The 230,686-nt window shown below is 52.7% G+C and carries 212 protein-coding genes, 2 tRNA genes and 1 pseudogene (2 of these 215 cut by a window edge); 117 read left to right on the forward strand and 98 right to left on the reverse strand.

Annotated elements, in window-relative coordinates; translation table 11 throughout:
- The 4 genes in view from EYC87_RS02220 to EYC87_RS02235 are tightly spaced (at most 29 nt apart) and all read left to right on the forward strand, a layout consistent with a single transcriptional unit that may run on beyond the window.
- Positions 1–142, forward strand: the 3' portion of a protein-coding gene (locus EYC87_RS02220) for a hypothetical protein (RefSeq protein ID WP_279251422.1). The gene continues 299 nt to the left of window position 1, outside the view; the window shows 142 of its 441 coding nt (coding positions 300–441); its start codon lies beyond the left edge, outside the window; it ends in the stop codon at positions 140–142.
- A 19-nt stretch (positions 143–161) separates the two neighbouring features.
- Complete coding sequence (locus EYC87_RS02225) at positions 162–1,085, forward strand: SDR family oxidoreductase (protein WP_279251423.1); 924 nt, start codon at positions 162–164, stop codon at positions 1,083–1,085.
- A 29-nt stretch (positions 1,086–1,114) separates the two neighbouring features.
- Positions 1,115–1,870, forward strand: a complete 756-nt coding sequence (locus tag EYC87_RS02230; protein ID WP_279251424.1) for an SDR family NAD(P)-dependent oxidoreductase — start codon at positions 1,115–1,117, stop codon at positions 1,868–1,870.
- 18 nt (positions 1,871–1,888) lie between these two features.
- The gene (locus tag EYC87_RS02235; protein ID WP_279251425.1) at positions 1,889–2,389 is read left to right on the forward strand and encodes a pyridoxamine 5'-phosphate oxidase family protein; all 501 of its coding nucleotides are present in this window, start codon (positions 1,889–1,891) and stop codon (positions 2,387–2,389) included.
- A 149-nt stretch (positions 2,390–2,538) separates the two neighbouring features.
- On the opposite strand, the gene EYC87_RS02240 is transcribed toward EYC87_RS02235, so the two are convergent.
- A complete protein-coding gene (locus EYC87_RS02240) occupies positions 2,539–3,039 on the reverse strand; it encodes a pyridoxamine 5'-phosphate oxidase family protein (RefSeq protein ID WP_279251426.1) in 501 nt (166 codons plus the stop codon).
- Between the two features lie 142 nt (positions 3,040–3,181).
- On the opposite strand from EYC87_RS02240, the gene EYC87_RS02245 reads away from it, so the two are divergent.
- The 6 genes from EYC87_RS02245 to EYC87_RS02270 all read left to right on the forward strand — a co-directional run bounded on the left by EYC87_RS02245 (position 3,182) and on the right by EYC87_RS02270 (position 7,891).
- Positions 3,182–3,955: an SDR family oxidoreductase gene (locus tag EYC87_RS02245; RefSeq protein ID WP_279251427.1), complete on the forward strand. Its 774-nt coding sequence runs from the start codon at positions 3,182–3,184 to the stop codon at positions 3,953–3,955.
- 15 nt (positions 3,956–3,970) lie between these two features.
- Positions 3,971–4,468, forward strand: a complete 498-nt coding sequence (locus tag EYC87_RS02250; protein WP_279251428.1) for a nuclear transport factor 2 family protein — start codon at positions 3,971–3,973, stop codon at positions 4,466–4,468.
- 49 nt (positions 4,469–4,517) lie between these two features.
- Positions 4,518–4,754, forward strand: coding sequence for a DUF5062 family protein (locus EYC87_RS02255; RefSeq protein WP_007227248.1), 237 nt, complete (start codon positions 4,518–4,520; stop codon positions 4,752–4,754).
- Between the two features lie 199 nt (positions 4,755–4,953).
- On the forward strand, positions 4,954–5,286 hold the full coding sequence (locus EYC87_RS02260) for a YegP family protein (protein ID WP_279251429.1): 333 nt from the start codon (positions 4,954–4,956) through the stop codon (positions 5,284–5,286).
- 151 nt (positions 5,287–5,437) lie between these two features.
- Positions 5,438–6,073, forward strand: a complete 636-nt coding sequence (locus tag EYC87_RS02265; protein WP_279251430.1) for a thermonuclease family protein — start codon at positions 5,438–5,440, stop codon at positions 6,071–6,073.
- Between the two features lie 804 nt (positions 6,074–6,877).
- Entirely contained in the window at positions 6,878–7,891 is a 1,014-nt protein-coding gene (locus tag EYC87_RS02270) for a DUF1254 domain-containing protein (RefSeq protein ID WP_279251431.1), read from the forward strand.
- A 442-nt stretch (positions 7,892–8,333) separates the two neighbouring features.
- Here EYC87_RS02270 and EYC87_RS02275 read toward each other — a convergent pair whose 3' ends face one another.
- Complete coding sequence (locus tag EYC87_RS02275; protein ID WP_279251432.1) at positions 8,334–9,710, reverse strand: NAD(P)/FAD-dependent oxidoreductase; 1,377 nt, start codon at positions 9,708–9,710, stop codon at positions 8,334–8,336.
- Between the two features lie 371 nt (positions 9,711–10,081).
- Here EYC87_RS02275 and EYC87_RS02280 point away from each other — a divergent pair, with 371 nt between their 5' ends.
- Positions 10,082–10,336, forward strand: a complete 255-nt coding sequence (locus EYC87_RS02280) for a hypothetical protein (protein ID WP_279251433.1) — start codon at positions 10,082–10,084, stop codon at positions 10,334–10,336.
- A 309-nt stretch (positions 10,337–10,645) separates the two neighbouring features.
- On the opposite strand, the gene EYC87_RS02285 is transcribed toward EYC87_RS02280, so the two are convergent.
- Together EYC87_RS02285 and EYC87_RS02290 are read right to left on the reverse strand one after the other, a co-directional pair.
- Positions 10,646–12,481: a DUF3604 domain-containing protein gene (locus EYC87_RS02285; RefSeq protein WP_279251434.1), complete on the reverse strand. Its 1,836-nt coding sequence runs from the start codon at positions 12,479–12,481 to the stop codon at positions 10,646–10,648.
- A 224-nt stretch (positions 12,482–12,705) separates the two neighbouring features.
- Positions 12,706–12,873 carry a hypothetical protein gene (locus tag EYC87_RS02290; RefSeq protein ID WP_279251435.1) on the reverse strand — a complete coding sequence of 56 codons (168 nt, stop codon included), beginning with the start codon at positions 12,871–12,873 and terminating at the stop codon, positions 12,706–12,708.
- A gap of 108 nt (positions 12,874–12,981) precedes the next feature.
- On the opposite strand from EYC87_RS02290, the gene maoP reads away from it, so the two are divergent.
- Positions 12,982–13,437, forward strand: coding sequence for a DUF413 domain-containing protein (gene maoP, locus EYC87_RS02295; protein ID WP_279251891.1), 456 nt, complete (start codon positions 12,982–12,984; stop codon positions 13,435–13,437).
- Positions 13,438–13,670: 233 nt separating this feature from the next.
- Here the strand turns inward: maoP and EYC87_RS02300 are convergent, their stop codons facing one another.
- Complete coding sequence (locus tag EYC87_RS02300) at positions 13,671–15,008, reverse strand: hypothetical protein (RefSeq protein ID WP_279251436.1); 1,338 nt, start codon at positions 15,006–15,008, stop codon at positions 13,671–13,673.
- A 1,015-nt stretch (positions 15,009–16,023) separates the two neighbouring features.
- On the opposite strand from EYC87_RS02300, the gene EYC87_RS02305 reads away from it, so the two are divergent.
- Positions 16,024–16,656, forward strand: coding sequence for a hypothetical protein (locus EYC87_RS02305; RefSeq protein WP_279251437.1), 633 nt, complete (start codon positions 16,024–16,026; stop codon positions 16,654–16,656).
- 179 nt (positions 16,657–16,835) lie between these two features.
- Here the strand turns inward: EYC87_RS02305 and budA are convergent, their stop codons facing one another.
- A complete protein-coding gene (gene budA / locus EYC87_RS02310) occupies positions 16,836–17,549 on the reverse strand; it encodes an acetolactate decarboxylase (RefSeq protein ID WP_279251438.1) in 714 nt (237 codons plus the stop codon).
- 431 nt (positions 17,550–17,980) lie between these two features.
- On the reverse strand, positions 17,981–19,525 hold the full coding sequence (locus EYC87_RS02315) for a hypothetical protein (RefSeq protein WP_279251439.1): 1,545 nt from the start codon (positions 19,523–19,525) through the stop codon (positions 17,981–17,983).
- Between the two features lie 114 nt (positions 19,526–19,639).
- Between EYC87_RS02315 and EYC87_RS02320 the strand changes: the two genes are divergently transcribed.
- From EYC87_RS02320 to EYC87_RS02345, 6 genes are all read left to right on the forward strand, one after another.
- Positions 19,640–20,653: an LLM class F420-dependent oxidoreductase gene (locus EYC87_RS02320; protein WP_279251440.1), complete on the forward strand. Its 1,014-nt coding sequence runs from the start codon at positions 19,640–19,642 to the stop codon at positions 20,651–20,653.
- Positions 20,654–20,661: 8 nt separating this feature from the next.
- Positions 20,662–22,269, forward strand: coding sequence for an AMP-binding protein (locus tag EYC87_RS02325; protein ID WP_279251441.1), 1,608 nt, complete (start codon positions 20,662–20,664; stop codon positions 22,267–22,269).
- Between the two features lie 231 nt (positions 22,270–22,500).
- A complete protein-coding gene (locus tag EYC87_RS02330; protein WP_279251442.1) occupies positions 22,501–22,752 on the forward strand; it encodes an SRPBCC family protein in 252 nt (83 codons plus the stop codon).
- Between the two features lie 38 nt (positions 22,753–22,790).
- On the forward strand, positions 22,791–24,005 hold the full coding sequence (locus EYC87_RS02335; RefSeq protein ID WP_279251443.1) for an acyl-CoA dehydrogenase family protein: 1,215 nt from the start codon (positions 22,791–22,793) through the stop codon (positions 24,003–24,005).
- 10 nt (positions 24,006–24,015) lie between these two features.
- Positions 24,016–25,146: an acyl-CoA dehydrogenase family protein gene (locus tag EYC87_RS02340; protein WP_279251444.1), complete on the forward strand. Its 1,131-nt coding sequence runs from the start codon at positions 24,016–24,018 to the stop codon at positions 25,144–25,146.
- A gap of 199 nt (positions 25,147–25,345) precedes the next feature.
- Positions 25,346–26,770: an aldehyde dehydrogenase family protein gene (locus EYC87_RS02345; RefSeq protein WP_279251445.1), complete on the forward strand. Its 1,425-nt coding sequence runs from the start codon at positions 25,346–25,348 to the stop codon at positions 26,768–26,770.
- 34 nt (positions 26,771–26,804) lie between these two features.
- Here EYC87_RS02345 and EYC87_RS02350 read toward each other — a convergent pair whose 3' ends face one another.
- The 6 genes from EYC87_RS02350 to EYC87_RS02375 all read right to left on the reverse strand — a co-directional run bounded on the left by EYC87_RS02350 (position 26,805) and on the right by EYC87_RS02375 (position 30,849).
- Positions 26,805–27,128: a WS/DGAT domain-containing protein gene (locus EYC87_RS02350; RefSeq protein ID WP_279251446.1), complete on the reverse strand. Its 324-nt coding sequence runs from the start codon at positions 27,126–27,128 to the stop codon at positions 26,805–26,807.
- A 72-nt stretch (positions 27,129–27,200) separates the two neighbouring features.
- Complete coding sequence (locus EYC87_RS02355; protein ID WP_279251447.1) at positions 27,201–27,491, reverse strand: WS/DGAT domain-containing protein; 291 nt, start codon at positions 27,489–27,491, stop codon at positions 27,201–27,203.
- A 12-nt stretch (positions 27,492–27,503) separates the two neighbouring features.
- A complete protein-coding gene (locus EYC87_RS02360; protein ID WP_279251448.1) occupies positions 27,504–28,379 on the reverse strand; it encodes a DUF3014 domain-containing protein in 876 nt (291 codons plus the stop codon).
- 84 nt (positions 28,380–28,463) lie between these two features.
- Positions 28,464–29,237: an amidohydrolase gene (locus EYC87_RS02365; protein WP_279251449.1), complete on the reverse strand. Its 774-nt coding sequence runs from the start codon at positions 29,235–29,237 to the stop codon at positions 28,464–28,466.
- The gene (locus EYC87_RS02370; RefSeq protein WP_279251450.1) at positions 29,225–30,364 is read right to left on the reverse strand and encodes a methionine aminotransferase; all 1,140 of its coding nucleotides are present in this window, start codon (positions 30,362–30,364) and stop codon (positions 29,225–29,227) included. The genes EYC87_RS02365 and EYC87_RS02370 overlap by 13 nt, the downstream gene beginning before the upstream one ends.
- A 5-nt stretch (positions 30,365–30,369) precedes the next feature.
- Entirely contained in the window at positions 30,370–30,849 is a 480-nt protein-coding gene (locus EYC87_RS02375) for an Lrp/AsnC family transcriptional regulator (protein WP_279251451.1), read from the reverse strand.
- A gap of 128 nt (positions 30,850–30,977) precedes the next feature.
- Between EYC87_RS02375 and EYC87_RS02380 the strand changes: the two genes are divergently transcribed.
- Together EYC87_RS02380 and EYC87_RS02385 are read left to right on the forward strand one after the other, a co-directional pair.
- Positions 30,978–34,478 (forward strand): indolepyruvate ferredoxin oxidoreductase family protein, encoded by a 3,501-nt coding sequence (locus tag EYC87_RS02380; RefSeq protein ID WP_279251452.1) that lies wholly within the window; start codon positions 30,978–30,980, stop codon positions 34,476–34,478.
- A 27-nt stretch (positions 34,479–34,505) separates the two neighbouring features.
- Positions 34,506–35,561: a Glu/Leu/Phe/Val family dehydrogenase gene (locus EYC87_RS02385; RefSeq protein ID WP_279251453.1), complete on the forward strand. Its 1,056-nt coding sequence runs from the start codon at positions 34,506–34,508 to the stop codon at positions 35,559–35,561.
- Here the strand turns inward: EYC87_RS02385 and EYC87_RS02390 are convergent.
- Together EYC87_RS02390 and EYC87_RS02395 are read right to left on the reverse strand one after the other, a co-directional pair.
- Positions 35,558–36,349: a queuosine precursor transporter gene (locus tag EYC87_RS02390; RefSeq protein WP_279251454.1), complete on the reverse strand. Its 792-nt coding sequence runs from the start codon at positions 36,347–36,349 to the stop codon at positions 35,558–35,560. The genes EYC87_RS02385 and EYC87_RS02390 overlap by 4 nt on opposite strands.
- Positions 36,350–37,051, reverse strand: coding sequence for an SDR family oxidoreductase (locus tag EYC87_RS02395; protein ID WP_279251455.1), 702 nt, complete (start codon positions 37,049–37,051; stop codon positions 36,350–36,352).
- Between the two features lie 124 nt (positions 37,052–37,175).
- Between EYC87_RS02395 and EYC87_RS02400 the strand changes: the two genes are divergently transcribed.
- Positions 37,176–37,658 (forward strand): 6-pyruvoyl trahydropterin synthase family protein, encoded by a 483-nt coding sequence (locus EYC87_RS02400; protein ID WP_279251456.1) that lies wholly within the window; start codon positions 37,176–37,178, stop codon positions 37,656–37,658.
- A 22-nt stretch (positions 37,659–37,680) separates the two neighbouring features.
- Here the strand turns inward: EYC87_RS02400 and prlC are convergent, their stop codons facing one another.
- Together prlC and EYC87_RS02410 are read right to left on the reverse strand one after the other, a co-directional pair.
- Positions 37,681–39,714 (reverse strand): oligopeptidase A, encoded by a 2,034-nt coding sequence (gene prlC / locus EYC87_RS02405; RefSeq protein WP_279251457.1) that lies wholly within the window; start codon positions 39,712–39,714, stop codon positions 37,681–37,683.
- Positions 39,715–39,777: 63 nt separating this feature from the next.
- Complete coding sequence (locus tag EYC87_RS02410) at positions 39,778–41,100, reverse strand: DEAD/DEAH box helicase (protein ID WP_279251458.1); 1,323 nt, start codon at positions 41,098–41,100, stop codon at positions 39,778–39,780.
- A gap of 49 nt (positions 41,101–41,149) precedes the next feature.
- Between EYC87_RS02410 and EYC87_RS02415 the strand changes: the two genes are divergently transcribed.
- From EYC87_RS02415 to EYC87_RS02430, 4 genes are all read left to right on the forward strand, one after another.
- Positions 41,150–43,312: a cation:dicarboxylate symporter family transporter gene (locus tag EYC87_RS02415; protein ID WP_279251459.1), complete on the forward strand. Its 2,163-nt coding sequence runs from the start codon at positions 41,150–41,152 to the stop codon at positions 43,310–43,312.
- Between the two features lie 78 nt (positions 43,313–43,390).
- Positions 43,391–45,280: a metallophosphoesterase gene (locus EYC87_RS02420; protein ID WP_279251460.1), complete on the forward strand. Its 1,890-nt coding sequence runs from the start codon at positions 43,391–43,393 to the stop codon at positions 45,278–45,280.
- Positions 45,281–45,333: 53 nt separating this feature from the next.
- Positions 45,334–46,311, forward strand: coding sequence for a quinone oxidoreductase family protein (locus tag EYC87_RS02425; RefSeq protein WP_279251461.1), 978 nt, complete (start codon positions 45,334–45,336; stop codon positions 46,309–46,311).
- On the forward strand, positions 46,308–46,895 hold the full coding sequence (locus EYC87_RS02430) for a GNAT family N-acetyltransferase (RefSeq protein ID WP_279251462.1): 588 nt from the start codon (positions 46,308–46,310) through the stop codon (positions 46,893–46,895). Before EYC87_RS02425 ends, EYC87_RS02430 begins: the two co-directional genes overlap by 4 nt.
- 4 nt (positions 46,896–46,899) lie before the next feature.
- Here EYC87_RS02430 and cysK read toward each other — a convergent pair whose 3' ends face one another.
- The 3 genes from cysK to EYC87_RS02445 all read right to left on the reverse strand — a co-directional run bounded on the left by cysK (position 46,900) and on the right by EYC87_RS02445 (position 49,933).
- Complete coding sequence (cysK, locus tag EYC87_RS02435) at positions 46,900–47,880, reverse strand: cysteine synthase A (RefSeq protein WP_279251463.1); 981 nt, start codon at positions 47,878–47,880, stop codon at positions 46,900–46,902.
- Positions 47,881–48,197: 317 nt separating this feature from the next.
- Positions 48,198–48,707 carry a TlpA family protein disulfide reductase gene (locus EYC87_RS02440; RefSeq protein ID WP_279251464.1) on the reverse strand — a complete coding sequence of 170 codons (510 nt, stop codon included), beginning with the start codon at positions 48,705–48,707 and terminating at the stop codon, positions 48,198–48,200.
- Positions 48,704–49,933: a YihY family inner membrane protein gene (locus tag EYC87_RS02445; protein ID WP_007227111.1), complete on the reverse strand. Its 1,230-nt coding sequence runs from the start codon at positions 49,931–49,933 to the stop codon at positions 48,704–48,706. Before EYC87_RS02445 ends, EYC87_RS02440 begins: the two co-directional genes overlap by 4 nt.
- A gap of 89 nt (positions 49,934–50,022) precedes the next feature.
- Between EYC87_RS02445 and arsC the strand changes: the two genes are divergently transcribed.
- Genes arsC through sppA form a run of 4 tightly spaced genes read left to right on the forward strand, consistent with a single transcriptional unit; the run spans position 50,023 to position 53,194 of the window.
- Positions 50,023–50,373, forward strand: a complete 351-nt coding sequence (gene arsC, locus EYC87_RS02450) for an arsenate reductase (glutaredoxin) (protein WP_279251465.1) — start codon at positions 50,023–50,025, stop codon at positions 50,371–50,373.
- A complete protein-coding gene (gene wrbA, locus EYC87_RS02455) occupies positions 50,373–50,972 on the forward strand; it encodes an NAD(P)H:quinone oxidoreductase (protein ID WP_279251466.1) in 600 nt (199 codons plus the stop codon). Before arsC ends, wrbA begins: the two co-directional genes overlap by 1 nt.
- On the forward strand, positions 50,969–51,340 hold the full coding sequence (locus EYC87_RS02460) for a DUF2069 domain-containing protein (RefSeq protein ID WP_279251467.1): 372 nt from the start codon (positions 50,969–50,971) through the stop codon (positions 51,338–51,340). Before wrbA ends, EYC87_RS02460 begins: the two co-directional genes overlap by 4 nt.
- A gap of 6 nt (positions 51,341–51,346) precedes the next feature.
- Positions 51,347–53,194: a signal peptide peptidase SppA gene (sppA, locus tag EYC87_RS02465; protein ID WP_279251468.1), complete on the forward strand. Its 1,848-nt coding sequence runs from the start codon at positions 51,347–51,349 to the stop codon at positions 53,192–53,194.
- 45 nt (positions 53,195–53,239) lie between these two features.
- On the opposite strand, the gene EYC87_RS02470 is transcribed toward sppA, so the two are convergent.
- From EYC87_RS02470 to EYC87_RS02480, 3 genes are all read right to left on the reverse strand, one after another.
- Positions 53,240–56,392 (reverse strand): efflux RND transporter permease subunit, encoded by a 3,153-nt coding sequence (locus tag EYC87_RS02470; RefSeq protein ID WP_279251469.1) that lies wholly within the window; start codon positions 56,390–56,392, stop codon positions 53,240–53,242.
- Positions 56,389–57,651: an efflux RND transporter periplasmic adaptor subunit gene (locus EYC87_RS02475; RefSeq protein WP_279251470.1), complete on the reverse strand. Its 1,263-nt coding sequence runs from the start codon at positions 57,649–57,651 to the stop codon at positions 56,389–56,391. The genes EYC87_RS02470 and EYC87_RS02475 overlap by 4 nt, the downstream gene beginning before the upstream one ends.
- A 144-nt stretch (positions 57,652–57,795) precedes the next feature.
- Positions 57,796–58,602 (reverse strand): mechanosensitive ion channel family protein, encoded by an 807-nt coding sequence (locus tag EYC87_RS02480; RefSeq protein WP_279251471.1) that lies wholly within the window; start codon positions 58,600–58,602, stop codon positions 57,796–57,798.
- A 168-nt stretch (positions 58,603–58,770) separates the two neighbouring features.
- On the opposite strand from EYC87_RS02480, the gene EYC87_RS02485 reads away from it, so the two are divergent.
- Genes EYC87_RS02485 through EYC87_RS02495 form a run of 3 tightly spaced genes read left to right on the forward strand, consistent with a single transcriptional unit; the run spans position 58,771 to position 61,161 of the window.
- Positions 58,771–59,226, forward strand: coding sequence for a MaoC family dehydratase (locus EYC87_RS02485; RefSeq protein WP_279251472.1), 456 nt, complete (start codon positions 58,771–58,773; stop codon positions 59,224–59,226).
- Positions 59,177–60,760 (forward strand): FAD-dependent oxidoreductase, encoded by a 1,584-nt coding sequence (locus tag EYC87_RS02490; RefSeq protein ID WP_279251473.1) that lies wholly within the window; start codon positions 59,177–59,179, stop codon positions 60,758–60,760. Before EYC87_RS02485 ends, EYC87_RS02490 begins: the two co-directional genes overlap by 50 nt.
- Complete coding sequence (locus EYC87_RS02495) at positions 60,757–61,161, forward strand: c-type cytochrome (protein WP_279251474.1); 405 nt, start codon at positions 60,757–60,759, stop codon at positions 61,159–61,161. The genes EYC87_RS02490 and EYC87_RS02495 overlap by 4 nt, the downstream gene beginning before the upstream one ends.
- Positions 61,162–61,210: 49 nt before the next feature.
- Here the strand turns inward: EYC87_RS02495 and EYC87_RS02500 are convergent, their stop codons facing one another.
- Positions 61,211–62,398 (reverse strand): lipid-transfer protein, encoded by a 1,188-nt coding sequence (locus EYC87_RS02500; RefSeq protein WP_279251475.1) that lies wholly within the window; start codon positions 62,396–62,398, stop codon positions 61,211–61,213.
- A gap of 30 nt (positions 62,399–62,428) precedes the next feature.
- On the reverse strand, positions 62,429–62,863 hold the full coding sequence (locus EYC87_RS02505) for a Zn-ribbon domain-containing OB-fold protein (RefSeq protein WP_007227492.1): 435 nt from the start codon (positions 62,861–62,863) through the stop codon (positions 62,429–62,431).
- Between the two features lie 138 nt (positions 62,864–63,001).
- Here EYC87_RS02505 and EYC87_RS02510 point away from each other — a divergent pair, with 138 nt between their 5' ends.
- Positions 63,002–63,673, forward strand: coding sequence for an SOS response-associated peptidase (locus EYC87_RS02510; RefSeq protein ID WP_279251476.1), 672 nt, complete (start codon positions 63,002–63,004; stop codon positions 63,671–63,673).
- Between the two features lie 20 nt (positions 63,674–63,693).
- Here EYC87_RS02510 and EYC87_RS02515 read toward each other — a convergent pair whose 3' ends face one another.
- From EYC87_RS02515 to EYC87_RS02540, 6 genes are all read right to left on the reverse strand, one after another.
- Positions 63,694–66,147: a TonB-dependent receptor gene (locus tag EYC87_RS02515; protein ID WP_279251477.1), complete on the reverse strand. Its 2,454-nt coding sequence runs from the start codon at positions 66,145–66,147 to the stop codon at positions 63,694–63,696.
- 315 nt (positions 66,148–66,462) lie between these two features.
- Positions 66,463–67,068, reverse strand: coding sequence for a PqiC family protein (locus EYC87_RS02520; protein ID WP_279251478.1), 606 nt, complete (start codon positions 67,066–67,068; stop codon positions 66,463–66,465).
- Positions 67,065–68,033: an MlaD family protein gene (locus EYC87_RS02525; protein WP_279251479.1), complete on the reverse strand. Its 969-nt coding sequence runs from the start codon at positions 68,031–68,033 to the stop codon at positions 67,065–67,067. Before EYC87_RS02525 ends, EYC87_RS02520 begins: the two co-directional genes overlap by 4 nt.
- Positions 68,030–68,800: an ABC transporter ATP-binding protein gene (locus tag EYC87_RS02530; RefSeq protein WP_279251480.1), complete on the reverse strand. Its 771-nt coding sequence runs from the start codon at positions 68,798–68,800 to the stop codon at positions 68,030–68,032. The genes EYC87_RS02525 and EYC87_RS02530 overlap by 4 nt, the downstream gene beginning before the upstream one ends.
- Positions 68,800–69,930, reverse strand: a complete 1,131-nt coding sequence (locus EYC87_RS02535; RefSeq protein WP_279251481.1) for an ABC transporter permease — start codon at positions 69,928–69,930, stop codon at positions 68,800–68,802. Before EYC87_RS02535 ends, EYC87_RS02530 begins: the two co-directional genes overlap by 1 nt.
- Before the next feature lie 62 nt (positions 69,931–69,992).
- Positions 69,993–70,499, reverse strand: coding sequence for a DUF3806 domain-containing protein (locus EYC87_RS02540; protein WP_279251482.1), 507 nt, complete (start codon positions 70,497–70,499; stop codon positions 69,993–69,995).
- 157 nt (positions 70,500–70,656) lie between these two features.
- Between EYC87_RS02540 and dapA the strand changes: the two genes are divergently transcribed.
- From dapA to EYC87_RS02555, 3 genes are read left to right on the forward strand one after another with little or no spacing between them, the layout of a single operon-like run.
- Complete coding sequence (dapA, locus tag EYC87_RS02545) at positions 70,657–71,529, forward strand: 4-hydroxy-tetrahydrodipicolinate synthase (RefSeq protein WP_007227456.1); 873 nt, start codon at positions 70,657–70,659, stop codon at positions 71,527–71,529.
- Complete coding sequence (gene bamC, locus EYC87_RS02550; protein WP_279251483.1) at positions 71,529–72,584, forward strand: outer membrane protein assembly factor BamC; 1,056 nt, start codon at positions 71,529–71,531, stop codon at positions 72,582–72,584. The genes dapA and bamC overlap by 1 nt, the downstream gene beginning before the upstream one ends.
- Before the next feature lie 5 nt (positions 72,585–72,589).
- The gene (locus tag EYC87_RS02555) at positions 72,590–73,348 is read left to right on the forward strand and encodes an MBL fold metallo-hydrolase (RefSeq protein WP_279251484.1); all 759 of its coding nucleotides are present in this window, start codon (positions 72,590–72,592) and stop codon (positions 73,346–73,348) included.
- On the opposite strand, the gene EYC87_RS02560 is transcribed toward EYC87_RS02555, so the two are convergent.
- Together EYC87_RS02560 and EYC87_RS02565 are read right to left on the reverse strand one after the other, a co-directional pair.
- Positions 73,345–74,205, reverse strand: coding sequence for a lysophospholipid acyltransferase family protein (locus EYC87_RS02560; RefSeq protein ID WP_279251485.1), 861 nt, complete (start codon positions 74,203–74,205; stop codon positions 73,345–73,347). The two genes, EYC87_RS02555 and EYC87_RS02560, sit on opposite strands and share 4 nt — an antisense overlap.
- Positions 74,205–74,699: a hypothetical protein gene (locus tag EYC87_RS02565; protein ID WP_279251486.1), complete on the reverse strand. Its 495-nt coding sequence runs from the start codon at positions 74,697–74,699 to the stop codon at positions 74,205–74,207. Before EYC87_RS02565 ends, EYC87_RS02560 begins: the two co-directional genes overlap by 1 nt.
- Positions 74,700–74,811: 112 nt before the next feature.
- Between EYC87_RS02565 and EYC87_RS02570 the strand changes: the two genes are divergently transcribed.
- The 3 genes from EYC87_RS02570 to EYC87_RS02580 all read left to right on the forward strand — a co-directional run bounded on the left by EYC87_RS02570 (position 74,812) and on the right by EYC87_RS02580 (position 77,780).
- Positions 74,812–76,140 (forward strand): hypothetical protein, encoded by a 1,329-nt coding sequence (locus EYC87_RS02570; protein WP_279251487.1) that lies wholly within the window; start codon positions 74,812–74,814, stop codon positions 76,138–76,140.
- A 14-nt stretch (positions 76,141–76,154) separates the two neighbouring features.
- Positions 76,155–76,961 carry a class I SAM-dependent methyltransferase gene (locus EYC87_RS02575; RefSeq protein WP_279251488.1) on the forward strand — a complete coding sequence of 269 codons (807 nt, stop codon included), beginning with the start codon at positions 76,155–76,157 and terminating at the stop codon, positions 76,959–76,961.
- Positions 76,962–77,024: 63 nt separating this feature from the next.
- Positions 77,025–77,780: an SDR family NAD(P)-dependent oxidoreductase gene (locus tag EYC87_RS02580; RefSeq protein WP_040539746.1), complete on the forward strand. Its 756-nt coding sequence runs from the start codon at positions 77,025–77,027 to the stop codon at positions 77,778–77,780.
- Here the strand turns inward: EYC87_RS02580 and dapE are convergent.
- From dapE to gatC, 7 genes are all read right to left on the reverse strand, one after another.
- Positions 77,772–78,899 carry a succinyl-diaminopimelate desuccinylase gene (gene dapE / locus EYC87_RS02585; protein ID WP_279251892.1) on the reverse strand — a complete coding sequence of 376 codons (1,128 nt, stop codon included), beginning with the start codon at positions 78,897–78,899 and terminating at the stop codon, positions 77,772–77,774. The two genes, EYC87_RS02580 and dapE, sit on opposite strands and share 9 nt — an antisense overlap.
- Before the next feature lie 13 nt (positions 78,900–78,912).
- Positions 78,913–79,932 (reverse strand): 2,3,4,5-tetrahydropyridine-2,6-dicarboxylate N-succinyltransferase, encoded by a 1,020-nt coding sequence (gene dapD, locus EYC87_RS02590; RefSeq protein ID WP_279251489.1) that lies wholly within the window; start codon positions 79,930–79,932, stop codon positions 78,913–78,915.
- 25 nt (positions 79,933–79,957) lie between these two features.
- Positions 79,958–80,314 (reverse strand): ArsC family reductase, encoded by a 357-nt coding sequence (locus EYC87_RS02595; protein ID WP_279251490.1) that lies wholly within the window; start codon positions 80,312–80,314, stop codon positions 79,958–79,960.
- A gap of 271 nt (positions 80,315–80,585) precedes the next feature.
- The gene (locus EYC87_RS02600) at positions 80,586–80,876 is read right to left on the reverse strand and encodes a PA4642 family protein (RefSeq protein WP_007227184.1); all 291 of its coding nucleotides are present in this window, start codon (positions 80,874–80,876) and stop codon (positions 80,586–80,588) included.
- Between the two features lie 56 nt (positions 80,877–80,932).
- Positions 80,933–82,375: an Asp-tRNA(Asn)/Glu-tRNA(Gln) amidotransferase subunit GatB gene (gene gatB, locus EYC87_RS02605; RefSeq protein WP_279251491.1), complete on the reverse strand. Its 1,443-nt coding sequence runs from the start codon at positions 82,373–82,375 to the stop codon at positions 80,933–80,935.
- The gene (gene gatA, locus EYC87_RS02610) at positions 82,375–83,835 is read right to left on the reverse strand and encodes an Asp-tRNA(Asn)/Glu-tRNA(Gln) amidotransferase subunit GatA (protein ID WP_279251492.1); all 1,461 of its coding nucleotides are present in this window, start codon (positions 83,833–83,835) and stop codon (positions 82,375–82,377) included. Before gatA ends, gatB begins: the two co-directional genes overlap by 1 nt.
- 28 nt (positions 83,836–83,863) lie before the next feature.
- Positions 83,864–84,151: an Asp-tRNA(Asn)/Glu-tRNA(Gln) amidotransferase subunit GatC gene (gene gatC, locus EYC87_RS02615; RefSeq protein ID WP_007227198.1), complete on the reverse strand. Its 288-nt coding sequence runs from the start codon at positions 84,149–84,151 to the stop codon at positions 83,864–83,866.
- Between the two features lie 233 nt (positions 84,152–84,384).
- Here gatC and EYC87_RS02620 point away from each other — a divergent pair, with 233 nt between their 5' ends.
- From EYC87_RS02620 to EYC87_RS02645, 6 genes are read left to right on the forward strand one after another with little or no spacing between them, the layout of a single operon-like run.
- On the forward strand, positions 84,385–85,422 hold the full coding sequence (locus EYC87_RS02620; protein WP_279251493.1) for a rod shape-determining protein: 1,038 nt from the start codon (positions 84,385–84,387) through the stop codon (positions 85,420–85,422).
- A 45-nt stretch (positions 85,423–85,467) separates the two neighbouring features.
- A complete protein-coding gene (gene mreC / locus EYC87_RS02625; protein ID WP_279251893.1) occupies positions 85,468–86,304 on the forward strand; it encodes a rod shape-determining protein MreC in 837 nt (278 codons plus the stop codon).
- A 3-nt stretch (positions 86,305–86,307) separates the two neighbouring features.
- On the forward strand, positions 86,308–86,796 hold the full coding sequence (gene mreD, locus EYC87_RS02630; RefSeq protein WP_007227423.1) for a rod shape-determining protein MreD: 489 nt from the start codon (positions 86,308–86,310) through the stop codon (positions 86,794–86,796).
- A gap of 1 nt (position 86,797) precedes the next feature.
- Positions 86,798–87,391 (forward strand): Maf family protein, encoded by a 594-nt coding sequence (locus tag EYC87_RS02635; RefSeq protein WP_279251494.1) that lies wholly within the window; start codon positions 86,798–86,800, stop codon positions 87,389–87,391.
- The gene (gene rng, locus EYC87_RS02640; protein WP_279251495.1) at positions 87,384–88,853 is read left to right on the forward strand and encodes a ribonuclease G; all 1,470 of its coding nucleotides are present in this window, start codon (positions 87,384–87,386) and stop codon (positions 88,851–88,853) included. The genes EYC87_RS02635 and rng overlap by 8 nt, the downstream gene beginning before the upstream one ends.
- A 40-nt stretch (positions 88,854–88,893) precedes the next feature.
- Entirely contained in the window at positions 88,894–92,970 is a 4,077-nt protein-coding gene (locus tag EYC87_RS02645) for a YhdP family phospholipid transporter (protein WP_279251496.1), read from the forward strand.
- On the opposite strand, the gene yjgA is transcribed toward EYC87_RS02645, so the two are convergent.
- The 13 genes from yjgA to EYC87_RS02710 all read right to left on the reverse strand — a co-directional run bounded on the left by yjgA (position 92,943) and on the right by EYC87_RS02710 (position 102,914).
- Positions 92,943–93,485 (reverse strand): ribosome biogenesis factor YjgA, encoded by a 543-nt coding sequence (yjgA, locus tag EYC87_RS02650; protein ID WP_007227410.1) that lies wholly within the window; start codon positions 93,483–93,485, stop codon positions 92,943–92,945. The two genes, EYC87_RS02645 and yjgA, sit on opposite strands and share 28 nt — an antisense overlap.
- Positions 93,478–94,830, reverse strand: a complete 1,353-nt coding sequence (mgtE, locus tag EYC87_RS02655; protein ID WP_279251497.1) for a magnesium transporter — start codon at positions 94,828–94,830, stop codon at positions 93,478–93,480. Before mgtE ends, yjgA begins: the two co-directional genes overlap by 8 nt.
- 99 nt (positions 94,831–94,929) lie before the next feature.
- On the reverse strand, positions 94,930–95,199 hold the full coding sequence (locus EYC87_RS02660) for an HPr family phosphocarrier protein (RefSeq protein ID WP_279251498.1): 270 nt from the start codon (positions 95,197–95,199) through the stop codon (positions 94,930–94,932).
- Complete coding sequence (gene rapZ, locus EYC87_RS02665) at positions 95,199–96,053, reverse strand: RNase adapter RapZ (RefSeq protein WP_279251499.1); 855 nt, start codon at positions 96,051–96,053, stop codon at positions 95,199–95,201. Before rapZ ends, EYC87_RS02660 begins: the two co-directional genes overlap by 1 nt.
- Positions 96,054–96,521, reverse strand: coding sequence for a PTS IIA-like nitrogen regulatory protein PtsN (gene ptsN / locus EYC87_RS02670; RefSeq protein ID WP_040539751.1), 468 nt, complete (start codon positions 96,519–96,521; stop codon positions 96,054–96,056).
- Between the two features lie 18 nt (positions 96,522–96,539).
- A complete protein-coding gene (hpf, locus tag EYC87_RS02675; protein WP_279251500.1) occupies positions 96,540–96,827 on the reverse strand; it encodes a ribosome hibernation-promoting factor, HPF/YfiA family in 288 nt (95 codons plus the stop codon).
- A 140-nt stretch (positions 96,828–96,967) separates the two neighbouring features.
- On the reverse strand, positions 96,968–98,467 hold the full coding sequence (locus EYC87_RS02680; RefSeq protein WP_279251501.1) for an RNA polymerase factor sigma-54: 1,500 nt from the start codon (positions 98,465–98,467) through the stop codon (positions 96,968–96,970).
- A 153-nt stretch (positions 98,468–98,620) separates the two neighbouring features.
- The gene (gene lptB / locus EYC87_RS02685) at positions 98,621–99,346 is read right to left on the reverse strand and encodes an LPS export ABC transporter ATP-binding protein (RefSeq protein ID WP_007227611.1); all 726 of its coding nucleotides are present in this window, start codon (positions 99,344–99,346) and stop codon (positions 98,621–98,623) included.
- A gap of 1 nt (position 99,347) precedes the next feature.
- Positions 99,348–99,875 carry a lipopolysaccharide transport periplasmic protein LptA gene (gene lptA, locus EYC87_RS02690; protein ID WP_007227408.1) on the reverse strand — a complete coding sequence of 176 codons (528 nt, stop codon included), beginning with the start codon at positions 99,873–99,875 and terminating at the stop codon, positions 99,348–99,350.
- Positions 99,859–100,416 carry an LPS export ABC transporter periplasmic protein LptC gene (gene lptC, locus EYC87_RS02695; protein ID WP_279251502.1) on the reverse strand — a complete coding sequence of 186 codons (558 nt, stop codon included), beginning with the start codon at positions 100,414–100,416 and terminating at the stop codon, positions 99,859–99,861. Before lptC ends, lptA begins: the two co-directional genes overlap by 17 nt.
- Positions 100,416–100,943, reverse strand: coding sequence for a KdsC family phosphatase (locus tag EYC87_RS02700; RefSeq protein ID WP_341474967.1), 528 nt, complete (start codon positions 100,941–100,943; stop codon positions 100,416–100,418). The genes lptC and EYC87_RS02700 overlap by 1 nt, the downstream gene beginning before the upstream one ends.
- Entirely contained in the window at positions 100,943–101,923 is a 981-nt protein-coding gene (locus tag EYC87_RS02705) for a KpsF/GutQ family sugar-phosphate isomerase (protein WP_279251503.1), read from the reverse strand. Before EYC87_RS02705 ends, EYC87_RS02700 begins: the two co-directional genes overlap by 1 nt.
- 16 nt (positions 101,924–101,939) lie before the next feature.
- The gene (locus EYC87_RS02710; protein ID WP_007227472.1) at positions 101,940–102,914 is read right to left on the reverse strand and encodes a calcium/sodium antiporter; all 975 of its coding nucleotides are present in this window, start codon (positions 102,912–102,914) and stop codon (positions 101,940–101,942) included.
- 175 nt (positions 102,915–103,089) lie between these two features.
- On the opposite strand from EYC87_RS02710, the gene EYC87_RS02715 reads away from it, so the two are divergent.
- From EYC87_RS02715 to hisD, 4 genes are all read left to right on the forward strand, one after another.
- On the forward strand, positions 103,090–103,746 hold the full coding sequence (locus EYC87_RS02715) for an MlaC/ttg2D family ABC transporter substrate-binding protein (protein WP_279251504.1): 657 nt from the start codon (positions 103,090–103,092) through the stop codon (positions 103,744–103,746).
- Between the two features lie 114 nt (positions 103,747–103,860).
- On the forward strand, positions 103,861–104,100 hold the full coding sequence (locus tag EYC87_RS02720) for a BolA family protein (protein WP_007227270.1): 240 nt from the start codon (positions 103,861–103,863) through the stop codon (positions 104,098–104,100).
- Positions 104,101–104,233: 133 nt separating this feature from the next.
- On the forward strand, positions 104,234–104,869 hold the full coding sequence (hisG, locus tag EYC87_RS02725; RefSeq protein ID WP_279251505.1) for an ATP phosphoribosyltransferase: 636 nt from the start codon (positions 104,234–104,236) through the stop codon (positions 104,867–104,869).
- A gap of 1 nt (position 104,870) precedes the next feature.
- Positions 104,871–106,169 carry a histidinol dehydrogenase gene (gene hisD / locus EYC87_RS02730; RefSeq protein WP_279251506.1) on the forward strand — a complete coding sequence of 433 codons (1,299 nt, stop codon included), beginning with the start codon at positions 104,871–104,873 and terminating at the stop codon, positions 106,167–106,169.
- Here the strand turns inward: hisD and EYC87_RS02735 are convergent.
- Entirely contained in the window at positions 106,166–107,263 is a 1,098-nt protein-coding gene (locus EYC87_RS02735; protein WP_279251507.1) for a S1C family serine protease, read from the reverse strand. The genes hisD and EYC87_RS02735 overlap by 4 nt on opposite strands.
- A gap of 111 nt (positions 107,264–107,374) precedes the next feature.
- On the opposite strand from EYC87_RS02735, the gene EYC87_RS02740 reads away from it, so the two are divergent.
- Positions 107,375–108,130: a Nif3-like dinuclear metal center hexameric protein gene (locus tag EYC87_RS02740; RefSeq protein ID WP_279251508.1), complete on the forward strand. Its 756-nt coding sequence runs from the start codon at positions 107,375–107,377 to the stop codon at positions 108,128–108,130.
- A 15-nt stretch (positions 108,131–108,145) separates the two neighbouring features.
- On the opposite strand, the gene EYC87_RS02745 is transcribed toward EYC87_RS02740, so the two are convergent.
- Positions 108,146–108,616 carry a Z-ring associated ZapG family protein gene (locus tag EYC87_RS02745; RefSeq protein WP_279251509.1) on the reverse strand — a complete coding sequence of 157 codons (471 nt, stop codon included), beginning with the start codon at positions 108,614–108,616 and terminating at the stop codon, positions 108,146–108,148.
- A gap of 152 nt (positions 108,617–108,768) precedes the next feature.
- Between EYC87_RS02745 and zapE the strand changes: the two genes are divergently transcribed.
- The 11 genes from zapE (at position 108,769) to EYC87_RS02800 (ending at position 120,959) form a co-directional block, all read left to right on the forward strand.
- Positions 108,769–109,869, forward strand: a complete 1,101-nt coding sequence (gene zapE, locus EYC87_RS02750) for a cell division protein ZapE (RefSeq protein ID WP_279251510.1) — start codon at positions 108,769–108,771, stop codon at positions 109,867–109,869.
- 179 nt (positions 109,870–110,048) lie between these two features.
- Complete coding sequence (rplM, locus tag EYC87_RS02755) at positions 110,049–110,477, forward strand: 50S ribosomal protein L13 (protein WP_279251511.1); 429 nt, start codon at positions 110,049–110,051, stop codon at positions 110,475–110,477.
- A 12-nt stretch (positions 110,478–110,489) separates the two neighbouring features.
- Positions 110,490–110,882, forward strand: coding sequence for a 30S ribosomal protein S9 (gene rpsI, locus EYC87_RS02760; protein ID WP_279251512.1), 393 nt, complete (start codon positions 110,490–110,492; stop codon positions 110,880–110,882).
- Between the two features lie 248 nt (positions 110,883–111,130).
- The gene (gene petA, locus EYC87_RS02765; RefSeq protein ID WP_279251513.1) at positions 111,131–111,727 is read left to right on the forward strand and encodes a ubiquinol-cytochrome c reductase iron-sulfur subunit; all 597 of its coding nucleotides are present in this window, start codon (positions 111,131–111,133) and stop codon (positions 111,725–111,727) included.
- On the forward strand, positions 111,727–113,766 hold the full coding sequence (locus tag EYC87_RS02770; RefSeq protein WP_279251514.1) for a ubiquinol-cytochrome c reductase: 2,040 nt from the start codon (positions 111,727–111,729) through the stop codon (positions 113,764–113,766). Before petA ends, EYC87_RS02770 begins: the two co-directional genes overlap by 1 nt.
- 79 nt (positions 113,767–113,845) lie before the next feature.
- Positions 113,846–114,478, forward strand: coding sequence for a glutathione S-transferase N-terminal domain-containing protein (locus tag EYC87_RS02775; protein WP_279251515.1), 633 nt, complete (start codon positions 113,846–113,848; stop codon positions 114,476–114,478).
- 33 nt (positions 114,479–114,511) lie between these two features.
- Positions 114,512–114,901 (forward strand): ClpXP protease specificity-enhancing factor, encoded by a 390-nt coding sequence (locus EYC87_RS02780; RefSeq protein WP_279251516.1) that lies wholly within the window; start codon positions 114,512–114,514, stop codon positions 114,899–114,901.
- 119 nt (positions 114,902–115,020) lie between these two features.
- The gene (dnaE, locus tag EYC87_RS02785) at positions 115,021–118,503 is read left to right on the forward strand and encodes a DNA polymerase III subunit alpha (RefSeq protein ID WP_279251517.1); all 3,483 of its coding nucleotides are present in this window, start codon (positions 115,021–115,023) and stop codon (positions 118,501–118,503) included.
- Between the two features lie 2 nt (positions 118,504–118,505).
- On the forward strand, positions 118,506–118,994 hold the full coding sequence (locus EYC87_RS02790) for an NUDIX hydrolase (RefSeq protein WP_279251518.1): 489 nt from the start codon (positions 118,506–118,508) through the stop codon (positions 118,992–118,994).
- 44 nt (positions 118,995–119,038) lie between these two features.
- Positions 119,039–119,347, forward strand: coding sequence for a DUF1244 domain-containing protein (locus EYC87_RS02795; RefSeq protein WP_279251895.1), 309 nt, complete (start codon positions 119,039–119,041; stop codon positions 119,345–119,347).
- 82 nt (positions 119,348–119,429) lie between these two features.
- Positions 119,430–120,959: an arylsulfatase gene (locus EYC87_RS02800; protein ID WP_279251519.1), complete on the forward strand. Its 1,530-nt coding sequence runs from the start codon at positions 119,430–119,432 to the stop codon at positions 120,957–120,959.
- Between the two features lie 15 nt (positions 120,960–120,974).
- Here EYC87_RS02800 and EYC87_RS02805 read toward each other — a convergent pair whose 3' ends face one another.
- The 7 genes from EYC87_RS02805 to EYC87_RS02835 form a co-directional block, all read right to left on the reverse strand.
- Positions 120,975–124,097 (reverse strand): efflux RND transporter permease subunit, encoded by a 3,123-nt coding sequence (locus EYC87_RS02805; RefSeq protein WP_279251520.1) that lies wholly within the window; start codon positions 124,095–124,097, stop codon positions 120,975–120,977.
- Positions 124,098–124,100: 3 nt separating this feature from the next.
- Positions 124,101–125,264, reverse strand: a complete 1,164-nt coding sequence (locus EYC87_RS02810) for an efflux RND transporter periplasmic adaptor subunit (RefSeq protein WP_279251521.1) — start codon at positions 125,262–125,264, stop codon at positions 124,101–124,103.
- Positions 125,265–125,542: 278 nt separating this feature from the next.
- A complete protein-coding gene (locus EYC87_RS02815) occupies positions 125,543–126,166 on the reverse strand; it encodes a DUF2894 domain-containing protein (protein ID WP_007227187.1) in 624 nt (207 codons plus the stop codon).
- Positions 126,159–126,800 carry an OmpA family protein gene (locus tag EYC87_RS02820; RefSeq protein ID WP_279251522.1) on the reverse strand — a complete coding sequence of 214 codons (642 nt, stop codon included), beginning with the start codon at positions 126,798–126,800 and terminating at the stop codon, positions 126,159–126,161. Before EYC87_RS02820 ends, EYC87_RS02815 begins: the two co-directional genes overlap by 8 nt.
- Complete coding sequence (locus EYC87_RS02825) at positions 126,800–128,800, reverse strand: hypothetical protein (protein WP_279251523.1); 2,001 nt, start codon at positions 128,798–128,800, stop codon at positions 126,800–126,802. The genes EYC87_RS02820 and EYC87_RS02825 overlap by 1 nt, the downstream gene beginning before the upstream one ends.
- Positions 128,790–129,533, reverse strand: a complete 744-nt coding sequence (locus tag EYC87_RS02830; RefSeq protein WP_279251524.1) for a DUF3348 family protein — start codon at positions 129,531–129,533, stop codon at positions 128,790–128,792. The genes EYC87_RS02825 and EYC87_RS02830 overlap by 11 nt, the downstream gene beginning before the upstream one ends.
- 166 nt (positions 129,534–129,699) lie before the next feature.
- Positions 129,700–132,210 (reverse strand): TonB-dependent receptor plug domain-containing protein, encoded by a 2,511-nt coding sequence (locus EYC87_RS02835; RefSeq protein WP_279251525.1) that lies wholly within the window; start codon positions 132,208–132,210, stop codon positions 129,700–129,702.
- 279 nt (positions 132,211–132,489) lie between these two features.
- On the opposite strand from EYC87_RS02835, the gene EYC87_RS02840 reads away from it, so the two are divergent.
- Entirely contained in the window at positions 132,490–133,047 is a 558-nt protein-coding gene (locus EYC87_RS02840; RefSeq protein WP_279251526.1) for a peroxiredoxin family protein, read from the forward strand.
- 57 nt (positions 133,048–133,104) lie between these two features.
- On the opposite strand, the gene EYC87_RS02845 is transcribed toward EYC87_RS02840, so the two are convergent.
- From EYC87_RS02845 to greB, 6 genes are all read right to left on the reverse strand, one after another.
- Positions 133,105–134,040 (reverse strand): zinc-dependent alcohol dehydrogenase, encoded by a 936-nt coding sequence (locus EYC87_RS02845; protein ID WP_279251527.1) that lies wholly within the window; start codon positions 134,038–134,040, stop codon positions 133,105–133,107.
- 4 nt (positions 134,041–134,044) lie between these two features.
- Positions 134,045–134,887, reverse strand: coding sequence for a sugar phosphate isomerase/epimerase family protein (locus EYC87_RS02850; RefSeq protein WP_279251528.1), 843 nt, complete (start codon positions 134,885–134,887; stop codon positions 134,045–134,047).
- Positions 134,888–134,981: 94 nt separating this feature from the next.
- Positions 134,982–135,968: a TIGR03621 family F420-dependent LLM class oxidoreductase gene (locus tag EYC87_RS02855; RefSeq protein WP_279251529.1), complete on the reverse strand. Its 987-nt coding sequence runs from the start codon at positions 135,966–135,968 to the stop codon at positions 134,982–134,984.
- A 115-nt stretch (positions 135,969–136,083) separates the two neighbouring features.
- On the reverse strand, positions 136,084–138,981 hold the full coding sequence (gene gcvP, locus EYC87_RS02860; RefSeq protein ID WP_279251530.1) for an aminomethyl-transferring glycine dehydrogenase: 2,898 nt from the start codon (positions 138,979–138,981) through the stop codon (positions 136,084–136,086).
- Between the two features lie 300 nt (positions 138,982–139,281).
- Positions 139,282–140,592, reverse strand: a complete 1,311-nt coding sequence (locus EYC87_RS02865; RefSeq protein WP_279251531.1) for a spinster family MFS transporter — start codon at positions 140,590–140,592, stop codon at positions 139,282–139,284.
- Complete coding sequence (greB, locus tag EYC87_RS02870; protein WP_279251532.1) at positions 140,579–141,076, reverse strand: transcription elongation factor GreB; 498 nt, start codon at positions 141,074–141,076, stop codon at positions 140,579–140,581. The genes EYC87_RS02865 and greB overlap by 14 nt, the downstream gene beginning before the upstream one ends.
- A gap of 177 nt (positions 141,077–141,253) precedes the next feature.
- Here greB and EYC87_RS02875 point away from each other — a divergent pair, with 177 nt between their 5' ends.
- The 7 genes from EYC87_RS02875 (at position 141,254) to EYC87_RS02905 (ending at position 147,298) form a co-directional block, all read left to right on the forward strand.
- A complete protein-coding gene (locus EYC87_RS02875) occupies positions 141,254–142,096 on the forward strand; it encodes a M23 family metallopeptidase (protein WP_279251533.1) in 843 nt (280 codons plus the stop codon).
- Between the two features lie 75 nt (positions 142,097–142,171).
- The gene (locus EYC87_RS02880; RefSeq protein WP_007227308.1) at positions 142,172–142,357 is read left to right on the forward strand and encodes a Trm112 family protein; all 186 of its coding nucleotides are present in this window, start codon (positions 142,172–142,174) and stop codon (positions 142,355–142,357) included.
- A 4-nt stretch (positions 142,358–142,361) separates the two neighbouring features.
- Positions 142,362–142,709 (forward strand): histidine triad nucleotide-binding protein, encoded by a 348-nt coding sequence (locus tag EYC87_RS02885; RefSeq protein WP_007227458.1) that lies wholly within the window; start codon positions 142,362–142,364, stop codon positions 142,707–142,709.
- A gap of 33 nt (positions 142,710–142,742) precedes the next feature.
- Positions 142,743–145,343 (forward strand): alanine--tRNA ligase, encoded by a 2,601-nt coding sequence (gene alaS / locus EYC87_RS02890; RefSeq protein ID WP_279251534.1) that lies wholly within the window; start codon positions 142,743–142,745, stop codon positions 145,341–145,343.
- Between the two features lie 143 nt (positions 145,344–145,486).
- A complete protein-coding gene (locus EYC87_RS02895; RefSeq protein ID WP_279251535.1) occupies positions 145,487–146,737 on the forward strand; it encodes an aspartate kinase in 1,251 nt (416 codons plus the stop codon).
- Between the two features lie 169 nt (positions 146,738–146,906).
- Positions 146,907–147,098 carry a carbon storage regulator CsrA gene (gene csrA, locus EYC87_RS02900; protein ID WP_279251896.1) on the forward strand — a complete coding sequence of 64 codons (192 nt, stop codon included), beginning with the start codon at positions 146,907–146,909 and terminating at the stop codon, positions 147,096–147,098.
- Positions 147,099–147,207: 109 nt separating this feature from the next.
- Positions 147,208–147,298, forward strand: a tRNA-Ser gene (locus EYC87_RS02905).
- A 166-nt stretch (positions 147,299–147,464) separates the two neighbouring features.
- Here the strand turns inward: EYC87_RS02905 and EYC87_RS02910 are convergent.
- From EYC87_RS02910 to EYC87_RS02920, 4 genes are all read right to left on the reverse strand, one after another.
- Positions 147,465–147,605 carry a hypothetical protein gene (locus EYC87_RS02910; protein ID WP_279251536.1) on the reverse strand — a complete coding sequence of 47 codons (141 nt, stop codon included), beginning with the start codon at positions 147,603–147,605 and terminating at the stop codon, positions 147,465–147,467.
- Entirely contained in the window at positions 147,602–148,081 is a 480-nt protein-coding gene (locus EYC87_RS19435; protein ID WP_423243959.1) for an integrase core domain-containing protein, read from the reverse strand. The genes EYC87_RS02910 and EYC87_RS19435 overlap by 4 nt, the downstream gene beginning before the upstream one ends.
- Positions 148,082–148,915: 834 nt before the next feature.
- Entirely contained in the window at positions 148,916–151,024 is a 2,109-nt protein-coding gene (locus tag EYC87_RS02915; protein ID WP_279251537.1) for a hypothetical protein, read from the reverse strand.
- Positions 151,025–151,119: 95 nt separating this feature from the next.
- Positions 151,120–152,331, reverse strand: coding sequence for an iron-containing alcohol dehydrogenase (locus EYC87_RS02920; RefSeq protein WP_279251538.1), 1,212 nt, complete (start codon positions 152,329–152,331; stop codon positions 151,120–151,122).
- A gap of 254 nt (positions 152,332–152,585) precedes the next feature.
- On the opposite strand from EYC87_RS02920, the gene EYC87_RS02925 reads away from it, so the two are divergent.
- Both EYC87_RS02925 and EYC87_RS02930 read left to right on the forward strand, forming a co-directional pair.
- Positions 152,586–155,228, forward strand: coding sequence for a S8 family peptidase (locus EYC87_RS02925; RefSeq protein WP_279251539.1), 2,643 nt, complete (start codon positions 152,586–152,588; stop codon positions 155,226–155,228).
- A 272-nt stretch (positions 155,229–155,500) separates the two neighbouring features.
- Positions 155,501–157,006 (forward strand): sensor histidine kinase, encoded by a 1,506-nt coding sequence (locus EYC87_RS02930; protein WP_279251540.1) that lies wholly within the window; start codon positions 155,501–155,503, stop codon positions 157,004–157,006.
- A gap of 230 nt (positions 157,007–157,236) precedes the next feature.
- On the opposite strand, the gene EYC87_RS02935 is transcribed toward EYC87_RS02930, so the two are convergent.
- Complete coding sequence (locus EYC87_RS02935) at positions 157,237–159,261, reverse strand: oxidoreductase (RefSeq protein WP_279251897.1); 2,025 nt, start codon at positions 159,259–159,261, stop codon at positions 157,237–157,239.
- Between the two features lie 197 nt (positions 159,262–159,458).
- Between EYC87_RS02935 and EYC87_RS02940 the strand changes: the two genes are divergently transcribed.
- Entirely contained in the window at positions 159,459–160,616 is a 1,158-nt protein-coding gene (locus EYC87_RS02940) for an acyl-CoA dehydrogenase family protein (protein ID WP_279251541.1), read from the forward strand.
- 530 nt (positions 160,617–161,146) lie between these two features.
- Here the strand turns inward: EYC87_RS02940 and EYC87_RS02945 are convergent.
- From EYC87_RS02945 to EYC87_RS02965, 5 genes are all read right to left on the reverse strand, one after another.
- Entirely contained in the window at positions 161,147–161,392 is a 246-nt protein-coding gene (locus EYC87_RS02945) for a hypothetical protein (RefSeq protein ID WP_279251542.1), read from the reverse strand.
- A 6-nt stretch (positions 161,393–161,398) separates the two neighbouring features.
- Positions 161,399–161,944, reverse strand: a complete 546-nt coding sequence (locus EYC87_RS02950; RefSeq protein ID WP_279251543.1) for a disulfide bond formation protein B — start codon at positions 161,942–161,944, stop codon at positions 161,399–161,401.
- Positions 161,945–161,956: 12 nt separating this feature from the next.
- Complete coding sequence (locus EYC87_RS02955) at positions 161,957–162,112, reverse strand: DUF5993 family protein (RefSeq protein ID WP_279251544.1); 156 nt, start codon at positions 162,110–162,112, stop codon at positions 161,957–161,959.
- Positions 162,113–162,308: 196 nt separating this feature from the next.
- Positions 162,309–162,848 (reverse strand): gamma-glutamylcyclotransferase, encoded by a 540-nt coding sequence (locus EYC87_RS02960; RefSeq protein ID WP_279251545.1) that lies wholly within the window; start codon positions 162,846–162,848, stop codon positions 162,309–162,311.
- Between the two features lie 72 nt (positions 162,849–162,920).
- Complete coding sequence (locus EYC87_RS02965) at positions 162,921–163,844, reverse strand: sterol desaturase family protein (protein ID WP_279251546.1); 924 nt, start codon at positions 163,842–163,844, stop codon at positions 162,921–162,923.
- A gap of 447 nt (positions 163,845–164,291) precedes the next feature.
- Between EYC87_RS02965 and EYC87_RS02970 the strand changes: the two genes are divergently transcribed.
- The 4 genes from EYC87_RS02970 (at position 164,292) to EYC87_RS02985 (ending at position 170,078) form a co-directional block, all read left to right on the forward strand.
- Positions 164,292–165,719, forward strand: a complete 1,428-nt coding sequence (locus EYC87_RS02970; RefSeq protein ID WP_279251547.1) for a sigma-54-dependent transcriptional regulator — start codon at positions 164,292–164,294, stop codon at positions 165,717–165,719.
- A gap of 36 nt (positions 165,720–165,755) precedes the next feature.
- Positions 165,756–166,307, forward strand: a complete 552-nt coding sequence (locus tag EYC87_RS02975) for a heme NO-binding domain-containing protein (RefSeq protein WP_279251548.1) — start codon at positions 165,756–165,758, stop codon at positions 166,305–166,307.
- Positions 166,304–168,334, forward strand: a complete 2,031-nt coding sequence (locus tag EYC87_RS02980; protein ID WP_279251549.1) for a response regulator — start codon at positions 166,304–166,306, stop codon at positions 168,332–168,334. Before EYC87_RS02975 ends, EYC87_RS02980 begins: the two co-directional genes overlap by 4 nt.
- A gap of 133 nt (positions 168,335–168,467) precedes the next feature.
- Positions 168,468–170,078: an ABC-F family ATPase gene (locus EYC87_RS02985; protein ID WP_279251550.1), complete on the forward strand. Its 1,611-nt coding sequence runs from the start codon at positions 168,468–168,470 to the stop codon at positions 170,076–170,078.
- A gap of 140 nt (positions 170,079–170,218) precedes the next feature.
- Here EYC87_RS02985 and EYC87_RS02990 read toward each other — a convergent pair whose 3' ends face one another.
- Positions 170,219–171,061 carry a DUF1295 domain-containing protein gene (locus tag EYC87_RS02990; RefSeq protein WP_279251551.1) on the reverse strand — a complete coding sequence of 281 codons (843 nt, stop codon included), beginning with the start codon at positions 171,059–171,061 and terminating at the stop codon, positions 170,219–170,221.
- A gap of 194 nt (positions 171,062–171,255) precedes the next feature.
- Here EYC87_RS02990 and EYC87_RS02995 point away from each other — a divergent pair, with 194 nt between their 5' ends.
- The 5 genes from EYC87_RS02995 (at position 171,256) to EYC87_RS03015 (ending at position 174,799) form a co-directional block, all read left to right on the forward strand.
- Positions 171,256–171,738 (forward strand): hypothetical protein, encoded by a 483-nt coding sequence (locus EYC87_RS02995; RefSeq protein ID WP_279251552.1) that lies wholly within the window; start codon positions 171,256–171,258, stop codon positions 171,736–171,738.
- Positions 171,739–172,114: 376 nt separating this feature from the next.
- Positions 172,115–173,284: a saccharopine dehydrogenase family protein gene (locus tag EYC87_RS03000; RefSeq protein WP_279251553.1), complete on the forward strand. Its 1,170-nt coding sequence runs from the start codon at positions 172,115–172,117 to the stop codon at positions 173,282–173,284.
- A 111-nt stretch (positions 173,285–173,395) separates the two neighbouring features.
- Complete coding sequence (locus EYC87_RS03005; RefSeq protein ID WP_279251554.1) at positions 173,396–173,833, forward strand: nitroreductase/quinone reductase family protein; 438 nt, start codon at positions 173,396–173,398, stop codon at positions 173,831–173,833.
- On the forward strand, positions 173,826–174,287 hold the full coding sequence (locus EYC87_RS03010; RefSeq protein ID WP_279251555.1) for a carboxymuconolactone decarboxylase family protein: 462 nt from the start codon (positions 173,826–173,828) through the stop codon (positions 174,285–174,287). Before EYC87_RS03005 ends, EYC87_RS03010 begins: the two co-directional genes overlap by 8 nt.
- The gene (locus EYC87_RS03015) at positions 174,251–174,799 is read left to right on the forward strand and encodes a carboxymuconolactone decarboxylase family protein (RefSeq protein ID WP_279251556.1); all 549 of its coding nucleotides are present in this window, start codon (positions 174,251–174,253) and stop codon (positions 174,797–174,799) included. Before EYC87_RS03010 ends, EYC87_RS03015 begins: the two co-directional genes overlap by 37 nt.
- A 13-nt stretch (positions 174,800–174,812) precedes the next feature.
- Here the strand turns inward: EYC87_RS03015 and EYC87_RS03020 are convergent, their stop codons facing one another.
- Complete coding sequence (locus EYC87_RS03020) at positions 174,813–175,199, reverse strand: hypothetical protein (RefSeq protein ID WP_279251557.1); 387 nt, start codon at positions 175,197–175,199, stop codon at positions 174,813–174,815.
- A 135-nt stretch (positions 175,200–175,334) separates the two neighbouring features.
- Here EYC87_RS03020 and EYC87_RS03025 point away from each other — a divergent pair, with 135 nt between their 5' ends.
- Positions 175,335–176,321: a hypothetical protein gene (locus EYC87_RS03025; protein WP_279251558.1), complete on the forward strand. Its 987-nt coding sequence runs from the start codon at positions 175,335–175,337 to the stop codon at positions 176,319–176,321.
- A 128-nt stretch (positions 176,322–176,449) separates the two neighbouring features.
- The gene (locus tag EYC87_RS03030; protein ID WP_279251559.1) at positions 176,450–177,637 is read left to right on the forward strand and encodes an amino acid aminotransferase; all 1,188 of its coding nucleotides are present in this window, start codon (positions 176,450–176,452) and stop codon (positions 177,635–177,637) included.
- An 82-nt stretch (positions 177,638–177,719) separates the two neighbouring features.
- Here the strand turns inward: EYC87_RS03030 and rraA are convergent, their stop codons facing one another.
- The gene (gene rraA, locus EYC87_RS03035; protein ID WP_279251560.1) at positions 177,720–178,199 is read right to left on the reverse strand and encodes a ribonuclease E activity regulator RraA; all 480 of its coding nucleotides are present in this window, start codon (positions 178,197–178,199) and stop codon (positions 177,720–177,722) included.
- 161 nt (positions 178,200–178,360) lie between these two features.
- On the opposite strand from rraA, the gene glmS reads away from it, so the two are divergent.
- The 7 genes from glmS (at position 178,361) to EYC87_RS03070 (ending at position 184,917) form a co-directional block, all read left to right on the forward strand.
- Positions 178,361–178,774, forward strand: coding sequence for a methylaspartate mutase subunit S (gene glmS / locus EYC87_RS03040; RefSeq protein ID WP_279251561.1), 414 nt, complete (start codon positions 178,361–178,363; stop codon positions 178,772–178,774).
- A complete protein-coding gene (locus EYC87_RS03045) occupies positions 178,771–180,138 on the forward strand; it encodes a methylaspartate mutase (RefSeq protein WP_279251562.1) in 1,368 nt (455 codons plus the stop codon). Before glmS ends, EYC87_RS03045 begins: the two co-directional genes overlap by 4 nt.
- Positions 180,132–181,319: a glutamate mutase L gene (locus EYC87_RS03050; RefSeq protein ID WP_279251563.1), complete on the forward strand. Its 1,188-nt coding sequence runs from the start codon at positions 180,132–180,134 to the stop codon at positions 181,317–181,319. The genes EYC87_RS03045 and EYC87_RS03050 overlap by 7 nt, the downstream gene beginning before the upstream one ends.
- Before the next feature lie 5 nt (positions 181,320–181,324).
- The gene (locus EYC87_RS03055; protein ID WP_279251564.1) at positions 181,325–182,893 is read left to right on the forward strand and encodes an AMP-binding protein; all 1,569 of its coding nucleotides are present in this window, start codon (positions 181,325–181,327) and stop codon (positions 182,891–182,893) included.
- A complete protein-coding gene (gene msrA / locus EYC87_RS03060) occupies positions 182,893–183,609 on the forward strand; it encodes a peptide-methionine (S)-S-oxide reductase MsrA (RefSeq protein WP_279251565.1) in 717 nt (238 codons plus the stop codon). The genes EYC87_RS03055 and msrA overlap by 1 nt, the downstream gene beginning before the upstream one ends.
- Before the next feature lie 128 nt (positions 183,610–183,737).
- Positions 183,738–184,061, forward strand: coding sequence for a hypothetical protein (locus EYC87_RS03065; protein WP_007227617.1), 324 nt, complete (start codon positions 183,738–183,740; stop codon positions 184,059–184,061).
- 103 nt (positions 184,062–184,164) lie between these two features.
- Positions 184,165–184,917 carry an SDR family NAD(P)-dependent oxidoreductase gene (locus EYC87_RS03070; RefSeq protein WP_279251566.1) on the forward strand — a complete coding sequence of 251 codons (753 nt, stop codon included), beginning with the start codon at positions 184,165–184,167 and terminating at the stop codon, positions 184,915–184,917.
- Between the two features lie 16 nt (positions 184,918–184,933).
- Here the strand turns inward: EYC87_RS03070 and EYC87_RS03075 are convergent, their stop codons facing one another.
- Positions 184,934–186,148: a serine hydrolase domain-containing protein gene (locus EYC87_RS03075; protein WP_279251567.1), complete on the reverse strand. Its 1,215-nt coding sequence runs from the start codon at positions 186,146–186,148 to the stop codon at positions 184,934–184,936.
- A gap of 134 nt (positions 186,149–186,282) precedes the next feature.
- Between EYC87_RS03075 and EYC87_RS03080 the strand changes: the two genes are divergently transcribed.
- Together EYC87_RS03080 and EYC87_RS03085 are read left to right on the forward strand one after the other, a co-directional pair.
- Complete coding sequence (locus EYC87_RS03080) at positions 186,283–186,717, forward strand: nitroreductase family deazaflavin-dependent oxidoreductase (protein WP_007227204.1); 435 nt, start codon at positions 186,283–186,285, stop codon at positions 186,715–186,717.
- 240 nt (positions 186,718–186,957) lie between these two features.
- Entirely contained in the window at positions 186,958–187,671 is a 714-nt protein-coding gene (locus EYC87_RS03085; protein ID WP_279251568.1) for a YebC/PmpR family DNA-binding transcriptional regulator, read from the forward strand.
- 53 nt (positions 187,672–187,724) lie between these two features.
- On the opposite strand, the gene EYC87_RS03090 is transcribed toward EYC87_RS03085, so the two are convergent.
- Positions 187,725–190,973 carry an amidohydrolase family protein gene (locus tag EYC87_RS03090; RefSeq protein WP_279251569.1) on the reverse strand — a complete coding sequence of 1,083 codons (3,249 nt, stop codon included), beginning with the start codon at positions 190,971–190,973 and terminating at the stop codon, positions 187,725–187,727.
- A gap of 25 nt (positions 190,974–190,998) precedes the next feature.
- Positions 190,999–192,537, reverse strand: a complete 1,539-nt coding sequence (locus EYC87_RS03095) for an AbgT family transporter (protein ID WP_279251570.1) — start codon at positions 192,535–192,537, stop codon at positions 190,999–191,001.
- 200 nt (positions 192,538–192,737) lie between these two features.
- Between EYC87_RS03095 and EYC87_RS03100 the strand changes: the two genes are divergently transcribed.
- On the forward strand, positions 192,738–193,616 hold the full coding sequence (locus EYC87_RS03100) for a TIGR03619 family F420-dependent LLM class oxidoreductase (RefSeq protein ID WP_279251571.1): 879 nt from the start codon (positions 192,738–192,740) through the stop codon (positions 193,614–193,616).
- 3 nt (positions 193,617–193,619) lie between these two features.
- Here EYC87_RS03100 and EYC87_RS03105 read toward each other — a convergent pair whose 3' ends face one another.
- Positions 193,620–194,150, reverse strand: a complete 531-nt coding sequence (locus EYC87_RS03105; RefSeq protein WP_279251572.1) for a DUF3833 domain-containing protein — start codon at positions 194,148–194,150, stop codon at positions 193,620–193,622.
- A 102-nt stretch (positions 194,151–194,252) separates the two neighbouring features.
- Between EYC87_RS03105 and EYC87_RS03110 the strand changes: the two genes are divergently transcribed.
- Both EYC87_RS03110 and EYC87_RS03115 read left to right on the forward strand, forming a co-directional pair.
- Positions 194,253–194,897, forward strand: coding sequence for a cupin domain-containing protein (locus tag EYC87_RS03110; RefSeq protein WP_279251573.1), 645 nt, complete (start codon positions 194,253–194,255; stop codon positions 194,895–194,897).
- Positions 194,898–195,217: 320 nt separating this feature from the next.
- Positions 195,218–196,405, forward strand: a complete 1,188-nt coding sequence (locus EYC87_RS03115; protein ID WP_279251574.1) for an acyl-CoA dehydrogenase family protein — start codon at positions 195,218–195,220, stop codon at positions 196,403–196,405.
- Positions 196,406–196,417: 12 nt separating this feature from the next.
- Here EYC87_RS03115 and EYC87_RS03120 read toward each other — a convergent pair whose 3' ends face one another.
- Entirely contained in the window at positions 196,418–196,861 is a 444-nt protein-coding gene (locus EYC87_RS03120; RefSeq protein ID WP_279251575.1) for a nuclear transport factor 2 family protein, read from the reverse strand.
- Positions 196,862–196,911: 50 nt separating this feature from the next.
- On the opposite strand from EYC87_RS03120, the gene EYC87_RS03125 reads away from it, so the two are divergent.
- Together EYC87_RS03125 and EYC87_RS03130 are read left to right on the forward strand one after the other, a co-directional pair.
- Positions 196,912–198,288 (forward strand): DUF2868 domain-containing protein, encoded by a 1,377-nt coding sequence (locus tag EYC87_RS03125; protein ID WP_279251576.1) that lies wholly within the window; start codon positions 196,912–196,914, stop codon positions 198,286–198,288.
- Between the two features lie 3 nt (positions 198,289–198,291).
- A complete protein-coding gene (locus EYC87_RS03130; RefSeq protein ID WP_279251577.1) occupies positions 198,292–199,716 on the forward strand; it encodes a DUF3482 domain-containing protein in 1,425 nt (474 codons plus the stop codon).
- A 25-nt stretch (positions 199,717–199,741) separates the two neighbouring features.
- On the opposite strand, the gene EYC87_RS03135 is transcribed toward EYC87_RS03130, so the two are convergent.
- The 4 genes from EYC87_RS03135 to EYC87_RS03150 form a co-directional block, all read right to left on the reverse strand.
- Positions 199,742–200,740 (reverse strand): YheT family hydrolase, encoded by a 999-nt coding sequence (locus tag EYC87_RS03135; RefSeq protein WP_279251578.1) that lies wholly within the window; start codon positions 200,738–200,740, stop codon positions 199,742–199,744.
- 17 nt (positions 200,741–200,757) lie between these two features.
- Positions 200,758–201,942: a glycine C-acetyltransferase gene (gene kbl, locus EYC87_RS03140; protein ID WP_279251579.1), complete on the reverse strand. Its 1,185-nt coding sequence runs from the start codon at positions 201,940–201,942 to the stop codon at positions 200,758–200,760.
- Positions 201,943–201,952: 10 nt separating this feature from the next.
- Complete coding sequence (gene tdh, locus EYC87_RS03145) at positions 201,953–202,981, reverse strand: L-threonine 3-dehydrogenase (RefSeq protein ID WP_279251580.1); 1,029 nt, start codon at positions 202,979–202,981, stop codon at positions 201,953–201,955.
- Between the two features lie 96 nt (positions 202,982–203,077).
- Positions 203,078–203,389 carry a DUF4124 domain-containing protein gene (locus EYC87_RS03150; RefSeq protein ID WP_279251581.1) on the reverse strand — a complete coding sequence of 104 codons (312 nt, stop codon included), beginning with the start codon at positions 203,387–203,389 and terminating at the stop codon, positions 203,078–203,080.
- Positions 203,390–203,518: 129 nt separating this feature from the next.
- Between EYC87_RS03150 and EYC87_RS03155 the strand changes: the two genes are divergently transcribed.
- The 5 genes from EYC87_RS03155 to EYC87_RS03175 all read left to right on the forward strand — a co-directional run bounded on the left by EYC87_RS03155 (position 203,519) and on the right by EYC87_RS03175 (position 206,285).
- Complete coding sequence (locus tag EYC87_RS03155) at positions 203,519–203,932, forward strand: PGPGW domain-containing protein (RefSeq protein WP_279251582.1); 414 nt, start codon at positions 203,519–203,521, stop codon at positions 203,930–203,932.
- A gap of 78 nt (positions 203,933–204,010) precedes the next feature.
- Positions 204,011–204,385, forward strand: a complete 375-nt coding sequence (locus EYC87_RS03160) for a hypothetical protein (protein WP_279251583.1) — start codon at positions 204,011–204,013, stop codon at positions 204,383–204,385.
- 50 nt (positions 204,386–204,435) lie between these two features.
- The gene (locus EYC87_RS03165; protein ID WP_279251584.1) at positions 204,436–204,855 is read left to right on the forward strand and encodes a hypothetical protein; all 420 of its coding nucleotides are present in this window, start codon (positions 204,436–204,438) and stop codon (positions 204,853–204,855) included.
- Between the two features lies 1 nt (position 204,856).
- Positions 204,857–206,140: an acetyl-CoA hydrolase/transferase family protein gene (locus EYC87_RS03170; protein WP_279251585.1), complete on the forward strand. Its 1,284-nt coding sequence runs from the start codon at positions 204,857–204,859 to the stop codon at positions 206,138–206,140.
- A 68-nt stretch (positions 206,141–206,208) separates the two neighbouring features.
- A tRNA-Arg gene (locus tag EYC87_RS03175) sits at positions 206,209–206,285 on the forward strand.
- A 171-nt stretch (positions 206,286–206,456) separates the two neighbouring features.
- Here the strand turns inward: EYC87_RS03175 and EYC87_RS19440 are convergent.
- Together EYC87_RS19440 and EYC87_RS03180 are read right to left on the reverse strand one after the other, a co-directional pair.
- Positions 206,457–206,561: pseudogene (locus tag EYC87_RS19440) on the reverse strand (recombinase family protein); the annotation flags it as partial.
- A 370-nt stretch (positions 206,562–206,931) separates the two neighbouring features.
- Positions 206,932–207,465: a hypothetical protein gene (locus tag EYC87_RS03180; protein WP_279251586.1), complete on the reverse strand. Its 534-nt coding sequence runs from the start codon at positions 207,463–207,465 to the stop codon at positions 206,932–206,934.
- Positions 207,466–207,528: 63 nt separating this feature from the next.
- Here EYC87_RS03180 and EYC87_RS03185 point away from each other — a divergent pair, with 63 nt between their 5' ends.
- The 6 genes from EYC87_RS03185 (at position 207,529) to EYC87_RS03210 (ending at position 217,076) form a co-directional block, all read left to right on the forward strand.
- On the forward strand, positions 207,529–207,732 hold the full coding sequence (locus EYC87_RS03185; RefSeq protein ID WP_279251587.1) for a hypothetical protein: 204 nt from the start codon (positions 207,529–207,531) through the stop codon (positions 207,730–207,732).
- 187 nt (positions 207,733–207,919) lie between these two features.
- Positions 207,920–208,750 carry a Rossmann-fold NAD(P)-binding domain-containing protein gene (locus EYC87_RS03190; protein ID WP_007227454.1) on the forward strand — a complete coding sequence of 277 codons (831 nt, stop codon included), beginning with the start codon at positions 207,920–207,922 and terminating at the stop codon, positions 208,748–208,750.
- Between the two features lie 468 nt (positions 208,751–209,218).
- Entirely contained in the window at positions 209,219–211,426 is a 2,208-nt protein-coding gene (locus tag EYC87_RS03195; RefSeq protein WP_279251588.1) for a molybdopterin-containing oxidoreductase family protein, read from the forward strand.
- Positions 211,427–211,717: 291 nt separating this feature from the next.
- A complete protein-coding gene (locus EYC87_RS03200) occupies positions 211,718–213,619 on the forward strand; it encodes a glycoside hydrolase family 2 protein (protein ID WP_279251589.1) in 1,902 nt (633 codons plus the stop codon).
- 126 nt (positions 213,620–213,745) lie between these two features.
- On the forward strand, positions 213,746–216,616 hold the full coding sequence (locus tag EYC87_RS03205; RefSeq protein WP_279251590.1) for a sulfatase-like hydrolase/transferase: 2,871 nt from the start codon (positions 213,746–213,748) through the stop codon (positions 216,614–216,616).
- On the forward strand, positions 216,609–217,076 hold the full coding sequence (locus EYC87_RS03210; RefSeq protein WP_279251591.1) for a GFA family protein: 468 nt from the start codon (positions 216,609–216,611) through the stop codon (positions 217,074–217,076). The genes EYC87_RS03205 and EYC87_RS03210 overlap by 8 nt, the downstream gene beginning before the upstream one ends.
- On the opposite strand, the gene EYC87_RS03215 is transcribed toward EYC87_RS03210, so the two are convergent.
- From EYC87_RS03215 to EYC87_RS03225, 3 genes are all read right to left on the reverse strand, one after another.
- Positions 217,028–218,317, reverse strand: coding sequence for a BaiN/RdsA family NAD(P)/FAD-dependent oxidoreductase (locus EYC87_RS03215; RefSeq protein WP_279251592.1), 1,290 nt, complete (start codon positions 218,315–218,317; stop codon positions 217,028–217,030). The genes EYC87_RS03210 and EYC87_RS03215 overlap by 49 nt on opposite strands.
- An 8-nt stretch (positions 218,318–218,325) precedes the next feature.
- On the reverse strand, positions 218,326–219,267 hold the full coding sequence (gene rluF / locus EYC87_RS03220; RefSeq protein ID WP_279251593.1) for a 23S rRNA pseudouridine(2604) synthase RluF: 942 nt from the start codon (positions 219,265–219,267) through the stop codon (positions 218,326–218,328).
- A gap of 256 nt (positions 219,268–219,523) precedes the next feature.
- Positions 219,524–220,387 (reverse strand): SDR family NAD(P)-dependent oxidoreductase, encoded by an 864-nt coding sequence (locus EYC87_RS03225; RefSeq protein WP_279251594.1) that lies wholly within the window; start codon positions 220,385–220,387, stop codon positions 219,524–219,526.
- Positions 220,388–220,470: 83 nt separating this feature from the next.
- On the opposite strand from EYC87_RS03225, the gene EYC87_RS03230 reads away from it, so the two are divergent.
- Positions 220,471–221,271 carry an enoyl-CoA hydratase/isomerase family protein gene (locus EYC87_RS03230; protein ID WP_279251595.1) on the forward strand — a complete coding sequence of 267 codons (801 nt, stop codon included), beginning with the start codon at positions 220,471–220,473 and terminating at the stop codon, positions 221,269–221,271.
- 38 nt (positions 221,272–221,309) lie between these two features.
- Positions 221,310–222,545, forward strand: a complete 1,236-nt coding sequence (locus tag EYC87_RS03235) for a cytochrome P450 (RefSeq protein WP_279251596.1) — start codon at positions 221,310–221,312, stop codon at positions 222,543–222,545.
- Positions 222,546–222,604: 59 nt separating this feature from the next.
- Here EYC87_RS03235 and EYC87_RS03240 read toward each other — a convergent pair whose 3' ends face one another.
- Positions 222,605–223,387, reverse strand: coding sequence for an SDR family NAD(P)-dependent oxidoreductase (locus tag EYC87_RS03240; RefSeq protein ID WP_279251597.1), 783 nt, complete (start codon positions 223,385–223,387; stop codon positions 222,605–222,607).
- Positions 223,388–223,690: 303 nt separating this feature from the next.
- Here EYC87_RS03240 and EYC87_RS03245 point away from each other — a divergent pair, with 303 nt between their 5' ends.
- The 6 genes from EYC87_RS03245 (at position 223,691) to EYC87_RS03270 (ending at position 229,547) form a co-directional block, all read left to right on the forward strand.
- Complete coding sequence (locus EYC87_RS03245; RefSeq protein WP_279251598.1) at positions 223,691–224,986, forward strand: DASH family cryptochrome; 1,296 nt, start codon at positions 223,691–223,693, stop codon at positions 224,984–224,986.
- Entirely contained in the window at positions 224,983–226,536 is a 1,554-nt protein-coding gene (locus EYC87_RS03250) for a cryptochrome/photolyase family protein (RefSeq protein ID WP_279251599.1), read from the forward strand. The genes EYC87_RS03245 and EYC87_RS03250 overlap by 4 nt, the downstream gene beginning before the upstream one ends.
- Before the next feature lie 2 nt (positions 226,537–226,538).
- On the forward strand, positions 226,539–227,279 hold the full coding sequence (locus EYC87_RS03255) for an SDR family NAD(P)-dependent oxidoreductase (protein ID WP_279251600.1): 741 nt from the start codon (positions 226,539–226,541) through the stop codon (positions 227,277–227,279).
- A gap of 58 nt (positions 227,280–227,337) precedes the next feature.
- Positions 227,338–227,583 carry a hypothetical protein gene (locus EYC87_RS03260; RefSeq protein ID WP_007227239.1) on the forward strand — a complete coding sequence of 82 codons (246 nt, stop codon included), beginning with the start codon at positions 227,338–227,340 and terminating at the stop codon, positions 227,581–227,583.
- Between the two features lie 54 nt (positions 227,584–227,637).
- A complete protein-coding gene (locus EYC87_RS03265; protein WP_279251601.1) occupies positions 227,638–228,711 on the forward strand; it encodes a hypothetical protein in 1,074 nt (357 codons plus the stop codon).
- A 77-nt stretch (positions 228,712–228,788) separates the two neighbouring features.
- Complete coding sequence (locus EYC87_RS03270; protein WP_279251602.1) at positions 228,789–229,547, forward strand: substrate-binding periplasmic protein; 759 nt, start codon at positions 228,789–228,791, stop codon at positions 229,545–229,547.
- Positions 229,548–229,560: 13 nt separating this feature from the next.
- On the opposite strand, the gene nei is transcribed toward EYC87_RS03270, so the two are convergent.
- The gene (gene nei, locus EYC87_RS03275) at positions 229,561–230,382 is read right to left on the reverse strand and encodes an endonuclease VIII (protein ID WP_279251603.1); all 822 of its coding nucleotides are present in this window, start codon (positions 230,380–230,382) and stop codon (positions 229,561–229,563) included.
- 52 nt (positions 230,383–230,434) lie between these two features.
- Positions 230,435–230,686, reverse strand: the 3' portion of a protein-coding gene (locus EYC87_RS03280; RefSeq protein WP_279251604.1) for an NAD-dependent epimerase/dehydratase family protein. It continues 741 nt past the right edge of the window; 252 of the gene's 993 nt are visible here — the last part of the coding sequence; the start codon falls outside the window, past its right edge — the gene reads right to left on this strand; it ends in the stop codon at positions 230,435–230,437.

Consider the following 230,686-nt stretch of genomic DNA (forward strand, 5'->3'; position numbering starts at 1 on the left):
GTGCAGCTGGCTGAAGCAACATTTTCTAGACGGAGACTTGCACCACAGGGAAGATATCCTCGAGGGATTTGAACGCATACTGGAAGCTCTGTTACGCCTGTTTCATGGCGATAATATTGGCAAACAACTGGTTCGCGTTTAGCACGGATTCGGAGACGAACATGGCAAAGAGATTAGGTAAAAGGTCGACGGCGGAGCAGGTCAGCCAAGGTGCAGACCTTGGCGGCAAGAATGCTTTGGTGACAGGCGCTAATACTGGGCTGGGCAAAGAGACAACGCGTGTGCTGGCTCTATGCGGCGCCAACGTGACAATGGCCTGCAGAGATCAGGTAAAAGCTGAGAAAGCCCGGGAAGATATTCTGCTTGGCGCAAGCGGGGCGATTGATGAATCTCAGTTATCGCTGCTTGAGCTGGACCTGAATTCTCTGGATAAGACCCAGCAAGCGGCTGAAGAATATTGCCAGCGGGGTGAAGAGCTGCATCTGCTCATTAATAATGCTGGGATCATGATTCCCATGGAACGCCGCACTGTCGATGGTTTTGAGGCCCATCTGGGGATTAACCATCTTGCACATTTCCTCTTCACCAATTTGTTACTGGAACCACTGACTGCGGCGGAGGGAGCGCGGGTGATCGCCCTGTCTTCTTTGGCCATGTCTTTTGCATCGTTAAAGCATGGTTTGAAAGATATAAACTGGGAAAATCGCAAGTTTAGTGGCTGGCCCGCCTACGGTAACTCCAAGTTGATGAATCATCTGTTCGCTCGTGAACTGAGTAAGCGTTACGAGGCCAATGGAATTGTCGCGCACGCGGTTCATCCAGGTGTTGTCAGCACGGAATTGGCTCGTGATCAGAATGGTCTCTTTTCGATGATTGGCGTGTTGGCAACCCCGTTTATGAAAAACGTCGAACAGGGGGCAGCTACCCAGGTTCTGGCAGCAATCTCGCCTGAGTATGGTGACAGTGGGGGTCTTTATTTCAAGGATTGTCGCGTTGCCAAGCCTCAGCACAAATTGGCCAATGACGGGGCGCTCGCTGAAGAGCTTTGGCAGCGCAGTGTCGAATTGGTGGGGCTCGAAGAATAATTTAAACGTGAAACGGTAAGGATAAGATTATGGGAACACTCACAGGAAAGACGGCAGTCATTGTCGGCGCGTCAGGTGAAGCAAATTTTGGTGCAGCAATAGCAAGGCGACTGGCCGAGGAAGGCGCCAATGTCGTTGTGTCTGCCAGGCGCAAGGAGCCTTTAGAGTCACTGGCAGCTGAGTTAGGCGGCCTTGCGTTGCCTTGTGATGTTACCGATGAATCACAGATTGAAAGCCTGTTTTCCAATACGGTAGAAAAGTACGGCAATGTGGATATCGCGATTTATTCGGCAGGCGTCCACGCTGCAGATATGATCGCCGATCTCACCGCAGAAAGCATTCGCCCCAGCCTTGAAGTCAGCTTTATCGGCGCCTTACTGTTTTTCAAGCATGCTGCAGCTTCGATGAAAAATGGTGGCTCTGTTGTCACGATATCGTCTTTGACCGCCCGTATCCCTGGTCCGGGACTTTCTGTCTATGCCGGTGCGAGAGCGGGAATTGACTATGCGATGAAGGTAGCTGCTCAGGAATACGGTGCCCAGAAAGTGCGTTTTAACTCGATCGCGGCAGGTTTGATTGAAACGGATATGACCAGCATGTTTTTTGCCATGGATCCGGTTATCGATAGTCATATCGAAGCGACACCTGTGGGCCGAATGGGCAACCTGGTAGATATGGCAGAGGCGGCACTGTTTCTCGCAGACGGTGGGCGATCTGGTTACATTAATGGTCAGGTTCTCGATTTGGCCGGTGGACAACAAATGGGGCACTTGCCGCGTTTCTAAAAAACGAGAGAGAACGAAATGCAAGGATACGAAGACGTTACGTTATACGAACTGACACCCGAGCGTGAAAAAGAACTGGTAGACAAACAGATTGAGTGTAACTTCATCTGGACCAATAAAGCGGGCCACGGCCTGGGTGTGATTATGAATTACATCGCCAAAGATGGCTCCATCTGGCTGACCGCTACCAGTCAGCGTGCGCGTATCAAGGCCTTAAAACGTGATCCCAGAGCTTCGGTGGTAATTTCCAGTATGGGTACTGATATGGGCCCGGGAAAAACGATCACTTACAAGGGCCATGTCAAACTGCACGAGGATGAGGCCACCAAGGGTTGGTTTTACCCGGCAATGGCAGAGATTATTTCACCCTACCCAGCGCCTACCGTAGAGGCCGCGATACAGCATTTGGATACACCGTTGCGGGTGGTGATTGAACTGATACCGGAGAAGGCCATTAAATTTGACGGTGATGCAATATCGCAGTCCTCCTATGACGGCACTGTGCCTGCTGGAGACTAATCGGTCCTCGAAGGTTAAAGCACATTCTCAGCTTTTATTGCAGGGCACACTATTACTTTCCCCCGTAATAGTGTGCGGCGTTCTTTCTGATTTTTTTTAAGCTAGAAGTTAATGATGGGCATGGCATCGCCTGAAGAGGCGGTCTTTTTTTATGCTTCAAGAGCCTCGCTTGTCGTATCTCGCATGACACCGCCGTCAAATGTGATCGTCTTTTCAGGGACAACTTCAATAATGATCCGCGCGTCGGTATCCAGAAATGCGACAAAAGCTTCAGGGGTAGGCGCCGGACTATTGGCATGTCGGGCGAAGTCTGGATAAAACCAGTCTTTAGTCGCTTTATCCTTGTGCAGAATGGCGTGTCCTTTGAACGTGATTGACTGACTCACATCCGCATCAACGCCGGCACTGGATATCACCACGCTGCAACGGGGGTCGCGGGCCAGGGCCTTCATTCTTGCTCTTTGCTCGGTGGCTGTGCACCAGATGCTGCCTTTGCGCCAGATGTAACTCATGGTCACGCCCATGCCATGACCGGCCTTATTGGTCCAGATGAAGGTCAGTTCGTTTTGTGTCAACAGTAGCTTTTCCATCTTTTCTGTCGTCAGGCCATACATAGTGACATCGTCGTAATTTTCTACCTTATCGTTCATTATGTTGCGCTCCGGTGTGAGTTGCGTGTTTGGGTTAATCTCAATATTATAAACAGTACAGCCTGACTTTTTTCGATGTTATCACCGTTTAATGTGATTGCAAGCGGCGACAGGCACAACCAGCAGGAACTTGGAAAAAGCAATGAAACGAGTTGAAGGAAAAGTAGCTATTGTTACCGGCGGTGCCTCTGGTCTGGGTCTGGCTGCGTGCCACCGATTAGCTGAAGAGGGTGCCCAGGTGGTGATGGCGGACATTGCCGAAGAGCAGGGCGCGGCAGCGGCGGCTGCTATTGATGGGGCAGAGTTTGCGCGCCTGAATGTGAGCGATGAGCAAAATTGGCAGGCATTGATAGATAGCGTGGTCGCTGAATTTGGACGTCTCGATGTTCTGGTTAACTGCGCCGGGATTGTCCAGCTTGCCAGCATTGAGCACACCACTGAAGAGATTTGGCGCAAGGTAAACGCTGTTGGAACCGATGGAACGTTTTATGGATGTAAGCACGCTGTGCGGGTGATGAAGCCGGCTGGTAGTGGCTCAATTATCAATATGTGCTCGACGGCTAGTATTCAGGGCGGTCCGAATATTTTCGCTTACGCTGCCTCCAAGAGTGCTATTCGCGGTATGACCAAATCAGTTGCCTGTCTTAGCACTCAAGAGAAGTATGGTATTCGCTGTAATTCGGTGCACCCAGGCAATATGGAAACGCCCATGCTGCGCAATATGTATAACATTGTTGCTGAGAATGATCCTGCCTCCGCTGCCATAATGGATAGCTTGTGGGTAGGCGAGCCCGTGGACGTTGCCAATATGATCTTATTCCTGGCATCAGACGAGTCAAAGTCCGTAAACGGCGCCGAAATGGTGGTAGACAATACAACGACGATTACCGAAGGTGCCGTGCCCAAGCCCGACTAGCTGGAGATTTCAAGCATGACAACGATTGATGCGCAAACTCGCCATGAAATTATCGAGGCCTACCACAACTACGGTGAGGGAATAGACACTAAGAACTGGCCACTGGTGCGCAGCTGCTTCGCTGATGAGGTGCACATTGATTACGGCAATACCGGCGCCGCTACGGGCGGTGCCGGCGCAATGCGTAAAGCAGAGGACTGGTTATCAGCCCTGCAGAGCGTGATTAATGGTTTTGATGTGACCCAGCATGCTATTACCAATCACCGCTTCAGGAATACTCCTGAGGGGATTGAGTGTCGCGCGTATTTGGCCGCAGAACATATAATTTTTAACGACTCTGAAACCAATTTTGCCACGCCTGATGAAACGGCTTTTGTGATTGGTGAATACACTAACGTGTATTGTCCAAGTGATACCGGCTGGAAAATTTGCAAGTCAAAGCTGGTGACCAGGTATTCCAAGGGAAATATTGGATTGTTTGCGATTGCCGGTGAACGTGCGGCGAAGTTGTAGTGAGTGTGCTCTAATTGTGGCTACTAATCGGGGTTGAGGCGAGCAGGTTATGAAGAAGCTGAAAAACGAAAAGGAGATGGTCAAAAAAGCGATTGCGGCCGGCGTTAAATATGGAGAGGAGCGCGGTGTGGTTGAATTTGAGCCTACCGACTCTGCGGCCGATAAAATTGAATATATCTATCGATTGCTGGTGCACGATAAGGTCATTCAGCCTATCCCTCCGGACCAGCTATCTCAACTGGCCATGAAGCACAGACTCGCGATGTGGGCGTCAAAATTAAAATAGCGATCGAGGCGATCGAACACAAGAGAATGGTAACGGAACGTCCGCTTTGAGATAACAGCAGGTTTTAGGGAGCTAAAAACCTGGTATTCAGCTCAGCTGGGCAGTGACTTGTACATAATTTGCCCAGCTGTGCGCTGGCAAGTTACCAATTCCTTACTAAAATTAGGCTCGAGTAACGTCACTCGACTAATGGAGATAGATGATGGCCGGAAAATACGATCTTAAAAAAAGCCCTAGCGGTAAACATATGTTTAATCTCAAGGCAGCTAATGGCCAGATTATCTTGACGAGCGAGCTGTATGAGTCGAAGAAAGCAGCAGAAAATGGTATTTCTTCAGTGAAGAACAATGCTGGTAATGACGCCAGATTTGAACGCAAAGTGTCGAAGAAAGGGCAACCTTATTTTTCACTCAATGCCGCCAATGGTCAATCTATTGGCAAGAGCGAGATGTACTCAGGCAACGCTGGAATGGAAAACGGGATCGCTTCAGTCAAAAAGAACGCGGACGCACGGATAGAAGATAATACCTAGCCGATGGGGGCAAACCGCTGCATAGACCCCGCATTCAGCGGGGTTTTTTCTGCGCTTAAATAAACACTTCCCATCATGTCAGCTTCTAGATCAAACTGAAGCGAAAGAACTGCCTAAAGAAGGTCAAACAATCAAAAAATCTAAGAGTAAAGTGCAAACACCTCGTGTGCTCTCCCCCCGAAATATCGTGATACTTGCAGTCGTTTTCAGTATTTACCAGTATGCCACCACAGGCAAAGTAAGCTGGGTCGAAACAGCATATAAGTCGATCGAAAACAGAGTCACTGGTTATGCCACCAGACCCGAGGCTGGATGGAGGAAAGCAGCTGATAAGATTGAGGACCTGGGCGCTGCAAGAGAGGCCACTCCTACTGATTTCGAGATTACGGGCAAGGTGGTTAGGGTAGCGGACGGCGATACACTTCATGTCTTTGGCGATGGAGTGAAGACAAAAATTCGTTTGTATGGAATTGATGCCCCAGAGAGGGATCAGGCTTATTACAGTCAAGCAAAGGATGCGTTAGCGGGAATGACAGCAGGGCAGACAGTAGGTGTCGCTGTTGTGGAGCAAGACCAGTACGGGCGCACTGTTGGCACGATCTATCTCGATGGAAAGAACATCAACCGAGCGATGGTGCAGAGAGGCTATGCGTGGTGGTATCGAAGGTACGCGAAGTATAATCGCCCTCTTCAGGAGGCAGAAAAATATGCTCAGGCTCAAAAACTGGGCCTGTGGTCTGACCCCGATCCTATTCCTCCCTGGCAGTGGAGAAGGGGGCGGAACTGATGCTTTTAGCAACCGTGATCATTGTGTAGAGATTCAGTAAATCGTTATCGTAGTTCATCCAAGTATGCTGGAAGACATTCCCAAAATTCTTTTCTTGGTAAAACACACAAGTGAGCTCTAAATTATCCCAAGCTTATTCAGGGAGGGACAGGCGTTTATGCGCTTAACTCGGTCGGCAGATGTATCTGTCATCGCAAATGGCTCAATAGCATTATCAACGTCGCTGTAGGCCTGTTGATTGGGTTTCTTTTTAGGTGGGATTCTACGCACCTTGGCTTGCACAATTCATCACTCGAAATGCTGCGGTGATCTCCGGAGTGTTTGTCTTTGGCCAAAAGTGAACATCTTTTCGATTCTAGGGCGAAATCATGTATGAGGTGAAAGCGGACATTACTTACGCCAGGGTGGACTCACGTTTCCCGACGTTCGCTTTCACCTATTAGCAGCCTTCGGTCTATCCTTGTTGAAATAATGGCAACAGGACGCGCTCCGACGATGACTTTGACGGACTCACCGCAGCGAACCGGTTACCCCCGACATCCCATTGATACTGCTTATACTCCCCACCGCTTTGTCTGCTCAAAGTTACCTTTTGCTAATGATTTAGCCGCCACTCTTAGGATAGAATTGGCCAGACCTTTTGCTAAGGGCAGCGTCAACGCCTGGCGGCTGCGGGCTTGTTCTACCAAGATATTTTCAACAACGGTGGCAGGTGTTTGCATAATGACAAGTTTTAAAACCAAAACTAATGAGCTGTCGACGACATAGCAGCGCAAAAGAAATCAAATCTAAAGGTAATCATCAATGAAAACTGTACGGAATTATACTCTTCTGATCTCTGCAATCCCTCTAGTTGCCTCGATTAACATTGCAGCCAGCGAAACGACCATTCCGGTAACGGAAGAAAACTTCTCTCACGCTGAAACGGCGCGAAACTACCGTAACTGGGCCAAGCAGGGTGCGAACAAGATGTTTGTCATAATGCCCGGCCTGCCTCCTCGCGGTAAAGCAGCCGCAACTGTGCAAATGAACGACGACACCCTTTATGGTTCGGCCATTGTAGAAGCCGTCGATGGCAAGGTGACGTTTTCAATACCTGACACTGATAACTACCTCGCCGTACAAGTGGTAACCGAACGCGGACACGGGCAGCAATATGTTGTAGAAGATGGTGACTATAACCTGCCGGTTGAATCGCAATACGCGTTCCTGATTTATCGCTCTGGGACTGAGAATGGGATCGACGTCGCTAAAGCAAATTTAGATAAAGTGGATGTAACTGACCTTAATTTCGCCACGACGTATCAGGTGCAGCCTTACGATTACGACGAAGTCGAAGAGTGGGTAAAGAAATACACACAAGAAGTGAACAGCATGGATAACTTCACCTACACGTTTCCTCGCACGTCTAAAGAAGTCACCGATCTACACCAGTGGAATTTAGAAAATGCCGCAGGCTGGGGAGGAGCAAGCCCTGAAGCGTTTGTTGGGAATAAATACGCCAACAGCTCTAAAATGAAGGCCGGCACCTGCTATACCTCGACATTTAATGACCCAGAGAATAAGTTTTTCACCTCCATCACTGCTTACGATAGTGATAAATACTTGATGGAAGGTGTCCGCAGCATCAATTCGCATGCGTGGGACAAGAACAGCGATGGCACAATCACCGTATCGTTTAATTGCGGCGAAAGCGCGAAAAATAATATTGATACACAAGGCAATGACTTCACCTTCACTTCACGTCATTACGGCGTAAACCCCAAGGTGATTAATAGTTCAGAAGACCCCATTATTTCTGCACTTAAAGCTCAGTAGTTGCTATAGATGTCGACACGGTATGCATCAGTTCACAACTCCGGAGAGTGCATTATAGCTCGGAGTTGCACCGCAGCGGTGCAGTAGTATTCCAAACACTGGCAGTGTTGAGGTCAGCGGTTCGATCCCGCTTAGCCTCACTCATAAAATCAAAGGGTTACGTTAAACCGTAGCCCTTTTTTTATGTCTGACTGGTTTGTGGGCAACCTCTGGTCAACCGTGGCATAAGGCCACGAAAAAAAACTGAAGTGGGTCTGGCCGCGCAGGAGTGCGGTCTTGTCCATAACGTCCGCTTTCGCCTAATGGTGGACATGGGTCTCTGCTTATTGAAGGGAATCAAAGGGATAATAACTCTGTTCCCTTTATCAGTTTGACGATGCCCCGCAACTTGCCCATAGCCTAGTAGCGTGAATCGCAGTGTTGGTTTCAGTCATGCTCATACCTATTGGGAATCAGCCACCGTGGCGATTATTGTATCCGCTGCCCGCTCACCTGCGGCCATGGCTCCTTCTACATAACCCAGGCCGACTCCCACCGCGCAAGTGTCTCCAGCGAACAGGACTCTCCCATGGTGCGTCGGTTCCGCAAATCGAATAAAGTCACCGGGCTGCGTGTCGACGCTCGTGTAAGGGTAGCAGCCCCCTGAGAAGGGACTGGTGGTCCAGTTGGATGCGGCTGTCGCGACGGGAGGCTCAAACGTATCGGGGAACATCATCTGTAGCTCAGATAGCGCCTCTTCTACGGCCGCTTCAGGGTTCTCCGCCACCCACGCAGCCTTAGGCGGGCCGAATACGCTAGCAAGACAGGGAGATGTGGGTGAACCCGGCCCAGCACCAGATGACATCGATACATCGAAGAAACTGCCGTGGGAAGCGATAGGATCGGGAATACTGAAGAAATGGTCTTGCTTCTTTGGGTTTCTACGCCAGAAGCTGTTTTTGAACGTCATGACGACCTTTTCGACACTTCCGAAGCCGATGCGCTCGATTACGTCCTGCTTACTGGTGGGGAGCGGTGGATCAAATGTGATGGTTCCAGCCTTCAATACACCAAGCGGGACGGTAACGATGACATGGGAGCCTTCGAAGATCTTTCCGTCGGCCGTCGCAACTTGCACGGGCGCTTGGGCGGAAGTGTCCTGTTGAATCGAGATTCGTGAGACAGTCTGACTCAGCATCACCTCGTCAGCAGACAGAGAATCACGCAACAACTCCACCAATAGGCGGAATCCACCAGAAATCAAGACCTGACTCTTTTCGTCATGGTTGGTGAACTCCCAGAGGTCATCGCTTAACTGATTCTGGTGTGTGTCGCAGGTGGAGCCACCGTTCAGACTCTCGGAGAATATCTTGAACAGGTAGAGATGCTCACGTTTGGGTCGCTTGCCAAGTACGACGTCGATTCGCTCACCCAGGTTATTAAACGTAGAGGTATTCGGCCGAAGTTTACCGAACCGGCTAAAGCTCCAACCAAGCTTGATAAACGCCCACAGTGTCGTTGTCCACCCTAGCCAACGCGCCGAACGTTGGTCATAGATCCGCACCGTTGAGGCGCCAATATCGTGTTGATGAACTTCGGCCCCGATGTCCCTCAATAAGTGGTAGGCGGGGTTAGTCAGATGGTCCTCAATCCAGAAGGGTCCCAGTTCGACCCAGGAGGCCTGGTTCCCCGCAATATCGAGCGTGTGCGCGCGGCCGCCCAGGCGATCCCTTCCTTCCAGAAGTATGATCGGCACGTCCGCTTCCTTCAGTCGCTTTGCCGCCGATAGGCCAGAGATCCCACCTCCGATGATGATTACCGGTTTTTGTTTTTGCGTCATCTAGACAGTGCTCAGGCTTAAACCACACTTATACCGAAGTAAAAGTCGTTTTGATAGATCACTGATATTTTGTGGGCCAGGCGACACTACCGAACAATCTGTCTCCAAAAGTAGGCCTGGTTTAGTCAAGTGTCAGGGAGTGACGGTTATTTGTTGCATCGACCGATTGAGGTCGCAGCATAAAGCAGACATTCTAACGGTTCAATTTTTCTTCAGCTGAAGTCCGCTTTGAGGTGAAAGCGGACATTCCCCCTTTCTTGATATCGGTTTTGGGACCTCAATCGGAAGCTTCCGCGTACTTTCAGTTTCATGGTTTAATGTGATCAAGATCTTACCGTCGATAGCAAAAACTGCTTTAAGGAGAAACCAAAATGAAGAGAATATTCGCAATTATCACGAGCGCATTACTTATAGCGACCCCGATATTGAGTTACGCCGACCCTGATGACCGCCAAGACCGCCGAGAAGAGCGTGGTAGATCGGATGAGCGCCAGGACAAAAGAGATTGTCGCCAGGAGGAAGGTAGGGTTGGCAAGGATAAACGTGATTGCAAGCAGGAAGAAGTTCGGGATGGTGTCAGAGGCAAACAAGGCGAGAGGCTAGGCAAGGATGACGATGACGATTAATAAATAGATTAGCTCTTGGTTGGTTCAGACAGTTGACACCGAATGAGACGGATCTCTAGCTAGGGCAAACATTTTGACAGGCCCCATTGGTGCCATATGGTCTGACGACGCACAGGTAACGGAGCTTGCGTTGTAGCAAATTTTTCATTTGGGCGAGTTGCTGATCAATCAGGTCATCGACCGATCGTTGCAATGTCAGCAGGGATACCTGCACTTGCTAGGCCGTTTATAGGTCCTATGCTTCAATTAATCCCTCCTTTACCGCTATAAACGACAGACCCCGCCCTGTGGGGGCTATTCCAGAGAAGGTCAGCGGGGCGAGTACCAGATTGGGCTGCTGTAGGCCCGTTCCTGAGAGCTATAACGCACGTCGTCTGGCATTTCATCGTAAAGATCGTAATTCTTGCGGTCGTAAGCCAGCCATCTTGGCGTGGGGATCTCCATGACCCTCACATAGTAAAAGGCGCTCTGATCTGGATCGAAAGTAGAGTCCTGCCAATATCCTCGAAGAGAAGCCGCGCCGATGGAGTTGCTGTAAGTGGCCTCTTTTTCGTCGACGGTGGAGTCTACTGATGGCAGATTGCCCTCCGCGTCCAACTTCCGGGTGTCTGGGTTGCTCCAAACCACGTCATACACCGCCTCCTGAGAGACGCCATTGGTGTCGAGCCAGCCTTTCACAATCTGGATTCGATCAAGATTGGCACCGTTGGGATCCCGCATTGCCTCAACCAGGAAACCGGGGCTGTTGCCCTCGGGTGCGACAGCCAAATCGCCTCCCATGGGCACCCCCGACGCATAGCCCTTGGCAGCAAGGTCAAGCCCCTCTAGGTCGTCAGGGCCAAAATCGTAGCCACCGAATACCCGCACCTGCAGTCGGGTGCCTGTCGTGCCGAATACCTCTCTGCGCGCCATTGCATCCCATATAGCCTCGCGGGTGTTGTCGGCGGCCCACACGCCTGCCAGGCCGGATGCGGCGAGCTGCAGGGCGGTCAGATCAAGCGCCGGGTCTAGGGAGGATCGAATCAGCACATCTTTCCAGCGATTGGGGCTGGGCTCCAGAAAGGGCGCTTTGCCCCACCAGTTATCCTCGCGGGTGGCGGGTAATCCCGCGTGGCTGTCGGTGCTGCCCACCATGCCAAATTTGAACGGGTTGGCGCCGAGTGTCTTGTCAAATTCAAGACCCATTTTGAGTGCCGAGCGAGCGTACTCGTACTGAATCATGTCAGTCGTTCTTTGGGCTGTACCGCCCAGGTTGGTAGTGTCGACAATTTCGAAATCCGCGAATTTATCGTCGGGGGACAGAAACGGGTGCGCCTCACCCGTACCCTTGGACTGGGTAACCTCTACAATAGGCTCCCAGCGCGAGCGATTCTCTGCGTACGCTTTATCGATCGGCTGTCCTGTAGTTTGATACTGGGGCGCAAACATCATGCCACTGGACAGGTTGCCGTTATGGGGGATTGCCAACACCTGACCGCCCGTATCTTTTTCATAGGCCGCCATATAGTCCCAGAGGTCCTCCACGTTCTCCGAGTCGAAGAGAGAGAACGGCAACACGGGTTCGACGCTCGCTTTATTGCCCCGAAACACCACCACCCGGTGCAGATTGTTACCGCCGGGTTGCGAGGTCCACTCATAACCAATAAAGGCGGTGAATTCGCCAGGGTCGTTGTAATGGTCGGCGAGCTCCATGATTTTGGTCCATGCGTTGCGCAACATGGATTCGCTCTTGATTTTCGCTTCTGCGCCTTTGGCCATTTTCTGGACCAGCGCATTAAAGGCATCGATACCTTTACCGGCCATAACGAGATCATACAGTTGCTTACCGAACGGATCTGACAGTAAGCCTGGGTCCGCACTCGCAATGGCATCTGCCAGCCCAAGATTTTCAGCGTGGTCCGCAATCACAACGAAGTCGAGAGGCTTTGAGATCGTCGCTTCCTGCCCGGTGCTACTCGTTACTGTCTCACCCAGCACAAAACGGTAGGCGTCATTGGGGCCGACTTTGGTGCCGGCCATGCCGGCGTCGGGAGAAAAGGAGGTGTGGAGGTGTGTGTCACCAAAATACGCGTGCCGCTGCTGGTTGTCAGCGACAGCGAGGCTGACAGGTAGGGCGAGGCAGACCACAAGAATTAATGCTTTCATCACTAAGCTCCTAGATACCGCACAGGCAAAATTCAGACCTGAGAAGTATAACGCATTTTGTGAAGTAGAGAAAATAGCCGGCTGTAACTACGCGTTTTATAAATACATCCAAGTCTGAGTCCACCTCTCTTGAGTTGGGCGCCTAACGAGAGCTGGCCAGTAGTTAGACCTCCTCCACTGGGCCACTTCTTGAGCCAAAAAACATGCCGATTTAATAGAAAAATTCACCTTCCCAGCTCTACCTTGCGACCAGGAAAACAAAGTTCCTCAAACAAAAAGAGTTTAAATCCTGCCGCCCCAATATTTGCCTGATTAGCTAAGAGCCTCCTGTCGCTTTTGAGGTGAAAGCGGATAGTGGCGCGCATGGTCATGCTTTCGGCGGGTTCTGACATGGTGTGATCTTGGTCGCAACGTTATCTTTTCCCTTCACCCCAATTGGCAAAGGAGTATCACATGGTAGATAACAACCACCGCCAACTGGCAAAAAAAAAGGATATCTGATCGATCGCGGATATCGTAGAGCTTTCGGTATTGCGGGACTAACTTCACAAGAATTTCAGGCTGTCGACTCGCGTGGATATTGGCTGGAGGCGCTCGCTTTGGGAAAACTATTGCCCGAAACTGAGGCTCAGGCAAACTTCGTCGAGGTCTGTAAGAGGCGCCGTGAGCCTGAGTCTGTTTACGAGAATGCTTGGATAAAGTACTCGCTGGTGAACTTAGCGAAGGTTATAAGCAAAAAGATTAGTGAGTGTGGGGCCAGTGTTCCCAATGTGGTCACGCAAGAGCTCCCTGATCTCTTTTTTGACACACTAGTCAAAAACCTTCATGAAATGGAAAAAGAGTGCCCTAATACTAATATTCAAAAGGCGATCATCACGATACGTGCTAGGCAGAATAAAGGCAAAAACCAAAATCGCTTCAGGATTACGAATTATGGCGGTTATAGAATTAACTGACACGCAAGTAACATGAACTATGGCTTCTAAAACTGGTTTAGCTTCCGCACTTCTTCCAACTAGTTTTCACTGTTGGCAAAAAGCAGCCCCCGTTTTTCCGATTTTCACCCCTCGCTAATGCCTCCTGTTAGGTGAAAGCGGGGGTTTCAGCTTTCATGCCCGTTCAAGGTCTATAGTGTCCTCTTTCGCCTAATTTCCCCACGGCCAGGACGCCGACTATAGGTCAGCGAATACTAGTAGACGTTGGAATTCGCTTCCAAACAAGCCAACCACCCCCCTTGCTCAAAAGTTTTTTTATCACAGTGTGCCGCCTGGGGCACATAGATCGCCAGGCCAGGAGTTACAGGCTCACCCCTCAAACCGGCCGCTATCGCTTGCACGAAAGGGTTATCTCGGTACACATAGCGAAAACTTACCTGACCATCTAGATATGGTCCCCAATCAAGCCACGTTGCCGAAGATTCGTTTATATTCTCAGGTCGGTCTTCTATCGTGGATATCACTAGTGTATAGAAGTCCTCACTATCCCGAATCAGTTCGTTGTCCAATAAGCACTGAATGGCACTTCCATTCCAGAAATTGTAGTTGCAAACATTGTAGAGCCTGACCTGGCTGTCCATCGCAGGGCTCGCACCAGCCCGCGTGTCTGGCGCACTCAAAAACTTGCCCCTTATCACCAATAACTCACCGAAACGTGAGCTGTAATGGGTGGACAGGTACTGTACGTCCGCATTAGCTAAAGTGTCTGACTGAGCTTCAAAATTTGACGAAGTGCTCCATTTGGGCTGCTTTTTCGCCCTATGATCGATTACGGGAAGCGCAGGAAAACGCCGTCTCGACTGAACGACGTCTGGACCAGATTTAAATAGATCACACTCAGGGAATTCGAGCGTAGAATTTCCGGCCGCGTCATATATTTTTAGCGAAGGCAATGGAACTGAACCGGAGCCAGGGCGGTTTCCGGAGTCAACGTGATACATGCGCAGCAAATTCATTACAAATTGATTAGCGCCGCCCAGCTTTCGTTCGCCGACATAGCTAGTATTGGGTTGGGGTCGCTCGGGAGGTGAAGTAAACACGAGAGTAGCCGTGTAGTATTGACCAGACGCCGGCGCAGATTGATCAACATAGGGATTCCTGAAACCAGGATCAGCTGCCAATTCTGCGTCACGAAGCGTATTCAGGTTATTTAGATCCATGTCATTGGGGTGAAAACCAAAATATCGAGCCTCGGGATATTGACCGCGAAACTCGACTCGGGCTCCTGGCTCAACAACGAATGCGCCCCTGAGTGAGTTCAAGCCAATTCGGGCAGCCCATTTTGAAACTATGAAGGTATTCGAGAAGTAATTGGACCCGGCAATATCTGGCAAGTTGGGAAAGAAGTTGAAGTTTAGTGGAGTACCAACTCTCGGCCAGCCAGGGCAGACAGGCGCAGTGTCTTGCTCCTTATCTTCTAACCATGGCAAGCCACCGAGATCCAGGTCACAGTTATTTGCAATATAGTCGGAGAGGCGTCCCTCGCTACCGACAAGCTGTGGATCGCTGAGTTGCTTGAACGTTTCGATCATAGGACGATCCCCGCTGACTGCAGCAGCCCAGTCATCTATCGTTTTATGTACATGTCCCAATTCCCCACGAATACTTGGTGGTGAGGCTCCGAGCAAATTCTCAACAACTAGGGCGTGCCCTTCAAGTTCGCGGAGACCGCTCGTATCAACACCGCCTGCGTTGATCTGATTCAGGGTTTGGCAGAAATAAGCCACTTCTGCTGGGCTATCCGCGTGTTCGCACCCATACAAGAGTAGCAAGGAGAGGATGAGATATAGTGGCCGGCGTCTGGTTTTCGTAAACATGTCGTGTCGCGTTGAGAGCACTCAAGACGCATTATAGACTTGTTGTTCCGGACCCGAAAACTGAGTTGCCTCTCAGTGGCGCGAATTTCCGCTTTGAGATGAAAGCGCGCATTCAACTTTCGAAAACTAAATCATGTCCCAAGTGACCGTTTTCACCTCACAGCGGGCAGTCTGGTTGCCCACACTTGGGCTGTTCAGGAGTTGATTCGTGCTGCCGTGAACAGTCAAACGACTTTCCCAAGACTAAACATAGACCGCAGAGAATTTTATTATTGAAAGGCGTTTAGCAAGTTTGTGGCGATTCATAAAGCGCTGGGCTTAAAAACCTTAAGGGGTGCACCGCGCTTAAATGATTAAGTAGTCTCCCGAGCAGCCGGGCCCCGCTTTTATCGCCGTGAGCCATGTTACCGACTATATTTCATAATCAAGCCCCAATGACATACTATTCAGGGCAGTGGAAAGTTGTGCCGCTACCTATTGTTGTCGCATTGATGCTGGCAAGTAAAGTTGCCATCTAGCATCACTTCGAACGTAAGCGATCTAAAGATTAGCGGCTATCAGTATGAAGAACCTAGGTCAGTAGAAGGTTTTTCCAATGCAGATCCAGTAACTGAAAATAGTAGGGAACCTTATGGTTTTTGCTTCAATAACCTCGGCCTTTTTTCTAGCATGTGTACATCTATTCGCGCATCGACTTTGTGACTTCCGGTTAAGACCGCGCAGTCGCTGGTTGTCACTGGCAGGCGGGATTTCAGTTTCATATGTCTTTGTTCACCTGCTCCCGGAACTCAACGAAAAACAAGAAATCGTAGCGGAGCACCTTGGGAGTCATGTCACCTTCAAGGCGCTGGAAGATCATATTTACCTAGCCGCACTTTGCGGGCTTCTCTTTTTTTATGTTATAGAAAAGGCTGCCAGAGCCCGATCCAAAGTGGCGACCAGTGAGAGCAACAGCGGGAGCGCTATTTTCTGGCTACATGTCGGCGCATTCGCTATGTATAACGTAATTGTGGGTTATCTCTTGGTGCATCGCCTAGACCATACCGCTTCAGGCTTGGTACTTTATCTGTTCAGTATGGCGTTACACTTCGTGGTCAACGACTATGGTTTAATGGAGCACCATGAGAGGCTATATGAAAACAAGGGCAGGCTGATCCTTGCTGCGGCACCCTTGGCAGGCTGGACACTCGGTATGACTGTAGACGTTCATGAGTCGGCGCTAGCCTTATTATTTTCATTCCTTGCCGGCGGTGTGATCCTCAACGTTTTGAAAGAGGAAATCCCCGATGAACGAGAAAGCAGCGTTTTGACGTTCTCATTCGGCGCGCTTGCGTACTCGGTTATTTTGGTTTTGGCTACGTGACGCCAGGCAGGGAGGTATACGAGCTCACCTTGGTTGGAAAGTGTAGTGTTGCCGTGGTCAAGACAAGGGCCGCTGCCCGACTGCTCGTTTTAGCTATGGCAAAAAATGGGGATGCTCGCCGAATAGAGTGCTCAGGTTAGTTTGCTCAATGCGTGTTTGCCATTACCAGCACGTGTCAGTCAGTGCTCAGCTTTATCCAGATCTTCGCGAACATCGTTATTTAAAGAGGCCGTTAGATATTCCACGCTGTGAGGAAGGTCAAGCATGAGTTGGTCTATGTATTGAACGCTTATCTCAACATCACCACTGACGCAACTGAGCAAGTGCCCGCCGTTTTCCCTATCGTTTGATATGAAGTGAAGGTGGTACCCTGGAACTGTTACCGAACCCATAAAGTCCGGGGTGTAAAATCCAACAAGCGTCCCCTCAATATCTTCAAATAGAAATTCTTTCTGATCTCCAGCAACGTCTACTAGCGGCCTGTAAGCTTCTTGCTTCGGTACTGATCTTGCTTTGATTGATTTGAAAGTTCCCGCAACCCGTATGGCATAAATTAGATTTTTCGATAAAACCATCTCGTCGATTTTTATTTTTAGACGATCAAAGGTCAGCTCATCATTACATATCAGCGAAACCTCTGGTTTGAAATGCGTGACACAGGCGTAAGGAGTCTTCATATTTACATCTGCAATATGAGTTGTGCCGTTTGCGTGCAGATGATAAAAAACGCCACCTAAGAGCACCATTTCACCATCTAGGTCGTTGAATGTACCTAGACCGAAATTTCCGTGCTCGAGAACTTGTTTAAGTGTTTTATCCTCTCTCAAAATACCTGTTACAAGCGCATTTACTGGAGCGGACACGTAGAGCGAATTCAACTTTTTCGTAACCATTCGTTTCTCCTCGACCACAAACATATTGATAGGCCAGACTTGCCCCGGCTAACTCCATTACTAGAGTGACATTTGACGCTCCGGTAGCGCGCGATACAAGGTTACTTGCCATCAACCCAGAAATAAAACTTTCGGAGTAAGCCTATCAAGTACCGGGAGGCAATCAGTTTTCATTGGTTTTTATTCAATAATGTTTTTAAGACCTACTTTGCAGCGCCTTTTTTTGCTAAAAGCGCTTTCGCTGCTAGCCGCTCGGTATTTGGCGCCAGAGTCGAAGTTGAATACATAGCAATTGATAATAAACAGGGTTAGCAAGAACATTAAAATTGGCAGCATGCATCACAAATTTTTCCAGAGTCTTCCGATAGCCTCTGAGCATCTTCTGGTTGCCGATCTGGGGCGCTTGCCTGGCCTTCGCTTCCTGGATGAGGTCAAACCCTGAACTTGAATTTATATTTGTCTTCTTCTGCCCATACCTCGATGTCTTTGCCAATCGGGCTGTGATCTTTAGCCTGCGTCACGGTTACTTGATCAACGCTACTGGCAAAAAATCGTGCCCCTTTAGTATCGTGAGCTAAAACAACCACCATATCATCGCGCTTTCGCTCAAAAATGATCGTGTAGGTTAAAATGGTGCCTGCAACCGGAGCGCTGCACTCAGGTACTGTCTCAATAGTTGATGTGTCAATGGCTGCGACGTCGAGTTCGCTATAGTCCAGGACGCTTATCGCTCTTTCTTGCACATTAGCACTAAGTACGACTGCAGCATGTTTGGACAGCTGCCCCCCATTGGCTGTCACCAGGCCTTGCTTTGTAGTGTTACGCAACTTTGTGACCATTTCGGCCAGAGCATGCATGCTGTAATTGTTGCCCGGTCCTCCGAAGAAAGGCAGTCCACCGGTAACAGTGAGTGGTCTTGGATCATCAGCAGTGATGCCCAGTGCATCTCTGACGGCCTCGACAGCACAGGGAAAGCAGCTGTAGATATCAAGAAGGTCCATGTCTTGTTGGGAGCAATTTGCTCGCTGCAGTGCTGTGCTCATAACGGCTTGCATTGCTTGTGAGGTGCCAGGGTCGCTGCGCTCAAACAAGCAGTTATCGTTGCCTTCTGCATAGCCGAGTTGCAATACCCATTTATCGGGGTCAATGCCCAGTTCCCTGGCTTTGCCGGCACTGATGAGAACGATTGCCGCGGCTTGATTGACAGCATCCTGTGCCACCATCAACTTGTTGTAGGGCACGCATAGTGCGTAGTTGCCGTTGGCATCACTAATCAGGTCTTCTGCTTTATGGTCCTGGTAAAAATAAGCGAATGGGTTATCACCAGCGACTTCAGATAATGGGGTCAATAGCCGTGCCATTTGTTGGCGATGGCTTTGCTCGTCATTGCCTTGCTGATGCGCGCGCAAGTTCTCTATTAACGCGTAGTAATGCGCAGGAAGATACATGTCGCTGGCAAGCTCGGCCGGCGCGGCAAAGCGTTCGGTGTATTCGCGGCTGTCCAATGGGTGGTCGTAGTTTTCCGCCCAGTCAAGTTCTTTCCCGCTTCGTTGTGCATGGCGCTGACTGGCAATCGCCTCTGCGCCAGCGACCAAGGCGCAATCTATATCCCCGCGCGCAATAGCTCCAGAAAGTTCAGCGAGCAATTGCAGCGGTGAGTTGCCACCAACATTACTGTAAATGCGTTTTTTGGGATTAGCGCCCAGTCGTTGGGCAATCGATTGTGGTGGGTTGTTACTTCTGCCAAAAGGGCAGGCCCACAAAGGCGCAGAATCTGAAAACAGCCGAATCACAGCGATAGCATCAATGTCAGTGGCTAGCAAAGTGCCACCTGCATCAGCTATGGCCGCGCTGCAGGCCCTGGCCGCTAGCTCCATTGGTGGATGCAGTGACGGAGCGTCTTGCTTGTTAAGGTGCTCGGTGTACTGCCCCGCACCGACGAGAATGGGGGTATTATCCGGGAGCTGTTGATGCATGAATTGGTCCTAAAGGGTATTTGGTTACCGCAGTGAATTGCATTGCTGGCTTTGAGTGCATAGGATGGCATAATTGAAAAAAGCAGTACATCCTGTATTTTTAAGGGAAAGCAAATGCCTGATTTTAAACTGGGCCTGGCCCAGGGATACTGGGGAGCAGCGCCTCATCCCAACTTTGTTGAAATTGCCCAAGAAGCTGAGCGTTTGGGCTTCGATTCGGTATGGTCTGCAGAGGCCTGGGGTAACGATGCCTTTACTCCACTAGCCTGGATTGGTGCCCAGACTGAAAAAATCAAGTTAGGTACAGCGGTGGTGCAGTTGTCTGGGCGAACACCTACCTCCTGTGCCATGCATGCCCTCACTCTGGATATGCTTTCCAACGGCCGCTTCATGCTGGGACTGGGCGTTTCCGGCCCGCAGGTGGTGGAGGGCTGGTATGGGCGTCCATTCCCCAAGCCTCTTGCCAGAACTCGTGAATACATCGATATCATCCGCCAGGTATTTGCCCGAGAAGGGCCGGTCACAAACGATGGCCCTCACTACCCGCTGCCTTACAAGGGCGAGGATGGCGCTGGCCTGGGTAAGTCTCTGAAACCTATTGTACATCCGCTACGCAACCGTATTCCGATTTACATGGGGGCTGAAGGCCCAAAAAATATCGCTCTTGCAGCCGAGATTGCCGACGGTTGGTTGCCGCTTTTTTATAACCCCTATGATGAGAGCGTCTACTCACAGTCCCTGGAAAATGCTCCCCCAGATTTTGATATTGCACAGATGGTGAACGTGACGATCACCGATGATATTGAAGCAGGGCTGTTGGCCTTTAAATATTTTCTTAGCTTTTATATTGGGGGCATGGGTGCCAAAACCACCAACTTTCACAAAAACCTGTTTATTCGCATGGGCTACGAGGCTGAGGCTGACAAAATTCAGCAGTTGTTCATGGAAGACAAACGCGATGAAGCAGCCCGTGTGATACCCGATGACTTGGCCGATGCGATGGCGCTGGTTGGCCCGGTAGATCGTATTCGGGATCGACTTCAGGCCTGGCGTGATTCCAGAGTTACAACAATGTTGGTGACGGCCAGTGACGTTGAGAGTCTGCGCGCGATTTCCGAAATATGGTAGACGGGAACATGGCTAACTGGAATTTCGCCGAGGCAGTCCATCAATTGGGGGAGGGAGACTGCGCCGATCGTCCTGCCCTGATTCACAATGGAAAGTCAGTCACTTACCGCGAACTGCGTAGACGTGCCGTTGGAATAGGCAGTTACCTGCAAGCGCAGGGTCTCTCGCCGGGTGCCCATGTGGGCCATTACATGCGCAATTCAAATGCTTACATGGAATCGTTTGTTGGTGCAGGTCTGGCCGGCCTCAGTCACGTGAACGTCAACTACCGTTACCAGGACGATGAGCTATTGGACCTGTGCAATGGGCTCGACCTGCAAGTGTTGATTTACGACGAGGATTTTACCGAGCGTGTTGAGCGAGTGCGATCCAGGTTGAAAAAAACCGTTTGTTTTATCTGCGTAGGAGGCAGTGGAAAAGACGCCAGAATAAGTGCTCTGTACGATTATAGTTGCTCTGACTTTCAGCCTGCCACGAGCAGCGACGATCTTATTGTAATCGCAACGGGTGGCACTACCGGATTACCCAAGGGCGTGCAGTGGCGACACGAGGACATCTGGCGTAAGCAGAACGTATCGACCGGGGTCGGCATGATATCCCTGGGCCTTGCGGAGCATCCTGTTCAGCTTGAAGAGCATGTTGCCAACGTGGCACGTCTGCCACAGTCAGCGCCATTTTTGTGCCTTAGTCCACTGATGCATGGCGCCGGTTTGATGATGGCTATTATGCTGGTTGCGCAAGGTGTGCCGGTGGCGACGATTGCCGGGGAACGCTTCGATGCGGCGGCAGCCGTGCAGGCGATTAAAGACCTGGGTGTTGGCAGTGTGGTCTTGGTCGGTGACGCTTTTACTATGCCGCTGCTTGAGGTTTTGGATGTCAGGCCTGAAGAAGGCTTAATTGATTCGCTTAAGATGCTAGTGTCTTCTGGGGCCTCTCTCAGTAACGCCTGCAGGCAAGGGCTTTATCGACATCAGCCGGACTTAATTATTTTTGACTCCTTGGGTTCCACCGAGACCTCAGGCTATGCGGTGTGCACTCCGGAGGCGGGTGTATTCGCGCCTCAGCGGACCACCCGGGTGTTTGATGACGAACTGCAGGAAGTCGAGCCGGGTAGCGGTGTGGTGGGAATTGCCTACTCAGGTGGCAACATGCCCCGGGGCTATTACAATGCTCCGCAGGAGACGGCCAATACTTTTGTCACTATTAACGGCGAGCGCTACGTGCGCACGGGCGACCGTTGCACGGTTCGCGCCGATGGCATGCTGGAGTTGCTGGGTCGAGACAGCACCGTGGTTAATACTGGTGGTGAAAAAGTATATACCGTCGAAGTTGAACGGGTGTTGTTAGAGCACCCCGACATAGACGATGTCGTAGTGGTGGGGCTTCCTCACTCTCGATTTGGCAAGCAAGTGACGGCCGTGGTGCAGCGAACTGACAGAGATGACGCTTCTCTGGATATACGATCCATTCAAGCCTTTGCGGCTCATAAGCTGGCAGACTATAAAATCCCCAGACTGATTTTCGCGGCGCAATCACTGAATCGGGCGCCCAATGGTAAGCCCGACTATCCGTTTGTTATGGATTACGCCCAGCGCTGTCTCGACAGCATGGGTTAGGTGGTAATGAAAATGAAGAGATTTTTTTCTGCTCTTATCATCCCTTCAGCTAAAAACTGGACGCGCCCTAAAAAGCACGCCTTATGTTTGGGTATTCATTAACATGGACAAGTTTGCAGCCGAGTTACCTGCTTATTCCGGGCGGGCTTGTACTTTACTACCACCCGGCATCTCCGTCTCCATGGCGATGATCACACCATTGCCCCCATGGCAGTGAGGGTGTTATGTCAATTGGCCAGTGACGCTGAACGACCCAAAGATACACCGCTGCATCGCTTGGGAGAGGGTGAGCTGTTCTCCGAGGCACCCGAGTTGGGTGTGTCTTTGGGAAGTATTTTTGACCAGGACTTGTTCAATATGCCAAAAATCCAGAAAGGCATGCATAATGTAGAGTCAGCAAAGGTGGTGTTGGCCAATTATCATGAAGTCCGTATTCGCCACTTCCACCAGACCCTGAATAAGTACATAAACGGCGAGTTATAAATCGCCAGAGCGCTTAGCCCTAAAAAAAAGGTGAAATTATGAGTGACCACGCCCCGAGTGCCTCGGAGCTTGCAGATTTTCGCGCGGAAGTTTCCGGATGGTTGGAAGAGCACAATCCTGCTGATCCAGGGTTTCTTCTACCCCAGACATTTATGGAAGTTGGCAGTGACCAACAGCTGGAATTTTTGCGAGAGTGGCAGCATAAATTGTGGAGCGCCGGTTATCTTGGGGTGCATTGGCCAGAACAATACGGTGGCCGTGGAATGCATCCGGCCTTCCAGAATGAGATCAATCGTGAATTGCGACGCCACAGAACCCCCATTACGTTTAACGTTATTGGATTGGGTTGGGCGGGTCCGCTGATTCTGGATATAGGGACCGAAGAGGATAAGGCCAAATACATCAAGGGCATACTCAGTGCAGAGGATATATGGTGCCAGGGCTTTTCTGAACCAGATCATGGATCTGACCTGGGCAACGCCCAGACTCGCGCTGTCCGTGACGGTGAAGATTACATCATCAACGGCAGCAAAATATGGACGACCATGGGTAACTATGCCAAGTACATGATTTTGCTAGCGCGCACAGACCCCACTACGAAGCGCAAGTACGATGGTCTTTCCTTCTTCCTTTCTCCGATGCATGGAACCGGAATCGATACCCGGCCGATTCAAAAAATTACAGGCGAGTACGGATTTACGGAGACGTTTTTTACCGATGCACGCATTCCCGCCAGCTGTCTTATCGGTGGTGAAGGAAACGGTTGGCGAGTGGCGATGCAAACCCTGCAATACGAGCGTGGTGCAGCAGCAGGCGCCGCAGGCGGACAAGTACAGGTGCGAGTGAGTATTGCAGACCTGATTGATGAGGTGCGTTCAGTGAAGCGAGACGGAGCACCCTTGTTGGAAGATCCGGTTGTTCGCGACAGACTGGTGCAGCTGATCATGGACGAAAAGGCCCTGGGTTTGGCGGACAAACGTTCAACACTTGGTGATCTCAATTCCGATTATCCAATGTCGCTGCTCTTGTCTTATAAATTGCGTGTCAGCGAATACCAGCGGCGCATGCGCCAGTATGGGCTGGAAATACAAGGGGGGCTAGGTGGCCTCTATGTGGGTGATGAGGATACGATTGCTGGCGGTTTCTGGCAGCGGGCATATTTCAATAACTTTGCCACGACTATCGGCGGCGGAACTTCGCAAATACAGTGCAATATTATTGGTGAGCAGGTCTTGGGCCTGCCCAAGAGCTGAGGGGCGGCTTATGAAGAAGAGTAATATGGCCATAGGCCTCAGCGAAGAGCAGGGCATGCTGTTGGATACGGCTCGTGAGTTCTGCCGAGATCGGTCTGCGATTCCCGCAGTGAGGGCTTTGCTGCAGTCTGAGAGTGGTTTCGACGCTCAAGTCTGGCAGGAAATTGCCGAACTGGGTTGGTTAGGGGTGGCTGTCGGTGAGGCACATGGAGGCTCAGGCCTGGGTATGGGTAGTGCAATACCGATTGTGGAGTGCATGGGTAAAAGACTTCTCAGCACACCTTACATTACTACAGTGCTGGTAGCCGAGGCGCTACAGCGAGCTCAATCTCATGCTTTGTGCGAGCGTCATTTGCCCGCAATTGTGGGTGGGCAAATCGCCACTCTGGCCCTATTGGAGTCAGGGGATTGGGGAGAGGACACAATTGAGCTGACGGCTACCGATGCCGGAGGGGACTTGCAGCTCGCCGGCAGCAAGACCCAGGTCGCGTATGCTGTGCAAGCCGAACTGTTTCTGGTGTCTGCCACCTATCAAAATGAGGCAAGGCTGTTGCTGGTGCCTGCATCCGCGCTGGGTGAAGGAGCGGTACGTCGGCAAACTAACATCGATGAAACCCGCCGCAGCTCGCGAGTGGACTTTACCGGCGCAACTGTCAGCTCTGATAGCCTGTTATCGGGAGATGCGACTGCGATTATTCGGGACCTACGCCTGCTGGGTGCACTGCTTTATGCAGCGGAGGCTGCGGGTAGTACCGCGGCCTGTATGGATCTAACAGTCGATTACCTGAAAACGCGCAAACAATTTGGACACTTAATTGGCTCCTACCAGTCTCTCAAGCATCCTATGGTGGAGGTGCTATGCGACATGGATAACGCCCGTTCGTTTGTGTATCACGCGGCCACACTGGTGTCCGAAGCCAGTTTGGATGAAGATGCAGAATCTGCGTGTCGCATGGCCAAGGCCCAGGCCAGTGAAGCACTCAAGTTTGCTGCTGATCGAGCTGTCCAGTTTCACGGCGGTATGGGTTTTACCTATGAATGCGATGCACAGCTTTACATTCGCCGCGCCCAGTGGTCTCAGCAGGTCTTTGGCGATGCCTACCACCATCGCAAACGCCTTGCATCGTTGTTGCTCGACTGACTCTTGGAAGCATCTTGCCGGATTCGGTAAGGTGCTTTTTAATCAGGTGCTTGCCTCCGTCATTCTATGGGTTGGCTGGAACTTGCGAGCGATGCTATATTCCCAACCCCAATTGAAAACTTATGACTTCGGCGGAGCCGTCAGGGGCATGAGATTTCCCAAACCAACCGATACAGGCAGCTGCTGCTGGAGATGAACGATGAGAGTCTACGATAAGTTTTATATTAATGGTGAGTGGGTCGATCCGGTGACGCCAAAGTCCCTGGATGTTATTAATCCAGCTAACGAGCAGGTGTGTGCCACTATTTCCATAGGCTCTGCAGCAGATGTCGATAAGGCTGCCATGGCCGCCAGAAATGCATTTGCCACCTTTGGTCGCAGCGCCCGTGAAGAGCGTATTGCCATTCTTGCAGCGCTGGTAGAGACCTATCAGAAGCGCTTAACTGATATTGCCGACGCCATTTCTGATGAGATGGGTGCGCCATCTAAACTCGCCATCGAAGCACAGGCCGCTTCTGGTCTTGGGCATCTCGCCACTGCGCTGGAAATTCTGCAGAGCTACGAGTTTGAAGAGATGGCTGGTAACAGCCGAATTATCAAGGAGCCGATTGGCGTTTGCGGCATGATCACTCCCTGGAACTGGCCCATGAACCAGATTACATGCAAAGTGGGGCCAGCACTGGCAGTGGGCTGTACCGTTGTGCTTAAGCCCTCTGAGGTTGCACCTCTGTCGGGTTATTTGTTCGCCGAAATCGTTGACGAGGCGGGTGTTCCTGCTGGCGTGTTTAATATGGTTAATGGTGATGGACCTGGTGTAGGAACAGCAATCTCCGGCCACCCCGAAATTGATATGGTTTCTTTCACCGGTTCAACGCGAGCAGGATCCCTGGTTGCGCAAAATGCCGCGCCCAGTATCAAGCGAGTCACTCAGGAGTTGGGCGGGAAGTCTCCCAATATTCTGTTGGACGATGTCAATCTTGAGGAGGCCGTCACTCGGGGCGTCATGCATATGTACAACAACACCGGGCAATCCTGTAACGCGCCCTCACGTATGTTGATACCTCGGGCGCAGATAGCAGCGGCAGAGGCAATCGCTGCCAAAGTGACCGAGTCTGTGGTCGTCGGCGATCCCAAAGCCGAAGCTACTACTATGGGCCCGGTGGTTAGCGAGGTGCAGTTCAACAAGATTCAGGGATTGATTCAAGCCGGCATAGACGAGGGCGCAACCTTGGTTTGCGGCGGTGCAGGTCGTCCGGACGGCCTGGAACACGGCTACTTCATTAAGCCAACGGTGTTCAGTAATGTCAGTAACGACATGACCGTCGCTAAAGAGGAAATTTTTGGCCCAGTGCTGGTGATGATGCCTTATGACAGTATTGAAGAGGCGATTAGCGTTGCCAACGATACGCCCTATGGCCTCGCCGGATATGTGCAGGGTAACAACATGGACGCGGTGATGGATGTTGCATCACAGATCCGGGCGGGCAATATCAATATCAATGGCGGCTCTGGTGATTTACATACGCCTTTCGGCGGTTATAAGCAGTCCGGAAATGGCAGGGAATGGGGTGCACATGGCTTCACCGATTACCTGGAAGTAAAAGCTCTGTCTGGCGCAGCCTGAACCGGGGTTTAACAGCAGGCCGGCTGGAAAGGCGCTATTTTTTGCGCTTTTTTCTGCCGGCCTTCTTTTTTACTGCCAAGGCCAGTTCTTCATAGGATTCTCGCAGGCACTGTCGATAAAAAGCGGGGTCGGGCATCATCTCTCTACACGATATAAAATTAATGGTGATCAGCCCATTAGCGCTGAATACCGCGTGGAACAACCCCATCATGTGTAATAGGGGTCCCAGCCCGGTTATCCATTGAACCCTGGCTCCAGCCAGGTAAAGCGGGACCTGCGGACCGGGCACGTTGGAAATAATCACGTGTGATGGCAGAGGTATTTCGCGAGAAGCCACGGCCAGGGTGGCATTGCGCATTCACCAGCCCAGTACGCGCGGAATCATTATTTCAGTAGCATCCATTACCACGCTAGTGCCCAGTACCTCTGCTTACGCCTTGGATTGCAGTGCACTGCGGTGGATGGCTTCGAGCCGCTCCAGTGGGTCAGCGATATCTGTTCCCAGGCTCACTGTCATTTGAGTCAACGGGTTGCCACCGGTGCTGCTGTTTCCGGAATGGCGCATAGAGATGGGAGCACCACAAGATAAGCTGCTATCAGGAAGTTCGTCTTTGTCCTGTAAGTAGCGCCGCAGGCCTCCTCCAACAATGGCGACTGCCACGTCTTTAACCGTTGCATCGGTAACCGACTTACGCATATCTTTATCAGATAGCTTCTGCATACCTGGGTTGGTTTATTTCCCTAACAATGCTGCTCGCAAGGCACTCGCCTGTGCCTGAATAACAGCCTGGTTTTCAGGTCCCATTCGTATTAATTGCTTGGCGATTGGGCTGAGGTTTTCCAGCGATTCGTCTTCATAGGTGTAGGTAGTAATGTCCATCACCAGCGTGGCGGGCTTTTCCAGTACCGGAGCGGCGATCACTTGATCCAGGGCGCGAATCAGACTGTTGTCCATATCATCTGCTTCGAATCCCAGGTTGGCATAGGCTTGTTCCAATAGTGGACGAAACTGGTGAAAGGCTGCGGCCAGCCTTTGCGGATTAAGAGCGCCAACGGCAGCCGCGTAAGCGTCATAGCGCTGGTAGCTGGCAGGGTCAGCAACGGTTTTTCCCGCCACTTCTACCACACTGTACTTACCTTCCAGTGGAGGCAAGGGGAATACTTTATTTAAAATGGAGCCCTTAGCTGCGGCGTCAATAAACGCTGTGCCTCGTTCAAGCAGGTCGTCCTGGCGAAGTGCTTGTTCAAAAACGCTATCGGCGAGTGATTCATTGAGCACCTCTCTGACCATGGGGTCACTGTCTGCCAGCGTGAGCTCCGGTTCTGGTATCACAATGGCATTAGGGTCAATGCGTTCTGCGATGACAGTAACAGGGCTCAAGGCGGGAATGTCGGGTGCCGGGGGTGTCTCTGGCTCCAGGGGCGGAGGTGATTCAGCAGGTACCGGGACGACAAGTTCTGCCGGTGCGGTTTCACTCTGGGAAGTGTCGCCACTGAAGTACCAGGCAACGCCTATAATCAATGCCAGAACCCCCAGCGCCAAGGGTAGTTTGGGGATTCCGCCGTGGCCTGCTTCTTCGACATATCGATCTTCTGAGTCAACCTGCATGTGGGTTCCTTTCTCGGTTATCCATTAGCTTATGCCGGTTTGGACTAATCTATACCCCGGCAGTTCAGTGGCGTATGAAATTTTTTAAGGCTCTAGTATAAACTCATCGGCATCCATGTGGACTGGAAATCGCTCCCTGTAGTCCAGCAATGCCTGAGCCGAGAGCTCTACTGTGTGTGCTCCGCTGCTTTTGAGCATATCCGTCAATAATTCACCATCGGCGCCCACTGCGAGGCTGTCACCAGTGTATTTCAATCCATTGGCGTCGTTACCGATACGGTTCACACCGATCACACAGGCGCTATTTTCGATGGCGCGGGCGATCAGTAATTGCCGCCAGTGCATGCGCCTTGGTGCAGGCCAGTTAGCAACATAAAGCGCCAGATCGTAGTCCTGCCGATTGCGCCCAAAGACGGGGAAGCGCAGGTCATAGCAGACCTGGAGCAGGATACGCCATCCGCGCCAGTTTACGATGACCTTCTCGCGCCCTGCCAGGTAACGCTTGTGCTCACCTGCCATGCGAAACAGGTGGCATTTGTCGTAGTGCTGGACCCCACTGGGGGTGGCGAATAGCATGCGATTGTAAACGCCGTCTCCGGCCCGCACTGCAATGCTTCCGGTGATAGCGCAATCCAGTTCGCGCGCCAGGTTGAGCATCCACACTTCAGTATCTCCGCCTTCCGGTTCGGCGTTAGCCAGCGCGTTCATCGAAAACCCGGTGGTAAACATTTCTGGTAGTACCACCAGGTCGCCAGTGTCTGGCAGTTCGTGCAGTAATGATTCTATCTGGCCCCGATTGTCAGCAGGATTTTCCCAGGCCAGTTCTCGCTGAATGAGGGTTACGGCTAAATTTTGCATAAAACCTCCGCTGCCTTTGCCAGCATTGTATCGCTCTTGGCGAAACAAAAGCGCAGGTAATGCTGCTGGGGTGGCGAATCGTAGAAAACAGATATTGGAATAGACGCTATGCCTAATTTCCGGGTCCAGTCTTCACAAAGTTGGTGATCGGGGAGGTCGCTCAATTCGCTGTAGTCAAGCAACTGAAAATAAGTGCCGCCGCTGGCTGACACTCGAAAGCGAGACGAAGACAAGGCGTGGCAGAACAAATCCCGCTTCTGCTGATAAAAGTTAGCAAGCGTTGCTGGGTATTGTGGATCCGTCGCCAGAAAATCTGCTACTGCCTGTTGTACAGGGGTCACTGCGACAAATGCTACAAACTGGTGAACCTTGCGTAACTCCGCTGTCAGTGCGGGAGGTGCAACGCAGTAGCCGGTTTTCCAGCCGGTGACGCTGAAAGTTTTTCCAAATGAGAAGTGTGCAAAACTTCGTTCCCGCAGCTGTGGATACTGCAGTACGCTGTGGTGTTGCCGTCCATCGTAAACAAGATGCTCATAGACTTCATCACTGCAGACCAGCAGGTCGTGCTGCTGGACCAATTGCTGTAGGGATATCAGGTCATCATGGGAAAAGGTAGCACCGGTGGGATTGTGCGGGGAGTTAACAACAATCATCCGGGTACGCGGGGTAATGGCGCCTGCCACCGCGTTCCAATCCACGCGAAAACTGTGAGCTTCCAGCGCAACGTGAACGGCGGCCGCACCGGCTAACTTAATGGCCGGTTCATAGCTGTCATAGCAGGGATCCAACACGATGACCTCATCGCCGTGGCCCACGCTGGCCATGATTGCGCAGAAGATGCCCTCGGTTGCGCCAGGCACCACGGTGATTTCAGTGTCAGGGTTACAGTCGACTCCCCTGTGAATTTTTAATTGCTCCGCCAATTGGTCTCGCAGCGCAGGAAGTCCTGCCATTGGCGCGTATTGGTTATGGCCGTCCATGACAGCTTTGGCCAGTGCCTCGCGCAATGCTTGCGGTGCTTCAAAGTCGGGATACCCCTGAGAGAGATTCATTGCATCACATTCTTTGGCCAGGGCAGACATGCGGGTAAAGATGGTGGTGCCAACGTCGGGCAATTTACTGCGCATGCGTGTCACGTTAACTGGCTGTCCAGAGGCAACTCAGTGGTGTTTTTGATCTCGGTAACTGCCATGTGAGAGTGCAGTTCTCTGATAGAGGGGCTTGCGGTCAGGGTGTTGCGCACAAACTCCTCATAATGACGGATGTCCCGGGTGACTATTTTCAGCATGTAATCCCATATCCCCGTCATCGTGTAGCACTCAATAACTTCCGGGTGCTCAATGATGTCTCGCTCAAACTCAATCAGGTTTTGTCGGCCCGTGGACGTCAGATTGATCGTGGCAAACACAACTACGTCCATGCCCAGTGCGTTGCGATTCAGTAGGGCAACGCGACCCTGAATGAGTCCATCTTGCTCCAGCCGATTGATTCGGCGCCAGCAAGGTGATTGGGAAACATTGATTCGTTCAGCAATGGCTGCGGTGCTGAGGGTGGCGTCCTGCTGTAACAATTTGAGGATGTCGACGTCTTGCCGGGTGAGAGATTCGGGCAATTTATTCTCCATGAGCTAATTTAGCGAATTACTTATGCATATTTAGACGAATATGCGGGTCAAATCAAATAACAATACCCAAAAATATCGATCAGAATACGCTAATAACATAAGCAAAAGGCACAATCATGGGCTCTGATCTCACATCCCCGATTCGCAAAGTATCTCTGGACGACAAATACGCCCTTGATGCGACTCGAGCCTATATGACGGGCATCGAAGCGTTGGTCCGGTTGCCGATGTTGCAACATCAGCGAGACCAGCAACGCGGATTGAATACCGCAGCGTTTATCTCTGGTTATCGAGGCTCCCCGCTGGGGACTGTAGATCAGTCCATGTGGAAGGCCAAGCCCTGGCTGGAAAAGCATAATGTGCATTTTGAACCCGGCATAAATGAAGAACTGGCCGCCACCGCGGTCTGGGGCAGTCAGCAAACCAATTTATTCGAAGGTGCCAAGTACGATGGCGTATTCGGCATGTGGTATGGCAAGGGCCCCGGCGTTGACCGGTCAATGGACGTTATCAAACACGCTAATGCGTTCGGCACTTCCCGCTATGGTGGCGTCCTCGCGGTAGCCGGTGACGACCATGCCTGCAAATCCTCCACGCTGCCGCACCAGTCCGAACATATGTTTATGGGGGCTTCGGTACCGGTACTGGCACCCTCCAATGTGCAGGAAGTGCTGGACCTGGGCGTTTACGGTTGGGAATTGTCGCGCTACAGCGGGTGCTGGGTGGCCTTAAAAGCTATCACCGAAAATATGGACTCTGCGATTTCGGCCGATATAGATCCCAACCGAATCAATATCGTGATTCCAGAAGACTTCGAATTACCCCCTGGCGGGGTGCATGGGCGTTGGCCGGACAAGCCGCTGGATCAGGAGTGGCGCCTTAACAAATACAAAATTTACGCAGCCCGGGAGTTCGCCCGGGTTAACGGCATTAATCGCATCGTGCTGGATTCGCCCAATGCGCGCCTGGGTATTGTTACCTCTGGCAAGGCTTACCTGGATGTTATGCAGGCGCTCGAAGACATGGGTATCGATGAGGCGGTCGCTGCCGAAGTGGGCTTGAGAGTTTATAAAGTGGGCATGCCGTGGCCACTGGAACCGAGAACTACCGCAGAGTTTGCCCAGGGTCTGGAAGAGATTTTGGTGGTGGAAGAAAAAAGATCAGTCATTGAGGACCAACTCACTGGGCAGCTTTATAACTATGCATCAGATTCTCGTCCACGGGTGATTGGGGAGTTCGATGAAGACGGTCGTGATCTGCTCACTAACCTGGGTGAGTTGACTCCGGCGATGATCGCGCTGGCAATAGCGAGCCGAATTCGTCGCTTCTATCAATCTGCAACAATGGACCAGCGTGTCCGCTGGATTGAAGATAAAGAAGCGTCTCTGGCAATGCCGCGCGATACCATTGAACGGGTACCCCACTTTTGCAGCGGCTGTCCTCATAACACCTCTACCAAAGTGCCGGAGGGCAGCCACGCTTTAGGCGGCATCGGCTGTCACTACATGGCCACCTGGATGCCAGACCGTGAAACCCACACCTTTACTCAAATGGGAGGCGAGGGCGTAACCTGGGTTGGGCAGGCGCATTTCACCGAAACCAAACACGTATTCCAAAACCTGGGAGACGGCACCTACTCGCACTCGGGCATTCTCGCGGTGCGGGCTGCGGTGGCATCCAAGGTCAATATTACTTATAAAATTCTCTATAACGACGCGGTGGCAATGACTGGCGGCCAGCCCGTGGATGGTAGCCTGAAAATGAGCGACCTGATCATGCAGCTGCGCGGGGAAGGTGTGCGGCGTATCGCCCTGGTGAGCGACGAACCCCAGCAGTGGCGCAGTGACTTTTCCGGAACGCCGGGTTACAGCTTGCATCACCGGGATGAGATGGACGCGCTGCAAAAGGAGCTGCGGGAATTCACTGGCACTTCGGTCATTATTTACCAGCAGACCTGCGCTGCTGAAAAGCGTCGCCGGCGCAAGAAAGGCATTCTGATCGATCCCTCCAAACGTCTGTTCATCAATGATGCTGTGTGTGAAGGTTGCGGTGATTGCAGTCTGAAATCCAACTGTCTGTCGGTTTTACCCAAGGAAACTGCGTTGGGTCGCAAGCGTGAAATTGACCAGAGTGCGTGCAACAAGGATTACAGCTGCGCGCGCGGCTTTTGCCCCAGCTTTGTCAGTGTGGTTGGTGGTTCGTTGAAGAAGTCCGGCGGCAGTGTGGGTGCGGTAGACGGCTTGTTTGATCCATTGCCGCAGCCGCAGCTGCCGTCGTTAGAACGGCCCTGGAATACTGTGGTTACCGGCGTCGGTGGAACCGGTGTTTTGACCATTACGGCCCTGGTGGCAATGGCAGCCCATATCGAGGGCAAAGGTTGCGCGACGATGAACCAAACCGGACTGGCGCAAAAGTTCGGTGCGGTGGTAAGCCACGTCAGGGTGAGTGAAAAACAAGAGGACATTATGGCGGTGCGCATTCCTGCGGGAGAGGCGGACCTGATGATTGGCTGTGACCTGGTGGTAGCGTCTACCTATGAGGCGATGGGCAAGGTCGCGCAGGGCCGCACTTATGCTGTGATCAATGATGCTGAGGTCCCTACCAGCTCTTTCATCCTCAACCCGGATGCCAAGTTTCCAACCCAGGCAATGAAAGACAAGGTGACCGCAGAAGTAGGCGAAGACAGCTGTCATTTTATCAACTCAACCCGGGTGGCTACGCAGTTACTGGGCGACTCGATTGCCAGCAATCTCTTTATGCTTGGTTTCGCTTGGCAGCGCGCAATGGTGCCGGTTTCTGCACAGGCGCTGGAACGGGCGATTGAACTTAATGGCGTGGCAGTAGATTTCAACAAGCAGGCCTTCCTCTGGGGACGTCGCTGTGCTCATCAACCAGAAAAGGTGATGGGCTTACTGAGCAAGCCGAAAAAAGCGGTGAGTCCCCAAACCCTGGACGAGTTGCTCACCGATCGTCAGCAGCGCTTGCGCAGCTACCAAAATGCGGCCTACACGAAGACTTACATTGATGTAATGAGCAAGCTGCGCGCGGCTGACCCCCACTCAGAACAAGCTGACTCTGTGTCCTACGCCGCGGCGCAGCAACTATTTCGCCTGATGGCTTACAAGGACGAGTATGAAGTTGCCCGGCTCTACTCTGATGGCGAATTTCAGCGCAAACTTGCCGCTCAGTTTGAGGGCGACTACACCCTGCGATTTAATTTGGCCCCTCCATTGCTTTCCAAGCGAGATCCGCAGACAGGCGAATTGGTGAAACAGGAATACGGACCCTGGATGCAGTCTGCGTTCAGGTGGCTGGCAAAGTTCAAGTTCTTGCGTGGTACCGCTATGGATGTTTTTGGTTATACCCAGGAACGCAAGCAGGAACGTCAGGACATTGTGGATTATCGAACACTGCTGGAAAGCATCATTTTGGAATTGCGAGATGATAACTATCCGGTTGCTGTTGAACTGGCGGCCAGTGTTTCCAAGCTACGTGGTTATGGCCATGTTAAAGATCGCAATCGAGAGCAACTGACAGCAGACCAAGCAGTGTTGTTGCGCCGCTTGCGAGGTGAGAACGAGCAAGAGTCAACGCTACGCTTTGTGGATGCGGCCTGAATTATAAAAAACCTGGAGGATAAGTGGATGTCAATTTTTGATGCGCCGGCCTACGATGGCCATGAGTTAGTTACTTTCGGCAAGGATGCGGCTACTGGCTTGCGAGCCATTATCGCTGTGCATAGCACTACGCTCGGGCCTGCCGTGGGGGGTTGCCGGATGTATCCTTATGCGAGTGAAGAGCAGGCACTGGATGACGTGCTACGACTCTCTCGAGGCATGACTTATAAGTCGGCGTTGGCAGGCCTGCCCTTTGGCGGCGGAAAATCTGTCATCATTGGCGATCCTCGCCAGGATAAGAGCATTGAACTGATGCAGGCGATGGGGGATTTCATTGATTCCCAGGGTGGTCGTTACGTAGCGGCAGAGGACTCTGGCACAGGTGTTGAAGATATTCGAATGATGGCCGAACGCACACCTTACGTGAGCGGCATGGACGACAATGAGTTTGGCGGTGACCCTTCGCCCAGCACAGCCCGGGGCGTTTTTCTTGCGATTCGAACCGCAGTCAAGCACCGATTGGGTGAAGACAACTTACAGGGACTTCGAGTGTCGATACAGGGTTTGGGCCACGTGGGTTATTACCTTGCGGGCTTGCTGGTAGAGGCGGGTGCCCATGTACTGGGCGCTGATGTAAACGCCGACAACCTGCGCAGGGCTGTGAGTGACCATAGTATTGAAGCCGTGGCCACAGAAGACATTCTTGGTGCAGAAGTTGACGTGTTCGCTCCCTGTGCCATGGGCGCTATTCTAAATGAAAAAAGCATTCCAGGGTTGCGTGCGGGAATCGTTGCCGGTGCGGCGAACAATCAGCTGGCATCGGCAGTTGATGGGGCGAGCTTGCAGGACAGGGGAATACTTTACTGTCCGGACTTCCTGATTAATGCCGGTGGTATCATTGATGTACACCACCAGAGAGTCGGCTCAGCAGAAGCCAGCAAGCGAGAGCACATTTTGCGTATTGAGCAGACCCTGTCGCAAGTGCTGGTCGATGCCGACAACAGTCGCCGTCAAACCAATACTATTGCTGAGGAACTGGCTCGCAATATCATCGGGCAAGCAGCTCAGTCCCTGGCGGCCTAGCTGTCGCTAGACGGCTCGCCGGCCCCGATAGGGGCGGCGGTCTCTCCCGGTGCCAGCTGCAGATAACTGCGCAGATAATGCACCGCCAGATAAAAGGGTCCGGTATCCAGTAGGGCGATCGTCGCTTTAAACACGTAATTGCTCCCCACCAGGATTAACAGCATGTTTAACGTCATTTCACCTCTGTAGAAAGCTGCCCCGAAAGTCACAGTGATCACCATGATTGAATCCACCATTTGACTCATCAGTGTGCTGAAGTTGTTGCGAACCCATAGGTATTTGCCTTTGGTAACTCGCTTCCAGAAGTGAAATAACTGAACATCGCAGTACTGGGCAGCGATGTAGGCGAGCATGGACGCGAACACAGCTCCTGAAGTGGTGGCATAGATTAACTGATAGAGCCCTACGGATTGCTCCACTATGTCGCCGTTGGGTAAGGCCACCGGTGCTGCTAGTTGCAGGATTTGCCAAGGAGGCATGCTCTCAGTAGGCACTGACGGCAAGCTGTTGCCCAGCAGTAAAACGCCAAGGATCAAAAAATTGAGCCCCAGACCTACGCTGACCAGAAAGTTTGCCCTGGCTTTGCCGTAAAGCTCGCAGATCAGGTCGGTGCAGAGAAAAGTCAGAGGATAGGGCAGCACACCCACAGCAAGCGCCATTGGGCCCAACTGTATAAACCGGGTAATACCAATCACGTTAAGCAGAGTCATCGCGCACAAAAATGTGCCTGCGAGTACCAGAAATACTCGCTCTCTCCTTTCCAATATCAGGCCTGGGCGAAGGCTCATCTAGTTTTCCTTTTGTCCCAGATTCGCGTGTAACACAGCGCCATTTATTACTGGATGGTGATGCGCCCATTGAATGAGCTCGGCGATTTCACGCGGTTGAATAAGGCGCCCAAAACTGTTCATGCTGCCAATAGAGGCTTCGACTTCCGGGTCCGTGCCAATGTGGGTGCGCAGCATTTCAGTATCGGTGAAGCCGGGGCACACCAATGCCGTGTGAACGCCTTTGCCCATCATGTCCTGACAGGTGGCGCGCATCATCCCCAACTGCGCATGTTTGCTGATAACGTAACTGAATGAACCGGGAACGGCTTTCTCGGAGAGTGTGGAGCCCACGTAAACAATGCTGGATCCGGTTTTCATGAGCGGCAGCATGGCCTGATTAATAGTATTAATAGCAACAACGTTGGTTTCCAGAACCTCTCGCAGACTGTCGCTTTGGCATTCATCGCAGGCGTCCTTGCGCATTTGGCTGGCGTTATGTACCAATGCGATGTGTTCCACATCAGCAAGTGCATCAGTCAGGACCATCATACATTCGCGGATAGAATCAGCGCAGGATAGGTCGCAAGGCAGGTTGTTGACCGCATCCAGAGGGCAGGGTCTGCGGGACAAATTGAACACCAGATAAGACTCTGCCAGGAATAGCTCCGCCGTTTCTTGACCAATGCCCACACTGGCCCCAGTGATAATAGCCGCTTTCATAAGTTTCCACCGATTGAGAAGGCCCAAGGGTTAATGATTTACGTCAACGCGTCAAGGGACTGTTGCAGTTGCGCTTATCAGTGGTAGAGCCGACAATGTTGCAAATTGTACGCAAGGCACAGCAATGGCGGATTACATCTCTCTTTACATCGACAAAGAGTCCCACAAGTTCTCAGCGGCTCACTACACGATTTTTTCGGCAACAGAGCGCGAACGCTTGCATGGTCACAACTATTCCGTCTCGGCGCGTTTTGTAGCAGCAATGGGGGATAATGGCTTTTCCGCTGATTACAACGTTTACAAGACTCGTCTGGCCGTATTATGCGAAGAGTTGGATGAATACATGCTGTTGGCGGCAGATTCTCCTTATCAGCGTATTGAAGACGAGGGAAACTTCTTGCGAGTGCATTTCAATGACGAGGAAATGTTGTTTCTGAAAAGCGATACGCTGGTCTTGCCGTTGCGCAATGCCACGGTCGAAGAATTTTCTCGCTATCTTTTGGATAAGTTAATCGCCATGTCAGCTCCAGGCGAGCTCATTGAAGCCGAGCTGTTTGTCGCCTCCGGGCCCGGCCAAAAGGCCGGAGCGCGCTGGTGTAGCGATTAAGTGACTTGATGCCAGGCTGCTCTTAACTTGCGATCCCGCAGTGACGCAGCAGTGGTTCAATGTCTGGCTCGCGCCCTCGGAATGCCACAAAAGCCTCCATGGGTTCCTTGGAACCGCCTACTTCCAGCACTTCTCTTTGAAACGCTGCTCCGGTTTCAGCATTAAAAATGCCCTCGTCCTCAAAGCGGGAGTAGGCATCTGCAGAGAGCACTTCAGCCCATTTATAGCTGTAATAGCCTGCGGCATAACCTCCGGCAAAAATGTGACCAAAACCATGCTGAAAACGATTGTAGCTGGGGGCGGGGATAACGCTCACCTTGGCGCGAACATCATCTAACAGCGCCTGAACGTCGCTTGCATCACCTCCCTGCCAATTGCGATGCAAGAGAAAATCGAACAGCGCAAATTCTAGTTGGCGAGCCATCTGCATTGCCGATTGGAAATTTTTCGCTGCCAGCATTTTCTCCAACAGTTCCTGGGGCAAAGGCTCGCCGGTTTCGTGGTGTCCTGAAATAAAGGCCAACGCGTCAGGTTCCCAGCACCAGTTTTCCAGGAATTGACTGGGGAGTTCTACAGCATCCCAGGCGACGCCGTTGATACCGGAGATGGCAGCCACTGTTTGCTGCGTCAGCATGTGATGCAGGCCATGTCCAAACTCATGAAACAGGGTGGTCATTTCGTTGTGAGTGAGCAGGGAGGGAGCGTCGCCAATAGGCGGTGTAAAGTTACAGACCAGATAGGCCACCGGCAGTTGCAGATCGCCATCGTCGATGCGCCGCACCCGACAGTCATCCATCCAGGCCCCGCCTCGTTTTTTAGGACGCGCGTAGAGGTCCAGGTAAAAGCGGGCAATAAGGTTACCATTGCGCAGTATGTTATATAGCCGGGCATCTGGGTGATAACTATCGAAGTCTGTTACTTCCTCGAACGTGACACCGTAGAGTCGATTTACCACTTCAAACAGGCCAGGCAGAACCCGGTCTACCGGCAGATAGGGACGAATGTCTTCCTGCGAAACCTGATAGCGTTTCTCTTGCAGTTTCTCACTGTAGAAACCCGCATCCCAGGCATTGACTGTTTCCGCGCCAAACTCCTGTTTGGCAAATACCTGCAGCGCTTGCCATTCCTCTACGGATTGCTCCCTTGATTTTGCTGCCAACTGCTCTAGAAATTCGACGACCTGTGTGGGTGTATCCGCCATTTTGGTGGCCAGCGACAGCTCTGTGTAATCAGAAAAGCCAAGCAATTGCGCCAGTTCCTGGCGTAAATCCAGAGTTTCCGCCATCAGTGCGGAGTTGTCCCATTCGCCCGCGTTGGGGCCCTTGTCAGAGGCTCGCGTGCAGCTAGCCTGATAAACCTCTTCTCGCAGTTTGGCGTTTTCGCAGTAAGTGAGTACCGGGATTAGAGAGGGGAACTCCAGGTTAATCAGATAGCCTTCTGCTCCCGCTTGTTCGGCCGCCTGCTTTGCACTCGCCAGTGCCGTGTCAGGCAGTCCCGCAAGATCTTCCCTGCTAACCTGCTTGGACCAGGCATTGGTAGCATCGAGGACATTTTCGCTGAATTTACTGCCCAGTTCCGACAAGCGCTTCTTGAGTTCTCCATAGCGCTGTTTATCCTTCTCTGGAAGCGCCACACCTGCCAGACGAAAATCTCGCAATGCGTTGTCCAAGGCTTTGCGCTGTGCCGGATCCAGTTGCGCAGCCTCATCCCCTTCAGCGATTTGGGTGTAGGCCTGAAACAAACGTTGGTGCTGGCCCATCCAGGTTCCATATTCAGACAGCATTGGCAGGCAGGCGTTGTAGGCCTCTCTCAAGGCGTCGCTGTTGCAGACACTGTTAAGGTGAGACACCGGCGAAAAAGCGCGAGACAGTTCGTCGTCCATTGCTTCAATAGGTCGCAATAAGTTATTTGCGCCGTACTTTTTTGTTTCGTCCAGCAGCGCCTCGATTGCCTTTTTATTACGTTCAATAATCTGTTTGATGGCCGGTTCGATATCCCCTGTCTCAATGGTTGAAAAAGCAGGAAGCTCGCGGTGTTGCAGTAGTGGGTTGGTCATTGTTTCGGCTCAGTATTTTGTCGACGCAGCTCCTACCCCGCAAAGGGGTAGGGAACATGCAGGTTACTTTTGGGGTTTCTTCTTCATCAGCGGCGCGAAGCCATCGCTGGAAACAGTCTTTCCAGAGCCGGGTTTACCTTTGCTCTTCTGGTTTCGGGCTCGGGTCTTACTTTTATCGGCGGTTGATTTGCTACGTTTCTTTTTGCTCCCAGCAGATTTGCCAGAGCCCTTGGTTTTCTTGGGGCCACTGTAACGCGCTTTCAAGCCGGGCAGAGACCGTTTTTCGAATTCTAGGTTGAGGTAGCGCTGAATGCTGACCATCAGGTTCCACTCCAGGCCGCTCACTAGTGATATTGCCAGTCCTGTTGCGCCAGCGCGCCCCGTGCGTCCGGTGCGATGCAGGTAGTCGTCGCCTTTTTGCGGCAGGTCGTAATTAACTACCAGATCGATGTCTTTGACGTCCAGCCCGCGCGCTGCCACGTCAGAAGCGCTGACCATATCCACCTTGCTGTCACGAAACTGGGTCATGACATGCTTGCGCTCCTCAGTGCTCATTTCGCCGTGAAGGCAGCCGCAGCGCAGGCCGTGGTGACTCAATAATCCAGCCAATCTTTGTGCGGTGGTGCGCTTGTTGGCAAACACCAGTGCGCGGGTAAACCCACCCTTATCCATGAGCGCGCACAATAGCTTGTCTTTGTGTTCCTGCGAGTCAGCCAGAATGCGCTGGTGGTGGATGCTACTGTGTGGTTGTCTGAACTCACTGACCTCAATGGTCTGCGGATCGCGCAACAGATCTTTTGCTACACCCCCGAGGCCTTTATGTTTCAGGGTCGCGGAAAGCATAATCACCTGGCGCTTTGCGCCGCAGAAAGAGGCTAATTTCATCACATCATCGCGAAACCCCATGTCAAGCATGCGATCTGCCTCGTCCAGTATCAGTGTTTGCAGAGAACCCAGGTCGGCACTGCCTTTTTCACAGTGCTCCAACAGGCGACCGGGAGTGGCAATAATGAGTTCCGGGTTTTTTCGCAGCAGCGCCCTTTGGTACTTGAAGTCGGCACCGCCAGTAATGGCCTGAGCGCCCAGTTGGGTCTTCTGCATCAGATCACGACAGTTCTTTTGCACCTGGCGAGCTAGTTCTCTGGTGGGAACCAATACTACCGCCAGTGCACCGGCCTTACGGTTGATGGGCGCACTGAGAATGCGCTGTAAGGTAGGCAGTAAATAAGCTACTGTTTTGCCACTACCCGTCTCGGCGGATACGCGTAAGTCAGCGCCTTCCAGAGCAGCGGGAATGACTTGTTCCTGTACCTCGGTCGCTTTTTCGTACTCCAGGGCGTCCAGGCCTAGCCGCAAACCACGATCCAGCTCAAGTTGCTGTAGCACGTTGTTGTCTCTCTATATTAGTCATCTGTTATCATCGTAGGCTAATTAGATGGGGAACAACAGTCTGCCCATGAGTCTGTCAGGGAGAATATTGGTCGGCCTTCTGGTCGGTATCGCTACGGGCTTGTTTTTCGGCGAGATTGTCGCAGACCTGAAGCTGCTCGGCGATGTTTTTGTTAAATTACTGCAGATCACCGTCCTGCCTTACATTATTGTTTCACTGATCGCGGGTTTTGGCCGTCTGCAAATGGAGCAGGCCAAGCATCTGGCCTTGCGTGGCTCCATTGTACTGGTGGCGATATGGGCTTTGGCGCTTGGCCTGATTTTCGTTGCCGCTATGGCTTTCCCGGGTATCGAGACTGCTTCTTTTTTCTCGGCGCCTAGTCGAGTAGAGGTAGAAAGGCCTGACCTGTTTGAGCTCTACCTCCCTGCCAATATTTTCTATTCTCTTTCCAATAACCTGGTCCCTGCGGTTGTTTTTTTCAGCATTTTAGTCGGTGTTGCTATGATTCAACTGGAGGACAAGAGCGGCATACTGCCAGTTTTTGACGGTCTTACAGAGGCCATGTCACGTATTAATACGGCAATGGTGCAGCTCACTCCTTATGGCATTTTTGCAATCGCGGCGGCAGCGGCTGGAACAATGACCATAGAAGAGTTGAGCAGAGTGCAGGTCTATCTCGTGACTTACGTATGCCTTGCGCTGTTGGTGACTTTTTGGATTTTCCCTGCCCTGGTAGCCACCTTGAGTGGCATCTCCTATCGCGAGATTCTGGATACATTTCGCGACACCTTGGTCACTGCCTTTGCCACCGGCAACCAATTTGTTGTGTTGCCGCAAATTGCCGCAAATGCCAAGACATTATTGGCCCGTCATCATGGCGACGACGAGGACCATGCTGCGGCAGTTGATATCATTGTCCCCGTCTCTTTCAATTTCCCTTCGTTGGGCAAACTTCTGGTGTTGCTATTCGTGCTTTTTGCAGCCTGGTTTACTGATACCGATCTGAGTTTTTCAGATCAATTGTCTCTCGCATTCGGTGGCCTTTTTAGTCTGTTTGGCAGTCTCAATGTCGCCGTTCCCTACATGCTTGATTCCCTGACAATACCGGCAGATATGTTTCAGCTGTTCCTTGTAACGGGCATTGTTGTGGGCCGCTTTGGCGCCATGCTGGCTGCTTTACATATTATTGTGTTAGCGGTTATTGGACCGCTCGCCGTGGCCGGTAAATTGCACCTGCGCTGGAGTGCCCTGGGGCGCTATTTGCTGGTGTCGACCGTTCTGCTGTTCCTGATGGTACTTGCGCTGCAGCTATATTTTCGCGCTTTTGTGCCACCACCACCACCCCGGGACGCGGTGCTTTCTAATATTGAGTTGATGCAAGAGCGGGTGCCGGCACGCATTGTGGTGGACGTTCCAGAAGCCAGTGTTACCCAACTGGCGGGAACCCGTCTCGACCATGTATTGCGCACAGGTGTATTGCAGGTGGGTTATCGGCCCAATAATTTGCCCTGCAGCTACATTACACCCAAGGGTGATTTAGTCGGTTTTGATGTTGAGATGGCCCATATTCTTGCTGAAGATCTTGAGGTGGAGCTCGAGTTCATTCCTTTTGAATTCGACGGTCTCAAACGTATGCTGTCATCAGGGCAGATCGACATAGCGATGTCCTGCATTGCCAGCTTGCCTGATCGTTACTCTATCGCCAGTTTTTCTCGGCCTTATCTGGACCTGGCGCTTGCTTTTATTACCAAGGATCATCAGCGAGAATTGTTCCTTAATCCAGACATTCTGCGCGCTTGGGACGACCTGACAATCGCACTGGTGAGTAGCAAATATTATCAAAGCCGACTGCAGCAGTTAGTTCCGGATGCGAACCTGGTTTACCTTGAGGCCGCTGAGGACTTTTTCAACGGTAATGGCCAGGGAGCCGATGCCTTGCTGCTGACGGAAGAGGAGGGCGCGGCCTATGCCTATCGTTATCCGCAATATGGTGTCGTCACTACTGCTCGGCGGATCGGTCTTCCCGCCGCCTATCCAGTGCCCAAAGGCGACATCGAAATGATGGAGTTCGTCAGCAACTGGATCGCCCTCAAGCAAAGTGAGGGCACTGTTGATTACCTCTACGAATACTGGATGCATGGTGGGGCGACCAGGGCCAAGGCGCCGCGCTGGTCGGTGATTCGCGATGTAATGGGCTGGATAGACTGATACCCCATTGGCAAGCGTGCCAAAATGGCCTATTACACCTAAACTCTGAGCATCAGCTTTTCTTTGGAGATTTCGCAAATGCGTACTGTAATAACTGTCCTGCTGTTTTCTTTCTTTACGGTTGTTCTGCCTGTGAGCGCCTACGAGGTGAAAACCACGTCGAAGGTTATTGCTTTCGCCGATGTTCACGGGGCATACGACGACTGGGTGTCACTGCTGCAGGAAGTAGGCGTGGTTGACGAACAGCTCAACTGGAGCGGTGGTAAAACGCATTTGGTTTCTGTGGGTGACCTTATCGATCGCGGCCCCGGGTCGCGTCAGGTGGTAGAGCTGTTAATGAAACTGGATGCCCAGGCGGACAAGGCCGGTGGTGCAGTACACATGACCCTGGGAAACCATGAAGTCATGGTGATGACAGGTGATCTGCGTTACGTCTCCGCTGCCGAATTTGCTGCCTTTGCAGACGATGAAAGTGCGGCAGACAGGGAAGACTTATATGTGCAGTATCGCCGCTATAACAGCGGGGGAGATGAGCTTACGGTTAGATCCACGTTTGATGAGCAGTATCCTCCCGGATTTGCTGCGCTGCGCAAAGCATATTCTATGGAGGGTGAGCTAGGCCGTTGGCTGCTTCAGCAGCCTTTCGTTATCAAGGTTAACGACAAGGTCTACATGCATGGCGGCATCGCTGATTCGGCTACCGATAAGTCTATCGAGGAGCTGAACAAAACATTGCAGGGAGAGCTTAAGGCGTTTCTCTCCAGCATGGATACGCTCTACAAGGCAGGAGTGATGCCCCGACACGTGAGTTACCACGATCGCCTCGGATTCCTGAATGCGCGGGTAGAGGAATTTGTTGCAGCGAACAGTAAAAAGAGAACAGCCCCCTGGTTTGATGAGGTGCTGCAGGTTTTTGAGGCACAGGAAGCCTTTGTCTTTAGCTCTGACAGCCCTAATTGGTATCGGGGTACAGCGACCTGCCACCCACTATCGGAGTCTTTCAATACCGAACGTTTTCTTAAGCGGGTAGGTGCGAAGCAACTGGTAATGGGACACACGCCAACGCGGGGAGATGTGCAGTCGCGTATGGATGGCTTGGCCATTCGTCTCGATACTGGCATGTTGAAAGCCGTTTACAAGGGACAGGCGTCCGCTCTTGTCTCTAACGATGGAAATGACTACGTGCATTATCTGGGTAAGGGTCAGCGAGCCTTGCCGAAACCTGAGTCGACCAGTCTTTCACAAAAGTTGTCCGGGATGAGCGACCCTGAACTGGAAGACTTCATGCGCACGGCAGCGGTCATTAACATCGAGGATATTGGCACGGGTATAACCAAACCCAAGCGAGTCACTCAAGAGCGAGACGGTATTAGTAATGACGCGATATTCAAGTATGAGGATACTCACCCCGGTATGGAAAGTCGTGATCAGTATGTTGACTTCAGAAACAACGACAGCGATCGCTATCAATATGATGTTGCCGCTTACAAACTCGATCGAATGCTGGACTGGCAAATGGTACCGACGGCGGTAATCTCAGAGGTAGATGGCACCGAAGGCGCACTGTCTGATTGGGTAGAAAAATCAATTAACGAACGCGATCGACTGGAAATGAATTTACCCTTTGAAGGCAGCTGTAAACAATGGGAGCAGTACCGGTTACGCTTTGTTTTTGACATTCTGATTTACAACGAAGACCGTAACCTGACCAATGTTCTATGGACTAAAGACGACTTTAAGATGAAGTTCATTGATCACAGTCTTGCGTTCAGAACTACCGAAAAGCGCCCCAAGCAATACAAGAAAGTAGATTTAGAAATTTCGGATCTGTTGCGGGAACGCCTGCTTAGGCTTAATGAAGCAGACCTGAAAGCCGAGTTACTACCGTTGTTGCACCCCAGGCAGATTGAAGCGATCCTGGCTCGTCGAGATCTGATTCTGAAGGAAGGCAAAGGAACGGGGAGGTAGCCGTTCCACCCGGGTCTGTGAGTCTTATCGAATATGAATTTGGAGCAGTGAGAGTGAACGTGGTTAAAGCTATTAGAATCGATGCAGTTGGCGGGCCAGATGTCATGCGTTTGCAGGAAGTTCCCTTGGACCCCCCCGAGCCGGGTATGGTCACCGTGCGCAACAAGGCGATTGGTCTTAATTATATCGATTGTTATCATCGCAGCGGGCTTTACCCGCTGCCCTTGCCAGCGGGTCTGGGACTGGAAGGAGCCGGCGATGTAGAAGCTGTTGGAGCCGGTGCTGATCTGCAGGTCGGAGATCGTGTCGCCTATTGTTCCGCCGGCTTTGGCGCATATTCTGAAGCGTTAAATTTGCCGGCGTCTCGTCTGGTGAAAGTTCCCGACGGCATTGATTATGAACAGGCGGCTGCCTGTTTGTTGAAAGGCCAGACGGCAGAGTATCTTATCCAACGCACCTATGCGCTGCAGTCCGGGGAGACTTGCTTGTTTCATGCTGCAGCAGGTGGCGTCGGCCTGTTGTTTGGCCAGTGGGCGGCGAGCATAGGGGCGACTGCAATAGGCACCGTGAGCTCTGCAGAAAAAGCCGAGTTGGCGCTCGCTCGCGGTTACGCCCATGTGATTAACTATAGCGAAGAGGATGTATTGGAGCGACTGCTGGAAATTACCGGCGGTGAGAAGTTGCCGGTGGTTTACGACGGCGTCGGCAAGGATACTTTTGATCTGTCCTTGAGTTGCCTTAGGCCTCGTGGCCTCATGGTGAGCTTCGGCAATGCTTCGGGTTCACCAGATCCTCTTGACTTGCAACGGTTGGCTGCACATGGCTCTCTGTATGTGACAAGACCGACAATGCTCAGTTACACCGCCACGGAAGAAGAGCTGCGCCAGTCTAGTGAGGATGTCTTTGCGAAAATTCTGGCAGGGGATATAAGTGTGGAAATAAATCAACGTTACCCACTGGCCCAGGTGCAGCAAGCCCACAAAGACTTGCAGAGCCGCCTAACAACGGGCTCGACGGTGTTATTGCCTTGATAGAACTGAATGTTCGGCCACTGACACTGGAGGGTGAATCAGTTTGTCTGGAGCCTCTGTCTCAGGACCATGCCCAGGGCTTGTATAGCCGTGGTTGTCATGAACCGGATTGGCTATACATGCCCCGTGCTTGTTTTGTTGATGCGGCGGATGTTCGCCATTGGATCGACGAAGCCTTACTTGCACCCAATCAGCTGCCGTTTGCCATTGTAGAAAAGGCCAAGGGCCGAGTCGCTGGCAGTACTCGCTATTTGAGTATTCGTGAGGAGCACCGTTCTCTGGAAATCGGTTGGACCTGGCTAGGTCAGGATTTTCAGCGCAGTGTAGTGAATACTGAGACTAAATTACTGTTGCTGTCGCATGCTTTTGAAAGGCTGGGCTGCATCCGCGTGGAGTTCAAAACGGACAGCCGTAACTTGCGGGCGCAACTGGCATTGGAACGGATTGGCGCTATCAGGGAGGGCGTTCTTCGCAAACACATGGTTGTGCAGGAGGGCTATCACCGTGACTCCGTATATTTCAGTGTCACTGTTGAAGAGTGGCCCGAGGTAAAAAAGCGGTTACAAGGTCTTTGCAACCGCTGATGTTTCAACTGATGGTGGTCTGTACCGTTTCGTTATCTGAGAAGCTGCCGTCGAACAGCGGTGATGTCAGGTAGCGCTCTCCAGAGTCAGGGAGAATAGCCACAATGACTTTGCCTTTGTTCTCCTCTCGCCTTGAAAGCCGGTCTGCAACGGCCATTGCTGCGCCGCAGGAGACACCCGCCAGTATCCCTTCTTCCTGCATCAGCCGGTGGGCATAGGCCATAGCTTCTTCACTACTGACTCTCTCCACCGCATCGACCATCTCCAGGTCGAGATTTTTAGGCACAAAGCCAGCGCCTATGCCTTGGATCTTATGAGGAGCGTGGGTGGGTTCTTCTCCGGCAAGCGCCGCGGTTATCATCGTGCTGGTGTCTGGTTCGACGGCCACGGTGGTGATCGCTTTGCCTCGCGTGTTTTTAAGATATCGAGAAATGCCAGTAAGCGTGCCACCGGTGCCAACCCCGCTGACCAGGATGTCGATTGCCCCATCGGTGTCGTCCCATATTTCTGGCCCAGTTGTCTGTTCATGAATCGCGGGATTGGCGGGGTTTTCAAACTGATGGGGTCCCCAGTATTTGTCCGGATCTGAAGCGATAATGTCCTCCGCTGCCTGAATGGCAGCAGCAATGCCCTTGGTGCCGTCGGTTAGTCGAATTTCAGCACCGAGGGCCTTCATTAGCATCCGGCGTTCCAGGCTAAACGTATTGGGCATAGTCAGCACACAGCTATAGCCTCTGGCGGCGGCAACAAAGGCCAGGGCGATACCTGTATTGCCACTGGTGGGTTCGACAATCGTCATGCCCGGTTTCAAACTGCCGTCTTTTTCTGCCGCCAACACCATATTGGTCCCGATTCGGCACTTGACTGACATGGCAGGGTTGCGGTTTTCAAGCTTGCCGTAAACCTTGCCGTTGCAGATGCGATTAATCTTTACTAGTGGCGTGCCACCGATGGTTTCGGCGTTGTCATGGTAAATGTTACTCATACTGTGTCCGTCCTTGTTGGGAATATATGTTCCCATAATCATTGGAAAAGCCTAGTAAAAGACTAGCGTTCTGTCTATTTTCAGGATGCGCCGCTTTTTTATGAAAAAACCTGGAACTTTTACTGATAACCCCAGTCCTATATTACAGTAACAGCGAGGTCGCCTGATGGCACGAGACTCCTGTGCTGTTGCTGCTGGACTTGTCCAGGTTTCATTTTCCTCATATTGAGATGTTAGTGTGTTCCGGCCCCCTTTGGGGCCGGTTTTTTTGTGCGTTCCACCCCGTCATGCAAGCCTGAACGATGCTGAAAAAAGGCTCACGGCTGGTGGCTCTGTAGTTCTCGATCTAGTGGATCACCGGAGTTAGACTCGGTAGCTGGCATACCTATTTGGCCGGTAGCCAGGGCGAGAGATTCAAGAGTCTGTGGTCCAACCAGTGTCGCCACCAAGTTGCCATCCGGGTTCAGGATCAAAGTAGTGGGCAACACCGACGGCAGTGAGATTCCTAACGCCGAAGAAGGGTCTTCCAGCAGGGTCGGAAACTCGATCTCCAGGGCGATAATCTGTGTCTGCAGTTCATCGTCCTCGTTCCCGTCGTAGTTGACCCCCAGAACCGCGACTTGTTTGTACTTTTGATCCAACGCATTCAGTTCGGGAATTTCCTTGATACAGGGCTTGCACCACTTTGCCCAATAGTTGATCACAACCCAGCGTCCTGCATATTCGCTTTTATTCAGGGCGGTAACGGTATTGCCCTGCTGTGGTGTATCAGGAGCACTGCAGCTGGCCATCAAAACCATTAGCAGCGCCGCTAGCGCTTTGTTCATTTCTCGTACATCTCCGCCAGGCTGGTGTTGAGCAGGTCGCGCTGATCGACACGCTGCTGCCGCAGTAGTCCATAAGCATTCCCCTGCCAGTCTAGGTGCGCGTCGATATCTTCTGACGCCATTGGTTGCTCATCGTTTACCCATTCCTTGAGTTGCCAGAACGTGATGCTATGCAAGTCCCGGCTCAGCAAATAATGACCGCGATCACTCTGGGTGATGATCTTTTTTTCCATCATGATATCGCGCAGGTAACGCCAGGTTTCGCTGTCAAGGCCACGGGTAATTTGATACTGGTTGTTGAGCAATTGAATTTCCTGAACCATTTCTCCGGCTTTCTGCTTGTCCCAGAATATGTACAGCACATCCAATGCCTTCAGTACATTAGGCCTGCTTGCCTGTTCCTCGTTCTGGTAGCCGGACAGGCTGTGAACCAGGATGCCGCCCATTAGCACGATGTTCCAGGACAAATATATCCAGAGCAGAAATAATGGGACAGCGGCGAAGGCGCCGTAGATAAAGGTATAGCTGGAACCGACCACCAGATCGGTAAACAGGGCGCGGGCTGCGTGAAATGCCAGCGCAGCCACCAGACCGCCGACGACAGTATGCTTGAATGGCACGCGGCAGTTAGGTACCGCGGCGTACAATAAGGTAAATGCGGCGGTAGAAAGCATTAACGGGGTCAGCTTTAGCAGCAATGCTTTCACGCCGAAGATATCAAACTGGTCAAGGACCTGAGAAAAAGACGATAAATAAGTGCTAAGCCCAAGTGCCAATCCCAGGGCCACGGGTGCCAGGCTCAAAACTGCCCAATACAGCAGGAAGCTGGAAACCGAGCTGCGGTTCTCTCTGGCCCGCCAGATCATGTTGAATGCTTTTTCAATGTTGCGCAGCATGAGCACCGCAGTGATGACGAGGAATATTATTCCGGGCCCCGTCAGGTTTTTTGCCTGGCGAGAGAAGTCGCTGATGTAGGACTCTACCTCGCTACTTGTGTCTGGCATCAAATGCTCAAACAAAAAGCTCTGGACCTGCTCTTCCAGACCCTGGAAAGTGGGTATTGCAGATGCCATCGTATACAACACGGTCAGCAATGGCACCATGGCAAACAGGCTCATGTAGGTGAGGGCCGCGGCGTTTTCTGAGCAGCGATCAGCCTTGAAACGCGAGAATAGATAGCGAATTCGGTGCCAGATTCCAAAGAAAAGTATGTTTGTATCCCTCATGTCCGCATTATGGCATGAATGCCGACACCGCGGCACGACCCCTTTGTTATACTGTGGCGCTAAGTCAACGGATACTTCGAGAATCATTCATGAGCGATTTTACCATTTACCATAACCCTCGCTGTTCCAAGTCGCGCGCCACGCTGGGCCTGCTGCAAGAGAATGGCATTGAGCCTGAGCTTGTGTTGTACCTGGAGTCTTCACCGGATGCGGTTGAGCTGCGGTCGCTGCTGGATAAGCTTGGCTTTAGTGCAGCACAACTGGTTCGTAGAGGGGAGGAGGCCTACAAGGCCGAGGGCCTGGGAGCAGACTCATCAGAGGATGAACTTATTGCGGCGATGTGTCGCCAGCCAAAACTGATTGAGCGACCCATTGTCGTGCATGAAAATCGAGCCGTTCTGGGAAGGCCTCCTGAAAATATTCTGGGTCTGATTGACTGATGTCCTCTCCTTATATTCTGGTGCTTTATTACTCTCGCGGGGGTGCTACCGCTGAGATGGCACAGCAGGTCGCGCGAGGCGTACAGCAGGTTTCCGGTGTAGAGGCACGATTGCGCACAGTGCCGCCGGTTTCTGCCAATTGTGAGAAAACCGAAGATGAAATTCCCGATGACGGTCCGCTTTATTGCGAGCCAGACGATCTGCGCGATTGTGCCGGCCTGGTGATGGGCAGCCCGACCCGGTTTGGCAATATGGCGGCGCCGCTAAAATATTTCGTAGATCAGTCGTCCAGCTTGTGGCTCAGTGGTGCCATGATCGACAAACCAGCTGCGGTGTTTACATCAACCTCCAGCTTGCACGGCGGACAGGAGAGCACCTTGTTGAGCATGATGTTGCCCCTGCTGCATCATGGCATGCTGGTGGTGGGGCTGCCCTATAGCGAGGCGGGACTGATGAGCACCGAGTCGGGTGGCACACCCTATGGTGCATCGCACTGGGCTGGCGCTGATAACAGCCGGCGCGTTGACGCCAACGAAGCGCTATTGTGCCAGGCCCTGGGTAAGCGGGTGGCGAGATTAGCTCAGGGGCAGTTGCGATGAGTACCCTGGCGAGCAAGACCCGAGTGGTGTGCTGGGCGAGTTTTATTGTGCTGCTATGGCAGCAAACCATGGAGATGTGGACGGGCCAGGCTCCCTGGATTATTTGGCTGGCGTTGTTGTTGCCACTGGTGATTTTTCTGCCTGGCATGTTTCGAGAAAATCTTCGCAGTTATATCTGGCTTTGCTTTGTGTCTCTGCTTTATTTCATGCGCCTGGTTGAAAGTCTGTTCGAGAATCCACGGGATGCCCTGTCGATAGTCGGTATGGTAGCGGTATGTACCCTTTTTTGCAGCGCCATGATGTATGTGCGCTGGAGAGCTAAAGAGTTGCGTCAGGCGGCTGAGGTCGGCTCTGGTCACGGAGAATGAAATAGCATGAGTAAACCTTCACTACTGGGCCGCGTGTTTGGCGCCATCTGGAATACTATCACCTGGGTTAGGTTGGCCTTGGCTAACCTTGTGTTCCTGTTAATGCTGGGGGTGATCTATTTTGTTTACTTTGCAGGGTCCACAGAGCCTCTACCCGAACAAGCGGCTCTGTTGATTAACCCCATGGGGACAATTGTTGATCAGAAAAGCCCGGTTGATCCGCTGCAAACGCTGGTTGCGGCACCCTCTCCCGCCGATCATGAGGTGCTGGTGCGGGACGTGATCGAGGCTATTAGGCTGGCTAAAGATGACGATCGAATTAATTCCCTGGTCATGGAGCTGGGTTCCCTCATGTACGTGGGTATCAGTCGCACCCAGGAAATTGTGGTCGCGCTAGAAGAGTTTAAAACCTCTGGCAAGCCAGTAGTCGCGGTCGGTGACTATTTTAGTCAGGACCAATATCTGCTGGCCAGTTATGCCGATGAGTTGATTGCCCATCCTATAGGCGGGGCTGCACTGGAAGGCTTCAGTATGTACCACAACTTCTATGCGGAAGCCCTTGATAAGCTTTCGGTCAGTATGCACGTGTTCCGTGCGGGTGAGTATAAGGCCGCTGCGGAACCTTATTTGCGCAGCGATATGTCCACTGTACAAAAATCAAACGCTCTGGAATGGCTGGAGGATCTTTGGGCCAGCTATACAAGTACAGTAGAGGCTAACCGCGAACTCCCCAGTGGCGCCGTCGATGCCTATGTTAACGGTTACGCTTCGCGTCTGGTTGCGGGCGATGGCGATTCAGCAAAAGACGCTCTGGACGCTGGGTTGATCGACCAGTTATTGACGCGCTCTCAGGCGAATGAATACCTCTCGGATATGGTGGGCGCGCGAAATGAGGACGGTGGTTACGAGGCTGTGGCGTTCGAAAAATACCTTTGGAATCAGCGTACGCTGAAAATACCGGGAACCGGAGAGCCGAAAGTAGCTGTGATTGTCGCCCAGGGAAATATGCTGCCTGGTGATCAGTCTCCGGGGACAATTGGCGCCGACAGTCTGGCAACGATGATCAGCAAGACCGCGGCAGACGAAAGTGTCAAGGCGATTGTGCTTCGGGTCACTACTCCAGGCGGCAGCATGTTCGCGTCCGAGATTATCCGCCAGCAGATTCTGGAGGTCAGGGCTACTGGCACTCCGGTGGTGGTGTCCATGGGTTCAATCGCAGCTTCTGGAGGTTATTATATTGCGGCGGCGGCAGACGAAATTTTTGCCACTAAGACTACGATCACTGGCTCAATTGGCGTGATCGCAGTGTTTCCAACCTTTGAAAATTTACTGCAGCGAGGTGGTATTTACACTGACGGTGTAGGAACGACATCGTTAGCGGGATCTTTGCGATTGGATCGGCCTTTGAATCCGGAGCTGACAAAGGCGTTGCAAGCGGGAGTGGCGAACGCCTATCAGCTTTTTCTGGAGGTAGTAGCTGATGGCCGAAGCATGGAATTGGATGAAGTCGCTGCTGCCGCGGAAGGACGAGTGTGGAGTGCCAGTGATGCGCTCTCCCTGGGATTGGTTGACCAACTGGGAGATCTCGATGATGCGATTAATGCGGCGGCGGGTCTGGCGGACCTGGACGCGTTCCAGATCGACTACGTGGAGCAATCGTTAAGTCCTAGCGAATTGTTTTTTCAGCAACTTGCTGAGCGCATGGGAAGTGTGGGCTTGTTGCCTCGGTCGCACCGCGTCAGTAGCCTGCTGAATTTGTCTAAACCGTACCTGGAAGCTACTGGTGTGCTGGGCAGTTTGCAGGACCCAAAGCATATTTATATGCGCTGTATGGCTTGTTCATTGAACTATTGAACGTCCTGCAATAAACCAGTCTCAGTGGCCTTATTTTTGCCGCTTCTAGTTTTGGTGTGCGCTTTTAGCGAGTTCGGATTCTGGTATGTCGTTGCGAGAAAAAAACCTGCTCAAGTCATCTAGAATCATATAAAGACTAGGCACCAGCAACAGGGTGATGACCGTTGCAAAAACGATACCGAAGGCCAAAGAGAGAGCCATGGGGATCATGAATTGCGCTCCGGCGCTGCGTTCCAGCAACATCGGGCCAAGTCCCAGGAAGGTGGTGACTGAAGTCAGCATGATGGCCCTGAATCGGTAACAACCGGCGTCCAGAATGGCGGAGGTCTTGTCTTGGCCTGCAGCCGTCGACTTGTTGACGAAGTCCACCAGAATCAAACTGTCATTGACGACTACACCGCTTAACGCAACGATGCCCATAACCGACATCATGCTCATGTCATAGCCCATGGTCCAATGGCCAATGATTGCGCCGATGATACCAAAGGGAATTACACCCATGATGATCAGCGGCTGCAGGTAAGAGTGGGTTGGAACGGCCAACAGCGCATAAATGCCAAACAGGGCGAGAGCGAAGCCTATGCCCATACTGACCGCCATTTTTTTCTCTTCATCAGCCATACCGGAAATACCCCAGCTCAATCCGGGGTACTTCGCGATTAATTCAGGTAGCAGCTTTTTCTCGATGTCACTCATTACCTTGGCTGGCTCGACAATGGCGATATCTGCTTCGGCAGTCACTTCAGCAGCGCGCTGAAAATCAATACGGGTCGATTTTAGTAAGCCTTGCCTGGTTTCCAACTTGGCCACTGTCTCAAAGGGCATTTCATCGCCGGCGGGCGTTCGAATGTACATATTATTGAGGCTGGAAACATTTTCCCGATCGGCTTTGGGGTAACGCACCATGACCCTGATTTCGTCTATGCCACGCTGGATTCTCTGAGCCTCTGCTCCGTAAAAGGCGTGGCGCACCTGACTCCCAAGATCGTAGCGAGACAGTCCCATCGCTTCGCCCTGTGGCAGGATGTTGATGTGAAATTCTGCGCGCGTGTCACTGGCGCCATTGCGAATGTCACTGAGGCCGTCATAGTGGCGCAGTTTTTCTTCAAGTTCCTCGGCGGCTTTACGCAGGGTGTCAAAATTAGAGTGCTTCAAATCAAACGCGATGTTGGGGCCGAAATTCGGGCCGTCTGCCGACTTGAACCCCAGGACATCGGCACCGTGAATGCGGCCGACCTCTTTGCGCCAGCGGCTGAGCACCTCTTCATTGGATATAGTGCGCGTGTCCTGCTTACTCAGCTCAACATCGATTCGGCCATTGGTGCGTTCGAATCCAAAAGCGGAAACGTAGGCCACCAGACCCTGGCCAGTATTGTTTTCGCGACGGTATTGCTGATCTACCCTGTCTAGCGATTCGATAATGTGAGTGACAGCCTCCACGGTGCGCTCCTCAGGAGAGCCGTTGGCCATGCGCAATTCGACCGAGAAAAATTCGCCTGTAGTGTGTGGAGACAACACTGTGCGCACTACACCGCCGGCGAGTAAACCGGCCGCCATGATCAGCAGCGACAAAAAGATCGCTAGGGTGACATAGCGGTTTCTTACGCAGCGAGATACCAGTCGGCGGTAAGGTCCTTCAACGAAACTGCGCAGTCGCCGGTTTATTCTCTCTTGTATGCGGTCTACCCTGAGCAAGATTCGATTATTAGTTGGTTTGCTGTGGGCAAGGTGGGCGGGGAGTATCCATTTGGATTCTACTAGTGAAAATACCAGGCAGAGAATAACAACCCAGCCTGCTGCTGCAGCCATAGGTGCGAACACGCCTTGCACAAATAGCGTGGGGGTAAAAGCTACAATGGTAGTTAGAACGCCAAATGTCGCCGGCGTGGACACTCGATAGATGCCCTCGATAACGTTATCAATACTGTGTCCCTTGCGCTCTGTTTCAGAGTAGGCACTTTCACCCATGATAATCGCATCATCGACTACGATTCCCAGCACCAGAATAAATCCGAAGATGCTGATCAGATTGAGGCTGGAATCAATATGCGGTGTATTGATCAGTGCCAGAGCGCCGAGAAAGGAAATAGGAATCCCCAACATTACCCAGAAAGCGAGCTTGATCTCTAAGAACAGGGCCAAGGTGATAAACACCAGTAGTGCGCCTATCGCCAGATTTTTGAGCATCATGCGCAGGCGTTCTTTCAAGTAGTAAGTGGCATCAGACCAGATGTCCAAGGTGACGCCTTCTGGCAGGGTGAGCTGCTTTTCGGTGATGTAGGCTTTGGCGGCATCAGCAGTTTCTATTATGTCTTGCTTGCCCATGGCAAACACGTTGACCCCCAGTGAATACTGGCCGTTGAACCGGGCAAAGCCCTTCGCGTCCTCAAAGCCATCCTCGACGGTCGCTATATCGCCTAACAACAGGCGAGTGCCATCAGGCCAGGTTTTTAACACAATGTTCTCAAAGTCCTGCTGCACGTAGGCTTGGCCGAGGGTGCGCAACATGATATCGCCGTTGCGGGTCTGCACCGATCCTGAAGGCAGATCCAGCGACGAGGCCGCGATTGTATTGGCAACATCTGCGAGGGTCAGGTGATATTCGCGAAGCAATTGTTCCGAAATTTCGACTGCGATTTCATAGTTTCTTGCCCCTACAACATCGGCTGCGGAAATGCTGACATTGGTGAGTAGCTCACGACGCATTTCGTCGGCAAGCGCCTTCATGCTTCTCTCATTAATCGGGCCGGATATTTGGATAGTGAGCGCGGGGAAAAGCAATTCAGGTAGCTGTATTATTGGTTCTTCTGCATCGGCAGGAAACGTAGAGATACCATCAATGCGGTTCTGGATGTCACTGAACAGTTTGTTCACTGGCACACCGTCCTGCGGCTCGATCATCAGTCTTCCCATAGACTCGAGCGAATCCGACTCTACACGCTTGATGCCATCGAGGTCATTAATGGCCTCTTCAACTTTCATGATGACGCCTTGCTCGACTTCTTCTGGCGCTGCGCCGGGATAGGGCACGGTGACAAAGATCATGTCAAACTCGAATGCCGGAAACATGGCGCGCTGAATACTGAACGCACTGCCCAGTCCAACACAGATGATTACGAGCATCAGCAGGTTGGCGGCTACCGGATTACGCGCAAACCAGGCGATCACGCCTTTGCGTTGCGTTGGTGTTTCGATCATTGGGCCACCGCTGCAGTTGCGGCTTGTTCTGCCTGCTGATCGGCTTCAGCGGGCAGCGTGAGGCTGGGTTCTTCGCGCAATTCATCGCTGGGGGTGCTGTTGTTGATTGATATCGATTGCCCGTTCAACGAATTGTCGACGGCGGTAAGGGATACTTGCTCTCCCTCCGCCAACCCGGCGCTGACGAAAATTTCGTCACCGTCGGTACGCAGCACGCTGACCTGTCGGTTGCGTAAAATGTTGCTGTCATCGACAATCCACAGGCTGTTACCTGCGCGCAGGATGTGGCGAGGTAGAACGACAATGCTACTGAATTCCCGTCCTTCGATATCGGCGTTGACGAAAGTGCCCAGGCGCAAAGGTTCAGCACCGGGGCTACTTAAAGCGTAGGGGTCTTCTATGCGAGCCACGGTATAAAGCACACGGGAGCGATCGTCGAAAACGCCCTCGGTACGATGCAACATTGCCTTCCAGTGTTTAATTTGTCCGGCGACGTCAGTGTAAAGGTCGATCACATGTTCTTCGGTATAACCTTCTACGCCCGGCAACTCTAGGTAGTCTAATTTGCTCTGGGGGATGGGAAGGCGGACCTCAGCCTGATCCACAGAAAATACGTCAATGAGTCTGGAGCCGGCCCCGACGAACTGACCCAATTCGCTGTGTTTGGCCCTGATGAGGGAGTTGTAGGGAGCCCTGATGATGGTGCGTTCGAGCCGATCCCTTGCGGTATTGAGATCTGCCTTGGCGGCCAGCAGTTGAGCTTCGGCCAGTTCAAGTTGGGGTTTTCTCAGATAGAGATTTTTGGCTTCCTGGCTGCGTTGGCTGCCACTGGGCAGTTTCTCCCATTCCCGTTGAGCAACAGCAGATCGACCTTTTTCCTGAACCAGATTACTCTCAGCAGATTCGACAGATGCCTGAGCACGCAGCAGCGAAGTCTGGTAGTCGCGCGGATCTATGCGCAGTAGAACGTCCCCTTCGGCAACGAAGCTGCCGACGACTAAATTTTCTGCGGTTTCAATAATCCTTCCAGAAACCTCGGCCATAATGGCGGTTTCGCGGAGGGCGCCCACGGTGCCCTGTGCTTGCACGGTGACCCTTACGGTTTCTTTGACTGCGGTTGTCACGTCGATAGAAACCGGCTTATATTCCGGCTCAGCGATCTGTGCTGAGGGCTTGCTCAGGTACAGCATGGCCGCGACTGCGGTTGCAGCGCAAAGCAGCGCCAGGGAAATTACAGCTTGTCTTTTAATGGAGGCCACGAACATGTCCGAAATTTGCGGAAGTCCGTTATACCACAAGGCCGCTCCGCGAACTGTGAAAAACTTGTAATATCGTCAGGTTACGCAGTTCTCAGAGGGCCAGGTCATAGCCGTGCTGGAGGAGCAGTCTCTCGGTCAGCTTGATTACTCACCCTTGTCGAGGTGCACATCCATCTGGGGATAGGGAATGCTGATGCCGGCCTCATCGAACTTGAGTTTGACCGTCTCTGTGGTGTCCCAAAGAACGCCCCAGTAGTCCTCTGCTTTAACCCATGGACGAACCAGGAAGTTCACGCTGGAGTCAGCAAGTTCGCCCAGAGCAACGACCGGCGCAGGCTCTGCGAGGACGCGCTCATCAGCGGCCACAATTTGCTCCAACAGTTCCTTGGCCTTCTTGATATCGTCGTCGTAACCGATACCAAACACCATGTCGACGCGGCGTGTTGGTCTGGCAGAGTAATTGGTGATGTTATTGCCGATGACGGAACCATTGGGAACGATCACTTCCTTGTTGTCTGGTGTCGTCAGCGTAGTTGTGAAGATGCTGATGTTGTCTACTGAGCCCGATGTACCCGCCACTTCTACGAAATCTCCCTTGGTGAATGGTCGGAACACGATGAGCATCACTCCGGCGGCGAAGTTGGCGAGGGAACTCTGCAGTGACAGACCAATCGCCAAACCGGCGGCACCCAGCAGGGCGACCAGTGAAGTCGTGTCAATGCCTAGTTGGCTCAGAGCCGCAATGACGACGAACAGCAGCAGTACCCAGCGCAATATTGATGATAGAAACTTGACTAAAATTTCATCCATGTCGCGTGCGCTCATGAATTTTTCAACCATTTTTACTACCGTCGCAACAACGATGCGACCAATATAAAAGATGGCAATCGCAAGCGCGATTTTAATGCCCCAGGGCAAGACAACCGTGTCGATGATATTACTAATGTCCATAATTTTTCCTGATTTCAGTGTTGGTATGTGTTGCCATCTAACTATAGGACAGATTGGGCTCATTTCAACACTGGTTTTTATTTATGCTGGATGTAACAGTTAAACCATTGCGGGTGTCTGCAGGCGGACCCGGTGCTATAGTCTGCGATATCATTCGGAGCAAGCAACATGAACACAGTTTTTGAACAACCAGCAGACCTTTTGGGGGCTGCAGGCCAGCATCTTGGCTACAGCGACTGGGTGGAAATTGACCAGCAACGTATCAATCTCTTTGCCAACGCAACCGGCGACCATCAGTGGATTCATGTCGATCCTGTAAAAGCGGCTGAGGGACCCTTTGGCAAAACAATTGCTCACGGTTACCTGACGCTGTCCCTGGCGAATTTGTTCCTGCCGCAGATTATGGAGGTACGGAATACCTCCATGGGGGTTAACTATGGCTGCGAGAAAGTGCGCTTCCCATCGGCAGTGCCGGTGGGCTCCAATGTTCGCGGTGGCGGGGAAGTGATTAGCGCAGAGGAAGTGAAGGGCGGGGTTCAAGTGGTGGTGCGCATGACTATTGAAGTGGAGGGTAGTGATAGGCCTGCCTGTGTTATCGACACAATCAGTCGATTTTTCCCCTGAGACTTCGGTTTTTATGGGGCATCCATCACACAAAGGCTTGAATCGTCGGCAACTGGTCGCCGCGGTGGGTGCAGGCAGTGCCCTAGTGGCCACGGGGGCTTTGGCTTTTTCGCGAACCAACGTGCCTCGCTGGGATCTGCAAGTGGATGTTCTGGTTGCCGGGTCTGGAGTCGCTGGCGCCTGTGCCGCAATAGAGTCCAAAACGGCTGGTGCCAGTGTATTGATGGTTGAGGCCCTGTCAGTGCCCGGTGGAAGCTCTGCGCTTTCGGGTGGCGTTGTCTATGCCGGCGGTGGTACATCGCTTCAGCGCGCCCTGAAAGTACAAGACTCTCCAGAAGCAATGTTCCAGTTTCTCACCCGCGCGGGCTCACCGAATCCGCCTCAAAAAAAAATGCAGCTTTACTGTGAACAAAGCCCGGCCCATTTTGACTGGCTAGTGGCTCAAGGCGTGCCTTATACAGACAAGCTCACCACCGCCAAGGGTCTTCCCATGGGGGACGAATCACTCTATTACTCGGGTACCGAGTTAGCGTGGCCCGCGCGTGAATTGGCAGTGCCGGCCCCCAGGGGCCATGTGCCTGGCGTTATGGGCATGAACGGAGGCCGAACGCTTATGAAGGCGCTCCTCGGGCAATTAAAAAGGCTAGGAGTAGAGCTGCGGACTCAGGTCGTGTCCCAGCAACTTATTGTTGAAAACGACGGGCGAGTCAGCGGCATCGTTGTCGACGAGGGAGGCGAACGCAAGTATCTGGGTGCCCGCCGCGGTGTGGTTTTGGCCTGCGGGGGATTTATCCACAATCAGGCGATGTTGGAACAACATGCTCCGCACCTTGCCAGATGCTCTGCACCGTGGGGTGGTGCGGGAGATCTTGGGCAAGGGATAAATATGGGTATTGGGGCTGGTGCTGCTGCGCTGCGGATGAACGAAGGTTTTGCGGTTGCGCCGATTTATCCTCCAGAGAATGCGATTTTCGGCATCCTGGTTAATGCGGCGGGGCAGCGGTTTATAGGTGAAGACGCCTACCATGCTGTTATCGGCCATGCGATTGCTTATGAGCAGCAGGGTCGGGCCTGGCTCGTTACCGATCAGAGGAGCAGCTATAGCGAACCTCAGGATAATTTCCCATTAGCAGCCCAGGGCAGCACTATTGGCAGTATTGCGGAACAACTGGCTCTCCCAAGTGGGGCCTTGCAAAACACGGTGGCCTATTACAATCGCTTTGCGGGAAAAGGCCAGGATCCCATGTACCGCAAGTCAAAGACCTTCTTGCGGCCTATTCAGGGTCCTCCCTATAAGGCCTGGGAAGTCTCCGTTGATGGTGCTTTTTTTCCAGCCCATACTCTGGGTGGTTTAGCCACCACGCCAGACGGTGAAGTGATCAGCAGCTTCGATGAGTTAATTCCAGGCTTATACGCTGCCGGTCGCAATACCGCCGGTATTCCTATGGCGCCCTATATCGCCAGCGGTCTTTCGGTGGGTGATGCCAGTTTTTTTGGTCGCCGAGCCGGAAAGGCGGCGGCTCAAAACAGATGATGCCCTGGCCGATTGTGTTGATGCTGGCGATGACCCTGTTTCAGCCTGTGTCTGCAGATGAATTGCAAAGTCGCCTCGGGTTGGCAGATAAAGACCGCGGTCGTCTGGTATTCGGCTCCTGTCGCACCTGCCATTATCCCGATGCATTCATGGGGCACAATAACGGCCCTAATCTCAGTGGCATATTCGGCAAGGTGGCTGGCAAACAGCCCGGTTTTGAATATTATTCGCAGTATTTCAGGGAGGCTGGGTTTGTGTGGACGCCACAGCTGCTATTTAGCTGGCTGGAGAATCCGATGCTCATGTTTCCGGATTCGACAATGATGAGCCGCGGCGTTCCCGACCCTCAAGACAGGGCGGACCTGATTGCCTATCTGATGCAGGCCACTGTTCGAGACTGAACAATGATGGATTGCATGACGTCCACTGGATCATCGCTTGCATGGCAGCTTATCGCTTGATGATGACCGAGCTGCCGTGGCCGAACAGACCCTGATTAGCGGTGATACCGACTTTTGCGTCTTTAACCTGCCGGTCTCCCGCCTCGCCTCGAAGCTGCCATGTCAGTTCACAAACCTGTGCCAATGCCTGCGCGGGCACGGCTTCGCCGAAGCAGGCCAGGCCGCCGGAAACATTAACAGGAATTTTTCCACCGATGGCTGTATCGCCAGCTCGCAACAGCGCTGCTGCCTCGCCCCTGGGTGCTAGTCGAAGGTCTTCTATCCAGTCCAGCTCCAAGGCTGTCGATAAGTCATAGACTTCGGCCAAATCGACGTCCTCCGGGCCTATACCCGCTTCCTCGTAGGCCTTGAGCGGGAGGGTGGACCGGAAAGCGTGGGCTTCAACACCGGCGGCCGCAGCTGAATCGGTAGCCATGTCGGGCATCTCGACCACAGAACTGGCAAAGGTGGGCGTTGTGGTTGAGATTGCTGCCACTCTGGGCGCGTCACCCTTGCCGATTTTTTCCGCGTACTCCAGGCTGGAAACGATCAGGGCAGCGCCGCCATCAGAGGTGGCGCATATATCCATTAAGCGCAATGGGTCGGCGACCATCGCTGACGCCGCCACTTCCTCGGCGCTGAAACTCTTACGATAGCGGGCCCGGGGGTTTTTGCTGCCAATGGCCGAGTTCTTCACTTTTACGGCGGCGAAATCTTCCAGAGTGTCGCCATAAACGTCCATACGGCGGCGCGCATAAAGCCCGAAGTAGGTTGGGTTGGTGACTCCCAGGTAAAAGCGCACCCAATCAGGGTCTTCCGGGCGATAGCCTCCTGCGGGGGCCAGAAATCCCTTGGGAGTGGTATCTGCACCTACTACCAGGGCGACATCACATTCTCCCGCGAGTATTTTATTACGCGCAGCGGCGAGAGCCTGGGAGCCGGAGGCACAGGCCGCATAAGAGGTGTTCACCTCAGCCCCCTGCCAGCCAAGTGCCTGGGCGAATGTTGCCCCTGCGACATAGCCGGGATAGCCACAGCGCACGGTAGCGCCACCTGAGACAAATTTCACGTCTTGCCAGGGAACGCCTGCGTCAGCGAGTGCTTCACGTGCCGCGGCGACGCCGTACTGGACAAAATTGTGGCCCCACTTGCCCCAGGGATGCATGCCGGCGCCGAGAATTGCGATTTCATTGGACATTGTCTGTGCTGCTCCGAGTGCTGCCAGCCCTTATTGGGCAGCAGGTTTCCATTTCCAGGTCATTTTGATGTCGTCATCGGTTTCGTGCAGTGGTTCCAGTACCAGTTCGACTGGCATACCGACTTTAAGGTCCTCACAGCCGATGCCCTGAATTGCCTGCCCTAAAATCACCATCTGCTCCTTCTCCAATTGGACGGCGGCAATGGTATAAGGCTCAAAGGGCTCCGCTGCCACGAAAGGAGCTGGGGGCTTATAGCTGGCGTTGGTATAGCTCCAGATATTGCCGGTACGACTGAGCTCTACTTCGTCAAAGTCGGTGCTGTCGCAGACTGGGTTGCGGCAGTAATCATTGTTTTTGGGGAAGAAGTAGCTGCCGCAGGCCTTGCACCGGGTGCCTATCAGGTGCGGTTTTACTTCCATGGTGTGCCAGCCATCTATGGCGGGCGCCATCGGTTTATCGCTCATTAGTCTCTCCCTCAAAATGCGCAAAACAGAGTAAACCGCCGGCGTTAGGCAGGCAAGCGACCAGCCCACACAGGGGGAGGGGGTTTACCAATACAGACCTGCCTTGCCCGGTGATGCTGTTTTGGGCACAGTGCCACTATGTGTGGACGATTTAACGTTATCGACAGTCCGGGTCTGCAACAGTTGTTGCAGGACCTGGGTATAGATCTGCAACTGCCTGCTCGGCCCAACATTGCGCCGACTGAAGCCGTAGGGCTAGTGCGGACAAGTGCTCAAGGCACTCAGCTGGATTCTGCTCGCTGGTGGTTGACTCCGTCCTGGGCGCCAGCGGTGGATCAGAAGTACAGCATGTTCAATGCTCGCAGTGAGACGCTGGCCAACAGTCGTGCTTTTCGTATCCCGTTTAAACGCCAGCGCGGTATTGTGCCCATGAGTAGCTTTATCGAGTGGCGCAACGAAGAAGGCAGCAAGCAACCCTGGATGATTACCAACGAGCAACAGGCACTGGCGGTCGCGGCGCTCTGGGATGTCTGGGACAGAGAAGGTTCGCCGCTGCTCAGCTGTACCCTGGTAACAACCGCTGCAGCGCCTGAGTTTGAGCCCTGGCACAAGCGCATGCCAGTGGTGCTCGATGGCGATGAAGCCGAGCGCTGGCTGGACAATTCGATAGCCATTGAGTCGGAAGATGCGATGTTTCGCAGCGAACTTAAAACTCGCTGGCGCTTACAAGCGGTATCGCGTTCTATGAGCAACGCCAGAAACAAAAACCCCTCCATGATGGAGGGGTTGGGGGAGGTGGTAGAACTTTGACCTGATGGTGTTTCCAGCGCCTAGAATGAGTAGCGCAGGTCTAGGCCCCAGGTCAGAGTGTCGTCTGGGCGGGTATGGTAGGCGCCCAGAGTATCAGCAGCGAGGCCGCCGGGATTCCCAGCGTATTCCTTATCCAGCAGATTGTTGCCCCACAACGCCACTTCGATTGTGTCTGCTTCGTTGGACCACGCCAGGCGAGCATTGAGTAGCTTCTTGTCCTGGAAATACCAGGGGCCGGTGGCATAAATAACGCTATCCACATTCGGACCGGAAACCTCTGCGTACTGGTAGTTCATGTGCAGCAGCATATAGCCGAAGGCGATTTCCGGAGTCCAGTCCAATTTGAGGGTGTACTCGGTATTAGTTTCTCCGATGCTCTTGTTACCACCAGACAACTCCCCTGCCGAGTTGTAATACAGGTCTGAGATATTCTCCGTTTCCCTGTAAGTGGTCAGGCCTGCAACGCGCAGTGTGTCAGTGATGCTCCAGGTGACGATCAACTCTATGCCATCAGCCTTTTCGTCGCTGGATACGACTCCGGGAGCTGCAGTGGGGTCGTCAGGGCCATTTTTGACGGACTTTTGGTCTTGTTTGCCATCCAGTTTATGGTGGAAAATAGCAGCTTCTGTGCGTAGCGTTTCGTTGAAGAAGTCGCCCTTGAGGCCAATTTCATAGCTGGTCATTTCTTCAGGAGCGAAGGATCCTGCGATTACCGCACCGAAGCTTTGGCCATTAAAACCGCCTGATTTGTAGCCAGTAGCAACAGACGCATAAGTCATGGCGTAGTCGGTGAACTGCCAGTCTAAAACCAGCCGTCCTGTGGTTTTGCTCCAATCGTCTGTGTCGGAAAACTTATCAAACCATTGATCTTCAGGGGCGCCTGTCTCAGCGGGATTGTAATTCACTCTTTCTGGCGCGAAGGGCCAGTCGAGGTCTGGCTCATAGGTCTGCCAGGTATATTCTTTCTCATCGTAGCTGTATCGCAAGCCCGCGGCGATGCGGATCGTGTCGGTAATCTGGTAGGTACCGTCCACAAACACACCCCAGTTCACGAAGTCGCCGGTGTTATCCATAGTTTCGGTAAAGTACGTTCCAGTAAAGGAGGGTGGCAGCACCGCAATACCTTCGCCGGCAGACAAAATCTGATAGAACTCTTCGGGAGCCCCCGCAAGCAGATCCCAGATGAAATCATCGGGACCGCCAAAGCCGCCAAGAATTGTCAAAAATTGCATGTATGAATCGGCCAGCAGACCAATATCGGTGCGTTGGAAAACATCCTCTTCGCTGTAGTTGGCGCCAGTAATCAGATTGAGTTTGTCGGTAACGTAGTTGAAACGCACCTCAGAGTAGAAGATGTTTGATTCTTCAATGTTATTGGTATCGAGGTAGCGCCTTGGATCCGATGTGCCGTCTTCTTCCTGCAGGTTGGTCGTTTCCCAGTCGCGATAGCTAACGATACCAAACATATCCCATTCGTCGTTAATGGCATGATTTATTTGCAAAGAAACACCATACATATCTCGGGTTTCTTCTTCATTAGTGCGGGCTGAATTGTAGCCATTGCCATCCCCGGCCACGTCGTGCTGATCTTTGCTTCGGAAGGGATTATTACTGCTCTCATAGGCGTACTTACTGACGCCAATAGCAGGTCGAGGCATTTCATCCCTGTCTTCGTAATCAGCTGCAAGCTGTATTTCTGTGTTGTCACTGAGGTTCCAGAGGAAAACTCCGCGGGCTGCCCAATAACCCTCATCCCGGAAGTCGCCACCATTAGTCGCTGATTCGGTATTGCCGCTACGTTGGTTGGAAAAAAGATTGCCGCGAAAAGCAAGTGACTCATTAACAGGCGCGTTGATCATACCTTCCAAACGCAACTGATCGTTGGTGCCTATGCGAGTTTTGGCAAAGCCCTCAAACTCCTGGCTTGGCTTGTTGGGCACAATATTGATAACACCCGCAGTAGAGTTGCGACCGAATAAGGTACCCTGTGGGCCCTTGAGCACTTCGGTGCGAGCGATGTCCGTGAACGGAATTGATGTGACAGCGCGAGGCATGTAGGAGCCGTCATAAAAGGTAGCAACAGAAGGATCCTGGCCCGAGCTGATATTAGGGCTGCTAACGCCGCGAACGGTAATTCCTAACTGAGTGGAACCGCCTACAGTATCGCCGATATCCACGCCGGGTATAAAGGCATCGATGTCCTGAATAGTAACCGCACCTGTATTAATCATGTCCTGAGCGGTAAAGGCAGTGACGGATCCAGGTACAGACATTAAGTCTTCTTCGCGTTTCTGCGCGGTGACGATAATTTCTTCCAATTGCAGGTTGTAGCCGCCTTTTTTGGCTTCTTCCTGGGTAAAGCCCGGTGTGGCCAAGGCACTGGCACCGATAATCAGCAGCGCTAACTGGACCGCGCGATTCAGTGGACGTCGCGCTTTTGGAATTACCCGGTAGAGAAGAGATTTGTTATTCATTGTTTTGAGTCTCGTGTTGCGAGTGTGTTAAGTGGTGTCGCGCAAAATGTGACGACCTTGCAGGCCTCTGCGGGCTGCTTTCGCGCTAAACCAGAACCGATTAAGTTATTGTAATGAACGCTGCTTATTGGCAGCCGTCGGCACCGTCAGTTTACCGCAGTTCATCGCTAATTGCGGAATTTAAAGTTATTTATAACAAATTTATTAAAGTTACCTAAGGGGTATTCAGGCTCAGCCTTAAACCAGACTGAAAGGTGCCAGTTGCGAGCGCAGGCGGCACTGGTGCTGGCATGAGCCTCTATTCGTTGAGGATTTCTAAAGAGCGGCGGATTGTTCTAGTGTGCGAACTTCCGTGGCGATGTCTGTGCTCAGCTCAAGTAGCAGCGTACTGTATGCAGCCGCGATATCCGCGCCAGAGGAAGCCCCGGCGCCGGGCAGTGGTTCCTCGTACCGTGTCAGGCGTCGGGCTACAGGCTGATCATCATTGACCTGAAACACTAGCCATTCTGCGACTAAGGTGGCTCTGGACGTTTCCGCGTCCAGCTTTAATATATTCAGCTTGATACCAATCCCCGGAGCCCTGTCGGGATGCCAGGGGAACCGCCGTATGTCCTGGGTGTCGAGCATGCTTGCCAGGTTCAGGATCACTACCCGGGTGACTCCATCCTCCAACGGCTCAGCCCAGCGCTCACTGTCGGCAATGGTAATGCTGTTGCCACCATCGGAGCGCACTATGCCGTTTCGATTCAGGTATTCAGGGATGTTGACAGGCCCCACGCCCAGTGAGAGTCCGTTAGAAGTTGTCGGCAAAGCTTGCGAGGCTGTCAATCGGTAATGGCTACTCGGTGGGGTGGTGCCGCAGGCCGAAAGCAATACGGCGGCTAACAGCGCGACACTCAGTTTCAAAGTTAAGGCGCTCATTCTTGCTCTCCAGTTCTGCCACGAATCAAGGATTCCGGTTGTTCTTCCAACGCGCGGCCCAACTGTTGCAGCGCGCGACCAGCTTGCGACAACTCGCGAAGCGCACGATTGAGTTCATAGACCGTGGCGGAGTCATGATCTACCAGTTTTTCTACTCCATCCATCCCATCTTCGAAGGCTTGAATGGCCGCTTTCAGCACCTCCAGGTTGCTTGTGATCAACTCCGCGAGTTTGGGTAACTCTGTATTAGCAGTGTCTACTGTGGTTGCAGCGCCGTCCAGTACGGCATTCAATCTTGGGCCGGTGCTGGATAACTGGACTTGCAGTTGTTTGCTGAGGCCAGTGACCGAAGAGAGTGTGTCTTGTAGCTGCGCGGGTAACTCCTGAAAGGACTCACTGGTGACAAAGGCGTTGATCCCGGCGGCAGTAGCCTCCAGATCGCTGGCGATCTTGGCAAAGTCGATGGATTCCAGTTTTCGCGTCAAACGCTCCAGTTCTGTTGGAATCGTGGGTATTTGCAAGTGAGGAGAGTCAATTTCTGCGAGTATTAGTTTGCTGTTAGGGTGAAAGTCCAGCTGGATATAGAGTAGCCCGGTGAGAATACTCTGGGTATTCAGTTGCGCGCGCAAACCGCGGGAAATAAGTTCTTCAGTCAGGCTTTCTGCGTTAGTGCCTGTGCGCCGGATGTTCTCTCCGCGAATCTCGGCTTCTACCAGCATGATCAGCTCTACCGTATCAGCGTCAAGGATCAATTCGATAGCGGTGACCTGGCCGATCTGCACCCCGCGCAGGGCTACCGGGGCTCCGATCGTGAGTCCTTTGACCGAACCTTCAAACACCATGACTACGGTGCTGCGTTCTTTACCAAAGCCCGTCCCCAGCGCAAAGATAATGGTGCTGATGGCAATGAGGAGTGCGCCGACAACGAAGGCGCCAATGGCCACTGTATGGGGTTTTTCGCTCATGCTTGTTCCTCTTCAGGCGAGCCGGACTCGCGCGCCAGGAATTGTCTCACAACTGGCTGCTCACTGTGATCACGCAGTTCTCTAGGGTCGCCATAGGCAATCATGGTTTTAGTATTGACATCCAGATAAACAGAGTTACTGGCGATGCCGAAAATACTGGGCAGTTCATGAGTCACCATAACGACGGTGGCGCCGATAGATTCCTGCAGTTGAACGATTAACTCGTCCAGCAAGCGAGAACTGATCGGGTCCAGCCCGGCTGATGGCTCATCAAAAAATAGTATTTCCGGGTCCAGGGCAATAGCTCTGGCAAGGGCTGCACGTTTGCGCATGCCTCCGCTTATTTCGGATGGATAATAGTTTTGATACCCACCCAAACCCACCAGTGCGAGTTTATAGGCGATGATGTCTTCGCGGTCGCTGGCAGAGTATTGGGTATAGAGCTGCAGCGGCAGGTTGACGTTGCCTGCCAGCGTCATGGCACTGAACAGGCCGCCAGATTGATAGGTGATGCCCCAACGCTGTCGCATGTCGTCCTGCTGCTTCATGCTGGCCTGGAAGAAGCTCTGGTCGTTGTAAAAAATGTCGCCCTTGGCCGGATCAAGCAGTCCCAGCATGTGCTTTAGCAGCGTGCTTTTACCGCAGCCGCTGCCGCCCATAATGACGAAGATGTCTCCCTTATTGATGTCGAAGTTGAGGTCGCGTTGAATAACGCTAGGCCCATACGCCATGGTCAGATCGCGAACGCTGATGTGCGGCTCGCTCATCAGATACCTACCTGTTGGAAGATAATGTTGATCGCCGCATCTGCGACAATCAGGTAAACGATGGCGGTGACAACAGCCTGGGTGGCAGCCTGGCCCACGGCGGCAGAACTGCGGCCGCTATTGATGCCAGAGCGGCAGCCCGCGACGGCGATCAGCACGCCAAATACCACGCTCTTGATCAGCCCGACGCTGAGGTGAGAGAGTTGGAGAGCGGTTTCTCCCTCGGAGATATACATCAATGGAGTAACTCCAAGACCTCCGGAGACAATGCCCCCACCAATAATTCCCAACAGGTTGGCATAGAGCGTCAGTAAGGGCATGGCTACGACCAGCGCTAACATGCGTGGTACCACCAGAAACTCCATGGGTGAAATGCCCATAGTCCTGATGGCATCGATTTCCTCGTTGGCCTGCATGGTTCCCAGCTGCGCTGCATAGGCAGCTCCAGTGCGACCGGCCATGACAATGGCGGCCATCAAAACCCCCATTTCTCGTAACATGCCAATCACCACCAGGTCTGCAACGTAGACCTCGGCGCCGAATTGTTGCAGTTGCACGGCCCCGAGATAGGCCAGGATCATGCCGACCAGAACACTGGTCAGGCTGATAATAGCGAACGCATCAGGGCCCGCCTGGTAGCAAAACGTGCGAAAGTCGCTGAACCGGGTATTGGCTTTCCCCAGAGAAAGTCGCCATAGGGCAATGCCAAGCTCGCCGATAAAAGCCAGGGATTCGACTGTGCTTTCCCAGAGCTCCAGCACAAGGCTTCCCGGGCTGAAAGATTCGTACCACTGTTTGTTCGGCGCAGAAGGGGGGACATGAGTGGGCACGGCTGTTGCTACATCGAGGAGTCGCTCAATGCCGTCAGGAAGTGCTCGTGTGCGAAACACGATGTTGTCTTCTCGACATTGGTTAAACGATTGCAGCAGAAACGCCATAAGGACAGAGTCCCAGAGTCCTAGCTGGGAGCCGTCTACGACCAGCTCAGAGGCGGTAATGCCCAGCAGGTCATCCTTTAATACGTGGAAATCACGATGGGACTGGCCCTGGACCCAGTCTCCGGTAAGCCGCAGGACAGCAACCTCCCTGTCTTCAGTCAGTAATTCGAATCCTGGAGGCTGTTCACTCATGCAGTTGCAGTGCTCACGTCTGTTACGCGCTAGTCTAATAACTTAGCAAAGTGATTACCACGTTACTGAAAGGGGAGGGCAGGTATAGCTGCGCGCAGGGTATCGCGTGCTCTGCGATAAATATCCACCACGGGCGTGCGATCATCCACTTCGCGTCGGCGGGAGATCATGGTCACCGGGAAAAGGTAGCTGTCCGTCGACTTGTAACGCAACGCTCGAGTGCGCCCGTATCGGTCTTCATAAACGACCCAGTCCAGAGACAGCTCGCTGGCTAGCAGGTCGCCCATGACGATTCCCATAGCCTGCAGTTCGCTAGTTTGGTTGCCGCTAACGATATTTTCGTCCAACAAACGCTGTAACAGCGCCAGATCCTTGTCTTTGCTGCCGTTGAGTTGGCCACCGAAGTTCCGAGCGGTAAGAGCATTGAGTGAGTCACGCTGCTGTTGCATATACTGAAGATCAATATGGGTCAGTTTGCTTATTGTTAAATCGTCTTGCGCCATAGAGGCGCTGCACAGTGGCCATACAATGAGCAGCAGGAGCAGTAATAGCGGACGTGGATGTACCATAAGACGTTCTCTTTGAGGGTCAGTGTAGAGCATAGCAGCAGCGTGCATTTTAGCCCATGCCGGTTGTCATCCCCGCCCCTTCATGGATAATGTCCCTCTTTCCTGCGGGCGGCGCAATTTTTGGCTGCTGCTCGTCAGTTTTTTTCGGAGAACTCAGATGATTACCGGCAGTATTGTCGCCCTTGTTACGCCTATGCACCCAGATGGCAGTATCGACTGGAAGGCTCTGGAGGGCTTGTTAGACCTGCACATGGAGGCAGGGACAGGAGCGATAGGGGCGGTGGGGACCACAGGCGAAAGCGCGACACTGAGCGTTCCTGAACATTGTCAGATGATCAAACACTGCGTGGATTATGTCTCAGGCCGTATTCCTGTGCTGGCAGGCACGGGTGCCAATGCCACCTGGGAGGCTATTGAATTGACGCGGGCTGCGGCGGATGCCGGTGCTGATGCTTGTTTGTTGGTCACTCCGTATTACAATCGCCCGACGCAGAACGGGCTGTATGAACATTTCAAGGCAGTGGCGGAGGCGGTTCAGGTTCCCCAGGTCTTGTATAATGTGCCCGGCCGCACTGCAGTGGATATGAGTAACGAAACGGTGGAACGACTGGCAGGCCTGGATAATATTGTAGGAATCAAGGATGCGACCGGGGATACCGCGAGAGGACTTGAGCTGATTGACCGTTGCGGCGACCAGATCGCCATTTACTCCGGCGATGATCCTACGGCGATGGAGCTAATCCTGGCAGGCGGTAAGGGCAATGTTTCGGTAACTGCGAACGTGGCCCCTCGGCAGATGGCTGAGCTTTGCGCTCTGGCTGCCGCCGGTGACAGGGATGGGGCTAGCGCAATTAACGATCAGCTTGCAGCTCTGAACCGTGCATTGTTTTTGGAGGCGAACCCGATTCCAGTAAAATGGGCATTGGAACAGCAGGGCCTTATGGGTGGCGGTATTCGCCTTCCGTTAACTGCTCTGGACGAAAAATATCACGCCGAGGTATTGGCGGCCCTGGAGGCAGCAGCAATTTAATGAGCATCTCCCCTATCACACGTGGATTCATTGCCGGCGTCTTGCTGGCTTCTCTTACTGGCTGTGGTTACCTGTTCGGTGACCAGGGTGTTTTTCGCGATAACTCGCAAGACTATAAAAAAGCATCCGAGATGGCTGTCATCTCGGTGCCCGAGGGCAAGGAGACAGACACCTTGCAGGAAATATACCCCGTGCCGCCGACCAGCAGCACAGTGGTGCAAGCGGGGGCGTTTGAAGTTCCGCGTCCAGCGCCGCTGGTTGCCGGTGGTGAAGACGAAACCGTTCGCATTCAAAAACTGGGTGACGACACATGGGCGCTGGTCGCCGAAGCGCCGGGACAGGTGTGGCCGCAGGTTCGCAGCTTTTTCGCCAGCGCTGGCATCGCGGTAGCTCGGGTAGATGCCAGGGAAGGTTTGATGGAGACCAATTGGTTGGAGTTGGAGTCTGCGGCGATGGCCAGCCGGTTCCAGGTGCGGATCGATCAGGGTGTCCAGCGTGGCAGCAGTGAATTACATGTGTTGCAGCAGAACCAGGCCGGAGATGTAAACAATTGGCCCGATGCTTCCGATAATGCGGAGCAGGAATCTGAAATGCTCACTGCGCTGGCCCAGTACATTGCCAATAGCGCCGGCACTGCACCTGTGTCTATGGTGGCTAATCAGGCGATTAGTGCTTCGGGTAAAATTTCTTTACAGGAAAATGCCCAGGGTGAGTCCTTTATTCAGCTCGGCTTGCCCTTTGATCGGGCGTGGGCATCGGTGGGGCGTGCGCTGGGAAGGTCTACCTTTGAGGTGACTGATCGCGATCGCAGCAGTGGCGTTTATTATGCTCGCTTCCTGGGCCCTGATGCGGAAGAAGAAGATAGTTGGTTTGGCTGGTTATGGGACAGTGATGACGAGTACCCTCACGTGGGTGAGATTTTTATTGTCAACGTCGACGCCCAGGATAATGGTGGTGTCGAGATTTATCTGCGAGCCCAGCCAGAGGCAAGCGAGGTGCTTGAACGGCGTGATCAGCAAGCTATGTTGGGCCTTATCCAGGGCAATATAAACTAACTTTCATGGATTTTGCCTCCCTGGGCTCAGGCAGCAAGGGCAATGCGACCCTTGTCCGCCATGGCGAAACCCTGCTGATGATCGACTGTGGCTTTTCTCTGCGGGAAACCACCCGGCGTATGGCTCGCCTGGGTCTGTCTCCGGAGCAATTAGACGCGGTTCTGGTCACCCATGAGCACAGTGATCACTGTGCGGGGGTGTCGAAACTTTCCGCCAAACACCAGATTCCGGTGTATTTAACTCACGGAACCAAAGCAAGTGGTCGCTGCGATGGCAGCTATGAGTTACTGTGCTTTGATTGTGATGAGAATTTCTCTATCGCTGAGATCGATGTGCGCACTATTGCCGTACCCCACGACGCCGCAGAACCCTGCCAATTTCGGCTTTCAGCCGGTGGACGTTGTCTGGGTGTTCTGACTGACCTTGGTTGTATTACTCCCCACGTGGTGAGCAGCTACCAGGGTTGTCACAGCCTGTTGCTGGAATTCAATCACGATCTGGATATGCTGATGGCGGGTGCATATCCGCCCCAGCTGAAAAGTCGGGTCAGCGGTGACTGGGGGCACCTTAATAATGGACAGGCGGCTGATTTTTTACGGCAGCTTGAATGCACTGCTGAGCTAAAGAATCTTGTGGTTGCTCACATCAGCGAGAAAAACAACTCTCGTGATCGTGCCGAGCAAGCGCTCGCCGCAGTGCTTGTATCAACGGAGCAGGTCACTTGGGCACAACAGCAAGAAGGTTTTGACTGGCTTGGCGTTTAGTCTGTGCTCTCTTCTTTTGCTCGGTCCCGTTTCCAGCGGCGATTGGTCCACAACCAGCTTTCGGGTTCTTCGCGAATAGCCTCTTCGGCCATTTCCACGTAGCGATCTGTTACTGCGTGGGTCTCCTTGTCGTAAGGTGGCTTCGCTAATTCCTTAAATTCGATTTCGTAGTGACCTTTGCTGCGTCTGTGGCACTGGACAAACAGTACTGGGAATTTTGTCATTGTGGCTATCGTTTCTGCGCCCAGATAAAAATTGGCCTCCTGATTCATAAACCTGGTCCAGTAGCCGCGCTCTCTGCGGATGGGAGATTGGTCTGCGACCATCACGAAAATTCGAAACTCCCGACGCTTGCGAATGATATCTTTTACTGATTCGTCCATGGATATTGGGCGTGACCCGAACTGGCAGCGGATGTCGTAGATCAGTTTGTCCGCGGCTTTGTTGTGCAAGGTTTTGTAGACGGGTGTGATGGGGATATTGAGTTGCGTTGCTGCAGCGTGAAGCATCCACTCCCAGTTGCCCTGATGGATGGTGAGCACGATCACTGATTCACTAAAGTTCTGACTGTATTGTTGCAGTAGTTCGGGGTTCAATATGCGTGCGCGCTGAAGGAAATCCTCAGGCTGCATGCGGCGTGCCTTGATGATCTCCAGGGCCACTTGAGTGAACTGGCGATAAAAAGCACGCGCCAGCGATTTTCGTTGAGCTTCAGACTTTTCTGGAAACGCCTTGCTCAGGTTCCCTGCCACCACGTCGCGGCGGTAGCGCACGACATGGAAAATCACAAAATAGCCCAGCCAAGCCAGCCCATAAAGCAGAGGAAAAGGCAGGTGGCTGAGCAGACGGTAAAACATCAGCGCTGGCAGTGCTCGGGTAAGGTGATTTCCTCCAGTTTCAACAGGGCTTGTGCCGAGGGGCACTGCAGGGAAGGGTTGCCCGATAGGTCCAATATGGCAAGCGATAGCAACTCGTAGAGTGGTACCGGATCTATTATCAGATTGTTTTCCAGGTATAAAGATTCCAGCGAAGACATGGGCACCAGAGGTGCCAGGTTGCGAATCTGGTTGGAGGACAGCCTTAACTGAATCAGCCCGTTAAATAGTTCCAGCCCATCGAGGTTAGTTATTTGGGCATGGCTGCAGTTCAGGGAAAGCAATTCACTGGCGACAGTCGCTTTCTGGTCAATGATAGCCTGCTCCAGGCAGGCCCGCAGTGCAGCGTCCGCCACCTCGAAGTCCGTGAGTAGCGGACGAGGGGAGTAAACCGTCGTTTCGTTGATCTTGAAATCGAGGTCACTGCAACCGGCGATAGCCATGAGCAGGAAAATAGCTGTGAGCCAGCGTGTCATGTTGTTTGTCTCCCTATGTTTGATTGTTGCCAGGTTGATTAACATCCGGCATAGCCCCGACGCCGCTGGCTACCTATAATAGCACTGCAATCGACAAAAACTGGAAAGCTTGATGACAGAGTTGGAAAATACCGGGGATAGCACGGGTAGTCGTGAGACCTCGGCTGGCAGTGCTATTTCACTGGTTCAGCGCGGTAACCTCAAGGCGCTGGAGAAGACACTGCGAAAGCAATGGCGCCTCGGCCAGAACATCGTGCTTTGCTGGAGCGCCGATGAAAGAGGCTTGCTGGTCATTTTCGTCCCCCACTACTTTTTGGGCAATTACTGTGCAGACGATGCGGAGCACAAGGGTAACGAGGGTTTCATCAGGGATATGATCTCCGGCACCAGACGTAAAACTCGCGAGGAGATGTTCGCTGTTTCCAAGAGGTTGGTAGTTGCGCCAACGTTTATCAAGCTAAGCACGGCGCTTAGCGAAGAGCCTCGCGTGTTGGCAGAGGTTGAACAACTCATTCGCAGGTATGGTCTCAGCTACGTTGAGAGCCGCGCGGTGCTGCTTTTCGATATTGTGGAGTTCTCACTGTATACGCCATTTGAACAGGCCAGTCAGTTAAACAGTCTGTCTTATTCACTCAACTCGGCCTACAACAAGTTGTTGGCGCGAGGCATCGAAATTAATTTTGCGCGCACCACGACAGGTGACGGCTACTACATTTGGAATCGTAGTCTGGGGTCGGACGCCAATATAGAACTTTTCTATTTTATGATTCTCGTGGTTGCAGACAATGCGATGGCTTGCGCGGCCTCGCGTGGCAATACTGTGCCAGTGATTCGCACGGCTTACCATATAGGGGGCCACTATGAGCTGTATCAGGCTGAAGGGGTGAACCCCACGGTGTTCAGCTACATCGTTGGAGATGTAACGATCGAATTGGCACGAATGGTAGACCAGGCTGCAGCGAAACAAATTTTAATTGGCGAATTTTCTACGCAATTGGGAGAAGAGGCCGCGGGCGCTGGTGAGGTTTCAACCCCCGGTTTTATTGCAGCATGTAATCGTGGTCTTTCTGCAGTGGAGGGGTCGCATCTTTCCAACAAGGTTATGTCTGCGATCAACTGCAGGTTGAGTGAACACCAGGCTGAAGGTGACGAGCAGGTTTCACCTCGCAGGTTCCGTATTGTTGACAAGCATGGCTTGGAACACTACGCCTACAATTTACAGTTAGCTGTGGACCTGCAAAGTGATGTGCTTCACCTGGGCTTGGACGATGCAAAACTGGTCCCTGGGTTAAGTGCTGATAAAAATGTCGCCGGGAAGAAAAACCTTGAACGTGAACAAGACGAGCAAGGTGAGGAGCGTCCCGCTGCCAGCGCAGAGGAACTGTTTGATGATTTGGCCGGTCTGCTGCAAAAGCGACAGCCCAATATTATCGAGGATTGAAGGCTGCTTTTCCCGTGAATAATGCTTCGACTTCGCCGCCTCGTCTGGCAGTTTGCCCCGGTGATGATCTTTCTCGGGAAGCAGCAACAGCGCTGGCGACCCAGCTCCAGTTACCGCAACTGCCCATGGCAACAGAGCCTCGCCGCTGTGACGGATTTGATGCTTTGTTGCTGATTTTTGTCAGTGGTATCGAGCTGCAAATTACCGGCAGGAATGCGCCCGGTCCAGTGGGTGTGGATTTTGGCGCGGCTGCTATGCGTCATAGAAGAGTAGCGGGGCACAATGAACTGTTGGGCAAGGCGGTTGGAGCGGGTAAGAAGGCCGCACTGTCTGTTTTGGACGCTACCGCTGGGCTAGGTAGAGACAGCTTTGTACTTGCAGACCTGGGTGCTGAGGTCACCTGCTGTGAGCGCAACCCTGTGGCGGCCGCAATGCTGGAAAGCGGGCTAGCGCTGGCACAAAACTCTACCGATCATTGGCTCGCCACCACTTCATCTCGAATGCAACTGGTGACGGACGATGCGACCCGGCTGACAGCGGATTTCCTGCGTGATATCGATGTTATCTATCTCGACCCGATGTTCCCTCAGCGTGAAAAGAGCGCCGCTGTGAAAAAAGAAATGGCGCTATTTCAGCTGTTGCTGAAGGATGAAGAGAGCAGTAATGAACGCTTGTTAGACTGGGCTCTGGGTTGCTCAGTGGCGAGGGTGGTGGTGAAACGTCCCTCCAAGGCGCCGCCTCTGGGGGCAAAAATCCCCTCACATTGCATCAAGGGAAAAGCAGTACGTTATGACGTGCATGTGCTCTCTGGCCTATCCTGACAGTTACAGCCCTGCTTACGACAGTTACTATCCTGCAATTAAATAAAATACTGGAGCCTTGCCATGGCTGAACACAAAATCACTGCGCTGGTCACTGGCGCTTCTTCCGGGCTGGGTGCAGAATTTTGCCGCCAGTTGGCTGAACGCTGCTCGGTGATTATCGCTGTAGCGCGCAGACATGACCGTCTCGAGGCGCTGCGTGAAGAGCTTTCCGATCGGGCTGAAGTTCATGTCGTTGAGGCGGACCTGCTTACCGTGGAAGGTGTGGCTCACACCATGGAAATGTTACGGCAGAAGGGCCCGGTAGATATTCTTGTCAATAACGCCGGCTTCAGTCCCTATGGCGACTTCATCGATTCACCTATTGGTCAGCAACGGGAAATGTTGAATCTACACTGTGACGTAGCGATTACCTTGACTCGAGCAGCGTTGCCGTTCATGCGCGAGCGCGGTGCAGGAAGCATTATCAATGTCTCTTCGCTTGGATCTTTTTTGCCAGGACCAAAGCTGGCAGTTTATGGAGGCAGTAAAGCTTTTCTCAATTATTTTACGCTGTCCCTGGCGCGTGAGTTGGAGGGTGCAGGGATTAAAGTGCAGGCGCTGTGTCCTGGTTTGGTGCGTACTGAAATTCACGAACCGATGAAGAGCGAAGGGTTTTCTCCGTCTGCATTCCCCAATGAAATGTGGATGGAAGCGTCAGAGGTTGTCTGCGCAAGCCTCGATGCACTCGCACAAGACAAGCTAATAGTGGTGCCCGGTGAGGATAATCTTGCCCTGGCCAAAATGGGGGCTAAAGGATTGCTTGATGCTTTAGGCTAGCAATCGTTCCATGATGCCACGGTATACGGCAGTCAGGCGAGGCAGGTCTGGAGCGTGTACTTCCTCATTAAGCTTGTGAATGCTTGCGTTGACTGGGCCCAATTCCACCACCTGGGCACCACTGGGAGCGATAAAGCGCCCGTCGGAGGTTCCTCCAGCTGTTGATAACTGGGTGTCAGTTCCTGTGACTGAAAGAATGCTGTCTACGGCGGCCGCTACCAATTCACCGGTGGGGGTTAGGAAAGGATGGCCGCTCAGGCTCCACTGGATTTCATACTCAAGGCTATGGGCATCAAGGATGGCCTCGGTGCGCTGGCGAAGGTCAACGTCCGTCAACTCCGTGGAGAAACGAAAGTTGAACACGATTTCCAGCTCCCCAGGTATGACATTGGTTGCACCGGTGCCGCCGTGAATATTGGAAATCTGCATGGAAGTTGGGGGAAAGAAACTATTGCCTTCGTCCCAAACCTCATGGGTCAGTGCGGACAGCGCTGGCGCCGCCCGATGGATTGGGTTGTCGGCCAGGTGAGGGTAGGCGATGTGTCCTTGCATGCCTTTAACGATAAGTCTAGCGTTCAGCGAACCACGCCTGCCGTTTTTGATGACGTCACCCAGTGTGCTGGTGCTGGAGGGTTCGCCTACCAGGCACCAGTCAATTTTCTCACCTTGCTGCTGCAGCCACTCCATCACCCGAACGGTGCCATCTGTGGCGGGGCCCTCTTCATCTGAAGTGATCAGGAACCCAATGCGTCCCGTATGGTCGGGATTGCTGGCCAAGAACTCCTCGCAGGCTACTACCATGGCTGCCAGGCTTCCCTTCATGTCCGCAGCGCCTCTGCCATAAAGTGTTTCGCCAACAAGGCTAGGCTCAAACGGTGGTGTGCTCCATTGTGCTTCGGGACCCGGAGGTACAACGTCGGTATGGCCGGCGAAAACAAATAACGGACCACTGTCGCCGTGAACAGCCCAAAAGTTCTGCACCTTGCCGAAGGGCAGGGTAGTGCACTCAAAGCCAATGGCTTCCAGCCGGGAAATCATGAGTGCCTGGCAGCCTTGGTCCTCGGGAGTGACAGAGCGTCGGCTGATCAGATCGCAGCAAAGTGCTAGTGTTTTATCCACCATAATGGTGCACCTAGTTATGGGCGTGTAAGGCTTCGTTGAGCTCTACCGCCGATCGATTGGTGAGGCACTCTACTGCGCCTGTGGTTGAGTTGCGGCGAAACAATAAATCTGATTTTCCTGCCAGGTCTCGGGCTTTAACAGATTCTACCGGCATACCGTCCGCATCCAGCATGCTGACTTTAGTGCCAGCGGTGATGAACAAACCCGCTTCAACAGTGCAGCGGTCTCCGAGGGGAATACCAATACCACCGTTCGCGCCTATCAAGCATTCTTTACCCACTGAAATGACGATATCGCCTCCGCCCGACAGCGTGCCAATGGTGGAGCAGCCGCCGCCCAGGTCGGAGCCCTGGCCCACTAGGACACCGGCAGAAATGCGACCCTCAATCATGCCGGGACCTTCGGTGCCCGCATTAAAATTGACGAAACCTTCATGCATGATAGTGGTGCCTTCACCAAGGTATGCACCCAGCCGGACCCTGGCGGTGTGAGCGATACGCACCCCGTGAGGAACCACGTAGTTGGTCATCTTGGGAAACTTGTCCACACAGCTGACTTCCAGAGTCTCGCCCCTGAGGCGGGCAGAGAGTTGTCGTTCGGTCAGCTCGTTAATGTCTACCGCACCCTCATTGGTCCAGGCAACATTGGGTAAAACGCCGAATAGTCCATCGAGCTTTGTCCCGTGAGGTTTGACCAGACGATGAGAAAGCAGGTGTAATTTGAGATAGCCTTCAGGTACGTTCTCGGGTGCTTGGTCGTGTTGCAATAACACCGCGACCACAGGGCGACCGCTGCCCAGCAAGCGTCCTGCCAGCGAGGCCTGTGCCGATTCACCTGAGCTGTTCAGGGCGGACTGCAGAGCGCGAAGCTCAGGCTCCCCCAGCGCAGTGTTGCTGTCCAGCTCGGCGGTCACAGCCTGAAGCTCGGCTGATGGCGCCAGCAGGGGTGCGGGGAAAAACACCTCCAGCCATTCACCCTTGCTGTTTTGGGTGCCTACACCGAGTCCAAAGGCAAAAGCGGAGTCTGTCATCGTGGCTACCTGTATTCTTGTGACCCTAAAGGGTGTGGTGATTGAAAATGTCCTGATATTTTTCTGCAGAAAAACCGCAGTGAAGCTCGTGGCCGATGTCCAGCAGAGGGCGTTTGAACAGTGTGGGATACTTTAGAATGGCTTCCAGGGCAGAGGTGTTATTCATCGTGTCCCGCGCTGCCTGATCCAGTTCTTTCCATGTGGTACTGCGTTTGTTGACCACAATCTCCCAGCCCAGCTTTTCCAGCCACAGCTCCACAGTTTTCGGGTCCAATCCATCCTCGCGAACATCGTGGAAGTTATATTCCACGCTTTGGTTGTCAAGCCACTTGCGTGCTTTTTTTACCGTATCGCAATTCTTGATGCCGTAGAGCGTGATCACCTGGTTTCCTGCATTAGCGAGTTTTTGAGGGCCGCTAGCATAGCAAATTGGCTTCGTTAGATATAGCGAGGTGGGGTGCTATATTGCTCCGGCTGATGGATGGCCTGCATCGGACTTGCGCCCGAATTTTTGTTGTGGGCCGTGCGCTGCGCAAGCTGATTCTTTGTCGCTATAACACCCTAACGCACCGTTTCTTAGCTTACTTTTTGTCATGTTTGGCGGCGTGGTTGATGGTGCAGAGGGCGTTTCTTTCGGCTATTTGAAAATCACCTCAGGCCGCTCCGGCGGCCTCAAGTACGGCGGCGTAATCCGCGCCGTGACGATGTTCCGAAACTATATCCAGTACCGAACGGCCATCCAAGCCTCTCGCGTTCACGTTCCTGTCTTGTTGGCGGTAAAAGCTCAAAAAAAGTTCGAAGTCAGAGGCGCGCATGCTCTGGTATGCTTTTAATAGCATGTGAAAATCTGCGTCTCCACCATCGTGCGGGCGAACTTCCAGGAAGCTTTTTACGTGATCTTCAGTCCAGACTTCGTCCAGTACTTTCTGTTTGTCTTTTTTCATTAGCTTATCCTTGTGAGTGCTCGTTTCATTCTTGCAGGTAGGCGAAAGCCCCGACACTAGGCTAATTTTTTGGCCAGTAGTTGATTAATCATTTGCGGGTTTGCCTGGCCTTTGGATGCTTTCATTATCTGGCCTACGAAGAAGCCAAGCAGTTTTTTACGTTTGGCGTCGTCGGCGGCCTGATATTGTTCGACCTGAGCTGTATTGGCGGCAATGACCTCATCGACCATGGTTTCCAGTGCTCCCGTGTCGGACACTTGCTGCAAGCCTTTTGCCGCAATGATTTCGTCGGCAGTCCCCTCGCCCTGCCACATGGCCTCAAAGACCTGTTTGGCAATTTTTCCAGAGATGCTGTTATCCAGAATTCGGGCAATGAGGCCCCCCAGCTGATCAGCGGTTACCGGACTGTCGCCGATTGCCTGCTCACTTTTATTAAGCTGACCAAGCAGCTCTACCTGAACCCAGTTGGCGGCGATTTTGGCATCCTCGCAGGCTGCCACTACAGTTTCGTAATAGTCCGCTAGTGCGCGGCTGCCGGCCAGTACGCTAGCATCATAGGCAGACAGTAAGTACTGCTTAATAAAGCGGTTGCGCTTGGCAGTGGGTAGCTCGGGCAGAGTTTTACCAATCGCTGCCACATAGGCCTCATCAATCACGATCGGTAGCAGGTCCGGTTCCGGAAAATAGCGGTAGTCGTTAGCCACTTCCTTGCTGCGCATCGGCCGGGTCTCATCGCGATCTGCGTCATACAAGCGCGTTTCCTGCACGATTTTACCGCCGTCTTCGAGGATGTCTGCCTGGCGCTCTACCTCGTGGCGAATGGCGCGCTCGACGAAGCGGAAAGAGTTCACGTTTTTGATTTCAGCGCGAGTGCCGTACGCTACCTGGCCTACTGGGCGCAGGGAAATATTGATATCACAACGCATCGAACCTTCAGCCATGTTGCCGTCAGAAATTCCCAGATAAGTCACCAGGCTATGCATAGCTTTCAAATAGGCAACCGCCTCTTCTGAGGAGCGTATATCTGGTTCACTGACAATTTCCAACAGCGGTGTTCCCGCTCGGTTAAGGTCTATGCCGCTCATACCGTGAAAATCTTCGTGCAGAGATTTGCCTGCATCTTCTTCCAGGTGGGCCCGGGTAATACCAATCTGTCGGCTGCTGCCATCTTCCAGTTGAATTTCAAACTGACCCTCGCCGACGATGGGGTCCGCAAATTGGCTGATTTGATAACCCTTGGGTAAATCCGGGTAGAAGTAGTTTTTGCGATCGAATACGGAACGCATGCCAATATTGGCACCTATGCCTAAACCGAACATGACTGCCATCCGCACGGCTTGCTCGTTGAGTACCGGGAGCATACCGGGCATTGCAAGGTCTACTGCGCTTGCCTGGGTGTTTGCCTCGGCGCCAAAGGTGATTGATGAGCCGGAAAAAATCTTCGATTTGGTGGCGAGTTGCAGGTGTACCTCAAGGCCTATGACTGTTTCCCACTGCATCAGACGACTCCCCCTGCTTGCGGCAACCGGGTATGCCAGTCGGTAGCCTGCTGAAATCGGTGGGCGACATTGAGCAGTTGTGCCTCGCCAAAGTGGGGGCCAATCAATTGCAGCCCGACGGGTTTTGAGTCGACGAACCCTGCGGGGACTGACATGCCTGGCAGGCCTGCCAGGTTCACCGCGAGGGTGTACACATCCTCAAGGTACATAGCGATAGGGTCGTCACTTTTAGCACCCAAACCAAATGCGGGTCCGGGAGTCGTAGGGCCGGCAATGATATCCACCCGCTCGAATGCGTCCATGAAGTCGTTTTTTATCAGTCGTCGGGCCTGTTGTGCCTTTTTATAGTAGGCATCGTAGTAGCCCGCAGACAAGGCGTAGGTGCCGACCAGGATGCGACGTTTGACCTCGTCGCCAAAACCTTCTTCGCGGGTTCGGGTATACAGGTCATGCAGATTCTCGGGGTCAGCGCAGCGGTGACCGTAACGAACCCCATCGAAACGGGAAAGGTTAGTAGACGCTTCAGCCGGCGCAATAATGTAGTAGGCGGGAATGGTGAGGTCGCTATTGGGCAGGCTGATATCCACCAGGCTCGCTCCTTGGGCCTCCAGTTCCTTGAGTGCAGCTCTGACCTGCTCGCCAGTAGCGCTGTCCAGACCCTCGCCGAAGTATTCCCTGGGTAGGCCTATTTTAAGCCCTTGTAAATTCTTGTTTAGGGAAAGCGTATAGTCTTCCACTGCGTTTACTGCAGAGGTCGAGTCCAGTGGGTCGTGGCCCGCCATGGTGTTGAGCAGCAGCGCACAATCCTGGGCAGTGCGCGCGAGTGGGCCGCCCTGATCCAGACTGGAAGCGTAAGCGATCATGCCCAGGCGGGAGACACGGCCATAGGTTGGTTTAAGCCCGGTGATGCCGCAAAAAGCCGCTGGTTGACGTATTGAGCCTCCGGTGTCAGTGCCAGTAGCGGCTGGAGCGAGCATTGCTGCAACGGCAGCAGCGGAGCCACCAGATGAACCGCCTGGCACCAGAGAGGTATCCCAGGGGTTTTTGACCGGGCCGTAGTGGCTGTTTTCATTAGAGGAGCCCATGGCGAACTCATCCAGGTTAGTTTTGCCGAGGATTATCGCCCCCGCTTCATTGAAACGGCTAATCACAGTGGCATCGTAGGGAGGGACAAAGTTACCCAGCATTTTAGACCCACAGCTGGTGAGCATTCCCCGGGTACAGAAAATGTCTTTGTGCGCGACAGGGATGCCGGTCAAGGGAGTGGCTTCACCGCTGGCCAGGCGCTGGTCGGCCGTGCGTGCCGCGTTGAGGGCGTTCTCCTCGTTGACGGTGATAAATGCGTTGTAATTTTGGTCGAGCTCCGAGATTCGCTGCAAATAGGCGCGAGTCAGCTCGACACTGGTAAATGACTTGTCCCGCAGACCTTGAGCCAGCTGGGCGACAGTTTGTTCATGCATGTTGATGTCCTGATGTGGCAGTCGTCACTTATTCGATCACTTTGGGTACGAGGTAGAGGCCGTTTTCTACAGCCGGGGCAATTGCCTGGAAGGCATCTCGTCGATTGGTTTCAGTGACCTCATCGGCGCGCAAACGCTGAATGGCATCGAGCGGGTTAGCCATAGGTTCAATGCCGGCCGTGTCCGCAGCCTGCAGCTGATCTACCATCCCGAGAATTTCAGTAATGCGCTGGGTGACTTCGCCAATTTGATCGTCGGCGATGCGGATACGTGCCAGTTCCGCAATTTTTTCAATTTCGTCTTGCTCAATAGCCATATTGTTACAACCGAGAGGAGCCGGTGGGAGCCGGCAGGGGCGCTAAACTTATCACATTTGCGCCTTGCCCAAAATCCCCGCGGTTGATACAGTTGCAAGAATAAAGTTACAGTAAAAAAAATGGTTAAAAGTAGCGGCATTTCAGGGGCATTTCACTCGATATGTCGGCAGTAAGAAGCAGGCAGAACTGAACGACCCAGTTCCTCGTTGCAGTCATAAGGTAGTAAGAATTAATGCTGAAGAAATTGCGTGGAGTGTTCTCCAACGATCTCTCTATTGATCTGGGAACCGCCAACACGCTGATCTATGTGCGCGACAAAGGCATTGTGCTGGACGAGCCCTCCGTTGTTGCCATTCGTGTTCACAATGGCCAAAAAACGATAGAGGCCGTGGGCACAGAGGCCAAGCGGATGCTGGGCAGGACGCCAGGCAACATCACGGCCATTCGCCCGTTAAAAGACGGCGTTATTGCCGATTTTCAGGTCACCGAAAAGATGCTGCAGCATTTTATCGCGAAGGTGCATGAGAGTCGTTTCATTCGACCCAGCCCCCGAGTTTTGGTTTGTGTGCCGTGCATGTCTACTCAGGTGGAGCGTCGGGCTATTCGCGAATCAGCACTTTCCGCCGGCGCCCGTGAAGTTCGCTTGATAGAAGAACCCATGGCAGCTGCTATAGGTGCAGGCCTCGACGTAGAAGAAGCGAGCGGTTGCATGGTCGTAGACGTGGGTGGCGGCACTACTGAAATCGCCATTATTTCACTTAACGGTATTGTCTATCGCGATTCGGTGCGTATCGGAGGCGATCGTTTCGATGAAGCGATTGTGTCTCACGTTCGGCGCCGCTATGGCAGCCTGATCGGCGACGCCACTGCTGAAAAAATAAAAATGGAAGTAGGCTGTGCCTTCGGTGGCTCAGATCTTCGTGAAATTGATGTCCGCGGGCGCAACCTGGCAGAAGGGGTTCCCCGCAGTTTTACCCTGGACAGCGACGAAATACTCGAATCCTTGCAGGATCCCCTATCATCCATTGTCCAGTCGGTAAAATCCGCGCTGGAACAATCGCCTCCTGAACTGGCAGCCGATATTGCCGAGAGCGGTATTGTCTTGACGGGTGGCGGGGCCTTGTTGCGCGATCTGGATAGACTGATTTCTGAGGAAACAGGCCTGCCCGTGATCGTTGCTGAGGAGCCGCTGACCTGTGTAGCACGCGGTGGCGGTAGAGCCATGGAACTGATGGACAGGCGCACCATAGACCTGTTGTCCACAGAATAAGTACACTGTCCCCGGAGTTCCGGCAGGAATCGCTGAGGAGACGACATCAAACCACTATTCGTTAAAGAGTCCAATTTGGGGCTGCGCCTGTTCTTGGTCGCCCTGGTGGTGGTAGTCCTGCTCGTCGCAGACTTGCGGTTCAACTCCCTGCAGACAGCCCGCTCATTGATGGAATTCGCTGCGGCGCCGGTTTACTGGGTGGCAGATATACCCTCGCGAGTGGGGGATTGGAAAAACGAACACCTGGTAAGTCGTAGTGATTTACTCGAGCAGAACGAGCAACTTGGCCGGGAAAACCTGGTGCTTCAGGGGCGCTCTCACCAGATGGCGTCTCTGTTGGCCGAAAACGTGCGCCTGCGGGCACTGCTCAATTCGTCGGCGATGGTGCGCGATGACGTATTGGTTGCAGAACTGATTGGCGTATCCCCGGATCCAGTGCGTCACCAACTGGTATTGAACAAAGGCGAGCGGGACGGTGTTTTCGTTGGGCAACCGCTCATTGATGCCGATGGTCTGCTGGGCCAGGTGGTCGAGGTTAGTTCTCTGAACTCCAGGGCTCTGCTTATTACCGATGCGACTCACTCTATCCCGGTGCAAGTCAATCGCAATGGTGTGCGAGCGATTGCCGAGGGCATTGGTAGCCTGACCTCTCTTGAAATTCATCATGTTTCTGCGACTACCGATATTAAGGAGGGAGACCTGCTGGTGACGTCCGGACTCGGAGGACGTTTTCCATCTGGTTATCCCGTTGCAGTAGTTAGCGAAATCGAACGTGACCCGGGGCTGGCTTTCGCGCGGATCATGGCCAGACCCAGCGCAGCCCTGGAACGCAGCCGTCATGTGCTCCTGGTGTTCACTGCCAAGCCTGCTGCAGGAAACTGATCAATGGTCGATCAGGGTCCGAATGCTTACTGGTTGGTACTAGCGAGTTTTTTCTGCGCGCTGATTCTTGCGGTATTACCGTTTCCACATTGGCTAGCCTGGGGACGTCCTGAATGGGTTTTGTTGGTACTTGTTTACTGGGTGATTGCACTGCCCCAGCGCGTAGGGTTGATAACGGCGCTGTTGCTGGGGCTGATGTTGGACGTTGTCGAAGGCGCAGTGATCGGACAGAATGCGTTTGCGCTGGTGGTGGTAACGCTGCTGGCGCTGCTACTCTACCAGCGTCTTAGGGTGTTCAGTCTCGCCCAACAAGCAGCCATAGTTTTCGTGCTCGCGGGACTAAACCAGATGATCTGCCAGTGGGTGCAAAATCTCGAAGGGGCGGGTTCAACCACCTTGATGTTTTTATTACCGGCTTTTTCCAGTGCACTGCTATGGCCTTTCGTACTGCATTTACTGCGCGGTTTACGTCGTCTTTACGGGGTAAGTTGATATGGAGTTGATACTGGCTTCGGCCTCTCCGCGTCGTCGAGAATTACTGCACCAAATTGGTGTGGCTCATCTCTGTGAGCCGGCAAATATAGATGAGAGCCGCCTGGCAGGTGAGAAGCCGGAGGATTATGTTTTGCGAATGGCGAGAGAGAAGGCTGCGGCAGTTGCGTCTCGCCACAGTGGCGGTAGCTTGGCTGTGTTGGCTGCCGATACCTCTGTTGTTATCGACGAGGATGTGCTCGGCAAACCTGGCGACCACTTCGAAGCCCTGGGCATGCTTGCCAGACTCAGTGGGCGAAGCCACCGTGTGCTCACCGGTATTTGCTTGAACACACAGCGCGGCGAAGTCCTCAGCGAAATGGTGGAGACCAAGGTGCACTTCTTGCAGTTGACTCGCGAGCAGTGCGAGTCTTACCTGGCGACACCAGAGCCCTGGGATAAGGCGGGTGGTTATGGCATTCAGGGCTTGGCGGGTGCCTTTGTCAGCTCTATTGAGGGCAGTTACAGTAATGTCGTAGGCCTGCCCCTGGCGCAAACTTGGCAATTGCTGTCAGGCCAGGGAATCAAAGGCGCTTTGGAGAACACTGGTGAGTGAGGAGATCCTGGTCAATGTGACGCCAATGGAGACTCGAGTGGCTGTGGTGGACAATGGAGCGACTCAGGATATCCACATCGAGCGCACCGCCAGCAGGGGCATGGTCGGCAATATCTACGCTGGCAAGGTGGTCAGGGTGCTGCCCGGAATGCAGGCCGCATTTGTCGACATCGGTGCCGAGCGCACCAGCTTTATCCATGTGTCTGATATTTTTGTGTCCGGCGGAGATGGCCGCGCACAGGGCTCGGATGCTATTGGCGATTATGTTCACGAAGGTAAGAAAGTGATCGTTCAGGTCACCAAGGATCCGCTAGGTAGCAAGGGTGCGCGTGTTACCACCGAGCTATCGGTATCTTCGCGCTATCTTGTTTTCATGCCACAGAGCAATCACGTTGGGGTGTCTCAGCAAATCGATGACGCGGCGGAGCGGGATCGCTTGCAGCAGTTACTTGCAGACGGAATAGCCGCTGAGGAAATGGACGCAGGGGGTGGTTACATTTTGCGCACCGCAGCTGAGGGCGTGGGTTTGGATGAAGTCCGGGCTGATCTTCGTTTTCTAAAACGATTGTGGTCCGCAGTCTCCCGGCGGGGCAAGAAGGCGCGCAAGGCTGAATTACTTTATAGCGATCTGGCCCTGCACATGCGCACGGTGAGGGATCTGGCGCGCCCGGGGGTGGAGCGCATCCTGATTGATAGTCGTGAGAGCTATAATGCCCTGACCGAGTTTTGCAACGAATACATGCCCGAAGTGTCAGATTTGCTGGAGCACTATTCCGGTGAGCGTCCGCTGTTTGATCTGCATGGTATTGAGGAGGAATTGCAGGGAGCGCTCGGTCGCAAGGTAGGGTTGAAGTCAGGTGGCTACCTGATTATCGACCAAACCGAAGCAATGACGACTATTGACGTGAATACGGGCTCGTTTGTCGGTCGCCGTAACCTGGAAGAGACTATCTTCAAGACCAATCTGGAGGCAGCGACCATGTTGGCCAGACAACTGCGATTACGTAATCTGGGTGGCATTATTATTGTCGATTTCATCGACATGCAGGACGAAGAGCATCGGCGCCAGGTGCATCGCACCCTGGATAAAGCCATGGCCAGAGACCCGGCGCGCAATAAGATCACCGGCGTGTCAGAGTTGGGCCTGGTGGAGATGACCCGCAAGCGCACCAGAGAAAGCCTGGAGCAGTTGCTGTGTGAAGATTGTTCTGTGTGTTTTGGTCGCGGGGTGTTGAAAACGGCCGAGACCATTTGCTACGAAATTTTTCGAGAAATTATGCGCGATGCCAGAGCCTATGAAAATGATACGCTTATGGTTTTGGCGGCTCAGGGCGTCATTGACAGGCTGTTGGATGAGGAGTCGGCCAATGTGGCAGACCTGGAAGAATTTATCGGCAAGGCCATTAGCCTGCGTGTTGAGCCTGACAATAATCCGGAACACTTTGACATAGTTCTGCTCTAAGGAGACAGAGACTCCGGCATAGAAGGTGGGAATTCCCCTTTTGCAACAATCCATATTTCACAAACTGAGCAATATCCTTTGGGGCCTGGCGGTCATCGCTGTGGTCTTGCTGGCTATTTACGTGAGCTTGGGACGTGTGCTCAGTACCAACTTGCAGAGCTGGCAGAGTGAAGTGCTCGCTGAACTCAATAGTCGGGTCCCATTTTTGATTCGAGCGCAGCGTCTGGCGGGTGAGTGGCACTCATTTACCCCGGAAATCGTATTTCACGGCCTGGAGTTGGATTTGCCCGAGAGCGATGCTGTGCCGCTGCAATTATCGGGTGGTCGCATCGGCATAGATGTACTGAAGACCCTTTCCAGCCGCAGCCTGCAGTTTACTTCGCTGCAACTGGACGGGCTGGAATTGCGGGGTGAACTGACCGCCGAAGGAAAATTTATCATTCCTGGGCTCAGCGGTAATAGTGGCGAGTTGGGCGAATGGCTGCGCGAGTTCTTGCTCAATATTGAATACATTACCCTGCGCGATAATGCGTTAAAACTGTTGCTGCCCAGTGGTGAGAGGCGGGAGTATTCCCTGGATTTGCACCTGGCGCGGGATGGCAGTGGGCGGCAACTGACTGCGGACATGCTGTCTACTGCAGGGACCGATATTCACTTGGTCGGCAGGGGTTTGGGCAACCCTTTCCTGCCCGATGAATTTGAGGGCGTGCTATACCTCAGGCTGGATGCCGGCGACCTGGCTGCGATTGAAGATATGTTGGTCGCGGAGCCTGAACTCTGGATGGAGGGGCGCCTGGACAGCGAAGCGTGGTTATCCTGGAACCGCGGCAAGGCCGATTTTGAAATAGACCTGGATATCTCAGATCTGGTCCTGCGCCCTCGCGAGGGAGACTGGTCAGTGCCACTGGACGCCCTGTCGTTGCAGGCCAGCGTCCAAGAGTCCAGAAACCGCTGGACCTTGTTCACCAACAAGCTCAGCGTGAGCCTGGATGATGTCGAAGCCAGTGTTTCCCGGGTGCAGGTGGACAGCTGGGGTAGCTCCCTGAGGCTGCGAACCTCTGCCCTGGATCTGCAGCCATTCAATCGGCTGATGCAGAAAATCCCATCAATCCCGGAAACCTTACGCTCGGTGTTTTCGACATTGGCGCCAAGAGGTGAATTAAGTGCGTTGCAGGTCAGCTTGGGGGATTTAGCCAGGCCCTTGTCTGAATGGAATGTGGAGGGTAATTTTGATCGCCTGGAGGTGGACTCCTGGAAAGGTGCGCCGGGTATCACTTCGGGCACAGGATACTTTGAGCTTTCCGAGGCAGGCGGCTATGCAGTTATCGATAGCCAGCAATTTACGATGGATTATCCTACGCTCTATAGTCAGCCTCTTTATTACGACGATTTTTACGGGACCTTGAATCTAAGCTGGGACGAAGACGCTCTGTTACTGCATAGCGGCTTGATTACCGCCAATGCAGTAGAGGGTACAGCGAAGGCCCTGTTCGCCCTCAACATCCCCTTTACCAAGACCGAGGTCGGGTTGGAAATGGACCTGATGGTAGGTCTTTCCAACACCCACCCTATCCATCGGGTGAAGTACATTCCTTACACATTGAACCCAAGCTTATTGAACTGGCTGGCAGACGCAGTCGGCGAGGGCGATGTTGAACAGGCTGGTTTTGTCTGGCGCGGTAGCCTGAAACCTAAAGTCCGCGATTTTCGCACCGTGCAGCTGATGTTAAACGTAGACAATACTTCGCTGGTTTATCACCCGGACTGGCCGGCGGTCAGCGGCTTGCAGGGAATCGTATTGCTTGACGATACCAACGTCAGTGTTTGGGCCGAAACGGCCGAATTGTATGAGTCGGAGGTTGAGCATTTATCGGCCGAGGCATGGATGGGTGCCAATTCGCAGATGCAGCTCGCCATCGACGGGCGGGTAGCTGGTTCAGCCAATGACGCTTTGCGTGCGGTGAATGAGTCTTTGCTTGGGCGGTTAAGCAAAAATGCTTTTGCCCAATGGACCGCCGACGGTAGCGCGGAGACAGCGTTAAAATTACAACTTAATCTGGCCAACAAAGAAGTGCCGCCAATTGTTGATGTGAAGGTGGATTTTGCAGACCTGGACCTTTTGGTAAATCCCGGCCGCTTGCCTATCGAAAGCATCAACGGACTGTTGCAATATCATTCAGATGCTGGCTTCAACGCCAAGGAACTGGTGGGTCGAATTTGGGGTGAGCCTGTCACGCTGATCGTTGGACAGCGGTCTTTGTTGGGAGACAATGATGTGTTCGAGTTTACCCGGTCGGCTGTCGAAGTCGATTTTCGTTCCCGGGTGGACACTAAAGACTTGCAGCGCTGGTTAGAGCTGGATGCACTTGCGCTGGCCAGCGGGAAGGCTGATGTGCAGGGACAGGTTGCGGTAGTGCCAGGTGAGGTGCCATTGCTAACTGTGAGTTCCACCCTTGAAGGCGTGGCCTTGGCTATTCCGCAGCCGTGGACCAAGCTTGAAGAGACCAGCGAACCGCTTGAGCTGGCGCTTTCGCTGGGGGGAGAGCAGATGATCCTGGGTGTCGCTCTGGGCGAGGAATTGTCCCTAAAGTTAGATATTACTGGCGGTGGCCTGAATGCTGCTGCTCTTGGTGTGTCTGTGCATCCGCCAGATCTGCTGGCAGGTCAGGTGCAGGTTGGTGGCGTCGCATCGCTGGTCGATGTGGAGGGCTGGATTGATTTCGCCGCTCGCTATTTATTTGCGGAGCAGGCTGCGAGCCCGCTTCCGCCCGATCCTGATGCTTTGCCCTCAGGACCCGATCCCGCAGCTGTTTTAGCAAGAAAACCAAGCGCATTGCGTCTGGTCATTGATGAAGCCCATGCCGATCGGCTAGTGCTATGGGGCAGTGAGTTCGATGCAGTGAACTTCAGTCTGGACCTTGATGGCGCCGGCTGGGAGGTTCGGGGAAGTACAGAATGGTTGCAGGGAATGTATCGACAACCGGCACAGGGCAGGGCCAGCCTTGTCCTTGATCACGTGGACCTGTCGCAGCTGGCGGACCGTGATGATGAGGCTGCCGAAGCTAAGCAAGAGGCTCCGCGACTTTTTGAACTTCCAACTATCGATGTGTCAGTGAAGGAGGTTTGGCTTGAGGGCAAGGTGATTGGCGATTTACAAATGTCGCTGGAATCTGACGGCCCTGTTGTTCGCGCTAAGGGTATCCAAGGTCAACTGGCAGGTCTGCAGCTGTTGCCCGAGCAGCCCGCTGAGTTAACTTGGAACCAGGGTCAAAATAGTGAACTGCAAGCGATGTTTCATTTTTCTGACTTCGGTGACACCTTGGATCAGTTGGGTTACGCACCATTTCTTGAAACGAAGAAAGGCCAACTGGAGTTGCAATTGACCTGGCCGGGTGCCCCGCAGACAGTTTCTCTTGCGAGCCTCAACGGAGCACTGAAACTGGACGTTGAGCGCGGGCGGTTTTTGGAGACACCGGCAGGCACCGGTGCCTTGCAAGTAGTTGAAATTGTCAATCTGGCGAATGTGCTGTCCAGTCTAAGCTTGTCTCACATGTTCGAATCGGGAATCAATTTCCACAGCATGGACGGAGAAGTGCTCTTCCACAGCGGGACGCTGGAGGTGCCTGGCCTTAATGTCGAGGGGAGCTCAAGTACTTTTGCGGTGAGCGGCTTGTCAGATGTTGCCAGTCAGACCCTTGACGCAGAGCTCGTTGCCACCCTGCCTGTGGCTAACAACCTTCCCTGGGTAGCAGCGCTTGCCGCCGGGTTGCCGGTTGCAGCAGGGGTGTTTGTGGTCAGTAAGGTATTCGAGAAGCAGGTAAATCGCCTGTCCAGTGGTATTTATAGTATCAAGGGAACGTGGGACGACCCGCAGATTAATTTTGATCGAATCTTTGATGACGAATTGCGACCCTCCGAGGGCGCGCCCGTCGCGACAGACTCCAGTGCCTCCTCTGTGAATGCATCTGTCGGTGACTCGTCGCTTGATACTCAAGAGCCGGCCGATACGGCGGAGCCTGATTCTCTCGACCCCGTTTCTCTAGAACCCAATGTCCCTGAGATTGTGCCCGCGCAAGAACCTGTTGATTTTCAGGATCCCGATGAACCAGCTCCATAATTTTCCAATAGTTCTCGCAGGTAACGAAACAGCTTCCGGCTGGCCGCAGGTGGTTTGTTCTTTTGCTGCTCCCGTTGGTGTTGCAATACCAGCTGCCTGACATGCTGACGATCAGCTTCTGGCCAGAGGTTTAGTACCCGTTCTACACCGGGCATACCTGCTGCGAGGATTTCGTCCCGCAATTGCTCCAGCCGATGGAAGGCTTCATTGGCTTCCCTGGTCGGTCTGCGCATCGATTCCAGTGCCGCCTCTATGGGTTCAGGGTCAACCTCTCGCATCAACCTGCCAATGAACTGCATATGGCGACGCAGAGCATTTTTGCTGCTGATACGTCGTGTTTCCCGCAGTGCCGCTAGCAGTTTTTCATTCTCTATCGGCATAAGGGATAACTGTTTATCGTTCAATTCCGTGAGGGTTTTCCCCAGGGCCTGCCGAGCGTGCATTTGCCGTTTTACTTCTGATTTACTGGGTCCCTCTTCCAGCTCTTCTTCATTGATTTCTTTATTTTTACGCATAGAATAATGTCGCCAGGCCCAGGAAGGCCACGAAGCCGACCACGTCAGTGACGGTAGTCAGAATGACGCCGCCTGCAAGTGCGGGGTCGATATTGAAGCGGGTAAGCAGCAGCGGCAGTGCCGCTCCGGTAAATGCAGCAGTTACCAGGTTGATCATCATTGCGGCGGCGATGATCAGTCCGATATGCCAATCATCGAACCAGAGCGAGGCTGCGACGGCTACCACTGCAGCCCACAGTATCCCATTGAGAAAGCCAATAGTGACTTCCCGGGTCAGCAGCCAGGTTTGATTGTTCTTGCCTACCTGGCCCATGGCGATGCCTCTCACCAGCACGGTCAGGGTCTGGGTGCCGGCAATACCGCCCATGGATGCAACGATTGGCATTAATACCGCCAAGGCCACGACTTTTTCGATAGTGTCATGGAACATATTGATCGCAGCTGCGGCGATGAATGCGGTCGCTAGATTGATTCCCAACCAGATGGCCCGTCGGGGAGCTGCCTTGGATACAGGGGCGAAAGTATCTTCTTCCTCGTCCAGTCCCGCCATCGACATGAACGAGTGGTCTGCGTCCTCTCGGATGACATCAATGACATCATCAATGGTTATCCTGCCCAGCAGCTTCCCGCTGTCATCGACAACCGGTGCCGACACCCAGTCGTTGCGTTCGAAGAGTCGCGCCACTTCGTCATCGGGTGTGTTCACGGGGATGGGATCCACATCAGTGGCCATCATCTCCCGAACGGTGGCGCTTGGATCTGCGACCAATAACGTACGCAGCGGCAGCAAACCAATGAATTGATCTGAGCGGTTGACGACAATGAGGTTATCCGTCATCTCGGGGATTTCTTCGTGGCGACGCAAGTAGCGCAGCACCACATCCAGGGTCAGTCTGGCGCGTATGGTAATCGCGTCGGTGTTCATCAGGCCGCCGGCCACATCGTCTGGGTAATGCATTACCCGCTCCAGGCGTGCCCGGTCCTGGTAATCCATGGCATTGAGAACTTCCCGGGTTACTCTGTCGGGCAGTTGCTGGAGAATGTCGGCAATATCATCATCTTCCAGGCTCTCAGTAATGGTCGCGACTTCGGCGGCGTCCATCCGGGAAAGGAAGTCAGCTTGCAAGTCATCTGAAAGTTCACCGAGAACCTCGCCCTCGAGGTCTACCTCGATGAGTTTCCAGAGAATATTTCTGAACTTGGGTGGCGATGATTCCAGCAGATGAGCGATATCGGCCGGCGGCAGGCCGTTGAGCATGCGACGAACGTCGACAAAAGCCCCGCTGTCCAGTGCCAGCGTCAGCTTGTCAAGAGTATCCTGCGGTGTGGCCTTGTTATGGGGCATGCCGTTCGTTCCATCTCATCTGCGGGGTGAAGGGCCCGCACCGAAGATTATCCGCGAAACGGACTACGGCAACAACGGGATTAGTTACGCCGGTGAAGCCTACTCAGCTTCATCGAAGCGATTTCCGATTAAAGTAACTAGGGCCTCCAGCGCAGCTTCCTCGTCAGCGCCTTCGACCCTGATATCCAGCACCGTCCCTTTGCCTGCCGCCAGCATCATCACTGACATGATGCTCTTGGCATCTACCATATTGCCTTCTTTGCCCGCCTGAATGCTGCTGGAATAGGCCGAGGTGCAGCTGACAAATTTGGCTGCCGCGCGGGCGTGCAGGCCCAGTTTGTTGATAATAGTCACCTGGGTTTCAATCACTATTGCAGCTCCCTGTGTCGGATGTGAATGCCCGGGTATGACCCGCCGTAGTGTCGGAATAAACGATCCGCCAAGTATACCGAACGATGCTGGCCACCGGTACAGCCTATGGCGACGGTCATATAACTGCGATTACTGTCCCGATAGTGGGGCAACCACCGATCTAAAAAACTGCTTATGTCGAGGTATAACTCGGCAGTAGTCGTCTGCGCTTCGAGAAATTCCCGAACTTCTGCATCCAGTCCATTCTTGAGACGCAGCTCTTTCACCCAGTGGGGGTTGGGCAGCATGCGTACATCGAAAACCAAATCGGCATCGGTGGGTATTCCACGCTTGAAACCAAAGGACTGGATAAGAAGCGACATACTCCCGCTCTCTGCGCCTAACAGCCTCTGCTTAACAGCGTCTCGCAGCTCATAAATGGTCATTTGGCTCGTGTCCAGTACGAAAGATGCCGCGCTGGAGATTGGCTCCAGTAGCTGTCGTTCCTTATCAATGGCTTCAGCGAGAGGCATGCTGTCAGAACTGAGGGGGTGCTTGCGACGAGTTTCCGAGAAGCGTTTTATAAGTGCCGACTCCTGGGCGTCAAGGAACAGCACTTCTGAGTTTACCGAGGCTGGCAGTGAAGCCATTACCTCGCCGAAATTGGCCAGGTCCTTCCAGGCGTTGCGTGCGTCAATGCAAACCGCCGTGCCGCGAAAGTGGCCGAATTCTTCACTGCTGGTTTTTTCCACCAGTGATGGAAGCAGTGAGACGGGAAGGTTATCGATACAGTAGTAACCCTCATCTTCCAGTTGGTTGAGGGCTGTACTTTTGCCTGAGCCCGAGCGTCCGCTGATGATGATAAGCTGCATTCAGGGTGCGACCGCTTGAGCTTGCGTGGCGAGCTTGAACAGCTCATCCGAGCCCTGGACTTTACGCAGCTCATCGCAAAATTTCGGCTGGCTGAATAGTCTTGCCAGTCCCGCCAGGGTCTCAAGGTGCTGCTGATGGGCCTCTGCAGGTACCAACAATGCGAATACCAGATCTACTGGCTGGTTGTCAGGCGAGTCGAAATCGATGGGTTCTGCAAGTGTAAGCAGTGTTCCTGTGGGCTGGCTGCAATTATCAATACGACAGTGCGGTATGGCGATGCCTTCACCCAGCCCCGTGCTGCCCAATTTTTCGCGGGCAACGAGTTGGCTCAGGACCTCGTCGTAAGAAAGGGAAATCTGGTCATCGCTGATCAGGCGCGCCAGCGTTTCAAATAAACGTTTCTTGCTGACACCCGGAACCTGGCTTGCGGTGCGTTCCGGGGTCAGTAAATCTGCTAAGGGTTGCATGGGGTTATCGATATCTGCCTAGTGTCCGCGGGTTTTTTCTTTGTGCTTTATTAACTGTCGGTCCAACTTGTCGACCAGGGAGTCAATGGCGGCATACATGTCTTCGGATTCTGCATGAGCGAATAAGTCGGCACCGGATATATGTATGGTGGCCTCAGCCTTTTGAACCATTTTTTCTACAATCAGAGTCACCTGAATATTGGTGATCTGGTCAAAGTGTCGTTGCAGTCGCTCGAACTTGGTGTCCACATATTCCTTCAGAGGCTCGGTAACCTCTACATGGTGTCCGCTGACGTTTAGTTGCATATTATTGCTCCTTCTTCAGGTTAACCCGGCTAAACCGGTACCGGCACTGCCGGATTTTTCGATTTCAGTCTGCTACTGATAAAGTTTAGACCACTGTTAGCAAGCAGCGGTTCTTTTCGTCCGTTCTAGCTGGTCATCAACTAGCCCAACCTCTTGCGTTCGTTTGAGGGCGGAATCATTAAGGTTTCCCTGTACTTGGCGATGGTACGCCGGGCCACATTGATTCCCTGTGCCTCTAATAATTGAGTAATTTTGTTATCGCTGAGTGGCTTGCGAGGGTTTTCGGCTGCAACCAGCTTTTTGATAAGGGCTCGAATTGCGGTGGATGAACACTCGCCTCCAGCGGCGGTAGAAACGTGGCTGGAAAAAAAATACTTGAGTTCGAAAATACCCCTGGGCGTGTGCATGTACTTTTGGGTAGTCACTCTAGAAATTGTGGATTCATGCATTTCAACGAGTTCGGCAATGTCTGCCAGCACCAGCGGTTTCATCGCTTCTTCACCGTATTCCAAAAAGTTGCGTTGACGCTCCACTATTCTGGTGGCGACCTTAAGTAGGGTTTCGTTCCGGCTTTGTAGACTCTTCAGGAACCAGCGCGCTTCCTGCAGGTTATCTTTCAGGAATGTATTGTCGGCGCTGCTATCAGCACGCTTTATGAGACTGGCGTAGTCGTTGTTGATACGCAGTTTGGGCGCTATGTCTGGGTTGAGCTCCACTAGCCAGCGGCCTTCCTTTTTACTCACGAATACGTCGGGGACAACATATTCGACATCTTCCGGCGCAAAAGTTTCCCCCGGATTAGGATCCAGCGTTTGAATGAGAGCCAAGGCATCTTTCAGCTGCTCTTCATCAAGCCGGGTTCGTCTCATGATCTGGCTGAAATCACCGCTGGACAGCTGCGGGAGGTGTCGATTGAGAATGAGTCTGGCCTGCTCCAGATGGGGGGTGCCGGGCGGCAGTTGCTGTAACTGAACGAGTAGACACTCTTGCAGGTCGCGGGTGCAGACACCGGTTGGTTCGAATTGTTGCAGCCGGTGAAGTACCGCTACAACTTCGTCCAGCTCCACATCCAGCTCGAGCTCGATAGACTCGTGTATTTCCACAGGTGTTGCTTGCAGTCGGCCATTGCGGTCAGTCGAGTCAATGATCGCCAGGGCGATCAGACGATCGGAGTCGGACAAGCGCGTCAGATTCAGCTGCCAAAGTAGCTGTTCGTGCAGGCTCTCACTGTGAGTGTTGCGGGACTCAAAATCCCCATCGGCGTAGCCGTCATTGGGCGGAGGCGCGGGAGCTGAGCTGGAGGGCAGTAAATCCTCCCACTGAGTGTCCACTGGCAGGTCATCGGGGAGCAACTCACTGCTGGCTGAGGCTTCCAGGGTCGTGCTGGTCTCGCTTTCGGGGTCTGTGCTGTGCTGCACACTCTCCATGGGGCCATCGCTCTGGCTGTTGACTGGCTCGCTGTCGGAGGCTTGGGCAGGGCCATCTTCTTCGTTGACCTCCAGCATAGGGTTGTTATCCAGCGCCTGCTGGATTTCCTGCTGAAGATCCATGGTAGAGAGTTGCAGCAAACGGATAGCCTGCTGCAGCTGAGGCGTCATCGTCAGCTGCTGGCCCAGTTTGAGTTGGAGCGATTGTTTCATCGAATGCTTGGCAAGGCCCTCAGGCGCCAGCTATTAGGCAGACGCCGTGGTGTTACAATGAGATCAGTTTAGCGTTGCCGATAGAGTCGTGGCAACTACTTGGCGCGAAATTTGCTTGTTGACAATCTTTGGGGGGTAGTTCTACTGCCGATTTTACAGTTGGAATTGATCTCCGAGGTATATTCTGCGCACATGTTCGCTGCCCAGGACGTCTTCTGCGGTACCAGAGGCAATAATATGCCCTTCGCCAACGATGTACGCTTTTTCACAAATATCCAGCGTGTCTCGAACATTGTGATCTGTAATCAGCACCCCGATTCCGCGATCACGGAGATGGTTAATAATGGTTTTGATGTCGTTAACGGAGATAGGGTCTACCCCGGCGAAAGGCTCATCTAGCAGGATAAAATCGGGTTCTGCCGCCAGCGCTCTGGCAATTTCAATACGGCGCCGTTCTCCGCCGGACAGCGCCTGACCCAGGCTGTCGCGAAGATGCTCAACGTGAAACTCTTCCAGCAGCTGGTCGCGCCGCTCCAGACGTTGCTTCTTGTTCAGATCCGGCCGAGTCTCCAGAATGGCGAGGATATTGTCGCCGACGGTGAGCTTGCGAAATATGGAAGCTTCTTGGGGTAAGTAGCCCAGGCCATGCCTGGCGCGTTCATGCATGGACAGAGGGGTGATATCTTCTCCATTGAGTTCTATGACCCCTCGGTCGGCCTGGATGATGCCAATGATCATGTAAAAACAAGTGGTTTTGCCCGCGCCATTGGGGCCCAGGAGGCCGACCACCTGACCGCTGTCGACCTGCAGGGAAACATCCCGCACCACTTCCCGACCACGGTAGGCTTTGGCCAGATTATTTGCCTGTAAACAAGCCACGTTAGCGCTCCTCTTCGCTGACCACTCCGGCCGGGATCACTACTTTGACGCGGCTGGACTCGCTGTTCTTGTCGGAGCCCGCCTTGACCAGTTGCTCATTCATCAGATAGTCGATTGAGTCGCCGGTGACGATTGACCCCTCTTGCTCGATATTGGCGTTTTCTCGCAGTTGGATGCGGTCTTCGGTCTTAAAGTACTCTATCGTGTTGGCGCTCGCCTTAATGGGTCCCTTTTCGAGTTCTGGCTGCTGTTGCAGGCGCGCGGGGCTGCCCGTAGCCAGTATGCGATCGGCTTCCTTATCGTCGTGGTAGATGGTGATCTGGTCTGCTTCGATATGCAGGCTGCCCTGGTCCATCCTGACATGGCCCTCATAGCGAGTGAATCCTTGTTTCTCATCACGCAGAGCTTCATCGGCTTCTATGCGGATGGGTTGATCCCGGTCGTCAGGCAGCGCAATGGCGGCGCCAGGGAGTAAAAAGACCAGGACGATGAGTACACTTGGCTTACGCCAATCAAGGCATGGGCGCATAAATGCTCTCCACATTGGGTTTCATGATGATGATTTCATCTTCCATTCTTACTACCATGCCGTCGGCTCTTGTCGAATTGTTGCCCTGAACTACGGTCACTTTTTTGTTTGAGCTTGCCACTTTGTTTTCCAGCTCTATGTCCAGGGCCTGAGTTTTCATGCGGGTGCCAGATTGATCGTGGATTAGAACGACATTCTTGCGCAGCAATAGCCGGTCAACCTTTTCATCAGTCCGGCCTTTGTCTGCGCTTGCCGACCAGCTGCGATCGTCGCCACTGTGAGCGAAAAACCTTGGCATAGTAATATATGAAAGGTGACGCCTGGGAAATTGTTCCAGTCGCTCCGCTTCCACGATGTCTGTGAGTTTGCCGCCTTCATCAAACGTCCATGCTCGCACTACTTCAAGGTAAGTTTTCGGGAGTTCATGGCGTCTGGCGCTGGTGTCAAGGTCTGGAGATTCCGCGGTCTCTGGATTCCAGTAATGGTTTGCTGCGAGCACCAGCACGATGGCCAGCAATATTTGCAGAGGCAGGCGGGGCACTAGTCGAAGTCCGCCAGACGTTGCTTCAGTGAGCCTCGCCAGCTGAGCAGTTGCTCGCAGGCTTGGCGCACAGCACCGGCGCCTCCGTTGAATTCACTGATCCAGTCTGCCGCCGCTCGTAATTGATCGGCAGCATCGGCAGGGGCCATGCCAATGCCTGCAGCCCGCACGGCGGCTAGATCGGGGAGGTCATCTCCCATATACGCGCATTGGTCGGTATTGAGTTGGCGATGAGAACAGATCTCTCTCAGCGCCGTAATCTTGTCCTCTCGACCCTGGACAACCTCGGCAATGCCCAGTTCCTGCGCTCTGCGGGCTACGATCTCGGAGCTGCGTCCGGTGATGATCACTACTTCGATTTCATCCTGCTGCAGCAACTTAATGCCCAGCCCATCCTTAATGCTGAAGCTCTTCAGTTCTTCGCCTTCACTGCCATAATAGATGCAGCCATCGGTCAGCACGCCGTCCACATCCAGTGCCAGCATCCTGATTTTTTGTGCTCGCATGCTCAAGTCATTCATTGTCATCAGGCTATTCCAGCGTGCAGCAGGTGCATGAGGTGGATGATACCGCGGGTTTCACCGCTATCATCCAGTACTACCAGCGAGGTGATCTCGTGTTCCTCCATAATGCGCAGGGCTTCGGCTGCGAGCATTTGGGGGTTTGCGGTTTTGGTGCTGGTAGACATTAACGACGCTATGGGGGTGTTATTAATATCGATCTGCTGGTCCAGAGTGCGTCGCAGGTCGCCGTCGGTGAAGATCCCTGCGAGTCGACCATCGGCATTCGTTACGGTAGTCATTCCCAGACCCTTGTTACTGATTTCGAGCAAAGCCTGGGACAGTGGGGTAGCTGCATCTACACTGGGCACCGAATCGCCAGTTTGCATGACGTCCTGGACTTTTAGCAGCAGCTTCTTGCCCAGCGTGCCCCCTGGGTGAGAGAAGGCAAAGTCTTCGGCAGTAAAGCCTCGTTGCTCCAGCAGAGCGATCGCTAGAGCATCTCCCATCACCAGTGCCGTGGTAGTGCTGGACGTGGGTGCCAGGTCCAAAGGGCAGGCCTCTGTTTCTACGCCGGTATTCAGGTGCGCATCGGCGGCAAGGGCTAATGTGGAATGCGGATTGCCGGTCAAGGCGATAACCGGCGATCCGAGGCGCTTGAGCAAAGGCAGTAAGGTGACGACCTCAGCAACTTCGCCACTGTTAGACAACGCTATGATGGCGTCTTCGCGAGTGATCATGCCCATGTCGCCATGGCTGGCCTCGCCGGGGTGAACAAAAAAGGCGGGTGTTCCCGTGCTGGCGAGAGTCGCGGCTATTTTGCAGCCAATATGGCCGGACTTACCCATGCCGGTGACGATCACCCGGCCCCTGCAGGCGAGCAACAGTTGGCAGGCCCGTTCGAAATCCGCACCAATACGCCCTGTCAGCGCGCTGACGGCTTCGGCTTCCATTGTGATGGTGCGCATCGCCGAGCTGCTGAAGTTACTGGACGGCTTATCCGTCATAGCGTGAGGCCCTGTTTCAAAGACTGAGGTACAGCCAGTAATAATACCCTGCGTAGAATGACACTAACAGCGTGCCTACGGTGCGCCCTACATAGGAATGCCCTTGTTTGGAATTACTGCGTTTGCGACTGATGAAAATCGCCAGCGCCAGGAATACCGTCAGGAAAGTCATTGTAGGGTAGTCGCGCACCAGGACAGCAGGGTCCAGGCTTTCCGGCCCAACAATGCCCGGGATGGCCATGACTGCCAGCAGGTTGAACAGGTTTGAACCAATCACATTGCCAAGCGCAATTTCAGTATGGCCTCGCAAGGCACTGGCGATGGTGGCTGCCAGCTCAGGTAGGCTGGTGCCTATCGCGACGATCGTCAGGCCAATAACCAGCTCTGAAACACCGATGGTTTCTGCAATAAGCACCGCGCCCCAAACCAGCATGCGTGAACTGGCGACCAAGAGAGCGAGGCCTAGCGCGAACGTGATCCAGGCACGAACTGGATTGAGGTGATGAAGGTACTCTTCCTCTGCTTCTTCGAGCAGGACTGCATCTTTCTGCTGGCTGCGCACCATGTACACAATGATTAGCGCGAGCGTCCCTAGCATCAGCCAGGCATCCAGGTTGGACAGCTCGTGGTCAATCAGCAGCACTCCGGCCCCAAGGGTCACGAGCAGAAGAACCGGCATTTCTTTTTTCATGCAGCTCTCATGCACCATCATAGGGGCGACGAGCACGGTGATTCCCAGCACCAGGCCCATATTTGCAATGTTTGAGCCGATAGCGTTACCGATAGCGAGATCTCCCGCATCGGACATGGCCGCAGTCAGGGATACCAGGATTTCTGGTGCGGAGGTGCCCAGGGAGACGATGGTCAGGCCGATGATAATGGGTGACATGCCCAAATTTTCGGCGATGGAGGCGGCGCCTGCGACAAACAGGTCCGCGCTCCAAATCAGGACGATAAAGCCGACCAGAATGGCTGCGGCAGCTAACAGCATAGACACCTGTTTCCTGTTAAAGTATGCGCCGCGCAACGTACTGGAACTGCGAGAGCAAGACTGTTGTCTCATACATCAGACGCAAGCCAGCATTGGGCGCTCGATTGGTTATCAAGAGCGGATTATACAGGGCGGTGCGATTGTGAATAGTAGCAATAATTTGTGGGGAGCAAAAATGAAGCTTAGATTACATTTTTCCTTGGTATTGGGCTTGTATTTACTGGCGATAGGCGTGAGTGCCCAGGAGCCAGCAACCGCCCATGACGTTGTTCGTGAAACCACTTCACAAGTGATGGTAGTTGTCCAGGAGGCTCCGAACTATGTGGACGATGACCCGGAACGTTATTATCAGCAAATCCAGGTCATTTTGGATGATGTGGTAGATTTTCGCGGTTTTGCGCGCGGTGTCATGGGGCCTTATGCCACCAGTGAGCGGTATCGCTCGTTGGACGAAGCTGGCAGGGAGCAATTGCGCGCTCAACTGGATCGCTTTACCGAGGTTATGCGCACTGGAATGGTGCGCACCTACGGCAAGGGCTTACTCGCATTTGGGGGTGCAAGCATTGAAATTTCAAAACCTTCACTGGATGAGGCCCAGCAGTCCAGGGTTTCTGTGGAACAGTTGATTTTTTCTGACGACGCGCAGTCCTACGTGGTGATGTATCAGATGGGACGCAGCAAGAGCGGAGAATGGCAACTGCGTAACATGATTATTGAGAGCATCAATCTCGGGGAAATTTACCGTAACCAGTTTCAGGCTGCGGCACGCAAAGAGAACGGCGCTATCGATGCCGTTATTGCACAATGGGCTGCCGTCGAAATCGATGAGTAAGCTGGCAGCAGTGGTCGCTATGGCAGCCATTTTCTCCTAGAATGCCGCTTCTTTGGTTGCCGGTCTGTTGTCCGGCGCCGATGCTAAATTTCGATACCCGATCTGGAGATCACTATGGACGCTGCTACCGTCAAGGTACTGCTACAGACGCACTTGCCCGACTGTCAATTTGAAGTTCAGGGGGAGGGTGCAAATTATGATATTACTGCCATTGGCGCGATGTTCGATGGATTACGCCCAGTGAAAAAACAGCAGTTGGTTTACGGCGCGCTCAACGCTGAAATTGCCGATGGCAGTATTCACGCTGTCAATATTCATACCTTCACGCCAGAAGAGTGGCAGGCGCGCAGCTGATACTCTAGGCCAGCCATTTGCCGCAGGCGAGCGACCAAATCAGGAAGATTTAGCGGGTCGATTGCGGCGACAAGAGTATTTAGAAAATATTGCAATTATTGGGGGCGGGTATCCGTCGTGTACCGGACTGACTATGAGTGAATCTATTACCATCGCCCTGACCAAGGGTCGAATTCTGAAGGAGACCCTGCCGATATTGGCCAGGGCCGGTATTGAACCGCTGGAGGATCTCGATAAAAGCCGCAAGCTGATTTTCGATACCACTGTTAACGGTGTGCAGCTGGTAGTTATCCGCGGTACAGATGTGCCTACCTATGTGCGTCACGGAGCCGCTCATGTTGGCGTGGTCGGTAAAGATGTTCTACTGGAGCACGGTGCCGAGGGTGTCTATGAGCCCCTCGACCTGGGTATTGCTCGATGCCGCCTGATGACCGCTGGCCCGGTGGGCTGGAAGCAAAGTGGTGCGCGTATCCGGGTGGCTACTAAATTTGTCAATATCGCCAGGGAATACTTCGCTCGCAAAGGCGTGCACGCTGAACTGATCAAGCTCTATGGCGCCATGGAATTGGCGCCGATGATGAATCTGGCAGACTTGATTGTAGACATTGTTGATACCGGTAATACGCTCAGAGCAAATGGCATGGAGCCGTTGGAAGAAATCGCCAGTGTCAGCTCTCGCCTGATCGTGAACAAGGCGGCCATGCGCTCGCGCTATGAGGGTATTCAGACTTTGATCGATAAGCTTGCCGCTGCCGTCGAGGAGCCCTGAGATGTTGATGCGACAACTGGACTCCCAACAAACCGGGTTCGATCAGATGCTTGACGAGCTGACCGCCTGGGAGGATGAGCTGGATCTGGCGGTGAACGACACTGTGCGCCGGGTGCTGGGTGATATCTCCAGTCGCGGTGATGCGGCGTTGCTTGAATATACTGCGCAATTTGATCAGTTGGAGGTGGCGAGCGCTGCCGACCTTGAAGTTGATCAACAGCGCCTGCGACAAGCACTTGAGTCAATCACAGCTGAGCACAGAGATGCGTTGGAGCAAGCAGCCGAGCGTATACGTGAATATCACCAGCACCAACTGCAAGAGAGCTGGCAGTACCGTGATGCCGCGGGCAACCTGCTTGGCCAGCAAATTTCGCCATTGCAGTGCGCTGGCATATACGTGCCGGGAGGCAAGGCGAGTTACCCTTCCTCGGTGCTAATGAATGCCATTCCTGCGCAGGTCGCCGGGGTAGAACAAATTATTATGGCGGTGCCGTCTCCGCGCGGAGCACTCAATGATCTGGTATTGGCGGCAGCTGCCATAGCGGGAGTTGACCGAGTGTTTACCATTGGCGGCGCGCAAGCTGTGGCCGCATTGGCATACGGTACCGAGACCGTCCCGGCAGTGGACAAAATAGTTGGGCCGGGCAATATCTACGTGGCGACCGCCAAGCGCATGGTCTTTGGGCGTGTGGGAATCGATATGATCGCTGGGCCGTCAGAAATTCTGGTGATTTGTGATGGCAGTACAAACCCCGACTGGGTTGCTATGGACCTCTTTTCACAGGCAGAGCATGACGAAAACGCCCAGGCAATATTGCTTTGCCCAGACGAGCAATACTTGTCCCAGGTAGCCGCCAGTATCAACAGGCTGCTGCCCGAAATGGAGCGAGCAGATATTATTCGCGCTTCGCTAGAGGGGCGTGGGGCCATGATTCGTACTCGCGACCTCGCCGATGCGGTAGCGATCAGTAACCGCTTGGCACCGGAGCACCTGGAGCTGTCGGTGCAAGACCCAGAGCAGCTTTTGCCTGAGATTCGGCACGCCGGTGCCATTTTTATGGGCCCCTACACTTCAGAGTCACTGGGGGACTATTGTGCTGGCCCAAATCACGTATTGCCCACTTCACGCAGTTCGCGTTTCTTCTCACCATTGGGTGTTTACGATTTTCAGAAGCGAAGCTCGGTGATTATGTGTAGCGAAGAAGGCGTTCAGCAGTTGGGTAAGGTGGCGTCGGTATTGGCCCGGGGTGAGTCCCTGACCGCCCACGCTCGCAGTGCGGAAATGCGTTTGCGCGATTAATTCGCGGGGCTGGTTTGCCCCTGAACGCCTACTACTGCGCGAAGATCCAAACTTTGCTGTTCGCGCTGCACAGAGATGCTCACCGCGTCTCCCGGTCTCAGTCGGGCAATGCTGTGCATGGTCTGGCGTCCATCGACTACCGCTTCACCGTTAATGTGAGTGATCATGTCACCCAGGCGCATGCCGGCGCGCTGTGCCGGGCTGTTTTCGCCCAGTGCCGCCACCATCAGGGCCTGTTGCTGGCCGCCAGTAGTCAGTCGAATAGGCTCCACGCTTACCCCTAACCAGCCTCTGATGACTTCGCCGTATTCGATCAGGTCGTGCATGATATAGGTTGCAAGGTTGATAGGAATCGCCAAGCTGATGCCTATACCTGTGGATGATGTTCCTCCCGGATTGCTGGAGGTGTAAATCAGGGTATTGATGCCCAAGAGCCTACCCTGGGTATCAATCAACGCGCCCCCGGAATTCCCCTGATGAATGATGGCGTCGGTTTGGATGTAATCCTCGTAGGTATTCTGTTGCAGCCCATAACGGCCAAGGGCAGAGACTATTCCCTGGGTGACCGTGTGGCCAAAACCCAGTGGATTGCCAATGGCGAGCACCACGTCGCCCACGTGCAATTGGTCAGAATCAGCCAGTTCGACAGGGGTCAGGTTGTTAAGCTCAATTTTCAGTACTGCCAGATCTGTCGCCGTATCGGTGCCAACGACCATGGCGTTTGCGGTTCTGCCATCCTGCAGAAGAACCTGAATAGCATCTGCTCCGGCGATGACATGGTGATTGGTGAGTATGTGCCCCTGATCGCTCATGATGACTCCCGAACCCAGAGAGCGCTCTATGCGCTGGCGCGGCATGCGCCTTGCCATGCGCTCATTGAGCAGGGGGCTTTTTCCTTTGTTGACCAGCTTGGCAATGTAAATGTTCACTACCGCAGGGCTGGCTTTGCTTACAGCCTGGGCATAGGTGACGGGCGTGCTGCTGTCAGAACTGCCGTTACCATTGCCCGGGAGCACCCAGTGGTCGAGGATTAGCAAGGCGGCCAGCAGGCCGGCAATGGCCGGCCAGGTGATGTATTTGAGGCTGTCTCTCATGTAGTGTGTGAGCTCTATCCTGCGGTAAAGTAGTGATGCTGGTCGGCCTGCGTGGCAGGCCTCTTTGCATTGTATATGAAGCGGGCTTCCCGCGAACAGGAATTAGCATCCATGAGCACTCCTCTTGATTCAATCCTCAGCTGGCTTGACGAAACTCTGCAGCCTGGCAGCTTTCGCGATTATTGTCCCAATGGCCTGCAGGTTGAAGGAAAGGCGGAGGTTGTAAAGCTCGCTACCGGGGTTACGGCCAACCAGGCTGTGCTGGACAAAGCTATCGACTGGGGTGCTGACGCTTTGTTGGTGCATCACGGTTACTTTTGGAAGGGAGAGGCCGCGCCAGTTGTGGGGATGAAGCGCAACAGGCTGGCCGCCTTGCTGTCCAATGAAGTGAGCTTGCTGGCTTACCACTTGCCACTGGACGCTCATCCGACACTGGGCAACAACGCTCGCCTGGGGCAACTTCTGGGCATTGCGTCCGTGGCGCCCTTGCAACCGGAAGATCCATATTCCGTTGGCAATGTCGGAGATCTAGAGGTATCAGCCGGAACGCTGTGTGACAAACTGAGGGCTTTGACCGGAAGAGATCCAATGCTGATAGGTGACCGGGAGCGGACCTTGAAGCGAGTTGCCTGGTGCACTGGTGCGGCGCAATCGTACATCGATGCCGCCGTGGTCGCAGGGGCGGATGCATTTATTACCGGGGAAATTTCCGAACAGACTGTACATGTCGCAAGGGAGGAGGGCATCGCTTTTATCGCCGCCGGGCACCATGCAACCGAACGTTATGGTGTGCAAGCGGTTGGCGAGGCGCTGGCGCGTAAATTCAGCCTGGAGCACCGATTTTTTGATGAAGATAACCCCGCCTGAATAACTTCTCTGGGATCAGGCTTGAGAGGCTTCTGCGGTTTTCGCTTCCATTGCATTGCGGTCCAGGCCGAACTCTTCGTTGAGCATGCCCTTCTCGTCAGGAGAGGTTTTTGGGGCGTAGTCCAATGGCGGCTGAGCACTTGCCAGGTTAGCGGGTATTTCGCTGGGGTCGCGTTGATTTTGCAATTGGTCGAGGGCGACTGGGCCGTTACCCTGGCACAGGTCGGCAGCGCCTTTGGCAAGATGGTTGTGAACGTCGCGATAGCTTTCGGTGAGGTTGTTGAGTAAGCGCGCCGTGTCGGAAAAGTGCTCTACCACCTCATTTTCATAAGCTTTGTTGTCCTGTAGCACCTGATCCAGCTTGCGTTCTACTTCCCGGTGCCTCTGTCCGGAGGGAGAGCTTTGGTGACCCCATAGTAAACCCAGACCGAGTCCTACAATGAGTCCTGCGGCGGCGCCGACAATAACAATGGTCAAGCTGTACACGGTGTTTTCCTTCTACCGACATGTTGATAAACGAGAGTATAACCCTTAATCCACAGGGTGCCATAGGGCGCAGTCTGTTGATGTCGGTAGCGTTGCCATCTGCAGGGCCTGTGGTTAAAGTGTGCCGCCGATAATGAGCAACAGGAAACAGGATGTCGACCCCCTGGCAGCGCTACCAGGACGATCTTCAACGGGAGGGGTTTTCTCATGACCCCGCCCAGGAGGAGGCAGTGCGTTTGTTGCAGGATCTCTACGAGCGGTTACTGGAGCGCAACCGTGGCGGCGAGACCGGCTTCTCTGCGTTGATTAAAAGGTTCAGGAAACAGGCTCCCGAGCCAGAGCAGGGGCTTTACCTGTGGGGTGGGGTTGGTCGCGGTAAGACCTACCTGGTGGATACGTTTTATGATTGCCTGCCGTTTGAGCGTAAGCTGCGCGTGCATTTTCACCGCTTTATGCAGCGAGTCCACGGCGATCTCACCCGACTTGAAGGCGAGGTGAATCCGTTGGAAATGGTCGCCGACCGCCTGGCGGAAGAGGCTCTGGTGGTCTGTTTTGATGAGTTCTTTGTTACTGATATTGGCGATGCCATGATTCTGGGAGGCCTTATGGAAGCATTGTTTGCTCGCGGCGTCACCTTGGTCGCGACTTCCAATATTGTGCCCCAAAATTTGTACCAGAATGGTTTGCAACGGCAGCGCTTCCTGCCGGTGATCGCACTGGTTGAAAAATATACAAAAGTGGTCAACGTTGATGCCGGCGTGGATTATCGATTGCGCACCTTGCAGCAGGCGGAGCTCTACCACTGCCCGCTGGATGAGGCTGCTGATATCAGCCTGCGGCAGAGCTTTGACGCACTTGCCGTAGAGCCGGGGCGACATTGGGAGCGAATCCAGATTAATGGTCGCTATCTGACAGTGCGTTGTATGGCTGACGATGTCGCCTGGTTTGATTTCGCCGAGTTATGCGACGGGCCCCGATCACAGAACGATTACATTGAATTGGCACGCATTTTTCACGCGGTGTTGCTCTCTGGTGTGCCGGCGTTTGATAAAGACCAGAATGATCAAGCGCGTCGCTTTATTAACCTGGTGGATGAGTTCTATGATCGTAACGTGAAGTTAATGCTAACGGCCGAGAAATCCTTGTTGGAGCTGTATGGTGGCGGCAGCCTTGAGTTCGAGTTTCAGCGCACTCAGTCGCGCCTGCAGGAGATGCAATCCCATGAATATTTGGCCCGGGAACACCGCCCCTGAGCCTTGTTGCAGCCAGTGTCTAAACCCGGTCTGACTCAAAGCTGTAATATTCCCACTTGCGGACGGTCGCGCCAGGCCGGTAAGTCGCGAAATTTATTCAACTTTCTGCTTGAAAAGGGTGCTTCCATTGATTAGTATTCGCGCTCTCGAAATTGGAGCCCTCCAAGAGGCAAATATTGATGAAAACTTATAGTGCCAAAGCAGAAGATGTGTCCCGCGACTGGTTCGTGGTAGACGCTTCTGACAAGACATTGGGGCGCCTGGCCAGTGAAATTGCGCATCGTTTGCGCGGCAAGCATAAAGCCGAATACACACCTCACGTCGACACTGGTGACTACATCGTAGTGATCAATGCGGAGAAAGTGCGTGTAACCGGAGCCAAGGCGACCGACAAGATTTACCACAGCCACACCGGATACCCCGGTGGCCTGAAATCAATTTCTTTTGAGAAGTTGATCGATAAGGCCCCCGAGCGCGTTATTCAGGGTGCAGTAAAGGGCATGTTGCCGCGCAACCCGCTGGGCCGCGCCATGTTCAAAAAGCTGAAAGTGTATGCGGGTAATGACCATCCGCACACTGCACAGCAGCCCCAGGCACTGAACATTTAACGGATATTATTTATGTCAGCTACCCAATATTACGGAACCGGTCGTCGCAAGACGTCCACTGCGCGTGTTTTCTTGCAAAGCGGCGCGGGCAATATCACTATCAACAAACGTCCTCTGGACCAGTACTTCGGCCGTGAAGTCGCACGTATGATTGTGCGTCAACCGCTGGAACTCGTTGAATTGAATGATAAATTTGATATCAACGTCACTGTTCAGGGCGGCGGCAGCTTCGGCCAGGCCGGCGCAATTCGTCACGGTATTACCCGTGCGTTGATGGAATATGACGAATCTCTGCGCGGTTCACTGCGTGGTGCGGGTTATGTGACTCGCGATGCTCGCGAAGTCGAGCGTAAGAAGGTTGGTCTGCGCAAGGCGCGTAAGCGTCCTCAGTTCTCCAAGCGATAAGCTGGAGTGGCCCCTTATTCGGGGTTCTGGGACAGAATCAAAGCGTCCGCTCGCAAACAGGGTGGACGTTTTTTTATGCCCCGAATTTGTCCTTGATGGATTGCAATTTCTCGGCCAAAAGGCTTTGAAATCAAGGCGTTTGCCTTGTAACAAAGGGCTAAAATCATTAGTATTTGCCCTTTCGTGAGAAGTGGTTTTCGGGGCGAGATTCCAATCGCCCACCCGCTTCAAATCTAGGAGAGAACAGCATGAGTAGCGATGGCGTAAATACCGGCAGGAGAAAGTTCCTGACGGCTGCCACCAGTGCGGTAGGCGTTGCCGGCGCGGTAGGCGTAGCAGTGCCTTTTCTGGGGTCTTGGAACCCGTCCGCCAAGGCCAAAGCGGCAGGTGCACCAGTCAAGGCCGACATCGGCAAGCTGGAGCCCGGTCAAATGGTGGTGATTGAATGGCGTGGTAAGCCTGTTTACGTGATGCATCGTACCCCTGCGCAGCTTGAGGCGCTCCCGGAACTGAACAGCGTTCTCAAGGATCCCGAGTCCGAAGTCTCTGACCAGCCCGCTTACATCACCGGGGTTGATCGCGCCATCCGGCCTGAGCTATTAGTTCTGGTCGGTCTGTGTACACACCTTGGCTGTGCACCGAAATTCCGTCCCGAAGTCGGCGCTGCTGACCTGGGTGGCGATGAGTGGTTAGGTGGGTTCTTCTGCCCTTGTCATGGTTCAAAATTTGACCTGTCTGGCCGCGTCTATAGTGGCGTTCCCGCTTCCAAGAACCTGGAAGTGCCCCCTTATTCGTTTGAGGGTGACAATGTTCTGGTAATTGGTGTGGACTCGGAGGCCGCCTGATGAACAATATGCTGATAGGTTTACGCGACTGGGTTGACGCCCGCCTGCCCATTGTTCGGGCCTGGGATACACACATGGGCAAGTACTACGCGCCCAAGAATTTCAACTTCTGGTATTTCTTCGGGGTTCTGTCCCTGTTGGTGCTGGTCAACCAACTGCTCACCGGCATTTGGCTGACAATGAACTATACCCCCAGCAGCGAAGAGGCCTTCGCATCTGTGGAATACATCATGCGCGATGTCGATTACGGCTGGCTGCTGCGATATATGCACTCCACCGGCGCTTCGGCGTTCTTTGTGGTGATATATCTGCATATGTTCCGCGCCATGCTATATGGCTCCTATAAAAAGCCGCGCGAGCTCATCTGGATGTTCGGGATGTTGATCTTTGTGGTGCTGATGGCTGAGGCTTTTGTCGGTTATGTGTTGCCTTGGGGGCAGATGTCTTACTGGGGCGCTCAGGTCATTATCTCATTGTTCGGGGCGATTCCGGTGGTGGGCGAGGATATTGTGACCTGGATACGCGGAGACTACTTGATCTCCGGTGCGACCCTGAATCGATTCTTCGCATTGCACGTGGTCGCGCTACCGATCGTTTTGCTCGCGCTGGTGGTCTTGCACTTGTTGGCTCTTCACGAGGTAGGCTCCAACAATCCCGATGGCGTCGACATTAAGAAGCACAAGGACGAAAACGGCGTACCGCTGGATGGCGTTGCGTTCCATCCTTACTACACCGTGCATGACCTGCAGGCGATTGCAGTGTTCTTATTTATTTTCTGCGCAGTGATCTTCTTCTTGCCCGAAATGGGTGGTTACTTCCTAGAATTTGCCAATTTCGAAGAGGCGAATGGCCTGAAAACACCAGAACACATCGCGCCTGTTTGGTATTTCACGCCGTTTTATTCAGTGTTGCGCGCGGTACCTGATAAATTTTGGGGCTTTATATTTTTCGCAGCCTCTGTCGCTATTCCCTTCCTACTGCCGTGGCTGGATCGCAGCCCGGTAAGATCCTGGCGTTATCGGGGCAACATCACCAAGACGATGCTGGTGTTGTTCGTTGCGAGCTTCTTGATCCTGGGTGTGCTGGGTGTGAAATCGCCCACGCCGGAGCGCACTATCCTTGCGCAGATTTGCTCCGTGTTCTACTTCGCTTTCTTCCTGCTGATGCCGATCTGGTCGTCGCTGGATAAGACCAAGCCAGTGCCAGAGCGCATTACTATGGACGGCGGTATAGGCTTCTGGGGCAGCATGGGTGGTCTTGCTTTAATTCTGGCACTGACCATTATTCCTCTCAAGGCGGTGGGTGCTGAGTCTGCTCACGCCTGCGGAGCGATCGACTGTGATGAATTTGTCGCTGACCCTTCTGATCAATCCTCCTTGCAAAACGGCGCCAAGCTATACATGAACTACTGTATGGGTTGCCATTCCCTGAAGTACTCCCGCTACAATCGCGTCGCGGCAGACCTGGGGATTCCTGAGGATCTGATGCAGGCTAATCTGATGTTCGATCCGTCCGTCAAAATTGGCGCGCTGATGGATAACGCCATGGACGACCGCACGGCCAAGGTATGGTTCGGTGCGACTCCTCCTGATTTGACCCTGGTTTCTCGCGCTCGCCAGCCAGAGTGGCTGTACACTTACCTGCGCAACTTCTACAAAGACGACAGTCGCCCTTATGGCGTGAATAATCGCGTTTTCAAAGACGTGGGTATGCCCCATGTGATGCTAGAGCTGCAGGGTATGCAGGAGTGCGCTATGGGCCCGATTGCGGCTGGAAACGGCGGCGTAAAGCGTGATCCGCTCACCGGCGAGGATATTCTTGAAGACCCATGCGGTAATTTTAACATTACTGCCGAGGGCAATATGAGCCCCGAAGCATTCGACACCGCGATTTACGATCTGGTGAACTTTCTGGCTTACACTGCCGAGCCCATGGCTGCGGAACGTAAGCGCACCGGCATTTTCGTTTTGCTGTTTATCACATTGTTTTTTGTGTTCGCCTGGTTACTTAACCGCGAGTACTGGAAAGACGTACACTGATCAACTGAGGTCAGAGCTCGCGGTGTGACCATGGTCACGCCGCATTTGTTTTTTTAGAAAACCAACTGAGGAATTTTCGATGGGTGTTGTGGCAAAGCGATCTTCAATGATCTTTTTTTCTGATCCAACCAGTCACTATAGCCATCGAGTGCGTATCGTTCTGGCCGAAAAGGGCGTGACGGTAGACATGATCGAGACGGATGCACTCCATCCTCCGACCGAGTTGTCTGAGTTGAACCCTTATAACAGCCTGCCTACTCTGGTCGACCGTGACCTGGTGCTCTATGAGTCCAAGGTAATGATGGAGTATCTGGATGAGCGCTTTCCGCATCCGCCGCTGTTGCCGGTATATCCAGTAGCGCGAGCAGAAAGCCGTCTCCTGATCCATCGTATCGAAAAGGACTGGTGCGCGCTGGTTGATTCTATTCAGCATACACGCAGCGAGAATGTGATCAAGAAAGCGACCAAAGAGCTGAAAGACGGCATCACTGGAATCGCCCCGATTTTTGCGGAGAAGCCATTTTTCATGAGTGAAGAGTTCACTCTGGTGGATTGCTGCATAGCACCTATCCTGTGGCGTCTGCCTTCGCTCGGTGTTGATATTCGCTCCTCCAAGCAGACCAAACCTCTTTTGGCCTATATGGATGCCCTGTTTGCCCGCGAGTCTTTCCAGGAAAGCCTTTCCGAGCAGGAACGCGAGATGCGCTCTTAAGAGCGCATTATCGACAACCTTTTAAGGATGTCCATGACCCCCAGTCGCCCTTACATCATGCGCGCTCTCTATGAGTGGATTGTTGACAACGGCTGCACCCCCTACATTCTCGTCGATGCTGCCATTGACAACGTCATGGTGCCTGAGCAATACGTCAAAGATGACCAGATCGTGCTTAATATTTCACCAACAGCGGTCATGGAGCTGAATATCTCTAATGATGCAGTGGCGTTTAATGGTCGCTTCGGTGGTGTCGCCACAGATATTTTCGTCCCGGTCAGTGCTGTTATTGGTATCTACGCTCGAGAAAATGGCCAGGGCATGGTGTTTGAACCCGAAGAAGAAGTCGAAATACCGCCGGACGATACCCCACCTGAACCGCATAACCCTGAAGGTCGGCCCTCTCTTAAAATCGTTAAGTAAGTCGGTAGTTCCCACTCGACCATGGAGAACTGGCTCGCTTGGACGCCCATAAAAGCTATTCTCAATAAAATATCCAAGAGTTTGCTGCTGCGCACCGGGAACAGCGGTACACTTTCCCAATGACCCAGTTCGTTCATTTACGCCTCCACTCCGAATTTTCCATTGTCGATGGTCTAGTCCGCCTAAAACCGTTGATGAGCCGCGTTGCCGAGCTCGGTATGCCTGCGGTGGCTGTCACTGATGTCAGTAACTTTTACGGATTGGTAAAAGTCCACAAGAGCGCTTTCAGCGCCGGTGTTCAGCCCATCTTTGGCACCGATCTCAGGGTGTTGGACGCGGACGACCCGGAGAAGTCCTATCCTTTGTGCCTGCTGGCAATGAACCAGACTGGTTACCATAATCTTACGCTGTTGATCTCGCGCTCTTACACTGAGGGTCAGTACCTAGGTGTCCCTTACGTAAAAAAGGCTTGGTTGGAAGAGTGTGCGGAGGGTGTGATTGCCCTGTCTGCAGGGGCGAGAGGCGATATTGGCCAGGCGATTATAGGCGAAAAGTCCGAGCTGGCAGTGGCCCGCGCAAAATATTGGATGGCTCTATATCCGCAACGTTTCTATCTGGAGTTACATCGCACGGGCCGGGAGGGAGATGAAACTCATCTTCACGGAGCAGTGAACCTGGCTGCCCAGCTTCAGTGTCCGGTGGTGGCCACTAACGATGTTCGTTTTCTTGACGCCTCAGAGTTTGAGGCCCATGAGGCGCGAGTCTGTATCGGGGAAGGGCGCACCCTGGATGACCCAAGGCGTGCGCGATCCTATACCGAACAACAGTATCTCCGTTCGCCCGAAGAGATGACGGAGTTGTTCGCCGATATTCCCGAGGCGTTGGCCAATACAGTGCAAATTGCCCGCCGCTGTAATGTGGTGTTGGAATTGGGTAAGCCGTATCTGCCTGATTATCCCGTGCCTGAGGGCATGACCATGGACGAGTTTTTCCGGCAGCTGTCTCACGACGGACTGGATGCGCGCCTGGAGGCCCTGTTCGATAGCTCGGCGGATGACTTTCCTGCAAAACAGAAGCAGTACAGGGAGCGACTGGAATTCGAACTGGAGACCATTGTCCAGATGGGCTTCCCCGGTTATTTTCTTATCGTGATGGACTTTATTCGCTGGGCCAAGCAACACGACATTCCGGTGGGTCCGGGACGAGGTTCAGGCGCTGGTTCCCTAGTGGCTTACGCCATGGAAATTACTGACCTGGACCCTCTTGAGTACGACCTGCTATTCGAGCGCTTTCTCAATCCAGAGCGGGTATCCATGCCCGATTTTGATGTTGATTTCTGTATGGATAAGCGCGATCAGGTAATCGACTATGTGGCGGATACATACGGTCGCGAGGCGGTGTCACAAATTATCACCTTTGGCACGATGGCAGCCAAGGCGGTGGTGCGTGACGTGGCGCGAGTTCAGGGTAAGTCTTATGGACTCGCTGACAAATTGTCGAAGTTGATTCCGTTTGAAGTGGGAATGACCCTGGAAAAGGCGCTAGAGCAGGAGGAGGCGCTAAAGGAGTTTCTTGCTGAAGACGAGCAAGCCCAGGAAATCTGGGACATGGCGGAACAACTGGAGGGAGTCACCCGAGGTGTGGGCAAACACGCAGGCGGTGTGGTTATCGCGCCCTCCAAACTCACCGACTTTTCGCCGCTGTTTTGTGACGAGAGCGGCTCTGGCCTGGTAACCCAGTACGACAAGGGCGACGTAGAAGATGCGGGTCTGGTGAAGTTTGACTTCCTGGGTCTGCGCACTCTCACCATTATCGACTGGGCGGTGAAAATGATAAACACCGTCAGGGATACAGACGGGCAAGCACCGCTGGATATCATGCAGATACCGTTGGATGATCAGCCCAGTTTTACTTTGCTTAAGTCTGCAAAGACTACCGCAGTGTTCCAGTTGGAATCCAGCGGTATGAAGGACTTGATTGAGCGTCTGCAACCCGACTGCTTCGAGGACATCGTCGCATTAGTGGCGCTGTTTCGCCCAGGGCCATTGCAATCAGGCATGGTTGACAACTTTATCAATCGTAAGCACGGCAGGGAGGAACTCTCTTTCCCCGATGCCAAGTGGCAGCACGAGTGGCTCAAGCCTATTTTGCAGCCCACCTACGGCATTATCCTTTACCAAGAGCAGGTGATGCAGATTGCTCAGGAACTGGCGGGCTATACCCTGGGTGGCGCAGACATGTTGCGCCGGGCCATGGGTAAGAAAAAACCCGAAGAGATGGCCAAGCAACGGACGATTTTTGAAGAGGGTGCCAAGTCCAAGGGTGTCGATAGCGAGCTGGCGATGAGGATCTTCGACCTTGTAGAAAAATTTGCGGGCTACGGTTTCAACAAATCGCACTCCGCTGCCTATGCGCTCGTTTCATACCAGACCTGCTGGCTCAAGACTCACTATCCCGCCCCCTTCATGGCCGCGGTGATGAGTTCTGAACTCGACAATACAGACAAGACTGTGGTGTTCGTCGACGAGTGCAAACGGATGAAGTTGTCGTTGAAATTGCCAGATGTCAACGAAGGACAGTACATGTTCACAGTGAATGCGCAGGGTGACATCATTTATGGTCTGGGCGCTATTAAGGGACTGGGGGAAGGGCCGGTTGAGATCATTCTTGCAACTCGTGAAACAGACGGCCCCTTCACCGACTTGTTTGATTTCTGCGCCCGAACCGATCCCCGAAAAGTAAATCGTAAGGCTATCGAGGCGCTTATCCGCTCGGGGGCATTGGATTCCCTGGGTGAGACCCGGTGGGTATTGATGGCGAGTATGGAAGATGCGCTTAAGGCAGCCGAGCAAAGTGCCAGTAATCGAGATGCGGGTATCGATGACTTGTTTGGCGAAGTCGTACCCAGCCAGGAAAATGGAACAGAGGATGTTTATGCGGGCTTTCGCAAGGTGCGTCCCTGGACAGATAAAGAGCGCCTGGGCGGCGAACGGGACACCCTGGGCTTATACATTACCGGACACCCTATCGATGAGTATCAGGTAGAAATTAGAAAATTTGCCCCCAAGCGTATTGTAGATGTGCGTCCTGACAAACAGGGTAACCAACTGCTGGTCGGGCTGATTATGGCTACCCGAACAATGAATACTCAACGAGGAACGATGGCAGTACTCACTCTGGATGACAGCAGTGCGCAGATGGAGGTGACTCTTTTCTCGGAAGTCTATAACCAGTTCCGCGAGCTATTGGTCAAGGACACCATCGTGCTGATAGAGGGTAAAGTGCAGCAGGATGACCGCAGCGGTAAGCCGGTCGTGCGTGCCAGCGGTGTGCGAAGCATTGATGAGGCGCGTCAAAGCTACGCTTCAAGACTCACCCTGAGGGTCAATGCCGAGCGATTCGATGATCATTTTACAACGCGATTGGAGCAAATTCTTGCGGGAGCAGCGGGAGGTCGCTGTCCGGTGAGTATCGATTATTTGCAGCAAAGCAACAGGGCCAGAGTGCACCTGAGTGAGCGATGGCGCGTTGTTCCCAGCGACGAGTTAATCCAGATCTTGCGGGATGAACTGGGACATGAGCAGGTAGCACTGGAGTATTGAGTTTGAAATATCTCCACGCCCTTCTTTTTTGCTTGCTGTTATCTTCGTGCACCGCGACGCCGCAACTTGGCTGTCCCTATGAAGGCGAGCCCGATTTTGCATTTGCAGCCGGTTGCCTGGCCGTCGCTCATGGAAAAGTGCTGGTCGTCGATTCACGCACCGGTGGCTTGACTCCTCCAGGGGGCAAGTCGAGAGAAGGTGAGTCTGCGCAGTGCGCTGCCCACAGGGAAACTCTGGAAGAGACCGGCCTAAGCCTGATTCCAGGAAAGCTCCTGACTGTATTCGACACGGGCTTTCATTTGTATGCTTGCGCTATTCACCCGGATTCTGGCCAAATTGCTCCCGCGGTAATGGAGGTCAGGCGGAGCTTTTGGCTGGATTTAGCTAGTTTTGATTCAGTCCAATGGCGCTACCCCGGCCAGCAAAATATTTTGCGCGATATATTGATGTCCAATGTAAGTGCTGACACTAGCGATACGCAGGCTGATTAACGATCGAGGCAATAGCACTTCCAGTGCTGTTTTTCACACACCTGATGAAGGAGAAACCACTCGTGCCGAACACAGATAAAATTGAAGCTGCGGTGTTCCGCCGCTTATTGGAACACCTGGACGGCCGCAAGGACGCCCAGAACATCGACCTTATGAATCTTGCGGGTTTTTGCCGTAATTGTTTATCGAAGTGGTACATGGCGGCTGCAGAGGAAGAAGGTGTCGATGTAGACTATGATCAGGCTAGGGAGAGGGTGTATGGCATGCCCTACAGTGAATGGAAGCAGAAACACCAGAAAGCAGCGACTCCCGAACAGTTGGCTTCTTTTGAGAAAAACAAACCTGCAAACTAATGTGATAATTTTAATGTGTTTTTTCTCAGCAATAGCGTACCGAGGTATGCAAGTAAATTGAACGAACCAAGAGGGCATTTTCGTGAGACTACATAAATTATTAGCCGGTGCGGGCATCGTTGTCGGTGCCGCGCTTGCCTTTCCTGTCTGGGCTGCCGAGAAGCCCAATATCCTGGTTTTTTGGGGGGACGATATAGGCATAAGCAATATCAGTGCCTACAGCGATGGCATCATGGGTTACAAAACGCCGAACATCGATCGCATCGCCGAAGAGGGCATGCGTTTTACCGATTACTATGGCGATCAGAGCTGTACGGCGGGACGTTCCAGTTTCATTACCGGACAAACGCCTTTGCGCACTGGCCTTTCCAAAGTGGGGCTGCCGGGAGCGGAGTTAGGTATTACTGATCGCGATATCACGATTGCTGAGGTACTCAAGACCGAGGGTTACGCCACTGGCCAGTTCGGTAAGAACCACCTGGGCGATAAAGATGAAAATCTGCCGACCAATCACGGTTTTGATGAGTTCTTGGGGAACTTATATCACCTGAATGCGGAGGAAGAGCCCGAAGATGTTGATTACCCTCAGGACCCGGCTTTTCGCAAGATGTTTGGCCCGCGTGGCGTGATTCATTCCTATGCTGATGGTCGTATCGAGGATACCGGTGCACTGACTCGCAAGCGTATGGAAACCGTTGATGAGGAATTCGCTGCGGCAGCCCAGAAGTTCATCGACAAGTCGGTAAAGGCCGACAAGCCATTTTTCGTTTGGCTAAACACCACTGGAATGCACTTTCGTACCCATCCGGCGAAGAAGCATTTAGGCAAGTCCGGACAGGATTACTATAACGACGTGATGGTGGCTCACGATGAGCTTGTCGGACTAATGCTGGACCAGTTAGACGAGCTCGGTATTGCTGAAAATACAATAGTGTTTTACTCCACGGATAACGGAGTTCATTACAACACTTGGCCAGATGCCGGTATTACGCCCTTTCGCAGTGAAAAAAATTCAAACTGGGAAGGAGCTTACCGTGTTCCTGCTGTCGTTCGTTGGCCTGCGAAGATCGCGCCTGGGCAAGTTTCCAATGAGATTATGTCGCACCTGGACTGGATGCCCACACTGGTAGCAGCTGCGGGTGACAGCGGTCTTAAGGAAGATTTGCTGAAAGGTAAGCGCGTGGGCAGCAAGAACTCCAAACTGCACCTCGATGGTTATAACTTCCTGCCTTACTTAAGCGGGCAAGTGGAAAATGGCCCACGGCGAGAATTCGTTTATCATAATGATGGCGGTATGCCCGTTTGTATTCGAGTCGGCGATTGGAAAGTGGTGTACGCAGAGAATCGCGGCAAGACCATGGCCCTGTGGGCCGAGCCCGAAGTGACATTGCGCATACCAAAGCTGTTTCATTTACGTCGAGACCCATTTGAGAGAGCAGATCACAACTCCAATACCTACTGGGACTGGGCCATCGATAAAGCAGCCAGGGTGTACATGGGGAGTGCAGTAACGACTCAATACTTACAGACTTTTGGTGAATATCCACCGAGCCAGAAGCCGGATTCCTGGTCTATCGATAAATTGACTGACAGGTTCCTGCCGGACCGCTAAGCCCCGCGGGGGTGCTCAGCGAGACTGCAGCCCCCCCTTTTTGTCAGCACCAAACAAGCGCGCCTTTAAGCGGCTTCTACCATAGGCAAGATCTCCGCCTATAGAGTATAAAGCCGGCACCATAAGCAGTGTTACAAACAGTGCAAACAATACCCCAAATGCGAGCGAGAGCACCGCGGGCTTCAGAAACTGCGCGTTCGTAGCTTCTTCTGCCATGATTGGAAGTAGCCCGACGAAAGTAGTAACGGTGGTAAGAAGGATGGGGCGGAAGCGATTGACTCCCGCATCCACGATGGAGTTGCGTAAGGAATTTCCCTGTTCACGCAGGCGTCCTATGTAATCGACTAATACCAGGTTGTCGTTGACTACCACACCTGCAGCAGCGCCAATTCCAAACCAGGAAAACATTGCCATGGGTACGCCAAACAACAGGTGGCCGAAAATAGCGCCCATAAAGCCAAACGGTATGGCCGTCATCACCAGCAACGGCAACCAGTAGGAGCGAAATGCGATGGCGATCAGGGTATACATCATGAACAGGGCAATTGCATAAAGCGCCAAAATTTCGGTAAAAAATTGTTCCTCTTCTTCCTGTTGTCCGCCTTTGAGAACTTCTAGCCCAGGATAGTTTTGCGTCAGGCTGGGGATGAAATTGTCAGTCACGTCTTTGGTGATATCCCCCATCATGTCATGGTTCATGTCAGCCCTGACTCGGATGTAACGCTCGCCATTGCGGCGCTGAATACGCTGTACGCCGGCTGACAGTTCAATGTCGACGACGGATAACAGCGGGACTTCACGGCCATCGGCAGTGCGTACTCTGAAGTTGTTCAGGCTCGATAGATTACGCCGTACTTCCTTCGGATATTTGACCATCACCTTGGCATCACCATTTGGCCGCGGCAGACGCTGAACCTCCTCACCATAGTACGCCTGGCGAACCTGTCGCGAGACGTCCGCGAGAGTGATGCCTAATTTTTCGGCGCCGGGCCGCAAATTCAGAATGATTTCTTCTGATTCGCCGCGCTGGCTATCGCGCACGAAATAAGTGCCCTCATAGTTTGTAAGGTGCTCTCTCAATGCACGCGAGGCCTTTTTTAATTGTTCAGGGTCTCTGTGCTTTAACAAATAGGTCACATCAGCATCGTTGCCAGTGAGGGAATAGTTCACTTCGATTTGGTCGGCGTCAGGTATTTCACCGACCAGGTCTCGAAGTCGCTCAGCGGCTTCTTTTGCAGACATATCTCTGACCGTTGGAGAGGCCAGTTTTACGATAGCAATTACACTATCCCGGCGAGACCGTGTGTACCACCCCTCAATCAATTGGCCGCTACCTTCACCGCGCTCGGCGCGCTCATCTACTTCAGCAATCAGCTGTAGTTCAGCTTCCTGGAGCTGATCAAGCACTTCCAGTGCACGAGCGTAAGGCGTGCCATTGGGGAGCGTTACATTGATGTAGATCTGCTCTGACTCCACCTGTGGCATAAAATAAAACTTAACCCAGCCGCTTGAAAAAATACCCACACTGAGAATGAATGCTCCGGTAAAAATGCTGGTGGTGAGATAGCGATGTTTAACGGCCCAACTCAATATGGGCCGGTAGATATTTTCTGCAAAGTCGATAATGCTGTGTTCGATTTTTTGTTGCGTTTTGGCGAGACCGCGCAGCTCTTTGCGCGGTTCCAAATGGCCCAGATGGGAAGGCAGAATAAAGAAAGCTTCGATCAGTGAAATGGTTAGGGCGACCGTGATGACGATGCTCAACTGCCGAGTCATTTGTGAAGCTTCACCGGTAACAAACAGCCAGGGCGCAAACGCGATCATAGTGGTAAGTACAGCGAAGATGACCGGTCGGGAGACTGAAAATGCTCCTTCGATCGCGGAACGTGAGCCGCCGCCGCTGACATGGGCGTGATGGTGAATGCTTTCTCCGACCACGATAGCGTCGTCGACTACGATGCCCAGGACCATCAGGAATGCGAAAGAAGACATTACGTTCATTGAAACATCGTTGCTAGGCAACAACGCAAAGGTTCCGACGAATGCTACGGCAATCCCGACAGTGACCCACAGCGCCACCTTGGGACGAAGCGATAAAATCAACACCAGGAATACCAGAACCAATCCCAGCAGCGAAGATTCGGTGATCAGATCCATTCGCTCGTTGTAAATAGAGGCTGTATCGAACCACATACTGAGTTCAACGCCCTGCGGAAGCGTCGGTCGAGTTTCCTCTATCCAGGCCTCAACAGCATTGCTGGACTTCACGACCTGCATGTTATCGGTGCTCATAGCCTGTAACAGAACTGCAGGTTGGCCATTCATGGTCGCGAGAATTTCGTTTTCTTCGAAGCCGTCAATCACTTTGGCAACGTCACCTACGCGCACCACGGCGCCCTTTGAGGTCTGCCTGATGACGATACGTTCGAAGTCAGTTTGCGAGTCAGCGAGGTTGCGCGCCCGCAGTTGAACATCGCCAGTCTCAGTTCTGACTTGTCCCGAGGATAAATTAATCGAATTCGCTCGAATCGCAGCGGCCACTTCCTCAAAGCTCAAGCTGAAACGGCGCATCGCAGACTCTGAAAGTTCGATAGTGACTTCTTCTTTTCGAGTGCCAAACAAGTTGATCGTAGAGATGTAAGGTAACGAGGCCATTTCATCTTTAAGATCTTCAGCGAGTCGGGTCAGTTCTCTTTCGCTGACATCGCCGTGGACCGCAACGCGAATCATTTCGTTGCGGCTCTGGAGACGCTGAACTCGTGGGGGTTCTATGTCTCTGGGTAACGAAGTGACTGCGTCAACGGCGCTTTTCACCTCATTAATAAAGTCGTTGATGTCGACGTTGGGATAGGTCGATACGCTGAGCTCTGCAAAACCCTCTGAAGAAGTCGAGTAGTAGTTGTATACCTGATCAACGTTTTCCAGCGACTGTTCTATGCGCGCGACAATTTGTTCTTCGACTTCTTGCGGGTTAGCTCCGGGCCAGGCGACGGTAATAGCGGCCTGGTTTATTTTAATATTGGGAAAAGCCTCTTTTTCCATGCTCTGCATGCCAAGGAAACCTGACAGCAATATTCCCAGCATCAGTAAATTTGCAGCGACAGGGTTGCGAACCCACCATGCGATGATGTTTTTCATGGCTTACTGGTCCTCCGCGTTCATCGCTGCAAGCGCCATGCCCTGAATGGGATTGCGAATGGCAGATACAACGACTTTTTCGCCGGGTGCCAGGCCTTTGGCAATCACCGCTCGTTCGGGGGTGGAGTGCACTACGTTAACGTTGCGTATTTCAAGTCGGCCTTCGCCGTTTATTACGTAGACAAGGTTCCCTGCTCGCAATGCATTGCCTGGTATGCTCATGGCTGCCTTCAGGCTTCGGCCCTGTATTTTGGCGTCTACAAAAAGGCCCACCGCCAAGGGCATGCCACTAGCAGATGCAGCGTTGCCATAGGGGTCGGCAACCTCAGCCATGGCATACAACATACGCGTATCGGAGTCGACAGACGCGTCAAGCCTAACTAGCTTGCCCTGCCATTGGTGCAGTTCGCCTGCCACCTGGGCGCTGAAAGATACCGGCAGGCCACCACCCTCGGACGCGATATAGCCGATGGGTAAGCCTAGAGACGCTAACTGCCTGTTGTTCAATGGTAGCCTGACCTCGACCAGTTCTGTGCCAAATACCTTGCCTAAAATAGCTCCGGGCGTAATAAACTGACCGATGTGAACCCGGGTCTCTGCGACACGACCTGCAAAAGGAAGGGTGATGCTGGTGCGTTTTAGGTCGAGTCTGGCTTGCTGTAATCCTGCCTGGGCAGCTTCTCGCATGGCTCGAGCCTGAGCAACCTGTGGCTTTTTTAGCGCCAAGTCAGATGCGGTCTTATCGTTTCGTAACTGCTTGCGTGCCACATCCTGATCGGCAAGGGCTTGTTGAACCGATAATTCAGCATCGGCCATTCGTGCTTGTGCCTGGCTTAGTGCCAGCCGGTAATCGGTGTCTTCAATTTGTAACAAGGAGATTTCGGGTTCTATCCGGCCGCCCTCTACAAACTCAGGAGAGACACTGATAACTCTTCCTCCTACCTGAGAGACCAGATCAATCTCCGTGCGGGAGCGAACCTCGCCCTGGGTAATAACTTCCAGCGACGCGTCTTTCTGGCCGACGGTTGCGGTGTAGACAGAGGTTGGCCTTGGACCCTTTTCGTTTTTCTCCGGTTCGGGGCGAGAAACCTGGAGCACAGCGTAGGCTCCCACCGATACAGCTATTACAGCTATAGGTGCGATGATTTTTACCAGATTCTTGGTCATGAGCGTATTTCTTCCTTGGCGACGTATCCCATGCATAAGAGACGCTTATGTGAACGTAAGCATCAATGTGATGACGCAATAATAACAATATTCCCACCACAGGCGTATTTTCTGAGACAGATTGAAAGGTTTCTGCGATGAACTGTGAGGCTGATGACGGATCGGTTAAGGGCGCAGCTGACTATTGCGTAATTCCCTCAAACACCGGCTCACCCCGTGTTTCACAAGCGGTATTCAACTACGCCCGTCAACACAGCTGTACCCAGTTGGCTAAGGTGTCAGCGCTTGTTGCCTCGCTCCGCCTGCTCCAACCAGAATAGGGTGTCAATATAACTGACAAAACGGCTGAGATAATGGGGTGAGAGTTCGCGCATGGTCTCCAATGAACGGGTGGCCAGTCGCTGGGGATTTAGTGGTCCACACGCTTCTGGGACTTCGGCGAGTGCCTGAGTGACGACTCGCTCGGCATTTAGTTCTACCATGGCAGAATGGAAACGCCTCGCGGCCTTGAGTTCTTCGCTACGCCCGGGTAGCGCTTGCTGGCCAGGCTCTGCCTGTTGAGCAATATTGGTTGCCAGATCCAGTTCCTGCTGACGCATGGCGGCTTCAAGTGGAGCAGCCCGGGGATCGTCCTCAGCTAGCCGCAACCCCTCTAGAAATTGATTAAGTTCTCGCAGTTGCGTATTGCGGTGAGGTCTATGAGGTTCTTTTGGCGCGATGTTGGAATACTGGGCGCGATAGCTGCACATTGCACTGCTGGCTTTGTTTTCCAAAATGCTGCCGAGCTTACCGCCGCGTTGTTGTGCTTTTGCCAACAGGCTCTCGATGTAGCGCAGTCGGGCAGGGTTTCCACTCCCTGTTGAAGTCTGTAAGGCAGCGAGCTCTGCTTGCAGGTCAATCAAGTGAAACTGTTTCTGCTGAGGCGCGAGGCACGGGTGCCATTTCCACTCGGCGATTTCGCGAGCGACTCTCGCTGTTGGTATTGGCTACCACGGGCTGTTCGGCGCCAAAGGCTGCGGCGAACACCAGTGAGGGGGGCATGCCCTCCTCGATAAGTGCTCGAGTCACAGTGAGCGCGCGCTGGGCAGAGAGTTCCCAATTGTCATTGAAATGCAGGTTGCCGTCCTGAATGGGCAGGTCATCGGTAAAGCCGCTAACCATCAGTAAATCGTTTTGCTCTAACAGGTAGAGCTTCAGTGGTGGGATGAGGCTGCTGAGGAGTTCACGCCCTTCAGCTTGCAGTTGATCGGAATTCAGTGCAAACAGCACACTGCCGCTAATGCCGATGCGGCCGTCGCGCAAGGTGATTCTGCCACTGGCCAGTGGCGCCGCAAGTGCTTCTTCAAGTACCATTCGCCGATCTTGCTCTGCTTCCCTGCGAGTCACTTCTTGCTGCAGGGATTGCGACAGTTCAACCTGATAGCCCAGCACCCAGACCAGGATGAGCACGAATACGCCGACCAGAGCCGACATCAGGTCGCCAAAAATGGCCCATACGGGAGTGTCGTCGTTCAGCTCTTGCTGCAGCTCTTCCACTAGCTGGCCTCGGCTGCAAACAGGTCACCGGTTTGCCCCAGGCGCCTCAACTCTTCGATGATCTCGCGCTGTGAAAGCATGCTCTGGTCAATGATTTCGCGAGCCTGAGCCACGTAGTAGCTCATCTGTTCGTCGGAACGCTCAGTCGATTTTTCCATTGATTCCTCGATGCGACCCAGGTTGTCTATCAAGTGGCTGTTTGAATCGCTGAACAACTGCACGGCCAGGCTAAAAGAGTCTCCGAGGCTGGCAATGTCGGCCGCGCTGCCGGCGGCATTGGCGGTAATTTCCGACAGCTTGTCAGTCTCAGAATGCAGCTGTTCGCTGAATTGTTCACTGACCTTGGTCAGTATTTCGCCAGATGAGCTGACGAGTTGTTCTATGGCTGTTTTCTGCTCGGTAGAAGACGCTTGCAGGGAATTGGACAGTTTGGATAGGTCCTGCAGGATGTGCTGTCGTTCCTCCAGCAGTTGGTTGTCCCGCGCCATATTATTGCTGACTTCCTCACGCAATTTACCAATCACTTCTGCAGCGGCCCTGGGGGTTTCGGACGCTGTGGCAATTAGTGCCGACATCGGGGCCTGCAGTTCACGGCCCAGCCCGGCCAGCTGCTCCGCAGCGCTGCTCTCAAGCGTTGCCAGTTGTGTGGCTGCTGTTGTTTCCAGCGCGCTGAGCTGCTCTGCCGCGGTGCCTTCAAGTTTGGAGAGACTTTCGCCAAGTGATCCGTTCAGCTGCCCCAGGGTTTCTGCAACCGATGTTTGCAGTTCATTCAAACCCTGGTTTGCTGATGCCTGCAGCGTGGCAAAGCTGTCACTGGTGCTGCTATGAAGAGATCCCAACTGCTCAGCAGTACGAATTTGTATGTCGGCCAAACGCTTGTCTACTGCTGTATCGCGTTTCGCTTCCTCTTCGCGCAACGCGCCCAATTCCTGTTGTAAGGATGAGGTGAGTGTTTCCAGATCGTGGCGCAGGGCGGTGGTCATCGCCTGCATGCGTTCACCCTGTTGTTCCAGCCAGTCTGCTTCATTGGCGGCGCGAGTCTTCAATAAATGTTCAGTGACATCCAGTAATTTCTGTTGAGTGTCAGTTGTTTGTGCAGTGAGCTGCCCCATGGCTTGCTCCACAGCGGGAGCGATGCTCTCCCCGGCCAGCTTTCCACTGGCGCTCAGGGTTTCCTTCAGTGAGCTCTCTACGGAACTGGCCAGACCCTTATAGTGCTGCTCTGTGGACTGGTGAAACTGTTGTTGGTTATCCAGCAACTGCTGACTCAGCTGCTGACCCATTCGTTGCAGTTCACCGGCCATGGCACCGAGCTGGCTGGCGACTTCTGGCAAAGCGGCGGCTTGTGCCTGCATTGCGACGTAAGTCTGCTGACGATTGAAATGTAATGAGTATTGACGCAGTGGTCCGCTGATGCAACGGTCCAGCTCTCGAGTGGCGAGCATGCGCTCACGTCGGCTCAGTGTCGAATTCAGTCCCAGCATGGCGGACGCGGCGATGCCTGCTACGGAGGTTCCAAAGGCGAGACTCAGACCCTCAATAGGGGCTGCCAGACCTGCGCGGATAGCCTCCAGCTCTGTGGTGCCCTGCAAAGCTGTAACCGCCCCCTGCAGAGTATCTACCATGCCGACAAAAGTACCCAGTAAACCTAGCATGACCAGCAGGCCGACAAGGTAAGGTGCGAAAACGGGGGAGGGGAGTCCTATTTTTTCGCCTTCGATACGCTGCCCTACTGCATTTTGCAAAGAGGGGTGTAATGTTGCGAGCCAGGTTTGCAGGGAAAATGCATCGCTGGCGCTCACTTTTTCAAGCGCCGTTGCCAGGGTAGAGGTGGCATTGCGAAACTGTACCAATTCAAACAGTCCCAAAGCGTACACGAAGCCAATCACCACGGTGACCAGCAGCGCCAGCGGGTTAGCGCCGACAAAGCCCTCGCCCATCCATAACACGGCAAGGGCACCTAGCAGGGCGGCAGCTGCAAACAACAATTTAGTCTTCATCTTTGATCTCTTCGTTAAGTGCTTCTATCAGGCCCAGCGAGGGCAGCAGGCGAGCTTCGATTTCGGCCAGTAATAATCCCTGAGACTCCCTGCGGTAGCGCTCGCGGGTTTCAATCCAGGACTCCTCCCGTTCAGCACCGCTCTGCACTGTTTCCTCGAACTCGGTGTAAAGATGTTCCAGGCGCCGCATTAGCAGGTTTGGTACTGCCGACAGGTAACGTCTGGCGTGAGTCGCCAAAGCGTCGTTTAGTGCTGCGTCAATAGCACAGATACGAGCCAGATTGGGAGAGAGCGACGCTATTGCCTGTCGGGTACGCAGGTGCAGGCCACGAATTTTGGTGTCTACATCCGCTTGTTGCAGCTGGTAAAACTTCAGGTAGGCCGCGGTAGCACTGTTAGGCCCCTGCGGAGGGGTTTCTGCCCGTGGCCACTTGATGCGGGTGGGGCCTGATCCCAAGACAAAACTGCGCATTGCTGCCCGTACGATAGTGCTGCGCGCCCTCAGGAATTCACTCGTTATCCCCTCCCGAAATGACTCGGCGTCTTCATCAATGGCGTTCAGCGAGCGAGCGTGAGCCGCCGACAGGTTGATAGAGTCGGAAAAGTCGATTAATTGTCCCAGGCGTTCGGTGAACTGCCGGTGAGACACCTGTGTGTCACTGACGGACAAATCGGTTAAAAACCGCACAAGTCGTGAGCTGCCCAGGGAAACCTGGGGGAGGGCTTGGGTCATGAACTACTTATTGATGATATTAGTGTTGGCGATGGTCGGTGCCAAGAAGCGCTATTATCCCTGTTGCGACGCAGGTTTCAAGAACTACCGTGCATCAATGTGTCGTGTAATTGAAGGCAAAAAAAAACGGGAGCCGAAGCTCCCGTTTTTAAGTGTCGAAATGCGATTAGAAATCGTAAATCAAACGGGTATAGACGAACTGACCGTTAAAGCCACCGGGAGACCACTGGCTGTACTGGTTGCCCACGCCTGCGGCCGCATTGCGGTTTTCGTCGGGGGTTTCGTCGGTCAGGTTGTTTGCGCCAACAATCAGCGAAACGCCCATATCGAAGGTGTAACCTACTTCAGCATCGAACAAGCCGTAACCACTGTATGTTTCTACATCTTCAGAGTCATACCAGTCGTCAAAGTAGCTGTAACGGGCCATAAAGCGCCAGTTGTCCATAGTGTGAGATGCACTCAGGTTCCAGCGAGTCTCGGGTAGGGCATCTTCCAACTCCGTAATACGAGTGTCATCAATGATGCTTGGATCAGCTTTGGTGACCTCAGTATTGGTTCGGTTGTACGCCAGATTGAAATCGGTAACACCGATTCTGGAGTCCATGCTGTAAGTTGCGACCACATCGATACCGTCGGTCTCTGTCTCAATACCATTGGTAAAGAAGCGGAAAGTTGACAGGCTGTTCGCGCCAGCAACCCCAGCTTCAATCAATGCATCAATTTCAGACTGAGTCAGCTCGAAGTTCTGTGACACACCCAAGCGATCGGTCAATTCAATATTGAAGTAATCAACCGTCACACTGAAGTCGCCGAACTGGAAAATACCACCAAAGGTGTAGTTGGTAGATTCTTCAGGATCCAGAGCCTTACCGCCGCGGAGTCCTGCCACAGCAGTATTCGATGGAATCGTGCCGTTGTTCTCCAGGTCGCCTGTTGCCAGGTTGAATTCAGTCGAAACGTTATACGCATTGGACTGACCGGGAGTCGGAGCACGGAAACCAGTGCTGTAGGTGCCGCGGAGTCCCAACCAATCAGTCGCCTGGAAGTGCGTGGCGATTTTGAAGTTGGTGGTAGTACCGAAATCGTCAAAGTCTTCCCAACGCATCGCTCCTGCCAGCAACCAGTTATCGGTCACATCTGCTTCCACGTCGATATAGGCCGCGATATTGGAGCGGCTCCAATCGCCTTGGGCCAAAGGTCCAAAGCCTGGGAAACCGTTAGAGGCCGCTGAGAAGCCCTGATCAGCCAGAGGGCCGACTGTGTAGGAAGCCTCATCACCGATACCGATTTCAAACTCCTCGTCACGCCATTCAAAGCCACCCGCGATATTCAGGTCAGATGCCAGACCTACGTCAACAGGGTAAGACAAGTCGATGTTCAAGTTCTTCTCAAACTGAGAGTACATACCAGGATCAAAGGAATTGGGAGACGCTGAACCCAAAGACGCGTTCACCGTGTTATTGATGAAGAAGTCTGCTTCGTTATAACCGACACCACCGCTGACGTCCCATACCAGGCCGCCGTCTAACGTGCCGCGAGCACCGGCAACAAAAGAGTAATCTTCTGTTTCAGCACCAAAGCTGGGAGTAAAGCCACCGGGGTAGTCTTCGTTAAAGACGTAGCAATTAGGATCGGCTACGACAGCTGCCAGGCCGGCTTCATCGCCGACTGCAAGATTGGTGTTGCAATTGCCTGACAGGTCGCCAGTCTCATCACCGACGAGACGGGTCTCGCCGCCGTCTGGGCTGAATACGCCGCCGCGGGTATTGGGGTTACGGAAGTAGAAACCACCCTCAACTTCTTTGGATGCGTAGTTACCGAAGGCGTAGAACTCAGAGGAATCTGAGAGGTCCAGGCCGAGGTTGAAGAATGTTTTCAGGTCTTCGCGGACTTCAGGGTTACCCCAGATCTGAGCAGGATTGGCTACATCGGCGTTGCCGCCTGCAATCAGGCCAGCAGCGTCGTTGCGCTGAATGCTGCGATTAGTGGGGTCTGACTCACCATATTCTGCGCTCAAGTTAACAAAGCCATGGTCGGTGAAAGGCAGGCCGATGTTACCGGCGACAGAGTAAAGGCTTTCACCTTCCTCTGAGTATTCTCCGTATTTGGCTTCAATGGCTCCACCCTCGTCATAGTCTTTGAGGATGAAGTTAACAACGCCGGCGATGGCATCAGAGCCATACTGAGCGGCAGCGCCATCACGCAGTACTTCCACTTGCTTTACAGCAATCGAAGGAATGACAGAGATGTCAGGGCCTTGAGCGCCATCGTTTACGCCATTACCCAGCCAGGATATGACCGATGCGCGGTGGCGACGCTTGTTGTTGACCAGGACCAGCGTGTGGTCTGATGCCAGGCCACGCATGTTTGCGGGACGGATTACCGTTGCCGCGTCACTGATTGGCTGGCTGTTAACGTTGTACGAAGGAACCGAATTGCGCAGCAGTTCGGTCATATCGCTGGCGCCCTGGTTGCGGAACTCGTCGCCACCAATCACGTCAATGGGTGCAGCAGAATCAAATACCGATCGGGGTTGAGCCCGTGAACCGGTGACAACAACTTCTTCGAGTTGGTCTGCCCCGTCCTGTGCGTGTGTGAGCTGGCTATAGCCGGCTGTGAAGGCGACCTGTGCGGAAACCGCCAGGGCCAGTAGTTTTGGGCTGAATTTTCTATTCATAGCACCTTTTCCAATTAAGATTTTAAAAGTTGTTTCTCCAGATGTGACACTGCGGTAAAGGACTAAGCTTGAGACAAGCCTACAAAATCCGCAGGCTCTATAAACTAAGCCTCCTGAGGCAATTATAAAAAGCCTAATAGTGGTAATATTGCCATATTAATTATTGAGGTGTTTGCGCGGGAGAGTATGGCGATAGCAAAAATTATCTTATCTACATCTACTTGCGCGATAGTTCTACTTATATTGGGGCTTTATCTGTCATGGGGCTCTCTTAAACCATTGATCTACGAGCAGATTACCAGTGATATGTTTGTCAGTGTCGATAGCGACGTCTTTGACCCAGGCCCTGCGCTGGGTTCTGACTTTCCAGGGGTTATAGCGACCTATAAAGGCAGGGAGCTGCGGCTAATTGCCGAGTTTGCCGGATCTAACGGTACTGTTTTTGTGGCCACTCGCTCTGCCCAATGGTGCCCCTATTGTATGAAGCAGATGATCCAGTTGCAGGAGTATAAGGCCGTCTATGACAAAGCTGGCATTGCCATTGTCGCAATGACCTATGACGACCCCGAGTTGCAGCAGGCTTTTGTCGATCAGTGGGGTATCAGCTACCCCATTATTCATGATGTCGATACGCTCAGTTTCAAAACTCTGGGTATTCTCAATCGATCGTATAACCCGGGTGATGAGGCCTATGGCATACCCCATCCCGGTACCATCATTGTTAACCCCGACGGCAAGGTCGTAGGCAAGCTATTCCTCGAAGCTTACAGCGTGCGTGTGGATGCACTGTCGACATTGATTTTTGCTAAACAAGCGCTGGGTTTAAGCGCAGAGTAATCCTGTCGGCTTGTTGTCCCGCACCGCGGCTCAGCGGCGCCAATGGTGGGCAGCACTTCAGGCAACATCAAAGACAACTTTTATTGCCCCTGCTGCCCTGTCCGCGGCGGTTGCGAAAGCCTCTGTCACGCCATCGAGGGGAAAGCGGTGGGTTACCAATGCATCTGCAATGCTCGGATGACGATGCAGAATAGCACCCGCCTCCTCAAAATTTCGCTGAGGGCTCTTACAGTTATACCCCAGAGATGGAATGAGCTCCGCTTCCTTGGCAGTGAACTGGGGTTGCAGGTCAACAGCTTCCCAGGATACGCCCAGTAGGCCAACGCGCCCCAAAGGTTTAACCATTTGTGCAGATTGCAGGAGTGACTCAGAGCTCCCCACTGCATCTATAACCACATCGTAGTGCCCGTTGGGGTTTAATCCAGCTCCCAGTTGGTCTGCGGCAATCCTCTGGTGATCATGCCGTGCCGCAATATCATAAGCGATACCGCGGTGACGTAACGCCGCGCCGGTCGCCAGACCAATAGGTCCCGCGCCAATAACGAGTATGCGGTCGCCCTCTCGCACCCGTGCGCGATCCAGTCCATGCACCGCCACCGCCAGTGGTTCTACCAGGCTCGCGATGTGAATATCCAGTCCAGTGGGCAGTTCCACGAGATTAGCAGCGGGAACGGTGGCGTATTCAGCCATGCCGCCATCGCCCAATACCCCCATCACGTAAATGCCTGCATCGCAATGCACCCTGTTTCCTTCATCACAGCTGGCACAGTGGCCGCAGCCCGTGATCGGTTCGATCGCAACAGCGCGGCCGTCACCGGTAACCCCGGAAAATTCGTGACCAATAACATGATCACCAAATGCACCGGACGCCATCATGAGTAGGTCTGATCCGCAGATGGAGGATGAAACAACCTTAACCCTAACGCCATCGCCACCGGGTTCTGGAACGTTCACCAATTCAGGTTTCCTATCGACCGCTTTAATTGCTTTCATAGGGTTAACTCAATGTGCTGAGAAATTGTTGAGTGCGCTCAAAAACGGCGTTTGCACGGTCCTGAAGGTCTGGAAATTGCTCATTTAAAGCCCGAGAACGAATTTCCAGACTGATTGGCATATCCGGACCTATGGCTTGAAGCGTGTCTTTCAGCGGTAGTTCACCGTCTCCAGGGAGCTGCCTTAAGTACAATGCGTCTTCCAGAATCCCCTCGGTGCTGCCATCTTTGAGTGTCTTGCTTGCATCACAGAGCTGCAGATAAGGTAGTAGCTTCGCTCGGGGTCGAACTCGAGAAGCAACGCTTTGCTGCGCGAGCTTTGCGACATCACCAACATCGGATCCTGTGCGTTGTAAGTGCAGTGAGTCGATCAGGATGCCACCGGCAGGATGGGCGACATCAGTAATGACCTCGAGGGCCTTGTCCAAAGTGTCGATCTCGGTAATGGCCAGAAACTCCAGCACAATGCGAATGTCGCTACCCTCAGTTAATGTGCACAGGCGTTTGAAGCGTTTTTTCGTGTCGCTGATGTTGGGTTCTGAAGAAACGCACAGAATATTTTTAGCATTGATGGTCTTCGCGATCTCTATAAAACGATCCTGGCTGTCTGCAGGTTCACCCGGCTGCAACCATGCAACCTCAATATCGAGCACAGTAATCCCGGTTTCGGCGATTGCTTTAATGACGTTGTGAGTGCGTTCGTTGGTCCAGGTGGCTAAATCACACCAGATGCCGACCGCATTAAAGCCGGCTTGGGCCGCTGCCACGACGACGTCTTCGGGTGGGAATTCCTGAACAACGCCGGCGGCCAGGGATATCAGGCGCTGGTCTTGTGGCAAGGCGTCCATTATTTGACCCCTGTTATTGTGTGGTGGTTTTACTGCAGAACATTTGCCAGAAGGTCTCCCCAACCTCTACTGCGAAGGGAAGGTCGACTCAGGCCTATTTTCCGGACATTCTCGCGACAACGGGCGCGAAAGCCTCGACCATGTTATTGCTGCCATCATCCATGACAGCGACATAGGAAATACCATACTGCTCTCGACGGCGAACCAATTCATCGCAGATGAAGTCCACGCTTCCGATCAGGCAATGTGGGTGTTGCATTATGTCGTCTGCACTCATGCCCAGTGCTTCGCCAATAGCACCAGCGGTTGCTTCAGGCTGATCGGTTAAGATAGTAGTGTAAGCACCAATTTCAATTTCTATGTCGGTAAAGCGATCTCCCGCTCCATCTTTAATCCATTTGATCTTCCGGGCAGTGGCCTCAGCCATGCCAGAACCCATGCCTTCCGCGCCTATGGTGCCGCTGCGGTTGTTAAAATTCAGGCTGACGATATCGGCGTGCTGTCCGGCATAAGTCAGGATCTTTTTACTGCCGCCACCAATCATTATCGGTGGGTGCGGTCGCTGTGCGGGAGAAGGAGTGCCATGAAAACCAGACCACCTCAAGCTTTCGCCATCGATTTCCATTGGTTCACCGGACATAAATGCCTTATAGGCTTCAACAGTTTCTGTAAAACGGCTAAAGCGTTCAGGAAACTCATCAAAGGCAAGGTCAACCGCCTTATATTCATTTTTGATCCAGCCTGCACCCAAACCAAACTCATAGCGCCCTTCGGATAGATAATCCAAAGTAGCGGCTTCTTTAATCAGAGTGATCGGGTGGCGATAGTCGTTGCAAAACACGCGACAGCCCACTCTCAAAGTGCTGGTTTGTTCCAGCGCCATGGCAATAGCAGGCGTTGCTCCCAGCATTTGAGGTGGGTGGCCAGTGCTGTCCAGCGCTGGCCCGGTACTCAGGAAATGATCGGCTAAAAAGAAGCTGGAGTAGCCGAGGTCTTCGGTTTTGGCGATCAGGTTGCGCCAGCTTTGCGGTGAGTCGGTGTTGAAGCTCTGCAGCGAAAATCGAAAGGGTTTGTGACTCATAGCCATTCCTTTTGAAACGTTGGATTATCGGTATTATTTTACGCCAGGGGATAGGCATCGCGATGCTTAGCCCCCCTAGTAGTCTAACCCACAACGCAGCTCATTGATAAAATCGCTATTGCTCTGTCTCCCGATAGGATTCAACGGCGGGGCAGGCGCAAAACAGATTACGATCGCCATGAACATTGTCAACTCGATTCACCGGTGCCCAGTATTTATAACGGCGTAGCGACGCCACTGGGTAGGCAGCCAACTCACGGGAGTAGCTGTGGTCCCACTCTGTTGCGACGACGTCCTCCAGAGTGTGAGGGGCATTAATCAGAGGATTGTCCGCTGCGTCTAACTGGCCTGCTTGGACCGCTTCAATCTCTTGCTTAATGGAGATCAGCGCGTCGCAAAAACGATCCAGCTCAAACATTGATTCTGACTCCGTGGGCTCTACCATTAATGTCCCCGCCACTGGAAAGCTCATGGTGGGCGCGTGGAAACCATAGTCAATCAGGCGCTTGGCAATATCCTCTTCGCTAATCCCTGACGCTTCCTTGAGTTGGCGTATGTCTATGATGCATTCGTGAGCCACATTGCCGGAGCGCCCGGTGTAAAGAATGGGGTAGTGGTCCCTCAGGCGATGGGCAATGTAGTTGGCGCTTAGAATCGCAACTTTGGTTGCCTGCACCAGGCCGTCGCCGCCCATCAGTGCAATATAACTCCAGGAAATAGGCAGTATGGAGGCGCTGCCAAAAGGGGCTGCCGAAACCACATCATTACTGCTGTTTAATCCAGCCACCGGCGCCACGGGGTTGCTCGGCAGGAAGGGTTGCAAGTGGGCACCAACCCCTATTGGGCCCATTCCCGGGCCACCGCCTCCATGGGGAATGCAGAATGTCTTGTGTAGATTTAGGTGGGAAACATCGGCACCGAACTTACCAGGTGCTGCTATACCGACCAGGGCATTCAGGTTGGCTCCGTCCACGTAGACCTGCCCCCCGTGCTGGTGGATTACCTCGCAAAGTTCGATGATCGATTCCTCGAATACGCCGTGCGTAGATGGATAAGTCACCATTATGCAGGCCAGATCTTCAGTGTGACGCTCAGCTTTCAACTTGAGATAGTCCATGTCGATGTTGCCCTGCTCATCGCATTCAACGATAACGACCTGCATGCCAGCCAGTGCTGCCGAGGCTGGGTTGGTGCCGTGTGCCGACGAAGGTATCAGGCACACTTTGCGCTGATGGTCTTCGCGACTCTGGTGGTAGCGCATAATGGCGAGGAGACCGGCGTACTCACCCTGGGCGCCGGAGTTTGGTTGCATTGAAATCGCATCGTAACCCGTCGCCTCCAACAACATATGATCCAGCTCTGCGATCATGGCCTGGTAGCCCTTGGTTTGTTCTGCGGGGGCGAAGGGATGCAGGCCAGCGAACTCAGGCCAGGTGATGGCAAGCATTTCGGTGGTAGCGTTAAGCTTCATGGTGCAGCTGCCCAGCGGAATCATGGCGCGGTTGAGTGCGATGTCCTTGTCTTCCAGGTAGCGCATGTAGCGCAGCATTTCTGTTTCTGAGTGATAGTCGTTGAATAGTGGATGCTGTAGATAGCTCACTTCACGGAGCAGTTCATCAGGTACGCCGGGATGACCCTCAATCTTCATGTCCAAGGCGGCAACACTGGGAACTTCTTCCTGGCCACTAAAAATCCGCCACAGGTTTTCAACGTCAGCTGCGGAGGTGGTTTCGTCCAGTGAAACGCCCAGGCGGCCATCTTCCAAAACGCGAAGGTTTACCCCGGCGGCAAGTGCGCGCGCGTTAATATTCTGCTGTTCGCTGCCGACATCGAAGGTGACCGTGTCGAAGAACTGACGGTTTTCGATGCTGAAATTCAGGCCTTTCATCCCCTCAGCAAATATTGCAGTAAGTCTGTGGATGCGCTCGGCGATGCCTCGAAGTCCCTGCGGGCCATGATACATCGCGTAGAAGGCGGCCATGATGGCGAGCAAAGCCTGTGCAGTGCATATATTGCTGGTGGCCTTTTCCCTGCGGATATGTTGTTCGCGAGTTTGCATGGCCATACGCAAGGCCTGGTTGCCCCTGCGGTCTATCGAAACACCGATGATGCGCCCTGGTGTGGATCGCTTGTAGCTTTCGCGGGTTGCAAAATAAGCTGCATGCGGGCCACCGAAACCCATGGGCACGCCGAAGCGTTGAGTATTACCTACAACCACATCGGCGCCTAGCTCGCCCGGTGATTTGACTAATAACAGCGCCATAATGTCGGCGGCGACGGTGACCAGTGTCTTGGCGGCGTGAGCTTTTTCGATAAGCGGGGCAGTATTGATCAGGTTCCCATGCGTCCCGGGGTATTGCAGCAGCATACCGAAGGCTTCAGTGCCGTCCAGGAGTGTTTCCGGGTTGCCGACCAGCACTTCTATGTCCAACAACTGGGCGCGGGTCTTAACCACAGCGATGGTCTGGGGATGGCAGTCCTGGGCGACAATAAACACATTGCTGCGATTCTTCTTGTTCACCCTTTGCAGCAAAGTCATTGCTTCCGCCGCCGCGGTGCTTTCATCGAGCATGGACGCGTTAGCCAGTTCCATGCCGGTGAGGTCCATCACCATTTGCTGGAAGCTCAGCAGTGCTTCCAGCCGTCCCTGTGAGATCTCCGGCTGATAGGGGGTATATGCCGTATACCAACCCGGATTTTCCAGTACATTGCGCTGAATGACCGGGGGGGTGAGAGTGTCATGGTAGCCAGTGCCAATGAAGGACTTGTTGACGATGTTCTGTTGCGCCAGGGATTTAAGCCTTTCAATAACCGCTTTTTCTGTCATCGCACCGGCCAGGTCCATGGGCTCCTGGCGACGGATGGCGGCTGGAACAGTGTCATCGATTAGCGCTTCGAGAGTGTCATAGCCCAGCACCTGCGCCATTTCCTGCTGTTGTTCGACGGTGGGTCCGATATGACGTTGGATGAAGTCCGAGTGGTTTTCCAGATCAGACAGGGACGGGCGACTCATAGGGGCTCCGGCAGAGAAAAATACGGGTTTCAGGGGTGTTTCAGGAGACCGGGATACTACCAGCCGGGCCTTCTGTCGGCAATCACAGGAGTTGATAAATGATCGGTGCAAAAGGTGGTACAACAGAGGTTTGAGCATCTGCTGCTGACTGATTTGTGACTGGACTTCCGGTCTTGCCATTATTGTGAGGTGCACCTTTGATTGGCACCAGAGCTGCTGCTCCGTGCCCGCGGTTTGGGAGCGAGTGAAGGGTCGGGCGTGGCCAGCGCGCAAGATGAGTGACTCAGTGAGTCTTTTCAATTAGCGCTGCAGAGAACGCCTGTAATCTCTCATTCCCTGCCAGACCAGTGCGGCGGCCAGCGGGCAGACGATGACTGGCAGTAGTGCCAGCGCATATTTCAGCGCCATGTCATCTGCGAATACAAAATCGGTGATCAACGCCACTGCACTTGGCCCGAAAGCCAGGCCGAAGAGGTTGGTAGAGAACAGCATCAGCGCCGAGATCTGGGCACGCATTTGTGGCGGGGTGATCAGTTGCACTCCAGCGATGCCCACCCCAAAGTAGGCATTAAGAAAAAATATGATGGGCGCCGCGGCAAACAGTGCCTGCGTGGGGGAGGGTGACAGCGGGCCAAGCGTCGCCGGAACAAGCCAAAGCAGAGCACAGGCCAATATGACGCGCATAGGGGCATCAGAGAATCCGCGTTCGGCCAATGGCTTTACGCTCCAGCCGCCAGCGAGTGTGCCGAGGCTACCGGCGACAATAAACAGCATGCCAAACTGCCCACCAATAACCGCCCTGTCGGCATTGAAAGTGCGCATCATGAACTCCGGAAACCAGGCCATGGTGCCATAGCCGAGGATCGCGAGCATGGACATGGAACCGATAAGGCCCAGATAAGCTCGCCAGTGATCTTTTAATTGCTGCGCTACGTCACCCAGTGAGGGATTCGCGTTATCAGCGGCAGCGCTCAGGGCATCCGCCGTCGGCCGGTCTGGTTCGTTCATTAGTGACAATAAGCCGGCGACCAAAAGTCCAGGTAAGCCAACGGCAATGAAAGTGATTTGCCATGCATGAACCTGTCCAATCAGGGGCAGGGTTGCGCCGCCAGCCGCTGCAAAATGCTGGTAGACCGCGCCACCAACAATGTATGCCAGCCCGCCCCCCAGGGTGATGCCTAGCGTGTAGATTGCCATCGCTCGGGGCAGTTTTTCAGAGGAGAATAAGTCGGCCAGAAGTGAATAAGCTGGCGGTGACAAAGCCGCCTCACCCACGCCCACCCCAACTCTGGCAAAGAACAACCCGGCGAAACTTTTGGTCATACCACACAGACAAGTCATGATGCTCCAAAGCAGTATTCCTGCAGTGATGATCCACTTGCGACTGCGCTGGTCCGCCAGGCGTGCAATAGGTAACCCGAGGGCGATATAGAACATTGAGAAGGCAAAGCCGTGCAGCAGGCTGTACTGGAAGTCGCTGATGTCGAACTGAGCGCGAATGGGACCGATCAGTACAGCCATGACGTTTCGATCGACAAAGGAGAGGATATAAGCCAGCAGTAATACGAACAGCGTATAGTTGGCCTGGTGCGGTTGGCTATTGATACTCAATGCCCACTACATAATAAACCTGCTCCCCAGAAGGGCTCTGCACGACTACCTCGTCGTCTAGTCCTTTGCCCAGCATAGATCGAGCCATGGGCGAGTCCATGCTGAGCTTGCCGGTTTTGAGCTCAAATTCGTCAGGTCCAACGATGCGCCAGCGATGCTCCTGTCCATCTTCCGTTTCGAGTGTCACCCAAGCGCCAAAGCGAATCTTGCTGGTATCGTCAGGTGAGCGCTCTACAACCTCCAACTCGTCCAGTCGCTTGTTCAGAAAGCGTACCCGCGAATCGATCTCGCGCAATCGGCGTTTGCCATAAATGTAGTCGCCATTTTCAGAGCGATCGCCATTTTTGGCGGCCTCATGCACCGTATGAGTTACCTGCGGGCGCTCCAACTTCCATAGCTGGTACAGTTCATCGCGAAGGGCCTTTTCCCCTTCCGGTGTGATGTATTTAGAGCCGCGTCGGCGCGGCGGTTTATATCTTCCCATGATGATAGTTTACCGAATTACGGCACTAATTCGATCCCTATAGACGTCACCTCTGATATTGGCGTCAACTGCAATATCTCCGGGGTAATCATTGTGGCAGCCGCCACCACAGGCGATAATCTTGGGCATGGTTAATTTTACCTGCCCCCCGGGGCAGTAACGAGCAACTGGGAAGCTATGAGCAAGTTAGCGGCGACATTATTTCTCACCACTATTGCACAGGGTGCATTGGCCGAATGCCCTGTCCTCGAAGGGCATTTGATTCAGGGCGGATTGATCTGGGGAAATGTCCCGCCGGGGAGCACGGTGAATCTGGATGGCTCTTCCCTCGATGTGTTAGACGACGGCACTTTTTTTGCCGGGTTTGGCCGCAATGCTGCATCCACGGTTGAGTTGGTTATCAACGGGCCTGCCCAGTGTAGCCAGACCCTCACGGTAAAATCCCGTGAATACCTTATCTCGCGGGTCGAGGGCGTTCCTCAGCAGACGGTAACGCCATCTGAGGAGCACCTGGCTAGAATTAATCGCGAAAGAGCCATCGTCGGGGCCGCCAAGAGTCAGCGACTGCAGCGGCCAGACCTGCTAAATAATGCCCTGGCCGGATTTGAGTGGCCTACTACAGGGCGCATCTCGGGCGTTTACGGCAGCCAGCGGATTTACAATGGTACCCCCAAGAATCCTCACTATGGAGTAGACGTCGCGGTTCCGACCGGCACCCCTGTTTACGCCCCCACGGCCGGCGTAATTACTCTGGCCGAGCCCGATTTGTTCTATTCAGGTGGCACGGTCATTCTTGATCATGGCTATGGTTTGTCGTCTTCTTTTCTACACATGAGCAAAGTTCGCGTGGCTGTCGGGCAGGAAATTTACACTGGGGACCTGATCGGCGAGGTCGGAGCGACCGGCAGAGCGACGGGCCCGCATTTAGACTGGCGGATGAGTTGGCGCAGCGAGCGCGTTGACCCACAGTTGCTGGCGCCTCCTATGCCCAGGACGCCGCTGACCACAAGCGACGAATAGACTCTATCTGGCGGCTATGCCAAGGCCCCTAAAAGCCCCTATAATACGGCTCCGTTTTTATCCCGCGAGAAAGCGATGATCGACAAGAAGTTACTCAGCATACTGGTGTGTCCTGTCAGCAAGGCGCCACTGGAATATGATCAGGACAAAGATGAACTGGTTTGTAAGGCTTCCGGGCTAGCATATCCGGTTCGCGATGGCATTCCTGTAATGCTGGAGACGGAAGCGCGCCAGCTGACCGCCGACGAGAAGCTGGGTTAGGCCCATGTCAGATACTATTTTTGGCAAGATTGTCGCTGGCGAAATTCCCGCTGAGTTTATCTACGAGGATGATCATTGCGTTGCCATTAACGATATAGCGCCCCAGGCGCCCGTTCATGTGCTGGTAATCCCGAAAAAAGCTATACCCCGGCTGGCCGATGCTGAGGCGCATGACCAGGACTTGTTGGGACACCTGCTGCTGGCGGCGGGTAACGTTGCCCGGCAATTGGGTGTTGAAGACGCTTTCCGCCTGATTATTAATAACGGTGAGGGCGCTGGCCAGACCGTTTTCCATTTGCACCTGCATATTATCGCCGGCAGGGAATTCGCCGAAGGGCACATGGCGGGCTGAGTCCCGTCTATCCGCATAACAACGAGACCGACTATGAAGACCGTAGAGATACGTGAAGCGTTCCTGGATTATTTTGAGCAGCACGAGCATCAGCGTGTGGCTTCCAGCTCCCTGGTGCCCGGCGATGACCCGACCCTGCTATTCACCAATGCAGGTATGGTCCAGTTCAAGGACACCTTTCTGGGGAATGACCCCCGATCCTATGTCCGTGCCACCTCCAGTCAGCGCTGTGTTCGTGCAGGAGGCAAGCATAATGACCTGGAAAATGTGGGCTATACCGCCCGCCACCACACATTTTTCGAGATGCTGGGGAATTTCAGCTTTGGCGATTACTTCAAGAAAGACGCTATAAAGTTTGCCTGGAACTTTCTCACCGGCACGCTGGGTCTTCCTCCAGAGCGCCTTTGGGTCACCTGCCATGTGTCTGATGACGAGGCAGAGGAGCTGTGGGTTAACGAAATTGGTTTTCCGCGAGAGCGGATTACTCGCCTGGATGAAGATAACTTCTGGCAGATGGGCGACACTGGCCCCTGCGGGCCATGTACCGAAATATTCTATGACCACGGCCCCGACGTGCCTGGCGGTCCCCCTGGTAGTCCCGAGGAGGACATGGATCGCTACATTGAGATCTGGAACCTGGTTTTCATGCAATTCAATCGCGACTCCTCCGGCAAAATGCATCCCCTGCCAGCTCCTTCGGTGGATACCGGTATGGGCCTGGAGCGCATAGCGGCGGTTATGCAGCAAGTGCACAGTAACTACGAGATCGACTTGTTTCAGGCGCTGATCAAGTCGGCGGCATCCATTCTGGACGTGGATGAGCTGGAGCATAACTCCCTGCGGGTCATTGCGGACCATATCCGTTCCTGTGCCTTTTTAATCGCAGATGGTGTGCTGCCAGGCAACGAGGGCAGAGGTTATGTACTGCGGCGTATTATTCGCAGGGCGGTTCGCCACGGTAATAAGCTGGGTGCCACGCAGCCATTTTTCTTTCAGTTGACGGCGACACTGGCAAAGGAGATGGGCGGTGCCTATCCGGAATTGGTTAAGTTGCAGCCACAGATTGAAAAAGCACTTTTGACCGAAGAAGAACAGTTTGCCAAGACGCTGGACAATGGCATGCAGATCCTTGAAGAAGCCCTGGCGGGCCTGCAGGGCGATGAGATTCCCGGCGATGTGGTATTTAAGCTCTACGATACTTTTGGTTTTCCGGTAGACCTGACCAACGATATTGCCAGAGAGCGGGAACTGCGACTGGATATAGCGGGCTACGATGCGGCCATGGCCCAGCAGCGCACGCGCTCACAGGAAGGCGGAAGCTTCAAGCTTGACTATAACGATGTCCTCAAATTGGAAGGCAGCACCGAATTCACTGGCTATGACAGCCTGCGCGGTGAGGGAACGGTTACTGCATTGCTTAAAGACGGCGAGGAAGTGGATTTTCTGGGCACTGACGAAAGCGGTATTGTCGTGCTGTCTAGTACACCCTTCTACGGTGAGTCTGGGGGTCAGGTAGGCGACACCGGCTATATCACCGCCGAAGGGCTTAAGCTTGAAGTGACGAACACCACCAAGGCCTCCGATCAGCATCTTCACCATGTGAATACCCTTACCGGCACCATTCGTCAGGGCGATATTGTTCATTCCGTGGTCGATGATTCACTGCGCCAGCGAACTCGCCTTAATCACTCTGCTACGCACTTACTGCATTCGGCGTTGCGCTCTGTGCTGGGAGATCACGTTCAGCAAAAAGGTTCGCTGGTAGATTCTGAGCGTCTGCGTTTTGACTTCTCTCATTTTGAAGGTGTCACCGGCGAAGAACTCAAGCGAATTGAGAGCATAGTCAACGACCAGGTGCGCGCTAATACTGAAGTGTCTACACGCGTAATGTCCATGGACGAAGCGATAGAGGCGGGTGCGACAGCCCTGTTTGGTGAAAAATATGGTGACGAAGTGCGCGTTCTCTCTATGGGAGAGGCGGGCTTTTCCGTGGAACTGTGCGGTGGTACCCACGTCGCGCGTACCGGCGATATAGGGCTAATGCGAATTACTTCGGAGTCAGGCGTGGCTGCAGGGGTGCGCCGAATCGAAGGTGTTACCGGAGCGGGCGCACTGGGGCAAATTGATTTGACTGAAAGGTATCTGGCTGCGGTTTGCGATGTGGTCAAGGGGACCAGCGTTAACGTGGCCGATAAAGTCGCGGGCCTGCGGCAGGAGAATCGTGAGTTAGAGAAGGAGGTCGCGCGCCTCAAACAGAAGTTGGCCACGGGGGCAGGCACTGACCTGACCGCCGCGGCGGTTGAGGTAGCAGGTATTAAAGTGTTGGCTGTCAACGTTGAGGCGGCTGATGCGAAGTCCCTCAGGGATGTGCTGGATCAGGTGAAGAACAAGTTGGGGTCTGGGGTGATATTGTTGTCTGCGGTCACTGATGACAAAGTGGCGCTGACTGCCGGCGTGACCAAAGACCTGACCGACAAGATCAAGGCAGGGGACCTGATGCGAGAATTTGCCACCCGGCTTGGCGGTAAGGGCGGTGGCAGGCCGGATATGGCGCAGGGCGGTGGTAGTGATGTGGCAGCCTTAACCGAGGTGTTAAAATCGGTGCCTGACTGGGTGCGGTCCCAGGTGTCCTGATTTGCCTTGATGTGTCATAAGACTGCGGAATCCTACCGCGCTTAGCAGTTTAAATGGTGCATAATCTGGTGTTTAATAGCGCCCGTTTTTTTATCCAAGCCTCAAGCAGGCAGTCGCGCGAAAGAGAGTGGTCAATAGCGTACATGAGCCTAATAGTACAAAAATTTGGCGGTACTTCCGTAGGAAGCATCGAGCGCATCGAACAGGTAGCCGATAAGGTTGCAGGGTTCCGTGCGGGCGGCCATTCCATTGTGGTGGTCGTGTCCGCCATGAGTGGTGAGACCAATCGCTTAATTGAGCTTGCCAGTGAGATCCAGGAACATCCCACTCCTCGAGAGATGGATGTGCTGGTCTCTACCGGTGAACAGGTGACCACCGCACTTTTGGCCATGGCGCTTAATAAACGCGGTGTAAAAGCCAAAAGCTATAACGGCAGCCAGGTACGTATTCTTACTGATGACGCACATACCAAAGCCAGGATTAAAGAAATCGACGATGCTCGCTTGCATGCCGATCTCAAAGAGGGTTTTGTGATTGTGGTTGCGGGTTTCCAGGGAGTGGATGAGCACGGCAACATTACTACCCTGGGCCGCGGTGGCTCTGATACTACAGCCGTGGCCTTGGCTGCTGCGCTCAAAGCCAGCGAGTGTCAGATATATACTGACGTTGACGGTGTATATACCACTGATCCACGAGTGGTGGATGGTGCCCGACGTCTAGACAAAATTACCTTTGAGGAGATGCTGGAAATGGCCAGCATGGGCTCCAAGGTATTACAGATTCGCGCTGTCGAGTTTGCAGGCAAGTACAATGTACCCCTGCGGGTATTGCACAGCTTCCAGGAAGGTCCTGGGACCTTGATCACACTTGAGGACGACGCAGAAATGGAAACGCCAACCATAGCTGGAATAGCATTCAATCGGGACGAGGCAAAACTCACTATTCTCGGTGTCCCCGATATGCCTGGCGTTGCCCACCATATACTGGGCCCGATTGGCGAAGCCAATATCGAAGTCGATGTGATTGTGCAGAACGTGGCCGACGATAACACCACTGACTTTACCTTCACCGTCGGCCGGAACGACCTTCCCCGGGCAGAAGAAGTCCTGAAAAAAGTGGCTGAAGAAATCAAAGCCCTGGAAGTAAGGTCAGACAATAAGATCGCCAAAGTTTCCGTGGTTGGTGTGGGCATGCGCTCCCATGCGGGCGTCGCAAGCCAGATGTTTGCGGCGTTGGCTGAGGTTGGTATTAACATCCAGATGATTACGACTTCCGAGATCAAAATATCGGTGATTATTGAAGAAAAGTTCCTCGAGCTGGCGGTCAGGGCTCTGCACTCCTCTTTTGAGCTGGAAGAGGAACCTAACGATGAAAATGCTGACTCAGTGATATAACTTAGCGGTAGCTATCGATTAGCCGAGCGCGATTAGGTAAGATGGCGAGATTCTTAGCGATAACTATATTTAGCCCACTCGAGAAAATCGCATGGACCTGCACCGCAGCGGGAATGCGGACTGCCACTGGAAGCCAAAGCCCAGGGCAGACGAGAAACTGGAGAAAACAATGTTGATACTCACCCGCAGAGTGGGAGAAACACTAATGGTCGGCGACGAGATTACCGTCACCGTACTCGGTGTGAAGGGAAACCAGGTACGCATTGGTGTAAATGCGCCACGAGATGTGGCTGTTCATCGGGAAGAAATTTACAAGCGCATCCAGAGCGGCGATAAACAACCCCGAATGAAGGACGAATAATCATCGATTAGGGCCTTCCTATGGCTTTGATTTTTCACTGATTGTGGTATTATCTCGCGCTTGTGTCTGGCCTCAATTGGCACATCTACAAACGTGTTACAACGTCTCCGGAGAGCTGGCCGAGTGGTCGAAGGCGCGCCCCTGCTAAGGGCGTATAGGCTTATACCCTATCGAGGGTTCGAATCCCTCGCTCTCCGCCATGCAGTCTGCGGATCAGAGACTTTAAACAGAGACTGACCGCAGAACCCCCGCAAAGCCCGCTATTCAGCGGGCTTTTGCATTTCTGGTGTTTGCGTAACAGTGACTGGGAGACGGGCTGTCCGGGCAAGAATTGCCTGTTTTCTCTAACGGCGATTTCACCAGTCACTAGTGGGAGGCTTGACTCAGTCCGAAATGTGAGCGCTGCTCCGCCCACTTCACGGGGAAGTCCTTTTTGAGCCGTTCAAGGGTGAGGGTTTCGGGGACGTCCCCGGCGATAATGCTGTCCCAGGCGAATTGGTAATTCAAGCAGCTACCGGTAGTTGAAATAGTCCGCGACAATGTTCATTCCAGTGGTAGTGGTCGATATCAACATTTCTTTCGTCGCTAGATTCGACCGGAGTAGTCCCATCCCGACTCGAATGACACCGATACTTGTTGTAGTACTGCTTAAACGCTCGTAGTTTGTTTTCGAGATCAGTCGCGGTCCAAAAGAAAGTCCGATCCAGCAGTTCTCTACGAACACTGCCGATAAGTCTTTCTACAAATGGGTGTGATGCTGGGGTATAAGGCACCGATTTAATTCCCTCGATTTCCAGTACTCTGAGATTTGCTTTCCATTGCCGATACTGGAAGAGGGGATCGTTGTCGGTACTAATGCGCCTCGGCCAATCTTGGCCATAAGTCGCCTGGTTGAACATGCGACAGAGTGCTGGACCATCTACGGCCCCAGCGTGCACCGAGAAGCCGATGATCCTTCGGGTACATTGACCCATGACGACCATGATCCAGTGCGAGCGCTATGTTATAGATTCAGCGCGGAACAGATCAATGCTCCATAAGCTGTCTTTGGTATGACCGAAAGTAGTTAGCCATGATGGGCCGCCACTTCCAGGGTACGGTTTGTGATGGGCTGCTAGTACACGTCGGACACTGTCTTTGTCCAAACTCATGCCAAATGCGAGATTGATCTGCTGCGCAATACGCGGGCAACCAAAACGAGGGTTTCTCTGTTTCATTTCTACGATGGCATTGATAACGGTTTGGGAGGGGCCCGCTGGCCCGGGTTTACGACCACCGCGAGGTGAGTACAACTGACAGTATTTGCGCTTTACCAGAGCAGTGTGAAATAGCAGTAGGGTGGATGGTTGAAGAATGATGGCTGCCCGAGTGATGCGTCTGGGTTTGATGAATAAGGACACGAGCCCAAGGAGTGTGCGTTCCTGTGTACTCAGGTTTGGTAATCGTTGGCGGGATCTACTGTGGATAATTAGTTGCTGCTTCAGAAGCAGGTTCTCGGCGATGAGCTCACGATAGCCGCCTGGCCGGATCAGTTTGGCCAGGTGGTGAGCAGATGGAAAAGTAGCAGAAGGACACCATTCATAGTGCCCAACGGTATTCTCTTATTGTCTCTGGCTGCAACTGCTAACTATCAGATAATATTGGAAAATTACTAATTCGCCATGCACACCACCTACGATATCCCGGGGCTTTCGGTCTTACTGACGTTTAGCCAGACGCCCTATCGTCTATGGATGGTAACTGATGGTTTACACAGCAGGGGTGACGATTGTGCGACAAGGCACACTGTCCGTCGCCTCTTGCCGTGCGGTTACCCATCAATTGCGCTCGTCGGCTGGCACAATATAGAAGCCACCCAGCATGAGGAACATCTCGTCTTCGGTGGTAACGCCGCCTCGCACAACGCAGGCATCACAACTGCCGTTACTGCCGCACAGGCTATCATCGGAACCGCAAGCCTTACCGGGCGTGGGTCCAGCAACACAATAGGCGTTACCCTCACACGTTGTACCCACCGACGTTGAATTGCGTTTTAGCAGGTCGGGAAAATCCTTGCCATTATCGTAAGTGACACAAAACTTGAGCGTTCGATTTTCCAGTTTTGAAGAGTCATACTCTAACGGTGGTTCATAGTCGATTTGCAGCGGATCATTGTAAACACGGCTGAGATAATCAGGCGCCTCCGCATTCGGCTTACAATCGCTGGATACCTTGCAATTTGGATCCTGTGGCGGTAACCAGGTTTGCCAAAGTATGCCACGCTTGTGCGCATGAGAGCCCAACTGGGTCAGACGACTGCCCACCGGTAATGTGAGCGTAGAACAATAGGTTCGCTGTTCGTAGGGCGGTACATTTGCCACAAAAATGTCCTTGGCATCGAATATTGCCCGACTCCGGTAACGCCTCTCGCTCTCGGGGGCAAACAAGATATTGTTGTACTGTTCCACTGTAGTTTCTTCAGTCGAAAGATTGAACGCATGCGAGTTCCATACAATGATGCCGCGCGCCGGCAGTACACCATAAACACCTTCAGCCAAGGTATTCTCCGACACCGGGGCCTGGGCTCCTCCCATGCTGACCTGGTGTGTACGCAGATCTGTTGGGCCCCAGCCTCGACAGGCGATCGACTTGCGCGCCTGCGTGCCACAAACGAAGCGATCTCCGCCACAATCTGCTCCGCCAGAGGCAACTGGCTCACCAATCCTCGTCGGATCGCACGTCGAGCCCTTGTTCGGGCCATTCAGGCACTGCCAGTCGCCCCATGCAGGCTCGAAAGGCGAAGCCGAGCCGGTGTAAACATTGATAATACTATGATGTGATTGAGGGTCTTGCGTCAGCGTCCGGGAATTAGTCGCCATGCAGACACCGTCATAATCGTTGTAGACCGGGTCGCTGCAAGGAGTTAGAGCCCAGTCGGGCAGCAGCTCCGGAGTCTGCTCCAGGTCATAGTAGGTTGCAAAGCAAACCTCATTCTCACTTTCTGGCAATACCGTCCAGGGCCCGCTAATAAATTGCACGCCCTCGCCAGGAGCAGGTGGGGCAGGAGGATCTATCTTGTTTGATTGAGGCGCAGTTGCCTGATCACAGCCCAACAGGGTCGCCACACCATCCACGTTAGCGGACTCGGGTGCGCCATTTCGAATCCACAACCGCATTGCCTCCAAATGGTCGGTCGTTAGCGGCGCACCACCTATAGGCATCGGCAAACCAGCTCCTTTGGGTAACAAAATGGCATTAGTGGCTGCTTCGAGCTTGGTATATAAGAAGCTTAATTTCTGTTCTCCGGGATACACTAACTGCTGGGACACAGGCAGATTGGCGGCGGCATCTACACGGTAAAGATTGTCGAATGATTTTCCTGCCGTTAAGTCGAGAGCTCCGGCTGGATTGCTGCCACTGTGACATGCGCTATTAGTGCAGTTATAGCCTTCAAAAATCAGGGATTGAATACGGTCAAAGCTACCACCGAGGTTGCTGCAGTCGGTACCGGCGCCTGATGGTTCAACTTTTTCAAATACGGGTTCTAAGTAATAGACCTGATCTGACTGCAGGATAGTCATAAGGAGTTCGTTGGCGTCAAAGCCAATCGTCGTCAACCACACTTGGGCAGACTCAAATCCGCCGTAAAGATACTCGCCAGGTTTACGGTTTCGCCAACCGGCAAACTCCCATCCTGATGAGGGTACTGCAGTAAAGGTCTCATTAAAGCTGGTATCTTCTATAACGAAGTCACAATGAAATCCTTCTTCCTCTTCGCCAACCGCATGCGCAGGGCGAATGACCGCGTCTGCAGTAAGCAGCCTGCAGTCGTAGTCACCAGAAGAGGAAATTACCTGCCCACCCTCGGGGACCTCAATACGCACCTTGCACCCTATGCAGAGTAAAACCAGAGTCCCTGCAAGCGCGTGCTTAACTATTTTTTTCATTTAACAACCATCGCTTTACAATCCTCCAGGAATATAGCAGGTAAACCGTTTTGTAGCACCCCGGCGCCAGGACTTCAGTCGGCCAGGCTTTTCGCTTATGCAGGGGCGACACTCATGCGTTTTAGGATCCCCCTGCAATCATCCGTATCCAAAAAGCGTGGTGTTGGATAGCTGCTTCCCTCGGTGAGAGCGAGACCTGCAAGCTCGTTTATGTCTATTTCTTGTATAGCTTCAATGGTCTCGGGAATGCCTACGGTGCGATTGAGCTCCCTGACGCTGTCGATCAGTTTTTGCGCCAGCGCAGCTTTATTCTCTTCAGCCTTGCCAAGTTCACAGTGCACCGCCAACGCGGCCATCTTATCCTGGGCATCGTCTTTTAACAGGTCCAGTACATGGGGCAGGGCCACTGCATTGCCCAGGCCGTGGGCGACGCCGTAACGCGCACCGAGATTGTGGGAAATAGCATGGGTATAGCCAACCAGTGCCTGGGTAATGGCAAGGCCGCCATAATAGGACGCCAACGACATGCCCTCCCTGGCCTCCATGTTCTGGCCATCGCTGCAAGCAGTTGGCAGATATCTGAACACCAGTTTGGCAGAGGCAAGTCCGTAAAAATCGGTCTCGGTGTTACCAAATGTTCCAATATAGGACTCGATTGCGTGGGTGAGGGCGTCCATACCGGTGGCCGCAGTCATACTGGCGGGTAAACCCAGCATGACTTCCGGATCCAGTGCCGCAGCCTTCGGAATCAGGCTATTGTCAATAACAGCGCTCTTGCTGTGGGTCTCGTTGTCTGAGACCACTGCGATACAAGTGCCTTCAGAGCCTGTGCCCGCTGTGGTCGGGATGGCAAAAAGCGGCAGCGCTCCCTGTTTGCACTTGTTGACCCCAAGACAGGACTCAGCATTACCTCCATTGGCACCGGCAAGAGCAACAACTTTGGCAGTATCAATCGATGAGCCGCCACCAAAGGCAAGTACCGCATCGCAATGGTTGGCATTGAGCACAGCCAGGCCATCGTCCACAACCTGCAGTGTGGGGTCGGGCAGCACCCCGTCATAGATCTGATAGCTCACGTCGTGAGCAGCAAGATCTGCAAGTGTCTTGTCGAGCAAGCCAAGTTCACGCAGTGGTTTGTCAGTGACAATCAGCAGATTTTTTAGCCCAAACTGGCTGATCGCTTTACAGAGGTTTGCCGATGATCCGGGCCCAGAGAAGGCCATGGGTTTGGGTTGCGGTTTGAGCAACATCTTCCCGATGATTGCCAGGCGAGCGCGGTAAAGCCAGGTTTTGTAGAGTGCCGGCACGTGGTGTCCTCATATCAGCTTGCGACAATGAAACGAAGGGTGAGTGTACCGGATATACGATGCAAGCGGCCAGCGTAGCGGGGTGCTTCCTTTGGGCGGATCTGGCGCCATTTTTTTGTCGTATGTACCGCAACGAGTAACAGCAACAAAGCATATTCTTCGTATGCGTGGCATGATACTGCCTTGGCTGCGCACGGCTGTGGGAACTTCATGGCGCGGCTGGGCTCGAACCTTATCGAGGTACTGTTCAAACGATGATGAAGCACTGGCTTTTGATGACCCTTTTCCTGCTGCTGGCGAGCTGCGGTGGAGGCGGTAGTTCGGGGGGTAGTCAGCAGACTGAGCCGCCACCTGTCGCCGCACCTCCTGTCGATCCGCCCCCTGCAGCCCCCCCGGTCACAGAGGGGTTTGTCATAACGGGCACCGTGATCGCCAGTAGCAGTCAATCTGTAGATGGCGACACTAACGATACGGTCAGCGAATACAATCCCAACGACACCTTGTTAAGTGCCCAGGCAATTAATAACCCGACCACTCTGGGAGGCTACGTTAACCAGCCCGGTAGTGGGGAGAGCGGTCGTTCATTTGCCGAGGGCGATGTGGATGACTTTTTCCGGCTAGAGCTGCTTGCGGGGCAATCTATCACGATGGTGATAGCCGACTTTGACATCGCCGATGCTGATTTGTACCTCTACAACCAAAACGGTGACATCATCGATTTCTCTATTGAGTCGGGCGAGGTCGAAAACCTGATAGTGCCTGACGACGGCACATTTTTGGTCAACGTGTCTGCATATTCTGGCGGTACCAACTATTTATTGGCCATAGGCAACCAGGCGAATCAGGCTCGATCCAGCCTGCAGCACTATATCGAGCCTTGGCAGGCGATAGTGCGCTATCGCGATAGTGACCATAGCAACCAGACTGCCATGGCGGCGGCTGACCTAGCGATGGAGCAGCGTGGCGGTGGTCCGCAACGACCCTGGCTTATGCAATTAAAAACTACGGATGACAGGCAGTACCTGGCAAGGCGCATGGGCACAGCCATGCCTAAGCGCGCTAGCATCGGCAGTGGTGATTTGCAGGCTCGCTTCGAAACACTGATGACCATCAAACGTCTGCGCAGCACTGATGAAGTTGAATTGGCTGAGCCGAACTTTCGCGTACGCGGTTTTTTTACGCCCGATGACGAAGCCTTCGAGACGCAATGGCACCTGCCTCTCATTGATTTACCTGCCGCCTGGGATAGCGTCAAGGGAGATCCTGATGTGACAGTGGCAGTTGTGGATACTGGAATACTGTCGCAACACCCGGACCTGGCTGGACAGTGGGTTGCGGGCTATGACTTTGTGCGTGACATCGCACAATCGGGTGATGGCGATGGCATCGACCCCAACCCGGAAGACCCTGGTAATTTGCAAACTCCCGGCCCCAGTTCCTATCATGGGACACATGTGGCAGGTACCGTTGGCGCTGCTGGTAACAATGGCATCGGTGTTGCGGGTGTCGCCTATGGTGCACGCATCATGCCGTTGCGTGCTCTGGGGGAGGGCGGCGTAGGTACGAGCTATGATGTTAGCCAGGCAATACGCTACGCGGCAGGTTTGGCTAACGATTCAGGAACGGTGCCTGATGCGCCGGCCGACGTGATCAATTTAAGCTTGGGTGGCGGTCCCTTTAGTTCGGCTGAACAGCAGCTCTACAATCAGGTCATTGCTAACGGCACTATTGTTGTGGCCGCCGCCGGTAACGAGGCAAGCTCTGTCCCCCAATACCCAGCTTCTTACGACGGTGTGTTCTCGGTTAGTGCGGTAGACATCAACCGTCAGTTAGCGAGTTATTCAAGTCGAGGTGTGTATGTCGACGTTGCCGCCCCTGGCGGCGACAATGGCACTGACGTGAATGGTGATGGGTATCCGGATGGTGTGCTGAGCACCGGTGGCGTCGACAATGGCAGTCTGGAGTTTGCCTATACCTTTCTTAATGGCACATCAATGGCCGCTCCGCACATGGCAGGGGTTATGGCACTGATGCGAAGTGTAAATCCGGGCCTGTCGCCGGCCGATATCGAAACCTTATTAGTGAGCGGTCGCCTTACAGATGATCTGGGGCCTCCTGGTCGCGATGATAGTTATGGGCACGGCATGATCAATGCCTACAAATCGGTAATAGCGGCTTTGGATAGCCTGGGCGATACCACCGTAGATCTGCCCAGGCTGAGCCTTTCGGCAACTACCCTGAGCTTTGGGGATAGCGAGGCCCCGCTTGAATTAGAGTTGATAAATGCGGGTAGCGGTGAACTCACTATTGAATTGATAACAAGCAGTGAGCAATGGCTATCCGTCTCGTCACAAGACATTGACGAAGAGGGGCTCGGGTCCTACGACGTCAACATTAATCGTCAGGACTTGGCCGACGGGGTATATTCCGGTGAAATTAAGGTGTTGTCCTCCGCTAATTTGGTGACCGCAAAAGTCTTTATGTCTGTGGGTCGTCCGGGTGGCGAAGCCAATGTTGGGGCCGTGTATATATTGCTGTACGACCGCGTCAACGAGGAGGCTGTAGCCGAATTTTCTGCCACCGCGGAAAATGGCCGCTACGCTTTCCAATTTACGGATGTGCCTCCCGGCCAATACGAACTCGTCGCTGGCTCTGATTCTGACAACGACTTCTTTATTTGTGATGCTGGAGAGGCGTGCGGTTCATGGCTAACTCTGGACCAGCCTATCGTTCTGGAGCTCAACGAAGACCGAGCAGGCTTGGACTTTCCGGTGGAATATCAGGTTTTTCTACCCGACATTACTGCTGAGAATCGGGACGTGACATCGCCGGCGCGACAACGTCAGCCGATAGTGCGAAAGCGTGCGTTGGGCCCTGCGCGAGCGACTCAACGCTGATCAATGTATCGGCTATAGGCCGCCACGAGTGACACTGCCGGTGCTGTGTAGAGGCGAGAGGTCATTAGAGATACTTTGGGCGAGGGCGTTTGCGGGTGTAGCTGAGCCGTATCACTTTGTATCGTTTGTGGCATACCGAGTAATAATAAAAATAACAAAAGGTAATTTATAAACACGAAGGTTGTTTTACATTCACTGTTTTTAAATATCTCTGCCTTTTCTGTTACGATAAGTATTAGATAACAGTTTTAACATGACGTAGTGCGTGATTTATGAAAGACACAGAGCTTTTAGCTGAGTTTGCATCGAGTTCAAATGAAGACGTATTGGAGGTTATTAATTCGCTCCCCTATGCCTATTACCGTGCCGATAAAGAGGGCAAAGTAGTTGCTGCCAGCCGAGCAATGCTTTCTATTATGGGTTATGCAGAAGTAGACGAAATAATTGGTGTTCTTATTGCAGATCAATATGTTGACCCAATCGGTAGAGATCTTTTCTTAAAGAAATTGGATGAAAATGAAAATGGGGTCGAGAACTACGAAGCAGAGTTAAGGAACTATAAAGGCGAAGGGATCTGGGTCTCAACATCAGCGCATTACGTAAGAAATAAGAATGGCAATATCACGGGCGTCGAGGGATTGGTGCGTGATATTTCTGGTGAGAGAGAATTACTTCGAGAAATAGCGACCGAGAGGAACCTCTTTGAATTAGTCGCGCAAAAAATCAATTATGCAATTGGCATTCATGATGTCGACGGTCGCCATGTATATTCCAACGATCTAATGAAAGAAACGATTGGTTTAGACATGAACACCTCCGAAATAAATAATGAAGCTTCCATATACTCTGTAATTAATCCGGCTTTTACGGAAGATGGGCAGCGACTTGATAGCATACTTTTGAGCGGCGAGCCGGTTGATAATGTAGAACTTGTTATTGAGGCCGATGGGGAAAAAAAATACTATATTGTCTCAAAGGTATTGCTAGAAAATTTCGGCAGGCAGTACATTTGCTCTATCATGAACGACGATTCAGAAAACCGAAAGCAGAATGCACAAGTTATACAGAATTCCAAACTCGCGGCTCTTGGCGAATTATCAGCCGGAGTGGCCCATGAACTCAATCAGCCTCTCAACGTGATTAAATTGGCCATAGCAAATTTGAGAGCGCGAGGCGATAGAGCTGATCAGACTTACATCCAAAAGAAACTCGCAATGATTGATAAGCAGGTTGATCGATCGAGCCAAATAATCAATCAACTGAGATCTTTCGGTAGAACTTTGGATGATAAAAATTGTGAGGGTGACCTTGTCGTGGCGGTGCAAAGCACCTTGCTGATGTTTGGTCAGTTGCTTCGAGACAACAATATCACCGTTAAAACAACCTATCAGGCAGCAAGTATACCTGTCAGTTGTGACGAGTTGAAACTGGAACAAATGTGTTTGAATCTTCTATCAAATTCGCGCGATGCTATCGAGGCAAGAAGGGCTCACTCTTCGCCCGATGAGTCGTCCGCAATGCGGATTGAAATAAGCGTCAGCACTGATTCTAATCAGGCGGTTTTGACTGTGAAGGATACAGGCACGGGTATCGAAAGCACCTTATTAGGCAAAGTATTGGAGCCATTTATCACCACAAAAGAAGTTGGAAAAGGCACCGGCTTGGGTCTGTCAGTCAGTCAAGGCTTTGTTGCAAAGGCTGGTGGAACAATCGAGCTGGAGAACTGGGCCGGTGGTGCGTTGGCAACGGTTAAGCTCCCAATACTAGAACAGAAATAGTTCGAGATAGCATTGCCCGCTTCTACTGGGTTGCCGTGCCCGGAGCGCTAACGGGTACATTGCCGCTTTCGTAGAAAGCCGAATCGGCAAATAGAATGCTATCGACAATCCTTGTTCCAAGAACCCTGATGCGAGCGTACTCGGGAATAAGCGCTTAGTGTCGATTGTATTCCCGTTCCTTAAAAGGCGCTAATGCCTCAAAGCCGTCAGAAAAATTCGTCTTTGAAGGCTTAGATCTGGGCCGCCATATGGCAGGCCTGGTTGATGGCGGCCTTAGCATCCAGCTCCGCCGCCTCATAGGCGCCGCCTACCCGTTCTACCGGTAAGCCCTGAGCCTGCCCCGCATCATACAATTCGCGGGCAGGGTCCTGGCCGGCACAGACAATAATGGTATCGACAGGTAATAATTCTGGTTTGTTCTCTCGCATGATATGCAGGCCATCATCATCGATGCGCACATACTCTATGCCATTCAACATTTTTACACCGCGCCTGCCTAAAGCCATGCGATGGGTCCAGCCCGTTGTCTTACCCAGGCCGCGTCCCACCGGTGTTTCTTTACGTTGCATAAGGAAAATTTCGCGGTCAGCAATTGCAGTAATCGGGTCGACCCCGGTAACACCGCCGCGGGGATGATTGTCGAAGTCTACGCCCCATTCCCGGGCGAAGACGTCGATATCCATGGCGGCCGACACACCCTTATGGCTGATCAATTCGGATACGTCAAAACCGATGCCGCCGGCGCCCAAGATGGCGACTTTTTTCCCTACAGGCTTATTGCCCCTGATCGCGTCGATGTAACTCATGACCATAGGGTGATCAATACCTTCCAGGTCGGGAGTGCGAGGGTTGATGCCCGTGGCAATGATGATATTGTCATAGCCCGCTGCGGCGAGCATGTCGGCATCTGCTCGGGTATTGAGTTGCAAATTGATACCGAGCTTTTCAATCATCCTGCCGTAGTAGCGCAGTGTCTCGTAGAATTCTTCTTTGCCGGGAATTTGCTTGGCCAGGTTGAATTGGCCGCCTATTTCATTAGCCGCATCATATAAGGTGACCTTGTGTCCCCGCTCGGCGGCTACGGTGGCATAGGCCATGCCGGCCGGGCCGGCACCCACCACGGCAATATTCTTAGGCGAGCTGGTTTTTTCATAGCTGAGCAGGGTTTCATGGCAGGCTCTGGGGTTCACCAGGCATGAAACAGATTTGCCTGCGAAGGAGTGATCAAGGCAAGCCTGGTTACAGCCAATGCAGGTATTGATTTCATCTTCGCGTCCTTCGCGCGCCTTGTTCACCAGTTCGGCATCAGCAAGCATAGGGCGCGCCATGGATACCAGGTCAGCGTCACCGCGCTGCAACACTTCTTCTGCAACATGTGGCATGTTAATGCGGTTAGAGGTGATCATCGGTACGTTGACGTTCTGGCGAATACGGCCAGTTACCTGACTGAATGCCGCTCGCGGTACCATGGTGGCAATGGTGGGAACAGCGCTTTCATGCCAGGTGAAATGAGTAGAGATGATGTTTACACCAGCCTTTTCCAGTCCTTGTGCAAGCTGTACCACCTCGTCCCAACTCATCCCGCCTTGCAACATGTCCATGGCGGCAATCCGAAAGATAACAATAAATTCATCGCCCACAGCGGCGCGAATTTTTTGGACAATCTCTAACGCAAAGCGCATCCGATTTTCGTAAGAACCGCCGTACTCGTCGGTACGCTTATTGGTTTTTTCGACTAAAAAAGTAGAAATCAGATAGCCAGCGGAACCGATAATTTCAACACCGTCATAGCCAGCCTGCTTCGCCAGCTTTGCGCATCGCACGTGGTCGTTAATCTGCTTTTGCACGCCATCGGCATCCAGCTCGTTAGGCACGAATGGAGCGATACGTGATTTTATTGCTGAGGGTGCTACCAGCTTCTCGTTGTAGGCCAGTGGCCCGGTGTGCAGAATTTGCATACAGATTTTGACGTCGGGATCAGCCGCATGCACGGCCTCGGTCACTGTGCGGTGCTGCGCTGCTTCGCTATCGTTTGAAAGCATTGCCGAGCCAAGGGCCGCTTCTTCATTAGGTCCAATACCGCCGGTGATGATCATGCCAACACCGCCACGGGCACGCTCGGAAAAATATGCCGCCATGCGTTCGAAGCCATTCTCCGATTCCTCAAGGCCGGTATGCATGGAGCCCATGATTACCCTGTTCTTGATGCTAGTGAAGCCCAGATTCAGTGGTTCAAAGAGCTTTTTGTAAGTCATGCCAACGGGGGCTGGGGAGTGTACTTTTGCGTTCAAGACATTCTCATGTTTTCAGTGAGGGATAGCGATATTAGTTGCCATTGGGCGATTGGTGCAACCCCCGCGATGGCAAGCCCGTCGAGGCGGTCTGTGCACTGCTCAAAATTAAGTCATAATGATCTGTCTAAGACGGCGTAATTGAAGACGGGATCAGAGAAATGATGACAGCAATGGATGCACAGAGCGAGGAAGCTAACTTGCTTCGCGACATGATTGGTAGATTTTGTGAGACCGAGGTCGACCCGTTCTACGACCAGTGGGAGCGAGACGAGGTGCTGCCGCGGGATATCTGGTTTAAGTTGGGGGCGGCCGGGTTTCTGTGCGTAGATATACCCGAGGCCTATGGGGGAGCAGGTGGCACTTTTGATATGAGCATGGTGATCAATGCCGAATTCAGCCGCCGTGGCTATCCGTCGCTGGGCGGCAACATGACTGTCCACAGTGACATCGTGGCGCACTACCTCCTCAATCATGGCACCGAAGAACAGAAGCAGCATTATCTGCCTATCATGGTAAGTGGCGAATGTATCGGTGCCGTGGCAATGACCGAACCCGGTGCCGGTAGTGACTTGCAGGGAGTGCGCACCAGTGCGAGAGGGGACGGTGACGACTGGATTATCAATGGCTCCAAAACATTTATCACTAACGGTCAGCTCTGTGACATGGTTGTCACGGTTGCCCGAACCGACCCTGATGCACCGGGCTCCCGAGGCCTGTCGCTGTTTATGGTCGATACCAACAAAACCGGATTTAGCCGTGGTCGTAATCTGGAAAAGTTGGGACTGCACGCTGCAGACACCTCGGAGCTGTTTTACCAGGACGTGCGTTTGCCAGCCACGGCATTGCTTGGTGAACTGCACCGGGGTTTCATTGCGTTAATGCAGGAACTGCCCCGCGAAAGGTTGGCGCTGGCTGTAGGTGCTGTCGCTGCGATGGAAGGTGCGTTATCAATGACGGTGGATTACGTAAAAGAGCGCGAGGCTTTTGGAGCGCCGCTATCAAAGTTGCAAAATACGCGCTTTAAGATGGCTGAGATGCAAACGGAGTATCGGCTTAACAATGCTTTCGTTAACGAATGTATCGACAAATACAATGCTGGCGAACTGGATGCGGCGACCGCTTCAATGGCTAAATATGCCACTACAGAAGCGCAGTGCCGGGTTGTGGACGGTTGTCTGCAAATGTTTGGGGGTTACGGCTACATGCGCGAATACCCAATTTCCCGTGCCTATGCTGATGCTCGTATTCAGCGCATTTACGGTGGCACGTCCGAAATTATGCAGGAGCTGGTAGCCCGCGACGTATTGGACGGTTAACCAAAGCCCCGTTCAGTGAAACTGTGAATGAAGGAATTAGAGGGTCGCTCGGCGCACGTGACCAGGGATGCAGCTGGCAGAGGCGGGGCGATCATCAATCGCTTGCCCGGGCTGTCGTTTGGGCAGCAGTCTTTTGAGTCAGTGCCTAGCCCGTTGTATTTTCCTGCATGGCATTTATGCCGGTTGCGACGCGGGGTACCAGCCCCCGGCTCGGAAAGCTAAATTTCACCGGTGCGTTGAAGCAGTCCTGCTTCGCTGGATTTTTAGCACCGCTGCACTCACCATCAACAGGGTAAGTAAAAGAAGCATCGGCTTCGGCACAGAAGTTACTGGAACCGGGGGCAGGGCACGCAACGCAAGGCTATAGTGCGACTCACCGTAAAGCTTGACGACATAGCTGCGGAAACCTCCGCAACGTTGGTTATCGTGAGTGCAAAAGCGATAATTTTCGCTTCCAGCGAAAATTCTGTGACAGCTGTGCCGGGCGCTATTACCCCCACTGTCTACGTTGCCTGATTGGTGTTGTGGCTTTACTGGTTGCAGTAAAGCTGGAATTGCTCCTGCGAATTATCAAAACCCTTGGCTTTCGCGAGCTGCCACGGCCTTTCGCATTGATTGGTAAGTGCGCACCACTGATAACCAGCCGAAGGAATGCAGCCATGCTGATCTCTATCTGCGCCAGTGAGGCCCTGCTTGTTTGAGGCGGGTACGTCGCCTGCACTGCATCCACCGAGGCAGACAGAGATCATCAGGATGGTGATGAGAGAGAATTTCATTGGGTATCAGTCCTGAAACAGCCAGTATTGTTCGGGGTTATCCGGACACTTTCCCGGGCCGCACTCAGAAAATGCAGCGAGGGCATTAAGGCTAATAATGATGGTAATTACCACTATTGCCAGTTTGCACAATAGCGGCTGCTGCCGCCATTGAAGCCAGCCAAGATCATCATATTGTCGTGGCAGGCTGCTGATCATTGCGATTGCAGCAATCATGAAAGCAAACAATAGAAAAGCCCACGTGTAGAAATGCAGCCCAAGAAACGGCGAACCATATCCAGGTGTTCCCGGGATGACATGCAAGCTAACCTGTCGCAACGCCATAGCCCCGCCTGCAACAGACGCCGCAATAGCAAAGCCATAGTGGGAAGGACGCGGGCCGTGGGTAACGTTGAGCAGTAGACCGATGCTGACGGCCACAAACCCTATACGCTGGAGGAGACACAGTGGACAGGGTAATTCGTGATTTACAAACTGGTCTGCAAATGCGTAAGTTAACATGGCGCTGATAGCGATAATGCCTAGTGCATTTAACTGGCGGTAAGGGTGCATAGTCTCTACCACCTACAATAAAATTGGCAGTTCATCGCTGGCGTGATGGAAAAACCACAGCAGAGACAGAAAAAGCGAGAGATAAGCTCCCGCTAATGCCAGGCTTTTTTTACCTCGCAATGCGAGTCCGGCAGTGACAAAAAACAATAGAAATAATAGTGCGATCATGTCGCAATCCCCTTCAATGTTGACCCATGCTTTACGACAATGGTGCCACCAGTATAGCCCATGCGATTGGCCTACGATTTCCACCGCTATCGATTGATGGCGCGCGTTACTTATTCGATCACCGACCTCGGTGAGTACAGTGTCGAAATGGTTATTGATAATGTGACCGCCGCTGCAATAACTGCTTCAACTCAACTTAAAGCAACAGGGCCTCCAGGGCCTCGATATGAGGGTCTCTTTCCCCCAGCTCTCTGAGTGATTGCGCTAAACGCAGCACATACTCACGGTTGCTGCCGCTGGGTCCATGGGACTTCCGTATATGACCGGCTAGCTCCTCGATTGATGCTGGCCCGAGGAAAGCTGGGTTCTCTTGGCTAGCCACATAAACAACACCGCTGACGTTCTCTTTCTGCTGGTGCAACTCGATAGGGCAGTGGAAGCGTCGATAGCCATTTTTTTCCCTATGATCTAGATGTTTAAAAACTGTCGGCTCTATCAAGTAGGCAACGCCTTTGCACAGCGCTTTCTTTTTAGGGACTAGGGTGACTACTCTCCCTGGAGATTCAGGTGTGCCTCTGTGGTCGTGGGAGCCCTGCCAAAAACGACGTTGCCAGCCGATGATCGTGGCTAATTCACGTTGTAAAAAAGGAAAGTCCACTTTGTAGATGAGCGATCCATAGCCGAAGACCCAGGTGGGCTGGGAAAGGGATTGTTCTTCGCTGGAGGTATATGCCAATGTGCTAGTTAGATAACGAAGGCTAAAAACGTAAAGAGCAGCATAGCAATCCAGATGACGTTCGAAGCAGTGCTACGCGTGTTCCAGCCCCAGGCCGGCTTTGTGCCTCAGCACTTTAGCTCTTCTGTCTTCACCATCGTGACTCCAGCCGGGTGCTTTCAGAATATAGCGTAGCTTGTCAGCTGTTGTTTCGGCTCGTTTTACATCTGCCAGAATCGATGAATACTCGTGGGTTGCAACGTGTATCGGATGGTAAGACGTGATGTTGGTTGTCAGCCCATAAACGGGCGGCTCTCCTTCTGTTTCCGGAGAGAAAGTACCGAATAGCTTATCCCAGATGATCAGTACACCTGCGTGATTGCAATCCAGGTAGCGGACGTTGGAGGCGTGGTGCACGCGGTGATGAGATGGCGTGTTGAACACGCTCTCAAACCAGAGTGGTAGTTTGTCTATTAGCTCAGTATGCAGCCAGAACTGGTAGAACAGGTTGATGGACATCATTAGGAAAATCATCATGGGATCGAACCCGAGTAAGGGCAGGGGCAGCCAGAAAGCATATTTGTGAACGCGTTCCATGACGCCTTGTCGCAATGCGGTGGCGAAGTTCATTTTGACAGCGGAATGATGAGAGACATGGCCCGCCCAGAATATACGTACCTCATGGTTGGCTCGATGCATACAGTAGTAGGTTATGTCATCAAGGAAGAACAACAACAGCCATGCCCACCATTGTCGTTGCACGATATCCGCCAAGGGACTGATGCTGTGCAGCAAGTAAAATGCGATCAGCGCCAGGAATTTCGGCAGGACATCCACAAAGACCACGAAGACAGTCATCCACAGCGAGGCAATAGTGTCTTGTTTCTCAAAGAGATGTCGCGACTGCTTGCGGTCAATGGCGGCTTCGATCACCAGTGCCAACAGGAAAATCGGCAAGAAGACATACATCAGGTCATCTTTGGCGAACTCGTCTAGATAGAATTGCAGGTCATGCATGAAAGTGTCGCACTCGTGACAGAATCTCTCTTCTGTGGAGAGCACTGGGTTAATTGGTGAACCAGAAATTAGCACCCGGCGGGATGAAAAGTACAGCGAAAATATCGTGGTCGCTGGTCTCGCAAAGTCATTGATTGACTCGCGGCTTGGCGGGGTATCGGAAAGTGGCTCGTTTGGTTAGCGGATCTGGTCGAAAGTGATCTGTTTCTTTAGAAGTAACCTGCGATATGAATTGCAAAATGCGATTCATTGTGCCTATATGGTTTTGCCCTGAACGCTTCATCGCATTAATGACCCAAAATAAATCTATATTTATCAGTAAATTATTTATTTTCGGCAGCATATTTCCTATTTTGGGAAATATGGCATAAACCTTGAAACGATCGTTTGGGAAGTTAATACTTAAGTATTAAATTTTGAATCCAGCAGAAGCCCAGAGAGACAGAGATGAACTCCAAGATAAAAGTACTGATGGTTGAGGATAGCGTCTCGCTTTCCGCGATTTATATGGCCTACCTCGAAGGCACGGACTACGACCTGGTCACAGCTGAAACCTTAAGCTCTGCTCACGCGGCCCTGGGTGCCTTCAAACCAGATATTGTTTTGCTGGACATAGAGTTGCCGGACGGCAATGGTTTGGATTTTCTTACAGCGACAACCGCGTTGGAAAACCCGCCGAAAGTTATAGTAATGACTGCTTATGGCACATCGGATATGGCCGTAGATGCAATCCGTAAAGGCGCTTTTGATTTTTTGACTAAGCCTTTTGACGCCGCCAGATTAATAGTTACTCTGGATAATGCTGCTGCTCAGATGACGCTTGGCAAACAGGCGCAGGCGCTGGCAAAGCTGGAGAGGGATAGCTACTGCAAATTTATAGGGAAGTCGCTAGCAATGCAGTCAGTCTACAAAACAATAGACTCACTGGCGCCCAGTGATGCTACCGCCTTTATCGTAGGCGAGAGCGGAACCGGTAAGGAACTCGCAGCCGAAGCCATTCACCAGCAGAGCCCAAGACGAGGTGCCGAGTTTATTGCGATTAACTGTGGAGCTATCCCGGGCGAGCTAATGGAAAGCGAACTCTTTGGTCATGTGAAGGGTGCTTTCACCGGAGCCAGTGCCAATCGCGACGGGGCTGCCTGCATTGCTGACGGCGGTACACTTTTTTTGGACGAGATATGTGAGATGGGTCTGGATCTGCAAAAGAAGCTCTTGCGCTTCATCCAGACGGGCAGTTTTCGTAAGGTCGGTAGTAACACCCTGGAACAGGTAGATGTGCGCTTTGTCTGCGCCACCAACCGCAACCCGATTGTCGAAGTCAGTGAGGGTCGGTTTCGAGAGGACCTTTTTTATCGGCTACATGTGGTTCCCGTCTCTATGCCACCACTGCGAGAACGCGAAAACGATGTGCTAATGATTGCAAACCATTTCCTGCGGCAATTTAGTACAGCATCTGGAAAGAGCTTCGAAGGTTTCTCCGAAGACGCGGCAGTAGCTATCCAACGTTATCCTTGGCCAGGTAACATCCGGCAATTGCAGAACACAATGCAGCAGGTTGTAGTGCTCAATGACGGCCCTCTCGTAGATGTGCAGACCCTGCCTGGCTCGATAACGACTGGTGCTCTGGGAATCAGCAAAACGCGAGCAATTGAATCCCCTGCTCCATCGACAATAGCGGCAAAACTGGTTGCTCTAGAGGAATCTCATCTGGCTCGCCGAGAGCAGATTGAACCACTGTGGTTAACGGAAAAAAAGGCGATAGTAGCTGCGATAGCTGCTTGCGAAAGCAATATTAATCGCGCGGCTGGGTTGCTTGAAATAGCGCCGTCTACTCTGTATCGCAAGCTGCAGTCCTGGAAAAAAGCCGAAGCCTGAGTACCAAAATCCCAAGAACCGAGGAGAAATTGTCGCATGTACGGGGTCATCAATAATTCCTTGAAAGAGATGATTTACGAAAAGTTTGGTGAAGACAAATGGCAGCATGTATTAAGCGTGTCGGGAGTCCCCGACGATTCATTTCTTTCTATGCGCAGTTACGATGATGCCCTCACTTATAGTTTAGCCAATGCCGCTTCCGAAGTGCTGGGCGCGCCAGTGGATGCATGCCTGGAAATGTTCGGGGAATACTGGGTCCTCGAAACTGCTACGAAGTCCTACGGGATGCTAATAGACGCAGCCGGAGATGATATGTTGGAATTTCTTTCGAATATGAACAACTTACACGATCGAATCACCAGTACATTCCTTAATTATGTGCCCCCAGAGTTTTTTGTGGAATCAACCGGCAATACCCATAAAATTCACTATGTAAGTCAACGCGAAGGACTGACTTCATTCGTTGTAGGGCTTCTCAAGGGTTTAGCGACTCGCTTTGAGCGTGACCTTATTATCCTTGATCAATGTGATTTGGATGTGGAGAAGGGCACGCACACGGTTTTTCAGGTAGAACTTGTTCCCAAGTGAGCGACTTTGCAAAAATAGCCTTTGGCGATCTGCAGCGACTGTTTTCGGTTGTTATTAGCTTTGATGAGTCTATGCGGATTGTTAATGCTAGTGACACCGTCCGCACTTATTTACCTGAAGTAAAAAAATGCCCACAGTTGAATGAGATCTTCAGCGTAGTTCGCCCGGGAAAGCTGGAAACGTTCGCTCATGCATTAGATTCATTGGATTCCCTGTGTCTCATGACAGCTGTTAACGGTCGTTTCGCAGTTCGGGGCCAGTTTTTAGTCGATAGTTTTAATGATGAGAAGGTTATTTTCCTGTGTGGGTCGCCTTGGCTTTTCTGGATGTCCAGCAATTGTCCAGATGTGCGCTTGAGTTTAAGTGATTTTTCGGCTCAGGATGTTCAGCTTGACCAGCTATTTTTCATGACGACAGAAAAGCAGATGGTCGAAGATCTTGAAAACCTAACGGCAGAATTAACAGAGACAAAAAATACGCTGGTGAAGGCCCATGATGCTCAGCGCCGATTTTTTGCTCAGATGAGCCATGAAATGCGCACACCTCTCAATGGTGTAGTAAGCGCCATCGGGTTGCTCGAGCCCCAATCTCTTGATAAAAAACAACGGCAGCTTTTAGGGCTGGCGAGAAGCTCTTCTGACAACTTGATGGAGGTGATCAATTACGTATTAGATTTGTCCAAGATGGAACTGGCTGGAGAGGAACAAGACAGTATCTTCGACCTACCCCAACTGCTGCGCTCTATCCTGGACATTACCGGCGCCAAGGCAAAAGAAAAGTCGTTAGAGTTGGTGCTAAAGCTTGGCTCAGGTGTTCCACATTGTTGCAGTGGCAACGCTTCGCGCCTACGTCAAACACTTTTAAATCTCACGATGAATGCTATTAAATTCACGGATAAAGGGTCTGTGACTATTGACGCGGTTAAATTGTCAGGTGAAGATAAAAATTGCCTGCTCAAATTCAGCGTTACCGACACAGGTGCTGGAATCGCTGGTGCAGAGAAAGATAGAATCTTTGAGCCATTTTGGACGGCTCAACCAGAGGGGCTGGATCATCCCGATTCCGGGACGGGTCTTGGTCTGGATATAGTGCGCCGAAATGTGGAATATATGGGCGGAAAAATGGACCTGAAGTCAGAGCTGGGGTCAGGTTCGACGTTTTGGTTTGACTGGCCCACAACCGCTGAGTCAGCGCTTACTGTTGCGGATATGACAGTTGATAAAACGCAGGTTGCCGACCCGGGTACTAAGCTCTCCGGGAAAATTCTACTGGCAGACGATAACGAGACAAACCTGGTACTTGGCGCGATGATTATTGAATCATTGGGCGTAGAAGTTGCCACTGCGCATAATGGCACTGAGGCCGTAGCTGCTGCATTGAATGACCACTACGATCTGGTATTGATGGACATCCACATGCCCGACTTTGATGGTTTGGAGGCGACACGACGCATACGCGAAATGAAAGCAACCGAGGTGCTTCCCATCGTTGCATTGACCGCGCTCGCCTATGAAAAGGAAAAAGAGAGATGTATCGGGGGTGGCATGAATGGCTATCTGACGAAGCCTATTGTGAGGCAAGAGTTAATGAATGAGCTAGGCAAGTGGCTACCCTCGAGCAACCAACTTTTAGCGGGAATAAATTCCATGAATTCTGATAGCGACAGTCGCGATAGTTATTTAGATGTCGACTTATTTGATAGTGATGTGTTCGAAGAACTGAAACGACAGATTGGAGTCGACAATCTGGAAACCGTGCTGGCCAAAGTAGCCGCTGAGGCCTCGCAGCGTTGGACGGATCTGGTCGCAGCTGATGCATGCGATGACGAGGCTGGTGTTCAGCGCAACGTCCACAGTCTTTCCAGTATTTTCCGGAGTGTCGGTTTAATGCACGTGGGTGACAAACTGGCTTCGATCGAGGGTAAATTGCGCACTGGAGAAAAAGTCGAAGATGGTTGGTTGGAATCACTAGCGATCATTAAAACCGAAAGTCTAAAGGCGCTCGAGCGGACACTAGCGAAGCATTAGTGAGCATTTAACTAAGCGGGCTTGCATATTGCCCAATGCGCAATATTGCCGCCTCTGTTGATCGACTTTCAGTCAGCAAATCTCTATAGTACCGACCCGTTTTAGCCTCACCCTCACATCAGGTACTTTAACCGTGATTTCCACTGCGAACATTACCATGCAGTTTGGCGCCAAGCCGCTGTTCGAAGACATTTCCGTCAAGTTTGGTGACGGCAACCGATATGGCCTTATCGGCGCTAACGGTTGCGGTAAATCTACTTTTATGAAGATTCTGGATGGCAGCCTAGCCCCCACTGCTGGCAATGTATCCGTCTCGCCTAATGAGCGCATAGGCAAACTGAGCCAGGACCAATTTGCATTTGAGGAGTATTCGGTAATTGATACCGTGATAATGGGCCATGAAGCACTTTGGCAAGTAAAACGTGAGCGCGAACGTATTTACGGCCTGCCCGAAATGTCAGAGGAAGAGGGCATGACAGTGGCAGAGCTGGAAGTCCAATTTGCGGAAATGGACGGGTACAGTGCGGAGAGCCGCGCGGGTGAAATTCTTTCTGGAGCCGGGATCGCGGAAAGTCTCCACTTCGGCCGCATGAGCGAGGTTGCACCTGGTTGGAAATTGCGCGTACTGCTGGCGCAGGCTTTGTTCTCAGATCCTGACATCCTGCTGCTTGATGAGCCAACCAACAACCTGGATATCGACACTATTCGCTGGTTGGAAGCAATGCTCAACGAGCGTAAATGCACCATGGTAATTATTTCTCACGACAGACATTTCCTTAACGCGGTTTGCACTCACATGGCCGATATTGACTACGGTGAGCTGCGAGTCTATCCAGGCAACTATGATGATTTCATGACTGCTTCCACCCAGGCCCGGGAACGACAGCAATCACAGAACGCAAAGAAGAGTGCCCAAATTTCGGAGCTCCAGGCATTTGTGAGTCGTTTTTCGGCCAACGCGTCTAAAGCAAAGCAAGCTACTTCCCGGGCAAAGCAGATCGCTAAAATCACGCTGGAAGACATCAAGCCCTCCAGCCGAGTGAGTCCTTATATTCGCTTTGCGCAGGATAAAAAGCTGCATCGTCAGGCGCTGGTACTGGAGAATCTCGGTCATGGTTTTGACAATGAAGAACTGTTTTCAAACGGTAGTATTATGCTTGAAGCAGGGGCACGATTAGCGGTTATTGGAGAGAACGGCACAGGTAAAACCACGTTTTTGCGCTGTTTAATCAATGATTTGCGGGCTAATTCCGGTGTAGTCAAATGGGCGGAAAATGCGCGCGTGGGCTATTGTCCGCAAGACAGCACTTCTGATTTCGACTCGGAATTGAATCTGTTTGACTGGATGAGCCAATGGCGCAAGCCAAACCACGCTGACCAAATTGTGCGTGCCACTCTTGGTCGCCTGTTGTTTTCGTCCGAAGATTTTGAGAAGAAAGTGAAGGTGTGTTCCGGCGGCGAAAAGAACCGCCTCCTTTTTGGCAAGTTAATGATGCAGGACTGTAATGTACTGGTCATGGACGAGCCTACCAACCATCTCGATATGGAGGCGATTGAGTCGCTGAACCTGGCCCTTGAGCATTACGAGGGTACGCTGATTTTTGTCAGCCATGACCGGGAATTCGTGTCCTCTCTGGCCAATCGGGTGATCGAGATCCGCGACACAAATTTAATAGATTTTCAGGGCAATTATGAGGAATATCTGGCGAGCCAACTTGCAACAGGCACTGCCATCAACTTTTAGCAGCCGAGCATACAAGGGGTGCCCGGCCTGTTCACTTCAAGGAAGTGACAGTCTGTTTGGACTTTAGCGGCGGCTAAAGCTGTTCATCGATGAGTGCCCAACGATTTTCAAAATTTTCCCTCGGCTAGACCTCACTAGCGTTACCAGAGTTTCGGCACTAGCTCGGGTGTGGTCGCTTTGTAAGCTTCGTATTCGGGGTGGCCGCCCCATTTACTATCAGATTTTTTTTCCAGCAGCGGCACGCCACTAACCCTAGTAAGCAGCAGGTAAACAAACACGGGCGAGATGAGGGTAGCCATTTGCCATCCGGTCAACGCCGGCAAAGCTAGCAGGGCAATGCCTGTCCACAGTAGAATTTCGCCAAAATAATTTGGGTGTCTTGATCGCGCCCATAGTCCTGTTGAAATGAAAGCATCGGCTCCTGCGATTTTACGGAAGTTGCGCTTTTGCTGATCGGCAACGACTTCAATGCTAAATCCCATCACCCATAACACGATGGCGAACAGGTCGATGTAAGACATCGATACCTTTTGTTCGGCGGTGATCGCCGCCAGAGCGCAGGCAGCAGTAATCAGCACCCAGAGGCCTTGCAGGCTCCAGGTAAAAAAGAAGCGAAGTGGGTTCGGCTTTATTTTGTCGAAGCGCGAATCGGACCCGTCCTTACGGATACGAGAAAACAAAAAACTCCCCAGTCTTATTGCCCATAGGGCGACGAGTGCGCCGAGTAGGATCGAGCGCGGGTCATTGTGCTCAGACAGTACTAGCGCGAGGGTGATGCAACTTACGTAAGTCACGCTACCCGTCAGATCATAAAATTTCTCGGTTTGCTGCAAATAGGCGGGTATATAGGCAAGCCACTGCAACGCAAATGCGAGCAGGGCGCACCCCGCGAATACTGGGAGCGTGCCCGCCAGGGTGCCACCCTGACTACCGGCCCAGGCAATGCCAGCCCCGAGTAAATAAACGATAATGAGTTGGTGCATATAAGGTCACTTTTTTGGGCAGAGTTTGGTGCTGCGCGGGTGTTGCGGGCGGGCACGCGTTTAATTTTACGATGCCTGATATGAAGATTGCCAGAGTCAGGATAATGTCATTAATAATTGTATACAATTAGATAGCGTGCAATTATAATTTATTTCCTGCAGGAAGCTAATAATGCCGTTTGAGGAGGCACGCCATGCCGTTAAGTCCCTTAGGAATATTCCATACCGTACTCGCGATGAGCGCGTTATTTTCTGTGGCGATGCTTTTGTGGCAGGACAAACGAATCAATTTTGAGCGGGCGCTAGCCAAGTTCTATTTAGCAGCGACATTACTAACAGCGTTCAGTGCATTGGCGATTTTCCGTCACGGTGCACCAAACGCGGCGCACGGGCTTGCCGTATTGACTATTGTTGCAATTACCGTGGGTATACTCGCCAGTAAGGTGAGCTTTTTGGGAGGGGTGCAAAAATATTTCGTCGAGCTGTGTTTTTCTTCGACAGTTTTATTTCACCTGTTGCCCACAGCAACCGAGATTCTCACTCGATTTCCCTTAGACGCGCCGTTAGTTGCTTCATTAGAGGCCCCCTTGCTGCTGAAGACGTTTGCCACAATTGTAACGGTTTTCCTTGTGATGCTAGGTTTACAAATGAATTGGCTGCGTACTCAGCAAAGCTGATCAGCTGTGATTGGAAAATACATGGATGAAAATTGGCTAGCCTCTGCGGTTTCATAATTGGGTGTGTCGCTCGCTATGAAATGCCATCAATGCAATGGTTAAGGCTAAGCACTCGCCGTAATACAATCCAGATCTCAGTGGCCTGCAATACGCTACATTGACGTTGCGCCAAATGCGGTCGCTAACGACGGTTAAGCAATTGGGGGGTCGATTCAGTTTTGAGCCTGGCGGTCTCAATCTCATGCTCAAACGCTCAGAAAAAAGATGTTCGAGAAGTTAAAAAGATTACTGAACTACTGTTAGAGTCTCACGCAGAAGATCAAGCAGAACTCAATCAAAGGAAATTGGCCGCAACGCCGGCAACGGGAGAATAGCTATGTCAAAAGAATGGGATATTATCGTATACGGTGCTACAGGGTTCACAGGTCGTCTGGTGTGTGAATACCTTTATGCCCAGTATGGTTCAGACGGGGAGGTCAGCTGGGCTATGGCAGGGCGGAGCGAGCAGAAGCTAGAGAAAGTCCGCAGCGATCTGTGCATACCTGATTCAGTGCCCTTGGTCGTCGCAGATGCAACGAGCAAGGCCTCTATCGATACCATGGTGTCACGTGCCAAGGTGGTTCTTACTACGGTAGGGCCCTATCAGCTTTACGGTTCCGATCTGGTGCAGGCTTGCGCTGCCGCCGGCACAGACTACGTTGATTTATGCGGTGAGCCAGGCTGGATGCATGAAATGATTGCTGCGCACGGAGCTGCCGCCAAGGCCAGTGGGGCGCGTATCGTATTTTCGTGTGGCTTTGACTCCATCCCCTTTGACCTGGGTGTTTTGTTTCTGCAGCAGCTTGCCGCTGAGGATCAACAGGCACCGCTTACCCGGATAAAGGGTCGTGTTCGTTCCATGCAAGGGACAATGTCTGGCGGTACTTTGGCCAGCTTCAAAGCCACCATGGCAGCCGCCGGTAAAAATCCGGAGCTGATCAAAGTATTGATGGACTCATTTGCCCTCACTGAAGGCGTTGTTGGTCCGGAGCAGCCTTCGGGGCTGGCGCCGATTTATGAGGAAGACCTGAACAGCTGGTCAGCTCCATTTATCATGGCCACCATCAATACCAAGAATATTCACCGCTCTAATTTTTTGCTCGGGCACCGTTACGGTGAGAACTTTGTTTACGACGAGATGATGCTGACTGGGCCAGGGGAACAAGGCGAGGCCATAGCCAAGGGCGTAGCGGCTGATAAGTCCATGGTCGAATCAACCATCCAGCCCGGAGAAGGACCCAGCAAGGAAGAACGCGAAAATGGCTCTTATGACGTAATGTTCAGCGGGTCGAATGACAGTGGCTACACCGCCGTTGCCAGTGTGCAGGGTGACAAAGATCCCGGCTATGGCTCAACCAGTAAAATGATAGCGGAAGCTGCGGTATGTCTGGCATTGCATCCGGACGTGGCTAGCGGAGGCATATGGACGCCGGCGGCTGCGCTAGGTTCATTGTTAATAGACAGGTTGCAAGATAACGCTGGACTTACCTTCAGCAAAGAGAGCTGATCGTCACTGCTTGACTGACTTGGGTGATCTTTTGGAGCGCGAGACTCGTATTATTGTCACAGTCTGCAAAAGCGGGCAAAACTTGGTCAAAAGTAACGGGTAGACGAATAAATGAGCATTTCAATCTCTGGGTTCGAGCAAAAATTCTTTCGCAAGATAAATGACGTAGTAGAGCCTCTTGTGAGCAGTGGTGTTGGCTCACCCGCATGGTCCCCTGCCAGCTTGATCGTGCTGGAGTCTACCGGATTCAGGAGCGGACAACCCAGGCGCACGCCGCTCTGGAGTTTGCGATTGGGCCGGTATCGCCTGATCAGTACCGCTCGTGGCAATCGCTCGTTTTGGGTAAAAAACCTGCAGAAGAATCCTGAGGTTAACTACTCGTTGGATGGAAAAGTGGTGTCTTCAGATGCCATCGTTATTGCTCCAGGGTTTGACAATATTAATGATTGGGAACTTGGCTCGGTATTTAGCCGGGTGCTCGGTGGGCTGGAGAAGTTCGTGCAGCAGCGTGGCTGGGCTTTTGCAGTTTTGGTTCCTGCTGATGGCTGAAACGGCCGCTGGCCACAAGGCAAGCTACGGCGAGGCAGTCGAGGCGCTGCCAGAAATTGGTAGGCAATTCGCCGCTCTCTACCGGTCGTTTTGGTCGCTTGAATCGGTACCTGCGGAAACTCTCGAGTTGTGTCGGCTTCGCCTGGCACAGCTTCTGGACAGTGACGTCGCATGGCGCTTCGAAGAAGTCTCGCTAGCGAGTCGCCAGCGTGATGAGCTCAGTCGCTGGCCTGATAACGATGGGTTTAGCCCGGCTCAAAAAGCCTGCCTTGAGCTAACAGAAATGCACGCCATGGATGCCCGCTCAATCACTGACGCGCAGGCGGATGCGGTGAAATTACATTTTGGCGAGGTCGGATTTGTGGCGCTGGTCCAGGCGCTTGGGGTTTTTGACGCAATGATTCGACTCGGTCTGATATGGGATTTGAGCTCGATGAAGGTCGATCAACCGTGACGACCAAGGCCAGAGTCAATTCGCCTCAATCTGACACGGGCAACCTCATCAAGGATTCTGCGTTGGGGCTGGTACCAGAGACGTTGCCACATTACCTCGATTTGACCGTAGCTATCTGGGACGCAGGACCGCTTTCGCCTTCTGATATTGAGTTAGCACGGCTACGTAACGCAAATCATGTGGGTTGCGTTATGTGCCAGGCAGTGCGCTATGATATAGCGGTTGCCGATGGCCTGACCGAAGACCTTGTTGATCAGGTCAGCAATCAAGGCATTCAAGCAGGTCTGCCGGAGCGGCAGGAACTGATCGTGCGCTTCGTTGATTGGTATGTGCTGTCGCCGTCGGCTCACGATGCCGATCTAAAGCGTTGTCTTGATGAGCAATTCAGTGAGGCAGAGCAGGTTCACCTTGCACTGTTAATGGCTTATTTTAACGGCTTTTCTCGCTGTGCAGTGTCCTTGGGTGGCATGCCAGACAGCATGCCCCGCATGGAGATTTCTGTTCCTCGTTAGCATGGCCTCAGCCCTAGCTCGCCAGTTTAGTAAACTCCAGCTCCGGAAAACCTGCAGCGGCAGATTCGTCCAGCTTGTCGTAGCAGACATGAGCCCCGCCAAAATAGATCAGGATTCGCGGATTGTGGTCTTCAATGTTCGCGCCCATCATCCAGGGGTTCACTTTGTCACCCTGTGCCATTAAAGTCTGCGCGTGGACTTCCGAAACATGCGCAGACCAGTCATCCTCCGCCTGCTGTTTTGGGGTGCAAACGTCAAAGCCTTCACTCTCCATTTTCTTGATGCAATTGGCAATCCAGATGGCGTTTTGCTCAATCGATGTGGGTAGATTGGCGAAGGGGGCCCGGTCTTCAAAGGACGCAGACTTTTTGTTAATAGCGGCTACGGTATTTACTTTCATATGCCGGGCAATATGCTGCTTGTATACGAGTTGGAAGAGTAATTCAGCCTGTAGCGGTTTTCTAAAAGCATGAGAGCGTTGTGTACGAGCGCTTATTGCTGTATCTAGTCAGTAATGAATTCCAGCTATCTACACATGGACCCGTTTCTTCAGCCTGAGGAAGCGGAGACCATGCTGCGTATTGCCGAATCTTTCGGTAGTTTTGGTACCTATGCCGAAGAGGCCACTAGTGATGGCCTGGGCGAGTCATTACCCCAGCGCTTTGATGTAGGCCTCAATTATGTCGCTCATGGTCTCGACGGCGGTGTTAATGATGACGACGCCGAAACGGCCCAAAGCCGAACCAATTACTTCCGGGAAACTTACATCTACGGTAACGAACAACGCGTCGCTGGTGTGGAGCCTTTCCTGGCGCACCCAAGGTTGGAGCGTGCGGCACGAGAAATTTCCGGTTGTGAGGAAGTTATTCCCGCTATTGTTTATGCAAACTTATTGGTTCCCGGACAAGAACTCGCAATCCATACAGATGTGCCAGAATTTCGTGGGGCTAACCGTAAGAATGCACCTCAATGGCTGATGGTGTGTATGCTGCACTCAGGACTATTCGACCGCTGGCGAGTCAGAATTCTCACTTGCGTGTCCTGGTTTGGTGCCGCTAAGGGCGGTGCATTTACGTTCTACCCAGATGGTCCCAATAGCGCCCGTGAATCCATTCCCGCACAACATAACTCGGCGATTCTGATTGATACCGATAAAGTGTTTCATGGCGTCGAAAGAGTCGCCCAGCGACTGCCTGAACTTCCTGTCATTCAAGCAGGAACTCGCCTTTATTATCTGGGCGAAGATAATTGGGAGCTTCGTGCCGGCAAGCAGGCTCTCGCTCGCTATAGTTGGTCGCAGATTAGGTACTCCATTTCCTGGAAAGGTTATTGTTTTACAGATCACGAGGAGCGTTCACTCTGGGAGTCAGGTAGCGATGACCTGACACTGGATGAGATCATTGACTTGTTTGAGCAAGACCTGCGTCAGTCCGGTCGAATCAATGGAGCACGTCCCGAGCCGGATGACTTTGCCCGCTTGATTGTGGAGACCTATATTCACTACCCCGGAGCAGGACACTAAAGTTCCCCTCCGCTTTGGCTCACATTCAGCTATAATTCCTCCGTTTTTTCGACCGGGCTCGCAAAAAAGTATTGGGGCTTGGTCAGTTCGGCATTGTTAATGATCGTCATTTCGAAGGTACTCGACCCATGTTCTCAGAGTTACGTCAGCGCCCGGCCGACCCGATCCTCGGCCTTTCCGTGAAATTCAAGGCGGATGCAAACCCCGATAAAATTGATCTGGGCGCCGGGATTTACAAGGACGAGCAAGGCAACACACCAGTGTTGGCCTGTGTGAAGGCTGCTGAGCAGTTTCGCGTTGATCTGGAAACTACTAAAACCTATATCAACTCGGCCGGTTCAGCCTTATTCAATGAGAAAATCACTGCATTAAACCTGGGTGAGCATCGGGTGATTGATGAAAATCGCATTCGCACCATTTCCACACCAGGCGGCACCGGCGCATTGCGCATTGCCGGCGAGTTCATCAAGGCCTGCAAACCCGGAGCTACCATTTGGGTCAGCAATCCAACCTGGGCCAACCACGATGGAGTCTTCACGGCTGCAGGTTTAACCGTAAAGAGCTATCCCTATTACGACTACGAGAACAAGTGCCTCAACTTTGACGGCATGCTGGAAGCCCTGAAACAGGTGCCGGCAGACGATGCAGTACTGATTCACGCCTGCTGCCATAACCCCAGCGGTATGGATTTGAATCATGCGCAGTGGCAGCAAATTGCTGAATTGGCAAAAGAAAAAGGGTTTCTACCGGTTGTTGATATGGCCTACCAGGGGTTTGGCGAAGGGCTGGAAGAAGATGCCCGGGGCCTGCGCCTGCTGGCAGATGCAGTCGATGAACTGATCATCTGTAGTTCATGTTCTAAAAACTTTGGACTCTATCGTGAACGCATAGGCGCATGCTCAGTGATTGGCAAGAGCGCAGCTGCAGCCGATATCATCAGTTCAGTGCTCATGCCGACGGTGCGGGTGAATTACTCCATGCCGCCCGCTCATGGCGCTGCTATTGTTGAAACGATTTTGAGTTCAGATGAACTGACCGCGCAGTGGCATGTGGAGTTGCAGGAAATGCGAGACCGAATTGGAGGCATGCGCCAGTTGCTGGTGAATAAGTTGGTGGCTCATGGCGTTAGCCGGGATTTCAGTTTTATCACGCGACAAAATGGAATGTTTTCGTTCTTGGGCATCGATAAGGATCAGGTGAAGCGATTACAAGACGAATTCAGTATCTACATTGTGGGCTCCAGTCGTATCAGTCTTGCAGCAGTCGCGCCGGATAATGTTGACTATTTAGCGGGCTCTATTGCAAAGGTTTTGTAGGGTCTCGACCGGGCTGCTGTATGTCACACGCCGGTATCTGCGCGTTTGATGGTGCTTTGGAGCGATCGCTGGGGAGTGTCGACTAAACCAGCTTCTCGGAACACACAATCACTCCGTCCGCATCTGCATAGAGGTAGTCACCGCTGGTGAACTGGCAGCCGCCAAATGACAGGGCGATATTTCGCTCACCGGCGGTTACCGGGATGTACTTGCGAGGGCAGGTGCCTAGTGCATAAAGCGCGACGGGAATGCTTTTGATCTGGTAGGTGTCGCGAACGTAGCCGTTGATGACAATGCCGTTGTAGTTGTTTTGGTGGGCAAACTTCATCAGGTTTTCACCTACCACTGCATAATAGGCCTGATCAACATCGACCACTACCACTTTGCCGGTGCCGTCTTCGTCCCTGAGCAATGAGATCAGATCCGAGTTGTTACGGTTCAGCTTTATGGTGATAATCTCGCCCTGACATTTTTCGGCGCCACCATAGTTGGAGTATCCGGGCCCCAGTACGTCGGTCTGGTTGCTGTGGTCATCGCAGATATCGGCGGTAAAAAAGGCCATGAAAGTTTCCCTCAGTTAAATTTGCCCGGGAATTCTAGCATTATGACCCCGATTTCGGCATAAACTTTTGATATCATTGCCTTTTCCGGGAAATTAAGCGTTGGCCCATGGTCCCCTAATGGTGCACATGAGCCCTTTTATACGATCAGGTGTAAACAAACATGAAGGTAGTAACAGGCGTAGTGGGTAACGATATCCACGTGGTCGCCAATCGACTTATCGACCTGTCTCTGAAAGCCAGGGGCTACGAGGTTTACAATCTGGGTGTAAATACACACCTGGAAGAATTTTTCGATGCAGTTGTCGAAACGGGTGCGGAAGTGCTGATGATCTCCTCCCTCAATGGAGAGGCAGAGGGCTGGGGCCGTGAAGTCAAACTGCTGAAATCCAAATACAAGAATCTGGACAACGTCATCATGATGATAGGCGGCAACCTGGTGGTAGGTAGCGGTAACACCGAGGACATCGTGGCGCGCTACAAAAAATACGGATTTGATCTGGTGTGTCACCAGATTGACCTAAATACTGGCCTGGATATGTTGCAAAGCATGATAGAAGAGAGATTCCCCTCATGAGCCTGTTGCAGGAAGAGAGAGAAATCATCCTCGGCAATGAGTATGTCGATAGCTTTGATTTTGCGGAGGTGTCTGATTTTGTGACCAATGCCAGTAAAGAACTGTTCATCTCTCATCACTTTGCTAAACGCGAAAAGATGTTGGTACAGCCCAGGGGTGGTTTCCCAACCTATCAGCAGCAGTATGCCCTGTATGAGTACTTCGTTGACGCCAACGTCGATGTCTTGCCGCTGACTATCGATTCCAATACGCGACTGAACGATTACGCTACGGCTAAGAAAATGCTGCGCCTGAGTGAAGAAAACGACATGGATATGCTCAACGGCTATCCGCTGGTTACTCACGGTTATCGCACCACCCGCAAGATGATTACGCATTTCGACAAACCAGTAAGTCTGCGCCACGGGACGCCAGATGCCCGTTTGCTGATTGAGACGGCTATTGCTTCGGGCATCTTCGAAATCGAAGGCGGTCCTATTACCTATCTGCTGCCGTACTCAAAAAACTTTCCATTGGATAGAGCGTTTCTCTATTGGAAATACGTGGAACGCGTCTGTGCAAATTACTCTGAGTTGAATGAGCCGATTAATCGCGAGTCCTTCGGGCCATTAACAGCAACCCTGGTGCCGCCGTCCATCACTATCGTGATCCAATTGCTGGAAATGCTGCTGTCCCTGGAAGAGGGCGTTAAATCGTTCTCAGTGTCGTTTGCGCAACAGGGTTCGATGAATCAGGATATTGTTACCGGTGCGGTGCTCAAAAGAATGGCCAAACACTATGCAGAGGAAATTGACTGCGGAGACGCGGCGATCAACCTGGTGTATCACCAGTGGATGGGAGCTTTTCCGACCAATCAGGACTTTGCGGATCAATTGATCAATCTCTCTACGGTCATTGCCTCGATGGTGGGTGCCGATAAAATCATTACCAAGACCCGTCAGGAGGCGACCGGTATCCCAACCAAGGAAGCCAACGCCAAAACTGTAGCCGATACGCAGTACTGCCTCAGGATTCTGAATGGATTACCCAGTGTGGTCGATGAAGAAGAAGAGGAAATGCTGACCTTGCAGGTAAAGGCGATCATGGAAGCGGTATTTAACGATCCTGCAGACACCCTGTGGCGCAAAGTGTTTAATTCGATAAAAAATGGCGTCATTGATGTGCCGTTTTCACCGCATATCATTAACCAGAATGAAATGATCACCATCAGGGATGCGGGTAAAAATATTCGCATTATTGAGCGAGGCAATGTACCCATTCCAGATCGATGTTATGAGTATGAAAAATCCCAATGTGATCTGAGCAAAGATACCACCAGTATCGTCAACGACATCATCCACGATATAGGTATCATGCAATGGTAAGCCAGGCAGAAAAACTGCTGATTGATGTGGGTAGCACTTATTTCAAGGTGTGCACGCCTACCTCGATAGAGCAGCACTTCAGGGACTTTAACCAAGATATCCTTGACGACCTGATGAGTAAGTGTGGGGATACCATTTCGCCCTTTGACAAACAAGATGTGCACATTTGCTCTTCGGCAAACGGTGGATTAAGTACTCTCATTATTGGGATAACCAACTCGTTCTCGCTGAAGTACGCGACCAATATCGCGTTCAACTCTGGGATTAACATCATCGATACCATTCTGTTCCAGAATATCGAGGACTACTCGGTGCCCAGCGATCTTATCGATGTGGTTATTGTGGTGGGTGGTGTCGATTCACACAGTAACCTTTACTCTGAAAAAATCTTCAGCTATCTGGACCAACTGAATTACAGTAATGCTGTCTTTGTGGGTTCCACTCAAGATTCGCAGTCTATGCGTGACAATATTGAAAATCTCGTCGTACTTCCAAATATTATTGATGACAAGTTACATATTGTTGAAGAGCACTTGAAAGACTATCTCACAAACCTGTATCAGCAGGATATAGAAGGTAAGGAAGAAATTAAGCATCTCTATGAGATTACCTCAAACCAGATACTGTCCACTCCCTATGTCGTTAACAGGGCGCTGCCTCACATAGAGACCAGAGTGTCGGTCGCAAATCCGTTCATCTTGTTAGATATAGGCGGCGCGACGACGGATATTCATTACTCCAAGGACCTGGTGGACGAAAATATTGTTACTGAGAATGAGTATGACCGTCTGGTCTTTAAACGCCTGGGTGTTTATAAGTCCAGGCAGTCCCTGATCCTAGCGGCACAGAGCAATGAGTTTGTTTATGAACTGCTTCTGCATTTGGGTGTGACGGAAAATATTTACAACGAACAGACCGATAAGGCGACGAAAATTTTGATGCAGCTAGCCATTTTTCTAGTGCTTTGCAAGATGTCCCATTATCGCCAGTCTTACGTAAATCTTCGACTGCTGCAGATTAATTCTATTGTTCTGACCGGTGGTATTACCAAGGTTCTGAGCCAGGATGAAGTAGAAACAATCATCGCTTTTTTTTATCGTAAAATTTTAAGCTCTGGTCATAATCCAGTTGCTGTCATGGACAGCAACTACGATATTTGGACACTAGGCACAAAGGTATAACAATCATGTCTATTAACTGTATCAGGTCAATACTCGAAGATGCTGTTCAAGGCGACAGTGAGAAAACTGCCTTGCTGCTTAATGGCAAGGCGATGTCTTACGCGGAATTGTTTAGTCGCGTCAACCAGGTTGCCTGTTACCTGAATGAGTTGGGTCTGCCAAAGAACGCACGTATCGGTGTTTACTCTAACAAGGGTTTGGAGCAGGTTATTGCTATTCTGGCGATACTTTCTACCGACTATGTGCTGGTCCCTTTGACCCGCCTGCTCAAGCCAGAGCAGGTCGAATATATTATTAACGACTGCGACATAAAGTGCATCATCACTGATAGGATCAAGCTGGAGAGTATCGATGAGATCCAGTTTGACGGTCACGTCATCTCCTTTGAGAGCGCCGCTAAAGATGTCGCTTCATTCGATGAGATCTACAAGTACTATAATAAACCTTACAGCTGCGATATCAGCGGCCACAACAATGCGGTAATCACCTATTCATTCGGTCTGACCGGAACACCTAAGGGGATTGTGATTTCTCATCGCAATCTGGTTGATTCAGCGCGTGTCGTTTCTCAGTACCTCAAACTAGAAAGCGACGATGTCCTTTCCGGCATCCTGATGTTCAATTTGGACTACGGCCTCAATCAGATTTTTTGTTCATTTTACAAGCGCGCAACCCTGGCCTTGCATCGCTTCATTTTACCGGAGGACTTTTTCAATCACCTGATTGATGACGAGGTTTCTGTTCTGGCATTAATGCCAGTCAACATTTCCCAGATGTTTGACGAAGGGAGTCAGCGAGTACCTAGCCCGGAACTGTTCGACAAGCTCAGGATTATCACTTCCTCTGGCGGTAATGTGACAGAGAGAATGATTAGTGATTGCCAGAGCGCTTTCCCGCAGGCCAGTTTTTACTCGATGCATGGCCTGACAGAAGCTTTCCGATCCACCTATCTGGATCCTGCCCAGGTGCAGATTCGTCCCGACTCTATCGGTAAGCCGATTCCCGATGTCGAACTCTATGTGCTAAACGAAGAGGGCAAAGAGTGCGCACCCCGTGAAGTGGGAGAGTTGATTCATCGCGGTGGGTATATCTACCGAGGGTTCTGGAATGGTCCCGAGGAAAATAAACAGCGCTTTAAGTCTATTGAAATTCTGAAGGATGTTATTGACCTGGAGGGCCAGTTAACCGACGAGACCGTGGTTGCCACTGGAGATTACGTCTACAAAGACGAGGAGGGTTATTTCTACTTCGTTTCCCGGCATGACGATATGATTAAGACGCGCGGCTTCAGGGTGTCGCCTTTTGAGGTCGAGTCGGTGGTTCGAAAAAATCTGCCCCAAATCGGCCAGTGTGCTGTGTTTTCGATAGAGAATGAGCTGATTGAAGAAGAAATCGTGTTGGTATATTCGGCGGCCCATGAAATTCCAGAAGAAGAGATTCTTTTTGAGCTTAAGAAGCACCTCGCTTCCTATATGATTCCCAGCAAAGTCGTCTACAAAAAGTCGCTGCCGCTAGTGCAGAGCGACAAGAACCAGGTCAATAAGGATGAGCTGAAACAGGAATTGACCGCTTAATGAAAAACAGCGAACCCCGGCAGCGCCGCCTATTTATTTGGCTTGGCCGTGGTTACCGCTCTGATTATTGCTGGCGACTGAACGCTTTGCTGCGCCCGCTGTCTATGACTACACGATTTACTGTAGAGATCTATTTGATGAAGCACCTCGTTCTTTCAGCCCTGCTTATGCTGGGTAGCTATCAGGCCTTCGCAGAGACGGCTACCGCCCATTTTGCTGGAGGTTGCTTTTGGTGTATGGAGTCCGATTACCAGGGGCGCGATGGTGTCATTGACGTTGTTTCCGGCTTCACTGGGGGCACCCTGAAAAATCCAACTTACAAAGGCAGGCACGATGGGCACTTTGAGGCTATTGAGGTTACCTATGACCCGGCAATAGTGAGCTATCAGGAGTTGCTTGACCGATTTTGGGTGAATGTTGATCCCTTTGACAATAAGGGGCAGTTTTGTGACAAAGGATTTAGTTACCGCAGCGCTGTTTTTCCTGCTAACACAGCAGAAAAAAAGCTGGCGCAAGAGTCGCTTGCCGCGGTAGCAGCGCGTTTTCCTGATCAACAGGTATACACCGAAATTCGGGACGCCAATGAGTTTTGGCCGGTCGAAGAGTATCACCAAGACTATTACCTGAAGAACCCTGTGCGCTATAAGTACTATCGCTGGAACTGTGGTCGCGATCAGCGGCTGGAAGCAATCTGGGGCGAAAGGGACGCGCACTGAGTTCGGTGGCACGATAGTTGATTGACCAACTTTAAACGTTTCTATGGCGTGGCGAGATATGCCCATCTGGTTGGCTATGCATTTAGATAGTGTAAAATACGGGTGCTTTTTCGGCTTGGTAAAAAGTTATGCCAGAACGTAAATTTGAGTACGGCCCGATCGCGGGGGGTGTCTATAGCGCCCTGATTTCCCTCACTTTTTTGGTCGCCATACTTTGGCCATCGTGGCTGCTTGCTTATGTTAGCGGGCTTTTATTTCTGGGCCTTGGGCTCAGGCCCTTGCTGGAGTGGAGTGGTCTGCTGGATCGATACTCTGATATGGAAGCGACACTGGAAGAACGCTTTCATCGTAAGCACGTGAATAAAAGACGTCTTCAAATAGAGCGAAAAGAGCGAGACAAGAAGTACAAACACTCCCATTATCGTGATCCGCGCCTTCCTCATAATTGGTAGCTAACGGTTTCTCATCGTCATAAATTGTGGCCACTAATGACCATTGGAAATGTATCCAGCTTGGTTAGACTGCGGTTGTTTTTTTAAAAGCCGAGCTAACTCAATGTTTGATTTTATCGGAAAAGTTGTCCTGATCACCGGCGGAAGCCGTGGTCTGGGCAAGGCCATGTCAGAGGGTTTTGCGCGGGCAGGGGCCAAGGTGATTGTCTCCAGCCGCAAGATAGAAGCGTGCAAGGCAGTCGCCAAAAGCATCAACGAAGCCGGCGGGGAAGCGATTGCACTGGCTGCTAACGTGGGTTCAACGCAAGACCTCGATCAATTGAAAGACGATGCGCTTGCACATTATGGGCACGTCGACATTCTGGTGAACAATGCTGGTATCAACATCGCAATGGGCGCGCTCACCGACCTGTCACCCGATGCCTTCGATAAGATGTACCAGGTCAACCAGCGTGGCCCCTGGTATCTGGCTTCAAGGCTGGCGCCTCACATGGCGGAAAACGGAGGAGGGGTGGTGATTAATTTTCTCTCGGTGTCTGCTCTTAAGCCACCTGCATTCATGGGCTTTTACGCGGCGACAAAAGCAGCACTGGACGCGCTGACTAAAGTAATGGCCCAGGAGTGGGCTCCAATGAACATTCGAGTCAATGCTATCGCACCGGGAAGTTATTACTCGGATCTCACTGATGGCGCTATTGCTGCCATTCCAGGATTTGAGGAAGGTATTATTGACGCCAATCTGATTAAGCGTATTGCTGCCAGCGATGAAATTCTCAATCCGGTTTTTTATCTTGCCGGTGAGAGCTATACCACGGGTATTACTTTGACCGCAGATGGGGGCATGATGGTTAAGTAGCAGGCTCTGTTTACTGCTAGTCTGTCATGGACTGTGCCATGTCCTGCATGTAATCGATGTACGCCAACTTAATAGTCGGATCGAAGTTTTTTTGGTCGGCAGCCAGCTTCACAATGACGACGCGATTTTTAGGGTGAACGTAAATGCTCTGGCCCCATATTCCGCGTGCAAGAAAGTCCCCATCCCAATCGCGAGGTGTCCACCACTGGTATTGATAGCCCGACTCGTTAGACGAGTTGGTATTTGCGCCGGGCATCAAGTGAGGTTCATTAGGCGTGACGGACTCGCTGGTCCAGCCGGGTGGTAAGATTTGCAGCTTTTCACGTTTGCCGTTATCCAAATATAGCAGCCCCAGCTTCGCGTAGTCGCGGGCCGCTGCGGCTAGTCCGCCCATGGCCAACTCAAACCCCTGTTCATCAAGAGTCCACAGCCCGCTGTATTCCATTCCAAGAGGATGCCACAGCCGATTAGTCATATAGTTAGTTAAGGATTCGCCAGTGACTCGTACCAACAAGATGCCCAGCAGCTGGGTGTTAATGCTGGCGTAGTGATTAAACGTTCCGGGGGTATGCTCTCGTCCTAGCGTATTGATGTATTCGAGATAGCTCATGGGTGGCACCATGCCGGCCATCTTGTTGATGTCGGAGTTCGGGTCTGTATAGGTTTCGTTGAAGCGCATGCCCGATGACATCTGCAGGACATGCTTAACGCTGACGCCATCGAACGTTTTACTGGTCAGTTCTGGCAGGTATTGACGAATAGGGTCATCGAGACTACCAATCTTTCCTTCGCCCAGAGCGATGCCCAGTAACGCGGAGGTGAATGATTTAGCAACTGAGAAAGAGGCGTGGAGGCTTTTGCGGCTATCTCCGTGGGCGTACTTTTCATAAACCACTTGGCCATCTCTGATCACCAGAAAAGCGGTGGTATCAGATAAGCTGATGAATTCTTCAAGGCTGGTGGGGTTGCCCATAAAGTCAGCCTGGTACCTGAGACTGTCATTGCTCGTTCCCAGATCCCAAGGGTCAGGAGAGGGTGTCATTTCAGCTGTGGCTACAAATTGATCTATATTGCGGAAATTTGAAAAGCGGTCACCTGCGAACAGAGCCATGATGCCGCTGGCCTCACCCTCTGCGACAGTGCCGCCGATGGTGACGCCCTGGGCGAGGCTCGTCATAGAGAAGATCGTTAAGCCACTGCACAGCAGGGTTGTCAGGGATAGTTTCAACATTGTCACGCGAACACCTCTGCGAAAATTTAGTATCTCACGGTCACTAAACCACATTTGGCAGTGTTGATGCAGCGTTATTTAAACCGATCGTTTATAGTTCAAGTTTCCCTTCAACAAAAGAGAGATTCGACGTCATGACAGATTACATACCGCCAACGCTGGACTGGGTGCGCAAACAAGTAGAGCTCTACGAAAGCAGCGGCGGTCTTGAAGGTTACCTGCTGGAGGGCACTGATATGCCTTGTGTCCTGATTACCCATAAAGGGGTTAAAACAGGCGCCGTGCGTAAAATTCCGGTAATGCGGGTTGAGGTTGACGGTAATTATGTGCTCATAGGATCCATGGGCGGCCAGCCCAAGAACCCAGCCTGGGTGGCTAACCTCCGAGCCCATCCCGATGTTACGGTGCGCGACCGAACAGAGGTTACCTCGATGCGTGTTCGTGAGATAAATGACCCCCAAGAGAAGGCCAAACTTTGGGCTGCCGGGGTAGAGGCCTATCCGCCTTACGAGGAGTACCAGGCTAAAACGAGCAGGGTCATTCCTGTTTTTTTGGCGGAACCGAGTTAGCGCATAAAAGCCTGGGGCCGAGTTGAATATCACGATGGTAAGTCATGTGAATAAGCTTTTTATTACGGTGGCCAGTTGTCCAAGAGAGCAGCCAGGCATTCAAGTGCCGGGGAAGCTGTTGAAAAAGAGTTATTGTGAATTACGAGATTCTTGGTAGCGCATTAAGCTTAAAGCATCGGTGTGGTGATGGTTAAGAGCAGGCAATTTCGACTATAATTACGGTTTTTTCAGGAGTTCAGCATGGGAAGAGCCTACCAGAACCGCAAGGAATCCATGGCCAAGACCTCGGACCAGAAGGCTCGGGTTTATAGCAGGCACGCAAGAGTGATCTATGTGACTGCGAAACAGGGCGGTGTGGACCCGGATGGCAACCTGGCCCTGCGCAGTGCTATTGAACGCGCCAAGAAGGACCAGGTGCCGGCGCATGTTATCGACAAGGCAATTGAAAAGGCCAAAGGTAACGCAGGTGAGGATTTTGCCACCGCCCGCTATGAGGGCTTTGGCCCTGGTGGCTGCATGGTGATCGTAGACTGCCTCACCGACAATACGAATCGCACCATTGGCGATGTCCGTCAGTGCTTCACCAAAACCAAGTGTAAGATTGGCACCCCCGGCAGTGTCAGCCACTCCTTCGATCACAGTGCCATATTTGTATTCCCGAGCGATGATGAAGAAGCCGTGCTGGAAGCGCTGATGATGGCCGATGTGGATGTGGAAGACATTGAGAGCGAAGAAGGTAGTATCACTGTCTTTGCACCGCACACAGAATTTGCCAAGGCTCGACAGGCGTTACATGAGGCTTTGGGTGACATTGAGTTTGAGGTTGAAGAAATCCAGTTCGTGCCGAAAGACACCGCCCCCATCCCCGCAGATGACGAGCCCATGTTTGAGAAGTTTCTCGAAATGTTGCAGGACGTGGAAGACGTGCAAAAGGTTTATCACAACGTCGGTTAGGCGTTGTCGTGAATCAGGCCCGGCCCTGCAACATAGGAGCTTGGCGTTTGATTCTAAAATATCTCGCTCTCGGGTTTCCCCTGCCAGTAGAACGGTTTGAGTTCGCTTTTACCGGTGTGCACTTCTTTGAGCGATTTCGCTTCATACAACCTACCGTTAGCCATGATGTGGCTGATTTTGTCGGTATTGCGAATATTTTCCAGCGGGTTAGCATTCAGGATTAATAAATCGGCAAGCTTTTTCTTTTCAATAGAGCCCAGGTCTGCATCCATTTTCAGGTAGCGAGCGGGATTGATCGTCGCTGTCGATAGCGCTTCCATCGGGCTGAAACCACCGCGAGCAAAGCTCCATATTTCCCAATGGCTGCCCAGGCCTTCGCGCTGGCCGTGAGCGCCAATATTGACGTTGATGCCGCGGTCCAGCAGCTGCTTGGCTGCCGCCGCAGCATCATCGTCCCTGAACTCATCCTCCGGCGCCATTATCCGACGCACTGAGCTGGCGCGCAGCAGGGTAGGCGGTACGAATTTCGACAGAATCGGGTGCTTCCAGACCTCGGTATTCTGATAGTAATAATTCTCTGCCGTCAGCCCGCCAAAGGTAACGACAAGCGTTGGCGTGTAAGCCGCTCCCGACTGCGCCCAAAATTGATTAACGTCAGAATACATTTTCATCGTGGGTACGTTGTGCTCAATGCCTGTAATTCCGTCAGCGAGGAAGCTCATGTCCTGATGGTACAAAGCACCTCCCTCGGCCACAGACATTAAACCTTCTTGAAAAGCAGCTTCGTTGACTTGCTGGCGCTGTTCACGGCGAGGTTGGTTGTAATTTTTCACACTGATTGCGCCTTGTGCCTTCAGTCGCCGAACGTGAGCGAGAGCGTCATCAAGATTATTGATCAGTGAAAAAGCAGTGCTTTTTGCCCCATAAATTATTTCTCCGGTAGAAAATATCCTGGGGCCAAGAATTTTTCCTGCGCGTGCATATTCGGCTGCAGCAAAAACCTGAAACGCTCTGCTGGATGGGTTGTGGACTGTTGTTACACCCAGCGCCAAGTGCGCCAGCAAGTCCCAGTTTTGTTGCGGAACTATCTGACCTTCACCGTAGGGACCATGAGCGTGAATATCGATGAACCCCGGCAATATTGTCTTGCCGAAGAGGTCGATTACCTCGTAGTTTTCTGGCACCAGAATGTCAGATGATCTGCCCAGCACTTCAATACGGTTACCGCGTATCAGAATAGTGCCATGCCTGATAACTTCGCGATCCTCATTCATCGTAACGATGCGCGCATTAGCGAGCGCTATTCTGGTCTCGGGTATATCCGTCTTGACGGATAGTGACAAGTTTTCGCTGGACACCCTTGGTTGCGCTGTGGGCAGCGTTGCGCCGGCGATCTCAACGGTCTTCAGCAGTGGTCCTGTAGACCAACTAATACTGTCCCCATTCGCAGACCAGTGCATATAAGTTCCTCCGACCGCGGACAATTTTTTCGTCGGAAATGTGGTACCTAAGCCACCGTCTGTAGTTAGCGAGAGTGTTTTTCCTGTGTTAATGGCGGGCTGCAGGTACACATGATGCCCCTCCAGAAAAGCGATGTGACTCCCTGTTGGCGACCGCTCTATTCTTGTCGCTCGTTCGGATTGCGCAAAGATACGCACGTCGTTGCCGTTTGGGGTCATTGATAGCAGTAAGGTGCTCGCAGTTTTGCTGCCACGGCCGATCGCGGTTTCGGCGCGCTCCTGTGAGTAAATACGATCGTCTGCGCCGAAGTGCGGGTAGGTACCGCGCTTGCTTACGAAGTGGGTAATCTCATCGCTTATATCGTAGAGGTAAATACCAGAGTCCACTGTATGCAGTGAGCCCAGCAAAGCGCTAGCAGCGATTTTGCGAAACAGTAGTTGGTCTCCTTTCGGGGAAACAGAAAGCTCTGTGTATTGTCCCGGGGGCACTGTCAGCCTTTTAGACTTGCCGCCGTTTGCGTTAACGCTGCGAATACTCGTCAAAGACTGATCGTTCCAGCGCATGAAGTACAAGGACTTGCTGTCAGGGCTCCAAACCGGACTGTAATCGAAGCCCTCGTTTTTATCGCTGGTTAGCCGCTTGGCGTCTTTGTCGCTGTGTTTGATGTAGAGTTCGCCCAATGATTCGAAGACTACGGCTGAGCCGTCGGGCGAGCGACTGGCAAATCGCACCATTCGGGTATCAAATTCATCGGGAGCAACATCCACAGCAAATTGTATGGGCGGATAGAACTCTCGTTTGTCGACCACACTAAACGGTATTTCGCTTAAGCCTTCGCCGTTCGCGTTAATTTTCCAGATTTTTCCCTGCGCCCAAAAAACAATATTCTTGCTGTCTGGCGTCCAGTCCATATTGGGGTAGACACCATGCACCGCCCAGATCTCCTGCATGTCCTGGTCCAGTGCATCGAAAATCATGCTTTCTTCACCAGTGGCCAAGTCCATGACGAACAGTCGCGAGCGCGCGCGCACGCGTTTGACATAGGCAAGTTGCTTACCATCAGGAGAGGGAGCCGGTCTCGCGGCACCGCCGGGCCCGCCGGCCACGGTATCGATGCTGCCATCGTCCAGGTTAACCCGGCGTATTTGGAATAATTCCTTGTTACTGTCCTGGTGATAGATAAACGTGTCCCCGGGACTGACGTCTCGGCTGAAATAAATGCTTTTACCATCCGCCGAGAAAGTAGGCTCACCTTGCTCCTTCTGGAAGGTCTCGTTGGGACGTGCAACGACCTGCTGGCCTTTTTGGTTACGATTACCATCAACGTGATAAAGCCAAATTTCGCCAGTACCCAGTGACCGGGACGTGGTGAAATGCTTACGCGCAGCAATGTATTGTCCGTCGGGGCTCCAACTCGGGTTGTTGAGCAGGCGAAAGCTTTCAAAGGTCAGCTGACGGCTATCTCCCGAGTCCAGGTCCTGCAGCCATACGTTATCGCCCCCATCACGATCGGAAATGAAGGCGATCTGACTCCCATCTGGACTGAAGCGCGGCTGAATATCCCAGGCCATGCCTTGGGTAATGGCAGTCGCTTTGCCACCCTCGATAGGAAGGCTGTAAATGTCGCCTAGCAAATCGAATACGATGGTGCTGCCGTCTGGTGAAACGTCAAGGCTCACCCAGGTGCCCTCAGTCACATTAATACTGGCGGACCTGGGCTGGGAGCTGAAATCAGGGTTATTCACTTCCCAGCCAGTTTTTTCACCTTCCCGTGCAATCGCCGAGACAGGCATTGATAACAGTGTGATGGCGAACATAATTCGTAGGTATTTAAAGCTCATTAGCGTTCCAATTGGTAGTACAGACTCAGTAGATGTAGCTGGATTGCAGGCCAAGAGGGAGGCCAAGCGCCCAATAGCTTAGTAAATAGAGCGTCCAGAGAATCAGGAAGCTAACCGAGTAGGGCAACATCATCGCTGTGACAGTGCCGATACCGGTGTCTCGCATGTAGCGTTGGCAATACACGACCACTAGCGGAAAATAAGGCATCAGCGGTGTAATAATATTTGTCGTTGAGTCGCCTACCCGATAAGCGGCCTGGGTCAGGTCGGCTGAAATCCCTAACTCCATCAGCATGGGCACGAAGATGGGTGCCAGTAGCGCCCACTTGGCACTTGCCGAACCGACGAACAGATTGAGTATCCCGGTTAGCAGAATGATACCAACAATGGTGAGCGCACTAGGCAGAGCTGCCGCTTCGAGCGCAGCGGCACCTTTGAGCGCTAGCAGCACGCCCAGATTAGATTCTGAAAAGGCAAAAATGAACTGGGCGATGAAGAACATGATCACCAGATAGTACGCCATGGTCTCCATGGACTTACTCATTCCGGTAATAATGTCTTTCGCGCTATCCACTGTGCCCGCGGCGTAGCCGTAGACCACGCCGGGTATCAGAAAAAGCACGAAAATCAGCGAGACGATAGAACCCATTATCGGCGCACCGAGCTCAGTAAGAGAGCCGCCTTTGCCGCGCCAGGCGGAGGTTTCTGGCCAGGCGGTTGCCACTAAAATCCCTATGGCAAAAACCATCGCCCAGAGTGCGAAGCGCAGGCCGCGTCGCTCGCTTTGTGAGAGTTCGTCCATGGTGGGCAAGTCTTCGAGATCCTCATCTATGGCAGATTGCTGTAAGCGGGGCTCTACCCACTTGTCAGTGATAAACCAGCCTGCAAGTATGATTAGGAGTGATGAGGAAGCGGTAAAGAAATAATTATTCAATGGATTTAGTGTGAGTTCAGGATCGATGATCTGAGCTCCTGACTGTGAAATGCCTTGCAACATGGGGTCAATGGCTGACGGAATAAAGTTAGCTGAAAAGCCGCCGGAAACACCGGCGAAGGCGGCAGCGATCCCCGCCAGTGGATGTCGACCTGCTGCGTAAAAAATAACACCGCCGAGGGGAATTACGAGTACGTAGCCTGCGTCCGCCGCAGTATGGCTGACGATACCTACCAGTATTAGCATGGGGGTCAGCAACCAGCGCGCTGTCAGCCCCAGCATGGCTCGCAACGCGGAGTTGATAAACCCAGTGTGTTCGGCGACACCAATACCAAGCATGGCCACCAACACAACTCCAATGGGGTGGAAGTGAGCGAATGTCTTCACCATCGAAGAAAAGAACAGCACCAGTGATTCACCAGACAACTGGTTAACTATCAGCAGGGGCTCCCCGGTGCGGGGGTCTGCCACGCCCCAGTCCACGTAAGATGCTAACCAGGACAGTATCCACACCAAAAATAGCAAGGCGATAAAAAGCAAGGTGGGATCGGGCAGTTTGTTGCCGACGCGCTCTACCGTGGCCAGGGCTCGCTGAGTAATGCCCTGCTGTCCGATCCGGGTGTTTGCCATGGTCTGTCTCCGCTTATCATTCGGTGGGCTGGCGTTTGCGAGAATTGCCGCCCAGTTTAATGGTCTACAGTTGTGGTAACAACGTACACACTATGGACTTTGCAGGGTAACGGTGACGGAGAAACGCTGGAACGAGACGTGGCCGCTCCGTCGCAATGTCTATTCAGTCATCTAACGATAAATGATGAGAGGGGAAATCCATGAAATTTGCATATCACGCGACCATGTGTCCGCCAGACCAATACTTGCCGCTGACTCAGGCGGCTGAAGCTGCAGGCTTTGATACTTTTACGTTCCCAGACAGTATCTGCTATCCGCAGGAGGGAAGCGACGTCTACCCTTACAACGATGACGGAACACGGGATTTCCTCGATGGCGTGCCATTTTTAGAACCCTTTGTCGCTATTCCTTACCTGGCGGCCCGCACTGAGCACATTCGGTTTACCACCTCGGTGATTAAACTGGCTGTGCGCCAGCCCGTGGTGGTCGCCAAGCAGCTGTCGTCGCTTGCAGTGATGATCGGTGATCGCTTGGGGCTGGGGGTGGGCATTAGTCCATGGCCCGAAGACTTTCTGGCTTGTCAGATTCCGTGGGAGAAGCGGGGCAAGCGCATGGATGAAATGATGGAAATAGTGAACGGTCTAATGTCCGGTGAGTACTTTGGATATGACGGTGAGATATTCCAGATGGATCCGATCAAGCTATGCCCCGTGCCCGATCACCATATCCCGCTGCTGGTGGGCGGGCACGCTAAACCCGCTTTGCGGCGAGCCGCCAGGCTTGGGGATGGCTGGATATCTGCGGGATCCTCACTGCAGGAGTTGCAGAGCATGATTTCCCAGATTGAAGGTTTTCGCAAAGACTACGGTCGAGAAAGTGGTGCGTTTGAATATCACGCCATGACGGAAGCTGCATACTCTGTTGATGGGTTGGGAGACCTTGCCGCTGCAGGTGTAACAGAGGTTATCATCGCGTTTCGTAATCCCTATTCGGCAGAACCAGATACCCAGAGCGTCGAAGAGAAGATAGGGATGATCAACTGGTACGCTGACAACGTGATTAAACCCTACCGAGCCTAATGTTTATGAGGGTTGGCGAGCGATGACGAGTAGTAGTTCGCCGACTACAAGACCAAACTTTTTCAGCTTGGACTCGTTAATCAACAGGTCCGGTGTCAACAGGTACATGCGGTCGTCCACGCGTACCTCGATAACGCTATCGTTATAGGGAACTTGGAGCACGTAATCGAGAAAAACGCTGTTGCCCGCTTGCTGCAGCAGCCCTTCTCCGGTGACATCGCCAGCCGTGCCGATATAAGTGCCATCAGGCCTGGGTGTTAAGGTCCAAATCCGTTTTTGCTGTTCGCCATCATTAAACACGAAGTCCTCGTCCAGGGTACCTACACCGTCCCGCCATGTAGCAGCGATAGTGGCATCGAAGGTCCTTATGACTTTCCCACCCCGGTTTTTCACGACTCCGTGAGCGGTTAGTTGGCCATCGAAGAATTGCTCCACCTTGAAGGCAGGTTGCATGTCCTGGTAAGCGGTCACCTGAACTTGAGAGCAGGCTGTCAGGCCCAACACAATGGTAAGGTTGATCAGTAAACGCAGCATGGTCAATCTCCTATTTGAATTGTGTACGAAATATCGACAAAATCCGATCATTCGCCCGGCGCCCCGGCTTCATGAACTTTTGCGAGAGACAAGATGTTAAACATGGATTTTTCTGAGCGAATCGCTATCAACACGCGAGACCGGGAATGGCTCCCTAGTCCGAGGGAGGGTGTTTGGAGAAAGCCGTTAGCCCGCGAGGAAGCGGAGCAGGGGCATGCCACCAGTATCGTGCGCTATGATCCCGGTTCTCATTTTCATGCTCACGATCATCCTTTGGGAGAAGAAATCCTGGTGTTGGAAGGGTTTTTTTCTGATGAAACCGGGGATTACCACGCCGGCACCTATTTTCGTAATCCCGAGGGCTTTCGTCATGCGCCTTTCAGTGTGGAGGGCTGTGTCATTCTGGTGAAGTTGCATCAATTTCAGCCCGGTGACACTGCGCATGTTGTTCTAGACACTGAAACCAGTGCCTGGAGGCCGGGGCAGGGCAGTCTTCAGGTAATGCCCCTGCACGAATGCCAGGGTGAGTCTACCGCACTGGTACGGTGGCCAGCAGGGGAACAATTCCAGCCGCACCAGCATTTTGGGGGCGAGGAGATTTACGTCGTTAGTGGAGAATTTATCGATGAATTTGGTCGTTACCCGGCAGGCACGTGGATGCGCAGTCCCCATCTAAGTCAGCATTGCCCCTACGTCGAGCAGGAAACTGTCATTTGGGTGAAAGTAGGTCATTTACCGCTAAACTGATCGACCAGCAGACGTGTTGCCTTATCGCGGCGCCTGTCCGGGATTCGTCCAGGGTGTTCTCCACAGTTTGCCCTCACAGTGTTGCCGGTTCTTGCAGTCTGGCATACAACCTCTACAGGGAAGCGGGCGCTCACCTTTGGGGTCGCGGATTTGGCTGTAGGTTGGAGGAGAAGTTCGCATCGTTAAAGCCCTGTGGTTTAGCTGGTTATACGCAAGCCGAGACAATCAGGACCAATGCCGGTCCCAGAAGTCTGTGTATTGCAACCGTGCGTAATCAGGTAATGACCTGACAGTCGCGAATTTAAACAAGGAGAGATCCAATGACCGTAGTCGTGAACGAAGAAGCTGTCGCCAAGGCGCAGGCCGGCGAGGAAATGTACCAGAGAGTGCTTGCCCTGCAACCGCAGTTGCGCGCAAATGCGGCCAGCGCCCGCGAGGCGCGGCGTGTGCCGGAAGACAACATCCAGGCTTTGCAAGATGCAGGGTTCTTTCTGGCCCTGCAGCCAGCGGCGTGGGGCGGGTCGGAACTGGACCCTCAGGACTTTTTCCGCATGCAAATGGCGATTGCGGAATCGTGCATGTCGACTGCATGGGCTGGCGGAATTGTCGCTGTTCATGCCTTTCAAATCGCTCTTATGGACTGTCGTGCCCAGCAAGACGTTTGGGGTGATGACATTCACACCCGGATTTCATCTTCTTACGCTCCTATGGGTAAGGTGGAAGAGGTCGAAGGTGGTTTCCGCTTTAGCGGCAGATGGGGTTGGAGTTCTGGCTGCGATCATTGCAGCTGGGTGCTACTGGGAGGCATTTTGCCGGACGGCAGCTATCGCACCTTCCTGGTGCCTCGCGCCGATTATGAGATCGTCGACACCTGGAACTCCATGGGACTGCAGGGCACCGGGTCTAATGACATCGTGGTGGACGATGTGTTTGTGCCAGATTACAGAACGCACAAGCAAACCGATGGATTCGCGGGCACCAACCCCGGTGTCACTGAACGCTCCCCTGCGCTCTACCACATGCCCTGGGCGCAGTTGTTTATTCGCGTAGTATCCACCCCCGCCATTGGTGCCGCACGCGATGCACTGAATTTATACGCTGGCCTGGTCACTAAGCGCGCCAGTGGTGACGTGACTAAATTAGCAGGTGATGTTACGACTCAGACTCGCATTGCCGAAGCAACAAATCAGCTGGAAGAAATGTCTGCCGTGCTGTTTGGAAACTTCGACCGAATGATGTCGGCTTTGCGTGATGGTCGAGAAGTCGAACTGCAAGACCGTATTCTTTATCGCTACCAGGCCTCGTTAGTGATTGAGAAGTCGATAGAGGTGGTGGACTCGCTATTTTCGTCTGCCGGTGGATCATCTGTTTTCGACGGCAGTGACATTCAGCAGCGCTTTCTGGATATTCATACCGCCAGAGCCCATGTTGCAAACAACCCCACATCATTTGCACGTAACCTGGGAGCGGTTGCACTGGGGGCAGATAACTCGGATTTCTTTGTCTAAGGAGTCCGCCTGTTACTGCCATTGGAGTCGAGTCAGCTTCCAGTCGCCATCAAAGTTACGCCACTGGGAGGTGACCTGATAGAAGCCGGCAGCGTTAGGCAGCAGGTTTTCGCCACCGGCGAGGGCAACCCTGGCCGAAGCACTGGCTAAGAACTGCTCGTCAGGATAAATTTTGACCTCAATGTGAGTGACTGCCACGCGAATCCGATGGTAGCGCAGGAAATAGACCGCTAGCATTTTTCTGGCCGCGTCCTTATCGGTGTCTAATTGCCCTGACCTACCCCCCAGGAACGATTCCGCCAGGGTCGCCATAAACTTCATCGAGCTGCGCTCTGCCAGAGCGTCCTCCATACCAGTAATTTGGCCTTTTATGGCTTGCTCCGGCCCCTGCGGCTCGGCGCATGCTGTCAGTAACACGTTGGATATCAAAACTACTGCAATAAGTGTGCGGGTCATGGTGTATTTTGTCCGTCTACAATGGGCATCGTTTAATTTATCATGGGGCAATGAGAATTAAGAGAAAAGGCCCTGGGCCTGCCAGCGGCCTGATGCCGGCGCTGGACCACCTTTATCGCCTCGATGAACAACTGCGGTCTGATCGGGCCAGCAAACTCGAGGATTTGCGTGAGCGTGATCACGCCATTGGAAAATCCTTGTCGCAGGCTGAAGACAGGCAGTGCCTGATGCACTGGCTGGAGGAGGTGAACCCAACAGACGGCAATAAAGCGCCGCGCTGGCTGAGTGAAGCCCATGCTGCCCTGATCATGCGATTGGCTGCGATTCTTTTCGGGTTACTTGCCATGTCTGGCTTTTTGCTGGCCAGTGACCGTGCCCTCGTCAACGTGTTCCTATTATTGGCTCTGTTTGTGCTTCTCCCACTGGCCACGTCGTTGATTGCCGCCTGGGCAATTATTCGTTCCTTACGCGGCAGTACGGCGAGTGTTTTTCCTCTGAATCCGGCTCGGTTTGTCATTCGCTATGCGTTGCCAGATTGGCGCTACCTGCAAGAGAGCAGTTCGGTGGTTCGCCTGTTGCTGTTTAAATATGGGCAGGAGTTTGGTGCCCTGTTTGCGGTCGGTGCGATGATTTCATTTATAGGTTTGCTGGCGTTCAACGATTTCAGCTTTGTTTGGGGCTCCACTTTTGCTTTCAGCGATGCGATGGTGACCCGATTCGCAGCAATATTGGCATTGCCGTGGTCAGCATTGTTGCCTTCGGCTGCTGTATCACCCGAGATTATTGCCGACACTCGCTATTATGCTACGCAGCTTGACCTGGGACAAATATCTGCTGAGAGTCGCCGTGCCTGGTGGCCCTTTCTATTTATGTGCTTGTCATTGTACTCCTTGTTACCTCGCCTGCTGCTCTGGTTGCTATCAACACGAGCTTACCGCAATGAAGTCAGCAGAGCTTTTCTATCAATGCCTGGTGCCAGCAGCGTGCTCACTCGTATGCGAATGCCAGTTGTTTCTACTCAAGCGGCGGACGAAGATCATGTAGACGCCCTAGTTCAACCTGTCGTCTGTGAGGCAGGAACAGTGTTGTTGGAATGGGCAGGTGCAATGGCATTGGCAAGTGGACTCATTGAGGTGAAAAACAGCTTTCAGGCTGGATTGGGTTCTCCCGCCGATGATTTAGACGCTATTGAAGGCATAAACCGGCTGCAGCCGTCACACTTGTTAGTTGCGGTGAAGGCCTGGGAGCCCCCTATGGCTGATTTAGCGGATGTGCTTGCCGAGGTTCACGGTGTCTCAAGGTGCAGTTTGCAATTGGTATCCTTGCCTGGTCGAGAGTTGGGAGAAGCCTCGCTGCGAGACTGGCAGGCATTCGCCAGCGCACTGCCTTTTGCTGCCACGGCACTGGCGCCTCTGGGGGGACAGTAACTAATGTCTGCTGGGAAAGAGGTAGAGTTGCTGCCTAGTTTTGCTGTCGTTGGCAGACCTAACAAGGGAAAGTCATCCATTGTTGCGACTCTGGCGCGAGATGACTCGGTGCATATCGCGGCGCGGGCGGGTTCTACCCGTGCTACCCGTCGTTTTCCATTGCAAGTGGATGGAACAACGTTATACGAATTGCTTGATACGCCGGGAATGCAGCGAGCCAGACAGATGCTGGCATGGTTAAAGACTGACTGTACTGACGCGGCGGCAAGGCCCGCAGCGGTTAAGCGTTTTCTGGAAGCACACAGTCATGACGAGCAGTTCACCGATGAATGCCTTGCCTTGCGGCCTATCGTTAATGGTGCAGGCATTATTTATGTGGTCGATGGTTCCGTGCCCTTTGGTGCGGACTATGAAGCAGAGATGGAAGTTTTGCGTTGGACCGGGCGGCCTAGTCTCGCCCTGGTAAATCCGATTGGGAATTCTGAGTTTGTGGAGCAATGGTGTGCAGGTTTGGGGCAGTATTTCCAGACGGTTCGCGTTTTTGATGCGCATCGCGCTGAACACGGCAAACAGTTGGATTTACTAACGCTGTTTGGTCACCTGGACCCTGAGTGGCAGCAGCCTTTGCAGCGCGCGGTAGAACTGCTCGAGGCGGATCGACATCGGCAGCATCAGGAAGCCGCAGAAATTATTGCAGATCTTATCTACGAAGGCCTCACCTACACAGTCGATCAAGCTGTGCCTGAAGGGGCGCCTGAAACCCCAGTGCGCAAGCTATTATTTGCGCGCTATCAACGACATTTAATAAAGCGTGAGCGAGAAAGTCGCAATCGGGTGGAAGAGCTTTTCTACTATCGGGAGCTGCATAAATCGGAGCAGGGAATTGATTTTGCTGAGGAAGATTTATTTCATCAGCAAAACTGGTATCTCTGGGGTTTAAACAGGCGGCAACTGCTGATTGCAGCGGGGGCCGCAGGTGGCGTTGCCGGAGGTGGAGCGGGAGTATTGGTCGACGGCATGACTGGCGGATTGCTGGGGGGACTGGCAACTCTCGCGGGAGGTATTGGCGGTGCCCTTGCCTCAACCCGAAGCGCGCTCAAATATTCTGATGATATTGCTCGATGGTCGGTCAGTGGCGTACCCACGGGAGGTAATCGTCTTTCTTATGGTCCCTCACGTAATGCCAACTTCCCCTTTGTCATATTGGGTCGAGCGATGCAGCATCATCGTTTAATCAGCCAGCGAACCCACGCGGTGCGCGCGGCTTTGACCTTAACCCAGCCCGCGCTGGATTGGTTGGATGAAAAAGAGCGCCGTCATTTGGCACGTATCTTCGATTCGATTCGCAGTAACAAGCGCGTGACTGAGCAGCGTGCTGAGTTGAAGCGATTGATTCAAGCCTGGTGCTTTCAAGTGGACGCTGGTTGATGTGGTTCAAGATTGCATCAGCGCTTTAGCGGAACAGTGTCAGCAGGCGTTGGTCAATCCAACCATCCATTTTCCAGTTCATCAAAAAACCACAGTGACCGCCGTATCTCGGTGTTTCGATAGTAAGCGCATCAGTTCTGGCGATGCGTTCAATATCGTCACAGGGAATCATGGGGTCGTCCTGACTGAGAATCAGGTGGGCCGGGATGGATAAATTGGCGAGGGTGTTGCCGGTTAGAGCATAGGCGTCATAGTAACTCTCCGGGGTCTCAAAACCGGTGTAGTGGGGCACGAAATACTCGTTCATGTCCGCCAGAGTCTGCATGTCCAGCAAGGTATCGCCGTAGCCGAGTTCCGGGTAGTGCTCTAGTTTTATTTTAAGGGAACGTTTCCAGCGATGAACAAAGTACTTGTGATAAATAGGGTTGCCTGTTTCCAGTTCCTGCATTGTGCGCCAGGGATCAAGTACCGGACAAACGGCTACCACCTTATCGATTTTGAGCCCTTGCTCCGGTGCTTTAACAGCCAGGCGTAAAGAAAAGTTGCCACCCAGAGAATGTCCGGCCAGAAAAGTTTTCTCGTGGGGATACAGGGTTTGGATTTCGCTCACTGCATCTATAACTTCCTGCAAACGAGTGGAGTTATAAAGTTCCGGATTGAGTGCGTGGCTAGGCCCGTGATCTCGCAGGTGCAGGCGAAATACGTCGAAACCTGCGTGTAGCAGAGAGTGGGCGTTAGACAATTGATAGCTGGACTCGGCATCGCCCTCCCAACCGTGCAGCAGAATGGCCAGGCCACGAGTAGGGGAGGGATTGGCGTTGTAGTAACCGTGCAGTCGAATACCGTCGCTGCAGTTTAAAACCACACTTTGGGCCGCAGCCTGCAGTGCTTTCGTTCGTCGTTTAAGTGGCCAACTGCGCAGCGGGGTGCTGGAGATGAGTGTTTGCACGTGCGGATTGCGCAGCACCGGAGGTGGATTAAATTCGAGTGTTGGATGGGTGCCGGCATTTAATGGCTTTGACATGTCGAGTCAGTGGGCCGCTAGCCCAGCTCGTCCTTGGCTCGCCCGAACGCCTCAATCGCCATTTCCAGGTCATCGTCGTTAAGTGCAGCGGACATCTGAGTTCGAATGCGAGCTTTCCCTTTAGGTACTACCGGGAAAGAAAAAGCCACAACGTAAACTCCCTGTGCCAGCATAAGTTCAGCAAACCTGGCAGCCTTCGCCGCATCGTGCAGCATCACTGGCACAATGGGATGTTCGCCGGGCAGAAGCTCAAATCCAAGCCGATTAAGGCCTTCCCGGAACACCGAAGTGTTGTGCTGTAGACGATGGCGAAGTTCGGGCGACTCACTTACCAGGTCAATGGCCTTGATTGCACCGGCGACCACCGGTGGCGCCACGGTGTTAGAAAAAAGATATGGACGGGAGCGCTGGCGTAGCAGAGCTACCACTTCCTTGCGGGCCGAGGTATAGCCGCCGCTAGCACCTCCCAGAGCTTTGCCCAGCGTTCCTGTGATGATATCGACCCTGTCCATGCAGCCGCGCAGTTCGTGGGTGCCGCGACCACCCTCACCGACGAAACCGGTGGCGTGGCAGTCATCAAAGTGCACCAGTGCATTGTATTTTTCTGCGAGGTCACAGATCTCATCCAGCCTCGCAATGTAGCCATCCATGGAAAATACGCCATCACTGGTAATCATTTTAAAGCGGGCGCCTGCTGCATCGGCTGCTTTGAGTTGTTCTTCCAGGTCTGCCATATCATTGTTTTTATAACGGTAGCGCTGCGCTTTAGAGAGCCGCACGCCATCAATAATGCTGGCATGATTCAATTCATCCGAGATAACAGCGTCATCGGCGCCCAGCAAGGTTTCGAATAAACCACCATTGGCATCAAAGCAGGACGGATAAAGAATAGTGTCCTCGGTGCCCAGGAAATCACTGAGTTTATTTTCCAGCTGTTTGTGCAAGGTCTGGGTGCCGCAAATGAATCGAACCGAGGCCATGCCGTATCCCCATTCCTCCAAGCCTCTTGCCGCTGCGGCGTTGACCTCTGGGTGTTGCGCCAGGCCAAGATAATTATTGGCACAGAGGTTCAGTACCTCGCCCTCTTTTACGCTGACATGAGCGCCTTGGCGTGTGGTAATCAAGCGCTCGTGTTTGTAAAGGCCCGCTGCTTCAATACCGTTAAGCTCATTCGACAGGTGCTCGCCAAAACGATCGTACATTTTTTACTCCTCAGGCGTCCCAGTTGAGGACGACCTTGCTGGCTTCCCCCGTGTTCATTGCATCGAACCCAGTCTGGAATTCGGTGAACGGCAAGCGGTGAGTAATTACCGGAGAAATATCCAGGCCGGAATCAATCATCACCGACATTTTGTACCAGGTTTCATACATCTCCCTGCCGTAAATGCCTTTGAGCGTGAGCATATTGAAGATCACTTTATTCCAGTCTATAGCCGTATTTTCTGCAGGAATACCCAGAATAGAAATCTTGCCGCCGTGACACATATTGTTGATTAATTCATTAAAGGCCTGAGGATTCCCAGACATTTCCAGGCCAACATCGAAGCCTTCGTACATTCCCAGCTCTGCTTTAACATCAGCTATACGCTCACGGGTAACATTCACCGTGCGAGTAGCGCCCAGAGTTCTGGCAAGGTCCAACCTGGAATCAATGACGTCGGTAATGACAACATGACGAGCCCCCGCGTGCTTGCATACTGCTGCCGCCATTGCGCCAATGGGTCCGGCACCGGTAATGAGTACGTCTTCACCCAGCAGGTCGAATTGCAAAGCAGTGTGTGTCGCATTGCCGAAAGGGTCGAACAGAGAGGCCACGTCGAGGTCTATACCTGGGCTGTGCTCCCAGACATTGGACATGGGCAGGGCAACGTATTCTGCGAATGACCCAGGGCGATCTACACCGATTCCAGAGGTCTGATTGCAAAGATGACGGCGGCCTGCCATGCAGTTACGACAGCGACCACAGACGACATGTCCTTCACCAGAAACGATTTGCCCAGGCCTGAAGTCGTTAACATTGGCGCCGACATCAGCGATTTCACCGACGAATTCGTGCCCTACGACCATGGGTACCGGGATGGTTTTTTGTGCCCAGGCATCCCAGTTGTAGATGTGCATATCCGTTCCGCAAATCGCGGTGCGCTTGACCTTGATGAGTACATCGTTGATGCCGAGTTGTGGCTCGGGCACGTCTTCCAACCAAATGCCTTCGCGGGATTCTTTTTTGACCAGTGCTTTCATGCGTGTTTTTCCGCCAAATTCAGACCGTGGATTTTAGACGCAAATGGGAATGAATAGGTGGAGTGTTAAAAAATATTTTCGCGGGGCCCAAAAACCCTAGTGGGTGTTACCAGCGGTACGGGCTTCTTCCACGCGTCGGCTATGGCTGTTTAGGTTGTCTGTCCCGGAGATACTGGTATCGCGATCGCTGGACCAGGTGCCTTGGCCGTGGGCTGGTTTGCTGCCCTGACCGAAATTGGTGGGTTGTACTTTCACTTTTTTGCGCTCACCCACAGTCGGACAGGCCTTGTCCGTGAAGGTTTTTTTGCCGCTGTCAGGGTCGACACACATGAAAACTTCAGCTGATGACAGCTGTGGCGCCAGTAATGTGGCAGCCAGTAGCAGGGCTATAAAAACGGCCTTTTTCATCCGTGAACGTCTCAAACTGGGTCTGTTTTGACTAGATTAATGGTATTGAGGATAATCGGTCGACAAAATACTCGACTTTTAGCCAGAAAACCTGAGAATTTGGCGTCTACAGGTAGTCGAATCAAGTGCATGGTCGAATTAATCTCAAGTTACCTTCCAGAACTAATACTCTGGGGCTCAGGACTATCGCTGGTAACGTTGGCGGCTGCGGTCTTCGCGGTGCCGTGGGTAGTGGCCCATTTGCCGGTAGACTACTTCAGCGGCCCACGCCGACATGCCTTGCGAGAGCAACTGGGTCTTGGAGCCTTGATGCTGGCGCTATTAAAGAACGTAGCTGGTGGTCTGTTGGTTATGATTGGTTTCATACTTTTGTTCATGCCCGGGCAGGGTGTGCTGATGATGCTGGTCGGGCTGTTGATCATGAACTTCCCCGGAAAATACCGCCTAGAGCGATTGCTGGTGGCCAGAGAGGGAGTATTTCGTGCCTTGAACTGGCTGCGCGCAAAGCACTCACTGCCACCGTTTGAAAACCCCAGACAGTAAATTTAGGGCAGTATTGAGATACCAAAGATCTTGCTCTGGTTTTATAATTGCCTCCTTCACCGACAGGAGATGAATCCAATGATCGGCAAAATGATGTCCATGGGCTTTGAACTCGCCACAATGCCCGCCCGATTGACTTGGCGAAGTGCTCGTGCAATGTCTATGAGTGCCGCTGAATTTCAGCAGTTTTCTGATGAATTACGAGATGCCTCAGAAGAAGTGGCGCGCGAAATTCAGTCCGTTATCTCGGGCGTCGACGCCGAGATGTCTGCGAGGGCCGGTCATTTGAGCGGAGAACAGAAAGCCCAGGCAGCCTCGCTGGCACTGCAAGCCGCCGAACAGCATCTGAGTATGGCGGCGGTGAACCTGTTGCGTGCGCTGTGGCTTTCTTCTGCCGCCGGGCGTGAATTAGCACACGACAAGAACGGCGTTATTATTGAGCACGAGTCCTGAATTTCACACTATTTCAACTAAGCTGATAGTCGAGAGGATAATTATCCAAGATGAGTAACACCCCCATGAATCTGATCAAGTGCATGCTGGCATCGATGGCGCTGCTGTCCCTGTATTCCCTGGCCCAGGAGGGCACATCACTGGAGTCTGACTGGATAGAGCTGGTGAAAGGGCACAAGGGCGAGACAATGGGTGTGGAAGTGACCGACATCCAACCTGGCGACACCGAGGGCAGCACCAGGGTTTATATTGCAGTGCCTAAAGTATCGATGGGACACCCCGACACTATTGAAGAGGTTCTCGTCGTTGGGCAGGCGCCGGAGGAGTCGGAACCACTGGATATCGAGTATGAATGGGTTTATGACTACGATGACGATAACTACGGTCTCGTTGTCCACCTGGGAGAGAGCAACTGGCCCATTCGCCTGTACATGAATTCCTCTCCCGGCTATATTCGCCAGGATAAGTAGCTTGGCTTGCTTTACTGAGACGGCTCTCGATGCCGTTTCCATTATTGGCTCCGGCGAGAATATCTGGTGTCATTCCATGGCTGCCACACCCACTGTTCTGTTAGAGGCCCTTGCGCAACATGCTCAGTCACTTTGTGGGGTGACCATGATGCAACTGCACCTTGAGCACGCTGAGTCTATTGCTGACCCAGCCCTTGAGGGCCATTTACGCAATCGCTGCTTTTTTGCCGGTAAAACAACTCGTAACCTGATCAACGAAGGCAGGGCCGATTATGTGCCTATGTTTTTGTCTGAAATCCCCAAACTTCTTCGTCATGGCGAGCAGCAGGTAGATACCGCGCTGGTGCAGGTATCAACCCCGGACCAGCATGGAAATTGCTCGCTGGGTATATCGGTCGAAGCGACTGCAGCCGCCTGTGATGTGGCCAAACGGATCATTGCTCACGTTAATCCGAATATGCCGCGCACCCACGGTGATAGTTTCATCAACATACGCGATATCGATTACGCTTTTGTGGCCGAGACGCCACTGATCACAATAGCAAGAAAGGATATTTCGGATACCGAGCGGCGTATCGGAGAGATCATCGCTAGTCGGATTAAAGATGGCGATTGTCTGCAAATGGGTATCGGCGCAATTCCCAATGCGGCGCTTTCATTCATGAAAGACCGTCGCGATCTTGGTGTGCATACCGAGATGTTCTCTGATGGCGTGCTGGACCTGATTGAAGCTGGCGTAATTACGAACTCCAACAAAAAGGTTGCTCGCGGACGAACCGTTACTGGCTTTACCATGGGGAGCGATCGTCTGTATCGTTTTGTAGATGACAACCCGGAAGTGACCTTTCTCGATATCGAATTCGTAAACAATCCGGTGGTGATTGCCAAGAATCCTCAAGTGACCGCGATCAATAGCGCTATTCAAATCGATCTGAGCGGGCAGGTCTGCGCTGACTCCATGGGGCACAAAATTTACTCGGGGGTAGGGGGGCAGGTAGATTTCGTGCTTGGTGCTAATTTCTCTGAACATGGAAAATCGATTATCGCTTTGCCGAGCACCGCCAAAAAAGGTGCATTTAGCCGCCTTGTACCGGCTCTGGAACGAGGCGCAGGCGTTGTAACAACGCGGGCACTGGTGGACTATGTCGTGACTGAATATGGCATCGCTGAACTGCGGGGGCGCTCGATTGCTGAGCGGGCCCGGGACTTGATTAATATCTCCCACCCAGACTTCCGTGAGGAACTGGCGCGGGAGGCCAGGGACACGTTGGGTTTGTCTGTTTAGCAACCAATATTAGCCTGCAAGGGCGCTTGACGAATAACAGCTTCATCCTTATAGTACGCCTCCTCAACGCGCCTGTAGCTCAGCTGGATAGAGTACCTGGCTACGAACCAGGCGGTCGCACGTTCGAATCGTGCCAGGCGCGCCATATCTTTCAAAGACTTACGCATTCGCGTGAGTTGTCTCCTCCAAAAAACGTAGAGTTTTCGTAGAGTTTGGCTCTACGATCTCCAGCACCCGTTCAATTCTCGCTGCGGCGTGGCTCAAATGATCCGGTGCCAAATGCGCATAGCGCAGCACCATCTCATACGACTTCCAGTCATTCCAACTTGGTGACGATAACATGGTCGCCTTTGCGGGCCTTGGTTAGAAGGAGCTGGAGACCCTTCCGGTTATCGTTCTTGCCGCTGGCCCTATCTTTAAATAGGAAGTCGCTGTGATCTTGTACTCCGGCCTATTTCAGTGCAGCTAATTGCGCGGTGAGGTCGTGCTGGTGTGTCGACACTCTGGCATAGCCTATGCTTCACCATAGTTACTCCTCGAAGTGTAAATTAAATCGGTTACCTGACAGTGAGTGTCAAAAAAGTGTGGTTAGAGATTTAATGTACATTGCAATGGCGCAATTCTAGAGTGTCAATTAATTCATAAATAACTAGACATCTATTGGACCGAGTTTTATTAGTTGTCCACACACGCCCGAATGGTGACGACCACAACACTTCTCATAGTCTGCTCTTCTTGACCTGGGGCTACAGTGTTACCGATTGGGTAGTGTCTACGGGTAATTTCTATTGCTAGGTCTGCTCCTCCACCGACCTCCAGGCCGCATCAAATGCCGCATCCATCAGCGCGATGGCTTCCGAATCTGTGTTGGCGATAGAGATACGCCCGAACTGGGCTCTGCCGATTTCGTGGGGCGCCTGACCATCTTCCCACTCGGGGTCGTCCAGAGCGAGGTAGGGATAGGAGTAGCCGTGGGGAATGCGGTTGACGGTGATGGCGCAAATATCCCGCTCGTGTTTGAAACCGTGCTGGCCGAGCATGGATTGTAACTGCTCACGAATCTGCTGCTCGTAAGTGGCGAAAGGTGTGCTGTACACGCGGTGGCGTCCCATCCGCAGCTGGTCGCGACCTAAACCCTGCTCTTGGGTCTTAGTCATGGGGGAGTTCATCATGAAGACCACCATGGGGTCGTCTGGCCCCCGTGGGGGCTCGTAGCCACCAACGCTCATGCCGGGTGCACTGCTCACCCATTGAAACGGGTCATGGGGGCACTGGAATATCTGTGCGCCCAGCTTGTCGTAGGCTAGGCCATTATCCAGTTGCACGTTGGCATAGACGAAAGGGGTTTTTACACCGTATTGGAGGCTGTTCCACTGTACGGCGAATCAGTGGCTTCAAAAATTGCGGCGCTTACTTTGGGATATATTGGTATCTCATATCACGTTCTCTTGGCTGCGTTGTTGGTCGGTATTGTAGATCTGCCCGCGATTAGCGGCTACTTCGAAGTCACCTTCAATGTGATGGTAATCGTATTTATCGCAATGGGCTTTGATTTCAAAGCTGCGATGGCCGCTGCTAAACACGCGGCCTAAGTAATCTCTAGTTCAGCTGCGCGATACGTCGATCGTTAGGGCAAGTCCACTCATCCCCGATAACCTGCTGAACACGCAGTTCATCGAGGATGTTGTCGAAGCCCAGCGGGGTCGGTTTTCTTTATTGACGGCGGAGGATTGAGATCCCCCCTATAACTTTTTTAAAAAGACATCAAACGGTTATTTTATGATAATAAAATGGTTGGCTATTATGCTTACGGTGGTTTTTGCGTTGATCATTGGTTTCAACGTTTGGGGTGCGGCAACCCAGGGGTCTCTAGAGCCTGCAGACAATGCCGAGCGCGATACCAGCGCTAATAAGGTGGTGATGGTTTTTGGTGCGACAGGTTCAGCCGGAGGCGGTTTATTAAAAGCCGCCGTCGAGGATAATGAAGTAGAAAAAGTCTATGTCGTTACTCGGCGCAGCACGGATTATATCGCATCTGTTGAAGCTCGCGATAAAGTCTCGGTGATTATGCACAAGGACTTTACAGATTATTCCCAGCTCAATAGTCAACTTGGCGAGGTTAGCACGGTGCTATGGGCGCTTGGCACTTCTTCCATGAGCGTCGACGCAGCGACTTACACGCTGATTCATGTGGACTTTCCCGCGGCCTTTGTGCCGGTCTGGTTAGCCGCGCGAAGAGCTGCCGGTCACATTGATTCCCCCATGGCCTATCATTTTATTGCCGGTATGGGCACTGGCGCCAGCGATGCGCCCTGGGCACACGATAAACGTCAAACCGAACGGGATGTGGCGGCCATGGCCGAGGGCACCGGGCTGCGGTCATTTAGTTATCGCTCGGCTTATATTCGCCCTATCAGTGAAACGACGAATATCGGCCATCATATTACCGAGGTCTTATTGCGCCCCGGGAAGTTGGTCACCAGTTCAAAGAAGCTGGGCCAGGCTATGTTGGAAATCAGTGCCCGTACTCAGGAATTACCCAACGGTACTTTGCTGGATAACGGCGATAGCCTTGCCTATACAAAGGCGTATCTAGCGAGGGGGGAATAGCGTACTTACAACTTAACTCGCTGTAATTGATAGAATCGGCGCATGAATACCTGTAAACGTCATCGATTCCCGCTCGACGTCATGAGCTATGCAGTGTGGCTCTAATATTGCTACAATTCGAGTCATACCTACATCGCACCCCGCACCTGATTCAACCACTCCCCAGACTTGTCAGCAACCTCACTCCAAACATCCTCAGCATCAGGCAACTGCGGATGGCAAACACTATGCATTGCGTCATCAGGCTCTTCACCAGAAATACCCAGGTCTTCATAAGGACAAAGTGCCTGCCCAGCATTACCGAGACCCTGAAATTAGTGCGTTTACAGAATGGGATAGGGCAGTAGATTGAGGTCTGAGGCTGGGTTCCTCTAATGTCAAAAAGTTAACTTGCCTATGCCGTTGTGAAAATAGGCTACTATCAGCACTGCATTGAGTCGAGATAACAATAAGCAAGCCAGGTGTAATATGACAAAACAACAGAAGCATGTGATGTGCCGTTCCTGCCATGCCCACTGCGGGCTTGTTGTCGATTTTGAAGACGGGCTCCCCACCGCCACTCACGGGGATAAAGACAATCCCGCCTTTGCCGGCTTCAGTTGTATTAAGGGACGTCGGCTGGTTAATCACCACACGCTACCCTCGCGCCTGCTATCCAGCAAAAAGCGCCGCCCAGACGGCCAGCATTACGATATCCACTGGCAAGACGCCGCCGCCGAAATGGCCGAAAAACTGCAGGGTATTATCGCCGAGCACGGCCCTGACTCAGTGGCCATGTATATCGGAACCTTTGGTTACAATAACCTCAATGCACACGCCTATAGTTTGGCCCTAATGGACGCTATGGGCAGCGCTATGAAATTTACTTCTGTCACTATCGATCAGCCAGGCAAGGGTATTGCCTTGTCCTGCCATGGACCCTGGCTCGCAGGGCCTTATCGTGTAGACGAGTGGGACGGATTGATGCTGGTGGGCACCAATCCGGTTATCTCTATGAACGGTGGTCTTGGTATGAACCCGGCCAAACGCCTGTTTGATGCGCGCAAACGTGGCATGGAGCTCATTGTCGTCGACCCGCGCAAAACCGAGAGCGCCAAGGAAGCCGATATCTACCTGCAGTGTCGACCTGGCGAAGACCCATTGATACTCGGCGCTATTGCCAAGATCATTCTGGAGGAAGCGCGTTACAACAAGAGTTTTGTCGACGCAGAGGTGGAAGGGCTGGACGCCTTGAAAGCGACACTGGCGCCCTTCGATCCGGGCAAAGTCGCGGCGCATGCAGGCATAGACTCTGAGCAACTGGTTAAAGCGGCCCATATGCTCAGTGGTTGGAAACGTGGCAGTATCAGCGTGGGAACCGGGCCCAATATGTCGGGTTTTGGCAATGCCACGGAATACCTGAATTTGGCACTGACATCCCTGATGGGCCACTGGCGACAGGCCGGCGAGGTCAAACAGAACAGCGGCGTGTTCATCACACCCGCGCCTGCCATAGCGGCGTCTCCAGGGCCAATGCCAGCGTGGGGCTTTGGCCGAAAGATGCGGGTACGCGATCTGGAGGAATCTGCCTCAGGCCTGCCCACCGGTGCATTGGCTGATGAGATCCTTACTCCGGGAGAAGGTCAGATCAAGGCCTTGATTTGCCTGGGCGGTAATCCGATGTTGGCATGGCCAGACCAGATCAAAACCTATGAAGCGATGCAGGCCTTAGACCTACTGGTGTGCTTTGACCCCAGAATGTCAAAAACCTGCGAGCTTGCAGATTACATAATCGCGCCCAAACTGCACTACGAAATAAAAGGCTGTACCGCAGCGCCCGAGCTATTTGGCATGTTCGGCGCCGGCTGGGGATTCGAAGGCCCCTACGGGCAGGTTAGCGACCCTATACTGGACGTGCCCGAGGGTTCGGATCTCTGCGAGGAATATCAGTTCATTCACCGGGTTGCCACAGAGATGAACAAGACGTTGAACGTAAAGTCATTTGCGCTATTCGGCGACCCGCAAGAACAGGACCGGCAAGCGACTCCGGTGCCACCTGGCGAGACACCTGACCCGATGGCCTCGTGGTCTATTTCATTGCGAGGATCGCCCGTAGCCATTAGCGATGCCTTCGATGATCCTGAAGCGCATCGTGGAAAAATGTTTGATCGACCACCTACCACTGTCGAGCCCAAGCCTGATGACTGGCAGGGAAAACTGGACATTGGCAACCCCTCGATGCTGGCGGAGCTGGAGGAAATCTCACAGCGTCTGGCGCAGTCCGACAGTCTTGATGACCAGGATTATCCTTTCCGCATGATCAGCCGCCGTATTAACGAAGTGTTGAATAGCAGCTGGCATGAGGATCCGGTGCAAAGCAAACGCGTGGGACACCACCCGGCATTCATCCATCCCGACGACCTTGCCGATCTGGGCTTATCTGACGGTCAGGTGGTAGAGATAGAATCGGCGCGAGCGATGATCAGTTGCGTAGCAAAGGCTGCCAGCGAAGTACGTCCGGGGTGCGTTGCCATACCGCACAGCTGGGGCACCAGTCCGAACGAGAAAGAAGACCCTCTGGGGCAAGGCGGCAATACCGGACGCTTGTCATTCAGCGACCGGGACTTCGATCGCCGCACAGGCATCCCCCGCATGAGTTCGATACCGATTCGGATAAGAGCTGCCGCTGCGGGTTAACGGGGCGAGGCTCCCATACTAAAACGCGAACTGATCTGCATTGAACGGTCGCTGCATTTCTTTCGTCAAGCTAAACATTGATGCGATGATCGGGGTGAGCACTCCGCCAGTCGCATCGTCTCCGATAGGGCGCTGAGGGTATAGACCACTTAGCCGATGGAGCCAGGTGGGAGACAGAACTGTCAGAGGATCTGGGGCAGAGCATTGTTGTCTTGAGTGGCTGTGGTCTGGAAAAGTTAATGTGCCGATACCCAATGTTATGCTGAACGCACACACGCATCGTGGTTTCTTATGAAACGGTTTTCTTTTCGGATAATTACGGCCCTGCTACTGGTCCTCGTTGGGGCATTAGGTGCAGTCGGATACAAAATCTATGATTTTACCCGGCCAACACAGGTTCTGGCACTAACCACGCCCTGGACAGATAGCGTCGATGCCGATAACCCGCTTCCTGATTATCCGCGTCCACAGCTTCGTCGAGATAATTGGCTGAATCTCAATGGTCGTTGGAGATATGCAGTTACCCAGCGAGACGCGCCACAGCCCAAAAGTTTTGAGGGGAAAATAGTCGTACCATTTGCTATTGAATCGTTTCTTTCTGGCGTTCAAAAACAACTGGGTCCGAATGAAAGGCTCTGGTATCAGCATACTTTCGAAACCCCCTCGCTCAACGATCAGCAAAGACTGTTATTGCATTTTGGAGCTGTCGATTGGGAGGCAGAAGTTTGGGTTAATGGCTATAGGCAAGGAATTCACCAGGGAGGCTATGATCCATTCACTTTTGACATAACAGATTCACTGGTTTCCAACGGGGCGCAGGAGTTAATTGTAGGCGTTTGGGATCCAACGAATCTCGGCCCCGGCGCATATGGCAAGCAGCACCTGGTTCCCCACGGTATACGTTACACAGCAGTGAGCGGTATCTGGCAGACAGTCTGGTTGGAAGTCGTGCCTGCAGATCGTATCGACAAGCTGGTCAGCAGCACCGACCTCGCCGCCAATGAGGTGCAATTGCGTATAGGAACGATAGGAGAGAATCCTACGGATGTTTTGGAAGCAACTGTATTTTCTGGCGATGAACTGGTCGCAGAAGTGCGAACTGCAGCGGGGCGGGACGCTACTGTAGTCCGTATTGTGATGAAAAATCTTCGTCTTTGGTCGCCTGATGATCCTTTTCTTTACGATGTAAAAATACGCATGCTACGCAATGAAGAAGAGCTGGATGTTATAGAAAGCTATTTCGGCGCACGTGAGGTAGCGACATTAAAGGATGCTGCAGGCACTACGAGATTATTCCTCAATGGAAAGCCGGTGTTTCACCTTGGCCTTCTGGATCAGGGCTGGTGGCCTGATGGATTGTATACCGCACCAACTGACGAGGCGCTGGCATTCGATATTGACGCGACCAAACGCATGGGCTTCAACACGATTCGCAAACATGTAAAGGTGGAGCCAGCTCGATGGTATTGGCATGCGGATCGCATGGGACTGCTGGTTTGGCAAGACATGCCTACCGGCGACGGTGGTGCCAGCCGCTATACTCAGATACTACGCCAGACCTGGGACATTATCGCAGCTCTATTCGCCGAAAAGCCTTGGCGAGACATGGTTCGTAACCCGATATCCGCCGCTTTATTCGAATCAGAACTGGCCGCAATGATTGACTATCTCGAGCCTTTCACAAGTGTTGTTGCATGGGTGCCTTTCAATGAAGCCTGGGGACAGTTTGATACCGACACGGTACTTTTCGCAGTGAGCGAGCGAGATCCCGGTCGTTTGGTAGACGGTCCTAGTGGATGGTTCGACACTGGTGCTGGCGATATTCTCGATTTACATGTGTATGGACGCGAAGCTGCGTTTGTCGACCAATTACCGCTCGATCGAGCTCTGGTGTACGGAGAATTTGGCGGCTTGGGTCTGCCCTTGGCTGGCCATCTCTCAGTAGACAAAGGATGGGGTTATGCTGCTTTTGAAAGCAAAGGCGGTTACGAAGCAGCTTACATGGAAATGCTGCTCCTTATCGAAAACCTTGTGCCGCGAGGATTGGCGGGAGCAATTTATACCCAGACAACCGATGTAGAAAGTGAGATTAATGGCCTAATGACCTATGACAGACGGCTATTCAAGATTTCACCAGCACGTCTCACTGAGATAAACGAGCAGGTAATCTCTAAATTGAATGGGGGTGACTGATGTAGTCTTCAAGCACTTGAGTATGAGGATGCCCCTCAGAAAGAAACTTTTTTTGATAAACCGAACACGGCCGGGCTGTTACTATTTTGAGGTTCGGCTGTTGTTTGGTGACAAGCGAGTTATTAGATGAATATAAGTCAACAAGATGCACATAACACTTCCGGACTTACATTATGGTTTAGGGCCGTCATCCTATTTTTTAGCGTCGGCGCGCAACAGGCCGCAGCGGCTAGCTGCTCAGATGAGGTTGTGCTCGATAATCAGCAAGCCATCAATAGCTTTGCAAGCAATTATGCGGGGTGTTCATCAGTCCATAACCTGATTATCGAGGAGAGTTCTCCCGGTAATATTATTTCGCTACAACCCCTCAGTCAGCTTACGCAGATAGATGGGACCTTGCGGGTCATCTACAACTCGCACCTTAAAACGCTAAAAGGCCTAGATGGAATTTCACGCATTCATGGCGCTCTGGATATCGCGTTTAATGACAGGCTGTCCTCTCTGGAGGGGCTCCAGAATGTGTCTCATGTTGGCGGATTTTTGGATATAGATTTTAGCGATTATCTTACTGATATCGACGAACTCAGCAACGTTGAGTCAGTAGGAGGCACCGTAAGACTGATTCAAATGCGCGGCCTTCATGACTGCAAAGGTATCGCGCCTTATCTGCACACTCTCCCCAGCAAAGCCGCTCAGCTTGAAAAAGTAAAAGTCGGCCTTGAAGCGGGGCTGCCAAGAAACGGTTCAGGCGCCAACTCGATTGCCGCCTGTCTCAACAGTTATGAAGGCCAAACTAATGGGCTGGCACTCAGTGGCTCTAAACCCAACGTTGTGGTGTTCATTATGGATGATGTGGGATTAGATCAACTGGCGACCTTTGGCTATGGTGGCGATGTGCCACCAGCCACCCCAACGCTTGATCAAATCGCCAGTGCAGGGGCGCGTTTTACCAACGTTTGGGCCATGCCAGAGTGCTCCCCATCGCGAGTCGCTCTGTTCACGGGGCAGTTACCTGTCATGTCTGGCACCACCGGTGCACTTGGGCCGAGTGACCTCGCTAATGCGCAGCTGAACCCCTACCAGGACACACTGCTCGATCATCTCAATGACGCAGGTTATACCAGCGCCATGGTGGGCAAGTGGCACATGGGTGGCCCCGAAAATAACGAAGCAGAGAAGACCACACCCATCGAGGCGGGTTTCGATTATTACTATGGCAACGTTCATGGCTTCCTTCGGTCTATAGACTCTACCGCAGGTGGTATTGCCTCCAAAGGAACCTACAGCTGTGGATTCGTGCCCAGCTTGGCCAGTGACCCCACTCACGGCGCTGACACCGGCGCCTGTTATTTGGCGAATGTAAATTGCACTGTTATCAGCGTATCGGGCGGTACCGCGGAGCCGGGACGCACTTGCATGGAACAAGGAGGCGTATTTGACCCTGGAGCCGAGTGCACGGCGCCCCCGCCGTCTTTTATCGATTTCGAAATGGAAAACGCCTATTACGTTGGTGATCTTGAAAAAATGAGTAAACCCGACCAAGTCGGTGCGCCTATTGAGATTGAGGAGTTTACAGCGCGCGAATACCGAACCACAGTAGAATCTAACGAAGCGATTCGTTGGATCAACGCACAGAATAGTGACCAGCCTTACTTCCTCGCCGTTAGCTATAGCGCCGCCCATACTCCACTGCAGCAAATTCCACAGACATTCGGTGCTGCGGGCATAGGGGTAACAACTAGCTCTTCTTTTGACTGCAACAATTCAATTGACCAACGATCCCTACAAAAATCGATTATCTCAGTTATGTCCGAAGAAATAGGCAGAGTACTGTTGGAGTCGGGACTGATGACCAGATCTGGCCCTGGCGATTCCCTGGAGCTTACGGCGGCAGGTGCCAAGACCTTGATTGTTATTTTCGGTGACAACGGAACGCTCGGCTACTCAGTAAACCTACCCTTCGATCCGACTCGCGCCAAAGGACAGGTCTACCAGTCAGGAGTACAAGTACCTTTAATAATAGCGGGCGCTGGAGTCAGTGACGTGGGTTTACCGCGTCACGGTTTGGCGAGCATTATTGATATCTATGGCGTGATATCAGATGCCGCAGGCTTAGACTTAGGCCTCGGTAGTTCTCCTTTCGACCCCGTCTCTATCGCTGGTAATCTAGCTCATGCGAGGACAGCTAACCAGCGCAGTCGAATAGCAGTGAATGTTGCACCCAATGTTCAGCCTAACAATGCTTTTAACCCGCCATGCGCGTTGGGTACTGCATGCTCCGTCACCCCTATCAACAAAGGCGTATGTGAGGACAACAATGGGGTGTGGTTTGGGGCCGAAGCGACAGGTGTTACAGCTGCGGGGTCACCTATCCCCTCGTCAGGATTCAACGATTGCTGGACTGTTAATCAGTTTTTACATGGCTTGGGTGAGTCGCCCTTGGCCGTGCTACCGACCGCGCAACAAGCTGCGGCGACCGAGACCTATAAATATGTTGTTACCAGCTGGGTTGATTTTGATCCGCAGAGTAATGGGCCAAAAACTGTCGAGATTGACGAGCTCTTTTTAATCAAGGATGCAAATGGCGACCCACTTATCGATCGTGAATCTTTAAATTTGCTAGCTCAGGACACATTGACAGACGATGCGAGTCTGGCACTGGAAGTACTCCGAGGGGACCTGCAACAATATCAGGCTCTGGGTAACTGGAACCCTGAGGATGGCAACCGAGATGGCGTTGTGAATACTCTCGATCTTGCGCTTGCAGAACAGGTGACGATATCCTGGGGGCTCTCCAGCTTCTACGATGTAAACCAAGATGGCCTCACCAATGCAGAGGATCTTCGGGCGATCGAGCAGGCCATTGCCAGAATACTGGGTATTCCTGTACCCACGCTCCCAACTCTGGGGCTGCTGATATTGGCATTGTCACTGGGTTTTTTGGCTTATAATAGAGGCTTTACGATATTGCAATACCGAGGCATGAAAGATGACTGATCCAAATGTTATCCAGCAATGTAGCTGCCCCTGCGGCGCTTCTACTTTTAAAGTTGTAGCGCCCCCCGTCCTGCGTTTTTACTGTCATTGCTCAATTTGCCAAAAGCTCTATCAACAGCCTTTTGCTGATGCGACAGTATTAAAGTTGAGTGATGTGATATTGCCAGAAGCGCACGAAATTCAGTTTAAAAAGTACCGCAAAATTGTCGGTATTGAGCGAGGCACCTGTTCGCAATGCTGTAAACCGGTGATGGCCATAGCCGGTTCTGGTGCCAAGGGACTCGCTTTCATAGCGGCACAAAATTACGCTGATGAGCGCATGCTACCCCCGGTAAAGATGCATATATTTTATGGTTCGCGTTGTGCAGAAGTAGAAGATGAATTACCAAAGTATAAGGGGTACTTGAGGAGTCAATTTGCGGTGCTTCGCTCTTTGTCTGCCGCAGGTGCCCAAGAATAGCTGTGCCCCTGGCAGTTTAGGCCGGCAACATAGCCTGATGACCAGGCCCACTGAAAATTAAAGCCACCCAAGTGGCCACTAACATCGACGACTTCACCGATAAAGAATAAGCCCGGGTGTTCTTTTGCCTCCATCGTCTTTGAGCTGATGGCGTCTGTATTGACGCCGCCCAAAGTCACTTCGGCTGTCCTATAGCCTTCGGTTGCTGACGGTTTAACGCACCAGCGGTTTAGTAGTAATCCAATCTCTACTAGCCGAGAGTCACTGCACTCTGCCAGCGGTGTGTCGGCCAGCTCGGGCCACCATAGCGCTTGCAGCTCACGGATCAGTGGTTTTGCCAGCTGCTGTTGCAGTCGATTTCTTAGCAAACTTTTTCCGAACGCGTGCTTTTGCTCCAATAACCAGCTACCAGCGGCCTGCCCCGGCAAAAGGTTAATACTCAGCTCCTGTCCGGGGTGCCAGTAATTAGATATTTGCAGTGCGGCGGGTCCGCTGATGCCCCTGTGAGTGAACAGGATATTTTCGAGGAAAGACTGTGTGCCACAGTGCAACTCTACTTCAACTGATAGACCTGAAAGACGCTCGCATATTGGTTTTAGCGCATCGCTGAACATGAACGGTACCAGTCCCGCGCGTCGCTCGGTCAGGGGTAAAGAAAACTGTTGGGCCAAGTCATAACCAAAGCCGCTACCGCCCAGTGTGGGAATCGACAAGGCCCCCGTTGCCACAACCAGTGAACGGCAGAAAAAGTTCTGAGCGCCATCCGAGTCGACCGTGCAGAGTTTGTAGCGGCTATCAGTCTGTGTTTCGGCTATGGCTTCAACGCGTTCTACTTCGCATTTTGATTTAATTGAAACTCCGCCCGATTCGCACTCTGCCAATAGCATGTCGAGAATATCGCGAGCTGAGTGAACGCAAAAAAGCTGTCCATGTTTGCGTTCTTCGTAGGTGATGTTATAGCGGTCTACCATGGCAATGAAATCCCACTGGGAATATTGCTTTAGCGCCGACTTACAAAAATGTGGATTTCCGGAAATAAAGTTCTCTGGTTCTACTGAATAATTGGTGAAATTACAGCGGCCACCACCGGACATCAGGATTTTTTTGCCGACCTTGTTCGCTTTTTCAAGCACCAATACGGAAAGACCGCGACTGGCCGCTACGGCGGCGCATAAAAGACCGGAAGCGCCTGCTCCAAGTACAATGACATCAACGCTTTGGTCGTCGGGCAGAGTCGGCAAGAGGTAGCCTACTTCCGTCTCTTGGAGGAAGTCGGTGACTTTCTCGACCCTGGCTTGCGCGCAGAGCGTCGACTGTCGCTGCCTGAGTCCTTGTTTTTGCTGGAGCTATGCCTGCTTTTTGCGGACTTTCTAGCTGGCTTGGCGTCACTGCCAGTACCTTTGAGGCGATGCTGAGGCTTACGCTTCTTTGCTGCAGATTGAGAAGACTTTTTTGGCGGAGAACCGGTGGAACCGGAAATCGCTATGTTGAGCTGGGCCATCTCTTGTTCAGTCAGGTTACGCCACTGGCCAACCTTTAGTTTACCGAGATGCACATTCATGATGCGCAGACGCACAAGCTGGGTTACTTCGTAATCGAGGAATTCGCACATCCGTCGGATCTGTCGGTTGAGTCCCTCGGTGAGTATGATTTTAAAGACATTTCGCCTGACAACACTGACTTTGCAAGGCTTGGTCACGGTGTCCAGTATGGGAATCCCGCCGGCCATTTTTTCGCTAAAACCTTTACCGATGCTCTTGTTAACAGTGACCAGGTATTCCTTTTCATGGGCGTTTTCCGCCCTCAGGATTTTGTTGACGATATCACCGTCACTGGTGAGCAGTATCAGTCCTTCAGACGGTTTATCCAGGCGACCAATGGGAAAGATACGCTGGTGGTGATCGATAGCGTCTACGATATTCCCTTGCACGCTCCGCTCTGTGGTGCAGGTAATTCCTACCGGTTTATTATAGGCAATATAGACGCGGTCCGATTTGCCCGGGGCGCTACCCATTATCTCCTGCCCATCAACCGTAACCACGTCACCAGACTCAACTTTGGTGCCGAGCTCGGGGCGCGTACCATTAATTTTTACGCGATTACTGGCGATAAGTTTATCGGCTTCACGGCGAGAGCAATGACCAGATTCGCTGATAAACTTGTTAAGCCGGGTGCTGTTGTTGGGGTCCACTGAACGCGCCTGTGATTCCGCTGCTGAAAAGACGCAGCATAGCATTTTTAGGCAAGCGGTAGGGCATAGGTAGCCGGGCTGAAGGTTCCTACCTATGCGTCCCCTGAGCGTTGCCAGTGCAGTACGTTTGGCGCTTAACTCAATAGGCGGCTATCCGGGCCAGCGCTAATCCCTGTGTCTTTGCCCTTGGAGTGAACTGCAGTTCTGCCTTGCATATCTGTTTTTTCAGTAATTTGGTTCAGGTGGATATCGTGCTTTAACGCTCCAGCAGGCGGGCCAGCGCATCCGTAATATGGGCGGGGTGTTCGCTGATGCTGAAGTCGATGAGTTCATGCCAGCCCGAGGCAATGTCATCAATGGATGGGTTTGTTTCAGGGTTCAGAGCGAGTCCCCGACTGCTCTCCCAGCGCATTTTTTTGAAACGACCTGCACCTGCTTCAAACAGGCTCCCACTTTCCTGACATTCCGGGTGGCATAGATACGCGACCAGCGGTGCGACCTGCTCGGCGCGTACCCGGGATCTTAAATCCTCGTTCATTTGTTTGCGATTCATGTCGGTGGCTCCCCATGGCGCCACAGTATTAGCGCTAATACCATGCTTTTCCCCCTCGATCGCTACTGTATTGCACAGGCCGTAAAGACCCATTTTGGCTGCTGCGTAGTTTGCCTGGCCAAAGTTGCCGTAAAGTCCAGCCGCAGATGAAATAAAAACAAGGCGGCCAAAGCCTTGTTCTCGAAACGTGGACCATACTGCTTTGGCCAATTGGTAGGCTGCAGTCAGATGCATTGATATAACCTGGTCCCAATCGCTTTGCTCAAGATTTCCGATACTGAAATCCCGGACCATTCCAGCACTGTGCACCACAGCGTCCAGGCGCGACGTTTTAGCCAAGGAGGCGCTGATAAGTTTGGCTCCATCCTCCAACGGCATGGGAAGATTGTGCGCGCGACCACCTTCGCTAATAATCTCCCGGGTGAGCTCTTGCCCGCTGTTATCCCGGCCAGAAGAATGAATAATCACCTCCGCGCCAGCGGCGGCCAGGCACTTGCTAAATGCGCGCCCCAGTCCTCGATTCCCGCCGGTGATCAGTACAGTTTGTTGCTCAAAATCTAGCGACATGCGTTGTTCCCTACAAGTTTGCGCTGGCCTGTTAAGCCGTTTCTGTCACAATCATAACCTGAACCCGGATAAGGCGAGTTAAAGTGAGCGATTTTATTCATTGCCAGAGCAGTGACAATGGCCTAGTCACGGTCTTGAGCTTTAGAGACGAAAAACGGAAAAATCAACTTTGTTGGGCTGCGATCGATGAGTTGGCCGACGCGCTGCAGGCCGCGCGTGAGCAAGGGAGCAGGGTCGTCATTCTGGTTTCTGATCTTTCACCGCATTGGTTTGAGCACGCCTGGTTGGAAGATTTGATTGCCGGTGTTGAGGGACGAGAGTGCACCGGTGTAGGCGACGGTTGGTTTAGGGCGTTGGCAGAGCTTTCTCATGAAGCTGTGGTCAGCATTGCCGCCATTAACGGTGACGCATCTGGTGGTGGCGCCGAACTGGCCTGGGCTTGTGACTTTCGTGTCACTGAACGACAGGCCCGCTTCGCTCAGATAGAAGTTAACGTGGGTCTGACCACTGGCATTGGCGGGTGTAGTCGATTGTCCCGTCTTATTGGTATTAGTGCCGCCACCGAAATGGTACTTACCGGGGCAGCCTTTGACGCAGTGAGACTGATGGAATTGGGCGGCGTGAATCGATTGGTGAAAAAAGGTGAGGCTTTATCCTGTGCTCGCCAGTTGGCACGGCAATTGGCGCTCAAACCCCCAGGTGCATTACAGGGTTTGAAGCGGGTCTTGCGCCGCGCAGAAAACCTGCCGCTTGAGCAGGCAATGGCATTTGAACAAGAGACGTTTCAGCAGGTCGCTGTGAGCGAAAGTGCGCTAGCGGCTATGAAAGATTGTCAGCAACAATACGATGCCGACCAGTCTGTTGCCGAAGTGCATAGTTACTAATTGCTCCGGCAAAAATATTTTGAGGCAAGGCTCTTAGCATGGTGAACAGTATTGTTTTTCAATTGCTCGATCCAGAAGTGATTGAAAATCCCTATCCCTTTTATCGTGAGTTGCTTGCGCACGCGCCCGTGTATCAAGTGCCAAATACAGAAGTCTATTTGGTGTCCTCGCCGAAATTAATTCATCAGGTATTGAAAAATCAGCAAGACTTCTCAGCTAACCTGACCGGCGTATTAATTAGTGACAGTTCGGGGCAGCCCACCCTGTTTGATTTTTCTCAGTTTGGAGGCACAGTAGATGCGATCGCCAATGCTGATGAGCCTTTTCACTCCGTTCATCGAAAGCTGGTGATGCCGCAACTGACGGCCCGTAAAGTAATGGCGATGGAGTCTCAGGTGCGGAGCTGGGCGGGCGAAGCCCTGAGTCAACTGTTGGCGCAGGGTGGCGGAGACTGCATAGGCGGGCTCGCTAACGCAATACCGGTCCTGGTTATGGCCAGACTCATGGGACTGCCGATAGCAGATCTCGACAAGTTACTTGATTGGTCCTTCAGCGGTGGCGATATTTTGGCGGGTACTGCTACCCTTGAACGTATGGTTGAGCTTGGTGCCTCCACCGCAGAGATGAGCCATTACCTGAGGGGCCATTTCCAGCGTGCGCTTCAATCAGATCCCTCGGACACAGTAGACTGCGTATTGAATGATTTGGCCCAAGGCGTCACAGAGGGTCTGATTGACGAGGAAGAGGCCGTTGCTATCGCGATAGTGCTAGTTGGTGCAGCCGGCGAGTCTACATCCAGCCTGGTTGGTAGTGCTATTCGTATTTTAGCCAGAGACCCCGACCTGCAGAGCCGGCTGCGACAGTCCCCAGAACTCATTGAAAGCTATATTGAAGAAGTTGTGCGTTTGGAGACTCCCTTCAAAGGGCATTACAGAGCTGTGCTGCATCAAACAGAGATAGCGGGCATATCTGTTCCAGCGGGAGCGAAAGTGTTTTTGCTGTGGGCTGCGGCGAATCGTGACGAGACTGTCTTCAGTAACCCTGAAATGATTGACTTGAATCGGGAAAATAAAAATGAGCATTTAGGATTTGGTCATGGCATTCATTTTTGCATCGGCGCAAGGCTGGCGCGAATGGAAACACGGATAATTCTGGAGGAGTTGTTGCAGCGAACGAAAAAATTCTCGTTACAGAGCGAGCATTCCGAAAAGCACGTCTCCAGTATTTTTGTGCGAAGGTTGCATTGCTTGGAGCTTCGAATGAGCGCTGCCTGAAGCAAAAGCAGTCAGCCGATAATACACAGCGCTCACCAGGTCTTACCGATGACGATCGCTTATACCAGTCCAAGCATCTCAACGATGCCATGACTATGCCCAGCGGTGTAGCCACCGTCGACCACCAGTGAATGGCCGGTGACATAGGATGAATCTTCCGACGCCAAAAACAGAGCTGCACTCGCAATTTCTCCCGGGCGACCGAAACGCCCCAGCTTCACCTGTTTACCAATGTCGGCTCTGAATTCAGGCATTGCGTCCATCACACTCTCAAGCATTGGTGTCTCAATAAAGCCCGGACATATGGCATTGCAGCGTATACCCAGGCGTCCATAGTCAATAGCGACGTTCTTGCTCAGCAAAACAACACCACCCTTGGATGCGTTATAGGCACTGCCGCCTTCGGTGCCATTAATGCCTTCTACGCTGGCGATGGTGATGATGCTGCCGGACCGCTGGGCCATCATTTGATCAATGACCGCCTTTATCGACAGGAAGGTCCCTTTAAGGTTGATATCGACAACCTTGTCCCAGGCGTCTTCATCAAGCATATTAATCGGGCCACCGGCGCCGACACCGGCGGCAGTGAGTAGGATGTCAATGCGACCGAATCGGGTTATCAAGTCGTCAGCTATGGCTTTTTGCGCAGCACCGTCAGTGACATCGAGTTTGTACAAGGCATTCTCGGGATCGCCCCCTACCAGAGAGCACCAGTCCTCACGATCTTGTATATCCGTGCCTATCACCACTGCACCCTCAGAGGCATAACGTTGCGCACAGGCGAGGCCGATACCGGAGGCTGCGCCGGTAATCAACGCCACTTTGTTCTGTAGTCTTGCCATGCTAGATCCTCACTTCACTAAGTCATCATTGAGTTTGACAGTTTGCATTCAATGGCACATCTGGATAATTCCTCGAGAGCCTATTTCAGCATTATGTTCGGAGATACTGAAGTTCCGTCTTTGATTCATCGTAGTGCCTTTGGGGGGTGTGAACAATATTGTTGGTCTTTGGCTGCTAAAGCACAAGGTCCTGAACCCGTACTTTCTCAGCAGAAGGATAATCGGAAGCCGCTCTGGCTGCGTACATAAATGCATAAGTAACAGATTAACGATGACATCGACGACGCCTATCGAGTGCCTAAAGTGACAGAGATATATTGGTTCCGCAGCGATCTTCGGATCAACGACAACCCTGCACTGCAATTGCATTGTGGCGTTGATAGGCTGCTTTGTGTGTTCTTCTGGCCACGCGACATCCCCTGGTGCAATCTCAAGGGGCTAGGCAGGCAGCGTGAACGGTTTCTTATCGAGAGTCTGGAGGCGCTGCGCGCCCAGCTGGCAGAGCTCGGTCAGAAGTTGCTGGTCTTCCGGGAGACTCCGGCACAAGTCCTTCCGAGCCTGGTGGATGAGTATAAGGTCACACGTATCGGGGTTGCTCGCAGCCCGGGGAGCTATGAGCGCCTTGAAGAGAAGGCCGTTGCAGCCCGCGTGTCGGTGCCATTAGTGGTGCATGAAGGTAATACCTTGTTCAGTGAGAAGGCATTGCAGTCAACGAAGCTCTCACTCAAGCAGTTTACCCCGTTCAGGCGCAGTGTGGAGCCTTTGCAGGCCTCTAATCCCGCGGGTGTGGCGGTAATGCCTCCGCCACCCCGTGGTTTGAATGCCCTGCCATTGCCCGCTGCCCGGGTTCGACCAGATCCGTCGTTTGGGGCCAGAGGAGGTGCCAAAGCTGGTGAAGCAAGGTTAAAGGTGTGGATGCATCGCGAGGGCGCGGTAACCTCGTACAAGGAAACTCGCAACCAACTCGATGGATTATTTTACTCCAGTTTTTTATCTCCATGGCTGGCCAACGGAAGCCTTGCGGTTAGCAAGTTGGCCTGGGAGCTGGATCAGTTTGAAAAGTTGCACGGGGCAAATGACTCGACACGGCACTTTTATAGCGAGCTTCTTTGGCGCGAATTTTTTTATCGGCGTGAAGTTGAGGACAGTAGTTCTTTATTTCGCGCAAAAGGAACAGCACGAGAACGCAAGCTGGTGACGTTTGATCCGCGTGGATTTGCCCGCTGGTGCGCTGGGGCGACTGACTATCCTCTTGTTAATGCGCTTATGCATCAGCTGGTAGAAAGTGGCTGGATGAGTAATCGCGGGCGACAGATTGCCGCCAGTTGCCTGGTGAATGAAATGAACGTCGATTGGCGGTTTGGTGCCGCGTTTTTCGAACAACACCTACTGGACTATGATGCCGCCAGTAACTACGGCAATTGGCAATATATTGCGGGTGTCGGTGCCGACCCTAGAGGCGGTCGCCACTTTGATCTTGTTAAGCAAACCCGTCAGTTCGATCCTGAGGGAGAGTTCACCCAACGCTGGGAAGGGTACTGCCCTAAACAACCCGAGCATATTGTTGACGCCGCAGATTGGCCATTGGAGTCCTCGTGATAGCACCTGAAGTTAAGCAGCAAACGCTCATTTTGGTACTGGGTGATCAACTGTCTCATGGCAGGGGTGCGTTGAAAAACGCATCACCCGATACCGCGTGTATTGTCATGGCAGAGGTGAAGGAGGAGGCGACCTATGTTCGTCATAACAAACATAAAATTGCTTTCATATTTTCCGCCATGCGCCATTTTCGCGATGAGTTGCGCGCGCAGGGGTTTCAGGTTTATTACTACCCCTTTGAAGAGGGTTTAAACTCGCTGCAGGGTGCGGTAGAGCTGGCGCTGAAGGCTAGTGGCTGTAGCTCGGTCAGGTGCTGCGAGCCCGGTGAGTATCGCCTCTTCAAATCCATGTCGGAATGGGCGTTCTCTGTTCCATTTGAGCGATTTGAAGACGATCGCTTTCTCTCTACCCCTGCAGAATTCGCAGCCTGGGCCGACGGGCGCAAGCAACTGCGCATGGAATACTTTTATCGAATTATGCGCAAGAAGTACGGGCTGCTGCTGGAACTTGACGGCACCGCTGCCGGTGGCAAGTGGAACTTCGATGCGGAGAATCGCAAAGGTTGGCGATCACAAAAACCCATACCCGATCGACCCAGTTTGGAATTGGATGAAATTACCACTGACGTCATCGAATTGGTGCAGCGAGAATTTGCGGAACACCCCGGTGATCTGTCTCAATTTTATTTGTCGGTCAGCGCCGAGGGTGCCGAGGCGCAACTGAGCTGGTTTATCGATCACTGCCTTGCAGATTTTGGCACTTATCAAGATGCGCTGGCAGAAGAGTCACCCTGGTTGTTTCATGGCCTGGTCTCCGCCTATTTGAATACCGGTTTGTTAGACCCGCTTGATGTTTGTAACCGCGTCGAGGCGGCATGGCGAGACGGGCGGGTACCACTTGCCGCGGCCGAGGGATTTATTCGACAGGTTCTCGGTTGGCGTGAGTATGTTCGAGGTATGTACTGGTATTACATGCCGGACTACGCCGAGCTCAATGTGCTGGGAGCAAAGCGAGCGCTCCCGGACTGGTTCTGGACGGCCGAAACTGACATGCGATGTATGCATAAAGCGCTTGCCCAGACGCTGGAGCTTGGCTATGGCCATCATATTCAACGATTGATGGTGATTGGCAATTTTGCGCTACTGGCGGGCCTCGATGTGGAGCAGGTCTGCGCCTGGTTTCTTGCGGTTTATATAGATGCCTTTGAATGGGTTGAGTTACCCAATACCTTGGGGATGGCCCTTCATGGAGACGGCGGTCTGATGGCGAGCAAGCCCTATGCCGCCTCGGGTAAGTACATTCAACGTCAGGGCGATCACTGCCGGGATTGTGTTTACGACCCCAAGAAAGTCACCGGTGAGGGCGCTTGTCCTTATAACAGCTTGTATTGGCGCTTTATTGATAAGCATCAGGCAAGACTTAAATCTAATCCACGGATGGCGCTAATCATGCGCAACTGGGAAACTCGCGAAGCCGACACCAAGGCGACCATAGTGTCGTGGGGCGATGACACTTTGCAGCGACTGGCACCTGATCAGGCTGAGGGCTAAGCATGCACTGTTTTGACCTTCCTGAATTTAATGTTGTGATTGCCGGTGGGGGCAGCATCGGCCGCGCATTGCTTGAGGAAGTGCAGCTGATTCCAGGTTTTAATCAGGCTATCGTGTTGGAGAGAAATCCGGATCCAGCGGGGAATGCATCCGCAGTGCTGCATTTGAAGATGGATGCAAAAGATCCTGATTCTATTAAAGATGCTGCAGCACAGGCGGCCCGACACGTAAATCGGGTACATCTGTTGATTAATACGGTGGGGGTTTTGCACGACGGTAAGCTACGTCCGGAAAAAAGCCTGAAAGCCATCAGCCAGGACAGTCTTTTGAATTCCTTTGCCATCAATGCCGCGTTTTTACCCTTACTGGCACAGGCATTTAGCGCCATGATGCGTCATGACGACCCTGCGATCCTTGCTTCACTATCTGCGCGGGTCGGCAGTATTGAGGACAATCACTCGGGGGGTTGGTATTCCTATCGAGCGGCTAAAGCCGCCCAGAACATGCTGTTAAGAACGTTGGCTCGGGAGTGGCGTCTTAGCCATCCCAAGGCCACGGTACTGGCGCTTCATCCCGGGACTGTGGAATCAAGACTGTCGGAGCCATTCATTTCGGCCAATTATCGCAAGCGCGTTCTCACTCCCGGTGAATGCGCGACGTCTTTGATAAAAGTGATGGCGTCACTCAATGTCAGCGACTCGGGCTCATTTCATGACTGGAAAGGGGAGGTGATCCCCTGGTGACAAAGCAGGACAGGTCAGGGTTCAGCTTACCGATAAGCGCATTTTGGGGAGGTATCCAATGGCTGTAAATCATAAACGGATCAAGGAGCTGTTGGGTGAGCGAGAGGCGTCTGCTGACAACAGCCTCAGAAACAAGGCGATGAGCAGGGCAATGGGCGCAGGCACCCCGCGCACACTTACCCCGCACGAGTGGGAACAGTGGTATGCTCAGCATGGCATTCCTGAGAGCCACATTGGTGGCGAGAATGAGAGTAAACGCAGATGGTGGCAGTTTTGGCGACCGCGAGTGGAACAGGGTAGTTAAGTTCAAACATCGCCTGCGAAGTCAGTAACAATAACAAGACAAACAGGTGTATTGATGATTAAGCAGTTGGCTGCGGTTCTGTGTGTGTTAAGCACAACCGCATGTATTGATGACGAGATGAAAATTAGCGGTTGTGAGCCCATTGGAGCGATCCATCCGGTTTGCGACATGCAGTCCCCAGAAGATATCGCCGCTCTTAATGACGGCCATCATCTACTTCTCGCTCATTTTGGTGGCATGCATAACGGTACCGGTAGCCTGGCCCTGTTCGATACCAGGAATGAGGGTATAACGCCTCTGTTCCCGCCTGCCTCGGGCGTGGTTGATATCGATGGCGCTGATTGGGGAGAGCCAGATTGTGGGCCACCACCACTCGATACATTCAGCCCTCACGGGACTCATCTTCATCAATTAGCCGATGGTCGTTGGCGTTACCTGGTAGTGAACCACGGCGGTCGTGAGTCAGTGGAGTTGTTTGAGCTGTTGGGCGACGGAAACAGTAGTGAGCTTGCCTGGCGAGGGTGTGTTCCCGCCGGTCCAGAAACCTTTATGAACGATGTTGTCGGTATGTCAAATGGCGACCTGATTTATACGCGAATGTTTCATAATTCCAGCCAATTAGAAAAGCTGCTCAGCGCGCTCGGTAAGAATACCGGCGATGTATGGCGATGGAATCGGCGCAGTGGCCTTAGACTTCTGCCGGGCACTGATGCCAACCAACCCAATGGGATTGAGATTGCTGCTGATGAGCGCCATGTGTTCGTTAACATGTATTTCACGGGCGAGCTGTGGAAGGTGGATGTAGAGACGGGTGAAGTTGTTGCAAGGGCGCCTGTGGCTAGTGGGGATAACAGTGCCTGGGGGTCCGACGGACGCCTTTGGGTGACTACGCACGACGATAGTATCCCTAATTTGCTGTCCTGCTTTATGACGCAGACGGAACCCTGCGGAGCAGGCTTTGACATTATTGCTGTGGACCCAAAAACGCTGGCTTTCGAATCGGTGTTCTCGCACAGGGGAGCGCCCATGGGTGCTGCGACGGTTGCTGTACCTCAGGCAGGGCGGGTTTACATGGGGTCTTTTGTTGGCGATCGACTGATTTCCGTACCTGATTTCGGCTCAAATTAGATAGTCATGGATATTAAGTGTGAGGCAGTTTATCCTGCGCTCGCAATGACGTTTTTTGGTTTTTAAGAGGTGAATTAATGTTGAGATCTGCACTAATTTTTGTAGTATCCGGCCTGCTGTTGGTGACTGTAGCGGCGCAAGCCCAGCAGCCGCTGAAACTCATGGCTAACACCTCACCTCCCTATGCCGACCAGAAGCTGCCAGATCGCGGCCTAGCACTGGAAATAGTTGAGCATGTATTTGCCCAGACTAGCGTCTCTCCTGAAATTTCGATAGAGAACTGGTCACGAGCGGTTGAAGGAGCAAAGTTGGGGGTTTATAACGGATTGGCGGCCGCCTGGTATTCAGATGAAAGAGCCACGGATTTGCTGTTCAGTGAGCCCTACCTCAGCAGCAAGCTCATCATTTTAAAGCGTCGCGGTGAGCCGCGTCGTTTTACCCAGCTCAGCCAGCTGTCTGGCGCTAGGCTGGGAGTGCGAGTTGACTATGCCTATGGCGTCGATCTTGCCGCGGTACCTCGCCTGACTCTGGTGCAAGAGAATCACCTCATTCAGAACTTACTCAATCTGCAAAATGGCAGGGTCGATTTTGTCATTGGCGACCGACGCACAATCATCCACCAGTTGAACGAGTACATGGGCGACAAGTTAAACCAGTTTTCCGTGACAGGCATTCAACTTGAACCTGTCGCTCGTCATGTGGCGATTAGCCGAAGCCTGTCTGGGCACGAAAAAGTCATACTGGACTTCAATAAGGCCCTGGCCGCGACTCGCGAAGACGGCAGCCATGACGCTATCGTGACGAAGTGGGACAACCGCTACAGAAACGTCGAGTAGTGTATAGCCACGCTTAGGCTGGCTGGCACTGCGGACAGTGGTACAAGCGCCTTGAGTTAATTTCGCTGTACTTGATCGGCGTGCTGCAGGAGTAACAGGGCAGGTCATCGCGTCCGAATACATAGAAGCGACGGCTGCCTCTGGCTACGCCGCGGTTTTCCAAGGTTTTGGATAAACGAGGGGTGATCGTAATGCCCCGGGTATCATAACTTCGGCGACTAATTTCCAGCGTGCTGCGCGCCAACTTTCCCAGCTGCGCGCGAGTCAATTCACAAGGCTTCTGTTTAGGATGCAAACCGGCGTGGTGAATAACCTCAGACCGCAGGTAGTTACCATTGCCTGCAAGAAAGCTTTGGTCCAGGTACAGCGCTGCCAATTCACGTCGCTCAAACCGGGGGTCTTGCAGTCTTGCAGCTATCTCTCGCCATTCGAGTGCGGGATTCATAATGTCGGGGCCAAGCTTGCGAAGAAAAGGGTGCTCCGCCAGTTCCTCAGTCGGCCAAACGCTGATGTCAGAAGCACTGTACAGCACCGCAGAGTGTGTCTCTGTTTGTAGTAAGATGCGCATCGAACGGTTGCTCTTGGGAAGCTTGTGGCCGGAACAGACTTTCCACACCCCATACAACTGATTATGGGAATAGATGCTGTAACCGTGATCGAAGTGGGTGAGCAAGGCCTTGCCACGAGTCTCGACGTCGATGACCCGGTGCCCCTTTAATTGCTTGCTAAAATGACGCAACCGCGGAAGGCCAAACCGTATGGTTTCAACCGTATTTCCAACCAGCACATTGGCAATGGTGTCTGCGGCTATTCTTATTTCTGGGCCTTCAGGCATGGCTCAACTCCGATTCATCTATAGGTAAGACGTTTGCGAGATTTTTTTGTCGCTAACGCCTGATGTCTTCTACCGCTTCTTCAAGTGCATGCTTTAACGGGGTGTATTGCATCTGCAATTCAGCCTTCGCGTAATTAGGGTCAAAAAGAAGCGAACCTGCAGCAGTCGTCTTAATCACGTCAAGCGGTATAGCAGGTCTGCGTCCTGTGGCCTTTGCCACATATTCCAGCGCGCTTGCGATGGGAAGTAGCCAGGACTCGGGAATGTTGCGAGTAGGGATGGGTACGTTGGCGATGTCGCCAAT

Source organism: Candidatus Seongchinamella marina (assembly GCF_026262685.1).
GTDB classification, from domain to species: Bacteria; Pseudomonadota; Gammaproteobacteria; order Pseudomonadales; family Halieaceae; genus Halioglobus; species Halioglobus marinus.

Bases quoted from the DNA above. Each gene is read 5' to 3' on its own strand.
- gatB (WP_279251491.1), bottom strand. From the start codon at position 82,375: ATGCAGTGGGAAACAGTCATAGGCCTTGAGGTACACCTGCAACTCGCC.
- EYC87_RS02850 (WP_279251528.1), bottom strand. From the start codon at position 134,887: ATGGACGCCTTGCCACAAGACCAGCGCCTGATATCCCTGGCCGCCGGC.
- EYC87_RS02555 (WP_279251484.1), top strand. From the start codon at position 72,590: ATGGATTTTGCCTCCCTGGGCTCAGGCAGCAAGGGCAATGCGACCCTT.
- bamC (WP_279251483.1), top strand. From the start codon at position 71,529: ATGAGCATCTCCCCTATCACACGTGGATTCATTGCCGGCGTCTTGCTG.
- tdh (WP_279251580.1), bottom strand. From the start codon at position 202,981: ATGAAAGCACTGGTCAAAAAAGAATCCCGCGAAGGCATTTGGTTGGAA.
- rraA (WP_279251560.1), bottom strand. From the start codon at position 178,199: ATGGCCTTTTTTACCGCCGATATCTGCGATGACCACAGCAACCAGACC.
- EYC87_RS02565 (WP_279251486.1), bottom strand. From the start codon at position 74,699: ATGACACGCTGGCTCACAGCTATTTTCCTGCTCATGGCTATCGCCGGT.
- EYC87_RS02935 (WP_279251897.1), bottom strand. From the start codon at position 159,261: ATGACTTACAAAAAGCTCTTTGAACCACTGAATCTGGGCTTCACTAGC.
- greB (WP_279251532.1), bottom strand. From the start codon at position 141,076: ATGGGAAGATATAAACCGCCGCGCCGACGCGGCTCTAAATACATCACA.
- EYC87_RS02835 (WP_279251525.1), bottom strand. From the start codon at position 132,210: ATGAATAGAAAATTCAGCCCAAAACTACTGGCCCTGGCGGTTTCCGCA.
- EYC87_RS19435 (WP_423243959.1), bottom strand. From the start codon at position 148,081: ATGGTCGTCATGGGTCAATGTACCCGAAGGATCATCGGCTTCTCGGTG.
- EYC87_RS02270 (WP_279251431.1), top strand. From the start codon at position 6,878: ATGAAAACTGTACGGAATTATACTCTTCTGATCTCTGCAATCCCTCTA.
- EYC87_RS03155 (WP_279251582.1), top strand. From the start codon at position 203,519: ATGGTCGAATTAATCTCAAGTTACCTTCCAGAACTAATACTCTGGGGC.
- EYC87_RS02770 (WP_279251514.1), top strand. From the start codon at position 111,727: ATGAACAATATGCTGATAGGTTTACGCGACTGGGTTGACGCCCGCCTG.
- EYC87_RS02365 (WP_279251449.1), bottom strand. From the start codon at position 29,237: ATGCAAAATTTAGCCGTAACCCTCATTCAGCGAGAACTGGCCTGGGAA.
- rplM (WP_279251511.1), top strand. From the start codon at position 110,049: ATGAAAACTTATAGTGCCAAAGCAGAAGATGTGTCCCGCGACTGGTTC.
- EYC87_RS02230 (WP_279251424.1), top strand. From the start codon at position 1,115: ATGGGAACACTCACAGGAAAGACGGCAGTCATTGTCGGCGCGTCAGGT.
- EYC87_RS02945 (WP_279251542.1), bottom strand. From the start codon at position 161,392: ATGAAATTCTCTCTCATCACCATCCTGATGATCTCTGTCTGCCTCGGT.
- EYC87_RS02260 (WP_279251429.1), top strand. From the start codon at position 4,954: ATGATGGCCGGAAAATACGATCTTAAAAAAAGCCCTAGCGGTAAACAT.
- zapE (WP_279251510.1), top strand. From the start codon at position 108,769: ATGTCGACCCCCTGGCAGCGCTACCAGGACGATCTTCAACGGGAGGGG.
- EYC87_RS03130 (WP_279251577.1), top strand. From the start codon at position 198,292: ATGTCTGCTGGGAAAGAGGTAGAGTTGCTGCCTAGTTTTGCTGTCGTT.
- dnaE (WP_279251517.1), top strand. From the start codon at position 115,021: ATGACCCAGTTCGTTCATTTACGCCTCCACTCCGAATTTTCCATTGTC.
- EYC87_RS03070 (WP_279251566.1), top strand. From the start codon at position 184,165: ATGTTTGATTTTATCGGAAAAGTTGTCCTGATCACCGGCGGAAGCCGT.
- EYC87_RS02385 (WP_279251453.1), top strand. From the start codon at position 34,506: ATGTCAATTTTTGATGCGCCGGCCTACGATGGCCATGAGTTAGTTACT.
- EYC87_RS02955 (WP_279251544.1), bottom strand. From the start codon at position 162,112: ATGATCGCACTATTATTTCTATTGTTTTTTGTCACTGCCGGACTCGCA.
- EYC87_RS02275 (WP_279251432.1), bottom strand. From the start codon at position 9,710: ATGACGCAAAAACAAAAACCGGTAATCATCATCGGAGGTGGGATCTCT.
- EYC87_RS02995 (WP_279251552.1), top strand. From the start codon at position 171,256: ATGCCGTTAAGTCCCTTAGGAATATTCCATACCGTACTCGCGATGAGC.
- EYC87_RS02930 (WP_279251540.1), top strand. From the start codon at position 155,501: ATGAAAGACACAGAGCTTTTAGCTGAGTTTGCATCGAGTTCAAATGAA.
- EYC87_RS02345 (WP_279251445.1), top strand. From the start codon at position 25,346: ATGAGAGTCTACGATAAGTTTTATATTAATGGTGAGTGGGTCGATCCG.
- EYC87_RS02805 (WP_279251520.1), bottom strand. From the start codon at position 124,097: ATGAAAAACATCATCGCATGGTGGGTTCGCAACCCTGTCGCTGCAAAT.
- EYC87_RS03150 (WP_279251581.1), bottom strand. From the start codon at position 203,389: ATGAAAAAGGCCGTTTTTATAGCCCTGCTACTGGCTGCCACATTACTG.
- EYC87_RS02620 (WP_279251493.1), top strand. From the start codon at position 84,385: ATGCTGAAGAAATTGCGTGGAGTGTTCTCCAACGATCTCTCTATTGAT.
- EYC87_RS02400 (WP_279251456.1), top strand. From the start codon at position 37,176: ATGGCGGATTACATCTCTCTTTACATCGACAAAGAGTCCCACAAGTTC.
- EYC87_RS02530 (WP_279251480.1), bottom strand. From the start codon at position 68,800: ATGAGCGAGCCGCACATCAGCGTTCGCGATCTGACCATGGCGTATGGG.
- EYC87_RS03200 (WP_279251589.1), top strand. From the start codon at position 211,718: ATGAAACGGTTTTCTTTTCGGATAATTACGGCCCTGCTACTGGTCCTC.
- dapA (WP_007227456.1), top strand. From the start codon at position 70,657: ATGATTACCGGCAGTATTGTCGCCCTTGTTACGCCTATGCACCCAGAT.
- EYC87_RS02460 (WP_279251467.1), top strand. From the start codon at position 50,969: ATGAGTACCCTGGCGAGCAAGACCCGAGTGGTGTGCTGGGCGAGTTTT.
- EYC87_RS02505 (WP_007227492.1), bottom strand. From the start codon at position 62,863: ATGAGCGATAAACCGATGGCGCCCGCCATAGATGGCTGGCACACCATG.
- hpf (WP_279251500.1), bottom strand. From the start codon at position 96,827: ATGCAACTAAACGTCAGCGGACACCATGTAGAGGTTACCGAGCCTCTG.
- kbl (WP_279251579.1), bottom strand. From the start codon at position 201,942: ATGTACGATCGTTTTGGCGAGCACCTGTCGAATGAGCTTAACGGTATT.
- EYC87_RS02680 (WP_279251501.1), bottom strand. From the start codon at position 98,467: ATGAAACAATCGCTCCAACTCAAACTGGGCCAGCAGCTGACGATGACG.
- EYC87_RS02335 (WP_279251443.1), top strand. From the start codon at position 22,791: ATGAGTGACCACGCCCCGAGTGCCTCGGAGCTTGCAGATTTTCGCGCG.
- EYC87_RS02810 (WP_279251521.1), bottom strand. From the start codon at position 125,264: ATGACCAAGAATCTGGTAAAAATCATCGCACCTATAGCTGTAATAGCT.
- EYC87_RS02720 (WP_007227270.1), top strand. From the start codon at position 103,861: ATGGACGCTGCTACCGTCAAGGTACTGCTACAGACGCACTTGCCCGAC.
- EYC87_RS02915 (WP_279251537.1), bottom strand. From the start codon at position 151,024: ATGAAAAAAATAGTTAAGCACGCGCTTGCAGGGACTCTGGTTTTACTC.
- EYC87_RS03225 (WP_279251594.1), bottom strand. From the start codon at position 220,387: ATGTCGCTAGATTTTGAGCAACAAACTGTACTGATCACCGGCGGGAAT.
- EYC87_RS03105 (WP_279251572.1), bottom strand. From the start codon at position 194,150: ATGCTGCGTTTACTGATCAACCTTACCATTGTGTTGGGCCTGACAGCC.
- EYC87_RS02485 (WP_279251472.1), top strand. From the start codon at position 58,771: ATGAACACAGTTTTTGAACAACCAGCAGACCTTTTGGGGGCTGCAGGC.
- EYC87_RS02950 (WP_279251543.1), bottom strand. From the start codon at position 161,944: ATGCACCCTTACCGCCAGTTAAATGCACTAGGCATTATCGCTATCAGC.
- EYC87_RS03020 (WP_279251557.1), bottom strand. From the start codon at position 175,199: ATGAAAGTAAATACCGTAGCCGCTATTAACAAAAAGTCTGCGTCCTTT.
- EYC87_RS03025 (WP_279251558.1), top strand. From the start codon at position 175,335: ATGGACCCGTTTCTTCAGCCTGAGGAAGCGGAGACCATGCTGCGTATT.
- glmS (WP_279251561.1), top strand. From the start codon at position 178,361: ATGAAGGTAGTAACAGGCGTAGTGGGTAACGATATCCACGTGGTCGCC.
- EYC87_RS02290 (WP_279251435.1), bottom strand. From the start codon at position 12,873: ATGTCAGAACCCGCCGAAAGCATGACCATGCGCGCCACTATCCGCTTT.
- EYC87_RS02440 (WP_279251464.1), bottom strand. From the start codon at position 48,707: ATGAACAAAGCGCTAGCGGCGCTGCTAATGGTTTTGATGGCCAGCTGC.
- EYC87_RS03160 (WP_279251583.1), top strand. From the start codon at position 204,011: ATGATCGGCAAAATGATGTCCATGGGCTTTGAACTCGCCACAATGCCC.
- EYC87_RS02500 (WP_279251475.1), bottom strand. From the start codon at position 62,398: ATGTCCAATGAAATCGCAATTCTCGGCGCCGGCATGCATCCCTGGGGC.
- EYC87_RS02925 (WP_279251539.1), top strand. From the start codon at position 152,586: ATGATGAAGCACTGGCTTTTGATGACCCTTTTCCTGCTGCTGGCGAGC.
- EYC87_RS03165 (WP_279251584.1), top strand. From the start codon at position 204,436: ATGAGTAACACCCCCATGAATCTGATCAAGTGCATGCTGGCATCGATG.
- EYC87_RS02510 (WP_279251476.1), top strand. From the start codon at position 63,002: ATGTGTGGACGATTTAACGTTATCGACAGTCCGGGTCTGCAACAGTTG.
- EYC87_RS03135 (WP_279251578.1), bottom strand. From the start codon at position 200,740: ATGTCAAAGCCATTAAATGCCGGCACCCATCCAACACTCGAATTTAAT.
- msrA (WP_279251565.1), top strand. From the start codon at position 182,893: ATGAAAAACAGCGAACCCCGGCAGCGCCGCCTATTTATTTGGCTTGGC.
- EYC87_RS02240 (WP_279251426.1), bottom strand. From the start codon at position 3,039: ATGAACGATAAGGTAGAAAATTACGACGATGTCACTATGTATGGCCTG.
- EYC87_RS03265 (WP_279251601.1), top strand. From the start codon at position 227,638: ATGATTAAGCAGTTGGCTGCGGTTCTGTGTGTGTTAAGCACAACCGCA.
- EYC87_RS02445 (WP_007227111.1), bottom strand. From the start codon at position 49,933: ATGAGGGATACAAACATACTTTTCTTTGGAATCTGGCACCGAATTCGC.
- EYC87_RS02315 (WP_279251439.1), bottom strand. From the start codon at position 19,525: ATGCATCAACAGCTCCCGGATAATACCCCCATTCTCGTCGGTGCGGGG.
- sppA (WP_279251468.1), top strand. From the start codon at position 51,347: ATGAGTAAACCTTCACTACTGGGCCGCGTGTTTGGCGCCATCTGGAAT.
- EYC87_RS02285 (WP_279251434.1), bottom strand. From the start codon at position 12,481: ATGAAAGCATTAATTCTTGTGGTCTGCCTCGCCCTACCTGTCAGCCTC.
- EYC87_RS03015 (WP_279251556.1), top strand. From the start codon at position 174,251: ATGGGATTTGAGCTCGATGAAGGTCGATCAACCGTGACGACCAAGGCC.
- EYC87_RS02825 (WP_279251523.1), bottom strand. From the start codon at position 128,800: ATGAAGACTAAATTGTTGTTTGCAGCTGCCGCCCTGCTAGGTGCCCTT.
- mreD (WP_007227423.1), top strand. From the start codon at position 86,308: ATGGTCGATCAGGGTCCGAATGCTTACTGGTTGGTACTAGCGAGTTTT.
- EYC87_RS02320 (WP_279251440.1), top strand. From the start codon at position 19,640: ATGCCTGATTTTAAACTGGGCCTGGCCCAGGGATACTGGGGAGCAGCG.
- EYC87_RS03090 (WP_279251569.1), bottom strand. From the start codon at position 190,973: ATGAGCTTTAAATACCTACGAATTATGTTCGCCATCACACTGTTATCA.
- EYC87_RS02395 (WP_279251455.1), bottom strand. From the start codon at position 37,051: ATGAAAGCGGCTATTATCACTGGGGCCAGTGTGGGCATTGGTCAAGAA.
- EYC87_RS03195 (WP_279251588.1), top strand. From the start codon at position 209,219: ATGACAAAACAACAGAAGCATGTGATGTGCCGTTCCTGCCATGCCCAC.
- EYC87_RS03190 (WP_007227454.1), top strand. From the start codon at position 207,920: ATGATAATAAAATGGTTGGCTATTATGCTTACGGTGGTTTTTGCGTTG.
- EYC87_RS03240 (WP_279251597.1), bottom strand. From the start codon at position 223,387: ATGGCAAGACTACAGAACAAAGTGGCGTTGATTACCGGCGCAGCCTCC.
- wrbA (WP_279251466.1), top strand. From the start codon at position 50,373: ATGTCCTCTCCTTATATTCTGGTGCTTTATTACTCTCGCGGGGGTGCT.
- EYC87_RS02525 (WP_279251479.1), bottom strand. From the start codon at position 68,033: ATGAGCGAAAAACCCCATACAGTGGCCATTGGCGCCTTCGTTGTCGGC.
- EYC87_RS02300 (WP_279251436.1), bottom strand. From the start codon at position 15,008: ATGATCGAAACGTTCAAGCAACTCAGCGATCCACAGCTTGTCGGTAGC.
- EYC87_RS03110 (WP_279251573.1), top strand. From the start codon at position 194,253: ATGGATTTTTCTGAGCGAATCGCTATCAACACGCGAGACCGGGAATGG.
- EYC87_RS02470 (WP_279251469.1), bottom strand. From the start codon at position 56,392: ATGATCGAAACACCAACGCAACGCAAAGGCGTGATCGCCTGGTTTGCG.
- EYC87_RS02325 (WP_279251441.1), top strand. From the start codon at position 20,662: ATGGCTAACTGGAATTTCGCCGAGGCAGTCCATCAATTGGGGGAGGGA.
- EYC87_RS02580 (WP_040539746.1), top strand. From the start codon at position 77,025: ATGGCTGAACACAAAATCACTGCGCTGGTCACTGGCGCTTCTTCCGGG.
- EYC87_RS02875 (WP_279251533.1), top strand. From the start codon at position 141,254: ATGAGCAAGTTAGCGGCGACATTATTTCTCACCACTATTGCACAGGGT.
- EYC87_RS03055 (WP_279251564.1), top strand. From the start codon at position 181,325: ATGTCTATTAACTGTATCAGGTCAATACTCGAAGATGCTGTTCAAGGC.
- petA (WP_279251513.1), top strand. From the start codon at position 111,131: ATGAGTAGCGATGGCGTAAATACCGGCAGGAGAAAGTTCCTGACGGCT.
- EYC87_RS03085 (WP_279251568.1), top strand. From the start codon at position 186,958: ATGGGAAGAGCCTACCAGAACCGCAAGGAATCCATGGCCAAGACCTCG.
- EYC87_RS02775 (WP_279251515.1), top strand. From the start codon at position 113,846: ATGGGTGTTGTGGCAAAGCGATCTTCAATGATCTTTTTTTCTGATCCA.
- EYC87_RS02700 (WP_341474967.1), bottom strand. From the start codon at position 100,943: ATGACAATGAATGACTTGAGCATGCGAGCACAAAAAATCAGGATGCTG.
- EYC87_RS03050 (WP_279251563.1), top strand. From the start codon at position 180,132: ATGGTAAGCCAGGCAGAAAAACTGCTGATTGATGTGGGTAGCACTTAT.
- EYC87_RS02390 (WP_279251454.1), bottom strand. From the start codon at position 36,349: ATGAGCCTTCGCCCAGGCCTGATATTGGAAAGGAGAGAGCGAGTATTT.
- EYC87_RS02965 (WP_279251546.1), bottom strand. From the start codon at position 163,844: ATGCATGACCTGCAATTCTATCTAGACGAGTTCGCCAAAGATGACCTG.
- rapZ (WP_279251499.1), bottom strand. From the start codon at position 96,053: ATGCAGCTTATCATCATCAGCGGACGCTCGGGCTCAGGCAAAAGTACA.
- gcvP (WP_279251530.1), bottom strand. From the start codon at position 138,981: ATGAGTCGCCCGTCCCTGTCTGATCTGGAAAACCACTCGGACTTCATC.
- dapD (WP_279251489.1), bottom strand. From the start codon at position 79,932: ATGACAGACTCCGCTTTTGCCTTTGGACTCGGTGTAGGCACCCAAAAC.
- lptA (WP_007227408.1), bottom strand. From the start codon at position 99,875: ATGCGCCCATGCCTTGATTGGCGTAAGCCAAGTGTACTCATCGTCCTG.
- EYC87_RS02520 (WP_279251478.1), bottom strand. From the start codon at position 67,068: ATGAGCGCCTTAACTTTGAAACTGAGTGTCGCGCTGTTAGCCGCCGTA.
- EYC87_RS02350 (WP_279251446.1), bottom strand. From the start codon at position 27,128: ATGCGCAATGCCACCCTGGCCGTGGCTTCTCGCGAAATACCTCTGCCA.
- EYC87_RS03260 (WP_007227239.1), top strand. From the start codon at position 227,338: ATGGCTGTAAATCATAAACGGATCAAGGAGCTGTTGGGTGAGCGAGAG.
- EYC87_RS02370 (WP_279251450.1), bottom strand. From the start codon at position 30,364: ATGCGCAGTAAATTGCCCGACGTTGGCACCACCATCTTTACCCGCATG.
- EYC87_RS02940 (WP_279251541.1), top strand. From the start codon at position 159,459: ATGATGACAGCAATGGATGCACAGAGCGAGGAAGCTAACTTGCTTCGC.
- EYC87_RS03125 (WP_279251576.1), top strand. From the start codon at position 196,912: ATGAGAATTAAGAGAAAAGGCCCTGGGCCTGCCAGCGGCCTGATGCCG.
- EYC87_RS03120 (WP_279251575.1), bottom strand. From the start codon at position 196,861: ATGACCCGCACACTTATTGCAGTAGTTTTGATATCCAACGTGTTACTG.
- EYC87_RS02480 (WP_279251471.1), bottom strand. From the start codon at position 58,602: ATGGACATTAGTAATATCATCGACACGGTTGTCTTGCCCTGGGGCATT.
- EYC87_RS03095 (WP_279251570.1), bottom strand. From the start codon at position 192,537: ATGGCAAACACCCGGATCGGACAGCAGGGCATTACTCAGCGAGCCCTG.
- EYC87_RS03100 (WP_279251571.1), top strand. From the start codon at position 192,738: ATGAAATTTGCATATCACGCGACCATGTGTCCGCCAGACCAATACTTG.
- EYC87_RS02830 (WP_279251524.1), bottom strand. From the start codon at position 129,533: ATGACCCAAGCCCTCCCCCAGGTTTCCCTGGGCAGCTCACGACTTGTG.
- arsC (WP_279251465.1), top strand. From the start codon at position 50,023: ATGAGCGATTTTACCATTTACCATAACCCTCGCTGTTCCAAGTCGCGC.
- alaS (WP_279251534.1), top strand. From the start codon at position 142,743: ATGAAGACCGTAGAGATACGTGAAGCGTTCCTGGATTATTTTGAGCAG.
- EYC87_RS02560 (WP_279251485.1), bottom strand. From the start codon at position 74,205: ATGTTTTACCGTCTGCTCAGCCACCTGCCTTTTCCTCTGCTTTATGGG.
- EYC87_RS03045 (WP_279251562.1), top strand. From the start codon at position 178,771: ATGAGCCTGTTGCAGGAAGAGAGAGAAATCATCCTCGGCAATGAGTAT.
- EYC87_RS03235 (WP_279251596.1), top strand. From the start codon at position 221,310: ATGGTGAACAGTATTGTTTTTCAATTGCTCGATCCAGAAGTGATTGAA.
- EYC87_RS02415 (WP_279251459.1), top strand. From the start codon at position 41,150: ATGGGGAACAACAGTCTGCCCATGAGTCTGTCAGGGAGAATATTGGTC.
- hisD (WP_279251506.1), top strand. From the start codon at position 104,871: ATGTTGATGCGACAACTGGACTCCCAACAAACCGGGTTCGATCAGATG.
- hisG (WP_279251505.1), top strand. From the start codon at position 104,234: ATGAGTGAATCTATTACCATCGCCCTGACCAAGGGTCGAATTCTGAAG.
- EYC87_RS02255 (WP_007227248.1), top strand. From the start codon at position 4,518: ATGAAGAAGCTGAAAAACGAAAAGGAGATGGTCAAAAAAGCGATTGCG.
- EYC87_RS02990 (WP_279251551.1), bottom strand. From the start codon at position 171,061: ATGCACCAACTCATTATCGTTTATTTACTCGGGGCTGGCATTGCCTGG.
- rpsI (WP_279251512.1), top strand. From the start codon at position 110,490: ATGTCAGCTACCCAATATTACGGAACCGGTCGTCGCAAGACGTCCACT.
- EYC87_RS02635 (WP_279251494.1), top strand. From the start codon at position 86,798: ATGGAGTTGATACTGGCTTCGGCCTCTCCGCGTCGTCGAGAATTACTG.
- EYC87_RS02885 (WP_007227458.1), top strand. From the start codon at position 142,362: ATGTCAGATACTATTTTTGGCAAGATTGTCGCTGGCGAAATTCCCGCT.
- EYC87_RS02225 (WP_279251423.1), top strand. From the start codon at position 162: ATGGCAAAGAGATTAGGTAAAAGGTCGACGGCGGAGCAGGTCAGCCAA.
- EYC87_RS02970 (WP_279251547.1), top strand. From the start codon at position 164,292: ATGAACTCCAAGATAAAAGTACTGATGGTTGAGGATAGCGTCTCGCTT.
- EYC87_RS02235 (WP_279251425.1), top strand. From the start codon at position 1,889: ATGCAAGGATACGAAGACGTTACGTTATACGAACTGACACCCGAGCGT.
- EYC87_RS03115 (WP_279251574.1), top strand. From the start codon at position 195,218: ATGACCGTAGTCGTGAACGAAGAAGCTGTCGCCAAGGCGCAGGCCGGC.
- EYC87_RS02355 (WP_279251447.1), bottom strand. From the start codon at position 27,491: ATGCAGAAGCTATCTGATAAAGATATGCGTAAGTCGGTTACCGATGCA.
- EYC87_RS02360 (WP_279251448.1), bottom strand. From the start codon at position 28,379: ATGCAGGTTGACTCAGAAGATCGATATGTCGAAGAAGCAGGCCACGGC.
- EYC87_RS03270 (WP_279251602.1), top strand. From the start codon at position 228,789: ATGTTGAGATCTGCACTAATTTTTGTAGTATCCGGCCTGCTGTTGGTG.
- EYC87_RS02715 (WP_279251504.1), top strand. From the start codon at position 103,090: ATGAAGCTTAGATTACATTTTTCCTTGGTATTGGGCTTGTATTTACTG.
- EYC87_RS03030 (WP_279251559.1), top strand. From the start codon at position 176,450: ATGTTCTCAGAGTTACGTCAGCGCCCGGCCGACCCGATCCTCGGCCTT.
- budA (WP_279251438.1), bottom strand. From the start codon at position 17,549: ATGGTTACGAAAAAGTTGAATTCGCTCTACGTGTCCGCTCCAGTAAAT.
- EYC87_RS03205 (WP_279251590.1), top strand. From the start codon at position 213,746: ATGAATATAAGTCAACAAGATGCACATAACACTTCCGGACTTACATTA.
- EYC87_RS02895 (WP_279251535.1), top strand. From the start codon at position 145,487: ATGAGCCTAATAGTACAAAAATTTGGCGGTACTTCCGTAGGAAGCATC.
- yjgA (WP_007227410.1), bottom strand. From the start codon at position 93,485: ATGCGTAAAAATAAAGAAATCAATGAAGAAGAGCTGGAAGAGGGACCC.
- EYC87_RS02845 (WP_279251527.1), bottom strand. From the start codon at position 134,040: ATGAAAGCAATTAAAGCGGTCGATAGGAAACCTGAATTGGTGAACGTT.
- EYC87_RS03075 (WP_279251567.1), bottom strand. From the start codon at position 186,148: ATGTTGAAACTATCCCTGACAACCCTGCTGTGCAGTGGCTTAACGATC.
- EYC87_RS03080 (WP_007227204.1), top strand. From the start codon at position 186,283: ATGACAGATTACATACCGCCAACGCTGGACTGGGTGCGCAAACAAGTA.
- EYC87_RS02705 (WP_279251503.1), bottom strand. From the start codon at position 101,923: ATGACGGATAAGCCGTCCAGTAACTTCAGCAGCTCGGCGATGCGCACC.
- EYC87_RS02380 (WP_279251452.1), top strand. From the start codon at position 30,978: ATGGGCTCTGATCTCACATCCCCGATTCGCAAAGTATCTCTGGACGAC.
- EYC87_RS02735 (WP_279251507.1), bottom strand. From the start codon at position 107,263: ATGAGAGACAGCCTCAAATACATCACCTGGCCGGCCATTGCCGGCCTG.
- EYC87_RS02495 (WP_279251474.1), top strand. From the start codon at position 60,757: ATGATGCCCTGGCCGATTGTGTTGATGCTGGCGATGACCCTGTTTCAG.
- EYC87_RS02855 (WP_279251529.1), bottom strand. From the start codon at position 135,968: ATGAGTCACAAACCCTTTCGATTTTCGCTGCAGAGCTTCAACACCGAC.
- EYC87_RS03010 (WP_279251555.1), top strand. From the start codon at position 173,826: ATGGCTGAAACGGCCGCTGGCCACAAGGCAAGCTACGGCGAGGCAGTC.
- EYC87_RS02535 (WP_279251481.1), bottom strand. From the start codon at position 69,930: ATGAGTGAACAGCCTCCAGGATTCGAATTACTGACTGAAGACAGGGAG.
- EYC87_RS02570 (WP_279251487.1), top strand. From the start codon at position 74,812: ATGACAGAGTTGGAAAATACCGGGGATAGCACGGGTAGTCGTGAGACC.
- EYC87_RS02250 (WP_279251428.1), top strand. From the start codon at position 3,971: ATGACAACGATTGATGCGCAAACTCGCCATGAAATTATCGAGGCCTAC.
- EYC87_RS02740 (WP_279251508.1), top strand. From the start codon at position 107,375: ATGAGCACTCCTCTTGATTCAATCCTCAGCTGGCTTGACGAAACTCTG.
- EYC87_RS02600 (WP_007227184.1), bottom strand. From the start codon at position 80,876: ATGAAAAAAGACAAACAGAAAGTACTGGACGAAGTCTGGACTGAAGAT.
- nei (WP_279251603.1), bottom strand. From the start codon at position 230,382: ATGCCTGAAGGCCCAGAAATAAGAATAGCCGCAGACACCATTGCCAAT.
- EYC87_RS02340 (WP_279251444.1), top strand. From the start codon at position 24,016: ATGAAGAAGAGTAATATGGCCATAGGCCTCAGCGAAGAGCAGGGCATG.
- EYC87_RS02780 (WP_279251516.1), top strand. From the start codon at position 114,512: ATGACCCCCAGTCGCCCTTACATCATGCGCGCTCTCTATGAGTGGATT.
- EYC87_RS02420 (WP_279251460.1), top strand. From the start codon at position 43,391: ATGCGTACTGTAATAACTGTCCTGCTGTTTTCTTTCTTTACGGTTGTT.
- EYC87_RS03065 (WP_007227617.1), top strand. From the start codon at position 183,738: ATGCCAGAACGTAAATTTGAGTACGGCCCGATCGCGGGGGGTGTCTAT.
- ptsN (WP_040539751.1), bottom strand. From the start codon at position 96,521: ATGCAACCCTTAGCAGATTTACTGACCCCGGAACGCACCGCAAGCCAG.
- EYC87_RS03255 (WP_279251600.1), top strand. From the start codon at position 226,539: ATGCACTGTTTTGACCTTCCTGAATTTAATGTTGTGATTGCCGGTGGG.
- EYC87_RS02880 (WP_007227308.1), top strand. From the start codon at position 142,172: ATGATCGACAAGAAGTTACTCAGCATACTGGTGTGTCCTGTCAGCAAG.
- gatA (WP_279251492.1), bottom strand. From the start codon at position 83,835: ATGCATGAACAAACTGTCGCCCAGCTGGCTCAAGGTCTGCGGGACAAG.
- EYC87_RS02975 (WP_279251548.1), top strand. From the start codon at position 165,756: ATGTACGGGGTCATCAATAATTCCTTGAAAGAGATGATTTACGAAAAG.
- EYC87_RS03005 (WP_279251554.1), top strand. From the start codon at position 173,396: ATGAGCATTTCAATCTCTGGGTTCGAGCAAAAATTCTTTCGCAAGATA.
- EYC87_RS02245 (WP_279251427.1), top strand. From the start codon at position 3,182: ATGAAACGAGTTGAAGGAAAAGTAGCTATTGTTACCGGCGGTGCCTCT.
- mgtE (WP_279251497.1), bottom strand. From the start codon at position 94,830: ATGCCCCATAACAAGGCCACACCGCAGGATACTCTTGACAAGCTGACG.
- EYC87_RS02710 (WP_007227472.1), bottom strand. From the start codon at position 102,914: ATGCTGTTAGCTGCCGCAGCCATTCTGGTCGGCTTTATCGTCCTGATT.
- EYC87_RS02280 (WP_279251433.1), top strand. From the start codon at position 10,082: ATGAAGAGAATATTCGCAATTATCACGAGCGCATTACTTATAGCGACC.
- gatC (WP_007227198.1), bottom strand. From the start codon at position 84,151: ATGGCTATTGAGCAAGACGAAATTGAAAAAATTGCGGAACTGGCACGT.
- csrA (WP_279251896.1), top strand. From the start codon at position 146,907: ATGTTGATACTCACCCGCAGAGTGGGAGAAACACTAATGGTCGGCGAC.
- EYC87_RS02795 (WP_279251895.1), top strand. From the start codon at position 119,039: ATGAAGGAGAAACCACTCGTGCCGAACACAGATAAAATTGAAGCTGCG.
- EYC87_RS02540 (WP_279251482.1), bottom strand. From the start codon at position 70,499: ATGGTACATCCACGTCCGCTATTACTGCTCCTGCTGCTCATTGTATGG.
- prlC (WP_279251457.1), bottom strand. From the start codon at position 39,714: ATGACCAACCCACTACTGCAACACCGCGAGCTTCCTGCTTTTTCAACC.
- EYC87_RS03210 (WP_279251591.1), top strand. From the start codon at position 216,609: ATGACTGATCCAAATGTTATCCAGCAATGTAGCTGCCCCTGCGGCGCT.
- EYC87_RS03000 (WP_279251553.1), top strand. From the start codon at position 172,115: ATGTCAAAAGAATGGGATATTATCGTATACGGTGCTACAGGGTTCACA.
- cysK (WP_279251463.1), bottom strand. From the start codon at position 47,880: ATGAGTAACATTTACCATGACAACGCCGAAACCATCGGTGGCACGCCA.
- EYC87_RS02515 (WP_279251477.1), bottom strand. From the start codon at position 66,147: ATGAATAACAAATCTCTTCTCTACCGGGTAATTCCAAAAGCGCGACGT.